This is a genomic window from Micromonospora sp. NPDC005174, assembly GCF_040608495.1.
Classification (GTDB): Bacteria; Actinomycetota; Actinomycetes; order Mycobacteriales; family Micromonosporaceae; genus Micromonospora.
The window spans coordinates 55012-234781 of record NZ_JBEXIJ010000002.1; the positions used below are offsets into that span (position 1 = coordinate 55012).

The window sequence follows — 179770 nt, forward strand, 5'->3', positions numbered from 1 at the left end:
GCCGAGACCACCGGCTCCACCGCGTACGACAAGCTGACCGTGCAGGTGGGCTCGACCACGCTGGCGACGTACTCGAACCTGAACGCCGCCTCCGGCTACGCCCAGCGCACGTTCAGCGTGGCCGGGTTCGCGGGCCAGACGGTGACGTTGAAGTTCACCGGCACCGAGGACTCGTCGTTGCAGACCAGCTTCGTGATCGACGACGTGACGCTTCAGGCCAGCTGAGGGATGTCGGGTGGGGGTGGCGGTCACACCGCTCCCACCCGACATCTGGTCATGACCATCGATCTCTGGTAGAAATCTTTCAAGGCCGGCCCCTGATTCGCAGAATTCCGCCCCTCACGCGAACGGGAGTGCCATGTCACCCGACCGATCCACCCTGCGCCGCCGCGTGCTCACGCTGCTGGTGGCCACCCTGGCGACGCTCTGTGCCGCGTTCGGCCTGGCCGCGCCGGCCTTCGCCATCATCCACTCCAGCGCCACCTCGCAGCTGCGCGCCGCCGGCATCTCCTGGACCTCCAGCGGCAACTGCAGCGACCGCAACGTCTCCACCTGCACCTCGTTCGACGGGGTCCGGCAGGCCACCATCGACGGCATCATCACCTTCAAGCGGGCCAGCGGCTGCGCGGTCACCGTCACCGCCGGCACCGAGGTCGGGCACGCCGGGGGCACGTACAGCCACTGGAACGGCTACAAGCTCGACATCGCGCTGAGCACCTGCATCCAGAACTACATCTCGGCGAACTACACCTATGTCGGTTACATCTCCGGCTTCGGTTACCAGTACCGGGCCGCCTCGGGCAACCTCTACACCAAGGAGGGCAGCCACTGGGACATCCTCTTCTACAGCTGCGGCGGCTGCTGAGCGACGGATGTCGAGCCGGTGCGTGGGTGGAGCTGGCCGCGTAACCGAGGACGGGCCGCCGCCGGATGCTCCCGGCGGCGGCCCGTGGTGTCCACGGTCAGGGGAGTTGCGGGTAGAGCGCGGCGACCCCGCCGGCGAGCCCGCCCTGCACCTGTCGGCTGATGTCGTCGGAGACGATCTCGTACGCGTCGGCCTCGATGCCGTCGACGGCGAGCCGGGCGATCACCGCCGGGTCCGACTTGGCGCCCGTGATGGTCGCGGCCATGTCGGTGTCCATGTAACCGACGTGCAGGCCGGCGACCCGGACGCCCCGCTCGGCGAGCTGGAGGCGCAGCGCGTTGGTCATCGCCCACTCGGCGGACTTCGCGGCGCCGTACGCCCCGTGCAGGGGGAAATTCACCCAGGACAGCACGGAGAGCACGTTGAGGACCGTGCCGCCGCCGTTGCCGGCGATGACGGGGGCGAAGGACCGGATCATCGACAGGCTGCCGAGGTAGTGGGTCTCCAGCTCCAGCCGGATCAGGTCCAGGTCGCCGTCGAGGAGGTCCGCCCGGCTGTCGATGCCGGCGTTGTTGACCAGGAGGTTCACGTCACCGGCCAGCTCGGCGGCGGCGGCCACCGACGCGGGGTCGGTGATGTCCAACCGGACCGGCGTCACGCCGGGCAGGTCGACGCTGTCGGGGTTGCGGGCGCCGGCGTAGACGGTCGCGCCCCGGGAGACGAGTTCGGCGGCCAGGTGCCGGCCGAAGCCCCGGTTGGCGCCGGTGACGAGGGCGGTGCTTCCAGCGATCTTCATGGGGTTGCTCCAGGTTCGTGGCGGGGCTTGTCGCACCGAACGCTATCCGGCTGGCTTCTGTTGAGCAAAGTCAGCTAGGTCACGCGCCGGGCGCACGGGAATCGGGAATACGACCCGGAGGCGCACACGTGTACGCCGGTGACGGCTCGTATCCTTTGCGCGAACCTCCGCACGAGCCGAGAAGGGGAGACGGTGTGAGCAACCAGGCCGAGACGTTGGAGTTCCAGGCCGAGGCGCGTCAGCTCCTGCAGCTGGTCGTCCACTCGATCTACTCGAACAAGGACGTCTTCCTGCGGGAACTCATCTCGAACGCGTCCGACGCCCTGGACAAGCTGCGGCTGGCGACGCTCGTCGACAAGGATCTCGTCGCCGACACCGACGACCTGCACGTCGCCATCGAGGTCGACCGGGACGCCCGCACGCTGACCGTCCGGGACAACGGCATCGGGATGAACCGCGACGAGGTGGTCCGGCTGATCGGCACCATCGCCAAGTCCGGCACCGCCGAGCTGCTGCGCCAGCTGCGCGAGTCCGCCGACGCCCGCGCCTCGCAGGAGCTGATCGGGCAGTTCGGCGTCGGCTTCTACGCCGCGTTCATGGTCGCCGACCGGGTCACCCTGCTGACCCGCAAGGCCGGCGAGACCGGCGGCACCCGCTGGGAGTCCGCCGGCGAGGGCACCTACTCCGTCGAGGCCGTCGACGACGCGCCGCAGGGCACCTCGGTGACCCTGCACCTCAAGCCGGTCGACACCGAGGACAACCTGCACGACTACACCGCCGAGTGGACGGTCCGCGAGATCGTCAAGCGCTACTCCGACTTCATCGCGTGGCCGATCCGGATGACCGTCGAGCGTCCGGGCGCCGAGGGCGAGGCGGCCACCAGCGAGGTGCAGACCCTCAACTCGATGAAGGCGCTCTGGGCGCGCTCCCGCGACGAGGTCGACGCCGCCGAGTACAACGAGTTCTACAAGCACGTCAGCCACGACTGGGCGGACCCGCTCGAGGTCGTGCACATGAAGGGCGAGGGCACCTTCGAGTACGAGGCGCTGCTGTTCCTGCCCAGCCACGCCCCACTGGACATGTTCTCCCCGCAGGGCCGCCGCGGCGTCCAGCTCTACGTCAAGCGCGTGTTCATCATGGACGACTGCGAGGCGCTGGTCCCGACATACCTGCGCTTCGTCAAGGGTGTCGTCGACGCGCACGACCTGTCGCTGAACATCTCCCGCGAGATCCTCCAGCAGGACCGGCAGATCCAGATCGTCCGCCGCCGCCTGGTCCGCAAGGTGCTCGCCACGGTCAAGGACCTGAAGGCCAACCACCCCGAGCGCTACCGCACCTTCTGGACCGAGTTCGGCGCGGTGGTCAAGGAGGGGTTGATCGACGACACCGACAACCGCGACACCCTGCTGGAGATCCTGTCGGTCGCCTCCACCCACGACGCGGCGGAGCCCACCGACCTGGCCGGCTACGTCTCGCGGATGAAGGACGGCCAGACCGACATCTGGTACGCCACCGGCGAGTCCCGGGCCACCATCGAGAACTCCCCGCACCTGGAGGCGTTCCGGGCCAAGGGTCACGAGGTGCTGCTGCTCACCGACCCGGTCGACGAGGTGTGGATCGAGCGGGTCGGCGAGTACGACGGCCGGCCGCTGCGCTCGATCGCCAAGGGCCAGGTCGACCTCGACACCGACGAGGAGAAGCAGCAGGCCGAGGCCGAGCGCGAGCAGCAGCGGCAGGAGTTCGGCGCGCTGGTGCTGTGGCTCGGCACGACCCTCGCCGACAGTGTCCGGGAGGTCCGGCTGTCGTCGCGGCTGACCACCTCGCCGGCCTGCGTGGTGGGCGACGCGCACGACCTCACGCCGACGCTGGAGAAGATGTACCGGGCGATGGGGCACGAGGTCCCCACGACCAAGCGGATCCTGGAGATCAATCCTGGTCACCCGCTGGTCGCCGGGCTGCGCAAGGCCCACGAGCAGGGCGACTCCTCGGAGGCGCTGACCGAGACCGCCGAGCTGCTGTACGGCCTGGCGGTCCTCGCCGAGGGCGGTGAGCTGGCCGATCCGGCACGCTTCACCCGTACGCTCGCGGACCGGCTGGCGCGCACTCTCTGATCACCCCCGGCCGGCGGACCCGATCCGGGGGTCCGCCGGCCGGTTGGCAGGTGGACGTCGACCCTGATCGGAAACGGTCCATCATGGTCGGTGCACAGGTGGACGTCGTCCGCAACCGCTGGCCGGAGCGCCCCGCGTAGGCCGGTGAACAACTTCACAAGCGGTGGGCGACCGTCACCGACCGTGCCTACCGTCGGTCGGGTCCACCACCGTGGACGCCGCGACCGGCAACGCCAAATCCTGCCCCCGGTCGTCGGAAACAGAACCCGGGCAGGAGCGGGGGACCCAACGTTCCTCGGTGCATGTCACCTCGGGGTGAAGCCGCCACCGTGCGGCCGGGCTCCTCGGCCCGAACCCGACAGCTCACCTCGCCGGCGTGGAGGAACGAACCATGACGTCTGCGTACACACCCCGTCATCGACGGGTCACCACCCGCCGCGTCGCCGTCGGCACCCTGGCCGTCGGCGCGGTCACCGGCGCCGTCGCCCTCTTCGGCCCGGCGGCTCCGGCCCAGGCCGGCGTCAACTGGGACGCGGTCGCCCAGTGCGAGTCCGGCGGCAACTGGAAGATCAACACCGGTAACGGCTACTACGGCGGGTTGCAGTTCTCCCAGGGCACCTGGGCCGGCTACGGCGGCACGAAGTACGCCGCCCGCGCCGACCTGGCCAGCCGCGGGGAGCAGATCGCGATCGCCGAGAAGGTGCTCGACGGGCAGGGCATCGGCGCGTGGCCGACCTGCGGCCGCAAGGGCGGCTCGTCGGGCGGCTCCGCCACGACGTCGACCAAGTCCACCGCGAAGCCCTCGACGAAGTCGTCCACCGGCTCGTCGAAGTCCACCGCCGGCAAGGAGCGGTCGTCGCGGGGCGACCAGCCGGCGACCCGTAATCACGAGCGGACCGCCCCGGCGGCCAGCGGCGACACGTACGTGGTCAAGCCGGGCGACACCCTGTCGGAGATCGCCGAGCGGCACCGCCAGGCCGGCGGTTGGCAGGCCCTGTACGAGCGCAACCGGCAGCTGGTCGGCGCCGACCCGGGGCTGATCCTCCCGGGCCAGCGACTCGCTCTCTGACGCTCGACAGACGAACGCTCGGCCGGGTCACCGGCCGAGCGTTCGTTCGTCTGCTGGTCTCCGCGCGGTACGCGTCACGCCGCCGAGGCGGCCTTCCTCGGCTCGCGGCGCGCTGCCGCCTCGCCGTTCCAGCCCCAGCGCGGTGCCGGCGCGGTCGCCCAGCCGGTGCCGGCGGCGTCACCGTCGACGGTCATCTCGGCCGAGTCGGGGGTGCTGCGGGCCAGCCGCACCGACTGCTCGGCGCTCGTGCGGGCCGCGCACGGCCAGGCCTGGCCGGCGCACTGGAGATTGCGGCAGTGCCCCTCGTCGTCGGGCTCGTGGGCCTCGAGCACGTCGACCGCGAGCTGCCAGAGCAGCGGGTCGGTCACGTCGTGCGGGCGTTCGGCGCGGCGGCTCGATCGGTTGCTGGTGTCGTCGGACATGTGCCCCCCTCGTCAGGCTGTACCCCACAAGGGTCACCCGTCGGCTGCCGGCTAAACCGCCGACCTGCTGTGATGTGTCTCCTGTCGCAACTGGGCGCGTGGACACCGCACGCAGATCGGTCAATCCGGCAGCAGCGGCATCTCGACACCCGGCTCCCGGCCGAGCAGGACCGCACGGGTGAGCGCCGTCGAGCCGAACCGGTCGCGGACCGCGTCGACCGCTGCGTCCAACTCCGCGCCCGGGTCGCGGTGGAACGGCAACTCCGGCTGGACCGGACTGTCGTCCAGGTTGCCCACCGACACACCGATCAGCGTGACACCACGACCGTCGATCTCGAACCGGGCCGCCCGCAGCAACGCGCGCGCCGCGGCGAGCAGCGGCGTCGTGTCCGCGGTCGCCTTGCCGATGGTGTGCGAGCGGGTCGCCCGGCTGTAGTCGCCGAAGCGCAACCGCAGCACCACGGTGCGACCGGACCGCCCGGCCGCGCGCATCCGGCGGGTGACCCGGTCGACCAGACCGGCGAGGATGGCGTCCAGTTCCGCCGGGGCGTGCGGGGTACGACTCAGCGCGTGTTGGGCACCCATCGAGCCGCGTCGGCGACCGACCTGCACCGCGCGTGGGTCACGGTTGTGCGCCAGCGCGTGCAGGTGCCGACCGGCACCGGACCCGAGCAGCGACACCAGCGCGGCCTCACCGAGCCGGGCCACGTCGCCGACGGTACGGATCCGGTGCTCCCGCAGCTTCGCGGAGGTGACCGGGCCGACGCCCCACAACCGTTCGACCGGGAGGGGGTGCAGGAACGCCACCTCGGCGTCCGGTGCGACCACCAGCAGGCCGTCCGGTTTCGCCACCCCGCTGGCCACCTTCGCCAGGAACTTCGTGCGGGCCACACCCACCGTGATCGGAAGGTGGACCCGTTCACGGACCTCCCGGCGCAGCCGCGCCGCGATGTCGGCCGGTGACCCGACCAGCCGCCGCAGGCCGCCCACGTCCAGGAACGCCTCGTCGATGGAGATCCCCTCGACCAGCGGAGTGGTCTGCCGGAAGACCTCGAAGACCGCGCGGCTCGCCGCCGTGTACGCCGACATCCGAGGCGGCACCACGATCGCGTCCGGACACAGCCGGCGTGCCTGCTGGCCGCCCATCGCGCTGCGGACGCCCCGCGCCTTCGCCTCGTAGCTGGCCGCGAGGACCACGCCCCCGCCGACGATCACCGGCCGGCCGCGCAGGCGTGGATCGTCGCGCTGCTCGACCGACGCGTAGAAGGCGTCCAGGTCGGCGTGCAGGATGTTGGCACCGGGCGACACGTACACATGTTCGCACGGCATCCGGTGGTCGCGGCAGTGACCTGCGCGGACGTGGCGTCAGTCGAGACAGAACTCGTTGCCCTCCGGGTCGGCCATGACGAGGTGACCGGCACCCAGCGGGGGAGCGGGCTCGTGGCGGCTGAGCCGGGTGGCGCCGTGCGCGGCGAGCCGCTCGGCCTCCTTCTCCAGGGCCGCCATCCGCTCGTCACCCTCCAGTCCGGGTGCGGCCCGCACATCGATGTGTACGCGATTCTTGACCTGCTTGGGCTCGGGGACCCGTTGGAAGAACAGCCGTGGTCGCGAACCCTCGGGGTCGACCACCGCCGACGCGTCGTTGCGGTGCTCCGGCGGCACCCCCATCGCGTCGAGCGCCTGCTCCCAGGACTCGAAGTTCCCGGGCGGGTCCTGCACCTGGTAGCCGAGTGCCTCGGCCCAGAACGCCGCCAACGCGGCGGGGTCGGCGCAGTCGAGGGTGATCTGGATGTCGCGGGCCATGTCAGCTCCCTGTCTCGTGATCCTGGTCGGTCATGGGTCCAGCCTCTCGTGGATAGCGGACAGAAGCGTTCCGCAATTCGTGTAACGATCGGTGCGTGACCGTCGAGGCGACGACCGAGCGGGTGTTGCGGTTGCTGGCGCTGCTCCAGCAGCGGCCATCCTGGACGGCTCGGGACCTCGCCGCCGAACTCGGTGTCACCGACCGTTGCGTACGCCGTGACGTGCAGCGACTGCGCGCGCTGGGCTATCCCGTGCATGCGGCGCCGGGCGTCGGTGGTGGCTACCAGCTCGGTGCGGGCACCCGCCTGCCACCGTTGCTCCTCGACGACGAGGAGGCGATCGCGACGGCGGTCTCGCTGCGCCTCGCCTCGGGCGGCACGATCGCCGGCGCGGGCGAGGCGGCCCTTCGGGCCCTCACGAAGCTCGACCAGGTCATGCCGGCACGGTTGCGCGCCGAGGTACGGGCGGTGCACGGTTCCACGGAGACGCTCATGGGTCCGGTGGCCGAAGTCGACGCCGAGGTGCTGGTGACGCTGGCCCGGGCCTGCCGCGATGCCGTACGGGTGCGCTTCACCTACGAGACACGCAACGGTGGGCGACACGAGCGGACGGTCGAGCCGGTCCGGATGGTCACGACAGGTCGCCGCTGGTACCTGATGGCCTGGGACGTGGACCGCGACGACTGGCGGACGTTCCGCCTGGACCGGATGGCTGCCGCTGTCGCGACGACCTGGCGTTTCCGGACGCGCGAGCATCCGGACCCGGTCGCCTTCGTGCAGCGGGCCGTGACCGAGGCGTCGTACCGCTATCTCGCCCGGGCACGCGTGCGTGCGACGGTCGACCAGGTGCGCAAGCTGGTGCCGCCCCAGGTGGGGCGGGTCGAGGAAGACCGCGACGGGTGGTGCGTGCTGATCGTCGGCGGGGAGCGCCTGGACTGGCTCGCCGCGCACCTCGCCCGTCTGAGTTACGAGGTGGAGGTGGTGGAGCCGCCGGAGTTGCGCGACGCGGCAGCCCTGCTCGCCCGGCGGCTCGCGGCGATGGCCGGCACGGCGTCACAGGACAGCGTGTAGTGACGCAGCGACACCGCGCTGCCGTCCGGTGCTGTCCACGCCGCGGTGCTGCTCCCGGTGTACCGCCACCCGGTGCGCTCGTAGAGGGCCACCGCCGCGGCGTCGTCAGACGTCACCTCCAGCACCAGGTCGGTCCCACGCGCGCTCGCCCACTGGCGAACCCGGTCCAGCAGCGCACCGCCCAGCGCCAACCCTCGGGCGCTCGGCACCACGAAGAGACGCGCCACCTCGGCCGTCGGTGGAGCCGACGGCGTGTCCGCCCGGTTGGGCACCCGATGCACCGCGACGTGCCCGACAACCGCCGCGTCGTCGACAGCGACCCAGGCGTCCGCCGGGCGCGGCTCGCGTAGCCAACGGTGCGGGTCGGCGGGCCAGTTCACCGGGTAACGGTCGACCCGGTGAACCTCGGCGAGCGCCGCGACGCACCCGTCGAGGTCGGCGGCACGTCGGCGGCGGAGGCGCGGTGTGGTCACAGGTCGTCGAACGGGCGTGCGTAGCGGAACTCGCCCCGGATCGAGTCGCGCCACCCGGTCATCGGACGGGCCATGAAGTACTGCGGCCCCCACGGCTGCGGCGGGGTGACGCCCAGGTCGACGGCAGGCCCGAACCCGAAGCGCGGGTAGTAGTCGGGATGCCCGAGCAGCACCACGAGAGGCTCGTCCCGCGCATCGGCCGCGCCGAGCACCGCGTGCATCAGCGCGCTCCCGACGCCGCGCCGCTGCCAGTCGGGGAGCACGCCGAGCGGGCCGAGGCCCAACGCCACCGGCTCACCGCCCACCCGGCCCCGCGTGGCCACCACGTGCCCCACCACCTGGCCGTCCGAATCGACAGCCACCAGAGAGTACGCGGGCAGCCATCCCTCGTCGGCGCGCAGCGCGTCGACCAGGGTCGCCTCCACCGGTACGCGGTCGCCGTTCCCATCGTCGCCGGCCTTGGCGAACGCGGCGGCGTGCACCGCCCGGATGGCGTCGACGTCAGCGGGGGTCTCACGTCTGATCAGCATCGCGCCACGATACGGGCGGCCCGCCCAGGTCTCCACGTGTACCAGACGAGCCAGGGGTGGTGCGGCCTGTCCGTCAAACCACGGCGGTTGCCGACGGCGGGGCGCTGCCGCCTCGGGGCGCCTCCAAGGTCATCAGCCGGATGATCTCCTTCTGGTCGGCGGGGGAGGGCAACCCCCATTCCGGCCGGTACCCGTACACCTCGTGCAGTGGGCTGGAGCCGGTGCGGCCGTCCAGGATCTCCACGGCATCCGTGTCGATGAGGCTGGGGTGTTCGACGCCGCAGGCCTCGGCGACCTTGGTCAGGTCCCGGCGCAACGTCGCCAGGTAGTTGGCTGCCCGGACGGACTTGAGCGTCGGGTCGAGGCCCCGGGCCAGCCAGGCGTTCTGTGTCGCCACCCCGGTGGGGCAGGTGTCGGTGTGGCACTTCTGCGCCTGGATGCAGCCGATCGACAGCATCGCCTCCCGGCCCACGTTGACCATGTCGCAGCCGAGGGCGAAGGCGACGATGGCGTTGTCCGGCAGACCGAGCTTGCCGCTGCCGACGAACACCACCTGTTCGTGCAGGTCGTGCTCGGCGAAGACCTTGTAGACCCGGGAGAAGCCCTGCTGGAACGGTAGTGACACCGAGTCGGTGAAGATCAGCGGCGCGGCGCCGGTGCCGCCCTCGCCGCCGTCGACAGTCACGAAGTCGACGCCCCGACCCGTGTCCCGCATCAGGCCGGCCAGTTCCTGCCAGAAGCTCAGGTCGCCGACCGCCGACTTGATGCCGACCGGCAGGCCCGTCTCGGCGGCCAGCAGCTCCACCCAGTCCAGCAGACTGTCGCAGTCGGAGAACTCGGCGTGCCGCGACGGGCTCACGCAGTCCTGCCCGGCCGGGATGCCCCGGGTGGCGGCGATCTCGGCGGAGACCTTCGCCCCGGGCAGCAGTCCACCGAGGCTCGGCTTCGCGCCCTGGCTCAGCTTGATCTCCAACGCGCGTACGGGGGCCTCGGCGACCAGCTCCTTCAACCGGTCGAGGCTGAACCGGCCGTGTTCGTCGCGGCAGCCGAAGTACGCCGTCCCGAGTTGGAAGACCAGCTCACCGCCGTTGCGGTGGTACGGCGACAGGCCGCCCTCGCCGGTGTTCTGAAGGCACCCGGCGAGGGCCGCGCCCTTGTTCAACGCGCTGATGGCGTTGCCCGAGAGCGAGCCGAAGCTCATCCCGGAGATGTTGACCACCGACTCCGGCCGGAAGGCGCGCGCCCGCCCCCGGGCGGCGCCGAGCACCTTCGCGCACGGCAGCCGTACGTCGTGCCCGGCCGTCGGGGACGACGATGGCACGGCCCGGCCGAACGTCCGGTGCTTGATGATCGGGTATCCGGGCGTGTACTCGATGTCGTTGTCCGTACCGAAGCCGAAGTAGTTGTTCTCCTGCTTGGCCGAGGCGTAGACCCAGCGGCGCTGGTCCCGGGTGAACGGGCGTTCCTCGTTGTTGCCGGCCACGATGTACTGCCGCAGCTCCGGCCCGATCGCCTCCAGCAGGTACCGCGCCCGGCCGAGCACCGGGAAGTTGCGCAGCAGCGCGTGGTCGCGCTGGATCAGGTCGCGCGCGGCGAGAGCCGCGACGGCGGCGGCGACGGCAGGTACGGCTCGACGGGCCCAAGTCATGCCGGGCAACCTTTCCGCCGGGGCCCCCTGCCAAACCGGCCAGCCGGCGACATCGCGCTGCTCAGGCCGCCGGCTGGGTGATGTTGACGAGCCAGGCGATGCCGTACGCGTCGACACACATGCCGTACTCGTCGCCCCACATCTGCTTCTCCAGAGGCGTCGTCACCGAACCCGTAGCGGACAGTTGCTCCCAGTACCCGCGCAGCTCGGCCGCGTCGTCGCCGCTCAGGCTGATCGCGATGTTGGTGCCGGGAACGTGGTCCATGCCGGGCGCGGTGTCCGAGGCCATCAGGACGAAGCCGCTCGTGCTCTCGATCATCGCATGCATGATCTGGTCGGCCAGATCAGGCTCGGCGGCGCCGAACTCGCCGAACGTCATCATCGTCAGCTTGCCGCCGAACACGCGATGGTAGAACTCCATCGCCTCCCGGGCCGTGCCTGGGAAGTTGAGGTACGGGTTGAGTCGTGACTGCACAGCACCCTCCTTCGCCCTGGTCGGCATCATCGTGGCAGGCCGGAAGGGGGTGGACAACGAGGCGCGCTGGTGCCGCGTCGGAGGCGGCGCGGAACAACCCTGGCCGCCTCCGACCGAAGGTCAGTGGCGCTTGAACGACTGGCGGACCATGCCGCCGACGATCACACACCAGGTGCTCGTGCTGAGCTTGCCGTCGCGGGGCAGCCCGTGCAGCGCCTGCACGTCCTGCACGGCCCGGCGGGTGGCGTGGTCGTACAGCCCGGTGGCGGTGACCGCGTACCCCTTGGTGGCGAGGATTTCCTGGACGGCCGTGACCGGCGCGCCGGCGGCGTGCTGGTCCAACTCCGGCGCCAGGGTCTCCCAGGTGGGCGTGGTGAGCGTGGCGTCCACGTCGACCGCGATGCCGTTGCGGGCCTGCCAGTCCTGCACGGCGGCCACGGTCGCGGCGTCGAACGTCCCGCTGACCGTCACCGCGTAGCCCCGGAAGACGAGCAGGTGCTGCACCACCCGGACCGACGGCGAGTTGACGAACCGCCACAGGTCCGGCCAGCGGCGCGCCGGCACATCACCGAGCGGGGTGCCCAGGGCGGTGTGCACCCGCCGCCGCAGCTCCGGGAACTGCCGGTAGAAGGCCGCGCCCGGGCACTCGGTGGTGCGGAAGTCCCAGTGGCCGAAGATGTCGTACGCGTGCAGGCCGTACTGCCGGCAGATCGCGACGCAGAGGTCGACCAGCGAGTCGGTCAGCGCCTGCGGCGGGGTCTCGGTGACGTAGGTGCCCTCGTTCTCGATGCCGATGGCCCGGCCGTTCTCGCCCGGACAGTGCGCCGCGATCATCTGGCGGTCGCCGGCTTCGAGGCGTTCCAGGCTGCCCCTGCGGCCCTCCAGCACGTAGCCGCCCCGGCTCACCGTGAAGTGCTGGCCGGTGTCGGACCAGCCGTTGCCGTCCATGTGCAGGTCCTGGCAGTCGTGGGCCAGCTTGACCGCCTGCTCGCGGGAGTAGTCGGTGACATTCGGGAACGCCATGTGGTGCACGATGATCTTGTTGGTGGCGATGGCGCTGACCGACAGCGGGTCCGCCGGTGGGCGGGCGCCCCACTCGTCGCAGCTGATGATCCAGTCCAGGTCCGTGCCGGGGGCGGCCTGCGCCGCGCCGGAGAAGGCGAGTTCGCTTCCGACGACGGCGACCGTGGCCGCGCCGAGACCGGCGCGCAGCAGCGTCCGGCGGTCCACTTCGGAATGGTCGACGTGCATGACATCTCCTCCTGCGGCCGACGGCGGGGGGATGAAAAGTAGCTCCAGTGGCCGCGCGCACAACGGAGAATATTGCCAAGAGTCGCCGCCGCGCTAGGGCCGCTCGGAGTTTCCTGGGGCGCTGGTGGGGGTAGGTCGGGGCGGACTGTCCGCGCTGCCCCTAAGGAATGACCATATGAGTGACAACGTCAGCGATGCGGTGGGCGACGCCCTTCGCTCGGTGATGCTCTTCCTGCCCAAGGCCGTCGCCTTCCTGGCGATCCTGGTGGCCGGATGGCTGATCGCCAAGGCCGTGCTGAAGATCGTGGAGAAGGTCCTCGAACGGGTGGGCTTCGACCGCGCCGTCGAGCGCGGCGGCATCCGCCGGGCCCTCAACCGCTCCCGGTACGACGCCAGCGACATCGTCGCGAAGCTCGTCTACTACGCGGTGCTGCTGCTCACCCTCCAGCTCGCCTTCGGCATCTGGGGGCCCAACCCGATCTCCGACCTCATCACCGCAGTCGTCGCGTGGTTGCCCCGCGCCTTCGTCGCGATCGTCATCGTCGTGGTCGCCGCCGCCATCGCCAACGCCGTCAAGGACATCATCGGTGGCGCGCTCGGCGGCCTGTCCTACGGCCGCGTGCTGGCCGGTACCGCCTCGGTGTTCATCCTCGGCCTGGGCGTCATCGCCGCGCTGAACCAGATCGGCGTGGCCACCGCCGTCACCACGCCGGTGCTGATCGCCGTGCTGGCCACGATCGGCGGCATCCTCGTCGTCGGGGTCGGCGGTGGTCTCATCCGGCCGATGCAGAACCGCTGGGAGTCGTGGCTGACCCGCGCCGAGCAGGAGTCGCAGCTCATCGCCACGCACACCCGCGCCTACCGGGCCGCCCGCGCCGACGCCGAAGCCGAAGCCGCCCGTGCCGAGACTGAAGCGGCCCGCGCCAAGGCCGAGACCGAGGCGGCCCGCGCGACCGCCGCCCGCGCCGACGCGGACAGCCCGTCGGTCACGACCCACCCCTCCGACGCGGATGCCACGCAGGTGACGACCTGGCCGTCCGAGGCGGACGCCACGCAGGTGACGACCCGTCCGTCCGACCCCGACGTGACGCAGGTGGTCACCCGCCCGTCCGACCCGGAGGCCACCCAGGTCGTGACCCGGCCGTCCGACCCGGACGCCACGCAGGTGGTGCGGTCGTCGACCGACGACACCACCCAGTTCGTCGTCCGGGAGACGCCCGTCGACGCCGCTCCGACCCGGGAGGCCACCGACGACACGACGCAGGTGGTGGGCCCCCACCGGGACGCCGACACGACCCAGGTGATCAGCGGTGGCACCGGCGGGGTTCCCGCTCAGCGCAGCAGCGACGACAGCGAGACCACGACTGTCATCCCGCCGGCGGACCCCGACCGGCGCTGAGTCGCTGCGGAACGAGCGGGGGCGTGCTCCACCTGGATCACGCCCCCGCTCCCGTCCCACCGAAAGCGCTGGCCGGCGTCGACGCGGCCGGTCTACCATCGCCGACATGACCTGGCGACATTGATCCAGCGCCGTAGGCCCGACCCGTGGACCGCCACGGGCACCGCACGTCCGGTGTCCGTCTCCACGTCCACGGGAAGGCCTCATGACCCACCTCGCCGCACGCGTGCCCGACCCGGCGGTGCGCCGCCTCTCGGCGACCCTCTACGGGTACGCGTTCCTCAGTGACCTCGTCCTGCTCTATCCGCTCTACGTGGTGCTCTTCGCCGACACCGGCCTGTCGGTGGGGCAGATCTCGTCGTTGTTCGTCATCTGGTCGGCCGCCGGAATCCTGTTCGAGGTGCCGTCCGGGGCGTGGGCCGACGTGGTGTCCCGCCGGCTGCTGCTGTGCCTCGCCCCGCTGGTGACCGCCGCCGGGTACGCGCTCTGGGTGCTGCTCCCGTCGTATCCGGCCTTCGCCGTCGGGTTCCTGCTCTGGGGCGCGGGCGGCGCGTTGGTCTCCGGCGCGCTGGAGGCGCTGGTCTGGACCGAGCTGGCCCGGCTCGACGCCGTCGACAGGTACGCCCGGGTGCTCGGCCGCGCGCGGACCGCGGGTGTTCTGGGCGTGGTGGTCACCGGAGTGCTGGCCGGTCCGGTGTTCGCCGCCGGCGGCTACCCGGCGGTCGGCGCGGGCAGCGTGCTCGCCTGCCTGCTCGCCGCGCTCGTCGCGACCCGATTCCCCGAACACCGCCCGCCGTCCGGCGACCACCTGCCCGATTCGGCAGGCCCCGACGACGGCGGCGACCTGACCTGGTGGGACACGCTGCGGGCCGGCGTGACGCAGGTCCGGACGCGACCACCCGTGCGGGCCGCCGTGCTGCTGGTCGCCGTGGTGGCCGCCGACTGGGGGGCGCTGGACGAGTACACGCCGCTGCTGGCCCTGGACACCGGCGCCGGCGCGCAGGCCGTGCCGCTGCTGCTCCTGCTGCTGTGGGCCGGCGTCACCGTCGGCGGGCTGCTCGCCCCTGCGGGGGAACGGCTCGGCCGTCGCGGCTACGCCGCGCTGCTGGCACTGGTCGCCGTGGCGCTGGCCGGGGGCGCGCTGGTCCGGCATCCGGCCGGCTTCGTGCTGCTCGCGGTGGCGTTCGGCGCGGCGCAACTGGCGACCGTCCTGGCCGACGCGCGACTCCAGGCGAGGATCACCGGCGGGAGCCGTGCCACCGTCACCTCACTGGCCGGGATGCTGACCGACGTGCTGATCATCGGGACGTACGCCGGTTACGGGCTCGTGGCCACGGCGGCTGGCAACGCGGTGGCATTCGCGGTAGTGGCCGGGGCGTACCTCGTCGTGGCGCTGGTGCTGCTGGGTCGCCGCCGGCGCGCCGCGACCGTGAGCGGCGGCGTCGCCGCGGCCGGCGCGCGCGACGCGGGCTGAGGCGCGGCACGGGCGTGTCCTGCCGGCGGCGCCTCCGCTACGACTGCTCGCCGTCGACGTAGACCCAGCGGCCGTCCTCGCGGACGAACCGGCTGCGCTCGGTGAGCGTGCCCGGCCGACCGGCGTCGCGGTAGTGGGCGTGGAACGTCACGGTGCCGGTGGCGTCGAGCAGGCCCCCGCGTTCGGTGTCGACGATCTCCAGCCGGGTCCAGCGCTGACCCCGGTCCAGCTCCAGCCGCTCCGGCCGGGTCGAGGAGTGCCAACTGTGCAGCAGGTACGCGGTGTCGCCGAGGGCGAAGGCGCTGAACCGGGAGCGCATCAGCGCCTCGGCGGTCGACGCCTGGGTGCTGCCGTCGTGGATGGGGGAGCAGCAGCCGTCGTACGCCCGGCCGGAGCCGCACGGACAGGTACGTCCCGTCGTCGCGTTCGCCCGCCGGCGTGCCGAACCCTTGCCCACGCCGTCATCCTGCCGCACCACAGGGAGGTCTCGGCGGCCGGCCGTCACCTTTCCAGCGCCACCGGCAGGGGCACCGGCCGTTTGGCGACCCGGTCGTCCCCCGACGACCGACCGCGCAGATGCCGGGCCAGCCAGGGCAGCAGATGGCGACGCGTCCACGCCAGCTCCGCGCCGAGCACCTCGGCGCGGCGTCGTAGCGGCGCCGCCGGCAACGGGACCGTCCAGGAGTCGTCGAACCCGGGCAGACCCGCGGTGTACGCCAGCGCGGCGGCGATTCGCGCGTGCCCGGCGCTGTTGGCGTGCAGCCGGTCGTCGCTCCACAGCCGGGGATCCGACGAGACCGGGTGCGCACCCAGGTCGAGCAGTGTGGCCCCGGTCCGCGCGGTGGCCGCGCGCAGCGCCGCGTTGAGCGCCAGCATCCGGCCCCGCAGCGGCCGGGCCAGCGGCATCACCGGCGCCGGGTCCGGCATCGTGAAGGTCAACACGGTGGCGCCCTGGCCGACCAGCGCCCGCTGCATCGCCGCGACGTCCTCGGCGACCTGGTCCGCATCGAAGGAGGGACGCAGGACGTCGTTCATGCCGGCGACAACTGTGGCGAGGTCGGGGGCGAGATCGAGGGCGGGTTGGAGCTGCTCGGCGCGGATCTGCGCGGTGGTCCGGCCGCGGATGGCCAGGTTGGCGTACTCCAGGCCGCCCTGGGCGCGGGCCACCGCCACCGCGAACCGGTCGGCCCAGCCCCGGTAGCCGCCCGCGCCGTCCGGATCGTCGAGCCCTTCGGTGGTGCTGTCACCGATTGCCACGTACCGCTGCCACATCACGCGGGCGAGGTTAGTCCCTGCTCCTCGGACCGCCGAGCGGTGGTCGGCGGACAGTTACGGCCGTCCTGGCCGGTCAGAGCCAGTTGGAGCGGCGGAACAGGCGGTACAGGGCGAGCGCGGCCACCGCCATCAGGGCCAGCGCCCCGGCGTACCCGTAGCGCCAGGCCAGTTCGGGCATGTGGTCGAAGTTCATGCCGTAGACGCCGGCGATGCCGGTCTGGGTGGCGGCGATGGCGGCCCACGCGGCGATCTTGCGCATGTCGTTGTTCTGCTCGACGCCGAGCTGCGCCAGGCGGGACTGGACGATCGAGGTGAGCAGGTCGTCGTACGCGGCCACCTTGTCCACGGCCCGACCCAGTCGGCCGTCGACGTCCACGAACCAGCGGTGCAGGGCACGCGGCGGTCCGTCGCCGGTCGGGTCGAGCAGTGTCCGCAGGGGCGTCTGGAGGGGAAGCACCGCACGCTTGAACTCCACCACCTCGCGCTTGAGCTGGTAGATGTGCTGAATGTCGGCCGACCGGTCCCGGGCGAAGACCGCCTCCTCGACGCGCTCCAGGTCGCGCTCCACGTGCCCGGCCACCTCCAGGTACGTGTCGACCATGCGGGCGCAGACCGCGTACGCCACCGCCCAGGGACCGGCGGCCAGCAGCGCGGGCCGACGCTCGATGTCGGCGCGGACGTCGCGTAACGCCCCGGCGGCGCCGTGCCGCACGGTGACGGCGAACCGGTCACCGAGCAGCACCATCACGTCACCGGTGTCGATCACCTCGGAGGTGTCGGTCAGCTCGGCGTGCTCGACGTACCCGGCGGTGCGCAGCACCAGCAGGGTGACCGGCCCGTGTCGCTGCACGGTGGGCCGGTGCCCGTCGGCCAGCGCCTGCTCGACGGTCAGCTCGTCCAACCCGAAGGTGCGGCCCACGGCGGCGAGCACGGCCGGCCCCGGCTCGTGCAATCCCAGCCACACGAACGCGTCGCGGCTCCGCCGGGCGCGGGCGTACGCGTCGTCGTAGTGCGGCCGGCCCGGCTCCCGTCGACCGTTGACGTAGACGGCGCAGTCGACCACGGCGTCCGGATTGGACCGGCGGGGTGTGGGAGTGTCACCGCCGGGGCGACCGAGCAGGCGACGGGCCAGGGCGCGTACGCCCCGACCGGCCCGGTCCCGTACCGCTCGCTGATCCACGACGCGCCCCCTCCCGCGCACCGACGCGGCCACGGTGCTTGCAGGGCATGGTGCCATCGGAACGCTTGGCCACCTCCGTGGGGGCGGATGTGGTCGCGAGCGGTATTCCCAGCCCCTCAGGCGGTGCGGGTGGCGAAGACGACGATGTTGTCCACGTAGTTGCCGGTCGCGTCGTCGAACCGGCCGCCGCAGGTGATCAGGCGCAGCCCCGCGACGTCCGCCGGGCCGTAGACCAGGCCGCTGGGGAAGCGGTCCTTGGGGTACGCCTGGACACCGTCCACCGTGAACGTGGCGACCCGCGCGTCGGAACGGGTTACCTGGATCTCCTGGCCGGCGCGCAGGCGACCGAGGTCGAAGAAGACCGCCGGCCCGGCCGGGGAGTCGACGTGTCCCACCAGGACGGCGTTGCCGGTCTCGCCGGGGCTGACCCCGTGCCGGTACCAGCCGGCGAGGGTCGGTTTGTCCAGCGGGGGGACTTCCAGCACCCCGGCGGCGTCCACGCCGACGGCGACGATGTCGGCGCGTACACCGATGGTGGGAATCTGGACCCGGACGGGCGCGGCGCGGGGCAGCGGCGCCAGGTCCGGCGCGGGCCGGGAGTGTGCCGGCGCGGCGGCCGGCGGGCGTGGGGGGCGTGCTGGCCCGTCGGTGAGGCCGACCGTGATCAGCCCCAGTCCGGACACGCCGAGCAGGGCGACCACCGCCGCCGCCAGAGTGCGCCGCCGCCACCACACGTGTTCACCTCCGTACGCCGATGGTCGGAGTGCCCGTGCCGGTGTCGCCGGCACGGGCACCCTTCCGCAGGGATGGAGCGGTCGCCGGTCAGGCGACGATGGATGCCGGACGGCGTCGGCGCAGCAGCAGCACCGCGCCCGCGGCGGCAGTTCCGAGCAGCGTGCCGCCGGCGGCGAGCGCGCCGCTGTCGCGGTCGTCGCCACCTGAGCCGGCGGGCGCGCCGCCGATCGGGGTGACGGTGAAGGTGGCGCTGCCCGCCGAGCTGCCGTCGCCGCAGGTCGCGGCCACCGTGTAGGTGCCGAGGGTGAACCCGGCGGTGAACAGTTCGGCGCTGAGCCCGCCGCCCGCGGCGGCCGTGGTGGATCGGACGTTCTCGTCGCGGTTGGGCCCGGTGACCCGGAAGATGACGTCACCGGACTTCGGGTTGCAGGTCGTCGCGGTGAGTACGACGGTTCCTCCGACCGGGGTGGTGGCCGGTGACACGACGGTGTCGGCCAGTGCGGCGCCCGGCAGCAGAAGCGTGCCGAGACCCACGCCGAGTGCCGTCGAGCAGAGTGCTGTTGAGACCTTCATACGCGTCTTCCCTCACTTTTCGTCCGCTGACTGCGTGGGACGTCGTTCGGGTGGCCAACTCCGTGACTAGCACCGGTGTGCCCAACACTAGGTGGGTTGGGACCCCGATCAGGTGAAAATGAGAAACCTTCGTTGCCGTCACGTGTCCACCCGAAGGCGGGTCCTGGTGCAGCCCGACGAGATTGCGCCGATCTTGCACTTTCGGTCGCCGACATGCGTGCCATGCCCTGTATGTCGCGACAGCAACTGCAAGATCGCTGGGCAAAGGGGAGGCCGGCCCGATGGTGTGGCAGCGTGGTGCGGGTGACCGACTCCGTCCGGCTCGACGTCGACCTCGCGCTGCTCGGCGGCGGGGGCGCCGCCTCGCTGCTGCTCGCCGCGCTCGACCGGCACGGCGTGCGGGGCCTGCGGATCGCCGTCGTCGACCCGGTCCGTCGGCGCGGCCAGGACCGCACCTGGGCGTTCTGGGGCCATCCCGACACCGACCTGGACCCGCTGCTCAGCGCGAGCTGGCATCAGGTCGAGGTGGTCACGCCCGCGCGACGCCGCGTCCTGGACCTCACCCCGCTGCGGTACGCCATGCTGCGCTCCGGCCCGGTCTACGACCGGGCTGCCGAGGCCGAGCGTCGGCTGGACGCCACCAGGATCGTCGCCCCGGCCGAGACGGTCACCGACGACGGTGACCGGGTGGTCGTCCGCTGCGGTGGCGGGTCGGTCGTGCGGGCCGGCTGGGTGCTCGACTCCCGCCCCCGCCCACCGGCGCGCGCCGGGCGGACGACCTGGTTGCAGCACTTCCGGGGCTGGTGGCTGGAGTCCGACCGGCCGGTGTTCGACAGGCGGCGGGCGGTGCTCATGGACTTCCGCACCCCACAGCCGGCCCGGGGCGTCTCCTTCGGGTACGTGCTGCCGGTCGACGACAGGTACGCCCTCGTCGAGTACACCGAGTTCTCGCCCGACCTGCTCACCGACGCCGGGTACGACATGGCGCTGGCCGCCTACCGCGACCTGCTCGGGCTCGACCCGAGCGGGCTGCGTGTCCGCGAGGTCGAGAACGGGGTGATCCCGATGACCGACGCGCCGTTCCCGGCCCGGCCCTCCCCGCGCGTCGTACGCCTCGGCACGGCCGGTGGCGCGACCCGACCCTCCACCGGGTTCACCTTCTCCGCCATGTACCGCCAGGCAGACCAGGTGGCCCGTGCCCTGGCCGCCGGTCGCCCGCCCGTGCCGGCGCCCGCGTACCCGGCCCGGCACCGCTGGATGGACGCGGTGGCGCTGCGGGCGCTGGACCGAGGCGGCGTCGGCGGGCCCGACTTCTTCGACCGGCTCTTCGACCGCAACCCGCCCGAGCGGGTCCTACGCTTCCTCGACGGCGTGACCACCCCGGCAGAGGAGATCGCGATCATGAACTCGACCCGGCTGCTGCCGATGATCGCTGCCACGGCCGGCGACGCCGCCCACCGCGTCCGTGACCGCCTGCGGGCCGCGCGGCCTGCGCCGGCCATTCCGGCGGCCGTGGTGGGTGGTCAACCCCGGCCACTCGCCGACTCGGAGACCTGACCGGCCCGGTCAGCGCCGGGCCGTCACCGCGTCGCGGATCAACACCCGTAGGTCCTCCATCGGGTCACCGTCGCCGGCCCCGAGCAGGGTCTTCGTCGCCGCGACCGTCAACCCCAGCTCGGGGTACGCGTACGCGAGGCTGCCGCCGCTGCCGGCCGCGCCGAAGGAGCCGTCGCCGTCCACCGCGTACCCGAGGCCCCAGGTCGTCTCCTGCCCGAACACCCACTCCGGGCCGGGCGGCCCGTCAGGAGTCGTCGCCTCCCGGAGCCGGGCCGGCGAGATCAGTCGCACGCCGTCCACCTCGCCGATCAGCGCGGCGAGCATCCGCGCCGCCGCGCGGGCGGTCATGGTGCCGGTGGCCGGCACCTCGGCGGTGAGCACGTCGGCCCGGCTGCCGACCTGCGCGCCGGGTCGGACGCCGGGCGGGGCGACGCGGTCGAAGTTCGGCAGGTTGGCGCTGGCGTAGTCGAACAGCGCGGACAGGTTGCGGTCCTCGACCCGGGCCAGTCGACCCAGCTCGGCGGCCGGCACCGCGAGGTACAGCTCGTCGGCGACGCCGAGCGGCCCGGCCACGTCCTCGGCGAGCACCGTCGAGATTCGTCGGCCGGTCACCCGACGGACCACCTCACCGACAAGCCAGCCGAACGTCCACGCGTGGTACGCCTTCAACGCCCCGGGCGGGGCGACCGGCTCGGCGTCGGCGACGATCGCGCACATCCGGTCCCAGTCGGTGAAGTCCTCCGGCGTCACGTCCACGGGCAGGGCGGGTACGCCGGCGGTGTGGGTGAGCACGTGCCGCAGCGTGATCCCGTCCTTGCCGTGCCGGGCGAACTCCGGCCACACGTCGGCGATCCGCAGGTCGTACTCCAGCTTGCCGCGCTCGGCCAGCACGTGCGCCACTGTCGCGGTGAGGGCCTTACCGGTGGACACGCTCCAGATCGGGGTGTCGGCGGCCAGCACCCGGCCGGTGGCCCGGTCGGCGCTCCCGGCGTGCACCTCGAGGATCGGCTCGCCGTCGAGGTACGCGGCGACCTGCACCCCGGACTCCCGTCCGCTGGCGATCAGCTCGTCGACCGTGCGTCGTACGTCGGCGCGCAGGCCGTCCCAGTTCCCGTCCACGACGGTCGACTCTGACAGACCGGGCCACGATCGCGCGCACGATTTTCGGCGGGCGTGGCGGCCCCCGAGCGGCCGGCGCACGGTCGCCGCCCGGTAGGGTTGCCTGCCATGGTGGACGTGGCGGCCGGCAGGGGCGTGCAGATCTGGACTGACGGGGCGTGCAGTGGCAACCCCGGGCCGGGCGGCTGGGGCGCACTGCTGCGTTACGGCGACCACGAGCGGGAACTGTGCGGCGGCGAGGCCACGCCGACGACCAACAACCGGATGGAGCTGATGGCGGCCATCCAGGCGTTGGAGAGCCTGAACCGGCCGGTCACCGTCGAGCTGCACACCGACAGCACCTACGTGCGCAACGGCATCACGAGCTGGTTGGCGTCGTGGAAACGCAACGGCTGGCGGACCGCCGCGAAGCAGCCGGTGAAGAACGCCGACCTGTGGCAGCGGTTGGAGGCGGCCTGCGAGCGTCACGAGGTCACCTGGCTGTGGGTCAAGGGGCACAACGGTCACCCGGAGAACGAGCGCGCGGACGGCCTGGCCAACAAGGGCATGACCGAGGCGCGCGCCGCGCTGGCAACCCGCTAGCCCCGACGGGTCGCGTCGGGGTGCCCCGGCATGCTCGACCCGCCGCCGCTGCTGCCGGACGAGCCACCGGCGACACCCGAGTTGTCGCCCTCCGTCACGATGTCCGGCCGCTCGTCCGTATCGGCCGGGGCAGGGACCTCGGTGTCCGTCTCGACCTGCACCAACGGCACCTGGCCGTTCTCGTCCTCGCTGTGCTGCGGGTCGCCCGGCAGCTCACCGTCGCGTTTTCGGTAGCCCACGCCGTGCCTCCCGTCGATGCCGTCCGCGTCGGCGGTGGCTACCCGGCGTCGTCGCCCGCGAAACCTCGCGGAGCGACTGCCGCCGGTTCGGCGACCCGGGCGACCTGCGGCGCGGCGTTCGGCAGGCGCAGGCTCCGCCGGCGGGTGAACGCGACGGCCGTGGCGAGCACCAGCGCCGCGGACGCCGCCAGGAAGCCGGGGGTGCTGCCGACGTGATCGGTGATCGCTCCGGCAGTGGCCGAGCCGACGGCGAGACCGACCTGTCCGGCTGTCTGCAACCAGCCGTACGCCTCGGCGAGCTGCGGCGTCGGGGTGGACCGGGCCAGGAGTTCGTCGGTGACGGCCAGAAACGGCGCGAGCGCGAGCCCGAAGACCGCCAGCGCGGCAGCCATCTGCGGCACGGTCCGAGGCAGCGCCAGCGCCAGCGAGGTGACGGCCAACGTGCCGACCAGTGTCAGATAGGCGCCCCCGGGAGTGCCGGGTCGACCTCGGCGGGCCAGCACCAGGCCACCGGCCAGGCTGCCCACCGACCAGAGGGTGACCAGCAACCCAGCCTGTCCCGGGTGCCCGACGGCGGTGGCGAAGGCGGGGACGAGCACCCACATGCTGCCGATGGCGGCCATGTAGGCGACCTGGGTGCCGAGCACGGTGCGCCGGGTCGCCCGGCCGGACGTCACGGGCCGGTCGGTGGCAACCGGGGTGTGGGCGCTGTGGCGGGGCACCACGAGGGCGGTGCCGACCAGCCCCGCGCTGCCGATCGTCGCGAAGGTCAGGAGCGCGCCGGCCGGTCCGCTGAGCAGCAGAATCACCGTCACCGCGAGCGGGCCACCCACGTACAGCAGTTCCTGCCCGACGGCGTTGACGGCGTACGCGCGGCTCAGCGCGGGGGCGGGGACCATTCGGGCGAGGTGGGAGCGTCCGCTACCGAGCACCGGTGGGGTGCTGAGTCCGGCCAGGGTGGCCAGTGCCACGAACGCCACCGGCGCGGTGGTCATCGCCAGCCCGACCAGGGCGAGCAGGTGGATGACGCCGGTACCGAGCAGCACCGGTCGGTGGCCGAGCCGGCCCAGCAGTCGGCCGACGAAGGGTGCGGTGAGCGCCAGCCCGATCCCGCAGCCGGCGCTTGCCGCACCGGCCGCGGCGAAGCTGCCCGTGTTCTCGTGGCCGAGCAGCACGACGAGGAGCTGACGCATGGCGACCGGTAGGTGCGCCACGGTCATCGACGCGACGAGCAGGACCGCTCGACGGGGCAGTTTCACGACCACGACCTATGCATACCTGAGGAGCTGACCGGCAGCGCACCCGTACCGTCGTCAGCGACGCCGCCCACGGCGGCTCGGAGCGGCGGCGCGCACCGGTGTGAGCGCGAGCGCCGTCCAGTGCGCCGGCCGGGTCAGCGTCCCCGGAAGGTCCGTGCGGGCGTCACCGCGCGCGGCGTCGAGTTGCGCCTGGTGCAGGAACAGCGTGGTCCGCAGGTCCGCGCCGCGCAGGTCGGCCCCGCGCAGGTCCGCGCCGGTGACGTCCGCCAGAGCGAGATCCACGCCGCGCAGGTCGGCGCCGATCAGCAGCGCGCCGCGCAGGTTGGCCCGGCGCAGGTCCGTCCGACGTAGGTCGACCCCGAGCAGGTGGGCACCCCGGCGGTCAACGCCCCCGGGAGCGCGCGCCGCGTCACCGGCGCGCGACAGCAGCGGGTTGACCCGGGCCCGGTGCGCGTCGACGTCCACGGCCCGCAGGCGCGTCGGATCGGCCTCGGTGAGCCCGGCGATCTCGGCGCGGGCGTGTTCGAGTTCGGCGCGTAGTTCGGCCGACGGATGCAGCGACACCGCCTCGGTCAGATACCAGAGCAGTTCGTGCAGCGGGCGCAGCACCCGGAACGCCTCGGCCATCGCCGGCAGGGTCTCCGGGGCGTCGCGCCAGTCCCGCCCACCGAAGGTGACCTGCGCGACCTGCTGCCCGGCACCGAAGCAGTCGAAGACGGCGCAGCCGACGAACCCCCGCTCCCGCAGGGTGGTGTGGATGCCGCAGCCGTGGTCCGGGCGCAGGTTCGGGCACGCCTGCCCGGCCGGCTTGTCGATGGCGAAGTCGGCCGACGCGGCGAAGGCCGGCACCACGCAGCACAACCCGAAGCAGCGCGCGCAGTCGGCGGCGAGGCGCGTCGACCCCGACGGCTGGGTGGGGTGCGTCGACACGGAAACGGTCCTCCTGGCGGTCGGGGCGGCGACCCCATTGTCTCGGAGAGTGGTCACCACCGCCCGGGCGGGGGTCACCGTCCGTGCGCGTCGCTGGCCGCCGCGGAGCGAGGATCGGGGGTACGCGGACCGCCCGGCGGCGGCACCAACCGGTGGATCTCCCGCTGCCCCTCGCCGTACTTCTGATCGAAGTGTCGGCGCACGGTGGCGGCCGGGGTGGGGTCCTCCTCGACGGGTTCCGCCAGCGCGAACACCGCCGGAGCGCCACCCGGGGCGCGCGGTGGCAGCACGGCCCGCACGGTCAGCGGACCGTTCACCTGGAAACCGCCGCAGTCGACGTAGTGCTGCCCGTCCACGCTGACGTAGGGCACCTGCATGGTGACCACGTCGGAGTCGTCATGGCGCAGCGTCACCGTGACCGACCAGTACCGTTCGAGGTTGACGGTCGCCTGCTCGTGCTCCCACAGCTCCTCGAAACGGGCGTGCACGAACCCGCCCCACGGGCTGTCCATGTCGACCTCGAGCTGGGGCACGTTGAACGACAGCTTCCCGATCGGGAAGAACGAGATCAGCGCCCGACTGTCCCACTGGTAGAGCTGGATGGACGGGGACGCGTCGTACAGGCGGACCTGCAACCGGTGCCGTAGCCGGGCGTCCAGGGTCTCCTGGAACAGCGTCAGGTGGCGCAGGTTGGTGCGGATCTGGCGTGGCACGTCCACCCGCTGCCGTTCCAACTCCTCCGAGCGCTGCTGGGCTGCCGTGCAGTCCGGGTCGAGCAGGAGCAACTGCACCTGCGCGCCGTTGGCGAGGGCCCTGCGCACCGCTCGCAGCGTCTCCTCGCGGTGCGTGTCCTCCAGCAGGATCGTCCAGGTGTCGAGGATGCGCACCCGGCGGGCGCAGCGGTGCAGCCGGGTCACGAACGCGTGCTGGTCGAAGCTCAGGTGCTCCTGCACCCGCGCCCGGCGCGCCTCCTCGAACAGCGGGTCAAAGATGACGTACGAGATGGCGGCGAGGACCACGCTGGAGCCGATGTTGAGCAGCAGGTCGCTGAGGAAGCCGCTGCTGCGCCAGGCGGCGAGCAGCATCACGAACGCGATGCCGAGCAGCGTCCCGCCGACGACGAAGGCACGTCGCTGTCGGCCGCCACCTTCGCCCCGACCTGCCCACTCGGGCATCCGGCCCCCTTTTTCGTCACGGCCCACCGAGATGCGGAGGATACGTGCCGGCTTTGCCGCTCGCTGTCCCTTTCGGGACCGGCAGTTTCGTCGGCTCGGCCCGCCGTACCGCTCTTAGGGTGACGGTATCGGAGTCGGGCGAGCGCGGAAGGTGACGGTGTGGACGACGTGGAACGCGAGAAGGCGCTGTTGAACGTTCTCAACACCGAGCACTACGCCCTGCAGACGTCCCGGTCCGGCACGATCGAGGAGGCCACCGGCCGCGCCACCATCTTCCTGTCCGTGCTGTCAGCGGCCCTGATCGGTCTCGGCTTCGCGGCCGGCAACGAGCAGGTGGTCCGGCCCTACCTGGGCGCGGTGCTGCCGATCCTGGTGATCATCGGGATACTGACCTTCCTGCGGCTGGTCGAGACCACCGTGGAGAACTCGTTGGACATGAGGCGGATCCAGCGCATCCGCGCCTACTACCACCACCGTCTCGCCAGCGAGCACGACTTCTTCGCCGACGCGGTGGCGTCCGAGGACAGCGCGGAGACGGCCCGGATGCTGGTCGGCATCCGGTCGGGGCGCTGGGAGTTGCTGCTCACCACGGCCGCGCTCGTGGGCGCGGTCAACGCGGCGCTGGTCGGGTCGGGCGTCGCCCTGGTGCTCGGCATGGTCGGGGACTGGCACTGGCTGATGGTCCTCGCCGGGGTGGCGGTCGCGGTCGCGGCGTTCGTGGCCCAGTTCCTCTACATCGTCCGGATGTCGAGGGGACGCCGGACCTGACGTCCCCTCCTTCCCGACGCCTTGCCGCTTGTCAGCGGGTCGGCCTGCGGACCCGGTGGCGGCGTACCGTCACCGAATGCGGATCATCCGGTTCACGCACTCCTGCGTCCGCGTCGAGCACGACGGCACGGTGCTGGTGATCGACCCGGGGACCTGGAGCGAACCGCGCGCGCTGGTCGGCGCGGACGCCGTCCTGGTCACCCACGAGCACACCGACCACGTGGACGTGCTGCGGCTGGCCGGGCTCGGCGTGCCGGTGTACGCCCCCGAGGGCGCCCGGCTGCCCGACCTCGCGCCGCTGCCGGTGACCCGGGTACGCGCGGGACAGCGCTTCACCGCCGCCGGCATCCCGGTCAGCGCCCACGGGGGCCGGCACGCCGTCATCCACGAGGGGCAGCCCGACTGCCCCAACCTCGGCTACCTCGTCGGCGACGGGCTGTACCACCCGGGCGACTCGGTGCACGTGCCGGACGAGCCGGTGCACACCCTGCTCGTCCCCGCCCAGGGATCGTGGCTACGCCTCGACGAGGCGATCCGCTTCGCCCGCGCGGTGGGCGCCGCCGCCGCGTACCCCATTCACGACGCGCAGCTCAACGACCGTGGTCTGGCCAGCGTCGCCGGCTGGTTCGCCGAGACCATCCCCGGCTACCGCCACCTCGCTCCGGGCGACACCGCCTGAGCGCCGGCATCGTCGTGGGTGGTCAGGGCACACAACGGCATCGACAAGCGTGTCGGTCGCGCTCATGTCGGGTGTGGCCCACGTCACGGTAGCTTCGGCGCGCGTCGACGTCCCCCGTCCGGCGCTGCCGAGGAGAGCGTCCATGACCACACCGCGCAGAGCCGCCACCGCCCTGACCGCCGTCCTGCTGCTGATCCTGACCGTCGCGGTCCCCGCCCAGGCCGCCACCCCGGCCACCAGGCCGCCGGTCTCCGGGGCGTTGGGCACCTACAACATCTCCGGGGTGTACGTCGCCGGAGTCTCCTCCGGTGGTTACCTGGCCACCCAGCTGCACGTCGCCTACTCGTCCCGGATCCGGGGCGCGGCGGTCTTCGCGGCCGGCCCCTACTACTGCTCCCAGAACACCGTCGCCCAGGCGCTCTACGGCTGCGGCGACAACCTGTACCCGACGAACGTGTCGGCCCTTGAGGCGTACACCCGGACGTGGGCGGCGTACGGCTGGGTCGACCCGGTCGGCAACCTGTCCGGCGACCCGGTGTACGTCCTGCACGGCGCCAACGACACCACCGTCAAGAAGTCCGTCACCGACGACCTGGTCCGCTACTACCAGCGCTTCGGGGCGAACGTGCGGTACGACAGCGGCTCCGCCGCCGGTCACGGGTGGGTCACTCCGTACGGCACGCTGGGGTGTACGGCGACCGCGTCACCGTTCCTCGACGACTGCGGCAGCGACCCGCAGAGCGCCCTGCTGCGCACACTGCTCGGCGGCGTGAACGCGCCCAACACCGCGGCGCTCGGCGGCACGCTCGTCCGGTTCGACCAGAACGCGTTCGCGGTCAACGGCCGGGCCAACGGGTTGAGCATGGACGCCAACGGTTTCGCCTACGTCCCGTCGGCCTGCGCGGGCGGGCAGTCGTGCCGGCTGCTGGTCGCCCTGCACGGCTGCGCCCAGGGGTACGGGTCGGTGGGCACGGCGTTCGTCGACCGCGCCAACCTCAACCAGTACGCCGACACCAACAACCTGGTCGTGCTCTACCCGCAGGCGAGCACCGCCCTGAGCAACCCGAACGGCTGCTGGGACTGGTGGGGCTACCTGGGCGCGACGAACTTCCCGATCAAGGGTGGCGCGCAGGTGGAGACCATCATGAACATGGTCCGCCGGCTGGACGGCTGAGCTGGGCGGCTGAGCTGGGTGGACGGCTGAGAGCGGTGCTGCCCTCAGCCCAGGAACAGTTGGACGAGCACCAGGACGGCGAGCAGCGCCCGCCCCCGAGCGCCCTGTCGCAGCAGGTCGACGGGGACCATCCCGAACGGCGTGTTGACCGTCGCGCCGCCGTAGTCGATCGGCGGGCGGGTGCCGCTGCGCCAGGCGGCGGCGACCACGCCGAGCGCCAGCGTCGGCGCGAGCCAGGTCGGGCCGGCATCGAGGGTCGGCAGACTCGGCAGGGTCAGCAGCCACCACAGGCCCGCGCCGACCGCCGGCACCACCACGTGGATCCCGCGCAGCGCCGCGTCGCTGCCGCCCAGTGCCCGGCGCAGGCCCGGTGACCGGCTGACCGCGCGCAGACCGCCGGTGAGCCGTTCGGTGGCGACGTAGGCGAGCACCACCTGCGCGGCGCCGGCCAACCCGGGCAGGGCGAGCGCGGCCGCGTACTGGACGCCGGCCAGTCCCGCCCAGATCAGCAGGGCGCTGGGGTGGCGGCGCAACCGGCGTACGTCGGCCTGGAGCAGTGCCCACCAGCCGGGGCCGGGCAGGAGGCGTCGGCTGCGGACCCGGCCGATGCGACGCCAGCGGCGGCTCTCGACGAGGCCGGTGAGCATGCTCGGGTCGAGCAGGATCGTGGCCGTCGCGCCGGCGTTGGCGAACTGCGCGCCGGTCGTCAGCGTGGCCCGGTCGACCCGGGGCAGCGCCCGCAGGGCGAGCACGGTGACCACGACCGCGAGCGGCACCCCGACGGCGACCAGCACGCCGGTCGGCAGTGTCGCCGGCCGGGGCAGCGCCTCGCCGAGGCGACCCGCGATCACCACCACCGCCGCGACGACGGCGGCCGCCACCAGCGGCGTTGCCCCGACAGCTGTCGGCCAGCGGCGCCCCGCCCGGCTGCTCTGGGCGACGACGGCGAGGGCGAGCGCGGCAGCGCCCCAGCCGGCGCCGGCCGCCGCGGCCCACCCCACGGCACCCAGGTCGGTGGCACCGCCCAGTACGGCCACGGCCACGCCCAGCAGCGCCGTGCCGGCCGCCGCGCCCACCAGCAGGACGCCGAGTCGCGGCGCGAGCCAGGCCTGCCGGTCGATCGGAGCGCTGGTCACCCAGCTCTGGGTCGCCGGGGTGACCAGCAGCGGGCCGAGCGCGCGCAGACCTCGCCAGGCAAGGCCCGCGCCGGCCAGCAGCGCGGCCACCGCCAGCCACCAGCGCACCCCCGCGTCGGCGCGGCCGACGGTGGGGGAGACCAGCATGTCGCGGCTGGCGCTGACCGCGAACCAGCCGTACATGCCCACGAAGAGCACGATGACGTACGCGTCGCCCAGCACGTCGCCCAGCGAGTGCTCGTGGTGCCGGCGGCGGGCGCGGCGCAGGTGCGTCCGTACCTGTCGGGCGCTCGGCAGCCCGGCGGGCGTCGGGGTGACCGTGGCCGGTGGGGCGCTCACCGGCCGATCTCGATCCGCTCGTCGACCACCGCGTCGATCAGTTCCGGGTCGTGCGAGGCCAGCAGGACGGCCGTGCCGGCGTTCCGCTCCCGGCGGAGCCGGTCGGCCAGCCACTGCCGGCCGCGCACGTCCAGCCGCTGCTCGGGCTCGTCCAGGATCAGCAGCCGGCGCGGGCGCACGAAGCACGAGGCCAGCGCCAGCCGGCGGCGCTGCCCGCTGGAGAGGGTCACCGGCAGTTGGTCGCGGGCCGGTTCCAGGCCCAGCTCGGTGAGCACCTCCTCGACCGGCTCGGCGTCGCCCCCGTGGGCGTACGCGACCAGTTCCAGGTGCTCGACCACGGACAGGTCGGGAAAGAAGTCGATGTCGTCCAGGGCGGCCGCGACGAGCGCCCGCACCTCGGGGTCGGTCTCGTCGGCGCGCCGGCCCTGCACCAGCACCTCACCGGCGTCCGGGCGGTCGGCGCCCACCACGCAGCGCAGCAGGGTTGTCTTGCCGCTGCCGTTGGGGCCGAGCACCACCGCGATCCGGCCCGCCGGCAGCGTGAAGGTCACGTCGTCGAGCACGACCAGGTTGCCGAAGTTGCGGCTGAGTCCCCGCACCGAGAGAGCGTCCACGGTCACACACTCTCCCAGACCCGCGCCACCGGCCACGACGAGCGATCGACATCACGCCGACCCGGTGGGACACACCGGTCAGGGGATGGCCGGCGGCACTTCGACGTCGTGTTCCAGGCGCTCGTCCGCGGCGGCCAGCGCCTGGTCGTCGTCGACCTCCTCGGCCACCGTCGCCGCGTCCGCCCAGAGCCGCCGCGCGTCCGTCGGGTCGCCCAGCGCGGCGGCGGCATCGCCCAGGTAGAGCAGGGTACGCCCCAGCCCCGCCGTGGGTCGGGTCTCGGCACGCAGCCGTCGGCTCTCGGCCAGCAGCTCGTACGCCGCCCGCGCCTGCCCCGGAGCGCTGGTCAGCAGCGTCGCACCGGCGTTGAGCAGCGCCGCCGCGCGACTGGTCGGGTCGTTGACCGACTCGTACTCGCGCAGGGCCGCCCGCCAGGCCTGCGCCGCGTCCAGGTGCTCGCCGAGGCTGGCGTGCACCAGCACCAGGTTGGTCAGCGCGGCCGCGTAACCGCGCGCGTCACCCACCGACCGGAACGTGTTCGCCGCCCGCACCAGGTGGCGGTGCGCGGTGTCCAGCTCACCCCGGGCCAACTGGGCCGCGCCCAGGCCCAGGTCGGTGAGGGCGTGCCCGGACCGGTCCGCCGACGAGCGGTGCCGGCGGGAAAGCTCCAGGTGCTCCACCGCGTCGTCGAGCTGCCCCAGGTCGAGCAGGGCCAGGCCGAGGTTCATCCGCGCCTGTGCGGTACCCCGACGGCCGCGTTCGGCCACCGCGAGGGTGAGCGCCGTCGCCGCGCCCTGCGGGTCGTGCCGACGCCGACGCAGCACGCCCAGCTCGTTGTGTGCCCACCCGGCGATCTCCGGACGGTCGTCGGCTGTCGGGGTGGCCAGCACCGTGCGGCAGACCTGCTCCCACTCGTCGAGCCGCTCGACGTGCGCGAACCACCCACACAGCGCCACGGCCAACCGGAACCACCACCGACGTACCCGCCGGGGCAGCGCCTCCGCCGCCCCGGCCGGCACCCGGACGACGGCCAGCAGCAGCTCCTGGTGCAGGTCGAACCAGCCGTACGGGTCGTCGTCGAGCGGCAGCGACCACTCCCGGTCCGGCGGTGAGCCGAGCACGGCCAGGTTGGCGGCGTGCCGTTCGGCGCGGCGGGCCAGGTGACGGGTCAACCGGGCCTGCGCGGCGACCCGGGAGCGGGCCGGATCGGCGTCGCGCAGGTGCAGCCGGGCGCTCGGCGCGAGCAGCGGGCGGATCTCGTACCGGTCGCCGGGCGCGCCGACCACGAACGCGGCGGCGGCCAGCCGGTCGAGCAGCGCGGTCACCCGCTCGGGGTGGCGGCGGGCCAGGGCGGCGATGGTCGGCCGGTCCACCGGGGCCGGGGTCAGGGACATCAGCCGGTACAGCCGACGCCCCTCGCGGGTCAACGCCCGGTACGCGGTGTCCCGCTCGGTGACCAGCTGCGCCGCGGGCGAGACGGCGACGCGCTGGTGCGGTGGTGTGCGTGCCGCGCGGCGCAGCGCGTCCAGCACGTCGGAGTGCCGCCAGCCGTGCTGGGCGGTGCGGTAGCCGAGAGCACGCACGATGCGGGGCTGCCGGCCGCACAGGTCGACGATCTCGCGTACCGCCGGGTCGGTGCGCGGGTCCGCGCGGCGGAGCCGGGCGGCGGGCGCGGCCCGGCCGGCGTCCGCGAACAACTCGACCGCCTCGTCCGGGCCGGGTTCGGCGATCCAGTGCTCCACCACGCCGCTGAGGCCGCTGAGCGTGGGCCCGCCGGCCAGCAGCAACCGGGAGGTGCGCGTGGTCGGTGGCAGCAGCGGCCGGACCTGCTCGGGTCGGTCGACGTTGTCGAGCACCAGCAGGATCTTGCGGCCGTCCAGCTTGCGGCGCAGCGCGGCGGCGGCGACCGCGAGGGCGTCCGGGCGGCCGGAGGTCGGCGGCGGGGTGCCCAGCACAGCGGCCAGCGCGGTGAGCACCTGCCGAGCGGACCGGGGACGACCACCACGGCGTAGGTCTAAGTGGTACTGCCCGTCCGGGAAGTCCTCCCGGCACAGGTTCGCGGCCTGTACGGCGCACGCGGACGTGCCCACCGCCCGTCGGCCGAGCACCGCCACCGCGTGCTCGCGGGCGAGCAGGTCGAGCACCGCCCGGACGTGTTCCTCGCGACCGGCGAACCCGGCCGTGTACGGCAGGTTGGGCACGTCGGTCGTCGGCGTGGTGACGACGTCGGTCGGTTCCGGGCCGGTCTGCCGCACGGCTCGCCGCCGTCGCACCTCGAACACCACGAAGCCCACGCCACCGGCAACCGCCAGCGCGATGCCGGCCGGGCCGAGGACGCTGGCCGCCAGCTCGGAGAGCAGGTTGCTGGCGAGGTTGCCGAGCACCCCGCTGACCAGCGTGCCGACCGCGATGAGCACCGGCCAGCGCGGCGCCCGGCCGTTGCCGCCGGGGCTGGTCACCGGACACCACCGGAGACCAGCCCGGCGACGAGCTGCCGCCGGGCGACCACCATGAGCAGCACCGGAAGCACTGAGGCGAGCACCGACCCGGCGGCCAGGATGCCGCTGTTGGACACGAAGCCGCGGCTCTGCCCGGCCAGCAACAGGGCGATCGGCGTGGCCTCCGGCCCACTGAACAGCAGCCCCACCGCCAGGTCGTTCCAGACCTGGACGAACTCCAGCACGGAGACGGCGATCACCGCCGGCAGGTTGTGCCGGGCCAGCCGGTGCAGGGTGCCCCACCAGCGCCGCCCACCGAGGCGCGCGCCCCGTACCTGCTCGGCCGGCAGGTCGGCGAACGCGTTGCGCAGCACCAGCACCGCGAACGGCACCCCCAACGCCACGTGCACCAGGGCCAGCCCGCGCGCGGTGCCGGAGGAGAGCACCGCGCCGAGTACCTCGTTGACCGGCCCGGCGATCACCTGCACCGGCACGACGGTGGCGGCCATCAGCAGCAGCCCGGTCGCCTGCGCGGCCGGCCCGGTCAGCCACGCCAGCGGGTACGCGGCCAGCAGCGCGACGAGCAGCACCGTGGCGGTGACGACCGTCGCCAGCAGCAGCGTGAAGCCCAGCGCCCGCCACAGCTCGTCGCCCCCGAGCAGCGCCGTGTAGGAGCCCGTCCCGGGCGGGGCCGACCACCAGCCGCGCGCGGCGGCGTCCACCGCACCGTGCGCCGAGGTCGCCACGAGCACCACGAGGGGGATCAGCCAGGCCACCGCGCCGCCCGCCGCGAGCAGCCGGAACAGTCGTCGCGGCGGCGTCGTGGGGGCGGGGTCGGGTGACGGCTCGACGCGGGGCGGCGGCCACGCCTGTCGGACGAAGAACGCCGCCACCAGCATCCCGGCGACCACCGCCACCAGCCAGACGACGCCGAGTGCGGCGCCCTGCCCGGTGGTGGTGCGGCCGGAGGTCTGCCAGACCTGCAACGCGAGCACCGTGGCGTCGTCGCGGACCGACCCGGGCGTCATGACGAGAATCAGGTCGAACGTCCGGCTGGTGCCGAGCGCCACCAGCGCGAACACCACCGCGACGGTACGCAGCAGCAGTGGCCGCCACTGCGCGTCCCACAGGACGTGTCGTCGGCCACCGCCATAGGCGCGGACCGCGTCGGCCAGGCTCGGCGGCAGCCGGTCCAGTGCGGCCCGGAAGACCAGCACGGCCAACCCCACCCACGCCCACACGAACGCCGACATCAGCGCCACCGTGACCAGGCCCCGGCCGAGCAGCTGCGGGGCGTCGTCGGCGGCGCGGCCGGTGAGTCGCGCCGCGAGCAGGGTGGCCACGCCACGCGTCGGGTCGGGGTCGTACATGAGCCGGAAGGTCACCCCGGTGACGACCAGCGGCAACGCGACCGGCACCAGCAGGATCAGGCGGACCAGACCGCCCTCCTGGGAGCGGCGGGACGCGACGGCGAACAGGTAGCCCAGCGCCGTCACCACCGCCGGCACCAGGACCGCCCACAGCACCGTACGGCCGACCACCGCGCCGGTGCCGGGCGCGGCGAGTGCGGCCCGGAAGTGCTGCGCGCCGACCCAGCGACCGTCGGTGGTGACGCTGGCGTGCAGCGTACGTAGCACCGGCCACAGCACCAGCGCGCCGAGCAGCACCGCTGCCGGCAGCAGCAGCGCGGAGGTCGCCCCGGCCGCCGGGTAGGCCCTGCCGCGTCGGGGCGGGCCGACGTCGTCGAGCACCGCCAGCTCGCCGAGCACCTTGACCTGGCTCATCGGCCACCATCCGCGTCGCGGGCCGCCGCGGCGAGCTGCCTGGTGGCCCGGCGTACCGCCTCGTCGGCCCGGACACCGTCGGTGACGTCGGCGAAGAAGTCCTGCATGATCGGCCAGATGCCGATTCCGTCGGAGCCGGTGAACGGCGCGGGCAGCTGGTCGGACAGGTCGAAGTGCAGGGTGTCGGGGCCGCGCATCTCGCGGGCGAGCTGGCGACGGACCGGGTCGGCGTAGTCGGTCAACGGGATCGTGGTGTTCGGCGACAGGTAGCCACCGGCGCGCAGCCAGGGGCGAAAGGCGTCGGCCCTGGTCAACCACTCGACCAGCTCCACCCCACCCCGGGCGTCGGCGAACACCACCGCCACGTCCCCGCCGACGATCAACGCGCCGCCACCCGCACCGGCGCTCGGAAACCGGAAGGAGACCGGAGTCTCGGCGCCACTGCGGAACCGGCCGACCACCTCGGCGGTGAAGTCGGCCTCGAAGACCATCATCGCCCGGCGGGAGTTGACCACCTGGATCACCGACTCCTCGTACTGGGTGAGCAGGGCGCGACGGCCGCCGCCGAGAAACGCCCCGTCGATGCTCCACAGCTCGGCGAGCCGATCCAGGGTGTCGCGCACCGCCCGGCCCTGCCAGTCGCCGTCCGACGCGGCGAGGGCGTCGTACGCCGCCGGGGCGAGGTCGGCCAGCACGTTCTCGAACCAGTCGGTGAGCACCCAGCCGTCCGCCGCGCCTATCGCCAGCGGCGCCGGACCGGCACCGCGCCGGGCGAGCGCGCCGAGACGGCGGGTCAGCGCGACCAGAGCGTCCCAACTTGTCGGCTGCTCGGGCAGCATCGAGGGCAGGTGCCAGACGAGAGACTTGTGCGCGGCCTTCACCCACACACCGAAGCGCTGCCCACGGGCCATCAGCAGGTCGCCCAGGCCGATGGGTACCGCGTATTCGGTCGAGGGGCGTACCGGCCGCAGCCACTCCCGCGCGGCGTACTCCGTGACCAGGCCGGGACGCGACATGATCGCCACGTCGGGGGAGGTGCCCGCGAGATGCCGGGCGCGCAGGAACGCGTCGATGTCGTTGCCGGCGCTGACCACGCGTACCGGGTGGGGATAGGTGGCCACGACGTCCCGGAAGCGGTCCAGCTCGCCCCCGGACCAGACCACCGCCACCTGCACCGATCGGCTGCCACCGGCACACCCCGCGACGGTCGCCGCCGTACCGGCCGCAGCGGCGCGCAGCAGCGCACGTCGGGTGACCCGGCCGCCCGGCGTCACCGCGGCACCTCGTCGGTCTCGGCGACCAGTTCGTGCCGCTGCGGGATCTCGGCGAGGGTGGCCGGGTCGGCGGTGCAGACGAGCGTGGCCACTCCCGGCGCGCCCGGCGGCGCCAGCCGGGGCAGCAGGTCACCGAGGCGGCTGCCGCCGGGCGGGTCCACGGGCAGGTCGACCACGAGCACCTCGGGCAGGCAGACCGCCGCCCGGGCCAACGCCACCCGGAAACGTTGGGCGTCGGAGAGCACGTGGGGCAGCAGACCCAGCGTGGGCGCCAGCTCCAGCCGGTCCACCACCGTCGCCGTCCAGTCGTCGGCCATCTCGTGCACCCGTTCGCGCTTGCGCTGGCCGTACTCGATGTTGCGGCGCACGGTGAGCTGCGGCAGCAGTGCCCCACCGGCGGGCACGTAGCCGATCTGCCGGCGCGGCGGCGCGAGCGCCGTGACGTCGCGGTCGCCGACCATGATCCGTCCGGTGACCGGGGCGGCCAGGCCGGCCAGCACGCGAGCCACGGCCGTGCCGACCCGCGGTGGCGCGACCAGGGCGACGGTGGCGCCGGACGCGACGTCGAGGGTCACCGGCCCGGTGCCGGGCACGGCGACCAGTGCGCGTACTCGTAACGTGGCCCTCACCTCCGGTGACCCCTGGTGCCCGTCCCAGGGTGGCACACCGTGCCGACAGTCGATGTCCCGCCGATCTTCCGGTGTGCACGTGGCGGCGGCTACCGGGTCGGGGCGTAGAGGGCGGCCAGGCCGGCGGCGGTGGCGGCCAGGCGGTCGCGGAGCGCGACCGGGCTGAGCACCTCCACGTCGGCGCCGAGGCGCAGCAGATCGCCGTGGGCGTGGGTGAGCGACTCGATGGGCAGGACAGCTGTCACCCAACCGCGAGCGTCGGGTGGTCCCGCACTGGCGTCCACGGCGGACACCACCGGATCACTGCCGATCTCCCGCAGCCGGTCCCGGCCGGCGGGGGACAGGCGTACGGTCGCCTCGTCCTGGTGCAGTTGGGCGCGGAACCGCACCACGTGCTCCCGCCACCAGGCCGGCAGGTCGAAGTCGGCCGGCCTGTCGAACTCCTCGGCCAGCGGGGTCAACGCGAGGATCTGGTTGACCCGGTAGGTCGCCGGCTCGCCGCGGCCCGGTCGGGCGGCCACCACGTACCACCGGCCGCCCTTGAGCACCAGGCCGTACGGCTCCAGCACCCGGGTCACCTCACCCCGCCAGCCCCGGTAGCGCACCCGCACGCGCTGCTGCCGCCAGACGGCCTCGGCCGTGCGGGCCAGCTCCGGGGAGGCGTCGCCGTCGGCGTACCAACCGGGGGTGTCCAGGTGGAAACGCTGCTGGAGTTGGGTGGCCCGGTCCTGCAACGGCGCCGGCAGCGCGGCGTGCAGCTTGAGTCGCAGCGCCGCCACCACGTCGCCGTAGCCCAGCTCGTCGGCGGGGCCGGGCAGCCCGGCCAGGAAGAGCCGCTCGGCCTCCTCGGCGGTCAGGCCGGTCAGGCGGGTCCGCCAGCCGTCGACGAGCTGGTAACCGCCGGCGTGCCCGGCCTCGCCGTAGAGGGGAATGCCGGCGGCGTGCAGCGACTCGACGTCGCGGTAGATGGTGCGGGGGGAGACGGACAGCCGCTCGGCGAGTTGCGCGGCCGTCAGTCGGCCGTGCGACTGGAGCAGCAGCAGGACGGAGAGAAGTCGGCTGGCCCGCACTTCACTGACACTAGCTGTCAGTGAAGTGGTCCTACCGTCCCGGCATGGCATTTCACGACAAGGATCTACGGACGCCGGGACCGGTCACGGTGGACGGTTGGCAGCTCAAGCGTTACCACATCGACCAGCCGGAGCAGCCTGTCGAACCGGCGGTGGAGAAGGCCGCGTACGACGTGCTGCCAACGCTGCTGGCCCGCGCGGTTCGCGACGGCACGCCGGCCGCCGGGTGGGTGGTGCTGCACCGGGGCGCGGACACCGGCGCGTACCTGCTCGCGTACACGTGGGTGTGGGACAACGCGGTGCAGGTGCACATCGCGGTGGCCGGTCAGCCGGCGTTGGACTGCCCGGACGACGACCCGACCCACTTCGTCGAGCTGGGTCGGCGCGAGGTTGGCTGCGTCTGGGAGCTGGCGGTGCTGGAGCACGAGCGGGCCGCCTGGGTACGCCACCTGCTGGCCCCTGAGCGCCCCGACCTGGCCGGCTATCTGCGCGACTCGCGAGCGGAAGGGCCGGTGGGCCGCTGATGGGCGACTTCGACTTCTACGTCGGCACCTGGAACGTGGTCAACCGACGGCTGCGCGAACGGCTGACCGGTTGCGACGACTGGGACGAGTTTCCCGGTAAGTCGGTCGCGCACGGCTTCTTCGGCGGCGGCGGCAACTTCGACGAGATCACCTTCCCCACCAGGGGTTTCTCCGGCGCCACGATCAGGATCTTCGACCCGGCGAGCGAGCAGTGGTCGATCTACTGGATGAACAGCGGTCGAGGCGAGCTGGAGCAACCGCCGGTGGTCGGCCGCTTCGTCGACGGGGTGGGCCACTTCTACGCCGACGACCGGCACGAGGGGCGGCCGGTCCGCTGCCGGTTCATCTGGTCCGGGATCACCGCGACGACGGCCCGCTGGGAGCAGGCGTTCTCGGTCGACGGCGAACGTACCTGGGAGACGAACTGGATCATGGAATTCACGCGAGCGTCCACGGACTAGCCTGCGGCCCACGCAGATCGCGGTGGCCTCGCCGCCCGGTGCCGCGCATCCGGGGCGGTGTTAGGGTCCGACCACCGCCCCGGGAGGAATCGATGCCCTCCGACCATGTCGACGTGCTCATCGTCGGCGCCGGCCTGTCCGGCGTCGGCGCGGCCTGCCACCTGCGCCGCGACTGCCCCGACAAGACGTACGCGGTGCTGGAGGCGCGGGACGCCGTGGGCGGCACCTGGGACCTGTTCCGCTACCCCGGCATCCGGTCCGACTCGGACATGTTCACCCTCGGCTACTCGTTCAAGCCGTGGACCGACGCGCGGGCCATCGCCGACGGCGCGACCATCCGGGCGTACGTGCGCGAGGCCGCCCGGGAGTACGACGTGCAGCGCCACATCCGCTTCTCCCACCGGGTGACGCGCGCCGAGTGGGACGGTGGCACCGCCCGCTGGACGGTGCACGCCGAGCGCACCGACACTGCCGAGACGGTGGTGTTGACCTGCTCGTTCCTGTTCGCCTGCACCGGTTACTTCCGCTACGACGAGGGCTACACGCCCACCCTGCCGGGCGTCGACGCGTACACCGGGCGGTTGGTGCACCCGCAGCACTGGCCCGACGACCTGGACCACGCGGGCCGGCGGGTGGTGGTGGTCGGCAGCGGCGCGACCGCCGTGACGCTGGTGCCGGCCCTGGCGCGGCGGGCCGCCCACGTGACGATGCTGCAACGCTCACCGACGTACGTCATCGCCCTGCCCTCGCGTGACCGGCTGGCCGACGCCCTGCGGCGTCGGCTGCCGGTGGGCGTCGCGTATCCGGTGGTGCGGTGGAAGAACGTGCTGCTGTCCACGGCCAACTTCCAGCTCAGCCGGCGCGCGCCGGGGCTGGTGAAGCGGCTGCTGCGCCGGGCCGCGACGCGCCTGCTGCCGGTCGGGTACGACGTCGACAGGCACTTCTCGCCCCGCTACGACCCGTGGGACCAGCGGCTCTGCGTGGTGCCCGACGGCGACCTCTTCACCGCCCTGCGGGACGGCCGGGCGTCGGTGGTGACCGACACCATCGACACGTTCACCGCCGACGGCCTCCGGTTGGGCTCCGGCGACGAGGTGAGTGCCGACATCGTGGTCACCGCGACCGGGCTCAACCTGCTCGCGCTCGGTGGCCTAACGCTGCGTGTCGACGGTGTCGAGGTCGACCTGTCCGACACCGTCGCCTACAAGGGCATGATGCTCTCCGGCGTGCCGAACTTCGCGCTGACGATCGGCTACACCAACGCGTCGTGGACCCTCAAGGCCGACCTGGTCGCAGGCTACGTCTGCCGGCTGCTGCGGCACCTGGACCGCACCGGCCAGCAGGTCGTCACCCCGCTGCCGCCGCCCGGTGACGAGCGGGCTCCGCTGATCGACCTGCGCTCCTCGTACGTGCTGCGCGGCGTCGACGCCCTGCCCCGGCAGGGGGCGAGGGCGCCGTGGCGGCTGCACCAGAACTACGTCCGTGACGTGCTGCTGATGCGGCACGGCCGGCTCGCCGACGAGGGTGTGCGGTTCTCCCGCCGCGCCAGCCAGGGAAGGAGCAGCGATCGTGCGGAGGTTTGAGTTCGCCGGCGCGACGGCCGTGGTGACCGGCGCGGCCAGCGGTATCGGCGCGGCGTTGGCACACGCTCTGGCCCGCCGGGGCGCGGACCTGGTGTTGCTGGACCGGGACGCCGAGCGGTTGGACGCCGTCGTCGCCGCCATCGGGGCCGCCCACCCGGACCGCAGGCTGCACACGTACCGGGTGGACCTCGCCGACGCGGCGGCCACCGCCCGGGTGGCGGCGGAGATCGTCCAGCGCCATCCCCGTGTCCGGCTGCTGGTGAACAACGCCGGCGTCGGCCTCGGCGGCCGGTTCGACCAGGTGACGTTCGACGAGTTCAGCTGGGTCGTCGACATCAACTTCCGGGCCGTGGCGCAGCTGAGCCACGCGCTGCTGCCCGCGCTCAAGGCCGAGCCGGGCGCGCACCTGGTCAACATCTCCAGCCTGTTCGGGCTGATCGCGCCGGCCGGGCAGGCCGCGTACGCGGCGAGCAAGTTCGCCGTCCGGGGCCTCACCGAGGCGCTGCGGCACGAGCTGGTGGACGACGGCATCGGGGTGACATCCGTGCACCCGGGTGGTATCCGGACCCGGATCACCGAGAACGCCCGGGTCGGCAGCGGCGTGTCGACCGAGGAGTACGCCGCCGGCCGGGCGCAGTTCGAGAAGCTGCTCACGATCGCGCCGGAGCGGGCCGCCGAGGTGATCCTGCGGGGCGTCGAGCGCCGCCGGGGCCGGGTGCTCATCGGCTGGTCGGCGAAGGTGCCCGACCTGCTGGCCCGGCTCCTGCCGGCCTCGTACAACCGGCTGTTGGTGGTCGGCCTGAACCGGGGTGTGACGCGGCCCGCGCCGGCACCGCCGCCGGTCGCGGACCCCACCTGATCAGGGCGGGCTGCTGCCCCGCTTCTCCTCCTGGGCCAGCACCGCCTCGCGGTGCTCGGGCTCGTCGCGGCGGGCCAGCTCGGCGGCGAGCCGTGGGTCGGTCACCAACCGCTCCCGGTTGCGGTGCAGGAAACTCTCGAAACCCCCGGTGTACGGGCAGGCCAGCTCGCCGAGCGCCCGCTCCGGCGCGTACCGGCAGCCGGCGCAGTAGTCGCTGATCTCGTCGATGTCGGTACCGTCCACCGCGTACGGTCGGGTGTCCACCCTGGCCAGGTCGGCGTACTGGCTCATGCCGATCACCGTCGCGTTCATCACCCAGTCGGTGCCGTCGACGAAGCAGCGCTGGAACCAGTCCGCCACCTCGGCGGGACGCCAGCCGCGCTGCAACGCGTAGTTGCCCAGCACCAGCAGCCGGGGACTCTGGTGCGTCCAGGCCCGGTCCCGGACGGCGGCGAGCACGTCGGCCAGGCAGCGCGCCTCCACCGCGTCGGCGTCCAGGTCGGCGAACCACCGCGGCATCGGCTCGGTCGCGGCCAGCCAGTTCGCTCCCCGAAAGCGCGGCTCGTGGTACCAGTACAGCTGCCAGAGGAACTCACGCCAACCGAGAAGCCCGCGGATGAACGGCTCGACCGCGGTGCGGGGTGCGGCGCCGGAACGCCACGCCCGCTCGGCCGCGCGGACGGCCGGTTCGGGGTGCAGCAACCCCAGGTTGAACGACGAGGAGAGCGCCGAGTGCGCGAACAGCGGATCGTCGGCGCTCATCACGTCGGCGTAGCGGCCGAACCCGGGCAGCCGGTACGTGAGGAAGTGCGCGAGCCGCGCCTGTGCCTCGGCGTGCGTGGCGGGGTGTTGCCGGGGGCCGTCCCGCCCGACGAACCGGATCCCCTCGGCCGCCCACCGGTCGAGGTCGCGGCGGACCTGCACGTCGATGTCGTCCTCGACGATCGGCGGTGGTGGCGGCGGCGTGGCGGGTACGGCGGGTGCCTCCCCCCGGGGCCCTCGCGGCGTCGGGGCGGTGGCGGCGATGCGGGCCGGACCGGCCAGCACGGCGTGCCGGCGGCGGGCCTGCCGGTAGTGGTCGGCCATCCGCAACGGGCCCCGGCGGGAGCGGTCGGCCCAGGCCGCGAAGTCGGCCTGGCTGGTGATGAAGCCGCGCGGCGGCAGCACTGTCAACCCGGGCACCGAGCGGGCGAACCCGAGCGCGGCCCGGGAGTGCGGGTGGCACACCTCCACCGGCTCGGCGACCTGGGCCAGGGCCTCACGGAACGTGCCGGTCCGTAGCAGCAGCGCCCGGTCGCCCAGTTCGGCGGCGCGGTGACGCAGGGCGGAGAGGATCAGGTGCGCCTTCTGCCGGTGCATCGGGCGACGGCGGAACAGCTCCCGGATCTCCACGAGGAGGACCGGTTGATCGGGGTCGTCGAGGAAATGTGGCCCGAGTTGGTCGGCCAGCAACCATCGGCGGCGTAGCATCCCGCAATTCTGCCCATTTTCGGACCGTCCCGCGCGCCGGCAGGCCGAGTGATCGATGCCTGATCCGGATCGGGGTCAGGCCGCCGCCGTCGCGGTCGACCCGGCGTCGCGTCCCCGCAGCACCACCGTCACCGCCACGAGGGCGACCAGCAGCAGCGCGAGTACCGGCACCGGGGCCGGTCCCAGCGGCACGAGCAGCGCCAGCCCGGCGACCACCGGATACGCGGCGACCACCGCGCCGTGCTGCTGGCGGCGTACGTGCAGCACCCAGACGGTCAGCAGGAAGACGGCTGTCGGTACGGCGACCGCATACGCGGCGGTCGTACCGGAGACGTGCGCGAGGTGCCGCTCGTGGTCCACCACCACGGGCAGGCCGGCTCCGACCGCGGCGATCGCCGCGAAGATCAGGTAGTGGCCGTAGCCCCACACCAGCGAGTACGGCATCCGGTCCGGCGCCTCGACCGGACGGTCGAAGTAGAGCCACCACAGCGCGTACACGATGACCGCGCCGGCCGCCGCGAGCGCCCAGAGACCGTGCTCGCCCGCGTCCAGCCCGGTCTGGATCGCCACCGAGATCGCCAGCACCGCCTCACCCAGCACGATCAGCGTGAACAGCCCGTACCGCTCGCCGATGTGCCCGGGATGCCACGGTGTCATGCCGGGACGCTCGGCCACCGCCGGCACCAGTAGGTCGGCGAGGGCCAGCAGCAGGAACGTCACGATGCCCCAGCCGTCGGGCAGCACCAGCCGCAGCAGCCAGCCGAGCTGCACGACGGTCACGCCGATGGCGTACCGGCGGGCCGCGGCCCGGTGCGTCGGGTCACCGGCGGCGGCCCGGCTCCACTGCCCGACGGCGGCCAGCCGCATGACCACGTACCCGTAGGTGATGACGGTGAAGTCGGCGTCGCTGAACGCGCGCGGCACCCCGGCCGCCAGGATCAACGCCCCGGTGATTTGTGCCAGTGTGGTGATCCGGTAGACGTCGTCGTCGGTGTCGTACGCCGAGGCGAACCAGGTGAAGTTCATCCACGACCACCAGATCGCGAAGAACACCATCAGGTAGCTCGGTAGCGCGTGGGCCAGGTGCCCCTCGGCGACGTCGTGGTGCAGGCTCGTCGCCGCCTGCGCCACAGCCACCACGAAACACAGGTCGAAGAAGAGTTCCAGAGGGGTGGCCGAGCGGTGCGGCTCGTCGCGGCGGCGCGGCCTCATGGGCCGGTAGAACGGCCGCACCGAACGACTGTGGGTCACCGCAGCTCCTCAGGCCGACCGTCGGGCTCGGGCACACGATAACGGGTGCCGACGATGCGGTTCGGCCAGGTCAGCCGCGCCGACGGCCGTGGGTCAGCCCCTCCAGCACCAGCGTCAGGCCGGCGCCGACCAACCAGACGTCCTTGGCCAACCCGGCCCCCTGCTGGGTCGGCCGGACGCCGCCGGGCCGGCGCATCCCCGGCGTCTTCAGGTAGAGCTGCACGAGACCCGCGCCGAACGCGGTCAGACCGAGCCCCACCAGCGGCGTCGGCACGAACGGCGCGAGCAGCGCCGCACCCAGGGCGATCTCCGAGTACGACAGCAGCTTGGCGAATCGCGGCGGGTCCAGTTGGCCGAGCTGCGGAACGGCGGCGACGGCCATCCCGTGCATCGCCTGCGCGGCCTCGCCCTCCAGGTTCCGCTTGCCGAGGCCCGAGTCGAGGAAGTACGCGCCGATGGTGGCCCGCAGCGGCAGATGCGCGAGTTTCATGATTACTCCCGATGGCCGTGGTCCGAATCGTGGCCCGCGTACCCACCGTGACCCCCGATAACCCGCCGCCCGACCGACTGGGCCGACCGTGATGATCGCGGTAGGTTCGCCCGGGGCCCACCGCCGAGCCCGGTCCACCCGCCCGGTACCGGCCCCGCCACCGACCACCACCAGGAGGCGAAGTGAGCCAGGAAGTCCGGGGAGTCATCTCCCGCAGCAAGGGCGCGCCGGTCGAGGTCACCACGATCGTGGTGCCCGACCCCGGCCCGGGTGAGGCGATCGTCCGGATCCAGTCCTGCGGCGTCTGCCACACCGACCTGCACTACCGCGAGGGTGGCATCAACGACGACTACCCGTTCCTGCTCGGCCACGAGGCGGCGGGGATCGTCGAGCAGGTGGGGGAGGGCGTCACCGACGTCGCCCCGGGCGACTTCGTGGTGCTCAACTGGCGGGCGGTCTGCGGCGACTGCCGGGCCTGCCGTCGCGGCCGGCCCTGGTACTGCTTCAACACCCACAACGCCACCCAGCGGATGACCCTCACCGACGGCACGGAACTCACGCCGGCGCTGGGCATCGGCGCGTTCGCCGAGAAGACGCTGGTGCACGCCGGACAGTGCACGAAGGTGGACCCGGCCGCGCGGCCGGCCGCCGTGGGTCTGCTCGGCTGCGGCGTGATGGCCGGCCTCGGCGCGGCGATGAACACCGGCAACGTGACCCGTGGTGACTCGGTCGCGGTGATCGGCTGCGGCGGCGTCGGGGACGCGGCGGTCGCCGGCGCGGCCCTCGCCGGCGCCACGACGATCGTGGCCGTGGACACCGACAGCCGCAAGCTGGACTGGGCGAGGAAGTTCGGCGCGACGCACACCGTGAACGCCTCCGACGTCGACCCGGTCGAGGCGATCCGCGCCGCCACCGGCGGTTGCGGAGCCGACGTGGTCATCGACGCCGTTGGCCGACCGGAGACCTGGAAGCAGGCGTTCTACGCCCGGGATCTGGCCGGCACCGTCGTGCTGGTCGGCGTGCCGACGCCGCAGATGCAGATCGAGCTGCCGCTGCTGGACGTCTTCGGTCGCGGGGGCGCGCTCAAGTCCAGCTGGTACGGCGACTGCCTGCCCAGCCGGGACTTCCCGATGCTCACCGAGCTGTACCTCCAGGGCCGGCTCGACCTGGACGCCTTCGTCACCGAGGAGATCGCCCTCGACCAGGTCGAGAACGCGTTCGAGCGGATGCACCACGGCGACGTGCTGCGTTCGGTGGTGGTGTTCTGATGACCGTCCGGGTCGACCACGTGGTCACCTCCGGCACGTTCTCCCTCGACGGGCAGACCTTCGAGGTGGACAACAACGTGTGGGTGGTCGGTGACGACGACGAGTGCGTCATCCTCGACGCGCCGCACGACGTGGCCGCGATCCTCGCGCTGGTGGACGGTCGTCGGGTACGGGCCATCCTCGCCACCCACGCGCACGACGACCACGTACGGGTGGCGCCCGAACTGGCCGAGGCCACCGGCGCGCCGATCCTGCTGCACGCCGATGACCGGGTGCTCTGGGACATGGTCCACCCGCACCTGCCGCCGCACGGCGAGCTGCGCGACGGGCAGGGCGTCGAGGTGGCCGGCACGGCCCTGTGGGTGCTGCACACCCCCGGGCACAGTCCCGGCGCGTGCAGTTTCCACGCCCCGGACCTGGGCGCGGTGTTCGCCGGCGACACCCTGTTCCAGGGCGGGCCGGGCGCGACCGGGAGGTCGTACAGCGACTTCGACACCATCGTCGGGTCGATCCGTACCCGGCTGCTGACCCTGCCGGCGGACACGGTCGTGCACACCGGTCACGGTGACGACACCACCATCGGCGCGGAGGCCCCACACCTGCCGGAGTGGCTGGCCCGGGGGCACTGACCCGCGCGTGCCGACGGCCGGCTCAACGTTCGTCGGCTGCGCCCAGCACCGGCTTGACGTCCAGCACGGGGGTGCCGTCGAGGGCTTCCAGGTCGGCCACCTCGACGCGCAGCCCGTCCACCGCGAGCACCCGCACCCGGTGCAGCCCGATCGGGTTGGGCCGGTGCGGGGAGCGGGTGCTGAACACGCCGCCCTGCCGCGGGGTGCTCGCCCCGTCGACCAGCGGCGAGGCGACCCGGCCGACCGGGCGCAGCAGGTACGCGTCGTCGACCATCCTTGCTCCCTTCGGGACAGTGCCCCCGTCAGCGTAGGCGTTACGATCCGGCGCATGGCCGCCGAGAACCCCGTGCCCGTCGTCCGTCAACTGCGCCTCGTGGTGGAGGCGGCGGACCACGAGGCCGCCGTGGCGTTCTTCCGCGACGCCCTCGGCCTGCCCGTGGAGGCCGAGTTCACCAGCGACGGAGACGCCCGGGTGGTGATCCTGGACGCCGGCCGGGCCACGCTGGAGATCGCCAACCCGGCGCAGAAGCGGCTGATCGACGAGGTCGAGGTGGGTCGCCAGGTCGCACCGCGCATCCGGGTGGCCTTCGAGGTGGACGACTCCGCCGCGACCACCGCCCGGCTGGTCGCCGCCGGGGCGAGCGAGGTCGCGCCGCCGACGCTGACGCCGTGGCGGTCGCTCAACGCGCGCCTCGACGCCCCCGCCGACCTGCACATCACCGTCTTCCAGGAGTTGGACACGGAGCCGGACACGCCGTGACGTCGCCCGTACCGGCGTGTGCCTGGGTCGTGCCGGGACGGACGTCGCGGGCCTGACCCGGACGCTCCTGGACACGCCGCTCCAGACCGCAACGGTCGGCCGTGCGCTGGACGACTACGTGCAGGCCCAGATCCACGGACCCCTCGACCTCGCGTCCGACGCCGAGGAGCTGGTGGTGGACCCGTCCTTCGCCGGTACCGCCACCGGCGACGCGCTGGAATTCGTGGCGCGGCGGTACGGTTTCCCGCTGCGGTGGCACCCCGGCTTCGCGCTGGCCGTCGACGAGGTCGACGCTGAGTTCCGGGGCCCCGCGATCCCGGTGCTCGCGGCACGCCTGCACCGGGAGTTCGCCCGGCCGGGCGCGCCGGTGATCGGCCGGGGCGCCGTGTCGGTGGTGACCGAGCCGCACCGCTGGGCCGATCGGGGTCCGGCCGCCGACACCCTCCAGCACCTCAAGCAGCTCTGGCACGTGCTCGTCCGGTTCGGTACGGCCCATCCGAGCTGACGTGACCGCACGGATCGTCCGTTTCGTCCAGTTGTCGCGCGACCACGCCGACCATCCGAATTCCCCGAGGTGGCCGGCACCGCAGCCCGTCACCGTGGAGACATTTCCGGAATGACCGACTCGTCGGGCTGGTTGTGTCCCCCGTACCGCCGGAGCCCAAACCCCTTTTCCGCGGTCACCTCCCGAGGCGCGTTCACCCCGGAGCGCTCCGCACGATCGAAAGGAACCATCGTGAAGCCCGACTTCACTCGATGGCTCCCCGCCATCGCCAAGGACTCGTACCGCAAGACCGCGCTGAGCGTGGTGGGTGTTGCCGCCCTCGGTGGTCTGGCGCTCGCGCCGACCGCGGCCGCCGCCCCGGTCACCTCCGGGCCGCACCAGGGCGCCGTCGCCGCCATCGACCTCGCCACCGGCAAGGCCGCCACCGCCGCTCACCACGAGGAGCAGCCCGTCGAGTCCGGGCTGACCACCGGCTCTCCCACCGGCAAGCCGCCGGCCGGCAAGCCGAGCCGCGACGAACTGATCCCGCACGGCATCGAGGGCGCACAGTCGCGCATCCCGCTCGACAAGGCGCAGCTAGACAACGCGCGGGCGATCGTCGACGCGGCCAGGAAGACCGGCGTCGGCGACCGTGGCGCGGTGATCGGTGTCGCCACCTCCCTGCAGGAGTCGAAGCTCTACAACCTCGGCCACCTCGGCGCGTACAACGACCACGACTCGCAGGGCCTGTTCCAGCAGCGTCCGTCGTCCGGTTGGGGTTCGCCCGAGCAGATCACCGACCCGGAGTACGCCGCCACGGCGTTCTTCGACGCGCTCAGGAACGTCGGCGGCTGGCAGGACCTGCCGCTGACCACCGCCGCGCAGACCGTCCAGGTCTCCGCCTTCCCGTACGCGTACGCGCAGTGGGAGGAGCAGGCGGCGGACGTCGTCCAGCAGCTCTGGTGACCTCGACACACCGGCCGGCCCCCGTCACGGGAGCCGGCCGGTGTCGTCTCGTCAGCAGGGCGCGTAGAGGCGGCGGGTGCCGACCCCTGCGGCGTACGCCTCCCGGTCGCTGAACCGGCAGCCGTAGTCGGGCCGCGACACGATCGCCGGATCGGTCACGGTGTCGCCGGCCGGGCGCTTGCCGGTGCGTACCCAGGACACCAGGTCGTCCCAGGCGGCGCCGGCCTCGGCCGGGCTGAACTCGCAGTGCTGCGCGGCCCGGACGGCCCGCTGCACCACCAGCCGGCTGCGACCGTGCCGTGCCACGTCGGTGGCGTACGCCTGCTCCATGCTGAACGGTACGAACAGGTCACCGAGGTCGTGCAGGCTGAGCACCGGCGCGCTCGGGCGGCCGGCGATGCGCGGCACCTCCGTCAGCGTCGGCAGGAGCCGTTGCCGGAGGTTCTCCGGCGCGACCCGTCGCACGGTCGAGTTCAGGTCGACCGGATTGTTCGGGCTGTAGCGGGTGAGCAGGTTCGTGGCGAGCTGCCCGGGCCGTTCGGCGGGGGAGTCGCCGCCGTCGGTCACCATGATCGAGAAGAGGAAGTCCTTCCAGACCGCGAACGCCGCCTCCGCGCCGGGACGCGGCCCGCCCGAGCGGTTCACCGTCACGGCCCGCAACTGCTTGCCCCGCTCGGTGGTGGTGTCCGGACCGGTCGGCGTGAGTCCCGCCAGCCCCAGCGTCGCCTGGATGCGCGGCACCGCGTCGCTCAGGTAGTCGGCCGGCGTGGGATAGGCCGGCACCCCGGCGAGCGCCTGCGCGACCAGGTTGTAGTCGAGATAGAAGTCGAGCAGAGTCTGGTCGCCGAGCACCCCGCACATGGGCAGAGCGCCGTCGTAGTAGCCGGGATACTGCTCCAGCGAGCGGCCGATGACGTACCCGCCCATCGACACCCCGGCGAGATACGTGCGGTGCGGCCGACGTACCGTCCGTCCGAAGTGGTCCGCGAGATCCTTCGTGCTCAGCACCCCGGAGCGGATGTCGAAGCCGTTCCGGTCGTACGAGGACGACGCCCACGCGTACCCCTGGGTCAGCAACCGCTGCCGCAGGTCGAAGCCCGGCGGCTCCGGCGAGAGCACCGTGCCCTGCCCGCGGTATCCGTGCGCCCACACCACCAGGTCACCGTTCCACCGGGCGGGAACCTCGATGATGTACGCGGCGTGACGGTGCACGCCCTGCCGTACCGTCGTCGGCTTGCCCGCCACGGTCAGCGGCGTCAGCGGCGGGTTCTGGAAGGTGTAGCCCGGCAGCGGCTGGTCGCCTCCGGGATCACGGTCGGTCGCCGCGGCCGCGCCTGCGGTGCCTGCGGGTGCGGCGGTGGTGGGTGCGGGGCCGATCAGCCCGACGGCCAGGGTCAGTGTCGCGGTGGCGGCGACCAGGCGGCGCAGGGTGCGAATGGGTACGGACAGCATCATGCTTCCCATCGGACGGATGTCGCCTGCGGGGCGACCAGGCGGGACGGTTGCCTACCGGCCGGTAGCGTCCTGAACCTAGGACTGCCGTCGACCGGAGTCAATGGCTGCGCTGACCGGTCGGTCAGCCCCGGTCGGCCTCGATTCCGTGTTTCGGACCCGTCGGGTTGACTGTCGTCGTGGACGACACGATCTGGGCGGCGGCCCGGGCTGCGCGGAGTTGGCTGGACACCGCGAACGGCACCGGGCAGACCGAGTTGACCTGCCGCATCCTCAAGCTGACCGAGGAGGCCGGCGAGGCGTCCGCCGCCTGGATCGGTCTGCTCGGGCAGAATCCGCGCAAGGGTGTCACCCACACGCGCGAGGACGTGGCAGCCGAGTTGGCCGACGTCGTCTTCACCGCGCTGGTGGCGATCGAGAGCCTGGGACTCGACGCGCAGACCGTCGTGGGGGCCTGTGCGGAGAAGGTCCGCTCCCGGCTGGAGACCTGACCCGCGCCGGCGACCGTGATCCACTCCAGGTCGCCGATGTGGGGGCTTCCCACGCACCCGATGCCCCCGGATCGGCGACCTCGAGTCGATCACCCGATCCGCCCGCCCCTGCGCCCGGTGGGGCCGGGGTGATATGTGTGCTGTGTCCGGACCCGGGGGGCGTGACCGCACGTGCGGGTGGGGATGTGACCGGGCGCGTGGACGGGTCGGACTGCCGTCGGGGCCGGACGCAGGTGGCCCGCCGGGAATGGGCCCCGGCGGCACGCCGTTACACCCGGTCCCGGCATGGCAACCACCCCAGCGCCGCAGGTCGGCCGGGGAATGGTCCCGGCCGCCGGGTCGTTGTACAGGGTCCGGCGCGATGAGCCTCCGCTCGCGGGCCGCCCCCCGAGCCCCCGGAATGACCCCGGCCACCAAGTCGTTGCACCCGGTCCACGGCGCCTATCAAGGGCCCGTGAGCCCGCGGGAATGACCCCGACCGGCCGGTCGTTACACCCGGTCCCGGCTCGGCTCACCCGGTTCGTCAGTCCCCGGGAATGACCCCGGCCAGCCGGTCGTTACACCCTGTCCCGGCGCCACGAGCCCCCCGCTCGCAGGCCGCCGACCCAGACTTTTCAAGCGCCCGGACGAGGTGCTGACCCCCACGTCACCCGATCCCCCGAACGGTGTCGCGTGGGTGTTTCCTACCCCCGAAGGAGCTACCCCCATGAACACGATCTTCCGCAAGAGCATGCTGTCCGTTGCTGGTCTCGCGTTCGCCGGTGGTGTGTTCGCCGGCCCGATCGCCGCCCACGCCAACCCGGCCGTGGACGCCAAGCCCGCCGCCGTCGCCGTGCAGAGCGCCGCGCCCAAGCCGCAGGGCGACCAGTCGCACATCACCCTCGACGACGAGCAGACCGCCAACGTCAAGGCCATCATCGCGGCCACGAAGAAGGCCGGCCTGCCCGAGCGCGCCGCGGTCATCTCCATCGCCACGAGCCTGCAGGAGTCCAAGCTGGAGAACCTGGGCCACCTGGGTGACGCCAACGACCACGACTCCCTCGGCCTGTTCCAGCAGCGCCCCACCAGCGGTTGGGGCACCCCGGAGCAGATCACCAACCCGGAGTACTCCACCACCGCGTTCCTCAAGGGCCTCAAGCAGGTCGACGGCTGGCAGGACATGCCGCTGACCGACGCCGCGCAGACCGTGCAGGTCTCCGCCTACCCGGACGCGTACGCGCAGTGGGAGCAGCAGGCCACCGACCTGGTCGCCCAGCACTGGAACAGCTGAGACACACCGATGGCCGGCACCCCCGCACGGGGTGCCGGCCATCGTCGTACCCGCAGATCTTGCTGTGGCGACGTAGCGCAGTGGCGTTGTCGGCGCGCAGTGATCCGATCGGCGGGCGGCTACGTACCTCCCGGCGGGGACCGGCGGAGGGACAGGGGCATTGGCCGCAGTGGGTGACAGCAGCGAGCAGCACGCAAAACGCCAGACAGGCCGACAACCTGTGCAGACCCCGGCGGCGGCCCGGACGGCTGCGGCGCATCTGCCGGCCGACCACCGCGCGACGAGCCGTCCCGAGCCCGAGGCGGCCAGCCGGGAGCGGGCCACCGCCGCACGACAGCCGCCCGAGGCGGCCAGCCGGGAGCGGGCCACCGCCGCACGACAGCCGCCCGAGTCCGGACCGCGACCGCAGCAGGACGCCGAGCCGAGACCAGGGCACGACGCGGAGCGGGACGCGACAGTTCCGTCCGGACGGTGGTCGGTCGGTGCTCGTCTGCTGTTGAGCGCCGCTGCCGTCGTGCTGGTTCTCGGTGCCGTGGCTGTCGCGGTCATCGTCAGCGACCCCTACCGCCTCGGCCAGACATACGGTGATACCGGTCCACGGGATACGAGGCAGGATGCCGCCTCCGACCACACGATGACCGCTCCTCTGGCAGGTCGGCAGAAGGCCACCTTCGTGCTCGCCGACGGGTTGACGTCGTTCGACCTGCGGGTGGCCGACCTGGGTGAGGATCTCTACCGGATCAGCGGCCCGGCCGGCTCGGGTGTGGCCGTCCGGCCGGTGTCGCAGGGCGAGACCGTACGGCTCGACGTGGTGGCCACCGGCGCGTCCGACGGACGGGCCGTGCGGGTGTTGCTGAGCGAGCGGGTCGCCTGGCGGCTACGGCTGGAGGGCGGGGTCAGCGAACAGGTGCTGGATCTGGCACGGGCGCGTCTTCTGGGTGTGGATCTCGTCGGCGGCTCCGCTCGCACGGAAATCATTCTGCCGCCGGTGGACCGTGGCGCGGTGACGGTGCGGATGAGTGGCGGAACCAGCCGGTTGACGGTCCGGGTGCCGGGCACACCGCCGGTGCGGGTGCGGGCGGGAGCGGGCGCCGGTTCGGTAGTGGTCCGCGGCGAGCGGTGGAACGGGGTCGCCGCCGGCGCACTGTTGAGTACGCCGGGCTGGGACCGCTCACCCAACCGCATCTTCCTCGATCTGGTGGCGGGCGTCGACACCGTGACGGTGACCGAGGCCCGGTGAACCGCGACGACCAGACTGGGTTGGCGGTCACCCCGAACCGGAAGCGCCGCAGGCGGGGCAGGGCGCGAGCGTACAGTCGGGCGGTGGAGCGTACCGAATCGATGCTGGCGCAGACCCGACCACCTGGCGTGGCCGATGTTGATCCCGGCAGCGTGCTGCTGCCGGGCCACGACGTTCCGTTGGGGCGGTACACGACGGTGCGGCGGTTGCTGCCGCAGCGGCCCCGGCGGATGGTCGGCGCGTGGTGCTTCGTGGACCATTTCGGCCCGGACGACGTGGCGCAGCGGCCCGGCATGGAGGTGCCGCCGCACCCGCACACGGGTCTGCAGACGGTGACCTGGCTGCTCGACGGCGAGATCATCCACCGGGACAGCCTCGGCAACGTGCAGGCGATCCGACCCGGTCAGTTGAACGTGATGACCTCCGGGCACGGCATCGCCCACTCGGAGCGGTCGCCGGCCACGCATCCACCGGTCATGCACGGTGTGCAGCTCTGGGTGGCGCTGCCGGACCCGGCTCGGGCCGGCGCGGCCGACTTCGCCCATCATGCCGACCTGCCGCGCTGGCGCGATGGCGAGGTCGACGCGACTCTCCTGGTGGGCGAGTTCGCCGGCCAGCGGTCACCGGCCGTGGTGCACACCCCGCTGGTGGGCGTGCAGCTCGAGCTGGGCGGTTCGGCGCCGACGACGCTGCCGTTGCGGCCCGATTTCGAGTACGCCCTGCTGGCGATGTCCGGTGCCGCCGAGGCTGCCGGGGTGGGTTTCGAGCCGGGGGCGCTGCTCTATCTGGGCATGGGTCGACGGGAGCTGACCGTGCGGGGCGGGGCGGGGGCGCGGTTGTTGCTGCTGGGCGGTACGCCGTTCGAGGAGCCGTTGGTCATGTGGTGGAACTTTGTGGGCCGCTCGCACGAGGAGGTCGCCACGGCCCGGGAGGACTGGATGGCCGGGCGGCGTTTCGGGGTGGTGGCCGACGACGCGGCGTCACCGCTGCCGGCGCCCGCCCTGCCCACCACCCGGCTCAAGGCCCGCGACCGCATCGGCGGCCTGCACGGCTGATCGCGTCGGGCCGACACGGTGCCCGCGTGTGACCGATGGTGGCACGGGTAGTCGCCGGCATGGCGAGCACCCTGATCAACCCCGTGGAGGACCGCAAGCGCCTGGCCCGTCGGCTGGCCGGCAGTGGGCGGGGCTTCGCCGAGCAGTACGGCTTCCGGGTCACCAACAATCCGGCGAGCCTGTTCCAGGTGCTCTGTCTCGCGGTGCTGCTCGCCCGGCGGGGTGACTTCCGTCGGGCGGTGGACGGCGCGCGGGGACTGCGCGACGCGGGCTGGGACAGCGCCGCCCGGCTGGCCCGTTCGCTGCACGGGGACCGGTCGCGGGTGTTGCGCGACAGTGGTCAGCGCGGGAACGTCGACGCGTTGGCCGACGTGTTGGGCGACCTGGCGCGGACCGTCGTCGACCGGTACCGGGGTGACCTGCGCCGCCTGCGCGCCGCCGCGCACCACGATCCGGCGACTGAGCGTGCCCTCCTGGCCGACCTGCCCGGCGTGGATTCCGAGGTCGTCGACCTGTTCCTGCGGGAGGCGCAGGCACTGTGGCGGGAGGTGACCCCGGTCGCGGACCGGCAGGCGTTGGTGGCGGCTCGCCGGCTCGGGCTGGGTCGCTCGGCGGATGACCTGGCCGGGTTGGCCGGCGGTGAGTCGGAACGGCTGGCGTGGCTGGTGGGGGCTCTGGCACGGGTCGAGTTGGAGCATCGGTACGCGGAGCTGACCGGCTGACCTGGACGTGCCCTGGCCCACAGTTCATCGAAAACTGACCGTATGGAGGATGTTCTGTCGTATGGTTGTACCCGGCAGTGCTGACCGCTCGGTTCGGGCGGGCATCTACCGCCTGGTGACCGCGACCGGTTCGGACGTGGTTCACCGCCTGGGCAGGTTTGTGTGGCGCCCCCGGTCGCGGTTCGTGGCCAAGGGGGCGCCCGCCTGTCCCGGGGAGCCGCCGCCAGCTCCGGCACCGCCGTCGAGCGCCGGCCCGCTCCGAAGAACTCAGTGCGCCAGGCCCGCCAGCAGGTTCACCGTGACGGCGATGACGAACGCGCCGAACAGGTACGACACCATCGAGTGCCGCAGCACCGTACGGCGCATCTCGTTGCTGGTCAGGTTGGTGTCGGACACCTGGAACGTCGTCCCGACGGTGAACGCCATGTACGCGAAGTCCGAGTACCGGGGCGGTTCGCTCTGGTTGAAGTTCACCCCGCCGTCCGGGCCGGTGTAGTAGATCCGCGCGTAGCGGGCGGCGAACACGGTGTGCACGACCAGCCAGGACAGCACCACGCTGAGGACGCCCAACCCGCTGTACAGGTCGCGGCGCACTCCGGGTGGCGCGCCGTGCGCGCTGGCCAGGACCAGTCCGACGGCCAGCAGGCTGGCGAGGCAGGCGATCAGCAGCACCACGTCCCGGGTGGGCCGGTTGGGGTCCTCGTGCACGGCGAGTTGGGCGGTGCGGGCGGCGTCCATCGGCCAGAGCTTGCGCCACACCAGCACCAGCCAGCTCAGCGCTGCGGCGTCCCAGCCGGCCAGTGGGGAGAGCGCCGGCGACAGCGTGAGGGCGAACGCGCTACCCGCGACGAGGCCGACCACCGCCACGACGACGAGTTGCGCCCCCGCCGGGGTGTGGCCGTCCGGGGGGCGCGACAGCGGGCCGGTGCCGGTCATCCGCGACGCCGACCCGTTCCGGCGGACCCCACCACCGCCGGGTCAGATGCCGCGCAGATGCTGCGACACCCGGTTGTGCTTCTTGTCCCGGGCCTGCGTGGCGCGTTGCGCGGGGCCCACCTCGGGGGCGGCCTCGATGCCGGCCGACCGGGCGACCTCGGTGCCGTTGGCGTAGTCGACCGGTGGCAGGGCGCGCAGCGCCTTGAGGACGTCCGGCGGGGCGCCCTCGCGTTCGGCCTCGCGGATCACGTCGTCCTTCTCGGCCGGGTAGTCCAGGCTCGACAGGTACTGCAGGACGTCCGCGTAGCTCGCCATGTCCGGGCTCCCTCGGGGCATCGATTGGTCACGACCGGCGGCGGTTACCCGCCCGCCGCCGGGTCACGCCCAGGTCGGTCCAGGAAATCCGGCGTCGTTTCCACCACGTCGCCGCGGGTACCCGCAGGCGCCGCAGACGGAGCCCGAGGGAGTACGCGATGAACTACGACACCTTCGTCGACCAGGTTTCCCAGCGCACCCGCACGTCGTCGGAGCAGGCGGTCGAGCTGACCCGGGCCGTGCTGGAGACGTTCGCCGAACGGCTGACCGGCGGCGAGGTGCTGGACCTGGCCGCGCAGTTGCCGCAGCCGCTGCAACTGGTGCTCAAGCCGAGCCCGAGCACCGAGCAGGCGGACCGGTTCGGTGCGGCCGAGTTCGTGGCCCGTGTGGCGCTGCGCGCCCGGGTGCAGGAACCCGCGGCGCGGGACGCCACCCGGGCGGTGTTCACCACCCTTCGCGAGGCGATCACGGGCGGGGAGTTCGACGACGTGGCGACGCAGTTGCCGCGCGACTACCGGGACCTCGTGGAGCAGGCGATGGCGCCGGGGGCGACGCTGCGCCGCGCCTGACGGCGGGTCGGAACGCGGAGACGCACAGCGGTTGGCCAGGGCAACCATCGACGTCCGGCTTGGCGTGTCGATTCGGCCTGGCCTAACCTTGTTGTGCGAGGGGAGTACTTCCCACGAACCATTCCGGTCAGTACGGCACGCCCGGCGTGCCTCGGGTGGTTGCCCATCGGGTGATGATGGGTGAAGGAGACCTCGAACATGACACGGTGTTCGAGGAGACCCCATGACCGAATTGTCCCCCTTGGCCGCGGCGAGCGACCTGACGTCGATCGGTACCCCCACCCTCTGGGCGGTGACGATCGCCGGCGTACTGCTCCTGCTGGTGCTGGACTTCCTGGTGACGCGCAAGCCGCACGAGGTGTCCATGCGCGAGGCGATCGGCTGGTCCGCGTTCTACATCGCCCTGCCGCTGGCCTTCGGCGGCTGGCTCTGGGCCCGCTACGGCTCCCAGCAGGGCGTGGAATACCTGACCGGTTACCTCGTCGAGAAGTCCCTCTCGGTCGACAACCTCTTCGTCTTCATGCTGCTGCTGGCCGCGTTCGCCGTTCCGGCCGTACTCGCCCAGCGGGTGCTGCTCTACGGCATCGCCGGCGCCCTGGTGCTGCGGGCGGTCTTCATCGCCCTCGGCGCGGCGGCGTTGCAGACCCTCGACTTCGCGTTCCTGCTCTTCGCGATCATCCTCATCGCCACGGCGGTGAAGCTGCTGCGCGACGCCCTCTCCGGGCACGAGCAGGAGGTCGACATCAACAAGATGCGCTCGGTGAAGCTGCTGCGCAAGGTCATGCCGGTGGTCGACGAATACCACGGCACCAGGATGACCGTCCGGCAGGGCGCGAGGCGGGCACTCACCCCGTTCGCCCTGGTGGTTGTCGCGGTGCTGGCCACCGACATCGTCTTCGCGGTCGACTCGGTGCCGGCGGTCTACGGCATCACCGAGGACCCGTACCTGGTCTTCGCCACCAACGCGTTCGCCCTGCTCGGTCTGCGGGCGCTCTACTTCGTCCTGCACGCGGCGCTGAGCCGGCTGGTTCACCTCAGCTACGGCCTGGCGATCATCCTGGCCTTCATCGGGCTCAAGCTCGGCCTGCACTGGGCGCACGGCATCTGGGAGAGCGTTCCGCAGATCCCCACCCTGGCCTCGCTCGGCGTGATCATCGGTGTGCTGGTGGTCGTCACCCTGACCAGCCTGCGTGCCACCCGGGGCGGCACGCCCACCGAGCGCGAGGTCGTCACCGACCGGCACTGACCGCGCCGCGCCGGGCCGAGAAGGGGGTACGCGGGAAAGCTCCCGGCGGGCCGGCCCGGGTGGTACGACTGTGCAATGGGAATCGTGTCACCGGGCTTCCAGGGTCGGCCCCGATCGCAGGAACCGGCCCTGCCGCCCGGTCAGTACCTGACCGAGGACTTCCCGGTGCTCTCGGCCGGCCCGACACCCCGGGTCTCCCTGGACACCTGGGAGTTCGTCATCGCCGCCGAGAACGGCAGCGAGTACCGGTGGTCGTGGCAGGAGTTGATGGCGCTTCCGCAGGAGACGCCGACAGTCGACATCCACTGCGTCACCCACTGGTCGAAGCTCGGCACCACCTGGACGGGCGTCTCCCTGGACACCCTGCTCGACGGTGTGGACACCGGAGCGCACTTCGCGCTCGCGCACTCCTACGGCGGGTACACGACCAACCTGCCGCTGGACGACCTGCGCGGCGGTCGGGCCTGGGTGGCGCACACCTTCGACGGCGCGCCGCTGCCGGCCGAGCACGGTGGCCCGGCGCGTCTGCTGGTGCCGCACCTGTACTTCTGGAAGTCCGCCAAGTGGGTGCGCGGCATCCGGCTCAAGACGATGGACGAGCCGGGGTTCTGGGAGACCGCCGGCTACCACGACTACGGCGACCCGTGGCGCGAGCAGCGGTACCAGGGTGACTGAGCGGGCCGTGGCGACGGGCACCCCGGCCCGCGCGCCGATCAAGTGGCAGGTGGCCCGGCTGGTGGAGCGCCGGGTGGAGACGCCGTCCGCGCAGACGCTGGTCCTGGAGGTGCCGGACTGGCCGGGGCACCTGCCCGGCCAGCACGTCGACGTGCGGTTGACCGCACCGGACGGTTACCAGGCCGCCCGGTCGTACTCGATCGCCGGGCCGGTCGTGGACGGCCCCGGCGGTCCGCGCATCGAGGTGACCGTCCAGCGGGTCCACGACGGCGAGGTGTCCCCGTACCTCATCGACGTCTTCGCCGCCGGCGACCCGGTGGAGATCCGCGGACCGCTCGGTGGCTGGTTCATCTGGCGGCCCGAGCAGACCGACCCGGTGCAGCTCGTGGCCGGCGGCTCCGGGATCGTGCCGTTGATGGCGATGATCCGGGCGCGACGGGAGGTCGGCAGCAAGGTGCCGTTCCGGCTGATCTACTCGGTGCGGACGCCGCAGGACGTGATCTACGCCGACGAGCTGCGCCGCCGGGGCCGCGACGACTTCGGCCTGGACGTGGCGTACGTCTACACCCGCGAGGCCCCCGACGGGTGGCGCGGCGAGCCGCACCGCGTCAGCCTGGCCGACGTCAACACCCACGGCTGGCCGCCGGATCTGCAACCGCTCACGTACGTCTGCGGTCCGACCGGGTTCGTGGAGGCCGTGGCCGACCTGCTGGTGGGGCTGGGCCATCCGTCGCGACGGATCAGGACCGAACGCTTCGGCCCCACCGGCTGAGCCCGTCCGCCGCTTACCGTCTCGTCGAGGAGATCCGATGACCAACATGTCCTACCTGGACGGCAACATGCTCGACGGCCCGCTGCGCGAGCTGTTCGCCGTCGACCTGAGCACCGCGACGGGCCGCTGCGAGAACTGCGGGATGACCGGCTCGATGGCCAGCCTGCACGTCTACTCGCACGCCCCTGGCCTGGTCGCCCGCTGCCCGTCCTGCGAATCGGTGATGGTGCGGCTGGTGCGCGGGCCGGACCGGGCCTGGCTGGACATGCGCGGCGTCACCTACCTCCAGGTCCCGATGCCGATGGAGCAGGCACTTCCCGAGCCGCTCTGACGGGACGCAGCAAATGCGCGGGGGCGCGCTCAGCTCCCTGCCGGGCTGAGCCCTCTCGTCACGGGGTGGGGGTGGGCGGTCGATGAAAGTGGATAAATACTGGATTTTGCATAGTCTTCAATTTATCGATGTCTTCTTGCTCGGTTTCACGGCATGGGGTCGGATGTCCGGCAACTGTTAAGACAGTTGACTATTCATCCACCCCGTACCGAGGAGACCCCCATGCGCTATCGACGCGTACTCCTGGCGGCGGTCATCGCGATCGCCGCCGGCGCGGTGACGGTCACCCCGCCCCCGAGCGCCCAGGCTGCCCCCGCCACCTTCACCCACCCCGGCGTCCTGGTCAGCCGCCCACAACTCGACTTCGTCAAGGCCAAGGTGCAGGCCGGCGAGCAGCCGTGGCGCAACGCCTACAACCAGATGATGGGCAGCCGGTACGCCTCGCTGTCCCGGGTCCCCGCACCGCGCGCGACCGTCGAATGCGGTCAGACCTCCAACCCGAACTACGGCTGCACCGACGAGCGTGAGGACGCCATCGCCGCGTACACCGACGCGCTGGCCTGGTACATCACCGGCAACTCGGCGTACGCACAGAAGTCGATAGCCCTGATGGACGCCTGGTCCGCCACCATCCAGCGGCACACCAACTCCAACGCCCCGTTGCAGACCGGCTGGGCCGGATCGGTGTGGCCGCGCGCTGCCGAGATCATCCGCTACACGTACGGCAACTGGCCCAACCAGGCCCGGTTCGGGACCATGCTGCGCACCGTCTACCTGCCCGTCGTCATCGCCGGTGACTCCCGCACCAGCAACTGGGACCTGACCCTCGCCGAGGCGGCCATCGGCATCTCGATCTTCCTCGAGGACCGCACGTCGTACGACCGCGCGCTCGCCCGGTTCCGGGCTGCGGCCGCCGCCTCCATCTACATCGCGGCGGACGGGGTCCGACCCCTCTACCCGCCGGCCACCAGCGTCGACACGCCCGCCGAACTCGTCTCCCGGTGGCACGGCCAGGCCACCTACACCGACGGTCACGCGCAGGAGACCTGCCGCGACTGGGTCCACACCGGCTACAGCATCTCGGCCATCTCGCACGTCGCCGAGACCACCCGCATCCAGGGTGGCGACCTCTACCCGGAGCTTCAGGACCGGCTGCGCCACGCGCTCGGCTTCCACACCAAGTTCGAGAACGGCACCGCCGTCCCGTCGAGCGTGTGCGGCGGCTCGGTGACCCTCGGCCTCGGCCCGATCACCGAAGTCGGCTTCAACGCGCTGCACAATCGGATGGGCATCGGGATGGCGAACACCCAGAGCTACACCGAGCGCAAGCGTCCCCAGGGCACGAACAACCTCTTCGTGGCCTGGGAGACCCTGACCCACGCCAACAACCCGGCGTAGGCCCACGCCGATCGTGCGCGTCCGGCCTCGGCACGGGTGGGATGCCCCTCGTGTCGGGGCCGGAAGCGCCGGCGGCAGACTGACCGGATGAGCACCGGTCGGTGGCGCGGCGTTCCCCTGCGGGTTCGGCTGGTCGTGTCGGCGGCGGTGCTGGTCTTCGCGTACGGCGGCGTCGTGCACGTACTCCAGTTGCTCGTCCCCGGTCTCCGACCGCAGCTCGCCCTGCCCGGCTGGCTGGCGGTCTACTTCGCGTCCCTGACCCTGTGGGATCCGTTGGCGGCGCTGCTGCTGGCGGCTCGCCGTCCGGCGGGGCTCGCGCTCGGCTGCGCCGTGCTGGTGACGGACGCCGCCGCCAATGGGTACGCCAACTACGTGCTCGACCCCACCGGTGGCGTCACCCCGGGCCGGATCGGGCAGGCCGTCATCACCGCCCTCGCCGTCGCGCTCGTCGCGTTCACCCCGTGGCTGGCCCGCTGGTTCAGTCCGACACGATGAGCGGGCGGCGGTACGGGGTCCAGCCGACGAACCGCGCGAACATCGCCTGCGGTGCGGGCGCCTCGTCGGGATTGAGCCGGTAGAGGTCCCGGATCGCTTCGTGCAGTTGCCCGCACAGGTAGATCGACAGACCGATCAGGTCGTGCTCGTGCTCGGCCTTGAGCACCAGCCGGGCGGTCGGGCAGGGCCACGGACCGCCGCATGCCCGGCAACACCACATCGGACGCAGCGGCGTGTGCGGCGGTGTGCCGGTCGGCGCGGGCGGTGAGGTCACCATGGATCACGCTCCTTTGCAGGTGGGGGAGGGGCCGCCGCAGTACGGGGGTTCGCGGCGGCCCCTCGTTCGGTTCCGCCCGTCGGTCGGCCGGGCCGGGCGGTTCCGCTACGTGACAGTCTGCTGACCGGGCCGCTACTGTCGGAAGGTGCGCGAGTCCCACCAGCGCCGATGTACGTGTCAGACGCCCCCGGTGTGCAGAGGTGTGCAGTGGATCGTTTGCCCATGCTGGAGCTGTTCGCCGGCGAGCTGCGTCGGCTGCGGACGGTCGCCGGTCTGTCCCAGGAGGCGCTGAGCGAACGGATCAACTACTCGGCGTCGCTCGTCGCGGCTGTCGAGCAGTGCCGGCGTCCGCCCCGGCTGGAGTTCACCGAGCGCAGCGATCGCGTGCTGGACGCCGACGGCCTGCTGCTGCGCATCCGCGAGACGATGATCCGCGAGTCGGTGATGCCGTGGTTCCGCGAGTGGGTGACGATCGAGCAGGAGGCGACGGCGCTGCGCTCGTTCCAGCCGTTGGTGCTGCCGGGGCTGCTGCAAACCGAGGGCTATGCGCGGGCGCTGCACCACGGTGCCAGCCCTTTGCTGGGTGATGAGATGGAGCAGCAGGTCGCTGCCCGAATGCAGCGTCAGGGGATTCTCACCCGTGCGAAGCCGCCCCTCTTCGTCGCCGTGCTCGACGACACGGTGCTCGAACGGCCCGTGGGCGGACGGGCGGTGATGCGCGAGCAGCTTCAGCACCTGCTGGAGGTCGGTCGGCGGCCACGGGTGCATCTGCACCTCGTACCTCGCGAGGTGGGCGCGTATCCCGGGCTGAACGGCGCCTTCGTGATCGCCACGCCGGCCGACGGGGAGGACGTGGCCTACCTGGACAATCCTCTACAGGGGACGGTGATCGAGCGCACCGCCGACGTACTATCGCTGCGGCAGTCGTGGGAATCGGTACGGGCCGAGGCGTTGTCGCACCGGCAGACCCTCGACGTGATCTCGGAGGCGGCAGCGGCATGGACCTGACCGGCGCGATCTGGCGCAAGAGCACCCGCAGCAGCGGCAACTCCGGCGACTGCGTGGAGGTCGCGGGCAACCTGCCGGGTCTGGTGGGCGTCCGTGACAGCAAGGACCCGACCGGTCCGGCGCTGGTCGTCACCCCGGCCGCCTGGCGGGCCTTCGTCACCTTCGCCAAGCGCCACTGATCCCTGCGGCCACGTCCATCAGCTCGGCCGGCTTGGCCGGCTACGTGATCGACTCCGTTTCGCCGAGGTGGGGGTGTCCGAGCGCCCGGGACACCCCGACATCGGCGATGTCGAGTGGATCATCCCCGCGTCGTCCGTCGTCGATTAATCGGGTGCGCGTGGCCTGGGCCGCTCCTAGGCTTCCGGTCCCCGGGCCGACTGGGCCCCGACCTCCTCGGATCGGAGTTGAGCGCGACGATGGCCAGTGATCTGTTCGCGGTGTGTTTCGGTGCCAACGACCCTCTCGTCGTCGCGCGGTTCTGGTCCGAGATCCTCGGTCGGGATCTGGTCGACGATCCCCGCGACGGCACGCTGGTGCTGCCCGACGACAAGACCGGCTTCCGGCTGCGCTTTCCCGCGATCCCCGAGCCGAAGGTCCTGCAGAACCGGGGGCACATCGAGCTGACCAGCGAGTCGCTGGAGCACCAGCAGCAGACGATCGCCCGCGCCCTGGAGTTGGGCGCGCGGCACGTCGACGTCGGCCAGCTCCCGGAGGAGAGCCACGTGGTGCTCGCCGATCCCGAGGGTAACGAGTTCTGCGTCCTCGGCCCGGGTAACAGGTTCCTCGCCGGCTGTGGGTTCCTCGGTGACGTCTCCTGCGACGGATCGCAGGCCGTCGGCTACTTCTGGAGCGAAGCGCTTGGCTGGCCGCTCGTCTGGGACCAGGACGAGGAGACCGCCATCCAGTCGCCCCTGGGCGGCCCGAAGATCACCTGGGGTGGCCCGCCCCTGATGCCTCGGGGCGACCGGGACCGCGTGACGCTCGACCTCGCGGTCGGCGGCGACGGCGACCGGCAGGCGGAGGTCGACCGTCTGCTCGCCCTCGGCGCCACGCTGGTCGACACCGACCAGGAGGGCGCCGTGGTGCTGGCCGACCCCGACGGCACCCACTTCCGGCTCCTGACGCCCCGCTAGAACGGCCGTGTTCCCTGGACGGGCGCGACCTCCAGCGTGCGCTCGGGCTGGCCCGTCCGGGCGGATGCGCTCACCACCTCATCCGCCTCGACCGAGGTGACCGACGGTGGCCGACGGTGGCCGCCGCGGGCGCAGGCCGTCCGACGGGCGGGCCGGCTGGACAACTGTCGCGCCGGTCGGCCAGAGTGGTCCGCCGTGAGATACCTGCGCAGTGGTGGTCCCGCCGCGATCCGGCGACCCCGGCCGACCGACGTCGACGAGTTCGTGGCGGCCGTGCGACGGAGTCGGGACCTGCACCATCCGTGGTTGGTCGCGCCGGACACCGCCGAGGAGTACGACCGCTATCTCGCCCGGATCCGCCGCCGGGACAGCGCCGGCTACCTGATCTGCGACCGGGCCACCGGAGCGATCGCCGGCTACGTGAACATCAGCGGCATCGTGCTCGGCGCGCTGCGCGGGGGCTATCTGGGGTACGCGGCGTTCGAGCCGTACAGCGGCACCGGGCACGCCTCGGCGGGCATCGCCCTGGCGATCGACCACGCGTTCACCAGCGTCGGCCTGCACCGGTTGGAGGCCAACATCCAGCCGGGCAACGAGCCGTCGCGGCGGGTCGCCCGCAAGCTCGGCTTCCGCCTGGAGGGCTTCTCCCCGGACTACCTGTTCATCGACGGCGCGTGGCGCGACCACGAACGCTGGGCCATAACAGCCCCCACCCCACCCACCCCCACCACCCCTCCCACCCCTCCCACCCCTCCCACCCCTCCCACCCCGACCCCCACCACCCCACCTCCCGCGTGATCATGAAGTTAGCGTCACGACACGCCGAGGCGAGTGACGCTAACTTCATGATCAACGGGCTCGGGCGGGGGGTGGGCGGGGGGAGGGCAGGGGGGTGGGCGGGGGGTGGGGGTGGGGGTTAGGCGCCGGGGCGGGGGAAGGCTGCCGGGCTGCGGAGGCCCGCTCGGTTGACCGCGCGGATGCCGAAGAAGACGTTGTCCTTGGACAGGTCGATGCTGACCTCGGTGACGTCACCGACCCCGATCACCCGCTGCCACTCGGCGGCCGTGGTCTCCCGCCACACCACCTCGTAGCCGGCGAGGTCCGGCTCGTCGCCGCGCTGCCAGCGCAGTGTGGTGTTGTTGGTCAGGTCGGTGGTCACGATGATGGCGCCCTTGGGCGTACCGGGGGCCTGGGCCAGCGACCACAGGGCCGCGCCGTTCACCCTCGCCACCCGCGCGATGTACCCGAAGTCGCAGAACTCCGGCAGGTCACCGAACTGCTTGCCGTCCTGCACGCGGACGTCCTGGTGCTGGTGGGCGAAGTCCTCGTTCGGCTCCGTGAACCTCGCCGCCGGCCAGCCCTCGCGCAGGAACGAGATGTGGTCGCTGCCGCGCAGGTAGCGGTCCCGCCGGTAGATCACCCGTACCCGCATGCCGGTCGCGTCGTTGTCCGCCACGTCCCGGACGAACCGAGCGAGCTGGCGCGACGGTGAGTCGTTCTCGCCGCCGACGGACTGGCGGGTGGTGGCCTCCGCCGGCGTCTCCGCAGTCGGCACACCCTCGGCGAACAGTCGCACCGTGTACGGGTCGCGGGCGCCGTCGTCGGCGGTGCTGCTGCCCATGATGTCGTCGCTGAACATGCCCTGCACGTCGACGCCGGCCGCCTTGAGCTGCGCGGCCAGGTATGCCGAGCCGTACAGGCCCTGCTCCTCGGCGGCCACCGCGGCGAACACGATGGTGGCGGCCGTCGGCCGGCTGGCCATCAGTCGGGCCAGCTCCAGCACCACGGCCACACCCGAGGCGTCGTCGTCCGCTCCGGGGGCGTCACTGACGGCGTCCATCACGTCGGTGACCCGGGAGTCGTAGTGGCCGGTGACCACGTACGTGCGGTTCGGCGACGTTCCGCCGCGCAGGGTCGCGACCACGTTGGTGATCCGGGTGGCGGTGGGAATCCGGGACGCGGGCTGCTGGACGTACGACTGGAGTTCGACAGTCATCCGGCCGCCGGAGGTGGCCGCGTACTCCTGCAAGCGGGCGTGGATCCAGTCCCGGGCGGCGCCGATGCCCCGCTCGGGGTCGTCCTGGTCAGAGAGGGTGTGCCGTGTGCCGAACGCGGCGAGCCGGCGCACGATCGCCTCGATCCGGCGTGGGTCGACCTGGCGCAGCAGCTCGCGCAGCTCACGGTCGGGACGCTGGGGGTGGGCCGCGCGCCCGGGGCCGGCGGGGCCGGCGTCGGCGGCGGCAGGCGCGGCCAGCCCCGGCAGCGCGACGGTGGCGGCGGTCGCCGCGGTGGCGGCGGAGGCGGACAGGAAGGTGCGGCGGGTGGGCCTCGTGGGTGGCCCGCCGATGTCGTCTGATCCCATTGGGGCATCCTGCCCATCGATGGTGGTGTCTGTCCATATCGCTCGACGTGGATGGGTGGTGGAGCTGTCGGCGGAACCGACGTTTGTCCTGGGCTGCGACGGGAAACGGCCGGCAATGACGAAACCTCGTGTGGTGATCGTGGGGGCCGGGTTCGCCGGTTACCACGCGGCGAAGACGTTGAGCCGGATCGCTCGGGACCGTGCCGAGATCGTGGTGCTGAACTCGACCGACTACTTCCTGTACCTACCGTTGCTGCCCGAGGTGGCCGCCGGGGTGGTCGAGCCCACGCGCATCGCCGTTCCGCTGACCGGGACTCTGAAGGGCGTCCGGGTGGTGATCGGCGAGGCGGACCACGTCGACCTGCAGAACCGCTGGGTCGGCTTCACCCAGCCCGAGGGGGAGAAGAACCGCCTGGCGTACGACCGGCTGGTCCTCGCCGTGGGCAGCGTCAACAAGCTGCTGCCCATCCCGGGTGTCACCGAGTACGCGCACGGCTTCCGCGGTCTGCCGGAGGCCGTCTACCTGCACGACCACATCGTCCGCCAGGTGGAGTTGGCCGAGCAGGCCGAGGACCCGGCCGAGCAGCGGGCCCGCTCCACGTTCGTCGTGGTCGGCGCGGGCTACACCGGCACCGAGGTCGCCGCGCACGGCCAACTGTTCACCGACGCCCTGCACGCACAACGTCCCCGGCTCACCGTCCGGCCCCGCTGGATGCTGCTCGACGTCGCTCCCCGGGTGCTGCCCGAGCTGGACAAGCGCATGTCCGAGACCTCGCACAAGGTGCTCGAACGGCGCGGCGTGGACGTGCGGATGGGTACCTCGGTGGCCGAGGCGACCTGCGACGGGGTCAAGCTCACCGACGGCGAGTACGTCCCGACCTGCACGCTGGTGTGGTGTGTGGGGGTGCGGCCCGACCCGTTCGTCAACGAGCTGGGCCTGCGCACCGAGCGGGGCCGGCTGGTCACCGACGAGTACCTGAACGTCCCCGGCTACCCGGAGGTCTTCGCCTGCGGTGATGCCGCCGCCGTGCCCGACCTGGTCAATCCCGGGCAGATCTGCGGTATGACGGCCCAGCACGCCGAGCGGCAGGGTAAGCGCGTGGCGCACAACATCGCCGCGTCGTACGGCTTCGGGAAGCGTAGGCCGTACAAGCACCACGATCTGGGCTGGGTGGTCGACCTGGGCGGCAAGGACGCCGCCGCGAACCCGTTGCACGTTAACCTGGCCGGGCTGCCGGCCAAGGCGGTCACCCGGGCGTACCACCTGATGGCGATGCCCGGCAACCGCACCCGCGTGGGGGCCGACTGGGTGCTCGACGCCGCGCTCACCCGCTCGGCGGTGCAGTTGGGGCTGGTCCCGGCTAATGCGGTGCCGCTGGAGAGCACCTCACCCGAGGTCGCGGCGCGCGGTCGCTGAGCGGCGTCGCGGGGCGTACTCGCGCAGCAGGATCTGCACGATCCCGGCGGCGGGGATGGCCAGCAGCGCGCCGAGCAACCCGGCCAGCTCCGCCGCGAGCAGCAGGCTGAGCAGCACGGTCAGCGGGTTGAGTCGGACCGCGCGGGCGAAGATGAGCGGCTGGAGCAGGTGGTTCTCCACCTGCTGGTAGACGACGAAGAAGACGAGCACGACGACACCGGCGGTGGGGGAGTGCAGGAACCCCGCCCCGGCGGCGACCACCGCACCGATCGTCGCGCCCACCAGCGGTATCAGGTCGGCGACCGCGACCAGCAGCGCGATCACGCCGGCGAACGGCACGCCGGTGAGGCTCAACACCAGGAACGTCAGCACGCCGCAGATCACGCTGATCAACAGGTTGCCGGTGAGGTAGCCCGTCACGGTCCGCGACACCTCCCGGCCGACGCGGCGCAGCCGCTCGCCCTGACCGTCCCCGGCCACCGCGAGGGCGCCCCGGGTGATCCGCGGCGATTCCAACACCATGAGGTACGCCAGCACGACGACCGTGACCAGCCCCGCGACCCCCTCCACGACGCCACGCAGCACCCCGACGGCGGGTTGCCGCAGCCGACCGCTCACGGCGCGCAGCTCCTCGGAGTGCGCGGCGACGTAACGGCGTACCCCGGTGCGTTCCAGGAACGCACCGACCGGGCCGCGTCCGGCGCGCGCGTCGCGCAGCAGCTCGGGCCCCCGCTCGGCGAACCGGCCCACCTCGTCGAACAGCGGCACCAGGATCACCGTGGCGAGGACCGCCAGCACGACGAACGCGGCGAGGAAGACGAGCAGCGTGGCCAGCGCCCGGCGGCGTACGAACCGGCGTTGCAGTCGGTCCACGGCCGGTTTGAGCGCGACCGCGAAGAAGGCGGCCACCACCGCCCAGACGAGCACCCGGCGGGTCGCGTACACGAAGGCCAGCGCGAGTGCGGTGGCCAGCACCAGTCCGATCACGACCAGGGCCCGGCGGGCGGTGGCCCGATCGTCGGCGTTGCTCACCCACCGGGCCTTCCCCGCGCAGACCGCCGGAAACCCGGCATTGCGGACGGTTGGCGACTACCTAAACGTCGGTGTCACGAAGGGGGTGTGCGCCGGCCACGAACGTGTCGAGGGCGGCGGCGTGCAGCAACCCACCCGCGATCGGGTCGCGCAGCGCGGCCACCGCGAGCCGACCGACCGGCAGCCCTCCGGGGCGGTGCGTGGCGGCGAGCACCAGGTTGCCGTAGCGCCGGCCGCGCAGCATCCGGCGGTCACCGAACACGCAGACGTCCCCAAAGACCGCCCGCAGTGTCGCCACCTGTACGCGGGTGCCGACCAGCGGCGGCAGGTCCGTCACGTTGACCAGGTAGAGACCTCCGGGCCGCAGGGCACGGGCCACCTCGGCGGTGAACTCCACGGTGCGGACGTGCCGGGGCATCCGGGCGGCCCGGTAGATGTCGGCGATCACCAGGTCGTACGCGCCCGCCCTGGCGGCGGTGACCGCGTCCCGGGCGTCGGCGACCTCCACCCGCACCTCGGGCGGCAGCGGCGGCAGTGCCCGGGCCACCAGCTCGACCACGGCGCGGTCCCGCTCGACGACCCGTTGCGTGGAGCCGGGCCGGGTGGCGGCCAGCCAGCGGGGCAGCGTCAACGCGCCGCCGCCGAGGTGCAGCGCGCTCAGCGGTACGCCCGCCGGCGCCGCCAGCTCCACCGCCGAGGCGATCCGGCGGACGTACTCGAAGTGCAGGTGCCGAGGATCCTCGACGTCCACGTACGACTGCTCCACGCCGGCGGAGAGCAACGTCCGGCCGGTCCGGCGGACCGGATCGACGACCAGCTCCAACCGGTCGGCGGTGCGGTTCATGACGGCACGCTAACCGAGCGCCCGACGGGCCGGCGGCGCGGGAGCACCCGCGTCCGCCGGCCCGCGTAGGCCGTGGTGGCGGTCAGCCGCCGGCCATTCCGGCGCCGGCCTCGTCGATCGCGTCGTCGACCGAGTGGGCGAGGTCCACGTCGAGCGCGGTCACCCCGTCGGCCTGGTTGGTGCGGACGGTCAGCACGGCTGCCGTGCCGCCCGGACGCCCGATGCTCGGGCCGCGACCGGTCTCCTGGCGCAGCCGGTCGAGGCGGGCGAGCACCCGGTCGAGGTTGTCCGGCGGCAGCGCGACCACGCGATACAGGCCGGAGGCGTCACCGGCCCAGTACGGCAGGTCGTCCAGAGCCGCCTGGAGCTGCTCCTCGTCCAGGAGGGGCGTGGTGGTGGAGGCGCCCACGATGCCGCCGCCGGCCGCCGGCGGGTTCAGCAGCTCCCGCAGACCGTCGGGGACGTGCAGGGACTCGATCAGATCGCCGTCCTGCTCGGCGAGCGCGGCGATCGTCGCCTCCGCCTGGTAGCGGGCCTGCTCCGGCGTACGTCCGCTGATCCGGCCCACCTCGGCCAGGAAGCCGGGCAGGTCCCGGTGCCGCTCGATGCCGTCCACGGGCACGACGTCGTGCAGCGAGTTCGGCACGGCGGCGAGCAGTCGTTGCCGCTCGGCCGCGTCGAGCGCGAAGGCCAGCACCAGCACTGTCGCCTCGGCGCCCACCTTCGCCGTCGAGAAGTCGACCCCGGACCGGCGTCGGACGTCCTCGACCAGATCGCGGTAGCCCACGCTCGTCACTCCGGCCGCCCCGCCAGGAGGTGGCTGGGGGCGCGGATTGTCCGGGGTGCCCCTGGTCGGGGGCGCCGGTCCGCCACGCGTGGTGTCCGACTTGTGCCGACCGGCTGGCGGCGGGCCGGCCCGTCTGCCCTGTTCCAGGCTGGTGAGCTGCTTGGACGCGCTCAGGCTCGCGCCGTACTCGCTGGGCTGGCCGCCCTGCTCGCGGGCCTGCCGGGCCAGCGCCCGGCGGCGCTGGTTGTCGCCCTCCATCTGCTTGCGCATGGTGACGCCCCTTCCGCTGGGGATCGATCCTGCGCCGGTCGCGTTCCCGCCGTGCCGGGAGCCGAAACGGGCGCTGCCGGCCGGGTAGGGCTGAGCGCTGGCCGCGCTTCATCCGCCCGGGGTGAGGGGTGCTCACCCGCGCGGACCGCAGGATCGGGGCAGGACCGCAGTTCTTCCGAGGTACGCGGAAGGAAGGTCGTCATGAAACGGATCGTCGAGATCGTTCCCGCTCGACCCGGCTGGTACGCCCGCTGGCAACTCACGCCCGACGCGACCCGGTGCTATCCGGTGAGCCTGTGGGCGTTGCTGGAGGAGGCCGACGGAACCGGCCGCGAAGTGGTCGGGATGGACTGCATCGGCCAGTGGCCGGGTGCCGACGACAACGAGGCGGGTGGGGAGTTTGTCCGCTACCTGTACCAGACGCCCGACTCGGGGGAACCCGACGACATCGAACCCCCGTCGACGATCGAGCTGCGCGACGGCGCGCCCCGGCTCCAGCCGATGACCGCGCCCTAGGCATTTCTCCGGCCCCCGACCCCAGGTCCCAGGGTCGGGGGCCACCCCCTGCCCGGGGGCGGCGGCGTGCGGCCGTCAGCCGGTGGCGCGCAGGTCGTCGTCGACGGCCGTCTGCACACTCAGCAGCTCGGTGAGGCCGGTGCGGTCCAGCAGTTGCTGCACCTGCCTGCTGACGCCGGTGAGTCGGATCGACCCGGCAACCCGGCGCACGATCAGCAGGGCGCTCAGCCCGGACGAGTCGCAGAGGCCGACGCGGCTCAGGTCGATCGTCACCTGCTGCCCGCCGCGCAGGTCGGCCGCCGCGGCGACCAACTCGGGAGCGGTTTCGTAGTCGAGCTCGCCGGTCAGCCGAAGCCGGACGTGGTCGGCGTCGGGCCGGCTCACCTCGATGGTCAACAGCTGGTGGGCCATTGCACCATGTTCCCAGTCCCCGCACGGATCGCAACTCCCGGGGCGGCGCGCCGCCCCGGGTCCGCCCGCTACCTGAGCCTGGGCCCGGGCCTGCTGTCGGATGCCGGTCGCGGCAGACCGGCGTAGGGTGGGTGGACTGGTACGGGTTCGGGTGGACGACAAGGAGTGAGGCTCAGCTGGTGACTGCTTCCGACGTCAGGGACTGGGACCCGGGCGACGGACGGATCTCCACGCCGAGTACCACACAGGCCCCGACGTGGTCCGCTGACGCACCGTCCTGGCCCGCACCCGCGCTACCGTCGCTGGCCCCCGATCGTGACCAGGCCACCCCGGACTGGTCCGAGGTCGTCGAGCACTTCCGCGAGGGCCTGGTGGTCTGCGACGCGAACGGCATCGTCCGACACGTGAGCCCCGTCGCCGAGCGGTTGTTGCCCGAGGTGACCCCTGGTGAGTCGCTGGTCGCCTCCGGAGTGCCGGGATTGGCCGAGGCGACGCCGGGGAGTTTCACCCACCACGGCCGTCGACTCACAGCCCGCCAGGTGCCGCTGTCCGCCGGTCGCTGCTGCTGGTACGTGGAGGACGTCACCGAAAGCGTCAGCCGTGCCGACGCGCTGCTCGCCGAGCGGGCGCGCTCGGCCTTCCTCGCCGTGGTGGGCGACAAGCTGGGCAACCCGCTGCACCCCGACCGGGCCGCCGCGGCGGTCGTCCGGCTCGCCCTGCCGACCCTTGCCGAGGTGGCCGTGCTGGTGCTCGCGCCGCGTGCGGGGCAGGCCCGGTGGTGGCGGGCCTCCCGGGTCGACGACGAGACCCCGATCGTCGACACCGGCATCCTCACCGGCGACACCCTGCCGCCGGCGATCGCCGAGGGGCTGACCGGTGTCGAGCCGCACGCCGTCGACTGGCTGGTGGAGCAGGCGGTCGACGCCGGCTGGCTATCCGGTCTCGCGGGCGCCGACAGCACCGCCCGGGTCGTGCCGCTGCCCGGCCGCGACACCCCCGTCGGGGTGCTGCTGGTCGCCCGGCGCTCCACCCGCTGGTACGACGAGGACGACGCCCAGTTGATCCGCGCCTTCGCGGCGCGGGCCGGTGCGGCGCTGACCACCGCCCAGCTCTACCGCGACCAGGCGGAGGTCGCCGACACCCTGCAGGCCAGCCTGCTGCCGGTCGAGCCGACCGAGGCCGCCGGCGTGCAGTGGGGCACCGCGTACCGCCCGGCGCAGGCGGGGCTGCGCATCGGCGGCGACTTCTACGGTTCGCACCGGCTCGCCGACGGCGGTTCCTTGTTCTTCCTGGGCGACGTCTCCGGCAAGGGCGTCGAGGCCGCCGTGTTCACCGGCCAGCTCCGCCAGTGCCTCCAGGCTCTGCACCGGGTGGAATCCCATCCGGGGCGGCTACTGCGGCTGCTCAACGACGCCCTGCTGGAGACGACGCAGGCCAACGGTCAGGGCCGCTTCGCCACGATCGTGCTGGGTGTGGCCCGTGGGCAGCGCGACGGAGGCCTGACACTCACGATGGCCGGAGGCGGGCACCTGCCCCCGCTGGTGCTGCGCAACTCGGGCGAGGTCGAGACGGTGCCGCTGCGCGGCATGCTGATCGGGGTGGTGCCCGACCCGCGCGTCGGTGAGGTGACCGTACTCCTGGCACCGGGTGAGACGTGCCTGCTCTACAGCGACGGCGTGACCGAGGCCCGTGGAGGCCGTCGGGGCGACGAGCAGTTCGGCGCGGAACGGCTGGTCACCGCCGTGACGGGGTGTCAGCGCATGCCGGCGCCGGCCCTGGCCGAGCGCGTGGAGCAGCTCACCTGCGACTGGCTGGGCCACCGCGACCACGACGACATCGCCGTCCTGGCGCTGCGCGCGGTCAACCCCGTCAGCCGCGGCGCGCGACACCTGCACGCCGTGCCCACGCTGACGAACACCGACGAGCAGAGGACGAGCCCCGCGTGACCGCCCCCGCCGCGACGACGGACCCGACCGACGCCTATCCAGGCTACCTGACCTGCCTCGCCGACGCCGACGAGTACGCCGCGATCGACGTGGCGATCGGCCTGCTGGACGCGGGAGTGTCGCCGGAGCGGGTGCTGCTCGACCTGGTCGCGCCGGCGCAGGCCGAGGTGGGTGAGCGGTGGGCCCGCAACGAGTGGAGCGTGGCTCAGGAGCATGCCGCCACCCACATCAGCGAACGGGTGGTCGCCGCTGTGGCGGCCCACGCCGACACCCGTCCGACCGGCGGTCATGTCGTGGTGGCCTGCATGGACGGGGAGTGGCACGCCCTGCCACCCCGCCTGGTGGCCGAGGTGCTGCGGTTACGCGGCTGGCAGGTGACCTTCCTGGGCGCCAGCGTGCCGGCGGCGCACCTCGTGTCGTACCTGCACCGGTACGACGCGCAGGCCGTCGCGTTGGCCTGCGCGCTGCCGATGCGGCTGCCGCACGCCCATCGGATGATCGAGGCCTGCCGGCGTTCGGACGTGCCGGTCGTGGTCGGTGGGCGGGGCTTCGGCGCGGACGGCCGGTGGGCGGCCCGGCTCGGCGCGGCCTGGGCACCGAACGCCCCGGCGGCGGCCGAGCTGATCGCCGATGAGCGGGCGTTGCGCCGGGTGCCGACGGCGCAGCTCGCGCACCTGGCCGACGACGAGTACGCGAGTCTGGTCCGCCGCCGTGGCGAGCTCATCGACAGCGCGCTGACCGACCTGCGCGAGCGGGTGCCGGCGACGCGCGAGTACACGGCCGCCCAGCTCGACTCGACCGTGAGCGACCTGGGTCACATCCTGGATTCGCTGGCCGCCGCGCTCTACGTCGACGACGCCTCGCTGTTCACCGAGTTCGTCGACTGGCTGGCCGAGATCCTGACGAGCCGGAGGGTGCCGGCGAGCGCCGTCGAGGAGACCCTGGAGCATGTCGCCGCCGCGCTGCGGGACTTCCCGCGTGCGGCGCACGCGTTGGCCCTGGGCCGTGCCGGGCTGGCCGCCGCGTCCCGTTCCGCCGTCTGACCAGCGCCGTCAGACGATCGCCACAGGCTGCGGCCTGTCGCACCCCCCTGCGTATACTTGCCGCACTGCAAACGTCCCACCCCATCGGTGGAGCGAGCGAGGGGGAGACGGTGACGTTCAGTGTCAGCGACGCCGAGCGCGACGGCGGTGCCGCCTGCCTGCGGCTCGCCGGCGAGCTGGACCTGAGCACGGCCGGTGAGTTGGCTGCCGCCATCGAGCGGCTCAATGCCGCCGGCGAGCGCCGGGTGCTGCTCGACCTCACCGATCTGACCTTCTGCGACTCCACCGGGATGGCCGTTTTCGTTCGGGGCGACAACCAGGCCGCCGCCGACGGGGGCTGGCTGAGGATCACCGGCGCCAGTGGGCGGGTCGAGCGCGTGTTGCGGATCACCGGCCTGGCCGACGTGCTCCGATACGTCGCGGACACGGCCGACCCGGCGTCCCAGACCGCCCCCTGATGGGCTAGATTTCCCCGCCAGCGTGGTGACCGTCCGGTCCCCATTCTCCGCCGACCCGAGGCAGGTAGTGATGGGCGACAGCCCGCAGCCGGTACGCATCCTGGTGGTCGACGACGATCCCGGCGACGTGCTGATGATCGAGGAAGCGTTGGCCGACTCCGACGTCGAGAAGATCATCGACGTGGTCAGTGACGGCGAGGAGGCGATGGAGTTCCTCCGGGCCGAGGGTCGCCACTCCGAAGCCCGTCGACCGGACATGATCCTGCTCGACCTCAACATGCCGCGCATGGACGGGCGTCAGGTGCTCGGGGCGGTCAAGCAGGACGAGGATCTGCGGACCATCCCGATCGTCGTGCTGACCACTTCCAACGCGGACACCGACATCGTCGGCAGCTACACGTTGCAGGCCAACGCGTACGTCACCAAGCCGATCGACCTGGACGACTTCAACGACGTGGTACGCCGCATCGATGAGTTCTTCGGCCGCGTGGTCGTGCTGCCCAAACGCGCCTGATCCGCCCGTCCCGCGCATGCTGAACAATTTTCCCGAACCGCTTCGGTGGGCGTCGTCGCGCCCGAGGATCCAGGTGGGGAAGTAACAGCGGCTGCCTGGGGGGCGACAGTATGAGGTTCTCCGTCGTGAAGACCGGCTACGACCAGCGGCAGGTGGATTCCTGCCTGGACGAGCTGGCGATCCGGTTGTCCCGGCTCGCGGCACGGGCGGAGGGCGCCGCCGGGACGACCCGCGAGTGGGACGAGATCCGCCAGGAGGCGACCTGGCTCAGTGGCCTGCTGCGGCGGCTGGATCTGGGCGACGCCGCCGCCACCCGGCCGGCCGGCGACGTGGGGCGTCAGGAGGCAGCCGAGATCCTGGCGCAGGCCCGCCGCGTGCTGGACGAGGCCCGCGAGGAGGCCCGTCGGGTCCGCGAGCAGGCGTACACGGACGCCGTGCAGGCCCGGCGCGACTTCGAGGAGACGCTGCACGCGCGCCGCCGCCGGGAGGGGCTGGTGGACGAGATCCTCACCGGCGTGACCGTCGAACCGGTGCCGGCCGACACGCCCACGGCGGCGGCCGGTACGGGCGTACCCGCGACCCGGGTGGCTACCGGTGGCCGGGACAGCGGCGCGCAGCCGCCCACCGGCCACACGACCCGCTGAGGGGGCGTCAGGCCAGGAGCGCCGCCGTCACGGTGGTGGCGCGCTCCTCGTGCGGGGCGTACGCGTCGGGGTAGGCGGAGACCTGGACGGCCTGGGCCGCGGCGGTGACGCTCATGTCCTCCCAGCCGGGGATCTCGGCCAGGGCGGTGTAGAAGGCCCGGGCGGCGTACGACGGGCGCATCAGCTCGGCGACCGTTCCCCACCCGCTGCTGGGTCGCTGCTGGAACAGTCCGACCGAGTCGTGGTCGGAGCCGCTGCCCTGGTGCGGGTACTCGCTCGACTCCGGCAGCACGTCGCTGGCCAGGTTGTAGAGGTTGCTCTCCTGGATGGCGGTCGCGAGCGCCACCACCAGGGCGCGGCGCGGCATCTTCAGCTCCCGGCCGACGTCCACGATGATTTTGGCGTTGTCCATCTGCGCCTGGTCGAGTCCGGCGACCGGGCGCGGCCGGCGTGGCTTGGCCGGCTTGCGGGGCGCCTTGCGGGTCACGGTGGGCGCCGGGGTCGGCGAGGCGGTCGGGGTGGGGATGACCCGGGCCGGGGCGGCGTCGCGGTCCAGCGACCGGGAGGCGCGCTCGTCGGCGATGGCGGCACGGTCGGCCAGCGCGTCGGCGATCGGCCGTACCGGCTGCGGGGCCTCCGGCGTGTCGCGGGTGGCGGCGAACGCGCCCAGGCCGAGGCAGCACGTGACGCCGGTGGCCAGGGCGATCCGCACCGGGGTGGACCCGAGCAGTGCGCGGCGCGGCGAATCGGGGACCCGGTGACGGCCGATCGTCCGTTCGGTTGATGCGGCGTCCCCCGTGCGGGTGGTCGAGGGCGCGTCGGTCAGCTTCTGGGCGGAGGGGTCGTCGGGATGCACCCGCCGAGGCTAGATAGTTGACCGTCCGCTGCCATCGGTCCGTAGAGTGGCATGCGCCACAATTTGCCCGAATCCTGGTCATAGCATCGGTCGAAAGACGGCTATGCCGGCATAACCTCGCCGATCAGGCGAGACGGGTATTCCCGATTCGGCAGGTCAACTCGGTCACCGTGCACCAGTGGCGGGTCGATCCCCGCCACCCTCTGATCGTCCCCCGTTCGGTGGATCACAGGCTCCACCGAACGCGTGAGGTCGGCGCGTCCGACGGCTGACTGCCCCTCAGTGTCGACCGTTCTCCGCCGGGGTGACGGTCAGCCGGTGCCGCGTGTTGTCACCGCTGGAGAAGGGCCAGAGCCGGTCGGCGTACTCGACCAGGTCGGCCAACTGCGACCGGCTCAGACCGGCGGAGGAGATCGAGGCGTGCACGTCGGCCCGGTAACGGCCGTCGTCGTCGCGGCCCAACTTCGCCTCGGCGCGTACCTGGACGGTGTGCGCCTCGTCGGTGATCTCCCCGGCCGCCTCCACCGCCGCGTGGTGCAGGCAGGACGCGAAGGCCGCCGCCAGCAGCTGCTCCGGTCTCAGGCCGGTGCAGTGCGCCGCCAGCGGCGACGCGAGCGGCGTGGAGAGCCCGCCGTCATCGGTTCGGACGTGGCCACCCTCGGCGGTGGCGGTGGCCTCGTGCAGCCAGGAACTCGGACTCGGCATCGCGTTCCTCCCGTCGCTCACCGCCGGCTACCCGGCCGGGGGCGGGTGAAACGCCGGGTTCAGCTCCCGTCGACGACCGACAGCGCCTCGGTGGCCTGCGCCGCGGCCCGTTCGGTCCACGGCGACGTCGTCGACGGTGGCCGCTGCGTGGGGATCGCCATCGGCACGTACACCCGGGCGTCGACGACCTCGGCCAGCAGCAGCGCCGCGACCAGGCTGGTCGGACGCTCCGCCGGATCGTCGGCCAGGCAGGAGCGGCACAACTCGGACACCTCCGGCGGGAGCCCGTCGATCTCCGGTAGTGGCTCGGGCGGCCGGGACCGACGTGCCCTCAGCATCTCGGCCGAGGTGTCCGCCCGGTACGGCAACAGGCCGGTGAGGCAGTAGTAGAGGAGCACGCCGAGCGCGTACATGTCGGCGGCCGGAGTGGCGAGAGCGCCGTCGAACTGCTCGGGTGCCAGGTACGCCGGAGTGCCGAGCAGGATGCCGTCGGGCATCGGGTCCGGTGTGTCGGCCAGGGTGGCGATGCCGAAGTCGAGGACCTTCACCCCCGCCGGGGTGAGGATGACGTTTGCCGGTTTCACGTCGCGGTGCACGAGACCACTCGCGTGGGCGGCGGACAGTGCGGCGGCGACCTCGGCGCACACCCGTACCGAGATGCGCCAGTCCAGCGGCCCCGACCGCAGGTGCGCGGCGAGTGTCTCGCCCTCGGCCAACTCCATGACGATATAGGGAACCGGGCGGCCGGGCAGCGTCGACGAGGTGCCGAAGTCGTGCACGCTGGCAACGTTCGGGTGCACCAACCGGGCCGCCGAACGGGCCTCCGTGCGGATGCGGTCCACCGTGTCGTGGTTGCCCGCCGGGCCGGGCGCGATCAGCTTGACCGCGACCGGCCGGTCCAGCACGCGGTCGTGGGCCCGCCACACCTCGGACGTCCCGCCAACGCCGATACGCTGTTCGAGCTGGTACCGCCCGTCCAGCGTACGCATCGACAACTCCTCGTCCTCGTCCCGCCGACGGCGGGTGCCTTCGATCGCGGTACCCGGGGGCCGAGCTGGGCAAACCGCGACGGCCGCCGATCCCGCCGTACCTCGGGCTGGGCCGCCGTCGGGTGCGGTAGCTTGCGAGCCAGGGCCACACGCACCGAGTGTGTCGGCACCCTCACGCAAGGGAGTGCGATGGACGAGGTCACCGTACGCTTCGTCGGCGGTCCCGCGGACGGCCTGGTCCGCGAGGTGCCGGCCGAGTCGGACGGCGTCCCTCCGCGGCGGTGGATCATGCGGCACCCGGGCGGCACCGGCCCGACGCAGCCGGGCCCCGACCACCTCTACGAGCGCGACCAGCCCGACGGTCACGGCGGGTGGAGCATGCGGTTCGTGCGGACCGACGCGTACGGGGTCTCCGAGTGACCACTGTCGGAGCCTGAGCGGTGGCCCGGCGTCCCGGCCGCACAGCTGGCACACAGGCGGAACAGAGGCGCGACACAGCCGAGGTGTCCACCATGGGCGGCATGGTCATCCAGGGGCAGACCGTGCCGGGCCGGATCGAGTTGCGCCGTCCGGACGGCGAACCGGTCCGGGTGCTGGTGGTCGACGACGAGGCGACGCTGACCGACCTGCTGTCGATGGCGTTGCGCTACGAGGGTTGGCAGGTGCGTAGCGCCGGCAACGGTATGGCGGCGCTGAGCGCCGCGCGGCAGTTCCAGCCGGACGCCGTCGTGCTCGACGTGATGCTGCCCGACCTGGACGGCTTCCAGGTGCTGCGTCGTCTGCGCGAACACGCCCCCACCGTGCCGGTGCTCTTCCTGACGGCCCGCGACGCGGTCGAGGAGCGCATCGCCGGGCTGACCGTGGGCGGCGACGACTACGTGACCAAGCCGTTCAGCCTGGAGGAGGTGATCGCCCGGCTCCGCGCGCTGCTGCGCCGCTCGGGCTTCGCGGTCGCCGCCCAGGAGGAGGCGGTGCTGACCGTCGGCGACCTCAGCCTCGACGAGGACAGTCACGAGGTCCGCCGCGCCGGCCAGCTCATCACGCTGACCGCGACCGAGTTCGAGCTGCTGCGCTATCTGATGCGGAACCCGCGCCGGGTGCTCAGCAAGGCGCAGATCCTCGACCGGGTGTGGAACTACGACTTCGGCGGCCAGGCCAACGTGGTGGAGCTGTACATCTCGTACCTGCGCAAGAAGATCGACGCAGGCCGGCCGTCGATGATCCACACGCTGCGCGGCGCGGGCTATGTCCTCAAACCCGCCGACTGACGCACCTCGGCGCGGGCGGCCGACGCGCGCCGTCCGACGCTGGCTCGCCGGCTGGTCCCTGCGGACCCGGCTGGTGCTCGCCCTCGTCGTTCTGCTCGCCCTGGTCAGCGTCGCGATCGGCGGGCTCACCACGGTCGCCCTGCGGCACTTCCTGATCGGCCAGGTCGACGCCCAGCTGACGATGGGGGACCGGCCGCGTGACGTACCGCCGTGGTTCCGCCCGGGCGGCGACCCCGGCCGGCCCGCGCCACGCCCGGGCACAGCCGCACCGCCGTCGCCGGAGCCCCCGCGCGGCTTTCCGCCGGGCTCGATCGCCGTACGCCGCACCGACGGCGTCACCATGGCGACGAGGAGCACCGACAGCGGCAGCCTCGCCGAGGTGCCCGCCGCCGACGCCGCACTGCTGACCGCGCTGCCCACCGACGGTCGGCCGCGTACGGTCACCCTCGGCGACGGCGACGTCCGGGCGGCGGCGCGGCAACTGCCCAACGGGATCGTGGTGGCCGTGGCGATTCCGCTCAGCGGCGTACAGGACACCGTGTGGGCGCTGGTCGCCGCGCAGGCCGGGGTCGCCGGCGTCGGGCTGCTCCTCGCCGGCGGCGCGGGCGCCCTGATCGTGCGCGCCACGCTGCGACCGCTGCACCGGGTGGCCGCCACCGCGACGAGGGTCACCGAGCTGCCGCTGGACCGGGGCGAGGTCGCGCTCGCCGTCCGGGTGCCGGCCGCCGACACCGACCCCCGTACCGAGGTCGGCCAGGTCGGGGCGGCGCTGAACCGCATGCTGGGCCACGTCGCCGACGCGCTGGTCGCGCGGCAGGCCAGCGAGACCCGGGTACGTCAGTTCGTCGCCGACGCCAGCCACGAGCTGCGTACCCCGCTGGCGGCCATCCGTGGGTACGCCGAGGTGGCCCGGCGCGGGCGCGACGAGGTCCCCGCCGACGTGGCGCACGCGCTGCGCCGCGTCGAGTCCGAGAGCACCCGGATGACGAGCCTCGTCGACGACCTGCTGCTGCTGGCCCGGCTCGACACCGGCCGGCCGCTCGCCGTCGACCCGGTCGACCTGTCCGCCCTCGTGGTGGACGCGGTCAGCGACGCGCACGTGGCCGGCCCGGACCATCGCTGGCGGCTCGACCTGCCGCAGGTGGTCATCCGGGTGCCCGGCGACGCCGCCCGCCTGCACCAGGTGGTGGCGAATCTGCTGGCCAACGCCCGCGTGCACACCCCGCCGGGCACGACGGTCACCACCACGCTCGCCGTCGAGGCGGACACCGCCGTGCTCACCGTCGCCGACGACGGACCGGGCGTGCCTGCGGAACTGCGGCCGGAGATGTTCGAGCGGTTCGCGCGGGGCGACAGCTCCCGGTCCCGGGCACACGGCAGCACCGGGCTCGGCCTGGCGATCGTGGCGGCGGTGGTGGAGGCGCACCACGGCACGGTCGCCGTCGACAGTCACCCGGGTCGAACGGTGTTCGCCGTCCGCCTGCCGAATCCCACAGCTGACGCATAGGTGGCCCACGGGGTGCCGCCAGCCCGGCCGCCGAGGCTGGCCGCATGGACCGAACAGACTCCCTGTCGACGACGCCTGCCGAACCGGTCGAGCCGCCGCACCCGAGCACGCGTCCCGAGGAACACCCGCCGCCGGGCGGTTCGGCGGCCTGGACCCGGCCCGCCCTGCTGGTCCTGCTTCTGGGCACTGCCCTGCTCTACCTGTGGGGTCTGGGCGCCTCCGGATGGGCCAACTCGTTCTACGCGGCGGCCGCGCAGGCCGGCTCGGCGAGCTGGAAGGCGTTCTTCTACGGCTCGTCGGACGCGGCCAACTCGATCACCGTGGACAAGACGCCCGCCTCGCTGTGGCTGATGGCCCTGTCGGTACGCGTCTTCGGGCTGAACGCCTGGGCGATACTCGTTCCGCAGGCGCTCTGCGGGGTCGCCTCGGTCGGCGTGCTGTACGCGAGCGTGCGGCGGTGGTACGGGCCGGTTGCGGGCCTGATCGCCGGCGCGGTCCTCGCCCTCACCCCGGTGGCGACGCTCATGTTCCGCTTCGACAATCCCGACGCGCTGCTCGTGCTGCTGCTGGTCGCCGGCGCGTACGCCACCGTGCGCGCGTTGGAGACGGCCGAGACCCGGTGGATCGTGCTGGTGGGTGCGTTGGTCGGCCTGGGGTTCCTGACCAAGATGCTCCAGGCGTTCCTGCTGGTGCCGGTGTTCGCCGGCGTCTACCTGCTGGCCGCCCCGACCGGACTGTGGCGGCGGGTTCGACAACTGCTGCTGGCCGGCCTCGCGGTGGTGGTGGCCGCCGGATGGTGGGTGGCCATCGTCGAACTCGTCCCGGCCAGCGCCCGCCCGTACGTCGGCGGGTCGCAGGGCAACAGCATCCTGGAGCTGACCCTCGGCTACAACGGCCTCGGTCGGATCACCGGCGACGAGGTGGGCAGCGTCGGCGGTGGTGCCGGACGGATGGGCGGTGGCGGTGGCCCGTTCTCCGGGCAGACGGGCCTGCTGCGGATGTTCGACGGCGAGGTCGGTGGTCAGATCTCCTGGCTGCTGCCGGCCGCGCTGATCCTGCTGGTCGCGGGCCTGCTGGTGGCCGGGCGGGCCGCGCGTACCGACCGCACCCGGGCCGGTCTGCTGCTGTGGGGCGGTTGGCTGCTGGTCACCGGTCTGATCTTCAGCTTCATGTCCGGGATCTTCCACGCCTACTACACCGTGGCGCTCGCACCGGCCGTCGGCGCGCTGGCCGGCATCGGCGTCACCCTGCTCTGGCGGCAGCGCGGCCGGCAGGGGTGGCGTCCGCTGGCCGCCACGGTGACGCTCGCCGCCACCCTCGCGGTCAGCGTCTGGTGGGCGTGGGTGCTGCTCGGGCGCAGCCCCGACTGGTACCCGTGGTTGCGTACCCTCGTGCTGGTCGCCGGTCTGCTCGTCGCGGCCCTGCTTCTGCTCGCCGCCCGACTGCCCCGGTGGTTGGTGCCCGTGGTGCTCGGTGTCGGCGCGGCGGCGGCCCTCGCGGGGCCGGCGGCGTACGCGGCGCAGACCGCCGCGACCCCGCACACCGGCTCGATTCCGAGCGCCGGCCCGGCGGTGGTGGGCGGTTTCGGCCGTGGCGGCTTCCCCGGCGGGCGACCGCCCGGCGGCGGCCAGTTCCCCGGCGGCGGCCAGTTCCCCGGAGGTGGGCAGTTCCCCGGCGACGGCCAGTTCCCCGGCGGTGGCCGCAACGGCGGGCAGGCTCCGGGCGGCCAGTTCCCGGCCTTCCCGGGCGGTAGCCGCAACGGCGGCCAACCTCCGGGCTTCCCGGGTGGCGGTCAGCGGCCTGGCACCGGAGGTGGTCGGGAGGCCGGCGGCGGCATGGGCGGTCTGCTCGACTCCCGTGAGCCCAGCGCCGCGCTGCGTGAGCTGCTGGAGCGCGACAGCGAGGACTACACGTGGGTGGCGGCCACCATCGGTTCCAACAACGCCTCCGGCTACCAGTTGGCCACCGGCGACCCGGTGATGCCGATCGGTGGCTTCAACGGCAGTGACCCGTCACCGACCCTCGCCCAGTTCCAGCGTCACGTCGCCGACGGAAAGATCCACTATTTCATCGGTGGAGGTGGCTTCCGGGCCAACGGGGGCAGCTCGGCCGCGCAGGAGATCGCCGTCTGGGTCGCGCAGACCTTCACGGCGCAGACCGTCGACGGGGTCACCCTCTACGACCTCAGCGCCACGGCGGGGGCGTCATGACCACGCTGGGCGGACCGCGGGCCGCCGTCCAGGTGCCATCTGACGCCGCCGGAACGGTGCTGGACGTGGTCATCCCCGTCCACAACGAGGAGGTCGACCTCGGGCCGTGTGTCCGGCGACTGCACGCCCACCTGAGCGAGCACTTCCCGTACCCGTTCCGGATCACCATCGCCGACAACGCCAGCGTCGACGACACGCTGACGGTCGCCGACGGGCTCCGCGCTGAACTGCCGGGCGTCGAGGTGCTGCACCTGGACGCCAAGGGTCGGGGGAGAGCGCTGTCCGCCGCGTGGTCGGCCTCGTCCGCGCCGGTGCTGGCGTACATGGACGTGGACCTGTCGACCGACCTGGCGGCGCTGTTCCCCCTTGTCGCACCGCTCATCTCCGGTCACTCCGACCTGGCGATCGGCACCCGGCTGGCGCGTACGTCCCGGGTGGTGCGTGGCGCCAAACGGGAGGTCGTGTCCCGGGCCTACAACCTGCTGCTGCGGGGCGCGCTGTTCGCGCGGTTCTCCGACGCGCAGTGCGGGTTCAAGGCGATCCGCGCGGACGTCGCCGGTGAGTTGCTGCCTCTCGTGCGGGACACCGGGTGGTTCTTCGACACCGAGCTGCTGGTGCTCGCCCAACGGGCCGGGCTGCGCATCCACGAGGTGCCGGTGGACTGGGTCGACGACCCGGACAGCCGCGTCGACATCGTCGCCACCGCCCTGGCCGACCTGCGGGGGATGGGTCGGCTCGGTCGGGCGTTGGTGACCGGCGCGCTGCCGCTGGCCGAGCTGCGCGCGCAGGTCGGTCGCACGCCGCTGGCCGCGCCGCCGACCCGGGTGCCGGTCGGGCTGCCCCGGCAGTTGGTCCGGTTCGCCGCCGTCGGGGTGGCCAGCACCCTGGCGTACCTGCTGCTCTTCGTGGCCACGCGGGGCGCGCTCGGCGCGCAGCCGGCGAACCTGTTGGCCCTGCTGGTGACCGCAGTGGCGAACACGGCCGCGAACCGGCGGCTGACGTTCGGCATCACCGGTAGCCGGCACGCCGGTCGACACCACGCCCAGGGGCTGCTGGCGTTCGCGCTTGGCCTGGCGCTGACCAGCGGGGCGTTGGCGGTGCTGCACGCCGTCGTGGCGGTGCCCGCCCGGCCGGTGGAGCTGGCGGTCCTGGTGGCCGCGAACCTGGCCGCGACCGTGCTGCGCTTCGTGCTGTTGCGCCTCGGCATGCACCACCGGCGGGGCTGAGACCGCAGCGGTTCAGCCGTTCAGCATCTGCGCGAGGACCTCGACGACGCGTCGGGTGTGCCGCCCGTCGGGGTCCTCGTCGGCGTTCAGGTCGGTCACGCTCATCCCGAGCAGCCGGTCGGCGCGGGCCAGCGGGGTGACCAGCGCGACGAGGTCGGGCCAGCGCAGCCCGTCCGGCTCCGGGTACGTCACCGCGGGCAGGTCCCGCGGGTCCACCACGTCCAGGTCGAGGTGCAGCCAGGCCGGCCCGTCGCCGTCGGCAGCCAGACTCGCTCCGACTGCGCCGGCACCGAGACGCAGCAGGTCGGGTGCGGGCACCTGGTGGATCGCGGGATCGATCCGGGACGCCTCGACCCGACTGCTCTCGTCGGTGCCCGGGCGGTGGCCGAGCAGGTGCACCCGCGCGGGGTCGAGCAGCGCGCCGTCGACCCCGATGGCGGCGGTGGGCCCGTGCCCGGTGACCACCGATAGGTCCATGTCGGCGGCCTCGCCGGTCGGCGAGGTCGCCCCGTCGAGGAAGTCGGGGTGCGCGTCGACGAACCACAGCTCCGTCGTGCGGGGCAGGGCTCGGCAGATACCGGGAAGGATCGCGCAGTCGCCCCCGAGCACCAGCGGTCGGTGACCGTCCGCGATCAGCGCGCCGACCCGCGCGCTGATGGCGGCGCCGGCCCGGACCAGGTCGTCGGCGCCGATCACCCCGCTGGCGGGTTCCCGGTGCGGGTCCCGCAACCGGGCCTCGGCGATCGGCCCGTCGTCGTCGCTGCCCAGGGCGTCGCGCAGGCCGGCCCGGCGCAGGGCCGACGGTGCCCGCTCCTCGCCACGGCCGCTGCCGGAGGAGTCCAGTGGCGCGTCCACGATCATCCAACGCACGCTTCGCAGCCTACCGACGAGGACCGCTTCCTGTGGCCGGGCTGGGAGTCCTCGCATGTGGCCGCGACGGCGCGGACGAGCAGCGTACGGTGATGGACAAGTCCGGCTTTCTGGGTCAAATGCCTCACCGCTGTATTCCTGGGACGCCGGTGTCGAGACGGGCGAGGGGAAGGAGCGGTCGGTGATCCATCTGGCCTACCTGGACGCGGGATCGGGCAGCCTCATCGTGCAGGCCGTCGTCGGCGGGGTGGCCGGCGCCGCCGTCGCCGCCAAGCTCTACTGGCGGCGGCTGGTCGACCGGTTCCGCCGGCAACCCAGCGACCAGCGGTAGCGGTCGCAGCGACCATGACGACCTCACCCACCGGGGTACGCCCCGAGCCCGCCTCCTTCCGCGACCCCGCCAACCGGGTCTTCCACGTCGGCGACGAGGTGTTGCGCGGGCTCGACGCCCAGGCCGCCGAGCACTGGCGCACCCTCGCGGCCAGCCCGTTCTTCCCCGCCCTCGTCTCGGCGGGAAAGGTCTGCGCCACCGAGGACGCCCCGCCGACGCTGGCACCCGCCGGCTCCGGGTGGGCGGCGGTCCTGCGCCACGAGCGCATCCCGTTCGTCTCCCACCCGTACGAGTGGTCCTTCGGCATGCTGCGCGACGCCGCGCTGCTGCACCTGGAGATCCTGCGGACCGCTCTCGCCGACGGCTTCACCACCAAGGACGGCTCTGCCTACAACCTCCAGTTCAGGGGCGCGAAGCCGGTCTTCATCGACATCGGCTCCTTCGAGCCGGTGCGTGACGGCGAAGCGTGGGCCGGCTACCGGCAGTTCTGCCAGACCGTGCTCTATCCGCTGCTGCTCACCGCGCACCTGGGCGTGGACTTCCAGCCCTGGCTGCGCGCCCAGGTCGACGGCATCGAGGCCGAGCAGTTGCGCCCCCTCTTCGGCGGCACCCGCCGGCTACGCCCCGGCGTCCTGACCCACGTGCACCTGCACGCCGCGATGCAGCAGCGCAACGCCGCCGCCAGCACCAACGACGTCAAGGCCCAACTCCGGGCCGCCGGCTACTCGCGCCAGTTGCAGGTGGCCACGGTACGCGGCATCGAGAAGCTGGTCCGCCGGTTGGAGCACCGCCCCGCCGGCAGCCACTGGTCGGACTACCAGCGCACCTGCGGCTACTCGGCACGCGACCGAATCGCCAAGGAGCAGTTCGTGGTCGCCGCGGTGGCCGCCGCCGGACGACCGCGCCTGGTGCTCGACCTGGGCGCCAACGACGGCCGGTACGCCCGACTGGCCGCCGGGCACGCCGACTACGTGGTCGCCGTCGAGCAGGACCCGGCCGTCGTCGACGAGCTGTACCGGGCGCTGCGCTCCGAGGGGCAGCACCGCATCCTGCCGCTGGTGGTCGACCTGGCCGACCCGTCCCCCGGCGGCGGCTGGCGCGGCGTCGAGCGCGCCGGCTTCGCGCAACGCGCGTCGGCGGACGTCGTCCTCGCCCTGGCCCTGGCGCACCACCTGGCCATCGGCCGCAACGTGCCGCTGCCGGAGGTCGTCGACTGGCTGGCCGGGCTGACCGCGCCCAGCGGGGCCGTGGTGGTCGAGTTCGTCCACCCGGACGACCCGATGGCCGCCCGGCTGCTGGCCAACAAGCCTCGGGGCCTCTTCCCGGACTACCGGCGCGACACCTTCGAACGGCTCCTCGCCGCCCGGGGCCGGATCACCGACCGGCTGGAACTGCCCTCGGGCACCCGCACGCTCTACCGGACGGTGATGGGTGGCTGACCCGGCCGTCGAGTCCCTACCCGAACGGGTGCGGTGGGACCGGGGTTGGAGGGGCGAGCTGGGTCGACTGCTGGAGATCGTCGCGCTCGTCGGACTGGTCGTCACCCAGCCGCTGCTGGACGTGCTCGGGCGCAGCCCCGACTTCTTCCTCTTCCACCGCGCCGACACCGGCCAGATCCTGCTGCTGGTCGCCCTGGTGGCGCTCGTACCCACCGTGCCCGTGGCGGCGCTCGGCCTGCTCAGTCGACTCGCCGGCCGGACCGCCCGCGCGTTCACCCACACCACGCTTGTCGGCCTGCTGCTCGCCGCCCTCGCCGTGCAGGTGGGCCGGCACACGATGCCGGTTCGGGGCGTACCCCTGCTGGTTCTTGCCGGTCTGATCGGTGTGGCCGGCGCGGCGGCGCACCGGCGGTGGCGGGCCCCGGGCCGCGCACTGCGACTGGCCGCCGCCGGGCCGGTGGCGTTCGTGGCGCTGTTCCTGTTCGTCTCGCCCACCTCGGCGGTCGTGCTGCCGCGCGGTGACGGCGGCGCGGTCGGCACCGCGCAGGGCGCGGCCGTGCACCCGCCGGTGGTCATGCTGATCCTCGACGAGCTGCCGCTGGTCAGTCTGCTCGGCGGCGACGGCCGGATCGACGCGGCACGGTTCCCGCACTTCGCCGAGCTGGCCGCAGGATCGACCTGGTACCGCAACGCCACCGGGGTCAGCGGCTGGACGCCCTACGCGCTGCCGGCGATGCTCACCGGCCGTTACCCGGCGCGGGCGGTCGCGCCGCACTACTCGCAGTACCCGGACAACCTCTTCACCGCCTTCGGCGGCCTGTACGACGTCCAGGCCCAGGAGAGCATCACCCGGCTCTGCCCACCCAGCCGCTGCGAGCAGCCAGTCGCCCCCGAGCAGGGCCTCGGCGTGCTGGTGAAGGAGACCGGCCAGCTGCTCGGCAGGGTCGCCGGGCCGACCGAGAGCACTGTCGACCCGGAGGACTCCTACCGGGAACAGACGCGGGTCGAGGCCGGTCTGGACGCCGCCGAGCCGGTGCCGGCCGACCCGAAGTTCCGCTGGGACAGCCTCGACGACAACCAACCCGCCCGGTTCACCAGCTTCCTCGCCGGGCTGAAGCCGCAGCCCCGACCCGCCCTGCACTTCCTGCACCTGCTGATGCCGCACTCCCCGTGGGCGTACCTGCCCTCGGGCGCGCGCTACGACGCCCCCGAGGACCTGCCCAACGACGGCGCAGGCTGGGTCGAGCTGGCCCGCCAACGCCACCTCGCCCAGCTCGGCTACACCGACCGGCTGATCGGCGAAACGCTGCGGACGCTGCGGGCCAGCGGCCTCTACGACCAGGCCCTCGTCGTCGTCACCGCCGACCACGGCGTGAGCTTCCGGCCGGGCGCGCAGGGCCGGGGGATGGACGCCATCAAGGCCGCTGCCGGCGAGGTCGCCTGGGTGCCGATGTTCGTCAAGGAACCACGGCAGCAGACCGGCCGGGTGGACGACCGCAACTGGGAACACGTCGACCTGCTGCCCACCGTCGCCGACGAGGCCGGCATCCGACTGCCCTGGCGGGTGGACGGCCGCTCCGCCCGACAGACCCCGCGCGCCGACGCCACGAAACACTTCTACGACACCCCCGGCGAGGCGGTCACCTTCGCCGGCGGGGTGCCCACACCACCGCCGCTGCCCACACCGCACCCCCTGGTCGGCACCGAGGTACGCGCCGGCCCGACCGGGGGCAGCGCCACGGTCGCCGACCTGGCCGCGTTCCGGGCCACCGATCCGGACACCGGCACCCTCCCGGCGCTCGTCTGGGGTGACGTGCCGGACGCGATACCGGACGGCACGCTGCTGGCCGTCGCCGTCAACGGGCGGATCGGCGCGGTGGTCCCGGTGGTGCCGACGGACCCGGGCGGGCGCCGCTTCGCCGCGCTGCTCACCGACGACCGGCTGTTCCACGCCGGCACCAACCAGCTCGACGTCTACCAGGTCACGGCCGATACGACGCTGCGCCGCCTGACGCTGTCCTGAGCTGGCGGTGTCGCGCTGGTTCCGGCCGGCCGTCGAGGGCTCCCGACTGCCGGGATTCGGGGTTTCCCGGCCTCCAGGTCGGGAATCGGGTGACGCATACCTCACCGCCGAACCACGGCGGGCGGTGTCCCCCGGACCGCAATTACGGTAGAAGCGAAGGCAATTCAACGTAGATCTGCCGGCGAAGCGAGGAACCACATGACGGAAGTCAAGCTCGACCACCCCGGCGGGCAGCTGTCGATGCCGGTGCATTCCGCGGTCGAGGGCCCCGCTGGTATCGGGGTGAGCAAGCTGTTGAAGGAAACCGGGATGACGACGTACGACCCCGGTTTCGTCAACACCGCGGCTGCCTCATCCGCGATCACCTACATCGACGGCGACGCGGGCATCCTGCGTTACCGGGGGTACCCGATCGAGCAGCTGGCCGAGAAGTCCTCCTTCCTGGAGGTCTCGTACCTGCTCATCTACGGCGAGCTGCCCACCGAGCAGCAGCTGACCGAGTTCACCGAGTGGATCCGGCGGCACTCGCTGCTGCACGAGGAGATGCGTCGCTTCTTCGACGGCTTCCCCCGGGACGCCCACCCGATGGCGGTGCTGTCGTCGGCGGTGAGCGCCCTGTCGACCTTCTACCAGGACAGCCTGGACCCGTTCGACTCCGAGCACGTGGAGATCTCCACGGTCCGGCTCATGGCGAAGGTCCCCACCATCGCCTCGTACGCGTACAAGAAGTCCATCGGCCAGCCGCTGCTGTACCCGGACAACTCCCTCGGGTACGTGGACAACCTGCTGCGTATGACGTTCGGTGTGCCGGCGGAGCCGTACGAGGTCGACCCGGTGATGTCGAAGGTGCTGGACATGCTCTTCGTCCTGCACGCCGACCACGAGCAGAACTGCTCCACGTCGACCGTCCGCCTGGTCGGCTCCAGCAACGCCAACCTGTTCGCCTCCGTCTCGGCGGGCGTGAACGCGCTGTTCGGGCCCCTGCACGGCGGGGCCAACCAGGCGGTGCTGGAGATGCTCCAGCAGATCCACGCCGGTGACGGCGACGTCCGGTCCTTCGTCCGCAAGGTCAAGGACAAGCAGGACGGCGTCAAGCTGATGGGCTTCGGCCACCGGGTCTACAAGAACTACGACCCGCGGGCGGCGATCGTCAAGAAGGCCGCGCAGGACGTGCTGGGCCGGATGGCCAAGCCGGACCCGCTGCTGGACATCGCCATGGAGCTGGAGGAGATCGCGCTCGCCGACGACTTCTTCGTCTCCCGGCGGCTCTACCCGAACGTGGACTTCTACACCGGCCTGATCTACAAGGCCATGGGCTTCCCCACGAAGATGTTCACGGTGCTGTTCGCGCTGGGCCGGCTCCCCGGCTGGATCGCCCAGTGGCGCGAGATGATCAGCGACCCGGAGACCAAGATCGGCCGTCCGCGGCAGGTCTACGTCGGTGCCCCCGAGCGGGACTACGTCCCGTCCAACGAGCGCTGACCTCCGCTTCTCCGCTTCTCCGCTTCTCCGTACGACCGCAGGCCGTCGACCCGATCCGGGTCGGCGGCCTGCGCCGTCCGGGCCGAAACCTCGACCAAGGGTTCAGAAGGCGGAAAGGTCGCGGGCTCGCTCGCTGCGGCTCAGCGCGCCGATCAGCGCGGACTGACCGTGCCGGCGGACGGCCAGCCGCACCAGCAGGTCGCGTACGGGGTCGAAGACCTCCGCCGGAAAGACGGGTGTGGGCACTCCGACGCTGACCGCGAGGTCGTCGGAGTGCACGACGATCTCCAACTGGCGCGTGAGCAGGAAGTCGGCGCGGCGCAGGGACCAGCCCTGCCACGGGATCGGCACCACGTCGAGGGCGCCTCCCCGGGGCAGCAGGTCGCTGACCTGTGCCAGCGCCTTTCCAGAGCGGGCGTGCAGGTCCGCCGGGCCGCGCAACGCGTCGGCCTCGTCCGGGCCCTTGGCGACGGCGTCCTCGTCGGGAGTGCCCTCGGTGACCCAGGCGGCCCGCTCGTAGTGGCTGTCGGCCGATTCGAGCGTGGGCAGGTCGGTGGTCGTCGGCAGCAGCTCCGCCGCCCGTACGGCCTGCCGCCCGAGATGGCACGCCAGCGCCCCCACGGACAGGTGCGGCAGGGCGCTCGGTTGCGACCACTGCGCGGACACCTCGGGGTGCCGGATCAGGTCCAGTGCGATCGTGGCGGCGACCGGGAAGGCGGAATCGAGGGCGTCGACAGGTCGAGACATCCGCACATTCTGGCAGGGTGCGCCGCGCTCCGGGGTGACCGCCGGCGGGGGACCAAGGGTGTGCACGTCGTCCTTTGCTCTGCTTCAGCCCAGGAAACGGCTGACGTCCGATAATCGGACACGGTCTGTTTCCTTGGGTGAAGCAGAGCAAAGGATGCGAGGAGGGCGAGGGGGAGGGCGAGGGCGAGGGGGAGGGCGAGGGGCGGCGTCGTCCGGCGTGCGGCATCGAGGGGCGTGCGGTGACCGACTCGGCCTACGGGAAGTCGGGGTGTCCAGGTGGTGTGGACACCCCGACTTCACGGAACGCGAGTCGAGCAGGCAGACGCGGGTGGATCAGGGCGAGCGGAGGCCTCTTAGCGGAGGCCGGCGGCAGCCAGCAGGTTGCCTTCGGGCAGCGCGGGGAGGGCCCGGCCCTGGGACATGCGCTGTTCGGCACGCTCCGCCGTGAAGGTGGCGTCGTTGGCGATGGCGGCGCCGTAGCTGGCGGCGGTGCGCTGGGCGATGGCGGACCAGCCGTACTGGTCGTGGACCGTCCGGCGGGCGCGGCGGGCCATGGCGCGGGCACGTTCACGGTCGGACAGCAGCGCGTCGACGGCGTCGGCGAGGCTGTCCGGGTCGTGGGGGCGGAACGTCATCCCGGTCGCGCCCGGCTCCACGATCTCGGCGAGGCCACCGGTGGCGGCGACGGCCAGGGGCGCTCCGGCGGCGGCACCTTCGAGGGCGACCATGCCGAACGGCTCGTAGATGCTCGGCACGGCGAAGCAGTCGGACGCCGCCATCAGCGCCGGCAGGTCGTTGCCGCCCAGGAAGCCCGGCATGGTCACCATGTCACCGAGGCCGTGGCGGTGCACCTCGGCCTCCAGCTCGGCCCGGTACGGGCCGTCGCCGGCGATCACCGCGCGCAGCCCAGGGTGGCGCTCCCGCAGGCGGGGCAGGGCGGCGATGAGATGCTGGACGCCCTTCTCGTACACCAGCCGACCGGCGAAGGTCACCAGCGGGCCGTCCCCGGCGAACCGGGCACGCGCCGCGGCCACGTCTCGCGCCGGCACCTTCCAGCGGTACGACTCGACGCCGTTGGCGACCACGTCGACGCGTCCGGCCGGTACGCCGAACAGGGCGTTGACCTCGTCACGCATGTAGCCGGAGCAGACGATGACCCGGTTGGACTCGCTGCTGAGCCACTGCTCGACGCCGTGGATGGTGCGGTTCATCTCCTCGGGCAGCCAGCCCTGGTGCCGGCCCGCCTCGGTGGCGTGGATGGTGCTGACGAGGGGGATGTCCAGGTGGTCGCGCAACGTCATCGCGGTGTGCGCGACGAGCCAGTCGTGGGCGTGGATGACGTCGTACGCGCCGGCCTGGGTGGCGCGCAGGGCGGTGCGGGTGAGGGTGTGGTTGAACGCCATGGTCCAGGCCAGCAGCGAGCCGGTGGCCAGGGGGAAGGCGACGGGGTCTTCGGGGGCGCGCAGGATGCGGACGCCGTCGGCGTACTCCTCCAGGGGTGCGCCCTCGGCGTGGCGCGTGACGACGGTGACCTCGTGCCCGGCGGCGGCCAGGGCGACGGACAGGGCGTGGACGTGGCGGCCGAGGCCACCGACGAGCACCGGCGGGTACTCCCACGACAGCATGAGGATGCGACGGGTCTGCGGCGGCACACCGGGACCGGGCTGCGTCGGCACGACCGCACCGGGCTGCGTCGGAACGACAGCGGCGGAGCCGGAGGACGCGGATAGCGGGTGTCGAGAGGTGAGGGTGGGCCGGTGGGTTCGGTCCTTGGTAGCAGCGAGCTGCTCATCGACCCGCAGGGTCGTCACATCTATCTCCGTCCAGGCATGGTGAGGCGCGCCGGCGTCAGTGGCGGCGGAGAGGGGGGTAAGGGGGTGGCCGAGGGCCGAGCGGGACGCGCTGGCGCGTGTCCCCGACAAGCAAAGGCCATTCGGCGCGGGTTCGCATCTCCAAAACGGCCATGGTGACGGAAGACACCTGAGGGTGTAGCGCTCATCAGACGGGTGGATTCCGGTCACCGCCTGAAAGGATGGATTGGCGCGCCCGGGGCGGGGGCACTACCGGCTTGCGCGCGGGCGGCTGCGGCCGGTGCGCACATCACCATGGCTTGAGGGAGCGACATGCAGGTCTGGCCGGGCGAGCGGTATCCACTGGGCGCCACCTACGACGGGATGGGCACCAACTTCGCCATCTTCTCCGAGGTGGCCGAGCGGATCGAGCTGTGCCTGTTCGACGAGTGGGACACCGGTGCCGAGCGCCGCGTCGAGCTGCGGGAGGTCGACGCGTACGTCTGGCACGCGTACCTGCCCGGCATCGAGCCGGGGCAGCGCTACGGCTACCGGGTGTACGGGCCGTACGACCCGGCGAACGGGTTGCGCTGCAACCCGAACAAGCTGCTGCTCGACCCGTACGCCAAGGCCGTCGACGGTGACGTGACGTGGGACCCGGCGGTGTACGACTACGAGCTGGGTGACCCGGAGCGGATGAACGAGACCGACTCGGCGCCGTTCATGCCGAAGTCGGTGGTGGTGAACCCGTACTTCGACTGGGGCAACGACAAGCCGCCGCGCACCCCGTACCACCACTCGGTGATCTACGAGGCGCACGTACGCGGGCTGACGATGCGGCACCCGGACATCCCGGAGGAGCTACGCGGCACGTACGCGGGGATCGCCTCCCCGCCGATGATCGAGCACCTGACCCGGCTCGGGGTGACGGCGATCGAGCTGATGCCGGTGCACGAGTTCGTGCACGACCACCGGCTCGTCGATCTGGGCCTGCGCAACTACTGGGGTTACAACACGATCGGCTTCTTCGCCCCGCACCACGGTTACTCGGCGCTCGGTCACCTCGGGCAGCAGGTGCAGGAGTTCCGGGGCATGGTCAAGGCGCTGCACGCGGCGGGCATCGAGGTCATCCTCGACGTGGTCTACAACCACACCGCCGAGGGCAACCACCTCGGGCCGACGTTGAGCTTCAAGGGTGTGGACGCGCCGAGCTACTACCGGCTCAGCGAGGAGGACCGGCGCTACTTCGTCGACTACACGGGCACCGGCAACAGCCTGAACGTGCGCAGCCCGCACTCCCTGCAACTGATCATGGATTCGTTGCGGTACTGGGTGACCGAGATGCACGTCGACGGCTTCCGGTTCGACCTGGCGGCCACGCTGGCCCGCGAGTTCTACGAGGTGGACCGGCTGTCCACGTTCTTCGAGGTGGTGCAGCAGGACCCGGTGGTCAGCCAGGTGAAGCTGATCGCCGAGCCGTGGGACGTTGGCCCGGGCGGTTACCAGGTGGGCAACTTCCCGCCGCTGTGGACGGAGTGGAACGGCAAGTACCGGGACACCGTGCGGGACTTCTGGCGCGGTGAGCCGGCCACCCTGGCCGAGTTCGCGTCGCGCATCTCCGGCTCCGCCGACCTCTACCAGGACGACGGCCGCCGCCCGTTCCACAGCATCAACTTCGTGACCGTGCACGACGGGTTCACGCTCACCGACCTGGTGTCGTACAACGACAAGCACAACGAGGCCAACGGCGAGGACAACCGGGACGGCGAGAGCCACAACCGGTCGTGGAACTGCGGCGTGGAGGGCGACACCGACGACGAGGCGGTGCTCGCCCTGCGGGCCAAGCAGCGGCGCAACTTCCTGGCCACGATCCTGCTGTCGCAGGGTGTGCCGATGATCGGGCACGGCGACGAGTTGGGGCGTACCCAGCACGGCAACAACAACGTGTACTGCCAGGACAGCGAGCTGGCCTGGGTCGACTGGGACAACGCCGACGAGCAGTTGTTGGAGTTCGTGCGCACGCTCACCGACTTCCGCAAGCGCCACCAGGTGTTCCGCCGTCGCCGGTTCTTCACCGGCCTGCCCGTCGGTGGGCGGGACGTGGACGCGCCCCTGCCGGACCTGGCCTGGCACACCCCGGACGGGCGGGAGATGACCGGCGACGACTGGGGCAACGACTTCGGCCGGTCGGTGGCGCTGTTCGTCAACGGCGAGGGCATCCGCGAGCGGGGCCAGTACGGCCAGAAGCACCACGACGCCTCGTTCCTGCTCTGCTTCAACGCCCACGACGCGCCGTTGGACTTCACGATGCCCGGCAGCGAGTACGGGCAGAAGTGGGAACGGGTGATCAGCACGGCCGACCCCGAGCCGGACGACGCCACGGTGATCAGCGCGGGCGGCACCATCCGGGTGCCGGACCGCTCGCTTGTCGTGTTGGAGAGGATGATCTGACATGCCGGCCACCCCTCCGAAGGCCACCTACCGCGTCCAGGTCCGCCCCGGTTTCGACCTGGACGCGACCGCCGCGATCGTCGACTATCTGCACGACCTCGGCGTCAGCCACCTCTACACCGCCCCGCTGCTGGCCGCGACGCCCGGCTCGCAGCACGGCTACGACGTCGTCGACCACCGGACCGTCAACCCGGAGCTGGGCGGGGAGGCCGCCCGGCAGCGGCTGGTGCGCGCCCTGCGCGACAAGCGGCTCGGCCTGGTCGTCGACATCGTGCCGAACCACGCCGGGGTCGCCGTACCGCCGGCCAACCCGGCCTGGTGGGACGTGCTGCGCCGGGGGCGCGACTCGTCGTACGCCGACTGGTTCGACATCGACTGGGACCGGGGCCGGCTGCTGCTCCCGGTGCTGGCCGACGACGCGGCCGCCCTGGACGACCTGAAGGTCGTCGACGGCGAGCTGCGCTACCACGAGCACCGCTTCCCGGTCGCCGACGGCACCGGCGACGGCAGCGCCCGCGAGGTCCACGACCGGCAGCACTACGAGCTGGTCTCCTGGCGGCGCGGGGACGCCGAGTTGACGTACCGCCGGTTCTTCGCCATCGCGGGCCTGGCGGGCCTGCGGGTGGAGGACCCGGCGGTGTTCGCCGCCGTGCACGAGCTGATCCTGCGCTGGGCCGCCGACGGTGAGGTCGACGGCATCCGCGTCGACCACCCGGACGGCCTGCGCGACCCCGCCGGCTACCTCGCGCGGCTGCGCGCGGCCGCGCCGGACGCCTGGCTCGTGGTGGAGAAGATCCTGGAGTACGGCGAGGAGCTGCCGGACTGGCCGGTGGACGGCACCACCGGGTACGACGCTCTCGCCGCCGTGAACGGGCTCTTCGTCGACACCGACGCCGAGGGCGACTTCACGGTGCTGGACAGCCGGCTGACCGGGCAGCGCACCTCGTGGGAGGACCTGACCCACTCCACGAAGCTGGCCGCCGCCACGACGCTGCTCGCCGCCGAGCTGACCCGGCTCGCCGCGCTCGCCCCCGAGGTGCCCACCGAGCAGGCTCGCGAGGCGCTCGCCGAGCTGGCCGCGGTGTTCCCGGTCTACCGGGGTTACCCGCCGCACGGCATCCGGCACCTCGCCGCCGCCCGCTCCGAGGCCGGCCGTCGCCGCCCCGACCTGACCGGCGCCCTGGACGCGATCACCCGCCGGCTGCGCGACCCCGACGACGAGCTGGGCATGCGGTTCCCGCAGCTCACCGGCGCGGTCATGGCGAAGGGCGTCGAGGACACCGCCTTCTACCGGTGGACGCGCTTCGTGGCGCTCAACGAGGTCGGCGGCAGTCCCGCCCACTTCGGGGTGCCGCCGGCGGAGTTCCACCGCTTCGCCGGCGCCCGCCAGGTCCGCTGGCCCGCCAGCCAGACCACCCTCTCCACCCACGACACCAAGCGCGGCGAGGACGTCCGCGCCCGCCTCGCCGTGCTCAGCGAGCTGCCGGCTCAGTGGGCGGAGCAGGTCACAACCTGGATGGAGTACGCGCCGCTGCCCGACCCGGCGTTCGCCCACCTGCTCTGGCAGACGGCCGTCGGCGCGTGGCCGATCGAGCGGGAGCGGCTGCACGCGTACGCGGAGAAGGCCGCCCGGGAGGCCGCGGCCTCGACCAGTTGGGCGGACCCGGACGCGGGCTTCGAGCAGGCCATGCACGCGGTCATCGACCGCATGTACGACGACCCGGCGCTGCACGACGAGCTGACCGAACTCGCCGCCGCGATCACCCCGGCCGGCTGGTGCAACTCGCTCGGGCAGAAGCTGATCCAGCTCACCATGCCCGGTGTGCCGGACACCTACCAGGGCACCGAGCTGTGGGACAACTCCCTGGTCGACCCGGACAATCGCCGGCCGGTCGACTTCGACGTACGCCGAGAGATGCTGGCACGGCTCGACGGCGGCTGGCGTCCCCCGGTCGACACCGACGGAGCGGCGAAGCTGCTCGTCGTGTCGCGGACGCTGCGCCTGCGGCGGGCGCACCCGGAGCTGTTCACCGGCTACCGGCCGGTGCCGGCGCACGGGCCGGTCGGCCGACACGTGGTGGCCTTCGACCGGGGTGGCGTGATCGCCGTGGCGACCCGGCTGCCGCTCGGCCTGGCACGTGCCGGTGGCTGGTGTGACACAGCTCTGTCGCTTGGTGTTAACGAGGTGAAGGACCTGTTCACCGGTCGGGTCTACAGTGGCGGGGAGGTCCCGTTGGACAATCTCCTCGCGGACTATCCCGTTGCTCTGCTGGCTCCTCCCACCGCTGCCGAGGAGGCCTCGTCATGACCGAATTCTCCGTCTGGGCACCCGACGCGAGCCGGGTGCGCCTGCGCCTGGCCGGCGACACCGACCACGACATGCGCGCCGCCGCCGACGGCTGGTGGACTGTCGACGTGCCCGACGCGGGCCTCGACTACTCCTTCCTGCTGAACGATGACGAAATCGCACTGCCCGACCCCCGCTCGCCGTGGCAGCCTGCGGGTGTGCACGGGCCGAGCCGCCGCTACGACCACAGCGCCTACGCGTGGTCCGACAGCGGGTGGACGGGCCGGCAACTGCCCGGCAGCGTCCTCTACGAGCTGCACATCGGCACCTTCACCCCCGAGGGCACCTTCGACGCGGCCATCGACCGCCTCGACCACCTCGTCGCCCTCGGTGTCGACCTGGTCGAACTGCTCCCGGTCAACGCCTTCAACGGCGAACACAACTGGGGGTACGACGGCGTCTGCTGGTACGCCCCGCACGAGCCCTACGGCGGCCCCGACGGCCTGAAACGGTTCGTCGACGCCGCTCATGCTCGCGGTTTGGGGGTGATCCTGGACGTCGTCTACAACCATTTCGGGCCCTCCGGGGCCTACGCGCCACGGTTCGGCCCCTACCTCGCCGAGCAGAGCAACAGTTGGGGCCGCTCGATCAACCTCGACGGCCCGCACTCCGACGAGGTACGCCGCTACATCAGCGACAGCGTGCTCATGTGGCTGCGCGACTACCACGTCGACGGGTTGCGCCTGGACGCTGTGCACGCGCTGCCGGACACCCGGGCGGTGCCTCTGCTTGAAGAGTTGGCCGTTTCCGTCGAGTCGCTGTCGACCCATCTGGGGCGGCCGTTGTCGTTGATCGCCGAATCGGACCTCAACGATCCACGGCTGATCACGCCACGGGAGGCTGGCGGGTTCGGGCTGCACGCTCAGTGGAACGACGACGCCCACCACGCGCTGCACACGCTGCTGACGGGGGAGCGGCAGGGCTACTACGGGGACTTCGGCTCTTTGGAGACGCTGTCGGATGTGTTGACGGGTGGGTTCTTCCACGCGGGGACCTGGTCGAGCTTCCGTAACCGCCACCATGGGCGGCCGCTGGACTCGCGCGTCCCTGGTCACCGGCTGGTCGCCTACTTGCAGAACCACGACCAGATCGGCAACCGGGCCACCGGGGATCGGATCTCGGCCTCGCTGTCGTCCGCGCTCGTGCGGGTCGGGGCGATGCTGCTGCTGACGGCGCCCTTCACTCCGATGCTGTTCATGGGGGAGGAGTGGGCGGCCTCTACGCCGTGGCAGTTCTTCACCTCGCATCCGGAGCCGGAGTTGGCCTCTGCGGTGCGGACCGGGCGGCGGCGGGAGTTCGCGTCGCACGGGTGGCCGGAGGGGGACGTGCCCGATCCGCAGGACCCGGAGACGTTCGTACGGTCCCGGTTGGACTGGGCCGAGCTGGACAAGCCCGAGCATGCTTCGATGCTGGCGTTCTACCAGCGGTTGATCGCGTTGCGGCGGTCGGTGGCCGATCTGTCTGATCCTCGGATGCATGCTGTTTCTGTGCAGCACGGGGACCAGTTCCTGCTGATGCGGCGGGGGGACACGTTGGTTGTCGCCAACTTTGCTGGGCGGGGGCAGGGGGTGTCGCTGCCTGGGGTGGCTCGGCGGGTGCTCCTGGCCACCGGCGAGGGGGTCACCGTGATGCGGGACCGGATCGAGCTGCCAGCGGAGACAGCGGCGATCGTGGCCTTGTGATGTTGATGTCGAATCGCGTGATGGGGAATGCACGCGGATCGCGGCATGAGCGGGCACCCGACCTTGTTCACGTCAGTCCTGATGTAGGGGCGTGCGTCGGGCGCGCACGATTCGCTGCGTGATTCGCCATCCGGCTGCCGTTCGTTCGACAGTGTCTTCGTATGTAACGCTGCCGGTCGATCCATCCGCCATGACCCCTAATCCCTTGGACAGGGCCTTGACCGTGCCGTCCGCCGTCTCGCGTAGCACGATATTGGTCACGTGGTGGGCTACTGGATTGGCGTCGGCCAGTGCCAGGCCGGCTTCGCGGACTGCCGCGAGACCGACCAATTTGCCGCCGCCGAGAGCCGACACGTCGTAGACGACGTCTTCGGTGAACAGCGTCGACAGGCCGTCGAAATCGCCGCGATCTGTCAGGTGACCGTGCGAGTTGATCAGGTCCGTGATGGTGATCCGGTCATCCGTGGTTATGGGTGTCATGATTCCTCCGCACCCTAAATGGGGCACTCCCCGCTTAGCTGCCGGTACCGTATGCGGGGATGTCCCCGGATAGCAAGCGCGGCCCGCGCTCCGACGCGGCCCGTAACCGTGCGCGGCTCGTAGCCGCAGCCCGTGAAGCGCTGGCCGAGGCGGGCAACGACGTCGCCTTTGACGTGATCGCCCGACGCGCCGGTGTCGGAAACGCCACCCTGTACCGCCACTTCCCGACGCCCGCCGACCTGCTCGTAGCCGTCTACGCCGACGAGGTCGCCGCACTGTGCCAACGCGGCGAGCAGTTGTTGGAGTCTGCGGAGCCGATGGGCGCACTGTTCGCCTGGCTCGATGAATTCGTGGCGCACGTGGCCACCAAGCGTCCCCTTGCCCTCGCCGCGACGGAGGGCACCAGCGAACGCCGCACCACGCTATTCCGTGACTGGCACGCGTCGATCACCTCAATCGCCGATCGCCTTGTCCGACGCGCGCAGCCAGCACTCCGTTCCAACCTCACCGCAACTGACGTGCTGACCTTGGCCAGCGGAGCGGCCCTAACCGCCGAGGCCGCGCAGGCCCGCCGTCTGGTCGCACTACTGCGTACTGGCATTGCCGCTCCAACCGGCACCGGCTGAGGCTTCTTCCCACACCAGCCCGGCGGCGCGCTCATCGGCAGATCCGGAAGCCGTGCGGCGACCACATCTAGGCACTTGTCTGGCTCGTTCAGGTCACACGGCAATCCGTAGTTAGCCCTGACGCTGGGGATGCGCCAAGTGCGACTGGGATCTGCGGCGTCTCTCGGGGCATTCAGCGGCATCACTTGGCTGCTGTCGGTGTACCGTCCAAACGTGCGGGATAGCATGGCGTGGCCGCTGTCCTGGTCCTTTACCTGGGGGTGGGCGTAGGCATGGTGATGAAGCCGGACACCATTGGGGCCAGGATCCGGTACTGGCGGATGCGCCGGGGTGGCATGACGCAGGCCGTGCTCGCTGGGCTCGCTGGTGTCACCCAGTCCTACGTGTCGCAGGTCGAGTCAGGCCGTAAGACCATCGATCGTCGCTCGACTCTGGTGGCTCTCGCTGGCGCCCTCCAGGTCACGGTGGCTGACCTGCTCGGCCAGGGCACCGAGTCCGGCGATCCGGCCCGCGAGAGCGCCGCCGAGTGCGTGCCGGCGATCTGGTCGGCCCTGATCGAGATCGAAGACGGCGAGCGCCGCCCATCCACCTACACGGCGGACCAACTGGCCGCCGAGATCGCCCGCGCCGAACAGCTCCGCACCTCCTGCAACTACCCAGCTATGGCACGTCTGCTCCCTGGCCTCCTGCTCGAAGCCGCCGCTACCGGTGGCACCGTGCTCGTCCAAGTGGCCTACCAAGCTGCTACCTGCCTGCGGCACCTCGGATACCGCCACCTGGCTCTCAATGCTGCACGGCTCTCCGGCTCGGTCGCGGAGCAGACTGAGGATCCAGCGTGGATCGCAGCATCCCGTTTCGCCTACGCGCAGAGCCTGCCGATCGAGTCCGCCGCCGTCGCGGCCAGCGCTGCTGACCGGTCTGTGACCGAGCTTCAAGCCGATGCCGACGACGAGCGAGTGCGACAGATGCTTGGTCAGCTCCACCTCTCGGCCGCGTTGACCTCGGCAGTAAGTGGGCGCCTGGATGTCACTCGCGACCACCTCGCCGAGGCAGCCCGCGAGGCAGCGACCCTCGGCGATCCGCCCGACGGTGCGGGCTTCAACGGCTGTGGGTTCGGACCAACCAATGTAGGGCTCTGGGAGATGTCGATTGCGGCCGAGCAGGGCGAGTCCGGCCGGGTCATTGAGCTGTCTCGGACAGTTCGCCCGCAGGTTCTCGCGGCGTCGATCCGCCAGCAGTCTTACTGGCTTGACCTCGGTCGCGCCTTGGCGGACGGCGGGCGGCGGGATCCCGAAGCCCTCGCCGCGTTCGTGCAGGCCGAGCGGGCAGCGCCTATCCCGTTCGCCATCAACCCCCTCGCCCGCGATGCCGTGGTGACCCTGGCCCAGCGCGCCCAGCGCCGAGCCATCCCCGACGAATTGCGCCTGCTTGCCGGCCGCATCGGCGTCAACCTGGCCGCATAACTGCCAGTAATCACCGCATCGCCAATCCGCCCTACTGTCCGGTTTGGGACGTGAGCACGTCCTGATGGCCCAGCGCGGCAACGGTCGATCCGGAGCTGCTGGGCCTCCACCGGAGGAGGCGGGGATGAGCGGTCTGGACGACAACGCTCCGGAGAGCAACAGCGAGGCGGCCGAGCGGGAGGCCGCCAAGCAGCGCCTTCTGGCTCAGGCCGAGGCGGAGCGCGTACCCGTGGAGGACACGACCCGCGCGGTGCCGGACCAGCGGTGGCGGCGTGACCGGCGATGACGTCCCGATTGGCCGGCGGGTGGCCCGCTGGCGGGTGCGGCGGTCGATGACGCAGCAGATGCTTGCCGACCGGTTGCGCAGGTCGAAGAGCTGGGTGGACAGCAACGAGCGGGGCGCCGTCGGGTGAGAGCACGGTCGGCTCCACCGTGGGCGGTGATCGGATGCGGGCAGGCCGTGGTGCCATCCGACAGATACCACTTCGAAACTACCTCAATCGTCATCAGACTCAGGTGGACGCCAGCTTCTGAGTGACCCGCCCGGACTACGTCGTTTCAGGTGCTTGACCTGTCAATTTTCCACCGGTAGTTTAAATCCACAACGACAGGCATCTATCTAAGAGCAGGTGAACCGTGCTGTTGAAATCCATCGCCATCGCCATCACCGCGTCCGTCGCAGGCGCGCTGGCCACCGCCCCCGCCGCCTCGGCGGCAGCACCCGGAGTGTCGGTACAAGGCTCGGGGTCCGGGAACTGCCCGCAGGGCATGCTCTGCATCTGGCCTAACTGGAATCACCCGCCGCAGGGTCCCGTGGAGACGCCGTCTCTGACGACCAACAGCGAGTGGACCGGCAGCATCCAGGGATTCAACTTCTACAACGGCACGGGCCGCGACGCCGTAATATCCGGGTTCACTCTCGGCTCGTCGACTCCCTTCAAGAACTGTGCTCCTGCCGGCGGGACCGGGGGCGACCTGTATATACCGGTCAACGTGACGAAGGTGACTTGGCAGCTGACCCCCTGCTGATCCTCCACTGGGCCTTTCCGAGTAGTGGCTTGGAGTAGCTGGCTCGATCAGCGGTCCGGACGCGCCCGGATTCGTTGCCCGCAGAACCCCGTATGAAGGTGGTCCTTCCCGGGATCACCGTCATCGAGGTTTTGCGTCGCTATGAGTGTCGTGGGCAATCGCCGACAACGGCCTCGTCGTGGGCTGCACCACCGATTCTCGACTGCGCCCAGCGAGTTGGACCGACTGCTGAGAAGGCCGGCACCAGGGTCGAGCGCGCTGAACCATCAAGCGGAGCAGCGCTCGAGCGATTTCTCATTCAAATGACAGCGCTTGTCGAGGCGCGTGGTGTATTGCCTGCGAACGACGACGAGCAACCTTCCGTGGTGCTGATCCGATGCCGGTCATCGGCGGATTCGGGGGCCGTGCGGGCACCAGTACTAGGCACTCGGCTGGCTCGTTCAGGTCATCCGGCAAACCCTAGCCAACTTTGACGATTGAGTTGGGTCAAGTGCAGATGGGCCTGCGACGCCTCTCGGGGCATTCAGCGGCATCACTTGGCTGCTGTCGGTGTACCGTCCAAACGTGCGGGATGGCATGGCGTGGCCGCTGTCCTGGTCCTCTACCTGGGGGTGGGCGTAGGCATGGTGATGAAGCCGGACACCATCGGTGCCAGGATCCGGTACTGGCGGATGCGCCGGGGCGGCATGACCCAAGCCGTCCTCGCCGGGCTCGCTGGTGTCACCCAGTCATACGTATCGCAGGTCGAGTCGGGTCGGAAGACCGTCGACCGCCGCTCCACTCTGGTCGCTCTCGCCGCCGCGCTCCAGGTCACGGTGGCCGACCTGCTCGGCCAGGGCACCGAATCCGGCGACCCCGCCCGCGAGGGCGCCGCCGAGTGTGTGCCCGCGATCTGGTCGGCCCTGATCGAGATCGAGGACGGCGAGCGCCGCGCGTCGACCTACCCGCCGGAACGCCTGGCCGCCGAGATAGCCCGAGCCGATCAGCTCCGCAATTCGTGCAACTACCCGGCCATGGCGCGGATGCTCCCGGGCCTGCTGCTCGAAGCCGCTGCCGTGGGCGGGACGACGCTCGCCCAGGTCGCCTACCTGGCCTCCACCTGCATCCGGCACCTCGGCTACCGCCATTTGGCCCTCAACGCCGCTCGGGTATCCGTGGCTGCCGCCGAGGACGTCGAGGACGTCGAGGACCGAGCGTGGCTGGGTGCGTCTCGCTTCGTGTACGCGCAGAGCCTGCCAATCGAGTCCGCGCGGCTGGCGGCCAACTCCGCCGACCGGTCACTGACCGAGCTTCAGGGTGACGCGTCCGACGTCCGGGTGCGCCAGATGCTCGGCCAGCTCCACCTCATGGCTGCGCTGGCCTCGACCGTGGATGGTCGTCCCGACGTAGCCCGGGATCACCTCGCGGAGGCCACGCGGGAGGCCGAGAGCCTGGGAGATCCCGCCGACGGTGGTGGCTTCAACGGGTGCTGCTTCGGGCCGACCAATGTCGGGCTCTGGAAGATGTCCATCGCGGCGGAACAGGGCGAGTCCGGCAAGGTGATCGAGCTGTCCAAGGCGATCCGACCGCAGGTCCTCAAGGCGTCGAATCGCCAACTGTCGTACTGGCTCGACATTGGACGCGCTCTCGCGGACGGCGGTCGACGGGATGCTGAAGCGCTCGCCGCGTTCGTGCAGGCTGAGCGGGCCGCGCCGATCCCGTTCGCCATCAACCCCCTCGCCCGCGACGCCGTGGTGACCCTGGCCCAGCGCGCCCAGCGTCGCGCCATCCCCGACGACCTGCGCCTGCTCGCCGGCCGCATCGGCATCAACCTGGCCGCATAACTCACAGTAATCACCGCATCACCAATCCGCCCTACTGTCCGGTTTGGGACGTGAGCACGTCCCGACGAGATGGCGCGATGGTCGTCGCGCCCTTACCGGATGAGGTGGGGATGAGCGGTCAGCACGACAACGCTCCGAAGAACGACGGTGAAGCGGCCGAGCGGGAGGCGGCCAAGCAGCGCATTCTCGCTCAGGCCGAGGCGGAACGCGTACCCGTGGAGGACACGACCCGCGCGGTCCCGGACCGGCGGTGGCGGCGTGACAGGGGATGACGTCCCGATCGGGCGACGGGTGGCGAGCTGGCGGGTACGCCGGCGGATGACCCAGCAGGTGCTGGCCGACCGGCTGCGCAGGTCGAAAAGCTGGGTCGACAAGATCGAGCGGGGTGTCCGCCCCCTGGATCGGTACTCCGTGATCCAGGAGGTGGCCCACGTCCTGCGCGTCGAGCCGGAGGCGCTGCTCGGCCAGCCGCGCAGCACTCCGGCGGGCACGCCGGACGGGGTGGACGACATCCGGGCCGCGCTCGCCCGCTACGACACCCCGGAAGCCACACAGCAGACGCCGGAAGAGGCAAGAAGGCAGGTCGAGCACGCCTGGTTGTCCTACCAGCATGCGCACTACGCGCAGTTGGTGCGCCTGGTGCCGGGTCTGCTCGACGCCGCGCAGGGCGCGCGGTCGGCGGAGCTGCTGGTGTCGGCGTACCGGATCACGTCGTCGCTGCTGGTCAAGCTCGGCGAGGCCGATCTTGCCTGGTTGGCCGCCGACCGGGCGATGGGCGCCGCCGGTGACGACCCCGTCCTCGCGGCGACGGCGGCGGTGTCGGTCGGGCAGGCGCTGCGCGCGTCGGGCCGCGACCGCCTGGCCCTGGCCGCGACGCTCGCCGCGAACCACGTCCGGCCGCGGCGGTCGGCGGGGGAGTGGGCCGTGGGCGGGACGCTGCTACTCCAGGCCGCCCTCGCCGCCGCCGGCTGCGGCGAGCACCGGCACGCCGCCGCGCTGACCGACCGGGCCGCGGGCGTCGCCACCAACCTTCGGGGGTACGACGATCAGCACCGCACCAGCTTCGGCCCGGTCGCCGTCGAGCTGGTACGGGTGCTGCTGGCGGCCGCGCGGGACAACTCGGTGGAGGCGCTACGGCGGCACTCGATCGTGGTGCGGCGGGAGGGCTGGCGGTGGTTGCCGGCCGAGTATCGGGGCGCGTACCTGCTCGATGCCGCGCGGGTGTACGTGCACGCCGGTGACCTGCGCGGGGCGGCGCGCGTTCTGGTCGACGCGGACAGTGTCGCGCCGGCCGAGGTTCGGGGGCGGCCTCTGGCGCGTACCCTCATCGCCGATTGTGCGCGGGCGCGGCCGGCGCCGGCCGGCGTGGCGCGACTGGCGACGCTGGTCGGCCTCACCCGCTGAATCGGTACGCCCCGCCGAGCTGATCGGCCTCAAGATCCGCGCAACATCAGGGAAACTGCTGTCTCCCGCGTGCCCGAGGCAGCAGTTTCGGTGAAGTTGTGCGGGTGCTCAATCGGGCACTGCGACACGCCGACGATCAGCCAGCATCGACAAGGGTCGTACCTACCCCGCAACCCCTTGTGTGGCGCGGATAACCTCTCGGCCATGGCTGAGTACCGCAATCCCCATGGTGTCTCGGCGCTGCGGGCTGCACTGACGGCCATCATGTGCGGAATCCTGGTGACCGGTCTCGGCGTCACCATCGTTTGGGATCATCGAGGTTGGCCGGGGGAGGTCTACACCAGCGCCACGCTGATCAGCACATCTGAGACGCCACCACGCGCGAGTCGCCATGGCACGTACTACGACTTTCAGTACGCCGTACCCGATGGACGGCAGGTGCTCCGCCGGGAGATGGTCACCCGCAGCGGCTCCCCCAACCGCGACGGTGACTCGGTCACGGTCCTCTACTCGCCGGATGCCCCGGAGCGGGGCCGGCTGTGGGTGTCCCGAGGCGGGGCGGAGTATCTGGTCGCGCTCGGCGGGATAGCGCTCGTGTTCGTCGGGCTCTGGGGCGTCATCCATGAGCTTCGCAAACGGCGTCGCCGAAGGCACGCGGCAGCCCTCGCGTAGTTGACGCGACGCTCGCCCCCGCAAACCGCGGCCGGTCGCGGCCGGTCGTCGCCGGCCGCGACGACCAGCACGGCACCAGCTTCGGCCCGGTCGCTTCGAGCTGGTACGAGTGCTGCTGGCGGCCGCGCGGGACAACCCGATGGAGGCGCTACGACGGCACTCGATCGTGGTTAGGTGCTCTGGTCGCTGCCGACCTGCGCGAGAGAGCTGCGAACGACACCAGCATGGGGATCTGCCAGGGGATCAAGGATCTGTAGTGCCTGCTGCCAGCAGCGTTGCGCGTCTTCGCGCTGGCCTGCGGCGTGGTGGGTGTCGCCGAGGGCTGCCAGGGTGAGTCCTTCGCAGCGTCGGTCGTCGAACCTGCGGAACAGCTCCAGGGCCTGCGTGTGCCGTTCCAGGGCCTCGTCGAGTCGACCGAGTTGCTGATGTGCCAGGCCGAGGGGATAGGAGGCCCAGGCGACGCTCCACTGATCGTTGATGCTGTCGAGGATGGCGACAGCTTCCTGGTAGTGGGCGATGGCGGTGTCGAGGTGTCCGCGCGCGCGGTGCCCGTTGCCGAGGCTGAGCAACGACATGCCCTCACCTCGGGTGATGCCATGGCGGCGGAAGACCTCTCGCGCCTGGCCGTAGAGCTCCATGGCCTCGTCGGTCTGCCCCAACTCCTCGTGGATGAGACCCAGGCCGCGAAGGCAGAACCCTTCCACCCAGTGGTCGCCGACCTCACGGCTCGTGGCGACGCCTTGGTGATAGCAGTCGAGCGCGGTCTCGCGCTGCCCCATGCGCCAGTAGGCGTCGCCGAGGCAGCGAAGGTTGGCTGCCTCGCCGAGGCGCGACCCGGCGGAGCGCGCCGCGCGTAGCCCGGTCAGGTGGATGTCGCGCCAGTCGGCCCAGTACGACTTCAGTTCGAAGAAACCATCGCTGACCACCGGCAGTTGCCAGGCGATGTCGAGTTCTCCCAGATCGTCGGCCTGCCGGACGGTGTCCAGAAGGTTCAGCCGCTCATGCTCGAACCATGCCATCGCCTCGGCCACCGTGCGTGGTGGTGCGAGGGTAACGCCAGGTTCGCCCGGAGGTAGAGCGACGGCATGCGAGTACGGCAGGATGACCTTGCGGCCCTCTTCGGCCATCAGGAGGTACCAGGAGTAGACGCGGCGGCGTGATTGGCGCTGCTGCTCGGGTGTCTCCTCGGCCTGTGCCCGTTCGAGCGCGTAGGCGCGGAGAAGATCGTGGAACAGGTACCGGTCCCGGGCAGGGTTCTGCACCATGTGCGCTGCGCTGAGCTGGTCGAGCAGACTGCGGGCTCGGGGCAGACTCACGCCAGCGAGGGCCGCCGCTGCCGCCGCTGAGATGTCGGAGCCGGCGTGTAGGCCGAGTAGTCGAAAGAACCGTGCCGTGTCGTCGGGCAACGTCTGGTAGGACCACGAGAACACCGCGCGTACGTCGGAAAGCTCGTCATCGTCGACCGCGAGGGCGTCAAGCTGATGCTCGGCCAGGGCGAGGTCCGCGACGAACTCCGCGAGGGTGACATGGGGAGAGTTGGCTATGCGCTCCCCGATGATCCGCAGAGCGAGGGGGAGGTAGGCGCAGCGGCGAGCAAGTTCAGCGGCGGCCGGCGGCTCCGCGCTGACCCGACCGCCGCCGATGTTGTCGCTGAGCAGCGCGATTGCCTCGTCCGGAGACAGAACCTCCAAGGTCATCCGTGACGCTCCTTCCCGTGCCACAAGGCCGGAAAGTCGGCTGCGGCTGGTGACGATCGCCATGCAGGTCGGTGTGGCGGGAAGTAGCGGCCGGACCTGACCCACGGTGGACACATTGTCCACCACGATCAGGACGCGCTTGCCGTTCAGGACGGACCTGAACAGGGCGGCACGTCCGTCAGTGTCCGTGGGGATCTGCTCCGCCGGTACGTGCAGAGCGCGGAGGAACGTGTCCAGCGCCTGGCCGACATCGAGGGCTGGCCCGGGGCCGTAGCCGCGCATGTCGACGTAGAGGTCGCCGTCGGTGAACCACCCGCGTGCTCGGTGAGCCCAGTGCACGGCCAGCGCCGTCTTGCCAACGCCGGGGGCACCCGCGATGGCAGCCACGGTCATCGCGAAGCCGGCAGCCGTGTGGTTGTCGTCGTTCGGCAGTGCCGCGTCCAGGCGGGTGAGGGTCTGCTCGCGGTTGACGAAGCCGGTCGCGTTGCGGGGGAGTTGACGCGGCGCCTGTAGACCTCCACGCTGCCACCCCGACGGCAAGCGATCGGTCATGGGGTCTTGGTCTGGAGCTGGTCTGTGATCTGCCGGTAGGGGACCGACGCCGAGACGGCCGCGTCACGCCACAGATTGGCCTGCACGATCTGCTCCGGCTCACTGATCACCTCGCCGGAGACGAAGCGCCCCTCCTCGTCGTAGTACATGGCCACCAGCCGTGCCGAGTCGAACAACCAGTAGTCGTAGTGCGGCAACGTGGCCGGCCAGTCGTCGTCGGAGACCACGATGAGGCGGACGTCCTCGCCCGCCTCGACGGTGTGCTCGTAGGCCCAGCCGCACTCGAACCGCACGTAATCCGACAGCGGTTCGGAGACGACATGGACCCGGTGCATACGCTTGCCCGCCGACACCGCCGCCCGCACGGTGTCGCACCACGCCGCGATTCCCGGGAACTCGCCTCGGGTCTCGCCCGCCAGGAACCGCGCGAACTCGTCCTGCTCATACGACACGTCGTATCGCTGAAGCGTCTCCAGTCGATACGCGGTGTAACGGAAGTCGCGGAACAGCTGGTTGAACTCGTCGTCATCGAGGGACGTGAACGACCGGGTCAACGCTCGATCACCGCTGCTCGGACTGGCGGTAGCGCTCAATGGCACCGAGCAGAACCTCGGCGGGTATCCGCACCGCGCCCTCGCCGGGAAGAACGTTCTCCAGCTCGCCCACGGTGTCCTCGTCGATCAGGTTCCCCTGAACGACAAGCTCCCCGCTCTCTCCCAGGTAGACCGTAGGGCACCCGTTGCCACCCGAGCCAGGATCTTTGTAGAGCTTGGTCAGCTTCATGGTGACCTCCATCAGAGAAACAGACGGCTGGCATGTGCTGTCGGTCAGGAGAGTAGTGCGCAGCGTAGTGGCCCAACAAGTCGATAACGTGGGTCTGGCCCGTTGGCGCGTACTCTCATCGCCGATGTCGTCCGTGCGCAGCCGGCGCCGGCCGGCGTGGCGTGACTGTCGACGCTCGTCGGCCTTACCCGTTGAGCACCTGCGGCGACGGAATCAGCCTGGATCGATAGTCTGCTCTCCGTTACGGATCGTGACGTCGACACCGCCGGAGGTGCGCAGTGGGCAGATGGTTCAACCGCAGCCGTAAACGCGACGACGAGCCACCGCGCGAACCGAAGCCGACCGGCCCGGTCATCGAGATCACCGTCAGCGGCGGCGGTCGTCCACCGGTGACGCAGACCATCGGCGGTCCGACCGCCTTCGGGTTGCAGTACCACGCCTTCCACGACCAGTACGGCGCGTCCGACCCGCGGACGTTGGAGGCGGGAAACCGCTACGCGCAGGAGTTGATGCGTACCAGGGACGTCGACACCGCCGTGGCCGTCTATCAGGAGGTCGTCGGGTTGCGCAGCTCGGCGCTGGGGTCGGAGCATCCGGACACCCTGCGCACCAAGCACAGCCTGGCCTTCGCGCTGTGGCAGCGCGGCTCGCACGCCGAGGCGGAGCTGGTACAACGAGACGTCTACGAGGCACGCCGCCGGGTGCTGGGCGACGACGACGCCGAGACGTTGCGCAGCGGCAACAACCTCGGCTGGTTGCTAATTGAACTGCGTCGGATGGACGAGGCCGAGCCGCTGCTGCGGCGGGTCGCCGACGGTATGGCGCGGACGCTGGGCAGGGACGACGCGGACACCCTGGCCTGCCAGATGAAACTGGCCGGCCTGCAACACCTGCAGGGCAACAGCCAGCAGGCCGAGCGGGCCCTGCGGGACGTGGTCCGGCGGATGACCAGGACGGTGGGCCCCACCAGCCCGGTGACGATGCAGGCCCGCAGCAATCTGCTGGTCGTCCTGCTCGACTCCGGCCGGGCGGCCGAGGCGGTCGAACCGGCCCAGGCGCTCGCCGACGACGCCGGGCGCGTGCTCAGCACCACCGACGGCGTGTCTCTGCATGCCCGGCACTCTTTGGCCAGAGCGCTCGCCGGGGCGGGGCGGCAGGCTGAGGCGATCCGGTTGCTGGCCGACACGCTGCCGGACAGTGAGCGGGGCCGGGGCGTCGACCATCCCGGAACCCTGGAGATGCGGACGCTCTTCGCCCAACTGCTCGTCGAGGCGGGTGACCGGCGGGCGGGCGGTGTGGCGCGCGCCGCGCTGGCCGGGTGCGAACGCGTGCACGGCCCGGGTCACCCCGACACGGAGAAGGCGCGGGCGCTGGTCCGGCGCACCCGCTGATCCCGACGACGGTTCACCCTCCGGTGTGGATGTGCGCCGCCCACAGCGTCGGCGCGAGCGGGTAGCGGTCCCGCAGCCGGCGCACCGCCGAGTGCAGCGCGTACGCGGCCGAGCCGGTCGCTTCGCCGTGCTCGTAGAAGGCGGTGGTCAGCGCGAGGGAGACCGCGTCGTCGACCTCCCACAGGGTGCCGATGACGTGCCGGAACCCGGCGAGTTGGAAAGCGCCGGTGATGTGCAGCGCCTCGTCGACGAGGGTCGGCGGGGCCTGGGCAGTCGCGCAGGCCGACAGGAAGGCGAACTCCGCGTCCAGGTCGAGCCGGGACACGTCGGCGACGGTGAGCGGACTGTCCTGGTGGTCGTGTACGAGCAGCCGGCCCTGCGCCGGGTCGTGCGGATCGGCCACGGCGTGGCACGCGAAGTGCGCGTACGCCGAGTCGGCCAACCGGTCCAGGACCTGCTGCCGGGTGGCCGTCGCGTCCAGCCCGGTCCACGCTCCGGGCAGCGCCCGCGCCGCCGACGCGGCCTCACGTTCGGCGCTCGGCAGCGCGCCCGGGCCGCCGGGGGTGGCGCGCATCGCCACCACGCAGGACCGGGCATCGCGCCGGGGCTGCCGCGGCGCGGTGCGCCTGCGGGCGAGCGCGGTCACGGTCGGGGTGTAGGAGGAGACCACCCGGTCGAGGGCGGACCGGCCGGCCTCGGCCTGCGCGGCGTGCAGAGGAAAGAACGCCAGCGGACCGACCGGGCACCACCAGACGCGCGGCAACTCGCCGCCCGCCTCCGGCGCGCCGATCGCGTCCAGCACCGGCCCGACAAGGGCAGACCACAACCATTCGAGTACGCCCCGGAGTGCCGCCTGGGCGCGCAGCCGGCTCCGCGCGTCCGTCGTCGGATCGGACGCCGTGGTGGTGGCCTCCTGGAGCAGCCGTAGCTGCGTCATCGCATCGGTCAGCGACAGATGAGGCAGCGGGAGCACCGTGACGCGGTGCTCCCGCAGGATCAGCGCGTCGCAGCGCAACTCGCTCGCGATCGGCACGATAACGGTCCCGTCGACCTGGTCGAGCAGTTGCCGGGCGCTGGGCGTGCGCAGGAAGTCCCCCAGGCCGGGCAGCTCCCGGATCGTCGACAACAGCACGTTCCACTCGGTCTCCCGGTCCCGGCCGAAGGTGGTGGGTCGGGACGATTCGGGGGCGGGCGCTTCGAAGTCGCGGCGCATCCGCTGGAAGTCGGCCGCCAGACGCCCGTCGGCGCGTTGGAGCGCCGCCCACTCGCCGTCCGCCGTCAACCGCTGGTGCAGCAGCAGGCCCCGGCCACGCTCCAGCAGCTCCACGGCCCGCTCCGGCTGCCCCGCGCCGATCGCGCAGGAGGCGGCAGTCGCCGCCAGCCCGGCCGTCGAGCCGAGGTCGGCGTACTGGTCGTGCCGGGTACGTCCCCGGGAGGCCAACCGGGGCAGCAGCGTGATGGCCTCGTCGAAGGCGTCCGTCGCCTCCTCCCACCGGCCCAACGTGGTCAGCGTGTAGGCCGCCTTGTCGAAGGCCTGGATTCGGACCGGCACGGCCCCGGACTCGATGCGGCCGGCGGCGAGCGCCCGCTCGGCGGCCTCGGTCAGGAGGGCGGGTTCGCCGGTACGCAGGTAGGTCGCTCGCAACGCCTGGGCGATGGACAACCCGGTCTCGACACGATGCGGATCGCGCGCGGGCAGGGACTCCAGCGCCTTGCGCAGCAGGACGAGCGACTCTTCCAGGTAGGCGGGCTCCCCGGTGGCGTCGTAGAGCAACCGCAGGCTGTAGCCCAACTGGTCCAGGTACAACGCGTGGTTGGCCTCGCCGCGTACGGACAGCGCGAGCGCCCGGCGCAGCAGGCCTATCGCGATCTCCAGGGCGGAGACGTCGCCCGTCAGCTGGTGCGTCTTCATGCCGACGGTGGAGAGGCTGGCGAGCGCCATCCGATGGTGCGGATGCCGCTCTCCGACGGTGCTCAGCGCGACGGCGAACTCCTCCCAGGCCTGGCCGAGCAGCTCGGCACGGCCGGTGCGGTCGACAAGGGTGAGCAGCGTCTGCCCGAGCAGGAAACGCGCGTCGATGCTCTGTGAGGTGTGGTCCCGCAGCACCGCGACGGCCCGTTCGACATCGGCGGTGTGGGTGGTCCCGGCCGCCCTGGCCAGCAGGCACCGGGCTCGCAGCATGACGATCTGGTCCTGGTTCGGCCCGGTGGTGTCCACCGAGGACAGCAGGTCCAACGCCTCGTCGACGTAGTCCTCCACGCCGGTGAGCTGGAAGGCGCGTAACAGCGCCTCCGCGTGGATACCCCGCAACGCGGGTCGGTGCTCCACACTGATCCAGTTCTCGGCCAAGTTGGCGATGGAAGTGAGCCGGTAGAGCGTGTCGACCGAGCCGTCGAAGTCGTGCCGGACCCGATAGACCTGGCACTTCTTGAGCATCAGCACCGCGCTGTTGCCGAGGTCGGCCGAGGCGTCCTCGGCGAACTGCAGATACTGCTCGGCGATGTCCAGGAGCTGCGGCTCACTCTCGATCCGGGCCCTGGCCAACAGCACATCGGTGTACGTGACAAGCGCGCGGACACCGTGCGCCGTACCCAACTCGTCGGCCAGAAAGGAGTCGGCCATGGTGCGGATCGCGGCCTCCAGCACGACGGTGGCCTCGATCAGGTCCTGCCGCGCCTGGTCCGCGTGGTAGCGGTCGAGCAGCGCGGCCCCCAGCTCCACCTGGGCCTCGGCCCAGCGCCGGTCGCCACGCCGCTGCCCGGCCGCGACACGACGCCAGTCGTTCACGGCGTCCCTTGCATAGCCACCCACCGGCGCACCTTCCCGTCGCGGTTGCCTCCCAGCCTGCCAGCCGTGCGCCACATCGACAGGAGATAATCGGCCGATGAGTCAATCGGCGCCGGACAGGCGACTCGACGACGACCGGGCCGCTCGACTGGCCCGGGTCTGCGCGGACATCGCGCAGGTGGGCGACCTGCTCGGGCCGGAACCGGCCCGGGCCCTCACGCGGCTGCGGGATCGGTCACTGTCCGATGCGGGCGTGGACGCGGTGCTCGCCGAGGTGACCGAGTTGATGCGCGTCGGTGGCCTGGTCGGTGGTGACACCACCGTACGGAGCGATCGTTACCTGCCGTTGGCCGGCATCCACGGCCGCCGCCCCGAAGTGGTCCAGGTGTGCCCCGCCGACCTGTGCGACCGGGTCGAGATCCCCCGGCCGGACGCCGACCCGTCGCCTCACTGCGCCGTGTGGGACTGCCCACTGCCGACGTTCCGGATGGACCGGTGAACGCGGTCATCGCCTCGCTCGGCGGAAAGCTGGCAGAGCGGTGGCTCGCCGGACTGGCGCTGCCCGGTGTGGTGTTCGTGGCGATGGTCGCCGCGGCGGTGCGACTCGGCCACGCCCACTGGTGGGACCTGCGGCTGCTGCGGCAGGAGGTTGATCGGCTCGCCCTCGGACCACCAGCCCGGGGCACCGGTTCCGCGCTGCTGATCGTCCTCGGTGTCGTGCTGGGCGGTGTCGTCGCCGCGATGGCCGCCCAGAGCCTGGAACGCCTGGTCGTGGCCCTGTGGACCCAGCACTGGGGTCGGGCCGGCGATGCCGTGATCCGCCGGCGGCGACGCCGGTGGAACGCCGCCATGGACCGGTACGAGAACGCCCTGCGGGACAAGGCACGCCGGTTGCGATCCGCCGACGGTGACGCCGGACCACTACCGGACACCCAGGCGCTCGCCCGCGCCTGCGACCGGATCGCGGTGACCGAGCCGGACCGCCCGACCTGGATCGGTGACCGGATGCAGGCCACGGCGGTACGGGTGCGGGCCTGCTACGGCCTGGATCTGGCCGCCGCCTGGCCCCGGCTGTGGTTGCTGCTGCCCGAGGAGACCAGGGGACCGCTCGCCCTCGCGCAGGCCGACTTCGCCGCCGCCGCCCGACGGGTGGGCTGGGGGCTGCTGTATCTGGCGCTCGGCCTGCTGTGGTGGCCCGCGGCGATCGTCGGCCTCGGCCTCTGCGTGGCCGGCTGGCGACAGGGCCGCGGCACGGTGTCCGTGCTGGCCGACCTCGTGGAGGCGGTGGTCGACCTGCACGTCCGCGCCCTCGGCGCCGCGCTGGGACATCCCACCGACGGCACCTTCGGCGCGGCCGACGGAGAGGCGGTGACCCTCCTGCTCCGCAAGGACCGGTGATCCCGGGTCAGGTGCCGGCGGCGTGGAGTTCGCGGCGGCGAACTCCCTACGACGTCGTCAGATGGCGGGAACGGGAGGAGGGGCGAGGTCCGCTGATCCTCGGCGCCGTTCGCGTCGACGACTACCGGCCACCGACCTGGCCCTCAGGCGAGCGGTCGCAGCAGATCCACTTCGACCTGGCCGCCGATGACAGCGACAGCCTCGACGACGCTGAGGCGCGCGCGATCAAACTCGGAGCGGTCAAAGAAGAACAGCAGTTCGCGCCGGCTCGCTATCGCGTCCTGCGCGATCCGGCCGGCTATCCCTTCTGCCTACGCCGCTGACCCGGCACAGGCCGGACTGGCGCGACTGGCGACGCTTGTCGGCCTCACCCGAGGACCCGACCGCCTCCACCCCAGGCGGCCGAAGCAGCAGGTGTCTGGCCAGGTACCGGCGGATCACCGCGAGGCCGACTTGGCCGACCCTGGACGCACGACGTGTCGGTGCGGCATGCGAACCAGTTTCTGCTGATGCGGTGAGGGGACACGTCGGTGTTGGCGAGCTTCGCTGGGCGGTGACAAGGAGTGTGAATGCCGGGTGGTGGCACAGCGGATCGAGCTGCCGGTGGTTGCGGCCGCGATCGTGGCGCTGTAGCGAGTCGCCTATGAGGAGATCGCGTCGCTGACGATGTCGTAGTGGATGATGGCAGTCTTCTGCATGCACCATCGTTCGAGGCTGGTAGCGTCGGAAGGTGTCAATGCCCCAACTAAGGGGTTTTCTTCCTCTACCCTCCCGAAAGCCGCCCGCCGCTGCAGAAGGTGCGCAACCAGGCCTGTGCGGGGGTATTCAGTGACTCGGTAGCGCTCCTCGATCATCTCGCAAACACAGAGAACCAGAACGACCGCTCCAAGTACCACGTCGTAGCCGAAGCCGATCGAACGACTGATCGCGGCTTCTGCGACGTCGACATAGCGGCCCAGCGTTGGCCTGGCGAGCTTGATCTTGCTGCTCTTGGTCAAGAGATAATCGGTCAAGACAAACTGATCGAACTTCTTGCTGGGCAGGATGTTCCTTAACAGCCCGTCAACGTCGCTCAGGTCGCCCAGGGACTCGCCCAGCAAGCGCAGAGTTCGGAAGGCCGAAGCCCGCTGTGCCTTGTCGAATTCTGGGTCGGCTGCCGCATTGAGAATACCAACCGCAGTCGAGGCGGGAGCACGTTCGGAAAAATCTGACCAGTCACCGCCAAGCAGTCGGCCCAATATAGGATTAATAGGCTCGTCAGGGTCGGAGATCAGAGCGTCGATCGATAGAAGGCCGTGTTGAACGGCGACGTCCCACAGCCACTTGTGTGTCAGGATCAGAAAATCGAGGCCGGGACGGTCGTATTTCCGTAAGCAGTCGACCAATATTTCTTCCATCCCGTCGGCATACCGGAACGTCGGCAGAAACACCGAGCGTAGGCTCTCCTCGGGTACCTTGAGTTCGATTGCGTCTCGGACGAGTGCGCTCAGCGCGTCCTGGTTGAGCATAACTGCATCTGCGGCCGCAATGATGAACTCCAGGGCCGGGCCTCGTGCCGTCGTGCTGGTCCGGCGGACAAGTTCCAGAAGTTCAAGCATTGTCTTTGAGCCACCAAATTGATTCCTTTCTCCGTACATAATCAGTGCTATCTGGGCAAGTACCTCTCCCTCGCCTGCCTTCATCACCTCGAAGATTCGCTCGGCCAACTCCTTCGGTGAATCTGACGTGCGAGTCATTCTGTAGGCAGCAAAATACTCGAAAAAGCTCCGATGCGTGAAGGAGTAGATCTCGTTTCCCGCGTCGTCGAGTCCGATCTTCGTGAATATCCACCCTCGATCACGGCAGAACTCGACTATGTCGGCTGCCACTCTGGAAGCTTCCGTCGAATTTGGTATAGCTTCGAATCTGAGGGCTTCGAATGTTTGCACCATCAAACGATCATGGGTGATTCCGAAGCCGTACTCGTCGGCCAAGATCTCAGCTATGGCACTCAGCGCCAATTCGTACATGTCGGTTTCCCAGGGTCGCACTGTAATTCCCCTGGATAGGTCCCAGTCCCGTAGCAACAGCTCTATGCATTTGCGGTAGATCTGAGGCCGGCGCCGTGGGATGTCGCTGTATCCTCTGTAAAGAACGCAGATCAGAGCAAGCATCAGTGGGTTGGTTCTCAGGTCGTGGATGGAGTCGCTACTCCGAACGAAGTCTCTTACCGTCGTCGTGAAGTTCGTGGTATTCGGCTGTGTGGTCAGCTTGAACCACTTCTCGACGTAGAGCTTGACTTGGTCCAGTCGGAAAGGCTGAATCGTGTAGTCGGTGAAGATCTCCGGGTCTAGTTGGAATGCCGAGTATCCGACGATCCTCGCGCTCACGAGGAACCGGCACAGAGGAAAGAGTCGTTGCGCGGACTCGATCACTCCAGCGACCTGCCGCCGACGGTGGAGCAGTGGAATTTCGTCGAGACCGTCCAGGACCACGATGGCGGAGCCGTTGAGCAGAAGTTCCTCGACAAGCCCGTTCGGAGGCTTGTGCTGATAAACGGAGGAGAGAGCGCGCTCGATCTCCTGTATCAAATTGAACCCCGAGCCATCCAACTGAATCTCTCTGGCTCGGAGGTAGAAGGCGATACCGCGCGTCTTTGACCAAATCACCGAAAGAGCTGCCGTGGCAGTTGACTTTCCAGCGCCAGGATTACCGACGATCACTGTTCGGTGGAGGTCTTCCAAGAAAGCTTCAAAAGTGAGGGCGATTTCATGTCCGACCGGGTTCGAGTAGGCGGTGCCGCTCGTGAAGACCGTCAAGAAGTCGGGCTCAACGAAAATGTCTCGCAAATGAACCCGTCGCCGGGGGCCTATGTCGAACAGCGGAATCTCACTGTGCAGGGCCTCGAACTCGCGCTTATAACTCGAAACCCACTTCTCGGCCTCCTTGATGCTTGCTCCATCGGTACGGGCGACCGAAGTCACGTGACGGTCGATGGATTCCAGCAATGACTGGGAGATCTGTGAGAGGGCCCACTGGTGGACACTCTCGCCGGAGTCGAGCATATCTCGGCGAAGCTGGGAGGCGACGTCGGCGCAGGCGGCATCGAGTGCATTATTGAATCTGGCCAGGTATTCTACGAGCTGCGGGCTCACTGTTGCCCCGGTTGCAACACTCATCCATCCGCTCAACGCATCAAATATCCTGGAACGAACTTGGTCGGACGTTTCCAGAATGTGTGTGGCGACTATTTGTGAGGAGTATGCTCGGAATGTTGGAGTGTCGACGGCCAACTTGATCTGAGCGTAGGTCAGCCCGGGGGGAAGTTTCTCCAGCCCGGCTAGCGTTGCGAATCCTGTGCGGTGCGGACCAGGAATTTGCAGTGATCGCCCTACTGCACTCGCCGCCCGCAGCATACCTCTTCTTCTCAGTGCCGATTTGACGCCCTGGACGAATGGTTTGACGCCTGCAGCAACGGCGGCGCTGAGAAGTTTCACAACGACTTCAGGGGGGAGGGTGGGGAGGGGCATCTCGTTTATCCTCTTAGTAGGCTGGTGTCGGCCTGCTCTTCGTTCGCCTCGATTTCTGTGTAGGCACTTCTTCCGGGATTGTCGGGGTGGTGAAATTCAGCAGGTTGACTGCGAGCGGTTCGGCGGATCTCCGTCTCGTGTCACTAAGGTGACAGACCAGATGTCCAGGTTCCGTCAGCAAGCCAGGTCTCTATCTAGGGTAGTTGCGCCGGGGGGAGAGGTAAACGGCGGCCGATAGAGATTGCCATGGCTGGAGGTTGTGGGGGTCTAGACGATCGGTCGATTCCGGGTCGTCGGCGGAGTCTCCAGGAGGACGGAGATCTGGGTGCTTCGATCCGATCAACCTGCTACCAGGTGGTGCTGCCTGGTATGGCTGGCAGGTTGATAATTCTGCCCGCTGATCACCCGAGCGGAAAGGGCGGGCCGCCCGTCGAACGCGCCGCCCGCGATGGCCCGGAGTTTGCGGCGACAGAGGTCATCTCGGTGGTCCAGGGGTTCAGCCGCGTCGAACGTGGATGGTGTCGCGCCGGCCGAGGTTCGGGGGCGGCCTCTGGCGCGTACCCTCATCGCCGATCGTGGCTGCGCGCAGCCGGCGTCGGCCGACGTAGCGCGGCTGGCGACGCTGGTCGGTCTTACCCGTTGACGCTTACGACCACCGTTCACACTCGGCGACGAGGCGTGGGTCGGTGCGTACCCAGACCTCGCCCCCGGCGGCCTCGGCCGGGGTGTCGACCCGTTCGAGGCTGAGAAATTCGATCAGCGGCAGCAGGGCAGCCCGCTCGGCGCGGTCGTCGTCGACGTCGTGCCCGTCGAAGAAGACGTAGTACCTGTCGCTGGGGTCAACATAGCCCGAGTCGGCCCAGATCCGGGCGACCTCTCCGAGCGCCGCTGCCTCCGTCGTGAACGTGGCGGCGCGGGCGGCCCCGCGCTCCTCCGGTGTCGTGTCGAGGTCGGCGAGGTCGGCGAACCACTGGCCGAAGTGGTCGAGGCCGCGATAGCCGTTCTCGAAGAACAGCATCGCGCTCGGGAGGTAGCGGTTGGGCCGATCGACCCGTAGGTGTGCCGACCGGGGCGGGGAAGCATCCTCGATCCGGGAGATCACCCCCAGGTGGGGCATGAGCACCAAAGTCTGCCGCGCTGACTCGTCCCTGATCGTGTACGTGGCGGACTCGCGGCCCCGGAAGAACGCGGAGAACGCCACGTAGGCCTCCTGCGGGTCGCCCACCGAGACCTGCTGCACGGTGCCGTCACCAGCGGTGAAGACGAACTGCTTCGGTGCGGGACTGTAGGGGCGGGCCATGGGCGTCCTTCGTCCGAGGGTGAGAGGCCCGCCAGCCTATCGGGACGGGGTTTCCGGAAACGTGAGATCCGGGCATGTATCCCAGCACTGCTGGAAGGGGAGAGACAGCGATGCTGGTAACCGGTTATCTCGGCGCGGTGCTCATCGGCGCCCTCGTCGGCCTGCTCGGTCGGCTCATCCTGCCGGGGAGGCAGCGGATCGGCATCTTCGCCACGTTCGTCCTCGGCGTCGGCTCGGCGGTGCTGGGTACCGTCGTCGCCAGGGCGCTGCACGTCGACGACGATGCCGGCGTGCGGGTGTGGGTGCTGCGCTGGGACTGGATCGTGCTCGCGATCCAGGTCGGCCTCGCGATCATCGCCGTGGCGCTGGCGAACATGCTCACCTTCACCCGGCTTGCCGGCGGTGACGACACCCCTCGTCGGCGGGTCCGGCGCACCAGGGCCAAGCGCGAATCCTGACCGTCGGCTTCGCGGGTACAGCGGACAAGGCCAACGCACCGAGCGGCAGGCCCCCCGCCACGCCGATCCGCTCTGAAGATCCGCGCAACATCAGGGATGTTGCTGTCTCCCGCGCGGCGGAGGCAGCAGTTTCCGGGAAGTTGCTCGGATCGTGGCGCACGGGCGCACGGGCGCACGGGCGCACGGGCGCACGGGCGGGGGGACCACCCGTCCGAGTGGTCTCCCCGCCGGGTTCCGGTGCGTGGCTAGACTTCAGGTTGGCAGTTCACCTGAGCTCTGCTGCGGCGGGCGCAGGCCTCGGGAGGGTGTTGCAGCACCCTCTCGAGGGGCCGTCTCATCGGACGGCGTCTACTCGCAGAAGACCCGCACTGTCGCATCGGGGGAGTCCACCTCCACGGTCACGTCGTCGAGGTGCTCCACGAGCGCCTCCAACTGCTCGGGCTTGAGCTGCGTCAGGTCGATCGGGACGCCCGAGTCGCTGAGTGAGGCGTTCGCCTTGACCAGGGCCTGCGGCGGAACCAGCGCCGCCAGCCGTACGCCGGCCCGCAGCAGTTGCAGCGGCACCCGCACGTTGACCCGCGACGGCTCGCCGTTGTCGGTGGCGTCCACCACCACCCGCAGGTACTTCACCTTGCCCTTGGGTCGGGCGTCGAGACCTGCCGCCGCCGGCGCCTGATCCCGTTCGAGGGCGGCGATGAGCTGCTCCGCCTCCTCGGCAGTGATCTTGCCGGCGGCCAGCATCTCGAGGATGTCCTTGCGTTGTTCGGTCATTCGAATCTCTCCTATCGGATGGCCACGAGCACGGCCGTGCGGCCCTGCTCGATGTCGAAGTGGGCACCGGGCAGCGCGGAGATGACGCGCCAACCGGCGCCGAGTGCCCGTACCGCACCGATGCGGAACACCAGGCAGGCCACGATCGCCGCGAGCACGACCAGGACCACGACCGGAAAGAGCAGGAGTACGACCGGGAGCACCGGAACCCAGAAGCGGAGGGGTCGGCGGTCCGGGCGGTCGACCTTGACGGTCACCAACTGCGGCATCACGGCCGGCCGTCCAGCTCGGCCAACGCCTGCTGGGCGGTGATCTCACCGCGGCGCAACCGGTCGATGATGTCGGCCCGCGAGGGTGCTGGGTCGGTCTCGACGAAGTCGAGCATCTGCGTGATCCGGTTGAGTCGTGACTTGATCGTCGGATAGCTCACCCCGAAGATGCGTTCCATCTCCTTGATCGAGCCGTGGCAGCGCACGAACGCCGTGACGAAGACCTGGTCCTCGACGTTGAGCTGAGCCAGTTGCGGCAGCTCGAACTCGCCCTCGATCGCGACGCCGTTGCCCGCCAAGCGCACCCGTTCGACGACGAACGGCTGCCCCCGCGTCAGGCTGGTCAGTTCCTGCCAGTCCATCGCCTGCTCTGTCATAACTAAAGTTATAGCTTAAGAATCTTCAACCTCCTAGATCCTGATCTTAATTTTCTTAATCTATCGTGATCGGCCGATGCTCCCGTGCCTCGCCGATGCCCTGTCCCGGAGTCACCGCGTCCACCAGCGACAGGGCCTGGCATCGTCGGGCACCAGTTGACGGTGGGTCGGCTGCCGCCGGATGATCCAGCGATGTGTCGCTCGGATCAGCGAGGAGAGCGGGTGTCATGAGGTTTCTTCTCACGTCGGGCGGCATCAGCAACCCGAGCATCTCCAACGCGCTCGTCGACCTGCTGGGCAAGCCGATCGCCGAGGCCACGGCCCTGTTCGTCCCTACCGCCGTCTACCCCTTTCCCGGCGGGGCCGAGAGGGCGTGGAAGGCAGTGCACGGTCGGGCCGACATCCCGCTGTGCCAGCTGGGTTGGAAGTCCCTGGGGTTGCTGGAGCTGACCGCGCTGCCGACCATCCGGGAGGAGAACTGGGTCCCGGCGGTCCGGGAGGCCGATGCCCTTCTGGTCTGGGGCGGCGACGTGCTGTACCTGACCCACTGGCTGCGCCAGTCGGGCCTGGCCGACCTCCTGCCGACGCTGAGCGACACGGTCTACGTGGGGGTCAGCGCCGGGAGCATCGCTGTCACCCCCTACAACTGCGACGCCGAATTCGACAGGCAATTCGTCCCGGACGGCAGCGACATGGCGCAGGACGCCGACCGGGCGTTGGGGCTGGTGGACTTCACGCTGTACCCGCACCTCAACCATCCGGACATGGAGGACACCGAACTGTCCACCATCGAGAAGTGGGCGTCCGAAATCCCGGTCCCGACCTACGCCATCGACGACAACACCGCCATCAGGGTGGTCGATGGCACTGTCGACGTCATCTCCGAGGGTGAGTGGAGTTTGATCAACCCCTGAATGCGGACGCTGCCGCTCCGGTTCAGGGCGTTGCTGTCCCGTCGAGGAACAGCTCGGTGGCGTCGATGACACCGGCGAAGTGTCTGCTGCTACCGGGATAGTGGAACCCGTGCTCGGCGTGCGCGTACTCCAGGAGTGCGCACTCGTTGCCGGCGCGGACCATGGCGTCCCGGAACTGCCGTGCCGCGCCGATCGGCTCGACATCGTCGCGGGTGCCGTGGTGGATCTGCATCGGCGGGCTGCCCGGCCGGACCAACTCGATCAGCGAATAGTCGACCAACCTGCCCGCGTCGACGCCAACCTGCCGTTCCAGGCGGCGCTGCGCGTCCGGCGCGAGGACGCCCAGGTTGAGTCCCGCCGGATTGAGGGCGACCACGGCCGCTACGTCGGACTCCGGTGCCGTGCCGGACGGGGTCAGGGCCGCCAGCATCGCCAGGTGAGCGCCGGCCGAGCTGCCGCCCGAGGCCAGCTGCGACGCTTCGAGCCCGCGCGACGCGGCCAGTCGGCCGAACCGCGCGACCGCGCGGCGCACGTCGGCGAGGCAGTCGTCGATGCTGACCGCGCCACGATCGAGCAGCCGGTACCCGGCCGAGACCGCGACGATTCCCCGCGACGCCAACGCGCGGCAGTGCGGACCGAGCCCGTCGGGCGATCCACCGCGCAGGGCGCCGCCGTGGAACAGGACGATGCCGGCGCGCGGCGGCAGGCCGTCCGGCTCGACGACCAGCAGGGGCAACTCGCTGCCGTCGGCGGCCCGATACGAGATCGAGGACGTACGCCAGGTCCCCGGCATGACGGCATCCGATCACCGACCGAGCACGACCGCAAGCTGCCCGGGCGCGGAGCCCTCCCACTGTGGCTGCCCACCGTGTCGATGTGCTCGTGAGCGGTATACCTCAGAGGTATGAATATGACTCTGAGGTATACCCCTTCCGCCGCATCCGCTCCCACGGAGGTGACCGAGGGTCACCGCCCCAGCAAGGGTCAGGAATATTCGTCTAGGCGTTCGCGATGGCCTTGAGGGCCGTGTCGAGTGCCTGGTCGGCCGGCACGGGTACGTCGGGGACCACTCCGACGCCCTCCCAGTTGGAGCCGGTGACGCTGTTGATGGTGCGGGCGGTCGGGACGGTCACCAGGATGTGTTCGGTGACCGGGTGGCGGGCCGTCGGATGCGCGCCGCCCCGTGTCGTCTCACCGACGACGACAGCTCGACCGTGCGCCTGGAGGGTGTACGCGACGTCCTCACCCCCGGAGAACGTCGTCGCGCTGGTGAGCACATAAACCGGGCGGTCCACGTAGCGCGGGGCAGGAAGGTGCGCGGCGGTCCAGAACTGGCGGGTGGCACCGGTGGAACGCTCGTAGAAGTCGTTGAGGTGCACCTGATCGTCACTGAAGAAGTAGCTGCACCACATCGCGGCTCCCTCCGGCGCTCCGCCGACGCACGCGCGTAGGTCCAGGACGAGCGCCGAGCTGAGCGCGACCAGCTGCATGGCCGCGCCGATCGTGGACGCGGCCTCGTCGGCGTACGCGATGCGCCGCAGGTCGATGAGCCCGACCTTCCCGTCCACCTGCTCGACCCGGCGGATTCCCTGGTTCTCCGCGCGAAGCAGCGCGAGGAAGGCCGCCTTGCCCCCGTCCTCGTCCGCCGGGTCCAGCGACTGCGGCTGGTCCGACCACAGCAGTCGCAGATGCCTGTCCGGGCACACCTGCTGAAGGTGGGCGGTCACCGTCTCGCAGAGCACCGGCCCGTCCAGGTCGTCGTACTCGCCTTCCGCGAGACGGCGTCGGATCGCGGCATCGATGTCCACGACCTTGGCAGGGAAGACGTACCCTGCCTCGATCCGGTCCAGGGCCCGTCCGATGATCTGTTCGTTTGACAGCATGACCGGCCACGATAGACCGCTGGCAGCTTCCTGGCCATCCGGTTCCGCTTCGGATTTCCGGTGCGCGCGCAGTTCAGGTGCGGGGCAGGATGCCCACGAGCGGAGTGATGATCGCGACGCGCAGGGCTGTCCGCAGGTCGATGTGGTAGACCGCGAGCGCCGGCTCGGACTCGTAGACGGCGAGCAGGCTCGACGGCGGTGCGCTGTAGGCGGACAACGCGCCTCCGACGAGCAGGATCTGGAGGCAGAACAGCTCGGCGCGATCGCCGACCTCGGGCAGGTGCCGGCGGACGAGGTCGGCCATCACCGCGAGGTTGGCCAGTGCGGCGCGCTTGTGCCTGCGGACCGCCTCCACCGAGACGTTGTGTTCGAGCACCCCGCCCTGCGCGCCGAAGAGATCACAGAGCACCGTCTCGGCGGCGAGCGACCGGCTGAGTACGTCGGCCACCTGCTCGGCCCGGTCCAGCGCCGACCGGGTCGGGTCGACGCCCTGGGCCAACTCCTGCTCCAGCTCGGCCAGCCAGGTCGTCGTCCGGTCGTCCAAAAGGTCGAGCAGCACCGCCTCGCGGGACTCGAAATAACGCAGCACCGCCGTCTTGGCCAGACCGACCCGACGGCTCAGCTCGTTGAGGGTCACGTCGGTCACCGGCATCTCGTCGAGCATCGCCGAGGCCGTCTCCAGGATCGCCTGGCGTCGGACCGCGCGCTGCTCCTCGTTGCGCGCCCGCTGGAACGTCATGACCGCCACCCTAACTTAGGTACCGCCGGTCTCTTGACAGCGTACCGGCGGTACATTACCTTTTGACTGTAACTTACCGGCGGTACATTGGGAGCCTGAGATGAAGTGGACCGAGCAGCAGATTCCGCGCCAGGACGGCCGGGTGGCAGTGGTCACCGGGTCCAACACCGGGCTGGGCTTCGAGACCGCCCGGCTCCTCGCCGAGCGCGGGGCGTCGGTCGTGCTGGCCGTGCGCGACACCGAGAAGGGCAAGCGGGCCGCCGCCCGGATGACCGGTGACGTCTCCGTACAGGAACTGGATCTGACCTCGCTGGAGTCCGTGCGCGCCGCCGCGGCCGGCCTGCGCGCCACCCACCCGCGGATCGACCTGCTGATCAACAACGCCGGCGTGATGTACACGCCGAAGCAGACCACCCGCGACGGGTTCGAGATGCAGTTCGGCACCAACCACCTGGGCCACTTCGCGCTCACCGGCCTGCTGCTGGACCAGTTGCTGCCGGTGCCCGGGTCGCGGGTCGTCACGGTCAGCAGCGTCGGCCACCGCATCCGCGCCGCCATCGGATTCGACGACCTCCAGTGGGAGCGGTCGTACAGTCGGGTCGCCGCCTACGGCCAGTCGAAGCTCGCCAACCTGATGTTCACCTACGAGTTGCAGCGCCGGCTCGCCCCGCACGGCACCACCGTCGCGGTGGCCGCGCACCCGGGCGTCTCCGACACCGAGCTGGTCCGTAACTCCCCGGCGATCGTCCGCGCGCCGATCACCCTGCTCGCCCCGGTGATCACCCAGCCTGCGGCGTCGGGTGCGCTGCCCACCCTGCGGGCCGCCACCGACCCGTCAGTCCTCGGCGGGCAGTACTACGGCCCCGACGGCGTGGGCGAGACGCGCGGCCACCCGAAGCTGGTCACCTCCAGCCCCGACTCCTACGACCTGAGCGTGCAGCAGCGCCTCTGGGCCGTCTCGGAGGACCTCACCGGCGTACGGTTCCCGGTCGGCCGGGCAGCCGCCGCCGCGTGACGCCCGTCGCCCGTCAGCGGGTGCGCCGCGCGATGGCGACCTCGACGCCGTCGAGGATCAGGTCGAGGCCGAAGACGAAGTCGTGATCCTCCGGGTCCTCGCCCGCTTCACTCTCGAACGCGCCCACCGCAAACATGGGGGCGGCCTCGGGGAAGCGCTCCGGGTGCACGAGCGCGGCGAGGGCTCGGCCGTAGTCCCGCTCGACGTCCACCTGGCTGAGCCCGGTGCCGCTGCGGCCCTCGGCCATCTGTCGGCCCTGCAGGATCGCGTTGCGTACGTAACCGCTGACGACCACGAGGACTCCGGCCTTCGTCCTCGGGTCCAGGCCGGTGTCGTGCAGGGCCCGCAGGAACGCGTCCATCCAGTCGATGGCGTTCGGCCCCCGGGGCGGGCCGGCGACCGGTACCTCCACGAGCCACGGGTGCTCGGCGTACCGGGCGCGGATCGCCGCCGCCCACAGGTGTACGCCGTCGCGCCAGACGTCCGCGTCCAGCCGGGGGGCGGGCCCGTAGGCGTGGTCGGCCATCAGTTCGAGGAGTTCCTCCTTCGAGCCCACGTGCCGATACAGCGCCATCTTGGTGAAGCCGAGAGTCTGCGCGACCTTCTGCAGGGTCACTCCGTCCAGGCCTTCGTGATCCGCCAGGTCCACCGCGGCCCCGACGACCCGGTCGACGTCGAGTTCGGCGGGCCGGCCTCGGCGTGCGGACGTCGACAGTCGCCAGAGCCGCGCCAGGTCGGCGGGCACCTCGTCGGCCATTGACGGCAGTTCGTGTCCCATGGATAGTATCTCCTGTACATTAAGCCTGTCGTCGGGCCGGACGAAGGAGAAGCATATGGACGTGTCAGCGGGCGCGGACCGCGCCACGACGAGTCGGGCACCCGCCGAGCAGCGCCTGCACGACCTCGACGCGCTGCGGGGCTTCGCGCTGCTCGGGATCTTCGTCGTGAACATCACCTTCATGGCCTCCGGTTACCCGGGCAACCTGACCACCGATCCGGCGTTCTCGTCGGTCCTCGACGACGCGGCGCGGCTCCTGTCAGCGGTGTTCGTCGACATGAAGTTCTACATCCTCTTCTCGTTCCTGTTCGGGTACAGCTTCACCCTGCAGATGAGGGCCGCAGAGCGCGCGGGCGCCGCGTTCGGACCGCGGATGCTGCGCCGGATCGCCGGCCTCCTCATCCTCGGCGCCCTGCACACCGTCCTCCTGTACAGCGGCGACATCCTGATGACCTACGCGGTGGTCGGTGTGGTCCTGCTCGCCATGCGCCGGGTCCGCGACCGGACGGTGCTGCGCGTCGCCAGCCTGCTCTACGGGATCGTGCTGCTCAGCCTGCTGGCCAGCGGGTTCTTCGTGAACTCCGCGGCGTTCCTGCCGACCCGCGCCGAGGCAATGGCCAACGCCGAGAAGGCGACGGCCGCGATGCTCGGTGGGTGGGGCGACGTCATTGGCCACCACCTCTCCGGGCTGCCCCTCCTAGTGCTCCAGTCCGCGACGTTCCAGGGGCCGACGGCGCTGGCGATGTTCCTACTCGGCATGGTTGCCGGCCGACGACGGCTCCTCGCCGGTGTCAGCGGTCACGAGCCGGCGCTACGGCGGATCCAGTGGGTCGGCTTCCCCGTGGGGATCGCGGGCGGTGTGCTGTACGCGCTGGGCGGCGGCAACGGCGAGCCACTGGCCGTGAGCGTGAGCGCGGCGACCGCGCCGCTGCTGACGGCTGCGTACGTGGCCACCCTGCTGCGGATGATGCACAGCCCACGGTGGGGTTTCGTGCGGTCGGCCCTCGCACCGGCGGGGCGGATCGCGCTCACCAACTATCTGGGGCAGTCGCTGCTGGGGCTGCTCATCTTCACCGGGATCGGGCTCGGTCTGGCCGGCAGCGTGTCGCCGGTCGGGACGACCGGGCTGGCAGTGCTGAGCTACGCGGTGCAGCTCGCGGTGAGCGCGTGGTGGCTGCGCCAGCACCGGTACGGGCCGGCCGAGTGGGCGCTACGGCGGCTGACGATCGGAAGGACGGCAGGGACCGGCGCGAACTCGAGCGGGTGACGTCGACGCTGGCGAGCGACCTCCCCGGAGGCAGGGACACGGCTCCCTCGGCGCGGGGATCCGCCCGGCACGCCGGTGGCGCAGTGTGGGACAGGAGGGAACCACCGCATCGATACGGAGTGACGACCGTGAACCAGAGCCTGGAAGCATCGCAGCCGCCGCCGTGGGCACGCCGAGCCGGTCACGTGGCGTGGATCGCGCCCGTGCTGGGCTTCATCCCGCTGCACGTTCCCTGGATCCTCGGCATCCCGCTGTTCGCGCACGCCGAACCGTTCGAGGAGTGGTACCACGGTCGCGGGCCCGGCGTCGGTGACCACCCCGTCGACGGGTTCCTGGGCCTGCCGGCGGGGGCGTTCTACCTGGGTCTGCTGTGCGTCCTCGCCGGGCTCGGGGGAGTCCTGGCGCTCGGCCTGATCAGTGACTGGGGGCGTACCTTCCCCCGGTGGGTGCCCTGGCTGCGTGGCCACCAGGTGCCGCCGTGGGTGCCGCTGACTCCGACGGTGCTGGGCTCCGCCCTGATGATCGGCTATTCGCTGACCCTGCCCTGGCAGTTCGCCGCCGACCTCGCCGAGACCAGCGAGCAGGACATCTTCACCCCGACGGGTGTCCTGATCGGCCTCCCACTGCTCGTGGCCTGGGCGATCGCGTTGCCGCTCGCCGGCTGGTCCTACTACCGGCGTACGCGGGCGCGGCGCTGAACGCCTGATGCCGGCTCCGCTGTCTCTAGCCGGCGAAGTCGAGGCCGGCCAGAGTGGTGGACCGGTGCGTGGCGAGGCGTTCGGCCTGCGCGGTGATGGCGTCGCGGGCGCCGGCCGAAAGCCTCCGCCAGGGCTGGACCGCGACCGTGAACGACGTGCCGGCCTTGCGGGGACGCCAGGTGCCCACGATGTCGCCGTCGACCAGGACCGCGCCCGGGCGACCCAGCACCGGCCACAACTCCTTCGCGTGGGCGGCGTCGGCCACCAGCGTCGCCCGGTCCTTCGCCTGGAGGAACAGGTCGAACGGGCCGAGAAGGCGGACGGTGCTGACACTGCCCGACCCCAACGACTCCTCGTCGGCGGCCAGCAGCCAGCGCGTCTCGCCGTCGACCGTCACCTCGACCACGTCGTCGGGCCACCTCGCCTTCACGTCCTTGACAGGGGCGTCGAGGTAGTCGGCCACCTGCTTCGGAGTGGCCGGGCCGAGCAGACGCAGGTACGCGCGGATCAGGTCGAACCGGTCGCCGGAAGTGGCTGCCTTTCGAAACCCGACGATGCGTCGCAGGATCGGAGGCGAGGTGTCGAGCTGCAACTCCAACCCGGCCCGCGCGGCGGCGAGCCGGAACGGCATCTCGTAGAGGTGCGTGGCGTCGCACGGCCGGCAGAACCGCAGGTACGGCTCGGGCAGCATCGTCGCCAGGCGGCCGGAGACGTCCCCCTTGACCGTGGGCGTAGTGACGATCGCCCGCATGCCGGCGGCCACCTCGTCGAGAGCGGCGAGGTTGGCGATGCCGGCGGCCTTCAACGGCTTCGAAGCGTCGTAGATGCGCTTGCCGGCATCGGCGTCGGAGAAGGGCTCGACCGCCGCCACCACGCGCCCGACGTCGGCCCGGCGGTAGAGGTGCGGGGCGCCCCGCACCGTCCACAGCAGGACCACGTCGGCGTCGGACAACGCGGTCACGTCGACGCCACGGATGGCGAGCGCCCAGCGGGCACCGTCCGGCCCGGTGTTCTGCACGCCCAGGTCCAGGACGGCGGTGTCGGCGAGCGCGCCGTTGTCCCGGTCGAGCTGCTGTGCCCGGACGCGGAAGTTCATTACCTGACGCCGATCGACCATGACCGCACCCTAGCTGCGGTCGGTCAGTTCGCGGTGAGCGGCTCCGCGGGCCATCCTTGGCGGACGCAGATGGACATGTCGGCGTAGTGCCTGGTGATGAGGACAGCGTCGCGCTGTGGGTTGCCCACCTCCGCGGTCAGGCACCGGCCGGTCGAGCCCTCACCGTTCCACCACAGGCTGTGGATCATGACCCCCTGACGTCGCCAGTAGTCCATGTCGGCCTGGACCCGTTCGAACCATCCGTCCAACGTCCGCGCGGAGTAAGCCGCGTCGACGAAGCGCACCGTCACCCCTCGCGCCAGCGGGCGGATCTCGGCGTCGAAGCCGGGGGTGGGGACGCGGTGCACGAGCAGCACCCCTCCGGGTACGTCAAGACTGACCGAGGTGTAGGCCCGTGACCAGTTCCGGGCGGCATGGGTTTCCACAGTTCCGGCGGCGGCCATCAATACGTCCTGGACCGGCCAGTACGACTGCGCGGGTGCCGGCGTAGTGAGGGCTGGCGGCGACTGTGGTGTCGTCGGCGATGCGGCGGCGCAGGCGGTGGGCAGGGCGAGCAGCGGTACGGACAGCAGAGCGGCCAGGCGTCGACGCATGATCAGAACTCCTCAGCGGCAGCGGGTCACTATTGGGCGCTACGGATATAACGATCGATCATCGTGAAGACGACTGCGGGTCGGGAGGCCGCGCGGGTGTCCGTGTGTGGTGGCCAGGTGGTGCAATAGGACCATCGATGGCGTCGATGACGGAGGCATGCGTGGATGGTGTGGAACTGCTCGTGGCCGCCCTGGCGCTCGGCGCGTCGTCGGGTGTCACCGACGCGACCAGCGCGGTCGTCCGCGACGCCGCCGAAACCTTCCGAGGCATGGTGCGGCGTCGGCTGACCGGGGACGGCCAGGATGCGCTGCGGTTGTTGGAGGCCGAGGGCACCGATTCCGGCGGCTGGCAGGTACGCCTCGTCGAGGATCTCACCCGCGCGGGCGTCGACCGGGACGAGCAGATCCTCCGTCTCGCGCGGGACCTGCTGGCGCAAGCGGCGGCCGCCGGGGCGCGCGCCCGGATCGGGCAGGTCGATCTGCGCGGGGCGAATGGCGTCCTGTTCGGCGATTCCAGCACCCAGAACAACACCTTCAACTGAGGCAGCCGGGCAGATGGGCGAGAGCGGGCAGCCGGAGGACAACCGATGGCGCGACGTCGACGCCCGCCAGGCGCGGGGCATGCAGTTCGGCGACCACAACTTCCAGTACAACAACTTCGGCCCGGTCGTACGGTCGGCGTACCTGGCCGAGGTCCACCGGATCGCCCCGGCGGACCTGCTCGACCGGGACGCCGAACTGGCTCGCCTGGCGGCCTTCTGCGCCGGTGACGGGCCGGACGCGTACCTGCGCTGGGAGGCGGCCCGGGGCACCGGAATGACGGCGCTGCTGGCCTGGTTTGTCCTGCACCCTCCGCCGGGCGTGCGGGTGGTGTCGTACTTCGCCGTCGCCGGCCGCTCCGCGGGGGAGACCCGCGCCGCGTTCCTCGACGTGGTGTTGGAGCAGCTCGTCGAGCTGACCGACGGTTTCATGCCGGGGCATCTCACCGGGGCCACCGGCGAGGCGCACCTACTGAGCCGTTACACCGACGCGGCCCAGGCGTGTGAGCGGCGGGGAGAGCGTCTGGTGCTGGTCGTGGACGGGCTGGACGACCGTCGCGACGCCTCCCGCGTCGCGACGCTCCTGCCGGACCGGCTGGTCGGTGGATTGCGGGTGGTGCTCGGCACGGACCTCGGATGGCGGGCGCCCGCCGATTTGCCACTGCGGCACCCGCTGCGCCAGCGGGGCCGTCCCGTCCTGCTGTCGCCCTTCGTCGGCCCTGACGAGCGCGCCCGGCGACGGGCAGAGGACGCACGGCGTGCCGAAGAGCGCACCCGGCGGGAGGCGGAGCAACGCCGGGCCGCCGACGACCGTCGTGCCGCGCAGGAGGAGATCGGCAGGTGGCGGACCTCCGAGGCGGACCGGACCGCCCCGGCGGCTCGTGCGGCGGCGGTGCGGCGGGCGCTGGTGTTCGTCGGTGGCTGGACCGGCGTCCTCGTCCTCGTCACCTGGCTGGTACGGGGCTGGTTCGATCCTCGGGTAGCGGGGATCCTGAGCGTTCAGCTTCTGGCGGGCGGGCTGGCCGCCGCCTTCGTGCTCGGAGTGGCCGCGTTCCGGCTGGGTGGGGCGTACGGGGCGTTGCCGGCCTCACCCACGGCATGGATCGACCGGTCCCGGTACGGACTGCTGCTCCGGGCCATGGCCTTCGCGATGTTCCTTGTTCTGGCGGGCGCTGGCGCTGCCGACTATCTCGACGCCCGGGACGACCGGCACCTGAGACAGTCCCTCGGCCGGGCGGGGCCACTGCCCTCGTTCGAGGAGGCGGTGGCGTTCCTGTTCCTGGTGCTCGTCACGTTCGGCTGCGTCGCGACGGGGTTCTACCTCGCCGGCAGGTCCAGGCGCTACTGGCACGAACGCCACCGCGAACAGGAGCGCGCGTACCAGGCGGCCGTCGGCGCGCTGGCCGCCGCGACCGAGCGGGAGGAGTACGCGAGGATGGGTGCCGACACGCTGTCCCCGAAAGCGGCTGACCGGGCGCGGGGGTACCAGGACCTGATGGCCCGACTGGCGGGGCGAGACCGTCAACGGCCCCGCTGACGTCCACCTTCCCTGACGCAGCGAGGCGTTCACCGACCCGGCCGCCCGTGGACGGACGGACGGGCGGCCGGGGGGAGGGGATGTCGTCAGGCGACCAGTGAGACCCGTCCGTTGTCCAGGTCGTAGCGGGCGCCCACGACCCGCAGCGCGCCCTGGCGCACCTTCTCGGCGATGATCGGACTGCGCGACGGAAGCGCCCGCACCTGGGCGGCGATGTTGGCGCGGACCGCGTTCTCCACCGGGTCGCCGGGCTGGTCCAGCACCGGCTCGATGATCGGGCGCAGGCTGTCGACGATGGCGCCGATGTGCCCGGGAGCGGTGCCGCCGGTGCGGATGGCGTCGATGGTGGCGGTGATCGCGCCGCAGCGTTCGTGCCCGAGGACGACGATCAGCAGGCTGCCGAACTCCTCCACGGCGAACTCGGCGCTGCCCAGCAGCAGGTCGTCGACGATGTTGCCGGCCACCCGGTTGTCGAACAGGTCACCGAGACCCTGGTCGAACAGCACCTCGGGTGCCACCCGGGAGTCCGCGCAGCCGACCGTGATGGCGAACGGGTGCTGGCCGGCGGCGAGGCGGTGCAGGTCGGCCAGGCCCTGGTGCGGGTGCCGGCCGTGACCGGTGGTGAAGCGGTGGTTGCCGGCGAGCAGCCGACGCAGCGCCTCGGCGGGCGTGCCGACCGGGTCGTCGGTCGGTGCCGCCGCGGCGGCGGCGGTCGGGCTCGCCGCCGCCGCGCCGATGGCGACGGCGGTCGCGCCGCCAGCGGCGAGCAGTGCTCGGCGGGACAGGGGGGTACGAGGCACGATGATCTCCCGAATGTGAGGCGGTTGCCCCATTCTTACCAGTGGATCTCCACAGTGCGGTGTCGCGTTTCTGAGTGGTGCGTCAGCGGTGGGTGCTGTCGAGGGCGGCTACCTCGCGTACGGCCTGGGCGACGGCCGCGAAGTCCTTCTTGAGGATCGCGCCGTGGTTGCTGGCGACCTTCGCGTGGACCTGGATGTTCGGGTTGCGGGCGGTCACCGCGTCGAGGCTGGTGCGGATGCGTTCCTGCTCGTCACCCTTGCTGCCGAGGGACGTTCCCGAGGCGACGACGTACCGCACGGGGACGGTGATGGCGTCGAGCACCGGACCCAGCTCGCGTTCCCGGGAGAGCCGCCCCAGCTCGATGTTGCTCTCGGCCTGCTGGTGTGCCGTCATGCGCGGGGTCAGGCCGGTCGGACGCAGCAGTGGCGTGAACCAGCCCATGCGCCGGAACAGCTTGCGGATGCGCTGCTCCATGGCCTCGTCCAGCCAGTCGTGCGGGAACGCGCCGTCGACCAGGACCGCGCCGATTGTGCGGTCGGGGTTGCGGTGGGCCCGGTGGGCGCCGACGACAGCGCCGTACGACCAACCGACGAGCAGAGCCCGCTGCACGCCTCGGGCCGCGAGGACGGCGTCGACGTCCCGCATGGCCGCCTCGAACGAGTAGTCCGCCGAGCGTCCCGATTTCCTGCCGCGGGCGCGCTCGTCGTAGGTGATGTGCCGCCATCCGGCGCCCAGGTCGGTGATGACGTTCCGCCAGTATCCCTGGGTGGCGAACTGGCCGTTGAGGTAGACCACCGGGACGCCCGCGCCGCCGGTGTCGGTGACGGCCAGGGCGGTGTCGTCGACCGGCACCATGCCGGTCCAGGCCGAACGGGTCGGGGAGGGGTTGTTGGTCGTCATGGTCGTACTCCTTGGGGGTTGGGGGGTCAGAGGCTGCGGGCGGTGATGTCGCCGAGCGAGGTGGTGGCGTGGATGTCGAGGTCGGCGCTGCCGTGGTTGGTCAGGGCGTTGCTGACGCGGCCCCGGTCGGTGCCCGCGTCCAGGGAGGCCGAGACGCCGGTGGCGGCGGCGACCGAGATGTCGCCCGAGCGGGTACGCAGCACGACCCTGCCGCGCGTCGCCTCGCCGACGAGGATGTCGCCCCGCTCGGTGCTGATCTCGGCGGGCCCGGTGAGCCGGCCGACCTCGACGGTGCCGTCGATCGCGGTGAGGCGCACGCTCGCCGCCTCGTCGATCTTGATGTGGCGGTACGCGCCGTCCACGGTGACGGCGCCGAGGCGTCCGACGCCGCGCAGCTCGGCGCTGGCGGCCTTGACCTCGACGCGGGAGTCGGCGGGTAGCTGGACGGTGACCTCCACCGAGCCGGAGGCACCCAGGAGCTGGTTGGCGGGGGACGCGGTCGTGACCCGCAGGACGCCGTCCGCGTACGCGATGGTGGTGTGTTCCGCGGCCCGGGTGTCGCGGGCCCGGCCGGCGTCGGCCGGACGGACCTCGACGGTGGTGTCGGCGCGGTCGGCGGCGATGAACTGGACGCGCCCGGCGGGGATGTCCAGGACGGCGGTGATGGGGGACGGGGTGGCGAAGTTCTGCACGGTGTTCTCCGATGGTCGTTCCGGTGTTTCTGATATCGGAAACGCTACGTTGCTTTCCAGTTCTCGGCAACATCCGTGTTGCGTAAACCTCGCGTATTAGCAGCTAGAAGCGTTACAAGTGTTGCAATGATCTGCCGGATAAGGCAACGACAAGCCCTGTCGCCGTTGCAATTAGCTGCCGGTGAACGCTATGGTGGCGGCCACGGACGAGACCACCACGAGGAGACCACCGTGCCGGGAGGCAGGCTCACCCAGCAGGAACGTCAGCAGATCGCGTCCGGGCTGGCCGACAGCCTGTCGTACGCCGAGATCGCCCGACGTCTCGACCGTCCGACCTCCACGATCACCCGCGAGGTGCTGCGCAACGGCGGCCCGAACGCCTACCGCGCCGACCTGGCCCACCGTGCCACCGAACGCCGCTCCCGTCGGCGCGCGCCCGCCGCCGCCCGCGCCGCCGAATCAGCCCCGCTCGCGCACGGCCGCGACGCCGGGGCCGTCGCCGAGTACGAGGAGACGTTCACGACCGTCCTCATGGCGACGGGCCTGAACAAGATGGGGGCCCGGGTGCTGACCTGCCTGTTCACCACCGACACGGGCAGCCTCACCGCGTCCGAGCTGGCCCACCGCCTGTCGGTCAGCCCGGCGTCCATCTCCAAGGCGATCAGCTTCCTGGAGAGTCAGAGTCTCGTACGCCGGGAGCGCGACGAGCGCCGCCGCGACCGCTACCTCGTCGACAGCGAACTCTTCTACCAGGCGACGATCGCCAGCGCCCGCGCCAACGACCAGCTCGTCGCGACGGCACGGGAGGGCGTCGCCGTCCTCGGGCCGGGCACCCCCGCCGCCGCCCGCCTGGAGAACATCGCCCGCTTCCTCGACTTCATCAGCGAGAGCATCACCCGCGCCGCCGAACAGGCCCGCGCCGTCCTGCACACCAGCGCCGGGACCACGCCGAAGGACTAGTTCCGGTCCGGGCGGTGGCGGGCGTACGCGTCGACGCGGCCCCAGCGACCGGGGATGTCCAGCAGCGCGATCCGGTCGAAGGCCGACGGCAGCGCGGGATTCACGGCCAGGTGTTCCTCGTGCGGGTCGAGGCCGAGCATGGTGCGCAGCAGCAGCATCGGTGTCCCACTGGACCAGGCCTGCGGGCTGCCGGCGGTGGGATACCGCACCGGATACCGGGTGGTGCTGCGGTCGAAGCCACCGAACGCCTCGGGCAGTCGCCCCTGGAAGTAGGTCGCGGCGGACAGGATGCCCTCGGCGATGCGTCCCGCCTCTCTGAGGAACCCGTAGCGACGCAGGCCCCAGGCGATGAACGAGTTGTCGAACGGCCAGACCGTGCCGTTGTGGTAGCCGAGCGGGTTGTAGCGGCTCTGCCCCTCGGCGAAGGTCCGCACACCCCAGCCGGAGAAGAGCGCCGGGCCCATCAGGTGCTCGACGACCCGCGCGGCCCGCTCGGGCGCGACGATGCCGCTCCACAGCAGGTGGCCGATGTTCGAGGAGAGGCTGTCGACGGGCGTCCCGTCGTGGTCGAGCGCGAGGGCGTAGTAGCCGCGGTCGTCGAGCCAGAAGTCGCGGTTGAAGCGGTCGTACAGCGCCGCCGCCTCGCGTTCCAGCCGCTCGGCGTAGTCGGGGTCGCCCCAGAAGGTACGCGCCAGCCGCGCGCCGCGGAGCTTGGCGTCGTAGGCGTACCCCTGGGTCTCGCACGTGGCCCTCGGGAAGCCGGGGAGCCTGCCGTCGGCGTAGGAGATGCTGTCCCAGGAGTCCTTCCAGCACTGGTTGTCCAGGCCGGTGGCCCGGTTGCGTCGCTGGTACCAGACGTAGCCGGTCGACGTCAGGTCCGCGTACGTGTCGATCCAGGCCAGGGCCGCGCGCGCCTCCTGCTCCAACTCCATCACCAGCGCGGTGTCGCCGCTCCACCGCTCGTACTCGTCGAGCAGCACCACGAACAGGGGTGACGCGTCGACGGTGCCGTAGTAGGGCGAGTGCGGCTGCTCCTCGAAGGCGGCCGACTCCCCGTAGCGCAGCTCGTGCAGGATCCGGCCGGGATCCTCCTCCAGGACGTCGTCGGTCCGGGCGCCCTGCAACGAGGCGAGGATCCGCAGGGTCGGCGGGGCCAGCGACGGGGTGACGGCCAGCGTCTGGAGGCAGGTCAGCAGGCTGTCCCGACCGAACAGGGTCATGAACCACGGGAGCCCGGCCGCGGGTACGGCCGCTCCGCCGAGCGACAGCGGCGCGAAGCGCAGCGCCGCGAGGTCCACCAGGCTGCGGTGGTACACCTGTTGGAGCGTGGCGCTCTCGGTGTCCAGCGTCGGCGCCTGCGCCACCCACTCGCGGACGCTGTCCGGCAGGGTCGACTCGTCCGGGCGCTGAGCCCGCAGGGGGTCACGCAGGTCGGCGCCGTCCGGTCGCAGCGCCCGCATGAGCACGTGCAGGCGGGTGTCCCACTGCTCCCCGGGTCGCAACCGCACCGCGAACCGCAGGCCGCGCGCGTCGATGGTGGCGGACTCGCTCGTCGACACCACGACCTCACGCCGGTACGTCCCACGCCGATAGCCGACCCGCAACCCGTTCGGCTCCACGTCGGTGTAGTAGCTGCCCGCCTTGTCCTGGATGTCGAACTTGATCTCGAAGATGTCGGCGAAGTCGGCCTCCACCTCCAGGCGTACGTCGAGGTCCACAACCCCCTGGCCGTAGTTGAAGATCGTCAGCGTCTCGGTCAGGTCCGGGCCGATGCGTCGCCGCCGGATCGCGGACACGTCCGCCTCCACGTAGTCGACAGCGCCGCCCGGCACCACGAAGAACGTCACCTCGTAGTACTGGCTGTCGTCCACCGACAGGGCGGTCAGCCGCTCCCCGTTGACGGTGAGCACCCAGCGGGACAGGAAGCGCGTGTCGGCGGCGAACAGCCCGACGGGGGTGGCGGGGGAGGACTCCACGTCGCCACTGGCGTCGGACACGATGAACGTGTTGCCGTCGATGCACGACACCGTGCCGGGGATGTCCCTCACGGCGCACTGGTCGTCGTCGGCTGGTCTGGCCCCGCATCACTCTGACCCGCGCGGGGGAACAGCCGCCCGACGCGCAACGCCAGGGCGAGGTCGCCGTCGACCAGGATCTCGCCACGCTCGATCGCCGCCAGCCCGTTCACCTCACCTCGCGCCATCGCCTCCGCGACCTGCCCCGACACCCTGATCACGGTGGTGGCGGGCTCGCCGCTCTGCGCCACCCGCAGCTCGCCGTGGTCGATGACCAGCAGCCACTGCTCCAGGTCGTCGCCGTCGCGGATGTCGAAGCGGACGCTTCCGCACACTTTGCTGAACCGCGGATCGCGGCACGCGGCGGCCAGCCGCTCGAAGAATTCGCTGGTCGCCGTCATCCCACCTCCCCGGGCCCGGGCAGAAGCGGATGACGGCTACCCGCTGCGGGTCATTCTTAACGTTGCGGCCGACAGGGGCGCGCTGTCGTCGCCGGGACACGGGTCACCCCAGGTCGAAGTCGACCACCAGAGGTGTCCGCCGGACGTGCAGGGGAGTCGCGGCGGCGAAGTCGGGGGCGTCGCGGTGCCACACCGGCGGGGCGTACGAGCAGTCGCAGCGCAGCAGAACGTAACGATTCGCCACTGATTCAAATCGTTAAATGTCGCGATGCTGACTGAGGGCGCAGCGTGCGCTACGGGCGCCGGTGTTCTGCCCGAACCGGGCGCACAGTCCACAACTACCGCATACCGTCACCAGGGCGGACACCGCTACCCGCCGACCGGCGGCGCCGCCTACCGGAAGGGACCGGACATGAGCCGAGTCGAGACCGTGCTCCTGCCGGAGTTGGACGGGCCGGCGTCGCCGATCCTGCCGAGGGCCCTGGGCCTGCTGAGCCTCGCCCTGGGCGTGGGCGCGCTGGCCGCGCCGCGGCCCCTCGCGCGACTGGCCGGGGTGGACGACTCCCCGGCGGCGCAGGCGGTCATCGGAGCCGTCGGCGCACGCGAACTGGTGCATGGCGTCGGCCTGCTCAGCGGCCGCCGCCCCGTCGGCTGGGCCTGGACCCGCGTGGCCGGTGACGCGCTCGACCTCACCCTGCTGGGCCGGGCGATGGCCGACCGACGGGGTGAACGACGACGACGCCTGGCCCTGACCACCGCCGCGATCGCCGGCATCACCGCCCTGGACCTCGCCACCGCCATCGCCAGCGGACGGGCGCTCCGGGCGCGGGCACGGGTGATCCGGATGGAGATCGCGGTGACGGTCAACCGGTCGCCTGCCGAGGCGTACCGGTTCTGGCGCGACATGGAGAACCTGCCCCGGTTCATGGCGCACCTGGAATCCGTACGCGCCGACGACCTGCGCCGCTCGCACTGGGTCGCCCGTGGACCCGCCGGCCGCCACGTCGAGTGGGACGCCGAGATCATCGACGATCAGCCGAACAGGTCGATCACCTGGCGGTCGCTGCCCGGCAGTCGGGTGGCCAACGCCGGCCGGGTCGCGTTCGTGCCCGCCCCGGGCGACCGGGGCACCGAGGTCCGGGTGCAACTGCGCTACGCGCCCCCCGCCGGCGCGCTCGGTCGGGCGGTCGCGAAGCTCTTCGGCGAGGAGCCCGAGCAGCAGGTCCGCGACGACCTGCGCCGGTTCAAGCAGGTGCTGGAGGCCGGCGAGGTGGTCCGCTCCGACGGCAGCCCGAACGGCATCTCCGTACGCCAGCAGGCCATGCAGCGGCCCGCGCAGCCGCTCCCGCGGTCCCGTCGCTGACCGTTCGTCGAAAGGACGAGGAATGAAGGCCACCGCCTGGATGGGCGCCGACACCGTCAAGGTGATCGACGTACCCGATCCGACGATCATGAACGCCCGTGACGCGATCGTCCGGGTCAGCACCACCGCCATCTGCGGCTCCGACCTGCACCTTTACCACGGTTACATCCCCGCGATGCGCAAGGGCGACATCCTCGGCCACGAGTTCATGGGCGAGGTGGTGGAGGTCGGTCCGCAGGTGCGCAACCTCAAACCCGGCGACCGGGTCGTGGTGCCGTTCCCGATCGCCTGCGGGCACTGCTCCTCCTGCCAACGCGGCCTCTACTCGGTGTGCGAGAACTCCAACCCCAACGCCGGAATCGCCGAGAAGATCATGGGCCACTCGCCGGCCGGCATCTTCGGCTACTCCCACCTGCTCGGCGGGTACGCGGGCGGACAGGCCGAGTACGCGCGGGTGCCGTTCGCCGACGTCGGCCCCCTCAAGGTGCCCGACGAGATCCCCGACGACCAGGCCGTCATGCTCGCCGACGTCTTCCCGACCGGTTACATGGGCGCCGAGATGTGCGACATCAAGCCCGGTCAGGTCATCGCGATCTGGGGCGCGGGACCGGTGGGGCTGCTCGCCGCGGCCAGCGCCCGGCTGCTCGGCGCGGAGCGGGTGATCGTCATCGACCGGTTCCCGTACCGGCTGCGGCTCGCCGCGGAGCACACCGACGCCGAGACGATCAACTACGCGGACGTCGACGTGCTCGACACCCTCAACGAGATGACCGCCGGCCGGGGACCGGACGCCTGCATCGACGCGGTCGGCCTGGAGGGCCACCACGGCAACACCGCGATGTACGCGTACGACCGGGCCAAACAGGCCACGCGGACCGAGACGGAACGGCCGTTCGCGCTACGGGAGGCGATCCTGGCCTGCCGCTCCGGGGGAGTCGTCTCGGTCGTCGGCGCGTACGGCGGTTTCGTCGACAAGTTCCCGATGGGGGCGTTCATGAACCGGTCACTGGTCATGCGGACCGGTCAGTGTCACGTGCAGCGCTACACGCGGCCGCTGTTGGACCGCATCCAGCGCGGCGAGATCGACCCGAGCTTCATCGTCAGTCACCGCATGCCGCTCCGCGACGCCCCCAAGGGCTACAAGATCTTCCAGAAGAAGCAGGACGACTGCACGAAGGTGCTCCTCAAGGTCTGACCGCCCCCGGCCCTCGTCGATCTTGCACTTTCTGTGGCGGCGCAAGGGACATACCACCCCATGTCGGCAACCGAAACCGCAAGATCGGCGCGCGAGGGGGTGGCGCTTGCGGGGTGCCGTTTGTGGTCCGTGGGCTCGGGAACGCCGTCCGTTCGTCCGCCAGCCGGCCTGCGCGCCGGCCCGGGAGACGGAGGGAGCGGGTGTCATGGAGTACGAGCAGATGATCGCCACCGTACGACAGCGTGGAGGCCTCGGAGAGAACGAGGCGGTCCGATCCGTGCAAGCCGTCCTGTCGGTGCTCGGCGAACGACTCGCCGGACAGGAGGCCGACAACCTCGCGGCGCAGCTGCCGGACCGACTGAACGGGTCCGTCACCCGCAACCCGCAGGGCCGACGGTGGGACGTCGGCGAGTTCCTGAAACACGTCGGCGACCGGGAACAGGTCGCGAACGCGGACGTGGTGCGTCAGCACGCCCAGGTGGTGCTGAACACCGTCGCCGAGGCGCTCGACGACGACGACCGGCACGATCTGCTGGCCCAACTGCCGGGCGGCATCATCGACCTCTTCGGCGTCCCCGCACCGCGCGGCTGACCGTGCCACACCGTCACCGAGGGCGGACCCCGGCCTCCACGGTCAGGGTCCCCGCCTCGGCGTCGATCGTGGCCCACGCGCCGAGCGGGACGGTGAGCTGCCCGTTGCCATGCCCCAGGCGCAGCCCGCCCAGGACGGGCACGCCCAGGTCGTACAGGCGGTCCCGCAACACCGCCGCCGCGTCCCACTCGCCGACCCCGCCGACACTGTTGGTGATCTGGCCGACGACCACCCCGGCGACCCGGGACAGCACGCCCACCCGGCGCAGCTCGGTCACCATGCGGTCGATGCTGTACGGGGCCTCGTCCACGTCCTCGAAGAAGAGGATCGCGTCGTCGAACCTCGGAGCGTCCGCCGCGCCGAGCGAGGTGGAGAGCATCGTCAGGCAGCCGCCCAGCAACGGGCCCGACGCGCGCCCCGGCACCACCACCGGTGCGGCCGTCTCGGCCGGGTCCCTGGTGATCGTGACGGGTGCGGTCGTCATCACCGCCCTGCGCAACGCCTCGGCCGACTCGGGGCCGGTGCGGCTGTCTGACCAGTTGACCATCGGCCCGTAGAAGGTGGCCAGGCCGGTCTCGCGCCAGAGTCTGCCGTGGATGCTGGTGATGTCGCTGAAGCCGACGACCACCCGAGGGTCGCGGCGCAGACCGGACACATCGATCGCATCGACGATCCGCTGCGTGCCGTAACCGCCCCGGGCGGCGAAGACACCGCGTACGCCCGGGTCGTTGAGCGCGGCGTTCAGGTCTGTCAGTCGCTGCGCGTCGGTGCCGGCCAGGTAGCCGTACTTCGCGTAGACATGCTCGCCCAGCTCCACCTCCAGACCCCAGCTCCGCAGGATCTCGATGCCACGCGCCATGTTCGTCGGGTTGGGGGTGCCTCCGGGCGAGACCACCCGCACCCGGTCGCCGGGTGCCAGTGCCGGTGCCCGCAGCACCCGCTTCGCGCCGGGCGGGGGCGGACTCGACGCGGCGGATGCGGCATCCGGCCGGGCGGCGAACGCCACTGCGCCGGCCGCCGCCGCTCCCACGCCCAGCATGCGACGACGCGACAGGGACGGCCGTACGGATGCGCGGGTCGGAACGGGATCGCCCCCGGAACTGGCCACAGTCGTGCCTCCATCGTCATCGACGTGCGACGTCCGAGCCGCTACAGCCTATGACAATGGTCGATGTCATGGGGGGTCCACAAGGGACGAGGAGGGGTTACGGAATCGGCCACTCGTGCACCGGCCGGTTGCTGTGCATCAGCTCCACGTAGTGCCGCACCACCTCGCGCAGCGCCTCCGGCCGGTCCAGGTGATCGGTGGACTCCAACCGGTGCAGCGTCTCCACCTGCCACGTCGCGCCGTTGCGGCTGGTCAGGCAGCGCTGCTCGATGATGCCCAACAGCCGGTCGCGCTCGGTGGGGTCGAGCCCCCACCCGTCCAGACCGTGGTGTGCCATCGGCAGCAGCCGGCGCAGCACCAGCTCGGTGACCGGCAGGTAGCCGAGGCCGGGCCAGAACACCTGCGCGTCGATGCCGTGCCGGGCGCAACTGGTGAAGTTCTCCTCGGCGGCGCTGAACGACATCTGTGACCACAGTGGCCGATCCGACTCGGCCAGGGCGCGGACCAGTCCGAAGTAGAACGCGCCGTTGGCGATGGTATCCAACACGGTCGGGCCGGCCGGCAGCACCCGGTTCTCCACGCGCAGGTGCGGTCGACCGCGCGACACGTCGTACACCGGGCGGTTCCAGCGGTAGATCGTGCCGTTGTGCAGCCGCAACTCGGCGAGGTTGGGCACCTCGCCGGCCGCCAGCGTCTGCGCCGGATCCTGCGGGTCGCACACCGGCAGCAGCGCCGGGAAGTAGCGGACGTTCTCCTCGAACAGGTCGAAGACGCTGGTGATCCAGCGTTCGCCGAACCAGACTCTGGGGCGTACCCCCTGGGCCTTGATCTCTTCCGGCCTGGTGTCGGTGGCCTGCTGGAACAGCGGAATGCGGGTCTCGCGCCACAGCTCCCGGCCGAACAGCAGCGGCGCGTTCGCGCCGAGCGCCACCTGGATGCCGGCGACCACCTGGGCGGCGTTCCAGTAGTCGGCGAACTGCGCCGGGCTGACCTGGAGGTGGAACTGGGTGCTGGTGCAGGCCGCCTCCGGGGTGATCGTGTCGGCGGTGACCGCCAGGCGCTCCACCCCGGAGATGGCGATCGGCAGGTCCTCGCCACGGGCCGCGAAGATCTGCTCGTTGAGCAGCTTGTAGCGCGGGTTGGCCGAGAGCGTCGCGGCGGTCAGGTGCTCGGGACGCAACGTCGGCAGGATGCCGATCATGACCATGTGCGCGCCGACCGTACGCGCCTTCTCCTCGGCAGCGTTGAGACTGGCCCGCACATGCTCCTCGAAGTCGAGGGTTCCAGTGCCGGTCAGCCGGCGCGGCGGCACGTTGATCTCGATGTTGAACTGACCCAGCTCCGTCTGGAAGCTCGGGTCCTCGATGGCCGCCAACACGTCGGCGTTGCGCATCGCCGGGTTCGACGCCTCGTCCACGAGGTTCAGCTCTATCTCCAGCCCGGTCATCGGCCGGTCGATGTCGAACCGCGACTCCCGTAACATCTCGGCGAAGACGTCCAGGCAGTTACGCACCTTCTCGCGGTAACGGGCCCTGTCCTCACGACTGAAGGTCCGCACGCCGACGTCTTCGCCCATGGTCACCACCCTGTCACCGCTGGTCCCCCCAAACCTCGCACGGGACCGGCGGGCGGGGAAGACCCGAGAGTTCCTTCCTACCCAGTCGCGGGCTCCGTGACCCCTGTCGCACGCTGCGTGGTCGGCGAGAGCCCCGGTCGGTGCGCGCACGCCCCGCGCGGACGGCTCAGGTCAGCGCCGAACAGGCCACCACACCGGCGAGCAACAACGCGCCCAGGGTCGCCTGCAACAGCAGCGGCGGGCCGAGATGCGACCAGAGCGTCGCCGTACGCGGGGTCAGCAACTGCCCGGTGGTCAGGTTGACGATCCGCTCGATACGGGGCGGCAACTCCGGGTCGCGCTGCGGACGAAGGGTGAGCTGCACCTGGTCGGCCGGGTGCAGGGCGCTCTGCGGCAGGTGCCCGTGCAACTCCACCTCGCAGAGCTGACCGGCGGTGTTACGCAGGCGTACCGGGGTGACCAGGTACTCCGGGCCCTGCTTCAGCTCCTTCCACCGCCGACGGGTGCCACCGCCGCCGAAGGAGAACAGTGCGCGCAGCAACAGAGCTGGCAGGCGGGCGAACGCGGCCGCGGTGAGCACCGCGACCAGCACCGGCTGGCCGACGCGTATCTCCCGGGTGTAGCCGTCCAGCAGCCGGACCAGCCGGCCGGTGACGATCCGCTCCGTCGGGTGCACGATCCGTCGGGTATCGAGTCCGCTGTCCATCTCCACCACCGAGAGTCCGCATGTGTTCACTGATCGTATCGATGTCCTCGGTTGAACGACGTGAATGAAACCTGGTCACGGGCTCACGCCCGCGAGGTGACATCCCGGGAGAGGAGGGTAAGCGGGGGGCCGAGCTGGAAAGGGGTCGAGCATGCAGCTGTCCTTCCTGCGCCCGCTCTACGACCGACCCGGGCCGTGGTGCTCGGTGTACCTGGACGCCTCCGCGGACACGGAGGACGCCCACCCGGCGCTGGACCTGCGCTGGCGCGCCCTGGAACGTCGCCTGGCCGAACAGGGGGCGGACGAGGCGAGCGTCGCCGCGCTGGACCGGGTGATCCGGGGCCACGACCCCATGGTCGGGGACTACGGCCTGGCGGTCTTCGCGAGCCACGGCCGGGTGGTGCTCTCCGAGTACCTGTCCGCGCCACCGCTGCGCGACCTGGCGAGCTTCGGGCCGTTGCCGCACGTCATGCCGCTGCTCGCCCAGCGCGGCGAACAGGTGGCGTGGGTCCGGGTGGTCGCCGACCGCACCGGGGGCGACGCCGTGGCGGTCAGCGCGGGCGGGGTGCCCCGACGCGCGCACGTGGCCGGCCGGGAGAGCTTCCCGCTGCGCCGCGTCCAGCCCGGAGGGTGGTCCCAGTCGCGCTACCAACGGGCCGCCATGGAGGCGTGGCACCAGAACGCCGGCGACGTCACCGCCGCCACCGTGGAGCTGGCCGACCGGGTCGGCGCCGACGTCGTGGTGGTGGCCGGTGACGTCCGGGCCACCGGGATGATCGCCGCCCAGATGCCGGAGCGCTGGCAGGACCTGGTCGTCCGCACGGACGCGGGGTCCCGGGCCGGCGGCGCCGACCAGACGATGCTGGACGACCTGACAGTGCAGACCATCGCGGAGGTCGCCGACCAGCGGATCACTGCCGCGCTCGACCGGTTCGGCGTGCAGGAGGACGTCGGCGCCGGCCTCGACGCGGTCGTGTCGGCCCTGCAACGCAACCAGGTCGACACGATGCTCATCGTCGACGACCCGTCCGCCAACGGGGAGCTGTGGATCGGCCCCGAGCCGACCGAGATCGCCGTCGACCCGGCCCAGCTGAGCGCGATGTCGGTCGGCGACCCGCAGCGGGTACGCGCCGACGCGGCGCTGGTCCGGGCGCTGGTCGGCACCGACGCGGCGCTGACGGTGCTCGGCGCGGACGAGGCGCCGCAGCTCACCGACGGCGTCGGCGCGGTCCTGCGCTACGTCGACGAGGGCACCCCGGGACGCGGCAATGGCTGAGCGCCGTGTCGCGGACCTGGTGGTCGACCGGCTGCGGGCCTGGCGGATCCCGCGCGTCTTCGGCTACCCCGGCGAGGCGATCGCCCCGTTGATCGAGGCGCTGGAACGCTCCGGGGGCGACCCGGCGTTCGTCCCGGCCCGGCACGAGGAGACCGCCTCGTTCATGGCCACCGGGCACGCCAAGTTCACCGGCGGCATCGGGGTCTGCCTGGCCACCCAGGGACCGAGCGCGGTGCAACTGCTCAACGGCCTGTACGACGCCAAGCTCGACAGCAAGCCGGTCGTGGCGATCGTCGGTGAGGACATCACCGGGCCGCTCGGCGGCGCGCACCAGCAGATCGGGTTGAGCCGGCTCTTCGGCGACGTGTGCAACCAGTTCGTCCAGTACGGCCGCAGTCCCCGGTCGGTACCCGCGCTGCTCGACCAGGCGTTCCGCACCGCGGCCGCGACCCGCAGTCCGACCTGCGTGGTGCTGCCCCGGGATCTGCAGGAGTCCCTGGTGCCCGACCTGGGCACGCACGCGGCGGGCGTGATCACGGCGACTCCCGGTGAGCCGCTGGCCCGGGTGCTGCCCCACGAGGCGGACCTCGACGCCGCCGCACAGGTGCTCGGCAACGGTCAGCGGACGGCGATCCTGGTGGGCCAGGGCGGCCGGGGCGCCGCCGCCGAGATCGTCGAGCTGGCCGACCGGCTCGGCGCCGGGGTGGCGACGTCGCTGCTGGGCAAACCGATCCTGGACGAGCGACTGCCGTTCCACGCCGGGGTGCTCGGCGAGGTCGGCACACCCGCGGCGGCCGAGCTGATGGGCGGGTGCGACACGCTGCTGCTGGTCGGCACGAACGACCCGTGGACCGACTACTTCCCGATGCCGGACCAGGCCCGTACGGTGCAGATCGACATCGACGGCACCCGCATCGGCAGCCGGTACCCGGCCGACGTGCCGCTGGTCGGTGACGCCACCGAGACGCTGCGGGCCCTGCTGGCCCGGGTGCCCGCCCGGCCCCACGAGCAGTGGCGGGCGACGGTGGAGAGCGCTGTCGACCGTTGGCGTGCCACCGCAGCCGATCGGGCCGCCGCGCCGGCCGAACCGATCAACCCCCAGCTCGTGCTCCAGGAACTGTCCACGCGGGTGCCGCACGCCGGGTCGGTCGCGGTCGACGTCGGCTCGGTCCTCTACTGGTACGCCCGGCACCTCGTCCTGCCGCCCGGAGTGAACGCCCAGCTGTGCGGCACGCTCGGCTCGATGGGCTGCGCCCTGCCGTACGCGGTGGCCGCCAAGCTCGCCGCGCCCGACGCGCCGGTGGTCGCGCTGCTCGGCGACGGGGCCATGCAGCTCAACGGTCTCGCCGAGCTGATCACGGTGTCGCACCACTGGCAGGACTGGGCCGATCCACGGTTGGTGGTGCTCGTACTCAACAACCGTGACCACAACGGCATGGGCGGTGGACGGGAGCCGTCGACGGACCCGATGCGGCGTCGCCCCGACGTGCCGTACGCGGGCTGGGCCCGGCTGCTCGGGCTGCACGGCGTCCGGGTGGACCGCCCGGAGCTGGTGGGCGCGGCCTGGGACGAGGCGCTTGCCGCGGACCGTCCCTGCGTCCTGGAGGCGGTCGTCGACCCGTCGGTGTCGCTGGCACCGCCGGAGCCCGCCTTCGCCGACCTGCGTGGCCTGTACGACGAGGGGGAACCGGCCCGGCGCGTCCGCGAGCAGGTCGAACTGGCCGTGGCCGTGGAGGATCTCGTTTAGGCAGGTGCCGCCAGGGCATCAGTAGCGGCCCGACGACGCTGGAGGACACATGCCGGAGCCCGCTGACCGTCCCTACGGTCCCGCGCCCCTGCCGCAGCCGCGCGGCCCGTTGTCGGCGGCGCTGACCGACGCGCTGCGCCGTGCGCCGCACGACCTGCCGTCGGACCTCGGCCTCCGCGTCGACCTCGATGCCGACCCGGCGGGGGCGCCCACCGACGAGGACCTCCAGTTGACCCTGTTCCTCTGCTACGAGCTGCACTACCGGGGCTGGCAGGGCGTCGACGAGAGCTGGGAGTGGCAGCCCACCCTGCTGGCCCTGCGGGCCCGCGCCGAACGACCCTTCGAGGAGGCGCTGCGCCGGCTGGCCGATGTGCGGGCAGTGCCGACCGGAGGCGTCGCGGTCGGGCTGGCCGAGCTGGTCGCGGCCGACGACGGACCACCCTTGGCCGCCACGCTCCAACGGCGCGCCGACCTCACCCAGTTCCGCGAGTTCGTCGCCCACCGCTCCGTCTACCACCTGCGGGAGGCGGACCCGCACAGCTGGGCGTTGCCGCGCCTCGGCGGCCCCGCGAAAGCCGCCCTGGTGGAGATCCAGACCGACGAGTACGGCAACGGTCGGCTGGACCGGATGCACGCCGAACTGTTCCGGCGCACCCTCGACCGGCTGGGCATGGACACCGGCTACGGGGCGTACCTCGACGCGGTGCCCGCCGTGACGCTGGCGACCAACAACCTGATGTCGCTGTTCGGGCTGCACCGACGGCTGCGTGGGGCGCTGCTCGGGCACCTGGCGGCCTTCGAGATGACCTCGTCCCTGCCGAACCGCCGCTACGGCAACGGGCTGCGCCGCCTCGGCCTGGACGAGGTGGCCACCCGCTTCTACGACGAGCACGTGGAGGCCGACGCGGTGCACGAGCAGATCGCCGCGCACGACCTGTGCGGCGGCCTGGTCCGGACCGAGCCGGCGCTCGCCCCCGACGTGCTCTTCGGCGCGGCGGCGGCCCTCGCGGTCGACCGGCTCTTCGCGGGTCACCTGCTGGACAGGTGGGCCGCCGGCCACAGCTCGCTGCGAGCACCCGCCCTGCCGACGCCGCCGACCCCACCGCCCACCGTCCCGCTCGTCGGGTCGAGCGCGGTGGCCGCCGCGGCCCCGGTGGTTGCGCGGGAGCCGATCGCGCTCGTCTGACCCGGAAGGCTCGGCGCAGCCGCTGGACCGCCCGGGGTCCGCGCGGTGCGCTGTTGTCCTTTGCTCTGCTTCCACCGAGGCAACACTGAGGTCATCGGGTCATCGGGTCACCGGGTCGTCGGCGGTGCCGGGGGGTCGGGCCGGTGCGCCTTCGTCCTTTGCTCTGCTTCAACCGAGGCGACAGTGACGGGCCGTCCGTGTTGCGTCCGTTGAAGCAGAGCAAAGGGAGCGGACCTGGTGGGGCCCCGTCGAGGCCGCCGCGCCCGTCGTTGGTCGGTGGGAGGGCCGCCGCGCTCGTGGCAGGGTTCGACGGCGTCGGCTCACCCCTCGCGGTTGGTGCCCGCGCGGAAGTTGACCGCCTTGTGGGTGCCGTCGCAGAACGGCTTGAGGGCCGACTTGCCGCAGCGGCAGAGCGCCACCGTGCCCCGGCGGGCGTCAATCCGCTCGCCGTCCGGGGTCACCAGCTCGAAGTCGCCCCGGACGAGCAGCGGACCGTCCTCGTACGGGGTGATCGTGGCGGCAGCGGGCTCGCTGGTGTCGTCGGTGCGCATGGGCCCGGATGTGCCCGCCGCAGCCCCGGTGAAACCTGCGCGACCGATCGCCGGTGATGACCCGCGCACCCTGCTGACCAGGCGGATTGTGCCGCCGGGTGGGTGATGCCCCGTTTGAACCCCATCGGGACGGGAAGCCGGGCCGCGTGGTGAGCGAACGAGGCAAGGTGGGGCCGGTGCACAAGGTGCGCAAGGGGCTCACGGCCGATGGCGCCGGTCTGGCCGGCGACCGGGTCGTGGCTCAGGGCAGCGCCGCCCGTGTGCTGGTCGCCGCCACCGCCCGGGCGCTGCGTGGCGTGGACTGCGCCGACCTCGGACAGACCGGGCCGATCTCGCGGTTCCCGGCGGCGCCCGAGCCGGTACGCCGGGCCGCGGCGACGCGGGCCGCCGGCCGGGTTGCCCTCACCGCCGACCAGGTCGGTGAGGTGGACGCCGCCCGGGTGGCCCGTTGGTTCGTCGACCAGTACCCGCGCCGGAGCTACCCCGGTGTGGTCATCGGCTCGCCGCACGGGGCGGCGGCACACCTCGCGGTGGCCCTCGGCGTGCCGTGGTTGCCCGTCGGCTTCGAGATGACCGCGCACTGGAGCGACGGGGCCGTGGACCGTCCCCGCGAGGCGCTGGAACACGGGCACTCTCTCGCCGAGCGACTGCTCGCCGGCAACCCCGACGTGCACGTGCGTCAGGTGCACTGCCCGGCCAGCCGGGGGCCTCTGACCGGCGTGACGGTGTCGTTGGCCGCCCGCTGGCGGGCGCTGCCGGCCGCGTACGCGCAGTTCCTGGGCGACCGGCTGAGCGCCGACGCTCCGGTTCTGCTGGTGCGTGACGCGCGTACCTGGCCGGTGCTGGAACGTGGCCCGGGGCACAGCTTCCAGGTCGGCTGCCCGGCCAGCGGGCTGGACCCGGTGGACTTCCACCCCGACAGTCACGCCCTGCGGCAGGTGCTGCGCGCGATGGGCGGGGACGCCGCCCGGTGGGCGCCGCCGGAGGTGTCGGTGCCGTCGGGCGACGCGGAGCACGGCATGGACCCCGGCTTCGAGGACGCCGCGCAGGACTTCGCGGCCCGTCACGGACACCCGGTGCGCCGGATACTGGTGCCCCGGCCGGCGGCGTTGAGCGCCGCTGTGGCCGACCTCTACCGGCGCTGGCTGCGAGCCGCCGGCAAGACCGGTGACCGGTTGGTGGTCGAATGCGGCCGGCTGCTCGATCCGTGGCAGGTGGTGCGTGCGGGGCTCGTGCCGTACTGGTGTGAGAACGCGACCCGCCGCAGCGTGGACGAGGCCGAGTGGTGGCTGGCCGGCAGCGAGGCCTTCAGCTCGGTGGACGTCCTGCCCGAGCCGCCCGGCATGCGCTCGCCCGCCCTGGCGGGCCTTCCGCAGTGGTTGGCGGTCGCCGGCTTCGGACGGCGGCGGCGGGCGCTGGACCGGACCTCCGCGCGGGGCTACCCGGTGACGTCGGTGCCGACGCGCCGGGCCACCGAGGTGCTGCGGGCGCAGCCGTACGACCTGCCCGCGCCGCCCCCGCTGGGGGTCGCCGAGGCACTGTCGGTGCTCCGTGACACCGGCGGCCACCAGGGGTTGCTCGTCTCCTGAGGGGAGGACGCCGAAACTTCCTCGCGAACCCGGGGTCTCGTGATTGAGTACCTACGGAGCGGGAACATCGCTGGCTGCGACGAACTTATCGCGCTGCGTAGAGATGTTGTCGCCCGCTGGCATCCCAGTCACTGACCCACTTTCCGGCCCGGTGCGTGGCTCGACCACGCGCACGACCGGTTTCCCGATCCGGGCGGGGGACCTTCCTGAGGGAGGCGCGGATGTTCGGACAGACGAGCACGACCACGACCACGACCACACCACCACCCACCGAGCGCGGTCTCGAGGACCTCGACGCGGCGGCGCTGGCGTACGCGGCCCGGATCGAAGGGCTGCCGCCGGAGCGGCGACAGGAGGCACGGGACGACCTGGTCCGGTTCGCGCTGCCGTTCGCCGGCCGGCTGGCCCGCCGGTACCGGGGGCGGGGCGAACCGCTGGAGGACCTGGAGCAGGTGGCCCGGCTCGGCCTGGTCAACGCCGTCGACCGGTACGACCCGGAACGGGGTTCGTTCACCGCGTACGCGGCGATCACCATCGTCGGGGAGATCAAGCGCCACTTCCGGGACCGCACCTGGGGCGTGCACGTGCCCCGGCGGCTGCGCGACCTGATCCTCGAGGTGGGGCAGGCCACCGCGGCGTTGACCAGCGAGCTGTCCCGGGCACCGTCGGTGGCCGAGCTGTCGGCCCGGCTGGAGACGCCGGAGGAGGAGATCCTGGCGGCGTTGGAGTCGGCGGCCGGCTACAGTCCGGCGTCGCTGAACGCGCCGGTGGGCGGTGAGAGTTCGGCGGAGTTCGGTGACCTGGTCGGCGAATCGGACAACGCCCTGGAATCGGTCGACGACCGGGTGACGGTGAGCGGTCTGCTGCACCGGCTGCCCTGGCGCGAGCGCCGCATTCTCGCCATGCGCTTCTACGGCAACCAGACCCAGGCGGAGATCGCCGCCCGCTTCGGCATCTCCCAGATGCACGTGTCCCGACTGCTGTCGCGGGCGCTGACCTGGTTGCGGCAGGCCATGCTCGCGGACGCTCCGCCGCCCTGGCAGAACGGCGCCGCCGAACCGGACCCGGGCAAGACCCGCATCTCGGTACGGCAGAACGGCGACCGGGTGGTCGTCGAGGTCGGCGGCGAGGTGGACCGCGACGGGGCGGACCAGTTGCGCCGGGCGATGCTGGAGGCCGTGACGGGCCAGCCGAGGGAGGTCGTCGTCGACCTGGTCGGCGCGGGCGGCTTCGACGCCGGCGGGATCGCCGCGCTCGTGGCGGGGCGGGAGGCGGCGGAGCGCACCGGTGTGCCGCTGCGGCTGACCCGGGTGCAGCCGGCGGTGCGCCGCTCGATCACCGCCGCCGGGCTGTCGCCCACCAGGGACTGACCGGCCGACGACCACGAAGGGGCCCACACCCTCGCGGTGTGGGCCCCTTTGACGCGTACCGACGCTCAGTGCTTTTCGCCCTCGTCCTCGCCGTGCGGGTGCCGCCAGCGTTCGTGCGGCTTCGGCGCGTCCTGCGCGTCCTTCGGCGCGTCGCTCTGCTCGAAGCTCGGTCGGCGCACGCCCTCGGGCTCGGGCACGTCGACCGGCCGGGCGCCGGACTCGGGGGCCGGCTGGTATTTGGCGGCTTCCGTGGCACCGTGCGCGCCCTCGGCGGCGGGCGACTCCGGCGCGTGGTGTTCCAGGTGGATCTCGTCGCCGAAGTGCTGCGGCGGCTTCGTCGTGCGTTGCGGCAGGTCGCGGCCCAGGTCGGCGACGAGGGGGCCGTACTTGAGGTCGAACGCCGGACGCTCCGAGCGGATGCGGGGCATCTTGTCGAAGTTGCGCAGCGGTGGCGGGCACGTGGTCGCCCACTCGAGGGAGTTGCCGAAGCCCCACGGGTCGTCCACCGTGACCATCGCCCCGTACCGCCAGGACTTCCAGGCGTTGTAGATGAAGAACAGCGTGGACAGGCCGAGGATGAAGGCGAAGATGCTGGAGATGGTGTTCAGCGTGGTGAAGCCGTCGGTGGGCAGGTAGTCGGCGTACCGGCGGGGCATGCCCTCGGCGCCCAGCCAGTGGTGCACCAGGAAGGTGCCGTGGAAGCCGATGAACATCGTCCAGAAGTGCGCCTTGCCGAGCCGCTCGTCGAGCAGCCGCCCGGTCATCTTGGGCCACCAGAAGTAGTAGCCGCCGAAGAGCGCGAAGACGACCGTGCCGAACACGACGTAGTGGAAGTGCGCCACCACGAAGTAGCTGTCGTGGGTGTGGAAGTCGGCCGGCGGGCTGGCCAGCAGCACCCCGGTGAGGCCACCGAGGAGGAAGGTGACCAGGAAGCCGATGGCGAACAGCATCGGCGTCTCGAAGGTGAGTTGCCCCTTCCACATGGTGCCGATCCAGTTGAAGAACTTCACGCCGGTGGGCACCGCGATCAGGTAGCTCAGGATGCTGAAGAACGGCAACAGCACCTGGCCGGTGGCGAACATGTGGTGCGCCCACACCGTCATGGACAGCACGGTGATGGCGATGGTGGCCAGCACGATCCCGGTGTAGCCGAACAGCGGTTTGCGGGAGAACACCGGGATGATCTCGGTGATGATGCCGAAGAACGGCAACGCGATGATGTAGACCTCGGGATGACCGAAGAACCAGAACAGGTGCTGCCAGAGCATCGGACCGCCGGTGGCGGGGTCGTACACGTGCGCGTTGACCAGCCGGTCGGCGGAGAGCGCCAGCAGCGCGGCGGCCAGCAGCGGGAACACGAGGATCACGAGCACGCTGGTGAACAGCATGTTCCAGGTGAAGATCGGCATCCGGAACAGGGTCATGCCGGGCGCGCGCAGGGTGAGGATCGTGGTGATCAGGTTGACCGCGCCGAGGATGGTGCCCAGGCCGGAGATGACCAGGCCGAGCACCCACATGTTCGCGCCCACGCCGGGGCTGTGGTCCACGTCGCTGAGCGGGCTGTACGCGGTCCAGCCGAAGTCCGCCGAGCCGCCCGGCGTGATGAACCCGCCGATGACCATGAGCCCACCGAACAGGTACAGCCAGTAGGCCAGCGCGTTGAGCCGGGGGAACGACACGTCCGGCGCGCCGATCTGGATCGGCACGATGAAGTTGGCGAATCCGAAGGCGGCGGGCGTGGCGAACAGCAGGAGCATCACCGCGCCGTGCGAGGTGAAGAGCTGGTTGTACTGCTCGGAGGAGAGGAACTGCAGGCCCGGTCGGGCCAGTTCGGCGCGCATCACCATCGCCTGCAGACCGGCCACCAGGAAGAATCCGAAGGACGTCAGCAGGTACAGCAGACCGATCTGCTTGTGGTCGGTGGTGGCGAGGAACTTGATCAGGGAATTGCCGGGGACCGGCGTCCGCAGGGATCCGGGGAAGCCCCCGAAGCGGGCCGGTGCCAGGATCGCCGGGCCCCGATCGCGAACGGGTTCCGTGGTTACCCGCTTGGGCATGGCTGCTCACCCCGTCGTGACGGCGGAAAGGACGGGCGTGCCTACCCGACCCTCGCACCATGTAACCAGGCTTAAGCGGTAATTTCGGTCAGATCGCCGGTACCCGGCGAAGCGCCCCGAGTCGTCAGGCCGCCGGCAGTATCGCCCACATGGCCTTGCCCTGGCCCGCCGGGACGCTGCCCCACCGCTGCGCCAGCTCGCGCACCAGGAGCAGTCCGCGACCGCCCTCGGCCCGCAGGTCCAGGCCGGCGAGTTCGGCCGTCGCCGGGCTATCGTCCACCACGGCCAGGTGCAGGTACGGCCGACGCAGGGTCACCGTCACCTGCATGGGGGTGCCCACGTGCCGGACCACGTTGCCGACCAACTCGGTCAGCACGAGCGCGGCCGGGCCGGCCGCCTCGGGCAGGTTCCACCGGGCGCACGCGTCACCGACCAGCTCCCGGGCCCGCCGGCAGGCCTCCGCCACCGGCTCCAACCGGGCCCGGATCCGCAGCGCGCCCTCCGCGCCGGCCACCCTCGTCGCCTCCGCGCAGTCCCGCGAGACCGGGACCACCCGGCACGTCGTCGACTCGGCCAGCCACGCGGCGGCGGCCGGCGGCGGCGCGCACAACACCACTGGCACGGCCGGCCACTCCTCGGCACGTCGGGCCGTCGCCGCGAAGACCGACAGCGCGAGCCGGTCCCGCACGATCACCTGCGCGAGGTCGACCACCAACGCCTCGGGCTGGGCGGCCAGTGCGCCGTCCAGTGCCTGGTGCACCGAGCGCATGGTGCCCAGGTCCAGGGCGCCGGTGAGCCGGACGACCGCCACCGGCGCGGACTCGCGCACCTCGCAGGTGATCCGGCTTACCATCCGCGCGCCCTCGATTCGCTGGTCGGTCGGGACCTGCCAACTACCCGGGGCCCCACGGCGCCAAACCGGATCGATCGCTCGGCGCGACGGGGATCACCCTGATCCGGCAGGTCAGCGCCGGGGTCGCGCGGTCAGCAGACCCAGCGCGATCAGACCGAGGCCCAGGCCGAGATGCAGCCAGTCGTCGGCGGGGTTGACCGGCAGCACGTTCGCGCCGGTGTCGTGGTCCACCGCCAGGCCGTACAGCCAGAGCGCCAGGTAGACCGCGCCGCCGCCGACGAGGAAGGTCCGCGCGCCGCCGACGGTCCGCGCCAGCGCCAGGCCGACGACCCCGAACAGCAGGTGTACGAGGTTGTGCAGCACCGACACCTGAAAGGCGCCGAACAGGAACGCGCCCGAGGAGTGCCCGGCGAAGCGCAGGTCGTCCGTGCCACTGGTGATCCCGGGGACGAATCCGAGCACACCGACCAGGAGGAACAGTACGGACGCGGCGCTCGCCGCCCGGCGTACCGGAGGCTTGCCGTCGGCCGGGTTGGCCCGCGCCCGGGAGTGCGCCATCGGTCCGACCATCACCGGCTCCCTCGCTGCGCGGCAGGCGTGAGCGGTGCGCCTACCCGTCGCCGCCGGCGGCAAACGCGCTGGCGGCGACGGGCTGTGGCTCAGACCGGTTGCAGGCGGGGCGCGGCGGACAGGTCGCGGACCCGCTGGTACAGCTCGATGTAGCGCTGGGCCATCACCGCGGGCGTGAACCGCTGCGCGGCCGCCCGTCGGCACTCCTGCGGGTCGAGCAGGTCGGCGGCCAGCACCAGATCGGCCAGCTCGTCCTCGTCGACGGTGAGCAGGCCGGTACGACCGTGCTCGATCAACTCGGGCAGGCAACCCCGGGCGGTGGCCACCACCGGCGTTCCCAGGGCCAGCGACTCGACCACGGCCGTGCCGCCGGGCTCCTCCCAGCGCAGCGGGAACAGCGACGCGCGGGCGGTGGCCAGCAGGTCGTCGCGCTCCTGCCCGGCCACGGTGCCGATCCAGCGCACGAGGTCGCCGTCGACGTGCGGCGCCACCTCGTCGAGGAAGAACCGCACGTCCGGGTTCTGCCGGGCCTCGTCACCCGCGGCGGCGAGGTCGGCCGGGCGGTGGTAGGGACCCACGGGACCGGCCAGCACCAGCGGTACGCCGATCCGCTGCGCGAGCCGCGCGCCGACGTCCTGCCCCTTGCCGGGGTTGATCCGACCGAGGATGAGCAGGTGCTCGCCCTTGCTCGGTCCCGGCTGCCGGTCGGCGTCCACGGCGAGCGGCGTGGACAGGTGCACGTGACCCACCGAGTGCTCGCGCAGCGCCAGTGGCGCCCGGGCGAGCTGGGACGCCGAGACTCCGTTGACCCGGACCCGGTCGCCGCCGTCCAGGTTGCCGTACAGCGCGGGGTGCTTGGCCAGGTCCCAGTGCAGGGTGTGCAGGACAGGTGGCCCGGACGGCCCCATCGCGGTGAGGGTGGCCAGCCCGACCGCCTCCACGTGGTCGTGCACCAGGTCGATGTCGTCGCGGGAGTGCAACTCGCGGACCACCCCGGCCAGGTGCGCCTGTGCGATGCCGCAGACCTGGTTGTACGGCCGTTGCAGCGCGGCGAACTGCCCGTCGGCGAAGACCGACATCTTCTCGTCCACCGGCAGGTCGCTGGACTCCACCGAGGCGAGGACCACCCGCACGCCGAGCCGCCGCAGTTCCGGCACCAGGGTGGCGATCACGTTCTCGATGCCGCCGTACCCCGGTGGGGGCACCGACAGCCACGGGCCGGCGTTCATCAGCACGGTGAGGCTCATCGGTGGTCCTTCCGTACGACGCCCAGCCGGCGCGCCACGGCCCTCACGCCGCGGCCACCCGTCGGCGGGGGACCCGGTGGCGCAGTTCGGCCAGCGGCGGTCGCTCGTCGATGGAGACGTCGCTGACCACGATCTCCCGGTCGAGGTTCGGCAGCGCGTCGGAGCCACCCCGGCGGAACTGGGTCAGCAGCGCCTCCGGCATCAGGCCGGGGGTCGCCCAGCCGCGCTTCTGCAACCGGGACCACGCGGTCAGCATGATCTGCGCGGACATCCGGCCCAGAGCCGCCGTGTCCTGGTGACGGTGCTTGCGCTCGCCCAGGTCGACCTGCGCCAGCGCGTCCAGACCGACCAGGTCCAGCAGGTCGATCATCATGGCGGTCTCCACGCCGTACCCGGAGACGAACGGCACCCGGGACAGCACGTCGCGGCGGCCGGCGTACTCGCCGGCGAGCGGCTGCACGAAACCGGCCAGCTCGGGCCAGAACAGGTTGAGCAGCGGTCGAGCCATCAGCTCGGTCACCCGCCCACCGCCGTCCTGTTCCACAGTGGCGGTCCCCACCAGGGGCCGGTGATAGAAGCCCTTCACGAAGTCCACCGACGGGTCGGTGAGCAGCGGCCCGAGCAGGCCGGTGATGAAGTGCGGACGGAACTCCCGCAGGTCGGCGTCGACGAACGCCACCACGTCCCCCTCGGCGGCGGCGAGTCCTGCCCAGAGCGCGTCGCCCTTGCCGGTGAGCCGGGGCAGATCCCGGGTCATCGCGTCCTGGCTGACCACCTCCGCGCCGGCGGCCCGAGCCACCTGCGCGGTGCGGTCGGTCGACCGTGAATCCACCACGATCAACTCGTCGACGAGAGGCACCCGGTCCATCAGATGCTCCCGGATGGTCGACACGATCGCGCCGACCGTCGCCTCCTCGTTGCGCGCCGGCAGCACCACGCTGACCCGGCTTCCCCTCTTGGCTCGGAGCAGCCGGCGCGTCGGCCAGTCCGCCGCCGACGTGGTCCGGTACGTGGCCCACGCCTCCACTACCGGTGACACGGTCGTATCCCGCACGGGCACCCCCTCCGTTCGTGCGTGGAATAAGCAGGCCTGTAGTTCCCACTCGCCACCACGCGCTAACCGTTCCCAGGGCAACAGCTTGATCACGACGGTGACATCGGTGCGTTCCCGGGGGATGAACGTTTGATTGCGCGCAGCTGAGGGGACTGCTCCCATCGGAGTCGAAACGTTCTCGGAAGAGGTTGTGATGGTGAGATGCCGGGTGGGCCTGGTAGGGGCCGGCGGGGTGGCACAGCGCCACGCACGGGTGCTGTCCGGATTCGAGGACGTCGAATTCGTCGGGGTGACCGACGTGGTGCCGGAGGCGGCGTCCGCGCTGGTCGCGGAGCACGGGGGGCAGCACTTCGGTGATGTCGCCGAGCTGCTGGCCGCCGCCCCCGACGCGGTGTACGTGTGCGTGCCGCCCTTCGCGCACGGGCCCGCCGAGGAGGCCGTGGTCGACGCCGGAGTTCCGATGTTCGTGGAGAAGCCCGTCGCCGTCGACCTGGGCACGGCCGAGCGCATCGCCGACCTCGTCGCCCGGCGAGGGCTGCGCACCGCCGTCGGGCACCACTGGCGCTACCTGAGCGTGCTCGACCAGGCTCGTGACCTGCTCGCCGACCGTCCGGTGCGGATGGTCAGCGGCGCCTGGCTGGACAAGGTGCCGCCGGTCGCCTGGTGGGCGCGGTGGGAGCGCTCCGGCGGTCCGGTCGTCGAGCAGGCCGCCCACGTGCTGGACCTCATCCGGGTGCTGGCCGGCGAGGTGACCGAGGTCACCGCGTACGGCAACGGCACGCCACCGCCCGTCGACGGCGCCGACATCGACTCGGTGACCACCGCCACGCTGCGCTTCGCCACCGGCGCGGTCGGCACCCTCAGCGCGGCCTGTGTGCTGGGCTGGAAGCACCGTGCCGGCCTGGAGATCCTCGCCGACGGGCTGGCCCTGTCGCTGGGCGAGGACGGTCTGCTGATCCGCGACTCCGACGGTGAGCGGCACGTTCCCGCCGATCCGGAGGCCGCCCGGGTGGCGGTGGACCGCGCGTTCGTCGACGCGGTCCGCGGTGTCGGCGACGACGTGCGCGTCCCGTACGCCGAGGCGTTGAACACCCAGCGGCTGGCCCTGGCGGTGGCCGACTCGGCCCGCAGTGGCCGGACGATCCGGCTCACCGCGCCCGTCGACTCGGACGCGCTGAGCACCGGGGTGACCGTCGATGCGTGATCGGGTGGTCGCGGTCACCGCCCCCGGTCGGGTGGAACTCGTCGAGCAGGAGGCCGCAGCGCTGCGACCCGGCACCTTCCGCGTCGAGACGCTGTTCAGCGGCGTCTCCGCCGGCACCGAGCTGAGCTACGTCAAGGGCACGAACCCCTACCTGAACGTCACCTGGAACGCCGACCTGGGGCTCTTCGAACCCGGCGCGGCGAGCACCCCGTACCCGGTGACCCGGCTCGGTTACATGCAGGTGGGCCGTGTCGTGGAGAGCGCCACCCCGGCGGTCGCCGTCGGGGCTGTCGGCGCGATGACGTACGGGCATCGCACGGGCTGGCTGGCCGACCCGGTCGCCGAGCGGTTCGTGCCGCTGCCCGAGGACCTGGACCCGCTGCTCGGCGTCTACGTCGCGCACATGGGTCCGATCTGCGCCAACGGCCTGCTGCACGCCGCCGCCGACCTGAACGGCGCGGACGTCCGCTCGCTCGGCGACGGCGTGCGCGGCCGGCGGGTCGCGGTGGTCGGCGCCGGGGTGGTGGGCCTGCTGACCGCGCTGCTGGCCCGGCGACACGGCGCCGCCCCGGTGGTGGTGCTCGACCCCACCCCGCAGCGCCGCCAGGTCGCCGACGCGCTCGGTCTGGAGACCCTCGACCCGGACGCGGACGACCCGGCCGTAATGCTCAAGACCCGGTGGGCGCACGTCGCCGGTGACCGGGGCGCCGACGTGGTGTTCCAGTGCCGGGGGCAGGCGTGGGCGTTGCAGCTCGCGCTGCGGTTGTTGCGCCCCCAGGGCACCGTCATCGACCTGGCCTTCTATCAGGGCGGTGCGGACGAGGTCCGGCTCGGCGAGGAGTTCCACCACAACGGGCTGGCCCTGCGCTGCGCCCAGATCGGGCGGGTGCCGCGCGGGCTCGCGCCCACCTGGGACCGGGAACGGCTCTCCGCCGAGACCATCGACCTCCTGCGGGCCTACGGGGACGCGATCCGCAAGCACCTCGTCTCGGCGGTGGTGCCCTTCGACGAGGCGCCCACTCTGCTCACCGACCTGGCCGAGCGCCGCCGGCAGGAGCTACAGGTGGTCCTTGCCCCCTGAGGCGCCCGCTTGGGGTGACCCGGCCGGCTACCGTTCGCCCCATGAGCACCACGAGGGAGCGGCCGGTCGACAGCACGACCGAGAGCCGACCGGTCGGTCTGACCGCGCTGCTGCCGTACCTGCGGGAGCACCGGAGCACCCTCGTCGTGGTGGGCGTGCTGTCGCTGCTCGGATCGGCGGTGTCCCTGGCCCAGCCGCTGCTCACCCGGTCGGTGCTCGACCGGATCGGCGCCGAGCACCCGGTGTCGGCGCTGGTGGCGATGCTGGTGGGGCTCGTGGTGCTCGCCGCGGCGATCGGCGGACTGCGCGACTACCTGCTGCAACGCACCGCCGAAGGGCTGGTGCTGGGCACTCGGCGACGGCTGGCGACCCACCTGCTGCGGCTACCCATCGCCGAGTACGACAAGCGGCGCACCGGCGACCTGCTCTCCCGGGTGGGCTCGGACACCACCCTGCTGCGGGCGGTGGTCACCTCCGGCCTGTTCGAGACGGTCACCGGGTCCGTGATGGTGGTCGGCGCGGGCACCGCGATGGTGCTGCTCGACCCGCTCCTGTTCGGCGTCACCCTGCTCGGGGTGGCGCTCGGGCTGGGCTTCGCGGCCACCTTCGCCCGCCGGGTCCGGGCGCTGGCCCGCCTCGCCCAGGAGCGGATCGGCGAGATGACGTCGGCGGTGGAGCGGGCCATCTCGGGGGCCCGGACCATCCGGGCCAGCCGGGCCGAGACGCGCGAGGCCGATGCCGTCGCGGCCAGCGCCCACGAGGCGTACGCGGCGGGGCTGCGGGTCGCCCGGGTGCAGGCGCTCATCGGTCCGATCGGCTCGGTCACCGTGCAGGGAGCGTTCCTGCTGGTGCTCGGGATCGGCGGGGCCCGGGTCGCCGCCGGGGCGATCTCCGTCGGCGACCTGGTCGCCTTCGTCATGTACCTGTTCCTCCTGGCGCTACCCCTGGGACAGGTGCTGCGCGCGTACACCCAGTTGCAGTCCGGCCTGGGCGCGTTGCAGCGGATCGAGGAGATCCTGGCCGTCCCGGCGGAGGGCGCGGCGGACGCGCCGACGACCGCCACGACGACCCGGCGCCAGCCCGCGCCGATGATCGAGTTCGACCGGGTCGGGTTCGGCTACCTGGGCGGCGCGCCGGTGCTGGACGACGTCAGCTTCGCGGTGCCGGCCGGCACCCGTACCGCCCTGGTCGGCCCGTCGGGCGCCGGCAAGTCGACGTTGCTGGCCCTGGTCGAACGCTTCTACGAGGTGAGCGCCGGCGCGGTCCGGGTGGACGGCGTCGACGTGCGGGAGTTGCCCCGCGACGCGCTGCGGGCCCGGCTCGGCTACGTGGAGCAGGAGGCCCCCGTGCTCGCCGGCACGCTGCGCGAGAACCTGCTGATCACGGCCCCCGACGCCACCGACGACCGGCTGCGCGAGGTGCTCGACGAGGTCAACCTGGCCCACCTGGTCGAGCGCACCCCGCAGGGCCTCGACGTGCAGGTGGGGGAGGGCGGGGTGCTGCTCTCCGGCGGCGAGCGGCAGCGGCTGGCCATCGGGCGGGCGCTGCTGGCCGGCCCGCCGGTCCTGCTGCTGGACGAACCGACCAGCAACCTCGACGCGCGCAACGAGGCCGCGCTGCGCCGCGCCATCGACGCGGTGGCCGTCCGCCGGACGCTGTTGATCGTGGCGCACCGACTCGCCACCGTGGTGGACGCCGACCAGATCGTCGTCCTCGACGGCGGCCGGGTGGTGGCCGTGGGCACCCACGCCGAGCTGACCGCCACCGACCCGCTCTACCGGGAGTTGGCGGCCCACCAACTGCTGGTCGCCTGACCGAGCCCCGGCGGGGCCAACTTGCCGGGCGGCCGGGCCGCCCGTGTCGGGCCAGAATCGCGTACCGTTGCCGCTCATGGGTGTGTCGCAACGGTTCAAGAGCAAGTTCCGGCGTTTCCTCCAGCGCCCGGGATCAACCGTGGATCTTGCTCCGCTGGAGAAGCTGCTGCCGGCGATCGAGGCGCGCGAGGATGACCTCGCGGCGCTGGACGACGCCGAGCTGACCGAGGCCGCCGGTGCCGCCACCGGCTACGAGGAGATTTGCGCCGTCGGCCGCGAGGCCGCCCGCCGGGGCCTCGACCAGCGGCCGTACGACGTGCAGCTGCTCGGCGCGATGGCGCTGCTCTCCGGCAAGGTCGCCGAGATGGCCACCGGTGAGGGCAAGACCCTGACCGCCACCATCGCCGCGTACGGGCACGTCCGGCTCGGCAACGGGCCGGTGCACGTGCTCACCGTCAACGACTACCTGGCCCGCCGTGACGCCCAGTGGATGGAGCCCGTCTACCGGCTGCTCGGCCTGACCGTCGGCTGGGTCAACGAGGCGTCCACCCCGCAGGAGCGGCGCGACGCGTACTCCTGCGACGTCACCTACGTCTCGGTCAGCGAGGCGGGCTTCGACTACCTGCGCGACCAGCTCGTCACCGACGTGGCCGACCGCGTGCAGCCGGTGCTGACCACCGCGATCATCGACGAGGCCGACTCGATCATGATCGACGAGGCCCGGGTGCCGATGGTCCTCGCCGGCGCGGTGCCGGGCGAGCAGGACCCGGTGCACGCCGCCGCCGGGCTGGTGCGCGGCCTGCGCAAGGGCCGGCACTACACGATCGCCGAGGACGGGCGCAGCGTGGCGTTCACCTCCGCCGGCCTGGCCGCCGTCGAGGCCAAGCTCGGCATCGACCTGTACGACGAGGAGCACGTCGAGCAGCTCTCCGCGGTCCACGTGGCGTTGCACGCCCAGACCCTGCTGCACCGGGACGTGGATTACATCGTCCGGGACGGCTCCGTCGAGCTGATCGACGAGATGCGCGGCCGGGTGGCCCAGCGCCGCCGCTGGCCCGACGGGCTCCAGGCCGCGGTCGAGGCCAAGGAGGGCCTGGACGCCACCGCCGAGGGCGAGGTGCTGGGCACCATCGCCGTGCAGGCGTTCATCGCGCTCTACCCGAAGGTGTGCGGCATGACCGCCACCGCGGTGCTCGTCGGCGACCAGTTGCGGGAGTTCTTCAACCTCGAGGTCGCGGTGATCCCGCCGAACACCCCGTGCGTCCGCGAGGACGAGCAGGACCGGATCTACGCCACCCGCGCCGAGAAGGACGAGGCGCTGATCGACGAGATCCGCCGCTGCCACGACGCCGGGCGGCCGGTGCTGGTCGGCACCCTGGACGTCAAGGAGTCCGAGGCGCTGGCCGCCGGCCTCAACGCGGCCGGCGTGTCCTGCGTGGTGCTGAACGCCAAGAACGACGACGAGGAAGCGGCGATCATCGCCGAGGCCGGCGCGTACGGCGCGGTGACGGTCTCCACCCAGATGGCCGGCCGGGGCGTCGACATCCGCCTCGGCGGCAGCGACCAGACCGATCGCGACCGGGTGGCCGAGCTGGGTGGCCTCTACGTGATCGGCAGCGGCCGGCACGACAGCCGCCGCGTCGACGACCAGCTGCGCGGTCGCGCCGGCCGCCAGGGCGACCCGGGCGGCTCGGTCTTCTTCGTCAGCCTGGAGGACGACCTGGTCGTGCGGCACGCCGCCGACGCGGTGCCCCCGTCGCCGCGGATGAACGCGGACGGCCTGGTCACCGACGAGCAGGTCGACTACGCGGTCGAGCACGCCCAGCGGGTCGCCGAGGGCGTCAACCACGAGATCCACCGCAACACCTGGCGCTACAGCGTGGTGATCGAGCAGCAGCGCAACGCCCTCGCCGCACGGCGGGAGCGGCTGCTGACCAGTGACGTGGCCGCGCTGATGCTGCTGGACAAGATGCCCGAGAAGGCCGGCGAGATGGACGAGGACCTGCTCGCCCGGGCAGCCCGGTCGATCGCGCTGTTCCACCTGGACCGGCTCTGGGCCGAGCACCTGGCCGAGCTGTCCGAGGTCCGCGAGGGCGTACACCTGCGTGCCCTGGGGCGTCTCGACCCGCTGGACGAGTTCCACCGCGCGGCGGTGCCGGCGTTCAACAACCTCGTCCCGGAGATCGAGGCGCGTACCATCGCCACGTTCACCGAGACCGAGTTCGACGAGGATTGGCAGCCCGAGGACGGCACCCTGGTGCGTCCGACGGCCACCTGGACGTACCTGGTGCACGACAACCCGTTCGGTTCGGAGCTCGACCGGCTGATCGCCTCGATCGGTCGGCGGCTCAGCGGCGCGTCGCGCTGACCTGGCTCGCGGGGCCTCTGCCGCTACCTCCGGGTAGGCAGAGGCCCCTCCTTGCGCCGTTTCGATCCCGGTTTGCGAGGGTAGTAGGGCGGGTCGGTCAAGCGGGAGAGAGCAGACGATGGCACACGTGACGATGTCGGCGGGATGCGCGCGAGGGTCTACGAGGGCAGTGCGACGGTGAACCTGGACACGCGGGAGCCGGTGGTCGAGCGACTCGGTGTGCTGGAAACTGCCGCGCTGTTGCGGGAGCTGACCGCCAGCCTGATCGCGCTGACCGATTTCGATGAGGCGCTGCTGGCGCTGGTCCGGGTCACCCGCGACGCGGTGGCCGGGGTGCGCTGGTGCGGGTTCACCGCACTGCGGGCCGGCGAGCCGGCCGGCGTTGCCGCCTCCGACGAGCAGATGGCCGGCCTCGACGACCTGCGACACGGGCCCGACTCGCCGGCGATGAGCGCGATCCGACGGCGCGAGATGATCCTCGCGGTCGACCTCGGCGGCGAGTCGCGGTGGCCGGCCTGGACGCCCCACGCCCGCGACCTCGGTGTGCGCGGGGTGATCTGCGCGCCGGTGGACATCGACGACCAGGTGGTCGGGTCGATCAACCTGTACGCCGCCGCGCCCGACGTCCTCACCCCGCAGCACCAGCTCACCGCGATGCTGCTCGCCGAGCACGCCGGCCTGCTGCTGGCCGCCGTCCGCGATCGGCGCCGCCAGCAGGTGCTCGCCGGTGAGCGGGACGCCTCGCTCCTGCACGACGGCGTCGTCGGCCAGGCGATCGGCGTGATCATGACGCAGCGTGGGTGCCCACCGGCAGAGGCCCTCGACGTGCTGCGCACCGCCGCCTCGTCGCTGGACATCCCGCTGCGTGAGGTGGCCGAACGCCTCGTCCGGACGGTTTCCCGCCCCCGCGAGAGCTGACCGGCCCGTCGGTGCGGGCGGGTGCCCGTTCTCCCGCTCGGCGGCGAGTCGGGCGCTGTCGTTTCGCCCGACGAGGGCTCGGGTAGCACTCTGCTACTGGTGGAGTGTGCTCGAACCTGGGGAGGACCGATGCAGAGCCGGCTGCGGGTGCAGGGGCACCCCATCCAACCGATGTTGGTGACGTTCCCGCTCGGGCTCTTCGTCAGCGCCACGGTCTTCGACCTCACCGACGTCGCGGGCGGACCGGTCTTCCTCGGCGAGGTCGGCTACTGGACCGGCGTCGCGGCCCTCTTCGCCGCCGCCATGACGGCGATCGCGGGAATGGCCGATCTGTGGGACGTGCCGGTCGACGGAACCCGCCGTACCGCCATCGCCTTCAACGTGGTCAACGCGGCCATGGCGGGTCTGTTCCTGATCAGCAGCCTGGTCCGTGCCCACTCGCCGGCTCGGGGCGCGACGGCGGCGATCGTGGCCACCGAGCTGGTCGCGCTGGCCGCCGGCGGGGTCGGTGTGTACCTGGGCGCACGGCTCATGCGTCAGTTCGACGCCGGTCGCGCCGAGACCGGCAGCCTGGACGCGCTCGCCGGAGGCACTGTCGAGGTCGTCCGCCCCCACCCGTGACCAGGCCCGTGCCGCGTCGCCCTCTCCGGTTCGCGTGATCGACTCGGTCTCGGGAATAACGGGGCGTCGGCGGCTCGATGACAGGACGGCTTGCAGGAACGCGAGTCGATCACGTGCGGGGTAAATGGATTGCCGCTCGGGTGGCGGGCCGACGAGGCTGATCGCCGTGACCGACGCGCGTACCGCCGAGGAACTGATCGCGGAGGCCGCCGCCGCGCCCGTCGACGGCTGGGGTTTCGGGTGGCTGGCCGGCCGGGCCACCGAGGAACGTCCACCCTGGGGGTACGCCCGGCTCGTCGCCGACCGGATGGGTCGCGCCGATGCCGCGCTCGACGTGGACACCGGCGGCGGCGAGGTGCTGGCCGAGATCCCGCAGTCGCCGACGGTGCTGGTGGCCACCGAGGCGTGGCCGCCGAACGTCCTGGTGGCACGACGCAACCTGCGCCCGCTCGGTGCGACAGTGGTGGCCGTCGCACCGGACTCGGCACTGCCGTTCCGGGACGGATCCTTCGACCTGGTGGTCAGCCGCCACCCGGTTCGCACCGACTGGGCGGACACGGCACGGGTGCTGCGCCCCGGGGGAACGTACCTGTCGCAGCAGATCGGGCCGGGCACCATGCGCGAGTTGAGCGAGGCGATCCTCGGCCCGCTGCCCCCACCGGACAGCCGGCACCCCGAGGACGCGGTGGCTTCCGCCGAGGCGGCGGGCCTGCGGGTGGTGGACCTGCGCCAGGCCACGCTGCGCGCGGTCTTTCACGACATCGGCGCGGTGGTCTGGTTCCTGCGCAAGGTGGTCTGGACCGCGCCCGGGTTCACCGTGGACCGTCACCGCGAGCCCCTGCTCGCCCTGCACCGCCGCATCGTCGATGAGGGCCCCTTCGTCGCCCAAGCCCAACGGTTCCTCATCGAAGCAACCCACCCCTAACCCCCCACCCCACCCTCCGCGCTCCTCCCCGCCCCCCAATCCCGCGTCGATCTTGCACTTACTGTCGCCGTTTTGCCCCATCAACACCTTTAGTCGCCACAGCAACCGCAAGATCGACGCGGGGGGAGCGGGGACGGGCCCCGGGGGGCGGGGGTGGGGCGGGGGTTAGTGGGGGTGGGTCTGGTGGTGGGTGGCCAGGATGTCGGCGCCGAAGTCGCTGGCGGGGCGGCGCAGCACGGTGTGCGCGTGGTTGCCGTCGTCGCTGGTGTTGTCGTACTCGATCAGCAGGTCGTCGCCCTGCACCCGGTAGTAGTGCCGCTGGCCGGGGCGGGTCGGGCCGGCCCAGGCGAAGTGCAGTTGGCCACCGGCGAGGCGGGTGGCCTCGCGTACGGCCAGCTCGGGCGGCAGCCGGTCCAGGTAGAGCGCGACGACCTGGTCGAGTAGTGCCCGGCCGGTGGGACCGAGCCGGTCGGCGGGTACGCCGAGCGGTTCGAGCGGGCCGTCGACCCGGGCGCGGGTGGCGCTGATGATGTCCGTCGGCGCCTCGTCGGCGACGATGGCGGCGGCTCGCCCGCCCGGCCCCAGCGCGTCCAGCAGGGCTCGGCCCAGATCTTCCTCGACGCCGAGCGGTCGGGAGACGGCGCGCCCGGCGTAGCGCACCGCGGCCGGGTTGGCGCCGAAGAAGACCGGCGCGGGGGAGACCTGGTCGTCCACGATGGTCATGGTGACCGACAGGTGGTGCCCCTCGAGCCGCCATGCCCAGCGGTCGTCGCGCGCCGGATCGCCGAACACGGCGATCCAGTAGTCGCCGCTGTGCCGTCCGCGACGCCAGCCCTCGGCCCGGTCCAGGACCTCCTCGAGCGCGACGATCGCCATCGCCTGGGCGTACGCCGACGGGCTGAGCGCGGTGGCCAGCAGCCGGTGCGCGGCCTTGCGCCCGGCGATGTCCAGGTCGGCGAGGCAGGCGCCGGGGCGGGGGCGCGGCCGGTACTCGAGCCAGCGCCGGGACGGCTCGTCGTCGAACGGGTACGCGGCGGCGACGCGGGTCGCGGGGTCGAGCGCGGTCAGCAGGGCGGTGGCGGCGGCACGCATCTGTTCGGGCAGGGGATCTTCCACCGTCCCTGTATACCGTCAGCCGGCCCGCAGCAGCCGTACCATCTCCGGCAGGTCGAAGAACTGCGCGGTCTCGAGCGCCGAGGGGTTGCCGTACGCCGGGTCGGCCCCGGCGGCGAGGAGCGCGCGGACGGAGTCGGCGCTGCTGCGGAAGACCGCGGCGGCGAGGGCGCTCTGCCCCCGGTCGTTGGTGCGGGTGTGGTCCGCGTCGCGGGCCAGCAGCGCGGCCACCGTGTCGGGGTGGGAGTGGTAGGCGGCCAGGATCAGCAGGGTGTCGCCCTTGTCGTTGGTCAGGTTGACCGGCAGGCCGGCGTCCACCTGGGCGGCCAGTTCCTCGGCCTCGCCCGCGCGTGCGAGGTCGAACATCCGGTGCGCGAACGCCAGGGTCTCGGCGTCGAGGTCGTCGGTCACCGGTTCAGGCTAGTCGCCGCAGCCTTGATAGGTTGCTCGGCCGGCACGTGGGGGAGGCCCGATGGGTGAGACGGTCTACGTGGGCAACGCGGACGTCGACGGGATCGGCGACGGCGGCTGGCTGCTCGGGCACTTCGCGCCGCCGGGCGAGATCCGGCACAGCACCGAGGTCGAGGTGAAGTGGGGCGTGCACCCGCCCGGGCAGGCCCGGTCGCGGTGGGCGACGGGTGAGCGCCGGACGACCCTGCTGGTGCTCGTCGACGGGTGCTTCCGGGTGGAGTTGCCGGACCGGACGGTCCGGTTGGCCGCCCGTGGCGACTACGTGGTGTGGGCGCGGGGGATGGACCACTCCTGGTACGCGGAGCGGGCGTCGGTGGTGCTGACCGTCCGGTGGCCGTCGCTGCCGGGTTACCGGGTGGAGCCGCCGGTCCTGCGCTGAGGGGACGCGACTGGAGTCCCGGCATGTGGAATTACCTACTAAACCTATAGGCTTTGCCGGCTAGAGTACGGGGGCACCCCACGCAACGATCCGCGAGGAACCACCGATGACTCACGATCACCCGGCCACCGACCTGCTCGCCGTCGCCGCCCGGTGGGCCGACCCGAGCGGTTGGCCGGTCCCGCTGCGCTTCGACCCGAGCGAGCGCTGGTACGCCCGGCTCGCCAGCGCCGACGACCACGAGGTGTGGGCGCTGAGCTGGCTGCCCGGCCAGGGCACCGACCTGCACGACCACGGCGGCTCCGCCGGCGCGTTCCGGGTGGTGGCCGGTGCCCTCACCGAGGAGACGGTCAGCCGTGGACGGCTGCTGCCGCACGTGCTGCCCGCCGGCGTCGGCCGTCGTTTCGGCGCACGGCACGTGCACCGGGTCACCAACCGTGGCGCGGAGCCGGCCGTCAGCGTGCACGTCTACCGGCCGGCGTTGCGCCGGATGACCCGCTACGACCTCCTCGACGGGCGGCTGCGCGCCGCCGAGGTCGCCGAGGCCGGCCGGTCCTGGTGAATCGCCCCGACCCTCTCGTCACCGGAAGGAATCGATAATGCAGCTCACCGCCGAGCACTGTCCGGCGCCCGTGCCACCGCCGGGCTCCCGGGGTATCGACGAGATCCTGGCCGCCGCGCGAGCCCGGCTCGACCGGCTGGACCCCGAGCGGGCGCACCTGGCGTACCGTGCCGGGGCCCTGCTGGTCGACATCCGGCCGGCGGCCCAGCGCGCCGCGCACGGCGTCGTGCCCGGCGCGCTCACGGTCGAGCGCAACGTGCTGGAGTGGCGCTTCGACCCGCGCTGCCCGGCCCGGCTGCCGGAGGCGGTCGACTACAACGTGCCGGTGGTGATCCTCTGCCAGGAGGGCTACACCTCCTCGCTGGCCGCCGCCGCGTTGCAGGACATCGGCCTGCGCCGGGCCACCGACGTCGACGGCGGGTTCGCCGCCTGGCGCATCGCCGGCCTGCCGGCGCTCGGCCCGACCCCGCTGCACCGCGCAACCCCCCTCGCGCCCCCGGTCACCGCCGGCTGGGCGCGCCGCTGACCCCCACGCCGCACCGGGCGTGGCGGGCGTACCGCCATCTCAGGAGGCACGATGTCCGTCGTCGCGATCCCCACCCGTCCCTACTCGCCCGCGCACCCGGGACGGGCCGTCGGCCGCCCGCGCACCGGCCCGACCCTGACCATCACCCTCGACCTGGCTCCCGGACCGATGAGCCCACGGCTGGCCCGGCTGGTGCAGTTGCTCGGCGAACTGGCCGAGTCCGGGGAGGGGCGGCTGGGCTCGGCCGACGACGTATCGCCGACGCCGCGACCGCTCGCCCTGACCGCCGCCGTCGAGCCGCCCGCGGTGGTCACCGCCGACACCGACCCGACCGACGTCCGCATCCTGGCCGGCTCGCGGACGGTCCGCCAGGGCGGCCGGATGGTCGCCCTCACCCGCATCGAGTACGACCTGCTGCTCTTCCTCGCCGAGCGTCCGCACCGGGTCTTCACCCGCCTCCAGCTGCTGTCGAACGTCTGGGGCTACGAGCACGCGGTCGCCCGGACGGTGGACGTGCACGTCCGGCGGCTGCGCGCCAAGCTCGTCGGCGCGGAGGTGATCACGACCGTCTACGGGGTGGGATACCGGCTGGGTGACGAGGCGCGGATCAGCGTCGACCACACCCGCTGAACGGCGGCCGGGCGGCCGGTCCGGAGGCGACGGCAACGACATGGTGAACAGGACGGGGACCCCCGTAACGGGGCATCTGGGTGGCTCTGCTGTAATCATCTGACTTCGTACGCAGAGCGAGCACCCGGCTCCGATGCGTTCGTCAATTGTCACATTCATGCAACGCAGCCGCCTCTTGACCCTCGCCCGCACGCCGGGAAGCATCGACGAAGCGGCGTCCCGGGCCGTGGGGAGATACCCGGACCAGCCCAAGGAGGACCATGTCGGTCAGCCCCGCCTCGTCGCGCGCCGGATGGCATACGTCCCAACCCGCGGTGCCCGGCCGACCTCCCGGCGGTCAACGCCGCCCGGCGAACACCCCCGCGCCCGTGCTCACCGTGACGCTGTCCATCCCGCTGACCTGCGAGGATTCGCTGACACCGCCGGCCCGACGGCTGCTGGAGGCCGCCCGCGAGCTGCTCGAACGCGGCGAGGGCGTGATCACCAGCTCCGCTCCGGCGGAGCGTCGCGCCGACGGCGTGCCCGCCAACCGAGCACCCGTGCGCGCCCTCACTCCGACGATCCCCTCCCTGCACATCCTCGCGTCGTCCCGTTCGGTGCTGCGGGACGACGAGCCGCTGCCCCTGACCCGCCTGGAGTTCGACCTGCTGCTGCACCTGGTCGCCCACCCGCGTCGCGTCTTCACCCGCCTGCAACTGCTCAACGCCGTCTGGGGCTACGAGCACGCCGGTGTCCGCACCGTCGACGTGCACGTGCGCCGTCTGCGCGGCAAGGTCGGCGTGGACGTGCCCCTGGTCACCACCGTCTACGGGGTGGGTTACCGGCTGGCCGACGACGCGCGCGTCACCGTCGACCGCACCAGCTGACCCGGCCACCACCGCCCGTCCGTGCCGGGCGGGGCAGGATGGACCGGTGCGCATCCGTCCCATCTCGCCCGACCTGCTCGTCGCCGAGCTGACCGGCCGGCTGGCCGACGCCTCGACCACCGTCGAACCCGCCCGGCTGCGCGTGGCGGTCGACGGCGCTCCGGCTGCCGGCCCGGACGAGCTGGCCGCCGCGCTGATCGACCCGCTGCGCGCCCGGGGCCGCCCGGTCCTGCACGTACGCGCCGCCGACTTCCTCCGCCCCGCGTCGCTGCGCTTCGAACTCGGTCGCACCAACCCGGACGCCTACTACGAGGGCTGGATCGACGAGACCGGCCTACGACGCGAGGTCCTCGACCCGGCCGGTCCCGGCGGCGACGGGCGGGTACTGCCGTCGCTGTGGGACTCCACCGCCGACCGGGCCAGCCGCGCCGCGTACGTCGATCTGCCGCCGGGCGGCGTGGTCCTGGTCAGCGGCGCGCTCCTGCTCGGCGGCGCGCTGCCGTTCGACGTGAGCGTCCACCTCCAGGTGTCCGCGGCGGCGCTGCGCCGCCGCACCGAACCTGCCCGGGAGTGGACCCTGCCGGCCTTCGACCGCTACGCGGAGGAGGTAATTCCCGCCAGCTTCGCCGACGTGGTCGTACGCGCCGACGACCCCCGCCACCCCGCGCTCGTCGAGGGCTGAGATTCGCCCGTTTGCACGCCGGGTTCGGCGGGTACTCGCCCGGCTCACAGAGCGCGGGTGACCGCTCGCGCACCGCATGCGACCGCTACCGGGGCACCACGCCGCCGGACCCGGTTCACGTGAACCACAGGCCAGGAAAGGCAGGCAGCGATGCTCGTCCACGACACGGTCGGCACCGGCCGATCCCAGACGGAGACCGACCAGATCCGGCACTCCCTGCAGGCGCGCTACGACGAGTTGACCGCCGAGTACGACCAGGCCCTGCTGCAGAGCCAGGTGCTGCGTCTGGTGGAGGTCGGCGACACCGCCGGCGACGACCAGGCCGACAGTGGCACCAAGACGGCCGAGCGGGACACCGCCCAGTCGCTGCTGCGGACGATCCTCGACCGGCGCGCCCAGTACGAGCACGCCCTGGGTCGCCTCGCCGAGGGTACGTACGGCTGGTGCGAGGGCTGCTCGGCGGCGATCCCGGTCGAGCGGCTGGAGATCTTCCCGGCCGCCACCACCTGTGTGACCTGCAAGCAGACCCGCGAGCGGCGGGCCGCCTGAGCGACGGCAGCGGTTGCCGGTCGGTCTTCGACACGATGGACTGCATCCATGGGTGACATCCTGGTGGGCACCGCGTCCTGGACCGACCGCACACTGCTCGACTCGGGCTGGTATCCCCAGACGGCGGACAACCCGGAGAAACGCCTGGCGTACTACGCCCGGCAGTTCCCGCTGGTCGAGGTGGACGCGACCTACTACTCGCCGCCCGCCGAGTCGACCGCACGCCTCTGGGTCGACCGCACGCCGGACGGGTTCACGTTCAACATCAAGGCGTTCAGCCTGTTGACCGGTCATCCCACCCGGGTCAGCGCGCTCTACAAGGACCTGCGTCCGGAGACGGACAAGAAGAACGTCTACCCCGACGACCTGCCCGCGCAGGCGTACGAGGAGGTGTGGACGCGCTTCCTGTCGGCGCTGGACCCGCTGGTCGAGGCGGGCAAGTTGGGCGCTTTGCTGTTCCAGTTCCCGCCCTGGTTCACGATCAAGCGGGCCAACAAGCAGTACCTGCTGGAGGTGGCGAAGCGCTGCGCTCCGCTGCGCCCGGTGTACGAGTTCCGCCACGCGTCCTGGTTCGACGGCGACAACGCCGACGAGACGCTCTCCTTCCTGCGCGAGCACGACCTGTCGTACGTCTGCGTGGACATGCCGCAGGGCCACCGCTCGTCGGTGCCCCCGGTGCTGGCCGCCACCGGCGACCTCGCCGTGATGCGCTTCCACGGCCACAGCGACAAGTGGACCAGCAAGGACATCCACGAGAAGTTCGGCTACCACTACCCCAAGCGGGAACTGGCCGACTGGGCGCCGAGGCTGCGCGAACTGGCCGACTCCGCAGGCGAGACCCACGTGCTCATGAACAATTGTTATAGGGACTACGCGCAAGAGAACGGCAAGCAGTTGCAGGCCTTGCTGGCTGGTTGAACGCGGAGAGCGTCGGCGGGATCGGGATTGGTGCAGCTGCCCCAGGTGCGGGCACGCTCCGTCCGGAGACCGCGCGGAGCGTGACGGACGCGCTGCCCAGCGGTACCGTCGGAGGCGGCGGCCCCGTTGGTGTAGAGGCCGGCGGTGCCGCCGCCCAGTCCTCTACCTGGGAGCGGCTATGACCGAGCCAACATCCTTCGGTGCCCGCCTACGCGCCCACCGCGAACGCGCCGGCAAGACCCGCGTTGTCCTCGGTGGCCTCGTCGGTCGCAGCGCCGATTGGGTCAAGGCGCTGGAGTCCGGCCGCCTGCTCACACCCCGGCTGCCGATGCTGCTACGCCTGGCCGAAGTTCTCGACCTTTCAGACCTGGCCGTGTTGACCGGCGATCAGTCCCTGCCGGTAGCGTCGGTCACCCGGGCGGGTCATCCGGCCGTCGACGGCGTCGCGACCGCCATGCAACGCACCTCCGTCTCCGCCGGGGAACCAACGCCCGTCGACATCCTGCGCGGCCTGGTCGACCAGGCGTGGACGCTGTGGCACCGGTCCAGCACCGAGCGGACCGCCGTCGCTGCGGTCTTGCCCGGGCTGCTCGACGACGCCCGCCGCTCGGCGAGACGACTCGACGCCGCTGACCGGCGCGCCGCGCTGGCCGAGCTGGCACGCGTCTACCACCTGGCCCAGCTGTTCCTCGCTCACCAGCCCTACCCGGAGCTGGTCTGGCTGGCCGCCGACCGGGCCATGAGCGCCGCGCAGGACGCCGACGACCCGAACGCGATTGCGGCGGCGGCGTGGTACTACGCACATGTGTACCGGTCGGCGAATCAGGTCGACGCGGCCGAGCTTGTGCTCGTCGACGCGGAGCGGCTCGTCGACAGGGAGGCGGGCACCGAGCAGTACGCACGGTGGGCCCAGCTTCAACTGGGCCGTGCGCTCGGCCACGCGAAGGCCGGTCGGGACGGGCAGGCGTGGCGTGCCTGGGACGCCGCTGACGATGCCGCCAGCCGCCTAGGGGCCGGCTATGTCCACCCGTGGCTCATGTTCGGCCCTGCCGCCTGCTCCGCGTACGCGGTGACGCTGGAGACGGATCTGTGCCGCGCCGGGGAGGCTGTGCGGCGCGCCGACTCGACGAACTACTCCGCGCTGCCGTCGCGTACCCGTCGCGCTGGCCACCTGATCGAGGCGGCCCGGGCGCATCTGCTGCGCCGCGAGGAAGTCGCCGCTGTGCACCTGCTCGGCCGCGCGCTCCGCGAGAGCGTCGACACGGTCCGACACAACCCGTACTCGCGGACCGCCTCCTTCGAGCTGTCCTCGCGCCCCGGAACGGTAGGGGAGGACGCGCGCGAGCTGGCCCTCGCTATTGGCGTGGAGGGGTAACCGTGCCCAGGGGATAGTCCGTCCCCCTCGCGTTGCGTAGTCGTACATAGCGTCCCTGGTGACCGAGTTGGGCGCGAAGGGACTGCGACGTCGTCGCGCTCTCGATTTGGGGAGGCGACACCGTGCACATCGTCCCGCGGCTTCGGCGGCTACTCACGCCCACCCCACCACCCGTCCTGCCCGGCACCGGCCAGCGAATCCAGGCAGCCGAGCAGGCAAAGGCCAAGCAGCGGCTCCTGGCCCACGCCCGGTCCGTCGCGCAGGCGCACCGCCGCGCATGCGGCCACGACGGGCCCGCCCGGTGACCGCCCGCAGGTATCCAGCTGCCGGCACCCGAGTGTCGGTGCGGCCCACCCAGTGGCAGCCGAGTCCCGGCATCGAGGGCCAGACCTTTCATGACATCGTCATCGTGTCCGTCCACGACTCGCACGACCCGCGCTTTGCCTGGGTTTACGGGCACGGCCCGGAGTGCAGTTGGCCCACGGCGGACTGCGCCGCGCCATTCTGCTGGGAGCTGTTGGTCAGCGTCGACGTACTTGCCGCCACCGCCGGTGAGCGTCCGTGAACGCCCCCCTCATCCCTTCGGCCCCGCTCGCCTCTCGTTGGTGGCAGACCATCATCGCGCACCGCCTCGTGGACGGAGGCTGTCCCCACTGCCGCATTCGGGGGCGGTGCTGGCTGTGGGCGAACGCGTTCGGCCAGTTGGTCGCTCACGACCTGTGGCACCTCGGACCACCCCTCGCCGACGACCCGTCAAACGCAGGCGGGATGGATATGGACAAGCCCACGTTCGTACGTCCGAACCGGTGTGACAACTCCGGCCCGAACTGCGTCGAGGTGGCTATCGACGCCGACCTGAACCGGATCATCCGCAGCTCGCGGCGGCCCAGCCAGCAAATCATCGTCGACAAGGACGAATGGACGGCGTTCGTCGACTCCATCCGCTCAGGTCAGACCTATTGACCGGGCTGTCTCACCCGATCCGGGTGGGGTCGGCTCACCCAGCCGGCGGGCAGGGTGGACACGGTGGGTACGGCCGTGCGACGGCCGGAGACGACACGGAGGTGACGGGGGATGACGGTTCGAGTGGTGACGGATCGACGGCGTGGCGCCGTCCTGCACGTGGTTGGCACGGCCGACAACGCCCGGCGCGCCCCGCAGGGCAGCCCGGTGCGGGCCCGGCGCGGCCCGGTGGGACCACCGCGACGCACCGACGAGCGACGCTGGGAGAGCACGGATCGGGGGTCGACCGATGCCTGACTCGATGATCTCCGCGTTCGAGAGTTCGCTGGACAAGACCAACCTGATCCTCAAGGACATCGAGGACGCCTACGGGTGGCCGAAGGATCGGCGCAACCAGTCGTACGCCGCGCTGCGTACCGTGCTGCACCTGCTGCGCGACCGGCTGGCGGTCAACGAGAGCGTCGAGTTCGCCCAGCAGTTGCCCGTGCTGGTCCGGGGGATCTACTTCGACGGCTGGAACCCGTCCGACGTGCCGATCAAGCTCAACCGCGACGACTTCCTCTACGAGGTCCGCCAGGGCTTCCCGTACGACGTCGAGGGCGGCGCGGAGCGGGTGACGCAGGTGGTGCTGGACACTCTGCGTCGGCACGTCACCCAGGGCGAGTGGCAGGACGTGAAGGACACCATGCCCAAGGACCTCGCGATGATGCTGCCCTGAGACGGGCTCACCGATCGGCGCTGTCCGGCGGGGACGGCACCCGGGACACCGGGTGGCCGGCCCCGCGGGCCAGCGCCGCGAACGTGACGGCGTCGGTGACGGCCGCGCCGCCGGGGTCGTTGTTGAAGTAGACGTACGCCGGCTCGTCCGCGCCGAACGCGTCGGCGAGCCGGCGGACCCACGAGCCGAGCGCGGTACGCCCGTAGTGCGGCCACGGCCGGGCCCGGCCCTCGTGCAGCCGCAGGTAGCCGAAGTCGGTGGTACGCCAGCGCGGGGCGACCGGACGACCGAGGCGATCCGCCCAGACCAACGCCGCCCGCCGTCGTTCCAGGACGGCCCGGGTGGCGTCGGTCCACCACGACGGGTGCCGGGGCTCGACGGCCACCCGCACCCCCTCGGGGAACAGTCGCAGTGTCGCGTCGAGCGCGTCGACGTCCACCCGCAGGTTCGGTGGCAGTTGCAGCAGGACCGGACCGAGCCGGTCACCGAGGGCGGTGGCCCGGCCGAGGAACCGCGCCACCGGCTCGGCCGGCTCGCGCAGACGCTTGATGTGGGTGAGGTAGCGGCTCATCTTCACCGCCACGCAGAAGTCCGCCGGGGTTCGTTCCCGCCACGCCGCGAACGTCTCGCGCTCGGGCAGCCGGTAGAACGCGTTGTTGACCTCGACGGTGGCGAAGCCCGCCGCGAAGTGCTCCAACCAGAGTCGCTGGGGCAGCGGCTGCGGGTAGAAGCGACCCCGCCAGTCCCGGTACTGCCAGCCCGACGTACCCACCAGGATCACCGCCCCATCCTGGCACTCTCCGCCGCCGCCCGCGAACCGACCGTGTCGTCCCGGTTCGGCGTCTACGGTGTGGGTTAGAGAAGATCGCGCGTGGGGTACCACCCGCAGCACGACGGACCCCGGCGTACGGCGGGGCGGCACACCCGAGGGAGTACCGATGGCACTCAACGACGACGACATGCAGACCACGGGCGGCGGCGGCCTGGAAGGCCCGGCCGACGGCGGTGCGACCCCGGGTCACCAGGACGGTGGCGCGGACGGTGGCGCGGAGGGTCCGGCCGACGGTGGCGCGACTCCGGGTCACCAGGACGGTGGCGCCGATGGTGGCGCGGAGGGTCCGGCCGACGGTGGCGCGACTCCGGGTCACCAGGACGGTGGCGCCGATGGTGGCGCGGAGGGTCCGGCCGACGGTGGCGC

Annotated in this window: 183 protein-coding genes, 5 pseudogenes and 1 riboswitch (1 of these 189 cut by a window edge); of the genes and pseudogenes, 107 read left to right on the plus strand and 81 right to left on the minus strand. The window is 71.8% G+C overall.

Annotated elements, in window-relative coordinates:
- Both ABZU91_RS02345 and ABZU91_RS02350 read left to right on the plus strand, forming a co-directional pair.
- Positions 1 to 225, plus strand: the 3' portion of a protein-coding gene (locus ABZU91_RS02345) for a M28 family peptidase (RefSeq protein WP_355233148.1). It extends 1533 nt beyond the left edge of the window; only the last 225 of its 1758 coding nucleotides appear in the window; its start codon lies beyond the left edge, outside the window; its stop codon occupies positions 223 to 225.
- Positions 226 to 358: 133 nt separating this feature from the next.
- A complete protein-coding gene (locus tag ABZU91_RS02350; protein WP_355233149.1) occupies positions 359 to 865 on the plus strand; it encodes a hypothetical protein in 507 nt (168 codons plus the stop codon).
- Between the two features lie 97 nt (positions 866 to 962).
- Here ABZU91_RS02350 and ABZU91_RS02355 read toward each other — a convergent pair whose 3' ends face one another.
- Positions 963 to 1661: an SDR family oxidoreductase gene (locus ABZU91_RS02355; RefSeq protein WP_355233150.1), complete on the minus strand. Its 699-nt coding sequence runs from the start codon at positions 1659 to 1661 to the stop codon at positions 963 to 965.
- Between the two features lie 194 nt (positions 1662 to 1855).
- Here ABZU91_RS02355 and htpG point away from each other — a divergent pair, with 194 nt between their 5' ends.
- Together htpG and ABZU91_RS02365 are read left to right on the plus strand one after the other, a co-directional pair.
- Positions 1856 to 3772, plus strand: coding sequence for a molecular chaperone HtpG (gene htpG / locus ABZU91_RS02360; protein WP_355233151.1), 1917 nt, complete (start codon positions 1856 to 1858; stop codon positions 3770 to 3772).
- Between the two features lie 221 nt (positions 3773 to 3993).
- A riboswitch (cyclic di-AMP (ydaO/yuaA leader) is annotated at positions 3994 to 4164 on the plus strand.
- Entirely contained in the window at positions 4164 to 4841 is a 678-nt protein-coding gene (locus tag ABZU91_RS02365) for a transglycosylase family protein (RefSeq protein ID WP_355233152.1), read from the plus strand. Its footprint overlaps the riboswitch before it by 1 nt.
- A gap of 74 nt (positions 4842 to 4915) precedes the next feature.
- Here the strand turns inward: ABZU91_RS02365 and ABZU91_RS02370 are convergent, their stop codons facing one another.
- The 3 genes from ABZU91_RS02370 to ABZU91_RS02380 all read right to left on the minus strand — a co-directional run bounded on the left by ABZU91_RS02370 (position 4916) and on the right by ABZU91_RS02380 (position 7066).
- Entirely contained in the window at positions 4916 to 5263 is a 348-nt protein-coding gene (locus tag ABZU91_RS02370) for a hypothetical protein (RefSeq protein WP_355233153.1), read from the minus strand.
- Positions 5264 to 5383: 120 nt separating this feature from the next.
- A complete protein-coding gene (dinB, locus tag ABZU91_RS02375; protein WP_355233154.1) occupies positions 5384 to 6571 on the minus strand; it encodes a DNA polymerase IV in 1188 nt (395 codons plus the stop codon).
- Between the two features lie 57 nt (positions 6572 to 6628).
- Positions 6629 to 7066: a VOC family protein gene (locus tag ABZU91_RS02380; protein WP_355233155.1), complete on the minus strand. Its 438-nt coding sequence runs from the start codon at positions 7064 to 7066 to the stop codon at positions 6629 to 6631.
- 95 nt (positions 7067 to 7161) lie between these two features.
- Between ABZU91_RS02380 and ABZU91_RS02385 the strand changes: the two genes are divergently transcribed.
- Positions 7162 to 8136, plus strand: a complete 975-nt coding sequence (locus ABZU91_RS02385; protein ID WP_355233156.1) for a YafY family protein — start codon at positions 7162 to 7164, stop codon at positions 8134 to 8136.
- Here the strand turns inward: ABZU91_RS02385 and ABZU91_RS02390 are convergent.
- The 5 genes from ABZU91_RS02390 to ABZU91_RS02410 form a co-directional block, all read right to left on the minus strand.
- A complete protein-coding gene (locus ABZU91_RS02390) occupies positions 8031 to 8609 on the minus strand; it encodes a GNAT family N-acetyltransferase (protein ID WP_355233157.1) in 579 nt (192 codons plus the stop codon). The genes ABZU91_RS02385 and ABZU91_RS02390 overlap by 106 nt on opposite strands.
- Positions 8606 to 9139: an N-acetyltransferase gene (locus ABZU91_RS02395; RefSeq protein ID WP_355233158.1), complete on the minus strand. Its 534-nt coding sequence runs from the start codon at positions 9137 to 9139 to the stop codon at positions 8606 to 8608. Before ABZU91_RS02395 ends, ABZU91_RS02390 begins: the two co-directional genes overlap by 4 nt.
- A 73-nt stretch (positions 9140 to 9212) precedes the next feature.
- Complete coding sequence (locus ABZU91_RS02400) at positions 9213 to 10787, minus strand: FMN-binding glutamate synthase family protein (protein ID WP_355233159.1); 1575 nt, start codon at positions 10785 to 10787, stop codon at positions 9213 to 9215.
- 61 nt (positions 10788 to 10848) lie between these two features.
- On the minus strand, positions 10849 to 11262 hold the full coding sequence (locus ABZU91_RS02405; protein WP_355233160.1) for a VOC family protein: 414 nt from the start codon (positions 11260 to 11262) through the stop codon (positions 10849 to 10851).
- A 120-nt stretch (positions 11263 to 11382) separates the two neighbouring features.
- Positions 11383 to 12513, minus strand: a complete 1131-nt coding sequence (locus ABZU91_RS02410; RefSeq protein ID WP_355233161.1) for an N-acetylmuramoyl-L-alanine amidase — start codon at positions 12511 to 12513, stop codon at positions 11383 to 11385.
- 175 nt (positions 12514 to 12688) lie between these two features.
- On the opposite strand from ABZU91_RS02410, the pseudogene ABZU91_RS02415 reads away from it, so the two are divergent.
- Positions 12689 to 13465: pseudogene (locus ABZU91_RS02415) on the plus strand (hypothetical protein); the annotation flags it as partial.
- Positions 13466 to 14117: 652 nt separating this feature from the next.
- Positions 14118 to 15386 carry an MFS transporter gene (locus tag ABZU91_RS02420; RefSeq protein ID WP_355233162.1) on the plus strand — a complete coding sequence of 423 codons (1269 nt, stop codon included), beginning with the start codon at positions 14118 to 14120 and terminating at the stop codon, positions 15384 to 15386.
- A 37-nt stretch (positions 15387 to 15423) separates the two neighbouring features.
- Here ABZU91_RS02420 and ABZU91_RS02425 read toward each other — a convergent pair whose 3' ends face one another.
- From ABZU91_RS02425 to ABZU91_RS02445, 5 genes are all read right to left on the minus strand, one after another.
- Entirely contained in the window at positions 15424 to 15843 is a 420-nt protein-coding gene (locus ABZU91_RS02425; RefSeq protein ID WP_355233163.1) for a YchJ family protein, read from the minus strand.
- A gap of 44 nt (positions 15844 to 15887) precedes the next feature.
- Entirely contained in the window at positions 15888 to 16658 is a 771-nt protein-coding gene (locus ABZU91_RS02430) for an SGNH/GDSL hydrolase family protein (protein ID WP_355233672.1), read from the minus strand.
- A 76-nt stretch (positions 16659 to 16734) separates the two neighbouring features.
- Positions 16735 to 17841, minus strand: coding sequence for a magnesium and cobalt transport protein CorA (locus tag ABZU91_RS02435; protein ID WP_355233164.1), 1107 nt, complete (start codon positions 17839 to 17841; stop codon positions 16735 to 16737).
- Between the two features lie 116 nt (positions 17842 to 17957).
- On the minus strand, positions 17958 to 18575 hold the full coding sequence (locus ABZU91_RS02440) for a class F sortase (protein ID WP_355233165.1): 618 nt from the start codon (positions 18573 to 18575) through the stop codon (positions 17958 to 17960).
- 88 nt (positions 18576 to 18663) lie between these two features.
- Positions 18664 to 19149, minus strand: a complete 486-nt coding sequence (locus tag ABZU91_RS02445) for a hypothetical protein (RefSeq protein WP_355233166.1) — start codon at positions 19147 to 19149, stop codon at positions 18664 to 18666.
- Between the two features lie 303 nt (positions 19150 to 19452).
- Between ABZU91_RS02445 and ABZU91_RS02450 the strand changes: the two genes are divergently transcribed.
- Positions 19453 to 20706, plus strand: coding sequence for a lycopene cyclase family protein (locus ABZU91_RS02450; RefSeq protein WP_355233167.1), 1254 nt, complete (start codon positions 19453 to 19455; stop codon positions 20704 to 20706).
- A gap of 9 nt (positions 20707 to 20715) precedes the next feature.
- On the opposite strand, the gene ABZU91_RS02455 is transcribed toward ABZU91_RS02450, so the two are convergent.
- Positions 20716 to 21825 (minus strand): serine hydrolase domain-containing protein, encoded by a 1110-nt coding sequence (locus tag ABZU91_RS02455; RefSeq protein ID WP_355233168.1) that lies wholly within the window; start codon positions 21823 to 21825, stop codon positions 20716 to 20718.
- Positions 21826 to 21933: 108 nt separating this feature from the next.
- Between ABZU91_RS02455 and rnhA the strand changes: the two genes are divergently transcribed.
- Entirely contained in the window at positions 21934 to 22407 is a 474-nt protein-coding gene (gene rnhA / locus ABZU91_RS02460) for a ribonuclease HI (protein WP_355233169.1), read from the plus strand.
- On the opposite strand, the gene ABZU91_RS02465 is transcribed toward rnhA, so the two are convergent.
- The 4 genes from ABZU91_RS02465 to ABZU91_RS02480 all read right to left on the minus strand — a co-directional run bounded on the left by ABZU91_RS02465 (position 22404) and on the right by ABZU91_RS02480 (position 26010).
- Positions 22404 to 22646, minus strand: coding sequence for a preprotein translocase YidC (locus ABZU91_RS02465; RefSeq protein ID WP_355233170.1), 243 nt, complete (start codon positions 22644 to 22646; stop codon positions 22404 to 22406). The two genes, rnhA and ABZU91_RS02465, sit on opposite strands and share 4 nt — an antisense overlap.
- Positions 22647 to 22684: 38 nt before the next feature.
- Positions 22685 to 23905, minus strand: a complete 1221-nt coding sequence (locus tag ABZU91_RS02470; protein ID WP_355233171.1) for an MFS transporter — start codon at positions 23903 to 23905, stop codon at positions 22685 to 22687.
- Positions 23906 to 23959: 54 nt separating this feature from the next.
- Positions 23960 to 24835: a pentapeptide repeat-containing protein gene (locus ABZU91_RS02475; RefSeq protein WP_355233172.1), complete on the minus strand. Its 876-nt coding sequence runs from the start codon at positions 24833 to 24835 to the stop codon at positions 23960 to 23962.
- 74 nt (positions 24836 to 24909) lie between these two features.
- On the minus strand, positions 24910 to 26010 hold the full coding sequence (locus ABZU91_RS02480) for a DUF5919 domain-containing protein (RefSeq protein ID WP_355233173.1): 1101 nt from the start codon (positions 26008 to 26010) through the stop codon (positions 24910 to 24912).
- Between the two features lie 159 nt (positions 26011 to 26169).
- On the opposite strand from ABZU91_RS02480, the gene ABZU91_RS02485 reads away from it, so the two are divergent.
- From ABZU91_RS02485 to ABZU91_RS02495, 3 genes are all read left to right on the plus strand, one after another.
- A complete protein-coding gene (locus tag ABZU91_RS02485) occupies positions 26170 to 26778 on the plus strand; it encodes a hypothetical protein (protein WP_355233174.1) in 609 nt (202 codons plus the stop codon).
- Positions 26779 to 26854: 76 nt separating this feature from the next.
- The gene (locus ABZU91_RS02490) at positions 26855 to 27457 is read left to right on the plus strand and encodes an MBL fold metallo-hydrolase (RefSeq protein WP_355233175.1); all 603 of its coding nucleotides are present in this window, start codon (positions 26855 to 26857) and stop codon (positions 27455 to 27457) included.
- A 142-nt stretch (positions 27458 to 27599) separates the two neighbouring features.
- On the plus strand, positions 27600 to 28631 hold the full coding sequence (locus tag ABZU91_RS02495; protein WP_355233176.1) for a PHB depolymerase family esterase: 1032 nt from the start codon (positions 27600 to 27602) through the stop codon (positions 28629 to 28631).
- Between the two features lie 44 nt (positions 28632 to 28675).
- Here the strand turns inward: ABZU91_RS02495 and ABZU91_RS02500 are convergent, their stop codons facing one another.
- The 7 genes from ABZU91_RS02500 to ABZU91_RS02530 all read right to left on the minus strand — a co-directional run bounded on the left by ABZU91_RS02500 (position 28676) and on the right by ABZU91_RS02530 (position 37913).
- The gene (locus ABZU91_RS02500) at positions 28676 to 30106 is read right to left on the minus strand and encodes a DUF6297 family protein (protein ID WP_355233177.1); all 1431 of its coding nucleotides are present in this window, start codon (positions 30104 to 30106) and stop codon (positions 28676 to 28678) included.
- Positions 30103 to 30726 carry an ABC transporter ATP-binding protein gene (locus ABZU91_RS02505; RefSeq protein WP_355233178.1) on the minus strand — a complete coding sequence of 208 codons (624 nt, stop codon included), beginning with the start codon at positions 30724 to 30726 and terminating at the stop codon, positions 30103 to 30105. The genes ABZU91_RS02500 and ABZU91_RS02505 overlap by 4 nt, the downstream gene beginning before the upstream one ends.
- Before the next feature lie 72 nt (positions 30727 to 30798).
- Complete coding sequence (locus ABZU91_RS02510; protein ID WP_355233179.1) at positions 30799 to 33177, minus strand: tetratricopeptide repeat protein; 2379 nt, start codon at positions 33175 to 33177, stop codon at positions 30799 to 30801.
- Positions 33174 to 34940, minus strand: a complete 1767-nt coding sequence (locus ABZU91_RS02515; RefSeq protein WP_355233180.1) for a hypothetical protein — start codon at positions 34938 to 34940, stop codon at positions 33174 to 33176. Before ABZU91_RS02515 ends, ABZU91_RS02510 begins: the two co-directional genes overlap by 4 nt.
- Entirely contained in the window at positions 34937 to 36214 is a 1278-nt protein-coding gene (locus tag ABZU91_RS02520) for a hypothetical protein (RefSeq protein ID WP_355233181.1), read from the minus strand. Before ABZU91_RS02520 ends, ABZU91_RS02515 begins: the two co-directional genes overlap by 4 nt.
- Entirely contained in the window at positions 36211 to 36843 is a 633-nt protein-coding gene (locus tag ABZU91_RS02525; RefSeq protein ID WP_355233182.1) for an ATP-binding cassette domain-containing protein, read from the minus strand. Before ABZU91_RS02525 ends, ABZU91_RS02520 begins: the two co-directional genes overlap by 4 nt.
- An 89-nt stretch (positions 36844 to 36932) precedes the next feature.
- On the minus strand, positions 36933 to 37913 hold the full coding sequence (locus ABZU91_RS02530) for a WYL domain-containing protein (protein ID WP_355233183.1): 981 nt from the start codon (positions 37911 to 37913) through the stop codon (positions 36933 to 36935).
- 44 nt (positions 37914 to 37957) lie between these two features.
- On the opposite strand from ABZU91_RS02530, the gene ABZU91_RS02535 reads away from it, so the two are divergent.
- The 4 genes from ABZU91_RS02535 to ABZU91_RS02550 all read left to right on the plus strand — a co-directional run bounded on the left by ABZU91_RS02535 (position 37958) and on the right by ABZU91_RS02550 (position 41340).
- On the plus strand, positions 37958 to 38437 hold the full coding sequence (locus ABZU91_RS02535) for a hypothetical protein (protein ID WP_355233184.1): 480 nt from the start codon (positions 37958 to 37960) through the stop codon (positions 38435 to 38437).
- Positions 38437 to 38898 carry a hypothetical protein gene (locus tag ABZU91_RS02540; protein ID WP_355233185.1) on the plus strand — a complete coding sequence of 154 codons (462 nt, stop codon included), beginning with the start codon at positions 38437 to 38439 and terminating at the stop codon, positions 38896 to 38898. Before ABZU91_RS02535 ends, ABZU91_RS02540 begins: the two co-directional genes overlap by 1 nt.
- Positions 38899 to 38990: 92 nt before the next feature.
- Positions 38991 to 40481 (plus strand): NAD(P)/FAD-dependent oxidoreductase, encoded by a 1491-nt coding sequence (locus ABZU91_RS02545; RefSeq protein WP_355233186.1) that lies wholly within the window; start codon positions 38991 to 38993, stop codon positions 40479 to 40481.
- Positions 40468 to 41340, plus strand: a complete 873-nt coding sequence (locus ABZU91_RS02550; RefSeq protein ID WP_355233187.1) for an SDR family oxidoreductase — start codon at positions 40468 to 40470, stop codon at positions 41338 to 41340. Before ABZU91_RS02545 ends, ABZU91_RS02550 begins: the two co-directional genes overlap by 14 nt.
- On the opposite strand, the gene ABZU91_RS02555 is transcribed toward ABZU91_RS02550, so the two are convergent.
- The 3 genes from ABZU91_RS02555 to ABZU91_RS02565 all read right to left on the minus strand — a co-directional run bounded on the left by ABZU91_RS02555 (position 41341) and on the right by ABZU91_RS02565 (position 44551).
- Positions 41341 to 42810: a cryptochrome/photolyase family protein gene (locus tag ABZU91_RS02555; RefSeq protein ID WP_355233188.1), complete on the minus strand. Its 1470-nt coding sequence runs from the start codon at positions 42808 to 42810 to the stop codon at positions 41341 to 41343.
- 75 nt (positions 42811 to 42885) lie between these two features.
- A complete protein-coding gene (locus ABZU91_RS02560) occupies positions 42886 to 44061 on the minus strand; it encodes a low temperature requirement protein A (protein ID WP_355233189.1) in 1176 nt (391 codons plus the stop codon).
- A 70-nt stretch (positions 44062 to 44131) separates the two neighbouring features.
- Positions 44132 to 44551 (minus strand): hypothetical protein, encoded by a 420-nt coding sequence (locus ABZU91_RS02565; RefSeq protein WP_355233190.1) that lies wholly within the window; start codon positions 44549 to 44551, stop codon positions 44132 to 44134.
- A 182-nt stretch (positions 44552 to 44733) separates the two neighbouring features.
- On the opposite strand from ABZU91_RS02565, the gene ABZU91_RS02570 reads away from it, so the two are divergent.
- The gene (locus ABZU91_RS02570; RefSeq protein ID WP_355233191.1) at positions 44734 to 45819 is read left to right on the plus strand and encodes an S-(hydroxymethyl)mycothiol dehydrogenase; all 1086 of its coding nucleotides are present in this window, start codon (positions 44734 to 44736) and stop codon (positions 45817 to 45819) included.
- Entirely contained in the window at positions 45819 to 46448 is a 630-nt protein-coding gene (locus tag ABZU91_RS02575) for an MBL fold metallo-hydrolase (protein WP_355233192.1), read from the plus strand. Before ABZU91_RS02570 ends, ABZU91_RS02575 begins: the two co-directional genes overlap by 1 nt.
- 22 nt (positions 46449 to 46470) lie before the next feature.
- Here ABZU91_RS02575 and ABZU91_RS02580 read toward each other — a convergent pair whose 3' ends face one another.
- Positions 46471 to 46722, minus strand: a complete 252-nt coding sequence (locus ABZU91_RS02580; protein ID WP_355233193.1) for a TrmO family methyltransferase — start codon at positions 46720 to 46722, stop codon at positions 46471 to 46473.
- 54 nt (positions 46723 to 46776) lie between these two features.
- Between ABZU91_RS02580 and ABZU91_RS02585 the strand changes: the two genes are divergently transcribed.
- The 3 genes and pseudogenes from ABZU91_RS02585 (at position 46777) to ABZU91_RS02595 (ending at position 48658) form a co-directional block, all read left to right on the plus strand.
- Positions 46777 to 47208 (plus strand): VOC family protein, encoded by a 432-nt coding sequence (locus ABZU91_RS02585; RefSeq protein ID WP_355233194.1) that lies wholly within the window; start codon positions 46777 to 46779, stop codon positions 47206 to 47208.
- Between the two features lie 13 nt (positions 47209 to 47221).
- Positions 47222 to 47713, plus strand: a pseudogene (locus ABZU91_RS02590) (DUF3626 domain-containing protein); the annotation flags it as partial.
- Positions 47714 to 47944: 231 nt separating this feature from the next.
- Positions 47945 to 48658 carry a hypothetical protein gene (locus tag ABZU91_RS02595; RefSeq protein ID WP_355233195.1) on the plus strand — a complete coding sequence of 238 codons (714 nt, stop codon included), beginning with the start codon at positions 47945 to 47947 and terminating at the stop codon, positions 48656 to 48658.
- A gap of 51 nt (positions 48659 to 48709) precedes the next feature.
- Here the strand turns inward: ABZU91_RS02595 and ABZU91_RS02600 are convergent, their stop codons facing one another.
- Positions 48710 to 50122 (minus strand): hypothetical protein, encoded by a 1413-nt coding sequence (locus ABZU91_RS02600; protein WP_355233196.1) that lies wholly within the window; start codon positions 50120 to 50122, stop codon positions 48710 to 48712.
- Positions 50123 to 50289: 167 nt separating this feature from the next.
- Between ABZU91_RS02600 and ABZU91_RS02605 the strand changes: the two genes are divergently transcribed.
- The 5 genes from ABZU91_RS02605 to ABZU91_RS02625 all read left to right on the plus strand — a co-directional run bounded on the left by ABZU91_RS02605 (position 50290) and on the right by ABZU91_RS02625 (position 54888).
- On the plus strand, positions 50290 to 50601 hold the full coding sequence (locus tag ABZU91_RS02605; RefSeq protein WP_355233197.1) for a MazG-like family protein: 312 nt from the start codon (positions 50290 to 50292) through the stop codon (positions 50599 to 50601).
- A 706-nt stretch (positions 50602 to 51307) separates the two neighbouring features.
- A complete protein-coding gene (locus tag ABZU91_RS02610; protein WP_355233198.1) occupies positions 51308 to 51871 on the plus strand; it encodes a hypothetical protein in 564 nt (187 codons plus the stop codon).
- A gap of 220 nt (positions 51872 to 52091) precedes the next feature.
- Positions 52092 to 53111 (plus strand): hypothetical protein, encoded by a 1020-nt coding sequence (locus ABZU91_RS02615; protein ID WP_355233199.1) that lies wholly within the window; start codon positions 52092 to 52094, stop codon positions 53109 to 53111.
- Between the two features lie 83 nt (positions 53112 to 53194).
- Complete coding sequence (locus ABZU91_RS02620) at positions 53195 to 54166, plus strand: pirin family protein (RefSeq protein WP_355233200.1); 972 nt, start codon at positions 53195 to 53197, stop codon at positions 54164 to 54166.
- Between the two features lie 59 nt (positions 54167 to 54225).
- Positions 54226 to 54888, plus strand: coding sequence for a hypothetical protein (locus ABZU91_RS02625; protein WP_355233674.1), 663 nt, complete (start codon positions 54226 to 54228; stop codon positions 54886 to 54888).
- A 267-nt stretch (positions 54889 to 55155) separates the two neighbouring features.
- On the opposite strand, the gene ABZU91_RS02630 is transcribed toward ABZU91_RS02625, so the two are convergent.
- Complete coding sequence (locus tag ABZU91_RS02630) at positions 55156 to 55824, minus strand: DUF1345 domain-containing protein (RefSeq protein ID WP_355233201.1); 669 nt, start codon at positions 55822 to 55824, stop codon at positions 55156 to 55158.
- Between the two features lie 42 nt (positions 55825 to 55866).
- A complete protein-coding gene (locus ABZU91_RS02635) occupies positions 55867 to 56139 on the minus strand; it encodes a DUF2795 domain-containing protein (protein WP_355233202.1) in 273 nt (90 codons plus the stop codon).
- A gap of 158 nt (positions 56140 to 56297) precedes the next feature.
- Between ABZU91_RS02635 and ABZU91_RS02640 the strand changes: the two genes are divergently transcribed.
- The 7 genes from ABZU91_RS02640 (at position 56298) to ABZU91_RS02670 (ending at position 61625) form a co-directional block, all read left to right on the plus strand.
- Positions 56298 to 56708 carry a DUF2267 domain-containing protein gene (locus tag ABZU91_RS02640; RefSeq protein ID WP_355233203.1) on the plus strand — a complete coding sequence of 137 codons (411 nt, stop codon included), beginning with the start codon at positions 56298 to 56300 and terminating at the stop codon, positions 56706 to 56708.
- Positions 56709 to 56931: 223 nt separating this feature from the next.
- Positions 56932 to 57954 carry a TerC/Alx family metal homeostasis membrane protein gene (locus tag ABZU91_RS02645; protein WP_355233204.1) on the plus strand — a complete coding sequence of 341 codons (1023 nt, stop codon included), beginning with the start codon at positions 56932 to 56934 and terminating at the stop codon, positions 57952 to 57954.
- Positions 57955 to 58029: 75 nt separating this feature from the next.
- On the plus strand, positions 58030 to 58629 hold the full coding sequence (locus tag ABZU91_RS02650) for a sulfite oxidase-like oxidoreductase (RefSeq protein WP_355233205.1): 600 nt from the start codon (positions 58030 to 58032) through the stop codon (positions 58627 to 58629).
- Positions 58630 to 58636: 7 nt separating this feature from the next.
- The gene (locus ABZU91_RS02655; protein WP_355233676.1) at positions 58637 to 59401 is read left to right on the plus strand and encodes a ferredoxin reductase; all 765 of its coding nucleotides are present in this window, start codon (positions 58637 to 58639) and stop codon (positions 59399 to 59401) included.
- Between the two features lie 37 nt (positions 59402 to 59438).
- A complete protein-coding gene (locus ABZU91_RS02660; RefSeq protein ID WP_355233206.1) occupies positions 59439 to 59732 on the plus strand; it encodes a DUF6510 family protein in 294 nt (97 codons plus the stop codon).
- A 222-nt stretch (positions 59733 to 59954) separates the two neighbouring features.
- Entirely contained in the window at positions 59955 to 61130 is a 1176-nt protein-coding gene (locus ABZU91_RS02665) for an alginate lyase family protein (protein ID WP_355233207.1), read from the plus strand.
- Positions 61131 to 61217: 87 nt separating this feature from the next.
- Positions 61218 to 61625 (plus strand): hypothetical protein, encoded by a 408-nt coding sequence (locus ABZU91_RS02670; RefSeq protein WP_355233208.1) that lies wholly within the window; start codon positions 61218 to 61220, stop codon positions 61623 to 61625.
- Here the strand turns inward: ABZU91_RS02670 and ABZU91_RS02675 are convergent.
- Positions 61609 to 61902, minus strand: a complete 294-nt coding sequence (locus ABZU91_RS02675; protein WP_355233209.1) for a hypothetical protein — start codon at positions 61900 to 61902, stop codon at positions 61609 to 61611. The two genes, ABZU91_RS02670 and ABZU91_RS02675, sit on opposite strands and share 17 nt — an antisense overlap.
- Positions 61903 to 62124: 222 nt before the next feature.
- On the opposite strand from ABZU91_RS02675, the gene ABZU91_RS02680 reads away from it, so the two are divergent.
- The 4 genes from ABZU91_RS02680 (at position 62125) to ABZU91_RS02695 (ending at position 64841) form a co-directional block, all read left to right on the plus strand.
- Positions 62125 to 62910 (plus strand): helix-turn-helix transcriptional regulator, encoded by a 786-nt coding sequence (locus tag ABZU91_RS02680; RefSeq protein ID WP_355233210.1) that lies wholly within the window; start codon positions 62125 to 62127, stop codon positions 62908 to 62910.
- A complete protein-coding gene (locus ABZU91_RS02685; protein ID WP_355233211.1) occupies positions 62901 to 63089 on the plus strand; it encodes a DUF397 domain-containing protein in 189 nt (62 codons plus the stop codon). The genes ABZU91_RS02680 and ABZU91_RS02685 overlap by 10 nt, the downstream gene beginning before the upstream one ends.
- 237 nt (positions 63090 to 63326) lie before the next feature.
- Entirely contained in the window at positions 63327 to 64043 is a 717-nt protein-coding gene (locus tag ABZU91_RS02690; protein WP_355233212.1) for a VOC family protein, read from the plus strand.
- A gap of 195 nt (positions 64044 to 64238) precedes the next feature.
- Positions 64239 to 64841 carry a GNAT family protein gene (locus ABZU91_RS02695; RefSeq protein WP_355233213.1) on the plus strand — a complete coding sequence of 201 codons (603 nt, stop codon included), beginning with the start codon at positions 64239 to 64241 and terminating at the stop codon, positions 64839 to 64841.
- Between the two features lie 118 nt (positions 64842 to 64959).
- Here ABZU91_RS02695 and ABZU91_RS02700 read toward each other — a convergent pair whose 3' ends face one another.
- Positions 64960 to 66405, minus strand: a complete 1446-nt coding sequence (locus ABZU91_RS02700; RefSeq protein ID WP_355233214.1) for a M20/M25/M40 family metallo-hydrolase — start codon at positions 66403 to 66405, stop codon at positions 64960 to 64962.
- 115 nt (positions 66406 to 66520) lie between these two features.
- Here ABZU91_RS02700 and ABZU91_RS02705 point away from each other — a divergent pair, with 115 nt between their 5' ends.
- Positions 66521 to 67822 carry an NAD(P)/FAD-dependent oxidoreductase gene (locus ABZU91_RS02705; protein WP_355233215.1) on the plus strand — a complete coding sequence of 434 codons (1302 nt, stop codon included), beginning with the start codon at positions 66521 to 66523 and terminating at the stop codon, positions 67820 to 67822.
- Here the strand turns inward: ABZU91_RS02705 and ABZU91_RS02710 are convergent.
- From ABZU91_RS02710 to ABZU91_RS02720, 3 genes are all read right to left on the minus strand, one after another.
- Positions 67793 to 68854 (minus strand): AI-2E family transporter, encoded by a 1062-nt coding sequence (locus ABZU91_RS02710; protein WP_355233216.1) that lies wholly within the window; start codon positions 68852 to 68854, stop codon positions 67793 to 67795. The two genes, ABZU91_RS02705 and ABZU91_RS02710, sit on opposite strands and share 30 nt — an antisense overlap.
- 61 nt (positions 68855 to 68915) lie before the next feature.
- On the minus strand, positions 68916 to 69698 hold the full coding sequence (locus ABZU91_RS02715; protein ID WP_355233217.1) for a fused MFS/spermidine synthase: 783 nt from the start codon (positions 69696 to 69698) through the stop codon (positions 68916 to 68918).
- Between the two features lie 82 nt (positions 69699 to 69780).
- A complete protein-coding gene (locus tag ABZU91_RS02720) occupies positions 69781 to 70755 on the minus strand; it encodes a DUF2267 domain-containing protein (protein ID WP_355233218.1) in 975 nt (324 codons plus the stop codon).
- Positions 70756 to 70956: 201 nt separating this feature from the next.
- Here ABZU91_RS02720 and ABZU91_RS02725 point away from each other — a divergent pair, with 201 nt between their 5' ends.
- Complete coding sequence (locus ABZU91_RS02725; protein WP_355233219.1) at positions 70957 to 71271, plus strand: hypothetical protein; 315 nt, start codon at positions 70957 to 70959, stop codon at positions 71269 to 71271.
- A 75-nt stretch (positions 71272 to 71346) separates the two neighbouring features.
- Here ABZU91_RS02725 and ABZU91_RS02730 read toward each other — a convergent pair whose 3' ends face one another.
- A complete protein-coding gene (locus ABZU91_RS02730; RefSeq protein ID WP_355233220.1) occupies positions 71347 to 71682 on the minus strand; it encodes an STAS domain-containing protein in 336 nt (111 codons plus the stop codon).
- Between the two features lie 179 nt (positions 71683 to 71861).
- On the opposite strand from ABZU91_RS02730, the gene ABZU91_RS02735 reads away from it, so the two are divergent.
- The 5 genes from ABZU91_RS02735 to ABZU91_RS02755 all read left to right on the plus strand — a co-directional run bounded on the left by ABZU91_RS02735 (position 71862) and on the right by ABZU91_RS02755 (position 76287).
- Entirely contained in the window at positions 71862 to 73628 is a 1767-nt protein-coding gene (locus tag ABZU91_RS02735) for a PP2C family protein-serine/threonine phosphatase (protein ID WP_355233221.1), read from the plus strand.
- Complete coding sequence (locus ABZU91_RS02740; RefSeq protein WP_355233222.1) at positions 73625 to 74671, plus strand: cobalamin B12-binding domain-containing protein; 1047 nt, start codon at positions 73625 to 73627, stop codon at positions 74669 to 74671. The genes ABZU91_RS02735 and ABZU91_RS02740 overlap by 4 nt, the downstream gene beginning before the upstream one ends.
- Positions 74672 to 74781: 110 nt before the next feature.
- On the plus strand, positions 74782 to 75129 hold the full coding sequence (locus ABZU91_RS02745; protein ID WP_355233223.1) for an STAS domain-containing protein: 348 nt from the start codon (positions 74782 to 74784) through the stop codon (positions 75127 to 75129).
- Positions 75130 to 75199: 70 nt separating this feature from the next.
- Positions 75200 to 75643: a response regulator gene (locus ABZU91_RS02750; protein WP_355233224.1), complete on the plus strand. Its 444-nt coding sequence runs from the start codon at positions 75200 to 75202 to the stop codon at positions 75641 to 75643.
- Between the two features lie 110 nt (positions 75644 to 75753).
- On the plus strand, positions 75754 to 76287 hold the full coding sequence (locus ABZU91_RS02755) for an ATPase (protein ID WP_355233225.1): 534 nt from the start codon (positions 75754 to 75756) through the stop codon (positions 76285 to 76287).
- A 7-nt stretch (positions 76288 to 76294) separates the two neighbouring features.
- Here ABZU91_RS02755 and ABZU91_RS02760 read toward each other — a convergent pair whose 3' ends face one another.
- From ABZU91_RS02760 to ABZU91_RS02770, 3 genes are all read right to left on the minus strand, one after another.
- A complete protein-coding gene (locus ABZU91_RS02760; protein ID WP_355233226.1) occupies positions 76295 to 77143 on the minus strand; it encodes a hypothetical protein in 849 nt (282 codons plus the stop codon).
- A 279-nt stretch (positions 77144 to 77422) separates the two neighbouring features.
- On the minus strand, positions 77423 to 77848 hold the full coding sequence (locus tag ABZU91_RS02765; protein ID WP_355233227.1) for an OsmC family protein: 426 nt from the start codon (positions 77846 to 77848) through the stop codon (positions 77423 to 77425).
- Between the two features lie 59 nt (positions 77849 to 77907).
- Positions 77908 to 78837: a serine/threonine-protein kinase gene (locus ABZU91_RS02770; protein ID WP_355233228.1), complete on the minus strand. Its 930-nt coding sequence runs from the start codon at positions 78835 to 78837 to the stop codon at positions 77908 to 77910.
- Positions 78838 to 79026: 189 nt separating this feature from the next.
- On the opposite strand from ABZU91_RS02770, the gene ABZU91_RS02775 reads away from it, so the two are divergent.
- The 5 genes from ABZU91_RS02775 to ABZU91_RS02795 all read left to right on the plus strand — a co-directional run bounded on the left by ABZU91_RS02775 (position 79027) and on the right by ABZU91_RS02795 (position 85048).
- Positions 79027 to 79257 carry a hypothetical protein gene (locus tag ABZU91_RS02775; RefSeq protein WP_355233229.1) on the plus strand — a complete coding sequence of 77 codons (231 nt, stop codon included), beginning with the start codon at positions 79027 to 79029 and terminating at the stop codon, positions 79255 to 79257.
- Between the two features lie 101 nt (positions 79258 to 79358).
- Entirely contained in the window at positions 79359 to 80105 is a 747-nt protein-coding gene (locus ABZU91_RS02780; protein ID WP_355233678.1) for a response regulator transcription factor, read from the plus strand.
- A complete protein-coding gene (locus ABZU91_RS02785) occupies positions 80083 to 81612 on the plus strand; it encodes a HAMP domain-containing sensor histidine kinase (protein WP_355233230.1) in 1530 nt (509 codons plus the stop codon). Before ABZU91_RS02780 ends, ABZU91_RS02785 begins: the two co-directional genes overlap by 23 nt.
- Positions 81613 to 81656: 44 nt before the next feature.
- Positions 81657 to 83822: a glycosyltransferase family 39 protein gene (locus tag ABZU91_RS02790; RefSeq protein ID WP_355233231.1), complete on the plus strand. Its 2166-nt coding sequence runs from the start codon at positions 81657 to 81659 to the stop codon at positions 83820 to 83822.
- Complete coding sequence (locus ABZU91_RS02795; protein ID WP_355233232.1) at positions 83819 to 85048, plus strand: glycosyltransferase; 1230 nt, start codon at positions 83819 to 83821, stop codon at positions 85046 to 85048. The genes ABZU91_RS02790 and ABZU91_RS02795 overlap by 4 nt, the downstream gene beginning before the upstream one ends.
- A 12-nt stretch (positions 85049 to 85060) precedes the next feature.
- On the opposite strand, the gene ABZU91_RS02800 is transcribed toward ABZU91_RS02795, so the two are convergent.
- Positions 85061 to 85909 (minus strand): arginase family protein, encoded by an 849-nt coding sequence (locus tag ABZU91_RS02800; protein WP_355233680.1) that lies wholly within the window; start codon positions 85907 to 85909, stop codon positions 85061 to 85063.
- 190 nt (positions 85910 to 86099) lie between these two features.
- Here ABZU91_RS02800 and ABZU91_RS02805 point away from each other — a divergent pair, with 190 nt between their 5' ends.
- The 4 genes from ABZU91_RS02805 (at position 86100) to ABZU91_RS02820 (ending at position 91193) form a co-directional block, all read left to right on the plus strand.
- Positions 86100 to 86249, plus strand: coding sequence for a hypothetical protein (locus ABZU91_RS02805; protein WP_355233233.1), 150 nt, complete (start codon positions 86100 to 86102; stop codon positions 86247 to 86249).
- Positions 86250 to 86263: 14 nt separating this feature from the next.
- Entirely contained in the window at positions 86264 to 87688 is a 1425-nt protein-coding gene (locus tag ABZU91_RS02810) for a class I SAM-dependent methyltransferase (RefSeq protein ID WP_355233234.1), read from the plus strand.
- Positions 87681 to 89711: a sulfatase-like hydrolase/transferase gene (locus ABZU91_RS02815; RefSeq protein WP_355233235.1), complete on the plus strand. Its 2031-nt coding sequence runs from the start codon at positions 87681 to 87683 to the stop codon at positions 89709 to 89711. The genes ABZU91_RS02810 and ABZU91_RS02815 overlap by 8 nt, the downstream gene beginning before the upstream one ends.
- A 198-nt stretch (positions 89712 to 89909) precedes the next feature.
- Positions 89910 to 91193, plus strand: a complete 1284-nt coding sequence (locus ABZU91_RS02820) for a citrate synthase (protein ID WP_355233236.1) — start codon at positions 89910 to 89912, stop codon at positions 91191 to 91193.
- 102 nt (positions 91194 to 91295) lie between these two features.
- Here ABZU91_RS02820 and ABZU91_RS02825 read toward each other — a convergent pair whose 3' ends face one another.
- Together ABZU91_RS02825 and ABZU91_RS02830 are read right to left on the minus strand one after the other, a co-directional pair.
- The gene (locus tag ABZU91_RS02825) at positions 91296 to 91940 is read right to left on the minus strand and encodes a maleylpyruvate isomerase N-terminal domain-containing protein (protein ID WP_355233237.1); all 645 of its coding nucleotides are present in this window, start codon (positions 91938 to 91940) and stop codon (positions 91296 to 91298) included.
- Positions 91941 to 92293: 353 nt separating this feature from the next.
- Entirely contained in the window at positions 92294 to 93751 is a 1458-nt protein-coding gene (locus ABZU91_RS02830) for a glycosyltransferase family 4 protein (protein WP_355233238.1), read from the minus strand.
- A gap of 312 nt (positions 93752 to 94063) precedes the next feature.
- Here ABZU91_RS02830 and glgX point away from each other — a divergent pair, with 312 nt between their 5' ends.
- The 3 genes from glgX to treZ are packed head-to-tail and all read left to right on the plus strand — an operon-like array spanning position 94064 to position 100210.
- Positions 94064 to 96181: a glycogen debranching protein GlgX gene (gene glgX / locus ABZU91_RS02835; RefSeq protein ID WP_355233239.1), complete on the plus strand. Its 2118-nt coding sequence runs from the start codon at positions 94064 to 94066 to the stop codon at positions 96179 to 96181.
- Between the two features lies 1 nt (position 96182).
- On the plus strand, positions 96183 to 98489 hold the full coding sequence (gene treY, locus ABZU91_RS02840; RefSeq protein ID WP_355233240.1) for a malto-oligosyltrehalose synthase: 2307 nt from the start codon (positions 96183 to 96185) through the stop codon (positions 98487 to 98489).
- Entirely contained in the window at positions 98486 to 100210 is a 1725-nt protein-coding gene (treZ, locus tag ABZU91_RS02845) for a malto-oligosyltrehalose trehalohydrolase (protein WP_355233241.1), read from the plus strand. Before treY ends, treZ begins: the two co-directional genes overlap by 4 nt.
- 72 nt (positions 100211 to 100282) lie before the next feature.
- On the opposite strand, the gene ABZU91_RS02850 is transcribed toward treZ, so the two are convergent.
- Positions 100283 to 100690 (minus strand): nuclear transport factor 2 family protein, encoded by a 408-nt coding sequence (locus ABZU91_RS02850; RefSeq protein WP_355233242.1) that lies wholly within the window; start codon positions 100688 to 100690, stop codon positions 100283 to 100285.
- 59 nt (positions 100691 to 100749) lie between these two features.
- Between ABZU91_RS02850 and ABZU91_RS02855 the strand changes: the two genes are divergently transcribed.
- The 9 genes and pseudogenes from ABZU91_RS02855 (at position 100750) to ABZU91_RS02895 (ending at position 107707) form a co-directional block, all read left to right on the plus strand.
- A complete protein-coding gene (locus tag ABZU91_RS02855; RefSeq protein WP_355233243.1) occupies positions 100750 to 101316 on the plus strand; it encodes a TetR/AcrR family transcriptional regulator in 567 nt (188 codons plus the stop codon).
- Positions 101317 to 101594: 278 nt separating this feature from the next.
- Positions 101595 to 102779 carry a helix-turn-helix transcriptional regulator gene (locus ABZU91_RS02860; protein WP_355233682.1) on the plus strand — a complete coding sequence of 395 codons (1185 nt, stop codon included), beginning with the start codon at positions 101595 to 101597 and terminating at the stop codon, positions 102777 to 102779.
- Positions 102780 to 102903: 124 nt separating this feature from the next.
- Positions 102904 to 103065 carry a hypothetical protein gene (locus ABZU91_RS02865; protein ID WP_355233244.1) on the plus strand — a complete coding sequence of 54 codons (162 nt, stop codon included), beginning with the start codon at positions 102904 to 102906 and terminating at the stop codon, positions 103063 to 103065.
- Positions 103052 to 103180: pseudogene (locus ABZU91_RS02870) on the plus strand (XRE family transcriptional regulator); the annotation flags it as partial. The gene ABZU91_RS02865 and the pseudogene ABZU91_RS02870, both read left to right, overlap by 14 nt.
- 235 nt (positions 103181 to 103415) lie before the next feature.
- Positions 103416 to 103808 carry a hypothetical protein gene (locus ABZU91_RS02875; protein WP_355233245.1) on the plus strand — a complete coding sequence of 131 codons (393 nt, stop codon included), beginning with the start codon at positions 103416 to 103418 and terminating at the stop codon, positions 103806 to 103808.
- Between the two features lie 629 nt (positions 103809 to 104437).
- The gene (locus tag ABZU91_RS02880) at positions 104438 to 105631 is read left to right on the plus strand and encodes a helix-turn-helix domain-containing protein (protein ID WP_355233684.1); all 1194 of its coding nucleotides are present in this window, start codon (positions 104438 to 104440) and stop codon (positions 105629 to 105631) included.
- Positions 105632 to 105741: 110 nt separating this feature from the next.
- Positions 105742 to 105903, plus strand: a complete 162-nt coding sequence (locus tag ABZU91_RS02885; protein ID WP_355233246.1) for a hypothetical protein — start codon at positions 105742 to 105744, stop codon at positions 105901 to 105903.
- Entirely contained in the window at positions 105890 to 107035 is a 1146-nt protein-coding gene (locus ABZU91_RS02890; protein WP_355233247.1) for a helix-turn-helix domain-containing protein, read from the plus strand. Before ABZU91_RS02885 ends, ABZU91_RS02890 begins: the two co-directional genes overlap by 14 nt.
- Before the next feature lie 204 nt (positions 107036 to 107239).
- A complete protein-coding gene (locus ABZU91_RS02895) occupies positions 107240 to 107707 on the plus strand; it encodes a DUF3592 domain-containing protein (protein ID WP_355233248.1) in 468 nt (155 codons plus the stop codon).
- 170 nt (positions 107708 to 107877) lie between these two features.
- Here ABZU91_RS02895 and ABZU91_RS02900 read toward each other — a convergent pair whose 3' ends face one another.
- From ABZU91_RS02900 to ABZU91_RS02920, 5 genes and pseudogenes are all read right to left on the minus strand, one after another.
- Positions 107878 to 108579, minus strand: a complete 702-nt coding sequence (locus ABZU91_RS02900) for a tetratricopeptide repeat protein (protein ID WP_355233686.1) — start codon at positions 108577 to 108579, stop codon at positions 107878 to 107880.
- A pseudogene (locus tag ABZU91_RS02905) lies at positions 108554 to 108646 on the minus strand (hypothetical protein); the annotation flags it as partial. The gene ABZU91_RS02900 and the pseudogene ABZU91_RS02905, both read right to left, overlap by 26 nt.
- Positions 108647 to 109128: 482 nt before the next feature.
- A pseudogene (locus tag ABZU91_RS02910) lies at positions 109129 to 109956 on the minus strand (NB-ARC domain-containing protein); the annotation flags it as partial.
- On the minus strand, positions 109953 to 110510 hold the full coding sequence (locus ABZU91_RS02915) for a DUF6879 family protein (RefSeq protein ID WP_355233249.1): 558 nt from the start codon (positions 110508 to 110510) through the stop codon (positions 109953 to 109955). The gene ABZU91_RS02915 and the pseudogene ABZU91_RS02910, both read right to left, overlap by 4 nt.
- Positions 110511 to 110517: 7 nt before the next feature.
- The gene (locus ABZU91_RS02920; protein WP_355233250.1) at positions 110518 to 110739 is read right to left on the minus strand and encodes a hypothetical protein; all 222 of its coding nucleotides are present in this window, start codon (positions 110737 to 110739) and stop codon (positions 110518 to 110520) included.
- A 278-nt stretch (positions 110740 to 111017) separates the two neighbouring features.
- Here ABZU91_RS02920 and ABZU91_RS02925 point away from each other — a divergent pair, with 278 nt between their 5' ends.
- A complete protein-coding gene (locus ABZU91_RS02925; protein ID WP_355233251.1) occupies positions 111018 to 112130 on the plus strand; it encodes a tetratricopeptide repeat protein in 1113 nt (370 codons plus the stop codon).
- 13 nt (positions 112131 to 112143) lie between these two features.
- Here the strand turns inward: ABZU91_RS02925 and ABZU91_RS02930 are convergent, their stop codons facing one another.
- Entirely contained in the window at positions 112144 to 114942 is a 2799-nt protein-coding gene (locus tag ABZU91_RS02930; protein ID WP_355233252.1) for a CHAT domain-containing protein, read from the minus strand.
- Positions 114943 to 115015: 73 nt separating this feature from the next.
- Between ABZU91_RS02930 and ABZU91_RS02935 the strand changes: the two genes are divergently transcribed.
- The 3 genes from ABZU91_RS02935 to ABZU91_RS02945 are packed head-to-tail and all read left to right on the plus strand — an operon-like array spanning position 115016 to position 116639.
- Complete coding sequence (locus ABZU91_RS02935; RefSeq protein WP_355233253.1) at positions 115016 to 115417, plus strand: hypothetical protein; 402 nt, start codon at positions 115016 to 115018, stop codon at positions 115415 to 115417.
- Positions 115414 to 116316: a hypothetical protein gene (locus ABZU91_RS02940; protein ID WP_355233254.1), complete on the plus strand. Its 903-nt coding sequence runs from the start codon at positions 115414 to 115416 to the stop codon at positions 116314 to 116316. Before ABZU91_RS02935 ends, ABZU91_RS02940 begins: the two co-directional genes overlap by 4 nt.
- Complete coding sequence (locus ABZU91_RS02945; RefSeq protein ID WP_355233255.1) at positions 116313 to 116639, plus strand: VOC family protein; 327 nt, start codon at positions 116313 to 116315, stop codon at positions 116637 to 116639. Before ABZU91_RS02940 ends, ABZU91_RS02945 begins: the two co-directional genes overlap by 4 nt.
- A 318-nt stretch (positions 116640 to 116957) precedes the next feature.
- On the opposite strand, the gene ABZU91_RS02950 is transcribed toward ABZU91_RS02945, so the two are convergent.
- Both ABZU91_RS02950 and ABZU91_RS02955 read right to left on the minus strand, forming a co-directional pair.
- A complete protein-coding gene (locus ABZU91_RS02950) occupies positions 116958 to 119825 on the minus strand; it encodes an NACHT domain-containing protein (protein ID WP_355233256.1) in 2868 nt (955 codons plus the stop codon).
- Between the two features lie 646 nt (positions 119826 to 120471).
- Positions 120472 to 121125 (minus strand): hypothetical protein, encoded by a 654-nt coding sequence (locus ABZU91_RS02955; protein WP_355233257.1) that lies wholly within the window; start codon positions 121123 to 121125, stop codon positions 120472 to 120474.
- Positions 121126 to 121235: 110 nt separating this feature from the next.
- Between ABZU91_RS02955 and ABZU91_RS02960 the strand changes: the two genes are divergently transcribed.
- Complete coding sequence (locus ABZU91_RS02960; RefSeq protein ID WP_355233258.1) at positions 121236 to 121583, plus strand: GlsB/YeaQ/YmgE family stress response membrane protein; 348 nt, start codon at positions 121236 to 121238, stop codon at positions 121581 to 121583.
- Between the two features lie 348 nt (positions 121584 to 121931).
- On the opposite strand, the gene ABZU91_RS02965 is transcribed toward ABZU91_RS02960, so the two are convergent.
- Genes ABZU91_RS02965 through ABZU91_RS02975 form a run of 3 tightly spaced genes read right to left on the minus strand, consistent with a single transcriptional unit; the run spans position 121932 to position 123000 of the window.
- The gene (locus ABZU91_RS02965) at positions 121932 to 122354 is read right to left on the minus strand and encodes a hypothetical protein (RefSeq protein ID WP_355233259.1); all 423 of its coding nucleotides are present in this window, start codon (positions 122352 to 122354) and stop codon (positions 121932 to 121934) included.
- A gap of 11 nt (positions 122355 to 122365) precedes the next feature.
- Positions 122366 to 122623, minus strand: coding sequence for a hypothetical protein (locus tag ABZU91_RS02970; protein WP_355233688.1), 258 nt, complete (start codon positions 122621 to 122623; stop codon positions 122366 to 122368).
- Positions 122623 to 123000 carry a DUF2089 domain-containing protein gene (locus ABZU91_RS02975; protein WP_355233260.1) on the minus strand — a complete coding sequence of 126 codons (378 nt, stop codon included), beginning with the start codon at positions 122998 to 123000 and terminating at the stop codon, positions 122623 to 122625. The genes ABZU91_RS02970 and ABZU91_RS02975 overlap by 1 nt, the downstream gene beginning before the upstream one ends.
- Before the next feature lie 227 nt (positions 123001 to 123227).
- Here ABZU91_RS02975 and ABZU91_RS02980 point away from each other — a divergent pair, with 227 nt between their 5' ends.
- On the plus strand, positions 123228 to 123914 hold the full coding sequence (locus ABZU91_RS02980) for a Type 1 glutamine amidotransferase-like domain-containing protein (RefSeq protein WP_355233261.1): 687 nt from the start codon (positions 123228 to 123230) through the stop codon (positions 123912 to 123914).
- Between the two features lie 22 nt (positions 123915 to 123936).
- Here ABZU91_RS02980 and ABZU91_RS02985 read toward each other — a convergent pair whose 3' ends face one another.
- The 3 genes from ABZU91_RS02985 to ABZU91_RS02995 form a co-directional block, all read right to left on the minus strand.
- On the minus strand, positions 123937 to 124707 hold the full coding sequence (locus tag ABZU91_RS02985) for an alpha/beta hydrolase (protein ID WP_355233262.1): 771 nt from the start codon (positions 124705 to 124707) through the stop codon (positions 123937 to 123939).
- Between the two features lie 205 nt (positions 124708 to 124912).
- Positions 124913 to 125797: a S41 family peptidase gene (locus ABZU91_RS02990; protein WP_355233263.1), complete on the minus strand. Its 885-nt coding sequence runs from the start codon at positions 125795 to 125797 to the stop codon at positions 124913 to 124915.
- Between the two features lie 73 nt (positions 125798 to 125870).
- A complete protein-coding gene (locus ABZU91_RS02995; protein ID WP_355233264.1) occupies positions 125871 to 126536 on the minus strand; it encodes a TetR family transcriptional regulator in 666 nt (221 codons plus the stop codon).
- A 100-nt stretch (positions 126537 to 126636) separates the two neighbouring features.
- Between ABZU91_RS02995 and ABZU91_RS03000 the strand changes: the two genes are divergently transcribed.
- Positions 126637 to 127551 carry an SDR family NAD(P)-dependent oxidoreductase gene (locus tag ABZU91_RS03000; protein WP_355233266.1) on the plus strand — a complete coding sequence of 305 codons (915 nt, stop codon included), beginning with the start codon at positions 126637 to 126639 and terminating at the stop codon, positions 127549 to 127551.
- Between the two features lie 13 nt (positions 127552 to 127564).
- Here ABZU91_RS03000 and ABZU91_RS03005 read toward each other — a convergent pair whose 3' ends face one another.
- On the minus strand, positions 127565 to 128329 hold the full coding sequence (locus ABZU91_RS03005; RefSeq protein WP_355233268.1) for a TetR/AcrR family transcriptional regulator: 765 nt from the start codon (positions 128327 to 128329) through the stop codon (positions 127565 to 127567).
- 55 nt (positions 128330 to 128384) lie between these two features.
- Between ABZU91_RS03005 and ABZU91_RS03010 the strand changes: the two genes are divergently transcribed.
- Positions 128385 to 129596: a DUF418 domain-containing protein gene (locus ABZU91_RS03010; protein WP_355233270.1), complete on the plus strand. Its 1212-nt coding sequence runs from the start codon at positions 128385 to 128387 to the stop codon at positions 129594 to 129596.
- Between the two features lie 128 nt (positions 129597 to 129724).
- Positions 129725 to 130294, plus strand: coding sequence for a hypothetical protein (locus ABZU91_RS03015; RefSeq protein WP_355233272.1), 570 nt, complete (start codon positions 129725 to 129727; stop codon positions 130292 to 130294).
- Positions 130295 to 130319: 25 nt separating this feature from the next.
- Here the strand turns inward: ABZU91_RS03015 and ABZU91_RS03020 are convergent, their stop codons facing one another.
- Complete coding sequence (locus tag ABZU91_RS03020; protein WP_355233274.1) at positions 130320 to 131411, minus strand: winged helix DNA-binding domain-containing protein; 1092 nt, start codon at positions 131409 to 131411, stop codon at positions 130320 to 130322.
- A gap of 23 nt (positions 131412 to 131434) precedes the next feature.
- Positions 131435 to 132004, minus strand: a complete 570-nt coding sequence (locus ABZU91_RS03025; RefSeq protein WP_355233276.1) for a hypothetical protein — start codon at positions 132002 to 132004, stop codon at positions 131435 to 131437.
- A 161-nt stretch (positions 132005 to 132165) separates the two neighbouring features.
- On the opposite strand from ABZU91_RS03025, the gene ABZU91_RS03030 reads away from it, so the two are divergent.
- Both ABZU91_RS03030 and ABZU91_RS03035 read left to right on the plus strand, forming a co-directional pair.
- Complete coding sequence (locus tag ABZU91_RS03030; protein WP_355233278.1) at positions 132166 to 132546, plus strand: hypothetical protein; 381 nt, start codon at positions 132166 to 132168, stop codon at positions 132544 to 132546.
- A 13-nt stretch (positions 132547 to 132559) separates the two neighbouring features.
- Entirely contained in the window at positions 132560 to 134080 is a 1521-nt protein-coding gene (locus ABZU91_RS03035; protein ID WP_355233280.1) for a hypothetical protein, read from the plus strand.
- An 86-nt stretch (positions 134081 to 134166) separates the two neighbouring features.
- Here ABZU91_RS03035 and ABZU91_RS03040 read toward each other — a convergent pair whose 3' ends face one another.
- From ABZU91_RS03040 to ABZU91_RS03050, 3 genes are all read right to left on the minus strand, one after another.
- Positions 134167 to 134880 carry a carbonic anhydrase gene (locus ABZU91_RS03040; protein ID WP_355233282.1) on the minus strand — a complete coding sequence of 238 codons (714 nt, stop codon included), beginning with the start codon at positions 134878 to 134880 and terminating at the stop codon, positions 134167 to 134169.
- Between the two features lie 82 nt (positions 134881 to 134962).
- Positions 134963 to 135781 carry an alpha/beta hydrolase gene (locus tag ABZU91_RS03045; RefSeq protein WP_355233284.1) on the minus strand — a complete coding sequence of 273 codons (819 nt, stop codon included), beginning with the start codon at positions 135779 to 135781 and terminating at the stop codon, positions 134963 to 134965.
- A gap of 26 nt (positions 135782 to 135807) precedes the next feature.
- On the minus strand, positions 135808 to 136473 hold the full coding sequence (locus tag ABZU91_RS03050) for a DUF4097 family beta strand repeat-containing protein (protein WP_355233286.1): 666 nt from the start codon (positions 136471 to 136473) through the stop codon (positions 135808 to 135810).
- 231 nt (positions 136474 to 136704) lie between these two features.
- On the opposite strand from ABZU91_RS03050, the gene ABZU91_RS03055 reads away from it, so the two are divergent.
- Positions 136705 to 137433, plus strand: coding sequence for a helix-turn-helix domain-containing protein (locus tag ABZU91_RS03055; RefSeq protein ID WP_355233288.1), 729 nt, complete (start codon positions 136705 to 136707; stop codon positions 137431 to 137433).
- Here ABZU91_RS03055 and ABZU91_RS03060 read toward each other — a convergent pair.
- The 3 genes from ABZU91_RS03060 to ABZU91_RS03070 all read right to left on the minus strand — a co-directional run bounded on the left by ABZU91_RS03060 (position 137430) and on the right by ABZU91_RS03070 (position 140093).
- Entirely contained in the window at positions 137430 to 139472 is a 2043-nt protein-coding gene (locus tag ABZU91_RS03060; RefSeq protein ID WP_355233690.1) for a glycogen debranching N-terminal domain-containing protein, read from the minus strand. The two genes, ABZU91_RS03055 and ABZU91_RS03060, sit on opposite strands and share 4 nt — an antisense overlap.
- 5 nt (positions 139473 to 139477) lie before the next feature.
- Positions 139478 to 139849 (minus strand): SCP2 sterol-binding domain-containing protein, encoded by a 372-nt coding sequence (locus ABZU91_RS03065; protein WP_355233290.1) that lies wholly within the window; start codon positions 139847 to 139849, stop codon positions 139478 to 139480.
- A 103-nt stretch (positions 139850 to 139952) separates the two neighbouring features.
- On the minus strand, positions 139953 to 140093 hold the full coding sequence (locus ABZU91_RS03070; RefSeq protein WP_355233292.1) for a hypothetical protein: 141 nt from the start codon (positions 140091 to 140093) through the stop codon (positions 139953 to 139955).
- Positions 140094 to 140261: 168 nt separating this feature from the next.
- On the opposite strand from ABZU91_RS03070, the gene ABZU91_RS03075 reads away from it, so the two are divergent.
- The 3 genes from ABZU91_RS03075 (at position 140262) to ABZU91_RS03085 (ending at position 142999) form a co-directional block, all read left to right on the plus strand.
- Positions 140262 to 141212: an SRPBCC family protein gene (locus ABZU91_RS03075; protein WP_355233294.1), complete on the plus strand. Its 951-nt coding sequence runs from the start codon at positions 140262 to 140264 to the stop codon at positions 141210 to 141212.
- A gap of 22 nt (positions 141213 to 141234) precedes the next feature.
- Positions 141235 to 142407: a zinc-dependent alcohol dehydrogenase gene (locus ABZU91_RS03080; protein ID WP_355233296.1), complete on the plus strand. Its 1173-nt coding sequence runs from the start codon at positions 141235 to 141237 to the stop codon at positions 142405 to 142407.
- Between the two features lie 205 nt (positions 142408 to 142612).
- A complete protein-coding gene (locus ABZU91_RS03085; RefSeq protein ID WP_355233298.1) occupies positions 142613 to 142999 on the plus strand; it encodes a DUF2267 domain-containing protein in 387 nt (128 codons plus the stop codon).
- A 13-nt stretch (positions 143000 to 143012) separates the two neighbouring features.
- Here ABZU91_RS03085 and ABZU91_RS03090 read toward each other — a convergent pair whose 3' ends face one another.
- The 3 genes from ABZU91_RS03090 to ABZU91_RS03100 all read right to left on the minus strand — a co-directional run bounded on the left by ABZU91_RS03090 (position 143013) and on the right by ABZU91_RS03100 (position 146398).
- Positions 143013 to 144038: an LD-carboxypeptidase gene (locus tag ABZU91_RS03090; RefSeq protein WP_355233300.1), complete on the minus strand. Its 1026-nt coding sequence runs from the start codon at positions 144036 to 144038 to the stop codon at positions 143013 to 143015.
- Positions 144039 to 144204: 166 nt separating this feature from the next.
- The gene (locus tag ABZU91_RS03095) at positions 144205 to 145683 is read right to left on the minus strand and encodes a glutamate--cysteine ligase (RefSeq protein ID WP_355233302.1); all 1479 of its coding nucleotides are present in this window, start codon (positions 145681 to 145683) and stop codon (positions 144205 to 144207) included.
- A 166-nt stretch (positions 145684 to 145849) separates the two neighbouring features.
- The gene (locus tag ABZU91_RS03100; RefSeq protein ID WP_355233692.1) at positions 145850 to 146398 is read right to left on the minus strand and encodes a hypothetical protein; all 549 of its coding nucleotides are present in this window, start codon (positions 146396 to 146398) and stop codon (positions 145850 to 145852) included.
- Positions 146399 to 146540: 142 nt separating this feature from the next.
- Between ABZU91_RS03100 and ABZU91_RS03105 the strand changes: the two genes are divergently transcribed.
- Genes ABZU91_RS03105 through ABZU91_RS03115 form a run of 3 tightly spaced genes read left to right on the plus strand, consistent with a single transcriptional unit; the run spans position 146541 to position 150598 of the window.
- Positions 146541 to 147665: a Vms1/Ankzf1 family peptidyl-tRNA hydrolase gene (locus ABZU91_RS03105; protein WP_355233304.1), complete on the plus strand. Its 1125-nt coding sequence runs from the start codon at positions 146541 to 146543 to the stop codon at positions 147663 to 147665.
- Complete coding sequence (locus ABZU91_RS03110) at positions 147658 to 149412, plus strand: thiamine pyrophosphate-binding protein (protein ID WP_355233306.1); 1755 nt, start codon at positions 147658 to 147660, stop codon at positions 149410 to 149412. The genes ABZU91_RS03105 and ABZU91_RS03110 overlap by 8 nt, the downstream gene beginning before the upstream one ends.
- A gap of 49 nt (positions 149413 to 149461) precedes the next feature.
- Entirely contained in the window at positions 149462 to 150598 is a 1137-nt protein-coding gene (locus tag ABZU91_RS03115) for an iron-containing redox enzyme family protein (RefSeq protein ID WP_355233308.1), read from the plus strand.
- 320 nt (positions 150599 to 150918) lie between these two features.
- Here ABZU91_RS03115 and ABZU91_RS03120 read toward each other — a convergent pair whose 3' ends face one another.
- Positions 150919 to 151149: a CDGSH iron-sulfur domain-containing protein gene (locus ABZU91_RS03120; RefSeq protein WP_355233310.1), complete on the minus strand. Its 231-nt coding sequence runs from the start codon at positions 151147 to 151149 to the stop codon at positions 150919 to 150921.
- Between the two features lie 185 nt (positions 151150 to 151334).
- On the opposite strand from ABZU91_RS03120, the gene ABZU91_RS03125 reads away from it, so the two are divergent.
- Together ABZU91_RS03125 and ABZU91_RS03130 are read left to right on the plus strand one after the other, a co-directional pair.
- Complete coding sequence (locus ABZU91_RS03125; RefSeq protein WP_355233694.1) at positions 151335 to 152738, plus strand: hypothetical protein; 1404 nt, start codon at positions 151335 to 151337, stop codon at positions 152736 to 152738.
- A 221-nt stretch (positions 152739 to 152959) separates the two neighbouring features.
- Positions 152960 to 154108: a SigB/SigF/SigG family RNA polymerase sigma factor gene (locus tag ABZU91_RS03130; protein WP_355233312.1), complete on the plus strand. Its 1149-nt coding sequence runs from the start codon at positions 152960 to 152962 to the stop codon at positions 154106 to 154108.
- A 65-nt stretch (positions 154109 to 154173) separates the two neighbouring features.
- Here the strand turns inward: ABZU91_RS03130 and ctaD are convergent, their stop codons facing one another.
- From ctaD to ABZU91_RS03155, 5 genes are all read right to left on the minus strand, one after another.
- Positions 154174 to 156165 carry a cytochrome c oxidase subunit I gene (gene ctaD, locus ABZU91_RS03135; protein ID WP_355233314.1) on the minus strand — a complete coding sequence of 664 codons (1992 nt, stop codon included), beginning with the start codon at positions 156163 to 156165 and terminating at the stop codon, positions 154174 to 154176.
- Positions 156166 to 156289: 124 nt separating this feature from the next.
- The gene (locus ABZU91_RS03140) at positions 156290 to 157018 is read right to left on the minus strand and encodes an STAS domain-containing protein (protein WP_355233316.1); all 729 of its coding nucleotides are present in this window, start codon (positions 157016 to 157018) and stop codon (positions 156290 to 156292) included.
- 111 nt (positions 157019 to 157129) lie between these two features.
- Positions 157130 to 157588, minus strand: a complete 459-nt coding sequence (locus tag ABZU91_RS03145; protein ID WP_355233318.1) for a DUF4383 domain-containing protein — start codon at positions 157586 to 157588, stop codon at positions 157130 to 157132.
- Between the two features lie 89 nt (positions 157589 to 157677).
- Complete coding sequence (locus tag ABZU91_RS03150; protein WP_355233320.1) at positions 157678 to 158835, minus strand: glycosyltransferase; 1158 nt, start codon at positions 158833 to 158835, stop codon at positions 157678 to 157680.
- A 43-nt stretch (positions 158836 to 158878) separates the two neighbouring features.
- Positions 158879 to 159862, minus strand: coding sequence for a glucosyl-3-phosphoglycerate synthase (locus ABZU91_RS03155; RefSeq protein WP_355233696.1), 984 nt, complete (start codon positions 159860 to 159862; stop codon positions 158879 to 158881).
- Between the two features lie 220 nt (positions 159863 to 160082).
- On the opposite strand from ABZU91_RS03155, the gene ABZU91_RS03160 reads away from it, so the two are divergent.
- From ABZU91_RS03160 to ABZU91_RS03190, 7 genes are all read left to right on the plus strand, one after another.
- On the plus strand, positions 160083 to 161093 hold the full coding sequence (locus ABZU91_RS03160) for a Gfo/Idh/MocA family oxidoreductase (RefSeq protein ID WP_355233322.1): 1011 nt from the start codon (positions 160083 to 160085) through the stop codon (positions 161091 to 161093).
- The gene (locus ABZU91_RS03165) at positions 161086 to 162174 is read left to right on the plus strand and encodes a zinc-binding dehydrogenase (protein WP_355233324.1); all 1089 of its coding nucleotides are present in this window, start codon (positions 161086 to 161088) and stop codon (positions 162172 to 162174) included. Before ABZU91_RS03160 ends, ABZU91_RS03165 begins: the two co-directional genes overlap by 8 nt.
- A gap of 41 nt (positions 162175 to 162215) precedes the next feature.
- Complete coding sequence (locus ABZU91_RS03170; RefSeq protein ID WP_355233326.1) at positions 162216 to 163988, plus strand: ABC transporter ATP-binding protein; 1773 nt, start codon at positions 162216 to 162218, stop codon at positions 163986 to 163988.
- Between the two features lie 76 nt (positions 163989 to 164064).
- Positions 164065 to 166356 carry an accessory Sec system translocase SecA2 gene (gene secA2, locus ABZU91_RS03175; RefSeq protein WP_355233328.1) on the plus strand — a complete coding sequence of 764 codons (2292 nt, stop codon included), beginning with the start codon at positions 164065 to 164067 and terminating at the stop codon, positions 166354 to 166356.
- Between the two features lie 177 nt (positions 166357 to 166533).
- Entirely contained in the window at positions 166534 to 167274 is a 741-nt protein-coding gene (locus ABZU91_RS03180; protein WP_355233698.1) for a GAF and ANTAR domain-containing protein, read from the plus strand.
- Between the two features lie 129 nt (positions 167275 to 167403).
- Positions 167404 to 167895: a DUF2231 domain-containing protein gene (locus ABZU91_RS03185; RefSeq protein ID WP_355233330.1), complete on the plus strand. Its 492-nt coding sequence runs from the start codon at positions 167404 to 167406 to the stop codon at positions 167893 to 167895.
- Positions 167896 to 168061: 166 nt separating this feature from the next.
- Positions 168062 to 168820 (plus strand): class I SAM-dependent methyltransferase, encoded by a 759-nt coding sequence (locus ABZU91_RS03190; RefSeq protein ID WP_355233332.1) that lies wholly within the window; start codon positions 168062 to 168064, stop codon positions 168818 to 168820.
- Positions 168821 to 168985: 165 nt separating this feature from the next.
- Here ABZU91_RS03190 and ABZU91_RS03195 read toward each other — a convergent pair whose 3' ends face one another.
- Together ABZU91_RS03195 and ABZU91_RS03200 are read right to left on the minus strand one after the other, a co-directional pair.
- Positions 168986 to 169936 (minus strand): DUF3500 domain-containing protein, encoded by a 951-nt coding sequence (locus ABZU91_RS03195; RefSeq protein ID WP_355233334.1) that lies wholly within the window; start codon positions 169934 to 169936, stop codon positions 168986 to 168988.
- A 15-nt stretch (positions 169937 to 169951) separates the two neighbouring features.
- Positions 169952 to 170344 (minus strand): ankyrin repeat domain-containing protein, encoded by a 393-nt coding sequence (locus tag ABZU91_RS03200; protein ID WP_355233336.1) that lies wholly within the window; start codon positions 170342 to 170344, stop codon positions 169952 to 169954.
- Positions 170345 to 170405: 61 nt separating this feature from the next.
- Between ABZU91_RS03200 and ABZU91_RS03205 the strand changes: the two genes are divergently transcribed.
- The 14 genes from ABZU91_RS03205 (at position 170406) to ABZU91_RS03270 (ending at position 178572) form a co-directional block, all read left to right on the plus strand.
- Entirely contained in the window at positions 170406 to 170783 is a 378-nt protein-coding gene (locus tag ABZU91_RS03205) for a signal peptidase I (protein WP_355233338.1), read from the plus strand.
- Between the two features lie 106 nt (positions 170784 to 170889).
- A complete protein-coding gene (locus tag ABZU91_RS03210; RefSeq protein WP_355233340.1) occupies positions 170890 to 171345 on the plus strand; it encodes a cysteine dioxygenase family protein in 456 nt (151 codons plus the stop codon).
- A gap of 37 nt (positions 171346 to 171382) precedes the next feature.
- Complete coding sequence (locus tag ABZU91_RS03215) at positions 171383 to 171871, plus strand: rhodanese-like domain-containing protein (RefSeq protein ID WP_355233342.1); 489 nt, start codon at positions 171383 to 171385, stop codon at positions 171869 to 171871.
- Positions 171872 to 171922: 51 nt separating this feature from the next.
- Positions 171923 to 172501 (plus strand): winged helix-turn-helix domain-containing protein, encoded by a 579-nt coding sequence (locus tag ABZU91_RS03220; RefSeq protein ID WP_355233344.1) that lies wholly within the window; start codon positions 171923 to 171925, stop codon positions 172499 to 172501.
- A 260-nt stretch (positions 172502 to 172761) separates the two neighbouring features.
- Positions 172762 to 173367, plus strand: a complete 606-nt coding sequence (locus ABZU91_RS03225) for a winged helix-turn-helix domain-containing protein (protein WP_355233348.1) — start codon at positions 172762 to 172764, stop codon at positions 173365 to 173367.
- Between the two features lie 46 nt (positions 173368 to 173413).
- Positions 173414 to 174049, plus strand: a complete 636-nt coding sequence (locus ABZU91_RS03230; RefSeq protein WP_355233350.1) for a uridine kinase — start codon at positions 173414 to 173416, stop codon at positions 174047 to 174049.
- A gap of 150 nt (positions 174050 to 174199) precedes the next feature.
- Complete coding sequence (locus ABZU91_RS03235) at positions 174200 to 174598, plus strand: TraR/DksA C4-type zinc finger protein (RefSeq protein ID WP_355233352.1); 399 nt, start codon at positions 174200 to 174202, stop codon at positions 174596 to 174598.
- A 48-nt stretch (positions 174599 to 174646) separates the two neighbouring features.
- On the plus strand, positions 174647 to 175516 hold the full coding sequence (locus ABZU91_RS03240; RefSeq protein ID WP_355233354.1) for a DUF72 domain-containing protein: 870 nt from the start codon (positions 174647 to 174649) through the stop codon (positions 175514 to 175516).
- 178 nt (positions 175517 to 175694) lie between these two features.
- Positions 175695 to 176891, plus strand: coding sequence for a helix-turn-helix transcriptional regulator (locus ABZU91_RS03245; protein WP_355233356.1), 1197 nt, complete (start codon positions 175695 to 175697; stop codon positions 176889 to 176891).
- Positions 176892 to 177013: 122 nt separating this feature from the next.
- Complete coding sequence (locus tag ABZU91_RS03250) at positions 177014 to 177196, plus strand: hypothetical protein (protein ID WP_355233358.1); 183 nt, start codon at positions 177014 to 177016, stop codon at positions 177194 to 177196.
- 104 nt (positions 177197 to 177300) lie between these two features.
- Positions 177301 to 177456 (plus strand): hypothetical protein, encoded by a 156-nt coding sequence (locus tag ABZU91_RS03255; RefSeq protein ID WP_355233360.1) that lies wholly within the window; start codon positions 177301 to 177303, stop codon positions 177454 to 177456.
- Positions 177457 to 177659: 203 nt separating this feature from the next.
- Positions 177660 to 177854 (plus strand): DUF397 domain-containing protein, encoded by a 195-nt coding sequence (locus tag ABZU91_RS03260; protein WP_355233362.1) that lies wholly within the window; start codon positions 177660 to 177662, stop codon positions 177852 to 177854.
- A gap of 111 nt (positions 177855 to 177965) precedes the next feature.
- On the plus strand, positions 177966 to 178151 hold the full coding sequence (locus ABZU91_RS03265; RefSeq protein ID WP_355233364.1) for a hypothetical protein: 186 nt from the start codon (positions 177966 to 177968) through the stop codon (positions 178149 to 178151).
- A complete protein-coding gene (locus ABZU91_RS03270; protein ID WP_355233366.1) occupies positions 178144 to 178572 on the plus strand; it encodes a DUF2267 domain-containing protein in 429 nt (142 codons plus the stop codon). Before ABZU91_RS03265 ends, ABZU91_RS03270 begins: the two co-directional genes overlap by 8 nt.
- 7 nt (positions 178573 to 178579) lie before the next feature.
- On the opposite strand, the gene ABZU91_RS03275 is transcribed toward ABZU91_RS03270, so the two are convergent.
- Positions 178580 to 179353 carry a DUF72 domain-containing protein gene (locus ABZU91_RS03275; protein ID WP_355233368.1) on the minus strand — a complete coding sequence of 258 codons (774 nt, stop codon included), beginning with the start codon at positions 179351 to 179353 and terminating at the stop codon, positions 178580 to 178582.
- A 157-nt stretch (positions 179354 to 179510) separates the two neighbouring features.
- Between ABZU91_RS03275 and ABZU91_RS03280 the strand changes: the two genes are divergently transcribed.
- Positions 179511 to 179770: hypothetical protein (locus tag ABZU91_RS03280; RefSeq protein ID WP_355233370.1), on the plus strand; the 260-nt coding region annotated here is incomplete at its 3' end.

Coding starts and splice junctions, on each gene's coding strand:
- ABZU91_RS02350 (WP_355233149.1), top strand. CDS start 359: ATGTCACCCGACCGATCCACCCTGCGCCGCCGCGTGCTCACGCTGCTG.
- ABZU91_RS02355 (WP_355233150.1), bottom strand. CDS start 1,661: ATGAAGATCGCTGGAAGCACCGCCCTCGTCACCGGCGCCAACCGGGGC.
- ABZU91_RS02365 (WP_355233152.1), top strand. CDS start 4,164: ATGACGTCTGCGTACACACCCCGTCATCGACGGGTCACCACCCGCCGC.
- ABZU91_RS02370 (WP_355233153.1), bottom strand. CDS start 5,263: ATGTCCGACGACACCAGCAACCGATCGAGCCGCCGCGCCGAACGCCCG.
- ABZU91_RS02380 (WP_355233155.1), bottom strand. CDS start 7,066: ATGGCCCGCGACATCCAGATCACCCTCGACTGCGCCGACCCCGCCGCG.
- ABZU91_RS02395 (WP_355233158.1), bottom strand. CDS start 9,139: ATGCTGATCAGACGTGAGACCCCCGCTGACGTCGACGCCATCCGGGCG.
- ABZU91_RS02400 (WP_355233159.1), bottom strand. CDS start 10,787: ATGACTTGGGCCCGTCGAGCCGTACCTGCCGTCGCCGCCGCCGTCGCG.
- ABZU91_RS02410 (WP_355233161.1), bottom strand. CDS start 12,513: ATGCACGTCGACCATTCCGAAGTGGACCGCCGGACGCTGCTGCGCGCC.
- ABZU91_RS02420 (WP_355233162.1), top strand. CDS start 14,118: ATGACCCACCTCGCCGCACGCGTGCCCGACCCGGCGGTGCGCCGCCTC.
- ABZU91_RS02430 (WP_355233672.1), bottom strand. CDS start 16,658: ATGTGGCAGCGGTACGTGGCAATCGGTGACAGCACCACCGAAGGGCTC.
- ABZU91_RS02445 (WP_355233166.1), bottom strand. CDS start 19,149: ATGAAGGTCTCAACAGCACTCTGCTCGACGGCACTCGGCGTGGGTCTC.
- rnhA (WP_355233169.1), top strand. CDS start 21,934: ATGGTGGACGTGGCGGCCGGCAGGGGCGTGCAGATCTGGACTGACGGG.
- ABZU91_RS02480 (WP_355233173.1), bottom strand. CDS start 26,010: ATGCCCGAGTGGGCAGGTCGGGGCGAAGGTGGCGGCCGACAGCGACGT.
- ABZU91_RS02490 (WP_355233175.1), top strand. CDS start 26,855: ATGCGGATCATCCGGTTCACGCACTCCTGCGTCCGCGTCGAGCACGAC.
- ABZU91_RS02495 (WP_355233176.1), top strand. CDS start 27,600: ATGACCACACCGCGCAGAGCCGCCACCGCCCTGACCGCCGTCCTGCTG.
- ABZU91_RS02515 (WP_355233180.1), bottom strand. CDS start 34,940: ATGAGCCAGGTCAAGGTGCTCGGCGAGCTGGCGGTGCTCGACGACGTC.
- ABZU91_RS02535 (WP_355233184.1), top strand. CDS start 37,958: ATGGCATTTCACGACAAGGATCTACGGACGCCGGGACCGGTCACGGTG.
- ABZU91_RS02540 (WP_355233185.1), top strand. CDS start 38,437: ATGGGCGACTTCGACTTCTACGTCGGCACCTGGAACGTGGTCAACCGA.
- ABZU91_RS02545 (WP_355233186.1), top strand. CDS start 38,991: ATGCCCTCCGACCATGTCGACGTGCTCATCGTCGGCGCCGGCCTGTCC.
- ABZU91_RS02555 (WP_355233188.1), bottom strand. CDS start 42,810: ATGCTACGCCGCCGATGGTTGCTGGCCGACCAACTCGGGCCACATTTC.
- ABZU91_RS02565 (WP_355233190.1), bottom strand. CDS start 44,551: ATGAAACTCGCGCATCTGCCGCTGCGGGCCACCATCGGCGCGTACTTC.
- ABZU91_RS02575 (WP_355233192.1), top strand. CDS start 45,819: ATGACCGTCCGGGTCGACCACGTGGTCACCTCCGGCACGTTCTCCCTC.
- ABZU91_RS02580 (WP_355233193.1), bottom strand. CDS start 46,722: ATGGTCGACGACGCGTACCTGCTGCGCCCGGTCGGCCGGGTCGCCTCG.
- ABZU91_RS02585 (WP_355233194.1), top strand. CDS start 46,777: ATGGCCGCCGAGAACCCCGTGCCCGTCGTCCGTCAACTGCGCCTCGTG.
- ABZU91_RS02600 (WP_355233196.1), bottom strand. CDS start 50,122: ATGGGAAGCATGATGCTGTCCGTACCCATTCGCACCCTGCGCCGCCTG.
- ABZU91_RS02610 (WP_355233198.1), top strand. CDS start 51,308: ATGAACACGATCTTCCGCAAGAGCATGCTGTCCGTTGCTGGTCTCGCG.
- ABZU91_RS02625 (WP_355233674.1), top strand. CDS start 54,226: ATGGCGAGCACCCTGATCAACCCCGTGGAGGACCGCAAGCGCCTGGCC.
- ABZU91_RS02630 (WP_355233201.1), bottom strand. CDS start 55,824: ATGACCGGCACCGGCCCGCTGTCGCGCCCCCCGGACGGCCACACCCCG.
- ABZU91_RS02635 (WP_355233202.1), bottom strand. CDS start 56,139: ATGGCGAGCTACGCGGACGTCCTGCAGTACCTGTCGAGCCTGGACTAC.
- ABZU91_RS02640 (WP_355233203.1), top strand. CDS start 56,298: ATGAACTACGACACCTTCGTCGACCAGGTTTCCCAGCGCACCCGCACG.
- ABZU91_RS02645 (WP_355233204.1), top strand. CDS start 56,932: ATGACCGAATTGTCCCCCTTGGCCGCGGCGAGCGACCTGACGTCGATC.
- ABZU91_RS02650 (WP_355233205.1), top strand. CDS start 58,030: ATGGGAATCGTGTCACCGGGCTTCCAGGGTCGGCCCCGATCGCAGGAA.
- ABZU91_RS02660 (WP_355233206.1), top strand. CDS start 59,439: ATGACCAACATGTCCTACCTGGACGGCAACATGCTCGACGGCCCGCTG.
- ABZU91_RS02665 (WP_355233207.1), top strand. CDS start 59,955: ATGCGCTATCGACGCGTACTCCTGGCGGCGGTCATCGCGATCGCCGCC.
- ABZU91_RS02670 (WP_355233208.1), top strand. CDS start 61,218: ATGAGCACCGGTCGGTGGCGCGGCGTTCCCCTGCGGGTTCGGCTGGTC.
- ABZU91_RS02675 (WP_355233209.1), bottom strand. CDS start 61,902: ATGGTGACCTCACCGCCCGCGCCGACCGGCACACCGCCGCACACGCCG.
- ABZU91_RS02680 (WP_355233210.1), top strand. CDS start 62,125: ATGCTGGAGCTGTTCGCCGGCGAGCTGCGTCGGCTGCGGACGGTCGCC.
- ABZU91_RS02685 (WP_355233211.1), top strand. CDS start 62,901: ATGGACCTGACCGGCGCGATCTGGCGCAAGAGCACCCGCAGCAGCGGC.
- ABZU91_RS02690 (WP_355233212.1), top strand. CDS start 63,327: ATGGCCAGTGATCTGTTCGCGGTGTGTTTCGGTGCCAACGACCCTCTC.
- ABZU91_RS02700 (WP_355233214.1), bottom strand. CDS start 66,405: ATGGGATCAGACGACATCGGCGGGCCACCCACGAGGCCCACCCGCCGC.
- ABZU91_RS02705 (WP_355233215.1), top strand. CDS start 66,521: ATGACGAAACCTCGTGTGGTGATCGTGGGGGCCGGGTTCGCCGGTTAC.
- ABZU91_RS02715 (WP_355233217.1), bottom strand. CDS start 69,698: ATGAACCGCACCGCCGACCGGTTGGAGCTGGTCGTCGATCCGGTCCGC.
- ABZU91_RS02720 (WP_355233218.1), bottom strand. CDS start 70,755: ATGCGCAAGCAGATGGAGGGCGACAACCAGCGCCGCCGGGCGCTGGCC.
- ABZU91_RS02725 (WP_355233219.1), top strand. CDS start 70,957: ATGAAACGGATCGTCGAGATCGTTCCCGCTCGACCCGGCTGGTACGCC.
- ABZU91_RS02730 (WP_355233220.1), bottom strand. CDS start 71,682: ATGGCCCACCAGCTGTTGACCATCGAGGTGAGCCGGCCCGACGCCGAC.
- ABZU91_RS02750 (WP_355233224.1), top strand. CDS start 75,200: ATGGGCGACAGCCCGCAGCCGGTACGCATCCTGGTGGTCGACGACGAT.
- ABZU91_RS02755 (WP_355233225.1), top strand. CDS start 75,754: ATGAGGTTCTCCGTCGTGAAGACCGGCTACGACCAGCGGCAGGTGGAT.
- ABZU91_RS02765 (WP_355233227.1), bottom strand. CDS start 77,848: ATGCCGAGTCCGAGTTCCTGGCTGCACGAGGCCACCGCCACCGCCGAG.
- ABZU91_RS02770 (WP_355233228.1), bottom strand. CDS start 78,837: ATGCGTACGCTGGACGGGCGGTACCAGCTCGAACAGCGTATCGGCGTT.
- ABZU91_RS02775 (WP_355233229.1), top strand. CDS start 79,027: ATGGACGAGGTCACCGTACGCTTCGTCGGCGGTCCCGCGGACGGCCTG.
- ABZU91_RS02780 (WP_355233678.1), top strand. CDS start 79,359: ATGGTCATCCAGGGGCAGACCGTGCCGGGCCGGATCGAGTTGCGCCGT.
- ABZU91_RS02785 (WP_355233230.1), top strand. CDS start 80,083: ATGTCCTCAAACCCGCCGACTGACGCACCTCGGCGCGGGCGGCCGACG.
- ABZU91_RS02790 (WP_355233231.1), top strand. CDS start 81,657: ATGGACCGAACAGACTCCCTGTCGACGACGCCTGCCGAACCGGTCGAG.
- ABZU91_RS02795 (WP_355233232.1), top strand. CDS start 83,819: ATGACCACGCTGGGCGGACCGCGGGCCGCCGTCCAGGTGCCATCTGAC.
- ABZU91_RS02800 (WP_355233680.1), bottom strand. CDS start 85,909: ATGATCGTGGACGCGCCACTGGACTCCTCCGGCAGCGGCCGTGGCGAG.
- ABZU91_RS02810 (WP_355233234.1), top strand. CDS start 86,264: ATGACGACCTCACCCACCGGGGTACGCCCCGAGCCCGCCTCCTTCCGC.
- ABZU91_RS02820 (WP_355233236.1), top strand. CDS start 89,910: ATGACGGAAGTCAAGCTCGACCACCCCGGCGGGCAGCTGTCGATGCCG.
- ABZU91_RS02825 (WP_355233237.1), bottom strand. CDS start 91,940: ATGTCTCGACCTGTCGACGCCCTCGATTCCGCCTTCCCGGTCGCCGCC.
- glgX (WP_355233239.1), top strand. CDS start 94,064: ATGCAGGTCTGGCCGGGCGAGCGGTATCCACTGGGCGCCACCTACGAC.
- treY (WP_355233240.1), top strand. CDS start 96,183: ATGCCGGCCACCCCTCCGAAGGCCACCTACCGCGTCCAGGTCCGCCCC.
- treZ (WP_355233241.1), top strand. CDS start 98,486: ATGACCGAATTCTCCGTCTGGGCACCCGACGCGAGCCGGGTGCGCCTG.
- ABZU91_RS02850 (WP_355233242.1), bottom strand. CDS start 100,690: ATGACACCCATAACCACGGATGACCGGATCACCATCACGGACCTGATC.
- ABZU91_RS02855 (WP_355233243.1), top strand. CDS start 100,750: ATGTCCCCGGATAGCAAGCGCGGCCCGCGCTCCGACGCGGCCCGTAAC.
- ABZU91_RS02860 (WP_355233682.1), top strand. CDS start 101,595: ATGAAGCCGGACACCATTGGGGCCAGGATCCGGTACTGGCGGATGCGC.
- ABZU91_RS02865 (WP_355233244.1), top strand. CDS start 102,904: ATGAGCGGTCTGGACGACAACGCTCCGGAGAGCAACAGCGAGGCGGCC.
- ABZU91_RS02880 (WP_355233684.1), top strand. CDS start 104,438: ATGAAGCCGGACACCATCGGTGCCAGGATCCGGTACTGGCGGATGCGC.
- ABZU91_RS02885 (WP_355233246.1), top strand. CDS start 105,742: ATGAGCGGTCAGCACGACAACGCTCCGAAGAACGACGGTGAAGCGGCC.
- ABZU91_RS02895 (WP_355233248.1), top strand. CDS start 107,240: ATGGCTGAGTACCGCAATCCCCATGGTGTCTCGGCGCTGCGGGCTGCA.
- ABZU91_RS02920 (WP_355233250.1), bottom strand. CDS start 110,739: ATGAAGCTGACCAAGCTCTACAAAGATCCTGGCTCGGGTGGCAACGGG.
- ABZU91_RS02935 (WP_355233253.1), top strand. CDS start 115,016: ATGAGTCAATCGGCGCCGGACAGGCGACTCGACGACGACCGGGCCGCT.
- ABZU91_RS02950 (WP_355233256.1), bottom strand. CDS start 119,825: ATGCCCCTCCCCACCCTCCCCCCTGAAGTCGTTGTGAAACTTCTCAGC.
- ABZU91_RS02955 (WP_355233257.1), bottom strand. CDS start 121,125: ATGGCCCGCCCCTACAGTCCCGCACCGAAGCAGTTCGTCTTCACCGCT.
- ABZU91_RS02960 (WP_355233258.1), top strand. CDS start 121,236: ATGCTGGTAACCGGTTATCTCGGCGCGGTGCTCATCGGCGCCCTCGTC.
- ABZU91_RS02965 (WP_355233259.1), bottom strand. CDS start 122,354: ATGACCGAACAACGCAAGGACATCCTCGAGATGCTGGCCGCCGGCAAG.
- ABZU91_RS02970 (WP_355233688.1), bottom strand. CDS start 122,623: ATGCCGCAGTTGGTGACCGTCAAGGTCGACCGCCCGGACCGCCGACCC.
- ABZU91_RS02975 (WP_355233260.1), bottom strand. CDS start 123,000: ATGACAGAGCAGGCGATGGACTGGCAGGAACTGACCAGCCTGACGCGG.
- ABZU91_RS02980 (WP_355233261.1), top strand. CDS start 123,228: ATGAGGTTTCTTCTCACGTCGGGCGGCATCAGCAACCCGAGCATCTCC.
- ABZU91_RS02985 (WP_355233262.1), bottom strand. CDS start 124,707: ATGCCGGGGACCTGGCGTACGTCCTCGATCTCGTATCGGGCCGCCGAC.
- ABZU91_RS02990 (WP_355233263.1), bottom strand. CDS start 125,797: ATGCTGTCAAACGAACAGATCATCGGACGGGCCCTGGACCGGATCGAG.
- ABZU91_RS02995 (WP_355233264.1), bottom strand. CDS start 126,536: ATGACGTTCCAGCGGGCGCGCAACGAGGAGCAGCGCGCGGTCCGACGC.
- ABZU91_RS03000 (WP_355233266.1), top strand. CDS start 126,637: ATGAAGTGGACCGAGCAGCAGATTCCGCGCCAGGACGGCCGGGTGGCA.
- ABZU91_RS03005 (WP_355233268.1), bottom strand. CDS start 128,329: ATGGGACACGAACTGCCGTCAATGGCCGACGAGGTGCCCGCCGACCTG.
- ABZU91_RS03010 (WP_355233270.1), top strand. CDS start 128,385: ATGGACGTGTCAGCGGGCGCGGACCGCGCCACGACGAGTCGGGCACCC.
- ABZU91_RS03020 (WP_355233274.1), bottom strand. CDS start 131,411: ATGGTCGATCGGCGTCAGGTAATGAACTTCCGCGTCCGGGCACAGCAG.
- ABZU91_RS03025 (WP_355233276.1), bottom strand. CDS start 132,004: ATGCGTCGACGCCTGGCCGCTCTGCTGTCCGTACCGCTGCTCGCCCTG.
- ABZU91_RS03035 (WP_355233280.1), top strand. CDS start 132,560: ATGGGCGAGAGCGGGCAGCCGGAGGACAACCGATGGCGCGACGTCGAC.
- ABZU91_RS03045 (WP_355233284.1), bottom strand. CDS start 135,781: ATGACGACCAACAACCCCTCCCCGACCCGTTCGGCCTGGACCGGCATG.
- ABZU91_RS03065 (WP_355233290.1), bottom strand. CDS start 139,849: ATGACGGCGACCAGCGAATTCTTCGAGCGGCTGGCCGCCGCGTGCCGC.
- ABZU91_RS03075 (WP_355233294.1), top strand. CDS start 140,262: ATGAGCCGAGTCGAGACCGTGCTCCTGCCGGAGTTGGACGGGCCGGCG.
- ABZU91_RS03080 (WP_355233296.1), top strand. CDS start 141,235: ATGAAGGCCACCGCCTGGATGGGCGCCGACACCGTCAAGGTGATCGAC.
- ABZU91_RS03085 (WP_355233298.1), top strand. CDS start 142,613: ATGGAGTACGAGCAGATGATCGCCACCGTACGACAGCGTGGAGGCCTC.
- ABZU91_RS03090 (WP_355233300.1), bottom strand. CDS start 144,038: ATGCTGGGCGTGGGAGCGGCGGCGGCCGGCGCAGTGGCGTTCGCCGCC.
- ABZU91_RS03095 (WP_355233302.1), bottom strand. CDS start 145,683: ATGGGCGAAGACGTCGGCGTGCGGACCTTCAGTCGTGAGGACAGGGCC.
- ABZU91_RS03105 (WP_355233304.1), top strand. CDS start 146,541: ATGCAGCTGTCCTTCCTGCGCCCGCTCTACGACCGACCCGGGCCGTGG.
- ABZU91_RS03110 (WP_355233306.1), top strand. CDS start 147,658: ATGGCTGAGCGCCGTGTCGCGGACCTGGTGGTCGACCGGCTGCGGGCC.
- ABZU91_RS03115 (WP_355233308.1), top strand. CDS start 149,462: ATGCCGGAGCCCGCTGACCGTCCCTACGGTCCCGCGCCCCTGCCGCAG.
- ABZU91_RS03120 (WP_355233310.1), bottom strand. CDS start 151,149: ATGCGCACCGACGACACCAGCGAGCCCGCTGCCGCCACGATCACCCCG.
- ABZU91_RS03130 (WP_355233312.1), top strand. CDS start 152,960: ATGTTCGGACAGACGAGCACGACCACGACCACGACCACACCACCACCC.
- ctaD (WP_355233314.1), bottom strand. CDS start 156,165: ATGCCCAAGCGGGTAACCACGGAACCCGTTCGCGATCGGGGCCCGGCG.
- ABZU91_RS03140 (WP_355233316.1), bottom strand. CDS start 157,018: ATGGTAAGCCGGATCACCTGCGAGGTGCGCGAGTCCGCGCCGGTGGCG.
- ABZU91_RS03145 (WP_355233318.1), bottom strand. CDS start 157,588: ATGGTCGGACCGATGGCGCACTCCCGGGCGCGGGCCAACCCGGCCGAC.
- ABZU91_RS03150 (WP_355233320.1), bottom strand. CDS start 158,835: ATGAGCCTCACCGTGCTGATGAACGCCGGCCCGTGGCTGTCGGTGCCC.
- ABZU91_RS03160 (WP_355233322.1), top strand. CDS start 160,083: ATGGTGAGATGCCGGGTGGGCCTGGTAGGGGCCGGCGGGGTGGCACAG.
- ABZU91_RS03165 (WP_355233324.1), top strand. CDS start 161,086: ATGCGTGATCGGGTGGTCGCGGTCACCGCCCCCGGTCGGGTGGAACTC.
- ABZU91_RS03170 (WP_355233326.1), top strand. CDS start 162,216: ATGAGCACCACGAGGGAGCGGCCGGTCGACAGCACGACCGAGAGCCGA.
- secA2 (WP_355233328.1), top strand. CDS start 164,065: ATGGGTGTGTCGCAACGGTTCAAGAGCAAGTTCCGGCGTTTCCTCCAG.
- ABZU91_RS03185 (WP_355233330.1), top strand. CDS start 167,404: ATGCAGAGCCGGCTGCGGGTGCAGGGGCACCCCATCCAACCGATGTTG.
- ABZU91_RS03205 (WP_355233338.1), top strand. CDS start 170,406: ATGGGTGAGACGGTCTACGTGGGCAACGCGGACGTCGACGGGATCGGC.
- ABZU91_RS03210 (WP_355233340.1), top strand. CDS start 170,890: ATGACTCACGATCACCCGGCCACCGACCTGCTCGCCGTCGCCGCCCGG.
- ABZU91_RS03215 (WP_355233342.1), top strand. CDS start 171,383: ATGCAGCTCACCGCCGAGCACTGTCCGGCGCCCGTGCCACCGCCGGGC.
- ABZU91_RS03220 (WP_355233344.1), top strand. CDS start 171,923: ATGTCCGTCGTCGCGATCCCCACCCGTCCCTACTCGCCCGCGCACCCG.
- ABZU91_RS03225 (WP_355233348.1), top strand. CDS start 172,762: ATGTCGGTCAGCCCCGCCTCGTCGCGCGCCGGATGGCATACGTCCCAA.
- ABZU91_RS03235 (WP_355233352.1), top strand. CDS start 174,200: ATGCTCGTCCACGACACGGTCGGCACCGGCCGATCCCAGACGGAGACC.
- ABZU91_RS03240 (WP_355233354.1), top strand. CDS start 174,647: ATGGGTGACATCCTGGTGGGCACCGCGTCCTGGACCGACCGCACACTG.
- ABZU91_RS03245 (WP_355233356.1), top strand. CDS start 175,695: ATGACCGAGCCAACATCCTTCGGTGCCCGCCTACGCGCCCACCGCGAA.
- ABZU91_RS03260 (WP_355233362.1), top strand. CDS start 177,660: ATGGATATGGACAAGCCCACGTTCGTACGTCCGAACCGGTGTGACAAC.
- ABZU91_RS03265 (WP_355233364.1), top strand. CDS start 177,966: ATGACGGTTCGAGTGGTGACGGATCGACGGCGTGGCGCCGTCCTGCAC.
- ABZU91_RS03270 (WP_355233366.1), top strand. CDS start 178,144: ATGCCTGACTCGATGATCTCCGCGTTCGAGAGTTCGCTGGACAAGACC.